The sequence below is a fragment of the Nocardioides dilutus genome, from assembly GCF_054779555.1.
Genome location: NZ_BAAGYA010000002.1, coordinates 206,730 through 433,683 on the forward strand (window position 1 = coordinate 206,730; position 226,954 = coordinate 433,683).

General features: G+C 70.8%; 222 protein-coding genes, 2 tRNA genes and 1 pseudogene (2 of these 225 only partly in view). 138 read left to right on the forward strand and 87 right to left on the reverse strand.

What is annotated here, in order from left to right:
- The 4 genes from ACYVC6_RS10570 to ACYVC6_RS10585 form a co-directional block, all read right to left on the reverse strand.
- Positions 1-975, reverse strand: the 5' portion of a protein-coding gene (locus tag ACYVC6_RS10570) for a phosphodiester glycosidase family protein (protein ID WP_460713763.1). It extends 321 nt beyond the left edge of the window; the window shows 975 of its 1,296 coding nt (coding positions 1-975); the start codon lies at positions 973-975; the stop codon falls past the left edge of the window.
- A gap of 24 nt (positions 976-999) precedes the next feature.
- On the reverse strand, positions 1,000-2,574 hold the full coding sequence (locus ACYVC6_RS10575) for a CocE/NonD family hydrolase (RefSeq protein WP_460713765.1): 1,575 nt from the start codon (positions 2,572-2,574) through the stop codon (positions 1,000-1,002).
- Between the two features lie 99 nt (positions 2,575-2,673).
- Positions 2,674-3,546, reverse strand: a complete 873-nt coding sequence (locus tag ACYVC6_RS10580; RefSeq protein WP_460713767.1) for a matrixin family metalloprotease — start codon at positions 3,544-3,546, stop codon at positions 2,674-2,676.
- A 29-nt stretch (positions 3,547-3,575) separates the two neighbouring features.
- Complete coding sequence (locus tag ACYVC6_RS10585) at positions 3,576-4,316, reverse strand: matrixin family metalloprotease (RefSeq protein ID WP_460713769.1); 741 nt, start codon at positions 4,314-4,316, stop codon at positions 3,576-3,578.
- A gap of 124 nt (positions 4,317-4,440) precedes the next feature.
- Here ACYVC6_RS10585 and ACYVC6_RS10590 point away from each other — a divergent pair, with 124 nt between their 5' ends.
- Both ACYVC6_RS10590 and ACYVC6_RS10595 read left to right on the forward strand, forming a co-directional pair.
- Positions 4,441-4,980 (forward strand): DUF6318 family protein, encoded by a 540-nt coding sequence (locus tag ACYVC6_RS10590; protein WP_460713771.1) that lies wholly within the window; start codon positions 4,441-4,443, stop codon positions 4,978-4,980.
- Positions 4,981-5,198: 218 nt separating this feature from the next.
- On the forward strand, positions 5,199-5,687 hold the full coding sequence (locus ACYVC6_RS10595; RefSeq protein WP_460713772.1) for a hypothetical protein: 489 nt from the start codon (positions 5,199-5,201) through the stop codon (positions 5,685-5,687).
- Positions 5,688-5,723: 36 nt separating this feature from the next.
- Here the strand turns inward: ACYVC6_RS10595 and ACYVC6_RS10600 are convergent, their stop codons facing one another.
- A complete protein-coding gene (locus ACYVC6_RS10600; RefSeq protein ID WP_460713773.1) occupies positions 5,724-6,692 on the reverse strand; it encodes a hypothetical protein in 969 nt (322 codons plus the stop codon).
- 81 nt (positions 6,693-6,773) lie between these two features.
- Here ACYVC6_RS10600 and ACYVC6_RS10605 point away from each other — a divergent pair, with 81 nt between their 5' ends.
- Positions 6,774-7,958: a site-specific DNA-methyltransferase gene (locus tag ACYVC6_RS10605; RefSeq protein WP_460713774.1), complete on the forward strand. Its 1,185-nt coding sequence runs from the start codon at positions 6,774-6,776 to the stop codon at positions 7,956-7,958.
- Position 7,959: 1 nt separating this feature from the next.
- Here the strand turns inward: ACYVC6_RS10605 and ACYVC6_RS10610 are convergent, their stop codons facing one another.
- Positions 7,960-9,354, reverse strand: coding sequence for a WS/DGAT/MGAT family O-acyltransferase (locus ACYVC6_RS10610; protein WP_460713776.1), 1,395 nt, complete (start codon positions 9,352-9,354; stop codon positions 7,960-7,962).
- A 163-nt stretch (positions 9,355-9,517) separates the two neighbouring features.
- Between ACYVC6_RS10610 and ACYVC6_RS10615 the strand changes: the two genes are divergently transcribed.
- From ACYVC6_RS10615 to ACYVC6_RS10630, 4 genes are all read left to right on the forward strand, one after another.
- Positions 9,518-10,177, forward strand: a complete 660-nt coding sequence (locus ACYVC6_RS10615; protein WP_460713778.1) for an HNH endonuclease family protein — start codon at positions 9,518-9,520, stop codon at positions 10,175-10,177.
- 159 nt (positions 10,178-10,336) lie between these two features.
- Positions 10,337-10,672 carry a hypothetical protein gene (locus ACYVC6_RS10620; protein WP_460713780.1) on the forward strand — a complete coding sequence of 112 codons (336 nt, stop codon included), beginning with the start codon at positions 10,337-10,339 and terminating at the stop codon, positions 10,670-10,672.
- 52 nt (positions 10,673-10,724) lie between these two features.
- Positions 10,725-11,825, forward strand: a complete 1,101-nt coding sequence (locus tag ACYVC6_RS10625) for an FUSC family protein (protein WP_460713782.1) — start codon at positions 10,725-10,727, stop codon at positions 11,823-11,825.
- Positions 11,822-12,970, forward strand: a complete 1,149-nt coding sequence (locus tag ACYVC6_RS10630; RefSeq protein WP_460713784.1) for a DNA polymerase IV — start codon at positions 11,822-11,824, stop codon at positions 12,968-12,970. Before ACYVC6_RS10625 ends, ACYVC6_RS10630 begins: the two co-directional genes overlap by 4 nt.
- Here the strand turns inward: ACYVC6_RS10630 and ACYVC6_RS10635 are convergent.
- The 5 genes from ACYVC6_RS10635 to ACYVC6_RS10655 are packed head-to-tail and all read right to left on the reverse strand — an operon-like array spanning position 12,964 to position 17,657.
- Positions 12,964-14,106 (reverse strand): glutamate--cysteine ligase, encoded by a 1,143-nt coding sequence (locus ACYVC6_RS10635; protein ID WP_460713786.1) that lies wholly within the window; start codon positions 14,104-14,106, stop codon positions 12,964-12,966. The genes ACYVC6_RS10630 and ACYVC6_RS10635 overlap by 7 nt on opposite strands.
- Before the next feature lie 4 nt (positions 14,107-14,110).
- Entirely contained in the window at positions 14,111-14,737 is a 627-nt protein-coding gene (locus ACYVC6_RS10640; protein WP_460713788.1) for a hypothetical protein, read from the reverse strand.
- Positions 14,734-15,270 carry a DUF402 domain-containing protein gene (locus tag ACYVC6_RS10645; protein ID WP_460713790.1) on the reverse strand — a complete coding sequence of 179 codons (537 nt, stop codon included), beginning with the start codon at positions 15,268-15,270 and terminating at the stop codon, positions 14,734-14,736. Before ACYVC6_RS10645 ends, ACYVC6_RS10640 begins: the two co-directional genes overlap by 4 nt.
- A 15-nt stretch (positions 15,271-15,285) precedes the next feature.
- Complete coding sequence (locus ACYVC6_RS10650; RefSeq protein ID WP_460713792.1) at positions 15,286-16,131, reverse strand: SDR family NAD(P)-dependent oxidoreductase; 846 nt, start codon at positions 16,129-16,131, stop codon at positions 15,286-15,288.
- Positions 16,128-17,657 carry a flavin-containing monooxygenase gene (locus tag ACYVC6_RS10655; protein WP_460713794.1) on the reverse strand — a complete coding sequence of 510 codons (1,530 nt, stop codon included), beginning with the start codon at positions 17,655-17,657 and terminating at the stop codon, positions 16,128-16,130. Before ACYVC6_RS10655 ends, ACYVC6_RS10650 begins: the two co-directional genes overlap by 4 nt.
- Positions 17,658-17,707: 50 nt before the next feature.
- Between ACYVC6_RS10655 and ACYVC6_RS10660 the strand changes: the two genes are divergently transcribed.
- Complete coding sequence (locus ACYVC6_RS10660; protein WP_460713796.1) at positions 17,708-18,310, forward strand: TetR/AcrR family transcriptional regulator; 603 nt, start codon at positions 17,708-17,710, stop codon at positions 18,308-18,310.
- Here the strand turns inward: ACYVC6_RS10660 and rocD are convergent.
- Genes rocD through ACYVC6_RS10675 form a run of 3 tightly spaced genes read right to left on the reverse strand, consistent with a single transcriptional unit; the run spans position 18,302 to position 21,732 of the window.
- A complete protein-coding gene (gene rocD / locus ACYVC6_RS10665; RefSeq protein ID WP_460713798.1) occupies positions 18,302-19,540 on the reverse strand; it encodes an ornithine--oxo-acid transaminase in 1,239 nt (412 codons plus the stop codon). The genes ACYVC6_RS10660 and rocD overlap by 9 nt on opposite strands.
- A gap of 31 nt (positions 19,541-19,571) precedes the next feature.
- Positions 19,572-20,999 (reverse strand): sensor histidine kinase, encoded by a 1,428-nt coding sequence (locus ACYVC6_RS10670; protein ID WP_460713800.1) that lies wholly within the window; start codon positions 20,997-20,999, stop codon positions 19,572-19,574.
- Between the two features lie 4 nt (positions 21,000-21,003).
- Positions 21,004-21,732: a response regulator transcription factor gene (locus ACYVC6_RS10675; protein WP_460713802.1), complete on the reverse strand. Its 729-nt coding sequence runs from the start codon at positions 21,730-21,732 to the stop codon at positions 21,004-21,006.
- A gap of 99 nt (positions 21,733-21,831) precedes the next feature.
- Here ACYVC6_RS10675 and ACYVC6_RS10680 point away from each other — a divergent pair, with 99 nt between their 5' ends.
- Positions 21,832-22,245 (forward strand): hypothetical protein, encoded by a 414-nt coding sequence (locus ACYVC6_RS10680; RefSeq protein WP_460713804.1) that lies wholly within the window; start codon positions 21,832-21,834, stop codon positions 22,243-22,245.
- On the opposite strand, the gene ACYVC6_RS10685 is transcribed toward ACYVC6_RS10680, so the two are convergent.
- Entirely contained in the window at positions 22,242-23,792 is a 1,551-nt protein-coding gene (locus ACYVC6_RS10685; RefSeq protein ID WP_460713806.1) for an FAD-dependent oxidoreductase, read from the reverse strand. The two genes, ACYVC6_RS10680 and ACYVC6_RS10685, sit on opposite strands and share 4 nt — an antisense overlap.
- Positions 23,793-23,852: 60 nt before the next feature.
- Here ACYVC6_RS10685 and hrpA point away from each other — a divergent pair.
- The 4 genes and pseudogenes from hrpA to ACYVC6_RS10705 all read left to right on the forward strand — a co-directional run bounded on the left by hrpA (position 23,853) and on the right by ACYVC6_RS10705 (position 30,273).
- A pseudogene (gene hrpA / locus ACYVC6_RS10690) lies at positions 23,853-27,666 on the forward strand (ATP-dependent RNA helicase HrpA).
- Positions 27,667-27,675: 9 nt separating this feature from the next.
- Positions 27,676-28,272 carry a hypothetical protein gene (locus ACYVC6_RS10695; RefSeq protein WP_460713808.1) on the forward strand — a complete coding sequence of 199 codons (597 nt, stop codon included), beginning with the start codon at positions 27,676-27,678 and terminating at the stop codon, positions 28,270-28,272.
- 165 nt (positions 28,273-28,437) lie between these two features.
- Complete coding sequence (locus tag ACYVC6_RS10700; RefSeq protein ID WP_460713810.1) at positions 28,438-28,845, forward strand: type II toxin-antitoxin system PemK/MazF family toxin; 408 nt, start codon at positions 28,438-28,440, stop codon at positions 28,843-28,845.
- 63 nt (positions 28,846-28,908) lie between these two features.
- Positions 28,909-30,273 carry an ABC transporter substrate-binding protein gene (locus ACYVC6_RS10705; RefSeq protein ID WP_460713812.1) on the forward strand — a complete coding sequence of 455 codons (1,365 nt, stop codon included), beginning with the start codon at positions 28,909-28,911 and terminating at the stop codon, positions 30,271-30,273.
- Here ACYVC6_RS10705 and ACYVC6_RS10710 read toward each other — a convergent pair.
- Both ACYVC6_RS10710 and ACYVC6_RS10715 read right to left on the reverse strand, forming a co-directional pair.
- Complete coding sequence (locus tag ACYVC6_RS10710; RefSeq protein WP_460713814.1) at positions 30,270-31,589, reverse strand: HRDC domain-containing protein; 1,320 nt, start codon at positions 31,587-31,589, stop codon at positions 30,270-30,272. The two genes, ACYVC6_RS10705 and ACYVC6_RS10710, sit on opposite strands and share 4 nt — an antisense overlap.
- The gene (locus tag ACYVC6_RS10715; RefSeq protein WP_460713816.1) at positions 31,586-32,209 is read right to left on the reverse strand and encodes a DUF3000 domain-containing protein; all 624 of its coding nucleotides are present in this window, start codon (positions 32,207-32,209) and stop codon (positions 31,586-31,588) included. The genes ACYVC6_RS10710 and ACYVC6_RS10715 overlap by 4 nt, the downstream gene beginning before the upstream one ends.
- A gap of 100 nt (positions 32,210-32,309) precedes the next feature.
- Between ACYVC6_RS10715 and hemE the strand changes: the two genes are divergently transcribed.
- A complete protein-coding gene (gene hemE / locus ACYVC6_RS10720; RefSeq protein WP_460713817.1) occupies positions 32,310-33,311 on the forward strand; it encodes a uroporphyrinogen decarboxylase in 1,002 nt (333 codons plus the stop codon).
- Here the strand turns inward: hemE and ACYVC6_RS10725 are convergent.
- Both ACYVC6_RS10725 and ACYVC6_RS10730 read right to left on the reverse strand, forming a co-directional pair.
- On the reverse strand, positions 33,308-34,135 hold the full coding sequence (locus ACYVC6_RS10725) for an NYN domain-containing protein (protein ID WP_460713819.1): 828 nt from the start codon (positions 34,133-34,135) through the stop codon (positions 33,308-33,310). The two genes, hemE and ACYVC6_RS10725, sit on opposite strands and share 4 nt — an antisense overlap.
- 10 nt (positions 34,136-34,145) lie before the next feature.
- Positions 34,146-35,117 carry a DUF4349 domain-containing protein gene (locus ACYVC6_RS10730; RefSeq protein WP_460713821.1) on the reverse strand — a complete coding sequence of 324 codons (972 nt, stop codon included), beginning with the start codon at positions 35,115-35,117 and terminating at the stop codon, positions 34,146-34,148.
- A gap of 58 nt (positions 35,118-35,175) precedes the next feature.
- Between ACYVC6_RS10730 and hemG the strand changes: the two genes are divergently transcribed.
- Complete coding sequence (gene hemG / locus ACYVC6_RS10735) at positions 35,176-36,552, forward strand: protoporphyrinogen oxidase (protein ID WP_460713823.1); 1,377 nt, start codon at positions 35,176-35,178, stop codon at positions 36,550-36,552.
- Here hemG and ACYVC6_RS10740 read toward each other — a convergent pair.
- The gene (locus ACYVC6_RS10740; protein ID WP_460713825.1) at positions 36,530-37,060 is read right to left on the reverse strand and encodes a hypothetical protein; all 531 of its coding nucleotides are present in this window, start codon (positions 37,058-37,060) and stop codon (positions 36,530-36,532) included. The two genes, hemG and ACYVC6_RS10740, sit on opposite strands and share 23 nt — an antisense overlap.
- A 161-nt stretch (positions 37,061-37,221) precedes the next feature.
- On the opposite strand from ACYVC6_RS10740, the gene hemQ reads away from it, so the two are divergent.
- The 3 genes from hemQ to ACYVC6_RS10755 are packed head-to-tail and all read left to right on the forward strand — an operon-like array spanning position 37,222 to position 39,735.
- On the forward strand, positions 37,222-37,941 hold the full coding sequence (hemQ, locus tag ACYVC6_RS10745; protein ID WP_460713827.1) for a hydrogen peroxide-dependent heme synthase: 720 nt from the start codon (positions 37,222-37,224) through the stop codon (positions 37,939-37,941).
- Positions 37,942-37,975: 34 nt separating this feature from the next.
- Positions 37,976-38,626 carry a hypothetical protein gene (locus ACYVC6_RS10750; protein WP_460713829.1) on the forward strand — a complete coding sequence of 217 codons (651 nt, stop codon included), beginning with the start codon at positions 37,976-37,978 and terminating at the stop codon, positions 38,624-38,626.
- A 50-nt stretch (positions 38,627-38,676) separates the two neighbouring features.
- Positions 38,677-39,735, forward strand: coding sequence for a carboxypeptidase regulatory-like domain-containing protein (locus ACYVC6_RS10755; RefSeq protein ID WP_460713831.1), 1,059 nt, complete (start codon positions 38,677-38,679; stop codon positions 39,733-39,735).
- Positions 39,736-39,753: 18 nt separating this feature from the next.
- Here ACYVC6_RS10755 and msrB read toward each other — a convergent pair whose 3' ends face one another.
- Positions 39,754-40,152: a peptide-methionine (R)-S-oxide reductase MsrB gene (gene msrB / locus ACYVC6_RS10760; RefSeq protein ID WP_460713833.1), complete on the reverse strand. Its 399-nt coding sequence runs from the start codon at positions 40,150-40,152 to the stop codon at positions 39,754-39,756.
- A 107-nt stretch (positions 40,153-40,259) separates the two neighbouring features.
- Between msrB and ACYVC6_RS10765 the strand changes: the two genes are divergently transcribed.
- Positions 40,260-41,342 carry a DNA polymerase domain-containing protein gene (locus ACYVC6_RS10765; protein ID WP_460713835.1) on the forward strand — a complete coding sequence of 361 codons (1,083 nt, stop codon included), beginning with the start codon at positions 40,260-40,262 and terminating at the stop codon, positions 41,340-41,342.
- Positions 41,343-41,581: 239 nt separating this feature from the next.
- Here the strand turns inward: ACYVC6_RS10765 and ACYVC6_RS10770 are convergent, their stop codons facing one another.
- From ACYVC6_RS10770 to ACYVC6_RS10785, 4 genes are read right to left on the reverse strand one after another with little or no spacing between them, the layout of a single operon-like run.
- Positions 41,582-44,317 carry a stealth conserved region 3 domain-containing protein gene (locus tag ACYVC6_RS10770; protein ID WP_460713837.1) on the reverse strand — a complete coding sequence of 912 codons (2,736 nt, stop codon included), beginning with the start codon at positions 44,315-44,317 and terminating at the stop codon, positions 41,582-41,584.
- On the reverse strand, positions 44,314-45,117 hold the full coding sequence (locus ACYVC6_RS10775; protein WP_460713839.1) for a hypothetical protein: 804 nt from the start codon (positions 45,115-45,117) through the stop codon (positions 44,314-44,316). The genes ACYVC6_RS10770 and ACYVC6_RS10775 overlap by 4 nt, the downstream gene beginning before the upstream one ends.
- A 10-nt stretch (positions 45,118-45,127) precedes the next feature.
- A complete protein-coding gene (locus ACYVC6_RS10780; RefSeq protein WP_460713841.1) occupies positions 45,128-45,685 on the reverse strand; it encodes a hypothetical protein in 558 nt (185 codons plus the stop codon).
- Positions 45,686-45,694: 9 nt separating this feature from the next.
- Positions 45,695-46,783: an ATP-dependent DNA ligase gene (locus ACYVC6_RS10785; protein WP_460713843.1), complete on the reverse strand. Its 1,089-nt coding sequence runs from the start codon at positions 46,781-46,783 to the stop codon at positions 45,695-45,697.
- Positions 46,784-46,834: 51 nt separating this feature from the next.
- Between ACYVC6_RS10785 and ACYVC6_RS10790 the strand changes: the two genes are divergently transcribed.
- From ACYVC6_RS10790 to ACYVC6_RS10820, 7 genes are all read left to right on the forward strand, one after another.
- A tRNA-Gln gene (locus ACYVC6_RS10790) sits at positions 46,835-46,913 on the forward strand.
- A 190-nt stretch (positions 46,914-47,103) separates the two neighbouring features.
- Positions 47,104-50,664 (forward strand): M12 family metallo-peptidase, encoded by a 3,561-nt coding sequence (locus ACYVC6_RS10795; RefSeq protein WP_460713845.1) that lies wholly within the window; start codon positions 47,104-47,106, stop codon positions 50,662-50,664.
- A gap of 100 nt (positions 50,665-50,764) precedes the next feature.
- Positions 50,765-51,292 carry a dTDP-4-dehydrorhamnose 3,5-epimerase family protein gene (locus ACYVC6_RS10800; RefSeq protein WP_460713847.1) on the forward strand — a complete coding sequence of 176 codons (528 nt, stop codon included), beginning with the start codon at positions 50,765-50,767 and terminating at the stop codon, positions 51,290-51,292.
- Between the two features lie 3 nt (positions 51,293-51,295).
- Positions 51,296-52,402: a glycosyltransferase family 2 protein gene (locus ACYVC6_RS10805; RefSeq protein ID WP_460713849.1), complete on the forward strand. Its 1,107-nt coding sequence runs from the start codon at positions 51,296-51,298 to the stop codon at positions 52,400-52,402.
- 273 nt (positions 52,403-52,675) lie between these two features.
- The gene (locus ACYVC6_RS10810; RefSeq protein WP_460713850.1) at positions 52,676-54,217 is read left to right on the forward strand and encodes a trypsin-like peptidase domain-containing protein; all 1,542 of its coding nucleotides are present in this window, start codon (positions 52,676-52,678) and stop codon (positions 54,215-54,217) included.
- Between the two features lie 96 nt (positions 54,218-54,313).
- Positions 54,314-55,762: a bifunctional UDP-N-acetylglucosamine diphosphorylase/glucosamine-1-phosphate N-acetyltransferase GlmU gene (gene glmU, locus ACYVC6_RS10815; RefSeq protein WP_460713852.1), complete on the forward strand. Its 1,449-nt coding sequence runs from the start codon at positions 54,314-54,316 to the stop codon at positions 55,760-55,762.
- Between the two features lie 41 nt (positions 55,763-55,803).
- A complete protein-coding gene (locus tag ACYVC6_RS10820; protein WP_460713854.1) occupies positions 55,804-56,784 on the forward strand; it encodes a ribose-phosphate diphosphokinase in 981 nt (326 codons plus the stop codon).
- A gap of 4 nt (positions 56,785-56,788) precedes the next feature.
- Here ACYVC6_RS10820 and ACYVC6_RS10825 read toward each other — a convergent pair whose 3' ends face one another.
- Positions 56,789-57,664 (reverse strand): M15 family metallopeptidase, encoded by an 876-nt coding sequence (locus tag ACYVC6_RS10825; RefSeq protein ID WP_460713856.1) that lies wholly within the window; start codon positions 57,662-57,664, stop codon positions 56,789-56,791.
- Between the two features lie 204 nt (positions 57,665-57,868).
- Between ACYVC6_RS10825 and ACYVC6_RS10830 the strand changes: the two genes are divergently transcribed.
- Positions 57,869-58,570, forward strand: coding sequence for a 50S ribosomal protein L25/general stress protein Ctc (locus ACYVC6_RS10830; protein ID WP_460713858.1), 702 nt, complete (start codon positions 57,869-57,871; stop codon positions 58,568-58,570).
- Between the two features lie 26 nt (positions 58,571-58,596).
- Positions 58,597-59,190, forward strand: coding sequence for an aminoacyl-tRNA hydrolase (pth, locus tag ACYVC6_RS10835; protein WP_460713860.1), 594 nt, complete (start codon positions 58,597-58,599; stop codon positions 59,188-59,190).
- An 11-nt stretch (positions 59,191-59,201) separates the two neighbouring features.
- On the opposite strand, the gene ACYVC6_RS10840 is transcribed toward pth, so the two are convergent.
- Entirely contained in the window at positions 59,202-59,612 is a 411-nt protein-coding gene (locus ACYVC6_RS10840) for a hypothetical protein (RefSeq protein WP_460713862.1), read from the reverse strand.
- Between the two features lie 196 nt (positions 59,613-59,808).
- On the opposite strand from ACYVC6_RS10840, the gene ACYVC6_RS10845 reads away from it, so the two are divergent.
- Entirely contained in the window at positions 59,809-60,588 is a 780-nt protein-coding gene (locus tag ACYVC6_RS10845) for a 3'(2'),5'-bisphosphate nucleotidase CysQ (protein WP_460713864.1), read from the forward strand.
- Between the two features lie 9 nt (positions 60,589-60,597).
- Here ACYVC6_RS10845 and ACYVC6_RS10850 read toward each other — a convergent pair whose 3' ends face one another.
- From ACYVC6_RS10850 to ACYVC6_RS10860, 3 genes are all read right to left on the reverse strand, one after another.
- A complete protein-coding gene (locus ACYVC6_RS10850; protein WP_460713866.1) occupies positions 60,598-62,064 on the reverse strand; it encodes an exopolysaccharide biosynthesis polyprenyl glycosylphosphotransferase in 1,467 nt (488 codons plus the stop codon).
- Between the two features lie 96 nt (positions 62,065-62,160).
- Positions 62,161-62,853: a LuxR C-terminal-related transcriptional regulator gene (locus ACYVC6_RS10855; protein ID WP_460713868.1), complete on the reverse strand. Its 693-nt coding sequence runs from the start codon at positions 62,851-62,853 to the stop codon at positions 62,161-62,163.
- Positions 62,831-64,312, reverse strand: coding sequence for a sensor histidine kinase (locus ACYVC6_RS10860; RefSeq protein ID WP_460713870.1), 1,482 nt, complete (start codon positions 64,310-64,312; stop codon positions 62,831-62,833). The genes ACYVC6_RS10855 and ACYVC6_RS10860 overlap by 23 nt, the downstream gene beginning before the upstream one ends.
- 339 nt (positions 64,313-64,651) lie before the next feature.
- On the opposite strand from ACYVC6_RS10860, the gene ACYVC6_RS10865 reads away from it, so the two are divergent.
- Genes ACYVC6_RS10865 through ACYVC6_RS10885 form a run of 5 tightly spaced genes read left to right on the forward strand, consistent with a single transcriptional unit; the run spans position 64,652 to position 68,402 of the window.
- Entirely contained in the window at positions 64,652-65,353 is a 702-nt protein-coding gene (locus tag ACYVC6_RS10865) for a helix-turn-helix transcriptional regulator (RefSeq protein ID WP_460713872.1), read from the forward strand.
- Between the two features lie 36 nt (positions 65,354-65,389).
- The gene (locus ACYVC6_RS10870; protein ID WP_460713874.1) at positions 65,390-66,079 is read left to right on the forward strand and encodes a helix-turn-helix transcriptional regulator; all 690 of its coding nucleotides are present in this window, start codon (positions 65,390-65,392) and stop codon (positions 66,077-66,079) included.
- Positions 66,080-66,134: 55 nt separating this feature from the next.
- The gene (locus ACYVC6_RS10875) at positions 66,135-66,767 is read left to right on the forward strand and encodes a PIG-L deacetylase family protein (protein WP_460713876.1); all 633 of its coding nucleotides are present in this window, start codon (positions 66,135-66,137) and stop codon (positions 66,765-66,767) included.
- A gap of 5 nt (positions 66,768-66,772) precedes the next feature.
- A complete protein-coding gene (locus ACYVC6_RS10880) occupies positions 66,773-67,324 on the forward strand; it encodes a dTDP-4-dehydrorhamnose 3,5-epimerase family protein (RefSeq protein ID WP_460715327.1) in 552 nt (183 codons plus the stop codon).
- Positions 67,311-68,402: a class I SAM-dependent methyltransferase gene (locus ACYVC6_RS10885; RefSeq protein WP_460713878.1), complete on the forward strand. Its 1,092-nt coding sequence runs from the start codon at positions 67,311-67,313 to the stop codon at positions 68,400-68,402. The genes ACYVC6_RS10880 and ACYVC6_RS10885 overlap by 14 nt, the downstream gene beginning before the upstream one ends.
- A 43-nt stretch (positions 68,403-68,445) precedes the next feature.
- On the opposite strand, the gene ACYVC6_RS10890 is transcribed toward ACYVC6_RS10885, so the two are convergent.
- Together ACYVC6_RS10890 and ACYVC6_RS10895 are read right to left on the reverse strand one after the other, a co-directional pair.
- On the reverse strand, positions 68,446-69,675 hold the full coding sequence (locus ACYVC6_RS10890; RefSeq protein ID WP_460713879.1) for a methyltransferase domain-containing protein: 1,230 nt from the start codon (positions 69,673-69,675) through the stop codon (positions 68,446-68,448).
- Positions 69,676-69,766: 91 nt separating this feature from the next.
- Entirely contained in the window at positions 69,767-70,444 is a 678-nt protein-coding gene (locus tag ACYVC6_RS10895; protein ID WP_460713881.1) for a polysaccharide deacetylase family protein, read from the reverse strand.
- A gap of 147 nt (positions 70,445-70,591) precedes the next feature.
- Between ACYVC6_RS10895 and ACYVC6_RS10900 the strand changes: the two genes are divergently transcribed.
- The 4 genes from ACYVC6_RS10900 to ACYVC6_RS10915 all read left to right on the forward strand — a co-directional run bounded on the left by ACYVC6_RS10900 (position 70,592) and on the right by ACYVC6_RS10915 (position 74,921).
- On the forward strand, positions 70,592-71,437 hold the full coding sequence (locus ACYVC6_RS10900) for a glycosyltransferase (RefSeq protein ID WP_460713883.1): 846 nt from the start codon (positions 70,592-70,594) through the stop codon (positions 71,435-71,437).
- 178 nt (positions 71,438-71,615) lie between these two features.
- The gene (locus ACYVC6_RS10905; protein ID WP_460713885.1) at positions 71,616-72,656 is read left to right on the forward strand and encodes a hypothetical protein; all 1,041 of its coding nucleotides are present in this window, start codon (positions 71,616-71,618) and stop codon (positions 72,654-72,656) included.
- The gene (locus ACYVC6_RS10910) at positions 72,653-73,630 is read left to right on the forward strand and encodes a glycosyltransferase family 2 protein (RefSeq protein WP_460713887.1); all 978 of its coding nucleotides are present in this window, start codon (positions 72,653-72,655) and stop codon (positions 73,628-73,630) included. The genes ACYVC6_RS10905 and ACYVC6_RS10910 overlap by 4 nt, the downstream gene beginning before the upstream one ends.
- Before the next feature lie 319 nt (positions 73,631-73,949).
- A complete protein-coding gene (locus ACYVC6_RS10915) occupies positions 73,950-74,921 on the forward strand; it encodes a rhamnosyltransferase WsaF family glycosyltransferase (protein ID WP_460713889.1) in 972 nt (323 codons plus the stop codon).
- A gap of 27 nt (positions 74,922-74,948) precedes the next feature.
- On the opposite strand, the gene ACYVC6_RS10920 is transcribed toward ACYVC6_RS10915, so the two are convergent.
- Positions 74,949-75,758 (reverse strand): 2OG-Fe(II) oxygenase, encoded by an 810-nt coding sequence (locus ACYVC6_RS10920; protein ID WP_460713890.1) that lies wholly within the window; start codon positions 75,756-75,758, stop codon positions 74,949-74,951.
- A gap of 291 nt (positions 75,759-76,049) precedes the next feature.
- Between ACYVC6_RS10920 and ACYVC6_RS10925 the strand changes: the two genes are divergently transcribed.
- Together ACYVC6_RS10925 and ACYVC6_RS10930 are read left to right on the forward strand one after the other, a co-directional pair.
- Positions 76,050-76,793 carry a hypothetical protein gene (locus ACYVC6_RS10925; protein WP_460713892.1) on the forward strand — a complete coding sequence of 248 codons (744 nt, stop codon included), beginning with the start codon at positions 76,050-76,052 and terminating at the stop codon, positions 76,791-76,793.
- Between the two features lie 60 nt (positions 76,794-76,853).
- Positions 76,854-78,254 (forward strand): O-antigen ligase family protein, encoded by a 1,401-nt coding sequence (locus ACYVC6_RS10930; RefSeq protein ID WP_460713894.1) that lies wholly within the window; start codon positions 76,854-76,856, stop codon positions 78,252-78,254.
- Positions 78,255-78,433: 179 nt separating this feature from the next.
- Here the strand turns inward: ACYVC6_RS10930 and ACYVC6_RS10935 are convergent, their stop codons facing one another.
- Positions 78,434-78,919 (reverse strand): hypothetical protein, encoded by a 486-nt coding sequence (locus ACYVC6_RS10935; protein WP_460713895.1) that lies wholly within the window; start codon positions 78,917-78,919, stop codon positions 78,434-78,436.
- A gap of 1 nt (position 78,920) precedes the next feature.
- On the opposite strand from ACYVC6_RS10935, the gene ACYVC6_RS10940 reads away from it, so the two are divergent.
- From ACYVC6_RS10940 to ACYVC6_RS10965, 6 genes are all read left to right on the forward strand, one after another.
- Complete coding sequence (locus tag ACYVC6_RS10940; protein ID WP_460713897.1) at positions 78,921-79,640, forward strand: hypothetical protein; 720 nt, start codon at positions 78,921-78,923, stop codon at positions 79,638-79,640.
- A 99-nt stretch (positions 79,641-79,739) separates the two neighbouring features.
- Positions 79,740-80,624 carry a hypothetical protein gene (locus ACYVC6_RS10945; RefSeq protein WP_460713899.1) on the forward strand — a complete coding sequence of 295 codons (885 nt, stop codon included), beginning with the start codon at positions 79,740-79,742 and terminating at the stop codon, positions 80,622-80,624.
- Between the two features lie 11 nt (positions 80,625-80,635).
- Positions 80,636-82,198 carry an acyl-CoA ligase (AMP-forming), exosortase A system-associated gene (locus ACYVC6_RS10950; protein ID WP_460713901.1) on the forward strand — a complete coding sequence of 521 codons (1,563 nt, stop codon included), beginning with the start codon at positions 80,636-80,638 and terminating at the stop codon, positions 82,196-82,198.
- Complete coding sequence (locus ACYVC6_RS10955; protein ID WP_460713903.1) at positions 82,198-83,424, forward strand: pyridoxal-dependent decarboxylase, exosortase A system-associated; 1,227 nt, start codon at positions 82,198-82,200, stop codon at positions 83,422-83,424. The genes ACYVC6_RS10950 and ACYVC6_RS10955 overlap by 1 nt, the downstream gene beginning before the upstream one ends.
- 41 nt (positions 83,425-83,465) lie before the next feature.
- A complete protein-coding gene (locus tag ACYVC6_RS10960; RefSeq protein ID WP_460713905.1) occupies positions 83,466-83,750 on the forward strand; it encodes an acyl carrier protein in 285 nt (94 codons plus the stop codon).
- A 150-nt stretch (positions 83,751-83,900) separates the two neighbouring features.
- Positions 83,901-84,827 (forward strand): hypothetical protein, encoded by a 927-nt coding sequence (locus tag ACYVC6_RS10965; RefSeq protein WP_460713907.1) that lies wholly within the window; start codon positions 83,901-83,903, stop codon positions 84,825-84,827.
- Between the two features lie 61 nt (positions 84,828-84,888).
- Here the strand turns inward: ACYVC6_RS10965 and ACYVC6_RS10970 are convergent, their stop codons facing one another.
- From ACYVC6_RS10970 to ACYVC6_RS10985, 4 genes are all read right to left on the reverse strand, one after another.
- The gene (locus tag ACYVC6_RS10970) at positions 84,889-86,214 is read right to left on the reverse strand and encodes a glycosyltransferase family 4 protein (RefSeq protein ID WP_460713909.1); all 1,326 of its coding nucleotides are present in this window, start codon (positions 86,212-86,214) and stop codon (positions 84,889-84,891) included.
- Between the two features lie 107 nt (positions 86,215-86,321).
- Entirely contained in the window at positions 86,322-87,272 is a 951-nt protein-coding gene (locus ACYVC6_RS10975; RefSeq protein ID WP_460713911.1) for a glycosyltransferase family 2 protein, read from the reverse strand.
- On the reverse strand, positions 87,269-88,759 hold the full coding sequence (locus ACYVC6_RS10980; RefSeq protein WP_460713913.1) for a lipopolysaccharide biosynthesis protein: 1,491 nt from the start codon (positions 88,757-88,759) through the stop codon (positions 87,269-87,271). The genes ACYVC6_RS10975 and ACYVC6_RS10980 overlap by 4 nt, the downstream gene beginning before the upstream one ends.
- A 13-nt stretch (positions 88,760-88,772) precedes the next feature.
- On the reverse strand, positions 88,773-89,777 hold the full coding sequence (locus ACYVC6_RS10985) for a hypothetical protein (protein ID WP_460713915.1): 1,005 nt from the start codon (positions 89,775-89,777) through the stop codon (positions 88,773-88,775).
- Positions 89,778-89,920: 143 nt separating this feature from the next.
- On the opposite strand from ACYVC6_RS10985, the gene ACYVC6_RS10990 reads away from it, so the two are divergent.
- Positions 89,921-90,709 carry a glycosyltransferase family protein gene (locus tag ACYVC6_RS10990; RefSeq protein ID WP_460713917.1) on the forward strand — a complete coding sequence of 263 codons (789 nt, stop codon included), beginning with the start codon at positions 89,921-89,923 and terminating at the stop codon, positions 90,707-90,709.
- 5 nt (positions 90,710-90,714) lie between these two features.
- On the opposite strand, the gene ACYVC6_RS10995 is transcribed toward ACYVC6_RS10990, so the two are convergent.
- Positions 90,715-92,580 (reverse strand): ABC transporter ATP-binding protein, encoded by a 1,866-nt coding sequence (locus tag ACYVC6_RS10995; RefSeq protein WP_460713919.1) that lies wholly within the window; start codon positions 92,578-92,580, stop codon positions 90,715-90,717.
- 132 nt (positions 92,581-92,712) lie between these two features.
- Here ACYVC6_RS10995 and ACYVC6_RS11000 point away from each other — a divergent pair, with 132 nt between their 5' ends.
- A complete protein-coding gene (locus ACYVC6_RS11000) occupies positions 92,713-93,843 on the forward strand; it encodes a nucleotidyltransferase domain-containing protein (protein ID WP_460713921.1) in 1,131 nt (376 codons plus the stop codon).
- A gap of 10 nt (positions 93,844-93,853) precedes the next feature.
- Here the strand turns inward: ACYVC6_RS11000 and ACYVC6_RS11005 are convergent, their stop codons facing one another.
- The 6 genes from ACYVC6_RS11005 to ACYVC6_RS11030 form a co-directional block, all read right to left on the reverse strand.
- A complete protein-coding gene (locus tag ACYVC6_RS11005; protein WP_460713923.1) occupies positions 93,854-94,837 on the reverse strand; it encodes a phosphoenolpyruvate carboxykinase (ATP) in 984 nt (327 codons plus the stop codon).
- Complete coding sequence (locus ACYVC6_RS11010; protein WP_460713925.1) at positions 94,834-95,310, reverse strand: lasso peptide biosynthesis B2 protein; 477 nt, start codon at positions 95,308-95,310, stop codon at positions 94,834-94,836. The genes ACYVC6_RS11005 and ACYVC6_RS11010 overlap by 4 nt, the downstream gene beginning before the upstream one ends.
- Complete coding sequence (locus tag ACYVC6_RS11015) at positions 95,307-96,431, reverse strand: asparagine synthase-related protein (protein ID WP_460713927.1); 1,125 nt, start codon at positions 96,429-96,431, stop codon at positions 95,307-95,309. The genes ACYVC6_RS11010 and ACYVC6_RS11015 overlap by 4 nt, the downstream gene beginning before the upstream one ends.
- 98 nt (positions 96,432-96,529) lie before the next feature.
- The gene (locus ACYVC6_RS11020) at positions 96,530-96,679 is read right to left on the reverse strand and encodes a lasso RiPP family leader peptide-containing protein (protein ID WP_460713929.1); all 150 of its coding nucleotides are present in this window, start codon (positions 96,677-96,679) and stop codon (positions 96,530-96,532) included.
- A gap of 23 nt (positions 96,680-96,702) precedes the next feature.
- Positions 96,703-97,005: a PqqD family protein gene (locus ACYVC6_RS11025; protein ID WP_460713931.1), complete on the reverse strand. Its 303-nt coding sequence runs from the start codon at positions 97,003-97,005 to the stop codon at positions 96,703-96,705.
- Between the two features lie 164 nt (positions 97,006-97,169).
- Positions 97,170-97,955: an SDR family NAD(P)-dependent oxidoreductase gene (locus ACYVC6_RS11030; RefSeq protein WP_460713933.1), complete on the reverse strand. Its 786-nt coding sequence runs from the start codon at positions 97,953-97,955 to the stop codon at positions 97,170-97,172.
- 172 nt (positions 97,956-98,127) lie between these two features.
- Between ACYVC6_RS11030 and ACYVC6_RS11035 the strand changes: the two genes are divergently transcribed.
- Positions 98,128-99,045 carry a phytanoyl-CoA dioxygenase family protein gene (locus tag ACYVC6_RS11035; protein ID WP_460713935.1) on the forward strand — a complete coding sequence of 306 codons (918 nt, stop codon included), beginning with the start codon at positions 98,128-98,130 and terminating at the stop codon, positions 99,043-99,045.
- Positions 99,046-99,116: 71 nt separating this feature from the next.
- Positions 99,117-100,091 (forward strand): glycosyltransferase family 2 protein, encoded by a 975-nt coding sequence (locus ACYVC6_RS11040; RefSeq protein WP_460713937.1) that lies wholly within the window; start codon positions 99,117-99,119, stop codon positions 100,089-100,091.
- Here the strand turns inward: ACYVC6_RS11040 and ACYVC6_RS11045 are convergent.
- Positions 100,080-101,126, reverse strand: a complete 1,047-nt coding sequence (locus tag ACYVC6_RS11045) for an NAD-dependent epimerase/dehydratase family protein (protein ID WP_460713939.1) — start codon at positions 101,124-101,126, stop codon at positions 100,080-100,082. The genes ACYVC6_RS11040 and ACYVC6_RS11045 overlap by 12 nt on opposite strands.
- A gap of 198 nt (positions 101,127-101,324) precedes the next feature.
- On the opposite strand from ACYVC6_RS11045, the gene ACYVC6_RS11050 reads away from it, so the two are divergent.
- From ACYVC6_RS11050 to mfd, 4 genes are all read left to right on the forward strand, one after another.
- Positions 101,325-101,741 (forward strand): VOC family protein, encoded by a 417-nt coding sequence (locus ACYVC6_RS11050; protein WP_460713941.1) that lies wholly within the window; start codon positions 101,325-101,327, stop codon positions 101,739-101,741.
- Between the two features lie 58 nt (positions 101,742-101,799).
- Positions 101,800-102,540 carry a lytic transglycosylase domain-containing protein gene (locus tag ACYVC6_RS11055; protein ID WP_460713943.1) on the forward strand — a complete coding sequence of 247 codons (741 nt, stop codon included), beginning with the start codon at positions 101,800-101,802 and terminating at the stop codon, positions 102,538-102,540.
- Between the two features lie 11 nt (positions 102,541-102,551).
- A complete protein-coding gene (locus ACYVC6_RS11060) occupies positions 102,552-103,877 on the forward strand; it encodes a serpin family protein (RefSeq protein WP_460713945.1) in 1,326 nt (441 codons plus the stop codon).
- Positions 103,878-103,947: 70 nt separating this feature from the next.
- Positions 103,948-107,427 (forward strand): transcription-repair coupling factor, encoded by a 3,480-nt coding sequence (gene mfd, locus ACYVC6_RS11065; protein ID WP_460715328.1) that lies wholly within the window; start codon positions 103,948-103,950, stop codon positions 107,425-107,427.
- On the opposite strand, the gene ACYVC6_RS11070 is transcribed toward mfd, so the two are convergent.
- Positions 107,428-108,363: a GNAT family N-acetyltransferase gene (locus ACYVC6_RS11070; protein ID WP_460715330.1), complete on the reverse strand. Its 936-nt coding sequence runs from the start codon at positions 108,361-108,363 to the stop codon at positions 107,428-107,430.
- A 229-nt stretch (positions 108,364-108,592) separates the two neighbouring features.
- Positions 108,593-108,928 carry a hypothetical protein gene (locus ACYVC6_RS11075; protein WP_460713947.1) on the reverse strand — a complete coding sequence of 112 codons (336 nt, stop codon included), beginning with the start codon at positions 108,926-108,928 and terminating at the stop codon, positions 108,593-108,595.
- 345 nt (positions 108,929-109,273) lie between these two features.
- Here ACYVC6_RS11075 and ACYVC6_RS11080 point away from each other — a divergent pair, with 345 nt between their 5' ends.
- Positions 109,274-110,476, forward strand: coding sequence for an IS110 family RNA-guided transposase (locus tag ACYVC6_RS11080; RefSeq protein ID WP_460713949.1), 1,203 nt, complete (start codon positions 109,274-109,276; stop codon positions 110,474-110,476).
- 31 nt (positions 110,477-110,507) lie between these two features.
- Here ACYVC6_RS11080 and ACYVC6_RS11085 read toward each other — a convergent pair whose 3' ends face one another.
- Positions 110,508-110,873 carry an ankyrin repeat domain-containing protein gene (locus ACYVC6_RS11085; protein ID WP_460713951.1) on the reverse strand — a complete coding sequence of 122 codons (366 nt, stop codon included), beginning with the start codon at positions 110,871-110,873 and terminating at the stop codon, positions 110,508-110,510.
- 509 nt (positions 110,874-111,382) lie between these two features.
- Positions 111,383-112,759 (reverse strand): HNH endonuclease signature motif containing protein, encoded by a 1,377-nt coding sequence (locus tag ACYVC6_RS11090; protein WP_460713953.1) that lies wholly within the window; start codon positions 112,757-112,759, stop codon positions 111,383-111,385.
- A 91-nt stretch (positions 112,760-112,850) separates the two neighbouring features.
- Here ACYVC6_RS11090 and ACYVC6_RS11095 point away from each other — a divergent pair, with 91 nt between their 5' ends.
- The 15 genes from ACYVC6_RS11095 to ACYVC6_RS11165 all read left to right on the forward strand — a co-directional run bounded on the left by ACYVC6_RS11095 (position 112,851) and on the right by ACYVC6_RS11165 (position 122,908).
- Positions 112,851-113,537 (forward strand): hypothetical protein, encoded by a 687-nt coding sequence (locus tag ACYVC6_RS11095; protein ID WP_460713955.1) that lies wholly within the window; start codon positions 112,851-112,853, stop codon positions 113,535-113,537.
- Between the two features lie 13 nt (positions 113,538-113,550).
- On the forward strand, positions 113,551-114,153 hold the full coding sequence (locus ACYVC6_RS11100) for a nucleoside triphosphate pyrophosphohydrolase (RefSeq protein ID WP_460713957.1): 603 nt from the start codon (positions 113,551-113,553) through the stop codon (positions 114,151-114,153).
- A gap of 92 nt (positions 114,154-114,245) precedes the next feature.
- Positions 114,246-115,523, forward strand: a complete 1,278-nt coding sequence (eno, locus tag ACYVC6_RS11105) for a phosphopyruvate hydratase (RefSeq protein ID WP_460713958.1) — start codon at positions 114,246-114,248, stop codon at positions 115,521-115,523.
- Between the two features lies 1 nt (position 115,524).
- Positions 115,525-116,103, forward strand: a complete 579-nt coding sequence (locus tag ACYVC6_RS11110; protein ID WP_460713959.1) for an FtsB family cell division protein — start codon at positions 115,525-115,527, stop codon at positions 116,101-116,103.
- Positions 116,100-116,615, forward strand: a complete 516-nt coding sequence (locus ACYVC6_RS11115; protein ID WP_460713961.1) for a DUF501 domain-containing protein — start codon at positions 116,100-116,102, stop codon at positions 116,613-116,615. The genes ACYVC6_RS11110 and ACYVC6_RS11115 overlap by 4 nt, the downstream gene beginning before the upstream one ends.
- Positions 116,612-117,511, forward strand: a complete 900-nt coding sequence (locus tag ACYVC6_RS11120; protein WP_460713963.1) for a Ppx/GppA phosphatase family protein — start codon at positions 116,612-116,614, stop codon at positions 117,509-117,511. Before ACYVC6_RS11115 ends, ACYVC6_RS11120 begins: the two co-directional genes overlap by 4 nt.
- A gap of 42 nt (positions 117,512-117,553) precedes the next feature.
- Positions 117,554-117,787, forward strand: coding sequence for a hypothetical protein (locus ACYVC6_RS11125; protein ID WP_460713965.1), 234 nt, complete (start codon positions 117,554-117,556; stop codon positions 117,785-117,787).
- Positions 117,738-118,487, forward strand: a complete 750-nt coding sequence (locus ACYVC6_RS11130) for a uracil-DNA glycosylase (protein ID WP_460713967.1) — start codon at positions 117,738-117,740, stop codon at positions 118,485-118,487. The genes ACYVC6_RS11125 and ACYVC6_RS11130 overlap by 50 nt, the downstream gene beginning before the upstream one ends.
- The gene (locus ACYVC6_RS11135) at positions 118,484-119,002 is read left to right on the forward strand and encodes a glycine cleavage system transcriptional repressor (RefSeq protein ID WP_460713969.1); all 519 of its coding nucleotides are present in this window, start codon (positions 118,484-118,486) and stop codon (positions 119,000-119,002) included. The genes ACYVC6_RS11130 and ACYVC6_RS11135 overlap by 4 nt, the downstream gene beginning before the upstream one ends.
- The gene (gene def, locus ACYVC6_RS11140) at positions 118,999-119,553 is read left to right on the forward strand and encodes a peptide deformylase (RefSeq protein WP_460713971.1); all 555 of its coding nucleotides are present in this window, start codon (positions 118,999-119,001) and stop codon (positions 119,551-119,553) included. Before ACYVC6_RS11135 ends, def begins: the two co-directional genes overlap by 4 nt.
- A gap of 49 nt (positions 119,554-119,602) precedes the next feature.
- On the forward strand, positions 119,603-120,322 hold the full coding sequence (locus ACYVC6_RS11145; RefSeq protein WP_460713973.1) for a GAF and ANTAR domain-containing protein: 720 nt from the start codon (positions 119,603-119,605) through the stop codon (positions 120,320-120,322).
- Positions 120,323-120,353: 31 nt separating this feature from the next.
- A complete protein-coding gene (locus ACYVC6_RS11150) occupies positions 120,354-121,070 on the forward strand; it encodes a GAF and ANTAR domain-containing protein (RefSeq protein ID WP_460713975.1) in 717 nt (238 codons plus the stop codon).
- A gap of 34 nt (positions 121,071-121,104) precedes the next feature.
- Positions 121,105-121,178 (forward strand) — tRNA-Leu (locus tag ACYVC6_RS11155).
- Positions 121,179-121,224: 46 nt separating this feature from the next.
- A complete protein-coding gene (locus ACYVC6_RS11160) occupies positions 121,225-121,911 on the forward strand; it encodes a class I SAM-dependent methyltransferase (RefSeq protein ID WP_460713977.1) in 687 nt (228 codons plus the stop codon).
- Between the two features lie 136 nt (positions 121,912-122,047).
- On the forward strand, positions 122,048-122,908 hold the full coding sequence (locus ACYVC6_RS11165; RefSeq protein ID WP_460713978.1) for a Bax inhibitor-1/YccA family protein: 861 nt from the start codon (positions 122,048-122,050) through the stop codon (positions 122,906-122,908).
- Positions 122,909-122,977: 69 nt separating this feature from the next.
- On the opposite strand, the gene ACYVC6_RS11170 is transcribed toward ACYVC6_RS11165, so the two are convergent.
- Positions 122,978-124,009: an SGNH/GDSL hydrolase family protein gene (locus tag ACYVC6_RS11170; RefSeq protein ID WP_460713981.1), complete on the reverse strand. Its 1,032-nt coding sequence runs from the start codon at positions 124,007-124,009 to the stop codon at positions 122,978-122,980.
- Positions 124,010-124,050: 41 nt separating this feature from the next.
- On the opposite strand from ACYVC6_RS11170, the gene ACYVC6_RS11175 reads away from it, so the two are divergent.
- The 8 genes from ACYVC6_RS11175 (at position 124,051) to ACYVC6_RS11210 (ending at position 132,605) form a co-directional block, all read left to right on the forward strand.
- Positions 124,051-125,442: a cystathionine beta-synthase gene (locus tag ACYVC6_RS11175; protein WP_460713983.1), complete on the forward strand. Its 1,392-nt coding sequence runs from the start codon at positions 124,051-124,053 to the stop codon at positions 125,440-125,442.
- Positions 125,443-125,545: 103 nt separating this feature from the next.
- Positions 125,546-126,094, forward strand: a complete 549-nt coding sequence (locus ACYVC6_RS11180; RefSeq protein WP_460713985.1) for a hypothetical protein — start codon at positions 125,546-125,548, stop codon at positions 126,092-126,094.
- 78 nt (positions 126,095-126,172) lie between these two features.
- Positions 126,173-126,634 (forward strand): Zn-ribbon domain-containing OB-fold protein, encoded by a 462-nt coding sequence (locus tag ACYVC6_RS11185; protein ID WP_460713987.1) that lies wholly within the window; start codon positions 126,173-126,175, stop codon positions 126,632-126,634.
- The gene (locus ACYVC6_RS11190; RefSeq protein ID WP_460713989.1) at positions 126,631-127,845 is read left to right on the forward strand and encodes a lipid-transfer protein; all 1,215 of its coding nucleotides are present in this window, start codon (positions 126,631-126,633) and stop codon (positions 127,843-127,845) included. Before ACYVC6_RS11185 ends, ACYVC6_RS11190 begins: the two co-directional genes overlap by 4 nt.
- Positions 127,846-127,847: 2 nt before the next feature.
- Entirely contained in the window at positions 127,848-128,651 is an 804-nt protein-coding gene (locus tag ACYVC6_RS11195) for an enoyl-CoA hydratase (protein WP_460713991.1), read from the forward strand.
- Between the two features lie 59 nt (positions 128,652-128,710).
- Complete coding sequence (locus ACYVC6_RS11200) at positions 128,711-129,136, forward strand: VOC family protein (protein ID WP_460713993.1); 426 nt, start codon at positions 128,711-128,713, stop codon at positions 129,134-129,136.
- 54 nt (positions 129,137-129,190) lie between these two features.
- Positions 129,191-130,582, forward strand: a complete 1,392-nt coding sequence (locus ACYVC6_RS11205; protein WP_460713995.1) for a magnesium chelatase — start codon at positions 129,191-129,193, stop codon at positions 130,580-130,582.
- Positions 130,575-132,605: a vWA domain-containing protein gene (locus ACYVC6_RS11210; protein WP_460713997.1), complete on the forward strand. Its 2,031-nt coding sequence runs from the start codon at positions 130,575-130,577 to the stop codon at positions 132,603-132,605. Before ACYVC6_RS11205 ends, ACYVC6_RS11210 begins: the two co-directional genes overlap by 8 nt.
- Here the strand turns inward: ACYVC6_RS11210 and ACYVC6_RS11215 are convergent.
- Positions 132,602-133,909 carry a hypothetical protein gene (locus ACYVC6_RS11215; RefSeq protein ID WP_460713999.1) on the reverse strand — a complete coding sequence of 436 codons (1,308 nt, stop codon included), beginning with the start codon at positions 133,907-133,909 and terminating at the stop codon, positions 132,602-132,604. The genes ACYVC6_RS11210 and ACYVC6_RS11215 overlap by 4 nt on opposite strands.
- Positions 133,910-133,964: 55 nt before the next feature.
- Here ACYVC6_RS11215 and ACYVC6_RS11220 point away from each other — a divergent pair, with 55 nt between their 5' ends.
- Genes ACYVC6_RS11220 through ACYVC6_RS11235 form a run of 4 tightly spaced genes read left to right on the forward strand, consistent with a single transcriptional unit; the run spans position 133,965 to position 136,399 of the window.
- The gene (locus tag ACYVC6_RS11220) at positions 133,965-134,744 is read left to right on the forward strand and encodes a TSUP family transporter (protein WP_460714000.1); all 780 of its coding nucleotides are present in this window, start codon (positions 133,965-133,967) and stop codon (positions 134,742-134,744) included.
- Between the two features lie 13 nt (positions 134,745-134,757).
- Positions 134,758-135,132 (forward strand): pyridoxamine 5'-phosphate oxidase family protein, encoded by a 375-nt coding sequence (locus ACYVC6_RS11225; protein ID WP_460714002.1) that lies wholly within the window; start codon positions 134,758-134,760, stop codon positions 135,130-135,132.
- Positions 135,129-135,872, forward strand: coding sequence for a VOC family protein (locus tag ACYVC6_RS11230; RefSeq protein WP_460714004.1), 744 nt, complete (start codon positions 135,129-135,131; stop codon positions 135,870-135,872). The genes ACYVC6_RS11225 and ACYVC6_RS11230 overlap by 4 nt, the downstream gene beginning before the upstream one ends.
- Before the next feature lie 2 nt (positions 135,873-135,874).
- Positions 135,875-136,399, forward strand: a complete 525-nt coding sequence (locus ACYVC6_RS11235) for a DinB family protein (RefSeq protein ID WP_460714006.1) — start codon at positions 135,875-135,877, stop codon at positions 136,397-136,399.
- On the opposite strand, the gene ACYVC6_RS11240 is transcribed toward ACYVC6_RS11235, so the two are convergent.
- Together ACYVC6_RS11240 and ACYVC6_RS11245 are read right to left on the reverse strand one after the other, a co-directional pair.
- Entirely contained in the window at positions 136,400-137,494 is a 1,095-nt protein-coding gene (locus ACYVC6_RS11240; protein WP_460714008.1) for a phosphotransferase, read from the reverse strand.
- Entirely contained in the window at positions 137,491-138,828 is a 1,338-nt protein-coding gene (locus ACYVC6_RS11245; RefSeq protein WP_460714010.1) for an ABC1 kinase family protein, read from the reverse strand. The genes ACYVC6_RS11240 and ACYVC6_RS11245 overlap by 4 nt, the downstream gene beginning before the upstream one ends.
- Positions 138,829-138,900: 72 nt before the next feature.
- Here ACYVC6_RS11245 and ACYVC6_RS11250 point away from each other — a divergent pair, with 72 nt between their 5' ends.
- The 4 genes from ACYVC6_RS11250 (at position 138,901) to ACYVC6_RS11265 (ending at position 142,208) form a co-directional block, all read left to right on the forward strand.
- Entirely contained in the window at positions 138,901-139,281 is a 381-nt protein-coding gene (locus ACYVC6_RS11250; protein ID WP_460714012.1) for a metalloregulator ArsR/SmtB family transcription factor, read from the forward strand.
- Positions 139,278-140,366 carry an ACR3 family arsenite efflux transporter gene (gene arsB / locus ACYVC6_RS11255; RefSeq protein ID WP_460714013.1) on the forward strand — a complete coding sequence of 363 codons (1,089 nt, stop codon included), beginning with the start codon at positions 139,278-139,280 and terminating at the stop codon, positions 140,364-140,366. The genes ACYVC6_RS11250 and arsB overlap by 4 nt, the downstream gene beginning before the upstream one ends.
- A gap of 2 nt (positions 140,367-140,368) precedes the next feature.
- Positions 140,369-140,803 carry an arsenate-mycothiol transferase ArsC gene (locus tag ACYVC6_RS11260; RefSeq protein WP_460714015.1) on the forward strand — a complete coding sequence of 145 codons (435 nt, stop codon included), beginning with the start codon at positions 140,369-140,371 and terminating at the stop codon, positions 140,801-140,803.
- Between the two features lie 97 nt (positions 140,804-140,900).
- Entirely contained in the window at positions 140,901-142,208 is a 1,308-nt protein-coding gene (locus ACYVC6_RS11265; RefSeq protein ID WP_460714017.1) for a hypothetical protein, read from the forward strand.
- 13 nt (positions 142,209-142,221) lie between these two features.
- Here ACYVC6_RS11265 and ACYVC6_RS11270 read toward each other — a convergent pair whose 3' ends face one another.
- From ACYVC6_RS11270 to ACYVC6_RS11280, 3 genes are all read right to left on the reverse strand, one after another.
- Positions 142,222-142,578, reverse strand: a complete 357-nt coding sequence (locus tag ACYVC6_RS11270) for a YciI family protein (protein WP_460714019.1) — start codon at positions 142,576-142,578, stop codon at positions 142,222-142,224.
- A gap of 91 nt (positions 142,579-142,669) precedes the next feature.
- Entirely contained in the window at positions 142,670-143,320 is a 651-nt protein-coding gene (gene msrA, locus ACYVC6_RS11275; protein WP_460715331.1) for a peptide-methionine (S)-S-oxide reductase MsrA, read from the reverse strand.
- An 89-nt stretch (positions 143,321-143,409) separates the two neighbouring features.
- The gene (locus tag ACYVC6_RS11280) at positions 143,410-144,075 is read right to left on the reverse strand and encodes a lysoplasmalogenase (RefSeq protein ID WP_460714021.1); all 666 of its coding nucleotides are present in this window, start codon (positions 144,073-144,075) and stop codon (positions 143,410-143,412) included.
- Between the two features lie 146 nt (positions 144,076-144,221).
- Between ACYVC6_RS11280 and ACYVC6_RS11285 the strand changes: the two genes are divergently transcribed.
- Genes ACYVC6_RS11285 through ilvA form a run of 6 tightly spaced genes read left to right on the forward strand, consistent with a single transcriptional unit; the run spans position 144,222 to position 150,516 of the window.
- Positions 144,222-145,073 carry a hypothetical protein gene (locus ACYVC6_RS11285; RefSeq protein ID WP_460714023.1) on the forward strand — a complete coding sequence of 284 codons (852 nt, stop codon included), beginning with the start codon at positions 144,222-144,224 and terminating at the stop codon, positions 145,071-145,073.
- Positions 145,070-146,230: a cystathionine gamma-synthase gene (locus tag ACYVC6_RS11290; protein WP_460714025.1), complete on the forward strand. Its 1,161-nt coding sequence runs from the start codon at positions 145,070-145,072 to the stop codon at positions 146,228-146,230. The genes ACYVC6_RS11285 and ACYVC6_RS11290 overlap by 4 nt, the downstream gene beginning before the upstream one ends.
- A 4-nt stretch (positions 146,231-146,234) precedes the next feature.
- Positions 146,235-146,558: a YidH family protein gene (locus ACYVC6_RS11295; RefSeq protein WP_460714027.1), complete on the forward strand. Its 324-nt coding sequence runs from the start codon at positions 146,235-146,237 to the stop codon at positions 146,556-146,558.
- Positions 146,555-147,931: a glutamate mutase L gene (locus ACYVC6_RS11300; protein WP_460714029.1), complete on the forward strand. Its 1,377-nt coding sequence runs from the start codon at positions 146,555-146,557 to the stop codon at positions 147,929-147,931. Before ACYVC6_RS11295 ends, ACYVC6_RS11300 begins: the two co-directional genes overlap by 4 nt.
- A 16-nt stretch (positions 147,932-147,947) precedes the next feature.
- Positions 147,948-149,297 (forward strand): AI-2E family transporter, encoded by a 1,350-nt coding sequence (locus tag ACYVC6_RS11305; RefSeq protein ID WP_460714031.1) that lies wholly within the window; start codon positions 147,948-147,950, stop codon positions 149,295-149,297.
- On the forward strand, positions 149,290-150,516 hold the full coding sequence (gene ilvA / locus ACYVC6_RS11310) for a threonine ammonia-lyase (RefSeq protein ID WP_460714033.1): 1,227 nt from the start codon (positions 149,290-149,292) through the stop codon (positions 150,514-150,516). The genes ACYVC6_RS11305 and ilvA overlap by 8 nt, the downstream gene beginning before the upstream one ends.
- A 25-nt stretch (positions 150,517-150,541) precedes the next feature.
- Here ilvA and greA read toward each other — a convergent pair whose 3' ends face one another.
- Complete coding sequence (gene greA, locus ACYVC6_RS11315) at positions 150,542-151,039, reverse strand: transcription elongation factor GreA (protein ID WP_460714035.1); 498 nt, start codon at positions 151,037-151,039, stop codon at positions 150,542-150,544.
- A 162-nt stretch (positions 151,040-151,201) separates the two neighbouring features.
- Complete coding sequence (locus ACYVC6_RS11320; RefSeq protein WP_460714037.1) at positions 151,202-151,609, reverse strand: DUF4307 domain-containing protein; 408 nt, start codon at positions 151,607-151,609, stop codon at positions 151,202-151,204.
- A gap of 29 nt (positions 151,610-151,638) precedes the next feature.
- Between ACYVC6_RS11320 and mca the strand changes: the two genes are divergently transcribed.
- From mca to ACYVC6_RS11365, 9 genes are all read left to right on the forward strand, one after another.
- Complete coding sequence (gene mca, locus ACYVC6_RS11325) at positions 151,639-152,577, forward strand: mycothiol conjugate amidase Mca (RefSeq protein WP_460714039.1); 939 nt, start codon at positions 151,639-151,641, stop codon at positions 152,575-152,577.
- A gap of 40 nt (positions 152,578-152,617) precedes the next feature.
- Entirely contained in the window at positions 152,618-153,292 is a 675-nt protein-coding gene (locus ACYVC6_RS11330) for a class I SAM-dependent methyltransferase (RefSeq protein ID WP_460714041.1), read from the forward strand.
- Positions 153,293-153,345: 53 nt separating this feature from the next.
- Positions 153,346-153,609, forward strand: a complete 264-nt coding sequence (locus ACYVC6_RS11335; protein ID WP_460714043.1) for a hypothetical protein — start codon at positions 153,346-153,348, stop codon at positions 153,607-153,609.
- A gap of 190 nt (positions 153,610-153,799) precedes the next feature.
- A complete protein-coding gene (locus tag ACYVC6_RS11340; protein ID WP_460714045.1) occupies positions 153,800-154,294 on the forward strand; it encodes a fluoride efflux transporter FluC in 495 nt (164 codons plus the stop codon).
- The gene (locus tag ACYVC6_RS11345; RefSeq protein ID WP_460714047.1) at positions 154,291-154,653 is read left to right on the forward strand and encodes a DUF190 domain-containing protein; all 363 of its coding nucleotides are present in this window, start codon (positions 154,291-154,293) and stop codon (positions 154,651-154,653) included. The genes ACYVC6_RS11340 and ACYVC6_RS11345 overlap by 4 nt, the downstream gene beginning before the upstream one ends.
- Positions 154,650-155,021, forward strand: coding sequence for a fluoride efflux transporter CrcB (gene crcB, locus ACYVC6_RS11350; protein WP_460714049.1), 372 nt, complete (start codon positions 154,650-154,652; stop codon positions 155,019-155,021). Before ACYVC6_RS11345 ends, crcB begins: the two co-directional genes overlap by 4 nt.
- 22 nt (positions 155,022-155,043) lie before the next feature.
- A complete protein-coding gene (locus ACYVC6_RS11355; RefSeq protein WP_460714051.1) occupies positions 155,044-157,035 on the forward strand; it encodes a thioredoxin domain-containing protein in 1,992 nt (663 codons plus the stop codon).
- Positions 157,036-157,044: 9 nt separating this feature from the next.
- Positions 157,045-158,628, forward strand: a complete 1,584-nt coding sequence (locus ACYVC6_RS11360) for a GMC family oxidoreductase (protein ID WP_460714053.1) — start codon at positions 157,045-157,047, stop codon at positions 158,626-158,628.
- Positions 158,628-160,139: an aldehyde dehydrogenase family protein gene (locus ACYVC6_RS11365; protein WP_460714055.1), complete on the forward strand. Its 1,512-nt coding sequence runs from the start codon at positions 158,628-158,630 to the stop codon at positions 160,137-160,139. Before ACYVC6_RS11360 ends, ACYVC6_RS11365 begins: the two co-directional genes overlap by 1 nt.
- 3 nt (positions 160,140-160,142) lie before the next feature.
- On the opposite strand, the gene trhA is transcribed toward ACYVC6_RS11365, so the two are convergent.
- Positions 160,143-160,862 (reverse strand): PAQR family membrane homeostasis protein TrhA, encoded by a 720-nt coding sequence (gene trhA, locus ACYVC6_RS11370; RefSeq protein ID WP_460714057.1) that lies wholly within the window; start codon positions 160,860-160,862, stop codon positions 160,143-160,145.
- Between the two features lie 102 nt (positions 160,863-160,964).
- Between trhA and ACYVC6_RS11375 the strand changes: the two genes are divergently transcribed.
- The 3 genes from ACYVC6_RS11375 to ACYVC6_RS11385 all read left to right on the forward strand — a co-directional run bounded on the left by ACYVC6_RS11375 (position 160,965) and on the right by ACYVC6_RS11385 (position 164,163).
- Positions 160,965-161,738 (forward strand): isoprenyl transferase, encoded by a 774-nt coding sequence (locus ACYVC6_RS11375; protein ID WP_460714059.1) that lies wholly within the window; start codon positions 160,965-160,967, stop codon positions 161,736-161,738.
- Between the two features lie 272 nt (positions 161,739-162,010).
- Positions 162,011-163,315, forward strand: coding sequence for a PhoH family protein (locus ACYVC6_RS11380; protein WP_460714062.1), 1,305 nt, complete (start codon positions 162,011-162,013; stop codon positions 163,313-163,315).
- A 149-nt stretch (positions 163,316-163,464) separates the two neighbouring features.
- Entirely contained in the window at positions 163,465-164,163 is a 699-nt protein-coding gene (locus ACYVC6_RS11385) for an aggregation-promoting factor C-terminal-like domain-containing protein (protein WP_460714064.1), read from the forward strand.
- A gap of 10 nt (positions 164,164-164,173) precedes the next feature.
- On the opposite strand, the gene ACYVC6_RS11390 is transcribed toward ACYVC6_RS11385, so the two are convergent.
- From ACYVC6_RS11390 to ACYVC6_RS11400, 3 genes are read right to left on the reverse strand one after another with little or no spacing between them, the layout of a single operon-like run.
- Complete coding sequence (locus ACYVC6_RS11390) at positions 164,174-165,568, reverse strand: class II fumarate hydratase (protein ID WP_460714066.1); 1,395 nt, start codon at positions 165,566-165,568, stop codon at positions 164,174-164,176.
- Positions 165,565-166,248 carry a spermine/spermidine synthase domain-containing protein gene (locus ACYVC6_RS11395; protein ID WP_460714068.1) on the reverse strand — a complete coding sequence of 228 codons (684 nt, stop codon included), beginning with the start codon at positions 166,246-166,248 and terminating at the stop codon, positions 165,565-165,567. Before ACYVC6_RS11395 ends, ACYVC6_RS11390 begins: the two co-directional genes overlap by 4 nt.
- A 5-nt stretch (positions 166,249-166,253) precedes the next feature.
- Positions 166,254-167,981: a fumarate hydratase gene (locus tag ACYVC6_RS11400; protein WP_460714070.1), complete on the reverse strand. Its 1,728-nt coding sequence runs from the start codon at positions 167,979-167,981 to the stop codon at positions 166,254-166,256.
- A 37-nt stretch (positions 167,982-168,018) separates the two neighbouring features.
- Between ACYVC6_RS11400 and ACYVC6_RS11405 the strand changes: the two genes are divergently transcribed.
- Positions 168,019-168,639: a DUF1707 SHOCT-like domain-containing protein gene (locus tag ACYVC6_RS11405; protein ID WP_460714072.1), complete on the forward strand. Its 621-nt coding sequence runs from the start codon at positions 168,019-168,021 to the stop codon at positions 168,637-168,639.
- Positions 168,640-168,660: 21 nt separating this feature from the next.
- Here the strand turns inward: ACYVC6_RS11405 and ACYVC6_RS11410 are convergent, their stop codons facing one another.
- From ACYVC6_RS11410 to ACYVC6_RS11425, 4 genes are all read right to left on the reverse strand, one after another.
- The gene (locus tag ACYVC6_RS11410; RefSeq protein WP_460714074.1) at positions 168,661-170,772 is read right to left on the reverse strand and encodes an alpha-galactosidase; all 2,112 of its coding nucleotides are present in this window, start codon (positions 170,770-170,772) and stop codon (positions 168,661-168,663) included.
- The gene (locus ACYVC6_RS11415) at positions 170,773-171,702 is read right to left on the reverse strand and encodes a carbohydrate ABC transporter permease (RefSeq protein ID WP_460714076.1); all 930 of its coding nucleotides are present in this window, start codon (positions 171,700-171,702) and stop codon (positions 170,773-170,775) included.
- Positions 171,699-172,691: a carbohydrate ABC transporter permease gene (locus ACYVC6_RS11420; protein WP_460714078.1), complete on the reverse strand. Its 993-nt coding sequence runs from the start codon at positions 172,689-172,691 to the stop codon at positions 171,699-171,701. Before ACYVC6_RS11420 ends, ACYVC6_RS11415 begins: the two co-directional genes overlap by 4 nt.
- 113 nt (positions 172,692-172,804) lie before the next feature.
- A complete protein-coding gene (locus ACYVC6_RS11425; RefSeq protein WP_460714080.1) occupies positions 172,805-174,118 on the reverse strand; it encodes an ABC transporter substrate-binding protein in 1,314 nt (437 codons plus the stop codon).
- A gap of 188 nt (positions 174,119-174,306) precedes the next feature.
- Between ACYVC6_RS11425 and ACYVC6_RS11430 the strand changes: the two genes are divergently transcribed.
- From ACYVC6_RS11430 to ACYVC6_RS11440, 3 genes are all read left to right on the forward strand, one after another.
- The gene (locus ACYVC6_RS11430) at positions 174,307-175,338 is read left to right on the forward strand and encodes a LacI family DNA-binding transcriptional regulator (RefSeq protein ID WP_460714082.1); all 1,032 of its coding nucleotides are present in this window, start codon (positions 174,307-174,309) and stop codon (positions 175,336-175,338) included.
- 3 nt (positions 175,339-175,341) lie between these two features.
- A complete protein-coding gene (locus ACYVC6_RS11435; protein WP_460714084.1) occupies positions 175,342-176,304 on the forward strand; it encodes a hypothetical protein in 963 nt (320 codons plus the stop codon).
- Between the two features lie 101 nt (positions 176,305-176,405).
- Positions 176,406-177,497 (forward strand): ABC transporter ATP-binding protein, encoded by a 1,092-nt coding sequence (locus tag ACYVC6_RS11440; RefSeq protein ID WP_460714086.1) that lies wholly within the window; start codon positions 176,406-176,408, stop codon positions 177,495-177,497.
- Positions 177,498-177,513: 16 nt separating this feature from the next.
- On the opposite strand, the gene ACYVC6_RS11445 is transcribed toward ACYVC6_RS11440, so the two are convergent.
- Positions 177,514-178,440, reverse strand: a complete 927-nt coding sequence (locus ACYVC6_RS11445; protein WP_460714088.1) for an alpha/beta fold hydrolase — start codon at positions 178,438-178,440, stop codon at positions 177,514-177,516.
- Positions 178,441-178,520: 80 nt separating this feature from the next.
- Between ACYVC6_RS11445 and ACYVC6_RS11450 the strand changes: the two genes are divergently transcribed.
- Positions 178,521-179,396, forward strand: coding sequence for an esterase/lipase family protein (locus ACYVC6_RS11450; RefSeq protein ID WP_460714090.1), 876 nt, complete (start codon positions 178,521-178,523; stop codon positions 179,394-179,396).
- On the opposite strand, the gene glpX is transcribed toward ACYVC6_RS11450, so the two are convergent.
- The gene (gene glpX / locus ACYVC6_RS11455; protein ID WP_460714092.1) at positions 179,361-180,395 is read right to left on the reverse strand and encodes a class II fructose-bisphosphatase; all 1,035 of its coding nucleotides are present in this window, start codon (positions 180,393-180,395) and stop codon (positions 179,361-179,363) included. The genes ACYVC6_RS11450 and glpX overlap by 36 nt on opposite strands.
- A gap of 57 nt (positions 180,396-180,452) precedes the next feature.
- Here glpX and ACYVC6_RS11460 point away from each other — a divergent pair, with 57 nt between their 5' ends.
- Positions 180,453-181,046, forward strand: a complete 594-nt coding sequence (locus ACYVC6_RS11460; protein ID WP_460714094.1) for a DUF4245 domain-containing protein — start codon at positions 180,453-180,455, stop codon at positions 181,044-181,046.
- Here ACYVC6_RS11460 and ACYVC6_RS11465 read toward each other — a convergent pair.
- Positions 181,043-181,267: an exodeoxyribonuclease VII small subunit gene (locus ACYVC6_RS11465; RefSeq protein ID WP_460714096.1), complete on the reverse strand. Its 225-nt coding sequence runs from the start codon at positions 181,265-181,267 to the stop codon at positions 181,043-181,045. The genes ACYVC6_RS11460 and ACYVC6_RS11465 overlap by 4 nt on opposite strands.
- Positions 181,260-182,495, reverse strand: coding sequence for an exodeoxyribonuclease VII large subunit (gene xseA / locus ACYVC6_RS11470; RefSeq protein WP_460714098.1), 1,236 nt, complete (start codon positions 182,493-182,495; stop codon positions 181,260-181,262). Before xseA ends, ACYVC6_RS11465 begins: the two co-directional genes overlap by 8 nt.
- A 47-nt stretch (positions 182,496-182,542) precedes the next feature.
- Here xseA and ACYVC6_RS11475 point away from each other — a divergent pair, with 47 nt between their 5' ends.
- Entirely contained in the window at positions 182,543-183,544 is a 1,002-nt protein-coding gene (locus tag ACYVC6_RS11475; RefSeq protein ID WP_460714100.1) for a 4-hydroxy-3-methylbut-2-enyl diphosphate reductase, read from the forward strand.
- On the opposite strand, the gene ACYVC6_RS11480 is transcribed toward ACYVC6_RS11475, so the two are convergent.
- The gene (locus ACYVC6_RS11480) at positions 183,541-185,736 is read right to left on the reverse strand and encodes a cellulose biosynthesis cyclic di-GMP-binding regulatory protein BcsB (RefSeq protein ID WP_460714102.1); all 2,196 of its coding nucleotides are present in this window, start codon (positions 185,734-185,736) and stop codon (positions 183,541-183,543) included. The genes ACYVC6_RS11475 and ACYVC6_RS11480 overlap by 4 nt on opposite strands.
- A gap of 79 nt (positions 185,737-185,815) precedes the next feature.
- On the opposite strand from ACYVC6_RS11480, the gene ACYVC6_RS11485 reads away from it, so the two are divergent.
- Entirely contained in the window at positions 185,816-186,439 is a 624-nt protein-coding gene (locus ACYVC6_RS11485; protein ID WP_460714104.1) for an L-threonylcarbamoyladenylate synthase, read from the forward strand.
- On the opposite strand, the gene ACYVC6_RS11490 is transcribed toward ACYVC6_RS11485, so the two are convergent.
- Positions 186,436-186,828, reverse strand: a complete 393-nt coding sequence (locus ACYVC6_RS11490) for a DUF6542 domain-containing protein (RefSeq protein WP_460714106.1) — start codon at positions 186,826-186,828, stop codon at positions 186,436-186,438. The two genes, ACYVC6_RS11485 and ACYVC6_RS11490, sit on opposite strands and share 4 nt — an antisense overlap.
- Before the next feature lie 60 nt (positions 186,829-186,888).
- On the opposite strand from ACYVC6_RS11490, the gene ACYVC6_RS11495 reads away from it, so the two are divergent.
- The 3 genes from ACYVC6_RS11495 to tuf all read left to right on the forward strand — a co-directional run bounded on the left by ACYVC6_RS11495 (position 186,889) and on the right by tuf (position 190,480).
- Entirely contained in the window at positions 186,889-187,677 is a 789-nt protein-coding gene (locus ACYVC6_RS11495) for an exodeoxyribonuclease III (RefSeq protein WP_460714108.1), read from the forward strand.
- Between the two features lie 23 nt (positions 187,678-187,700).
- The gene (locus ACYVC6_RS11500) at positions 187,701-188,405 is read left to right on the forward strand and encodes a CDP-alcohol phosphatidyltransferase family protein (RefSeq protein ID WP_460714110.1); all 705 of its coding nucleotides are present in this window, start codon (positions 187,701-187,703) and stop codon (positions 188,403-188,405) included.
- Between the two features lie 887 nt (positions 188,406-189,292).
- Complete coding sequence (gene tuf, locus ACYVC6_RS11505) at positions 189,293-190,480, forward strand: elongation factor Tu (RefSeq protein WP_460714112.1); 1,188 nt, start codon at positions 189,293-189,295, stop codon at positions 190,478-190,480.
- Between the two features lie 79 nt (positions 190,481-190,559).
- On the opposite strand, the gene ACYVC6_RS11510 is transcribed toward tuf, so the two are convergent.
- Positions 190,560-191,057: a thioesterase family protein gene (locus ACYVC6_RS11510; RefSeq protein WP_460714114.1), complete on the reverse strand. Its 498-nt coding sequence runs from the start codon at positions 191,055-191,057 to the stop codon at positions 190,560-190,562.
- 38 nt (positions 191,058-191,095) lie between these two features.
- Here ACYVC6_RS11510 and ychF point away from each other — a divergent pair, with 38 nt between their 5' ends.
- Positions 191,096-192,172, forward strand: a complete 1,077-nt coding sequence (gene ychF, locus ACYVC6_RS11515; protein WP_460714116.1) for a redox-regulated ATPase YchF — start codon at positions 191,096-191,098, stop codon at positions 192,170-192,172.
- A gap of 110 nt (positions 192,173-192,282) precedes the next feature.
- On the opposite strand, the gene ACYVC6_RS11520 is transcribed toward ychF, so the two are convergent.
- From ACYVC6_RS11520 to ACYVC6_RS11530, 3 genes are all read right to left on the reverse strand, one after another.
- The gene (locus ACYVC6_RS11520; RefSeq protein ID WP_460714118.1) at positions 192,283-196,071 is read right to left on the reverse strand and encodes a discoidin domain-containing protein; all 3,789 of its coding nucleotides are present in this window, start codon (positions 196,069-196,071) and stop codon (positions 192,283-192,285) included.
- 269 nt (positions 196,072-196,340) lie between these two features.
- On the reverse strand, positions 196,341-197,423 hold the full coding sequence (locus ACYVC6_RS11525) for a LacI family DNA-binding transcriptional regulator (RefSeq protein ID WP_460714120.1): 1,083 nt from the start codon (positions 197,421-197,423) through the stop codon (positions 196,341-196,343).
- Positions 197,424-197,476: 53 nt separating this feature from the next.
- A complete protein-coding gene (locus ACYVC6_RS11530; RefSeq protein WP_460714122.1) occupies positions 197,477-198,529 on the reverse strand; it encodes a LacI family DNA-binding transcriptional regulator in 1,053 nt (350 codons plus the stop codon).
- A gap of 213 nt (positions 198,530-198,742) precedes the next feature.
- On the opposite strand from ACYVC6_RS11530, the gene ACYVC6_RS11535 reads away from it, so the two are divergent.
- The 6 genes from ACYVC6_RS11535 (at position 198,743) to ACYVC6_RS11560 (ending at position 204,402) form a co-directional block, all read left to right on the forward strand.
- Entirely contained in the window at positions 198,743-200,041 is a 1,299-nt protein-coding gene (locus ACYVC6_RS11535; protein WP_460714124.1) for an ABC transporter substrate-binding protein, read from the forward strand.
- A gap of 120 nt (positions 200,042-200,161) precedes the next feature.
- Complete coding sequence (locus ACYVC6_RS11540; RefSeq protein WP_460714126.1) at positions 200,162-201,106, forward strand: carbohydrate ABC transporter permease; 945 nt, start codon at positions 200,162-200,164, stop codon at positions 201,104-201,106.
- A gap of 34 nt (positions 201,107-201,140) precedes the next feature.
- On the forward strand, positions 201,141-202,049 hold the full coding sequence (locus tag ACYVC6_RS11545; protein WP_460714128.1) for a carbohydrate ABC transporter permease: 909 nt from the start codon (positions 201,141-201,143) through the stop codon (positions 202,047-202,049).
- Complete coding sequence (locus tag ACYVC6_RS11550) at positions 202,046-203,263, forward strand: glycoside hydrolase family 32 protein (RefSeq protein ID WP_460714130.1); 1,218 nt, start codon at positions 202,046-202,048, stop codon at positions 203,261-203,263. Before ACYVC6_RS11545 ends, ACYVC6_RS11550 begins: the two co-directional genes overlap by 4 nt.
- Before the next feature lie 361 nt (positions 203,264-203,624).
- On the forward strand, positions 203,625-203,888 hold the full coding sequence (locus ACYVC6_RS11555; RefSeq protein ID WP_460714132.1) for a 2TM domain-containing protein: 264 nt from the start codon (positions 203,625-203,627) through the stop codon (positions 203,886-203,888).
- An 82-nt stretch (positions 203,889-203,970) separates the two neighbouring features.
- Positions 203,971-204,402 carry a hypothetical protein gene (locus tag ACYVC6_RS11560; RefSeq protein WP_460714134.1) on the forward strand — a complete coding sequence of 144 codons (432 nt, stop codon included), beginning with the start codon at positions 203,971-203,973 and terminating at the stop codon, positions 204,400-204,402.
- 111 nt (positions 204,403-204,513) lie between these two features.
- On the opposite strand, the gene ACYVC6_RS11565 is transcribed toward ACYVC6_RS11560, so the two are convergent.
- Positions 204,514-204,870 (reverse strand): HNH endonuclease, encoded by a 357-nt coding sequence (locus ACYVC6_RS11565; RefSeq protein WP_460714136.1) that lies wholly within the window; start codon positions 204,868-204,870, stop codon positions 204,514-204,516.
- A gap of 122 nt (positions 204,871-204,992) precedes the next feature.
- Here ACYVC6_RS11565 and ACYVC6_RS11570 point away from each other — a divergent pair, with 122 nt between their 5' ends.
- Positions 204,993-205,334 (forward strand): HPF/RaiA family ribosome-associated protein, encoded by a 342-nt coding sequence (locus tag ACYVC6_RS11570; RefSeq protein ID WP_460714138.1) that lies wholly within the window; start codon positions 204,993-204,995, stop codon positions 205,332-205,334.
- 9 nt (positions 205,335-205,343) lie between these two features.
- On the opposite strand, the gene ACYVC6_RS11575 is transcribed toward ACYVC6_RS11570, so the two are convergent.
- Positions 205,344-206,396 carry a hypothetical protein gene (locus ACYVC6_RS11575; RefSeq protein ID WP_460714140.1) on the reverse strand — a complete coding sequence of 351 codons (1,053 nt, stop codon included), beginning with the start codon at positions 206,394-206,396 and terminating at the stop codon, positions 205,344-205,346.
- A gap of 23 nt (positions 206,397-206,419) precedes the next feature.
- Between ACYVC6_RS11575 and mshB the strand changes: the two genes are divergently transcribed.
- The 5 genes from mshB to ACYVC6_RS11600 all read left to right on the forward strand — a co-directional run bounded on the left by mshB (position 206,420) and on the right by ACYVC6_RS11600 (position 210,257).
- Positions 206,420-207,340 carry an N-acetyl-1-D-myo-inositol-2-amino-2-deoxy-alpha-D-glucopyranoside deacetylase gene (gene mshB, locus ACYVC6_RS11580; RefSeq protein ID WP_460714142.1) on the forward strand — a complete coding sequence of 307 codons (921 nt, stop codon included), beginning with the start codon at positions 206,420-206,422 and terminating at the stop codon, positions 207,338-207,340.
- Between the two features lie 13 nt (positions 207,341-207,353).
- Complete coding sequence (locus ACYVC6_RS11585; protein ID WP_460714144.1) at positions 207,354-207,692, forward strand: hypothetical protein; 339 nt, start codon at positions 207,354-207,356, stop codon at positions 207,690-207,692.
- A gap of 9 nt (positions 207,693-207,701) precedes the next feature.
- Positions 207,702-209,492 carry a VanW family protein gene (locus ACYVC6_RS11590; RefSeq protein ID WP_460714146.1) on the forward strand — a complete coding sequence of 597 codons (1,791 nt, stop codon included), beginning with the start codon at positions 207,702-207,704 and terminating at the stop codon, positions 209,490-209,492.
- A 135-nt stretch (positions 209,493-209,627) separates the two neighbouring features.
- Positions 209,628-209,978 (forward strand): hypothetical protein, encoded by a 351-nt coding sequence (locus ACYVC6_RS11595; RefSeq protein WP_460714148.1) that lies wholly within the window; start codon positions 209,628-209,630, stop codon positions 209,976-209,978.
- Between the two features lie 30 nt (positions 209,979-210,008).
- Positions 210,009-210,257, forward strand: coding sequence for a class I SAM-dependent methyltransferase (locus tag ACYVC6_RS11600; RefSeq protein ID WP_460714150.1), 249 nt, complete (start codon positions 210,009-210,011; stop codon positions 210,255-210,257).
- A 37-nt stretch (positions 210,258-210,294) separates the two neighbouring features.
- On the opposite strand, the gene ACYVC6_RS11605 is transcribed toward ACYVC6_RS11600, so the two are convergent.
- On the reverse strand, positions 210,295-211,233 hold the full coding sequence (locus ACYVC6_RS11605) for a GNAT family N-acetyltransferase (RefSeq protein WP_460714152.1): 939 nt from the start codon (positions 211,231-211,233) through the stop codon (positions 210,295-210,297).
- Positions 211,234-211,307: 74 nt separating this feature from the next.
- Between ACYVC6_RS11605 and fdxA the strand changes: the two genes are divergently transcribed.
- Both fdxA and dapC read left to right on the forward strand, forming a co-directional pair.
- On the forward strand, positions 211,308-211,634 hold the full coding sequence (gene fdxA / locus ACYVC6_RS11610; protein WP_292671098.1) for a ferredoxin: 327 nt from the start codon (positions 211,308-211,310) through the stop codon (positions 211,632-211,634).
- A gap of 4 nt (positions 211,635-211,638) precedes the next feature.
- On the forward strand, positions 211,639-212,775 hold the full coding sequence (gene dapC, locus ACYVC6_RS11615) for a succinyldiaminopimelate transaminase (RefSeq protein WP_460715332.1): 1,137 nt from the start codon (positions 211,639-211,641) through the stop codon (positions 212,773-212,775).
- 15 nt (positions 212,776-212,790) lie between these two features.
- Here dapC and ACYVC6_RS11620 read toward each other — a convergent pair whose 3' ends face one another.
- The 3 genes from ACYVC6_RS11620 to dapD all read right to left on the reverse strand — a co-directional run bounded on the left by ACYVC6_RS11620 (position 212,791) and on the right by dapD (position 215,085).
- Entirely contained in the window at positions 212,791-212,970 is a 180-nt protein-coding gene (locus ACYVC6_RS11620; protein ID WP_460714154.1) for a DUF5999 family protein, read from the reverse strand.
- Positions 212,971-213,107: 137 nt separating this feature from the next.
- Positions 213,108-214,073, reverse strand: coding sequence for a hypothetical protein (locus ACYVC6_RS11625; protein WP_460714156.1), 966 nt, complete (start codon positions 214,071-214,073; stop codon positions 213,108-213,110).
- 61 nt (positions 214,074-214,134) lie between these two features.
- Positions 214,135-215,085: a 2,3,4,5-tetrahydropyridine-2,6-dicarboxylate N-succinyltransferase gene (dapD, locus tag ACYVC6_RS11630; protein WP_460714158.1), complete on the reverse strand. Its 951-nt coding sequence runs from the start codon at positions 215,083-215,085 to the stop codon at positions 214,135-214,137.
- 158 nt (positions 215,086-215,243) lie between these two features.
- On the opposite strand from dapD, the gene ACYVC6_RS11635 reads away from it, so the two are divergent.
- Positions 215,244-215,804, forward strand: coding sequence for a hypothetical protein (locus ACYVC6_RS11635; RefSeq protein ID WP_460714160.1), 561 nt, complete (start codon positions 215,244-215,246; stop codon positions 215,802-215,804).
- A gap of 18 nt (positions 215,805-215,822) precedes the next feature.
- On the opposite strand, the gene ACYVC6_RS11640 is transcribed toward ACYVC6_RS11635, so the two are convergent.
- A complete protein-coding gene (locus ACYVC6_RS11640) occupies positions 215,823-216,368 on the reverse strand; it encodes a DinB family protein (RefSeq protein ID WP_460714162.1) in 546 nt (181 codons plus the stop codon).
- Between the two features lie 302 nt (positions 216,369-216,670).
- Here ACYVC6_RS11640 and ileS point away from each other — a divergent pair, with 302 nt between their 5' ends.
- Positions 216,671-219,871 (forward strand): isoleucine--tRNA ligase, encoded by a 3,201-nt coding sequence (gene ileS / locus ACYVC6_RS11645; RefSeq protein WP_460714164.1) that lies wholly within the window; start codon positions 216,671-216,673, stop codon positions 219,869-219,871.
- Here ileS and ACYVC6_RS11650 read toward each other — a convergent pair.
- Positions 219,868-220,650, reverse strand: coding sequence for an ABC transporter permease (locus tag ACYVC6_RS11650; RefSeq protein WP_460714166.1), 783 nt, complete (start codon positions 220,648-220,650; stop codon positions 219,868-219,870). The two genes, ileS and ACYVC6_RS11650, sit on opposite strands and share 4 nt — an antisense overlap.
- Positions 220,647-221,597: an ATP-binding cassette domain-containing protein gene (locus tag ACYVC6_RS11655; RefSeq protein ID WP_460714168.1), complete on the reverse strand. Its 951-nt coding sequence runs from the start codon at positions 221,595-221,597 to the stop codon at positions 220,647-220,649. The genes ACYVC6_RS11650 and ACYVC6_RS11655 overlap by 4 nt, the downstream gene beginning before the upstream one ends.
- Positions 221,598-221,687: 90 nt before the next feature.
- Between ACYVC6_RS11655 and ACYVC6_RS11660 the strand changes: the two genes are divergently transcribed.
- Positions 221,688-222,440 (forward strand): TetR/AcrR family transcriptional regulator, encoded by a 753-nt coding sequence (locus tag ACYVC6_RS11660; RefSeq protein WP_460714170.1) that lies wholly within the window; start codon positions 221,688-221,690, stop codon positions 222,438-222,440.
- Here the strand turns inward: ACYVC6_RS11660 and ACYVC6_RS11665 are convergent.
- On the reverse strand, positions 222,427-223,281 hold the full coding sequence (locus ACYVC6_RS11665) for an LLM class F420-dependent oxidoreductase (protein ID WP_460714172.1): 855 nt from the start codon (positions 223,279-223,281) through the stop codon (positions 222,427-222,429). The genes ACYVC6_RS11660 and ACYVC6_RS11665 overlap by 14 nt on opposite strands.
- A 74-nt stretch (positions 223,282-223,355) precedes the next feature.
- Between ACYVC6_RS11665 and dapE the strand changes: the two genes are divergently transcribed.
- The 5 genes in view from dapE to ACYVC6_RS11690 are tightly spaced (at most 39 nt apart) and all read left to right on the forward strand, a layout consistent with a single transcriptional unit that may run on beyond the window.
- Positions 223,356-224,432, forward strand: a complete 1,077-nt coding sequence (gene dapE / locus ACYVC6_RS11670) for a succinyl-diaminopimelate desuccinylase (RefSeq protein WP_460714174.1) — start codon at positions 223,356-223,358, stop codon at positions 224,430-224,432.
- Between the two features lie 27 nt (positions 224,433-224,459).
- The gene (locus tag ACYVC6_RS11675) at positions 224,460-225,506 is read left to right on the forward strand and encodes a hypothetical protein (protein ID WP_460714176.1); all 1,047 of its coding nucleotides are present in this window, start codon (positions 224,460-224,462) and stop codon (positions 225,504-225,506) included.
- Between the two features lie 39 nt (positions 225,507-225,545).
- Positions 225,546-226,271, forward strand: a complete 726-nt coding sequence (locus ACYVC6_RS11680) for an LOG family protein (protein WP_460714178.1) — start codon at positions 225,546-225,548, stop codon at positions 226,269-226,271.
- A gap of 15 nt (positions 226,272-226,286) precedes the next feature.
- Positions 226,287-226,586, forward strand: a complete 300-nt coding sequence (locus ACYVC6_RS11685; RefSeq protein ID WP_460714180.1) for a DivIVA domain-containing protein — start codon at positions 226,287-226,289, stop codon at positions 226,584-226,586.
- A 14-nt stretch (positions 226,587-226,600) separates the two neighbouring features.
- Positions 226,601-226,954 carry the 5' portion of a hypothetical protein gene (locus ACYVC6_RS11690; RefSeq protein ID WP_460714182.1) on the forward strand. The gene runs 69 nt beyond the window's last position, so 354 of the gene's 423 nt are visible here — the first part of the coding sequence; it begins with the start codon at positions 226,601-226,603; the stop codon falls past the right edge of the window.

A 226,954-nucleotide genomic window follows, 5' to 3' on the forward strand; every position in this document is an offset into this window, starting at 1 on the left:
GTGCATCTCGCGGTCGTCGCGGGCCTTGCGCACGCCGTCGCGGATCAGGAAGACGTTGCCGGTGATCGCCATCTTGGGCCGCGGGGTGAGCCGTGACTTGACGGTGATCGGTGTGCCCTTCTTGAGTCGCCGCAGCTGCCTGGCGCCCTCGTCGCGCCCGATCAGGATCTTGCCCTTCACCTTGAGCGACTTGGGGAAGGTCTTCCGCTTCTCGGTCACCACGCCGTTCTTGACGACGACCATGCGCACCTTCTGCTTCTGCCCGTCGGTGACTTGGTAGCCCTTCAGCATCCCCCACTTCTCGGTGTAGAGCCCGACCCCGCCCTGGCGCACCGAGGGGGCGTTGACCGTCGGGATCTCGATCTCGGGGTGCTGGACGATCCGCGCGGTCGCGTAGAGGAAGTCGATGTCGGGCTGCCCGTCGCGCTTGATGAAGAACGCGCAGTTCCAGCCGCTGGCCACGCCGTGCAGCATCTTGCGCTGTCGGTCGCGGCCGACTCCCAGCGGCGCGCCGGTGTCGCCGATGTCGAAGAAGTCGCCGTTTACCCCGGCGATCGCCTGGTCGGCGAGCACGGTGTCGAGCAGCGGCGCCGTGGAGGCGATCTTGGGGCGTCCGCCGTAGTCGAGGCTGATGCCGGGCGAGTTGTAGCTGACCCGGAGCAGGTGGCCGCGCACCGGACCGCGGGCGTCGCTCAGGTCGAACTTCTCGAAGGAGACGCCGGGGACGACCTCCCACCCGGCCAGCGTCGTCCAGGTCCACGACTCCGGGCCACGCTGGGAGCGCGGCACCCACGGGGCGATCTCGCCGGGCACCCCGTCGGAGGTCTGGGGGGCGCGCTGCCGGTCGGGCGCCGGCGGGTGGATGGGATCGCCCGCCGCCGCCGTCGGCAGCAGCGACGCCCCGACGAGTGCGCCGGACATCGCGGCCAGGCCGAGCGTCGTCCGCAGCCGACGCCTCCGAGAGCTCTGTGTCACCCCACGAGGGTAGGTCGTGGGGGGCTAGACCACCGGGAGATGCAGCATCGCGTTTTCGAGGGTGATCAGTCCGGGCGGCCGGCTGCCCATGGTCAGGAACGTCTCGCTGGTCGGGCTGACGAGCAGGAACAGCGACTGGCCGGCGGGCACCTCGACCGACACCGACGGGATCGTGATCCGGCGCTTGACGCCGACGACCGGGGTCACCTCGCGGACCGGGAGCACGTTGTTCTGCACCAGCGTCGCGTCCAGTGGCGAGGTGCCCACGGCGAGGCCGAGGAACGCACGGCTGTCGATGCCGACCGAGGTGACGTCGGCGGTGAGGTAGGACGAGCCGGCGATCGTGATCGGCCCCTTGGCGACCTCGGTGGCCACGGCCGGGCCGGCCGGCCCGGTCTGGGCGACGACGGTGCCGAGGGCGAAGGCCTTGTCCGGCTGGGCGTTGTGGACGCTCACGCAGCCGCTGCCCCGGGTGGCGAAGTGCAGGTGGTCATAGCCCTTGAGGCCGGTCTTCTTGCCCTTGAGCTGCTCGTCGAAGAACCGGACCGTCAGCTCCTCGAAGTTGCCCCCGGCCAGCTTCTTGCTGCACGGGTCGGAGGTGACGTTGACGCCCTGGGGGTAGACCGAGGGGAGCACGTGGCCGCCGTTGTAGCCGACGTAGATGCTGCGTTTGCGGGCCTTCTTGCCCAGCGTCAGCCGCCAGTTGCTCAGCCCCTGCTCGGAGGCGAACAGGGTGTCGGTCATGCCCTGGCCGAACAGCACCGGCACGGTGATCCGGCGGCCCTGGCGGACGTGGTAGCGGGGGCCGTTCTTCTTGAAGAACGCCTTGAGGTCCTCGGTGCCCGGGATCGAGCCGTCCGGCCAGGTGCCGGTGGCGGCACCCTCGACCAGGGCCTTGTAGATGTTGGGCGGCAACGCGTCGGTGGGGACTCCGGCGGCGCTGAGCGCCAGCGCCCACTCGGTGCGGACGACGCCCTCGGGCGCCAGGCTCTGCGAGAGGTCGTACCAGGTGATCTGCGGGGCCAGCGCGTCGAAGACCTGGCGGCCCTGGGTGCGGATCTCCTCGAAGGCGCCGAGGAACTGGTAGCCGCCGCCGTAGCTGCCACCGATGGCGCCCAGGCGCGGGTCCCCCGGACGGTCCTTCTTGACCCACTTGAGCTTGCTGATCAGCTTGACCAGGGCGCGGACGTCGTGGCCCTCGACGGTCGGGTTCTCGACGTAGGCGTGGCCGCCGCTGTCGCCGAAGCCGCGCTGGTCGAAGGACAGTACGCCGTAGCCGGCATCGGTGAAGCGCTTGAACGCCGCGGCGTCCTCGGTGCGCGAGCCGCCCCAGCCGTGGCTGTGCAGGATCATCGGCACCTGGCGCTTGCGGGTTGCCCCGGCCGGCCGGAACAGCGAGTAGCAGATCTTGACCGGCTCGGTCGTGCCCGGGTCGGGCACGCTGGTGAGGCAGGCGTTGGACACGGTGACCGACGCGTCGGCCGCCGCCAGCCTGATGGCGGTCGGTGCGGTGCTGGCCTGGACGGACGGCAGCGCGGCGAGCGTGCCCACCAGGGCGGTGGCCAGCCCGACGGAGGCCAGGGCGATGCGCGACGTCATGGGGTCCTCGGGGGTCGGTGCGACGCTGGATTACTGGCTGGGGTTACTGACGGGTTAACTGCTGACCGGCGCCCAGGTCACGCGGCTGCCCGGTCGCGGTCAGGCGCAAGGCATGTCGCCCAGGACCGCGAACCCGGCCCGGTCGCCGTCACCGAAGCCGCGCTGGCCGATGTAGGACGGGTTCATCAGCTGCTGCTGGTCGTCGACGTGGTCGAGGCCGAGCACGTGCCCGAGCTCGTGGGCCAGGATCAGGGACGCGTCCCGGTCCCGTCCGAGCCGCTGCATCCGGTCGTACTCGTCCTCGTCGAGGACCACGACGCCGGTGACGAAGCGGGTCTCGCCGTTACGGGTGACCGCGCTGGACCCGCCGATGCCCACGGTGTCGCCGCGCAGCGAGGGGACCTCGTCGGGCGTGGCCCAGTCGATGAGGACGGGAAGTTCCCGGCGGGCGCCTTCCGCCCGCCGGTCCGAGGACGTGTCCGTGCTGATGCCGTCCGCCTCGAGCTCGAACCCGCTCGCGTCCTCGATCTCGGAGACCGCGTCGCCGACGATCTCGACCCAGTCGTCAGGGGCGCCCTCGGGGTTGACGACGTAGTGGATCGGTTCGCACGGGTCCCAGCCCACCGGGAGGTTGTCGGGTCCCCTCGCCACGAACTTGTAGGACTCGTCGCCGCCGCTCAGCCCGTCGACGAACTGCCGCAGCCGCTCCCCCGTGGTCGTCGGGCTCTTGAAGAACAAGAACACGAGCAGGCAGAGCACGACCAGGAGCCCCGGGAGGACCGGGTTGGTCGTCCCGCGCTTGTGCCGCTCGACCCGGGGCATGCCGCGGTGGCGCGGCCGGGCCGGCGGGTGGCTCGTGGGTGAAGCGCCGAGCCCGTAGCGGCGGTCGAGGTCGTCGAGCTCCTCCAGGCGCCGCAGCATCTCGCGCTCCCAGCGTTGCCGCGCCTTGCGCGCGCGCCGGGACTCATCCATGGACCGATCCTCGCCAACTCATCCAAGCCTCAGCCGCACGGTACGTCGTGCAGCGCCTTCAGGCCGGCGACGTCGCCCGGGCCGAGGCCGTCCTGGCCGACGTACGACGCGTGCATGAGCTGGCGGCTGTCGTCGACGTGGTCGAGGCCCAGCACGTGCCCGATCTCGTGCATGAGGATGAGCTGTTGGGCGCGCGTGGTCAGGGGGTCGTAGGTGCGGCTGTGGGACTCGGCGTCCAAGGCGATGGCGCCGGTGACCAGGCGCGGGAGCCCGTTGACCTCGAGGACCGCGCCGCCGCCGAGGCCCACCGTGTCGCCCTGGAGGCTGTGCAGCCGGCCCTGGCTCGACCAGATGATCAGGATCGGTTCGCCCCGGGTGCTGCCCGGGCTGTAGGTGCCGGCCAGCGTCCGGTTGGCGGTCTCGCCGGCGTCGAGGAAGACGAACCCGCTGCTCTCGGCGATCTCGTCGAAGGCCCCGTCGACGAGGTCGCGCCAGCCGTCCGGAGCGCCGGCGGGGTTGACCTGGTAGCGGATCGCAGCGCAGTGGTCCCAGGTGATCGGCTCTCCGTCGGACGTGGTCCGGAGGAACGCATAGCTGCCCGAGCCGCCGTTGAACACCGACCACAGCACGATGAGCACGAACGCCAGGACCGCGGCCAGCAGGACCCCGACGGCGACCCGGCGTCCTCCTCCACGTTCGGTGCGGCGCGGCGGGGCCAGGGGCGGCGGAGGGGTCGCGGAGGTGCTGGTCTCCCCGAGCGTCCCCTCCATGCGTCGAGTATCGGCAAGGCTCCTGGGTCTGTCCGGTCATCCACAGATCTGAGCGGGGGCGTTCTCAGCCGGGTCGCGAATCGCTAGGTTCGGTCCGTCGGCTTTCTCGGGGAAGGACGCGCAGGTGACCCGACTTCGCGCGCTCGTCGTGGCTCTGCTCCTGTGCGCGGTCGTCGCCTGCGAGGACGAGCCCACTCCCGACATCGCCGATCCCACCCCCTCCTCGTCGGCTCCCAGTCCGAGCGAGAGCGAGTCGAGCCCCACCGCGACGGCGACCCCCGAAGCGCTGACGCCTGAGGAGACGGTGCGGGCGTGGGTGGAGGCGCAGAATCTGGCCTTGCGAACAGGCAACACAACAGAGCAGCGGGCACTCGCGAGCGAAGACTGCCTCGGGTGCGACAACTTCTCGGAGCCAATCGAATCCGTCTACCAAGCCGGCGGGAGCTACCAGGGAGGCGAATGGCGCCTGGTTAGCACCAACGTCGACCGCCAGGACGACCTCTCTGCGAAGTTGAGCGGGGCCGTCCGTATCGCTGCCGGTACCACGATTCTCGAGGAGGGGGCTGCGCCCCAGGCCTATGAGGCCAGTAGTCATCTGATGAGGTTTGAGTTGGTCCGAGAGGACGAGGGATGGCGATTCAGCGTCATTGCATTCATCTCGTAGTCATCACCTTGGCGATCGGCCTGGCTATCACGATCGGGCAAGCGGCTCACGCCGTGACGTGCACCTATGTAGAACAGACCGTCTCAGTGAACGGCAACATCCAAATCTCGATCGTTGAAACGTGCTCGGGAGACTCAGGATCCGCCGAGCAGGTTCTCGACCCGCCTCGTGACTCAGAACTGGACGCCGTGTGCGTGGTGACGGCTATCGAGAACGGAGTGGATCCATTTGAGTTCTGTGACATCCCACCCGAGGCCGCAGAGGACCTGATCACGCCGGACCTCGTGGCCACGGCGTTCCGCTCGATCCCGCTGCCGGCCTCCGACCTTCAGGTCCAGCCCGCCAACGGACGCACGCTGGTGAACTTCAAGACCAACTTCTTCACCGACACCGCGCCGTTCGACCGGACGGTGACGCTGCTCGGGCAGCGGGTCGACCTGCACATCGTGCCGAGCGGGTTCGGCTGGCGGTTCGGGGACGGCGAGGTGCTGACGACCGCCGACGGCGGGGCGCCCTACCCGGACCTGCGGATCACCCACACCTACCAACGCAAGGGCGACGTCACGCCAGCGGTGGACACGACCTACACCGCGACCTACCGGGTCAACGGCGGTCCGTGGGCGGCCGTGCCGGGCAGCGTGACCGTGCCCGGGCCGCCAGTGGGGCTCCAGGTGCTCACGGCGACACCGGTGCTCGTCGGCTACTGACAAGCGCATGGTTCACACGCACCAGGTGCGTGCGAATCATGCGCTTGTTGGGCGCGGGCACTCGGGGCACGGCGTGAACGGACCGGGCCAGCCTCCGCGCTCGAGCAGGGTGGCGATCTGGGCGATAGTGGCGCAGCCGTCACGGAAGACCTGACCGTAGGTGAGCCGCACGGTGGTCAGCCGGCTGGTCACGGTGGCGGCCAGGTCGCGGGTCGCGTCCCGGTCCCGCGCGGCGGCGTTGTCGTGGAAGGCTTCGCCGTCGAGCTCGACGAGGACGCCGCAGTCGCTGTGGTCGACGTCGCGGTAAGCCCTCTTGCCGGCGATCCGCGTCGGCACCTGTCGTCGATCAACAGTGGGCAGACCATGGCGGCGTTCGAGGTCGAGGTAGCCGCGCTCGAGGACCGAGCAGGCGCCCGTCTCGAGGTCGGCGAGCAGTTCGAGCAGGACCGCGCGACCGCGGACGCGACGCCGCCCTCGCAGTGTCGCGGCGATGGCCGCGGCCGTCGTCTCCCGGGTCTGGCACGCGTCGGCGAAGACCTGGAACGCAGCGGCGAGGTCGCTCTTGTTCGCCGCCACGTCGATCGCGGCATGCTCGTAGGCAAGCCGCGGCGGGCTCTTGATCCACTGCACCCGCTCGTCGAACCCGGCGGTCCGGTGCGTCACGACGCCCGGCACCCGAGTCACCGACCGGCGATCGGACACGGCCACGTGAACCGGCCCGGACGTGCTCGGTGTCGGCAGGGCGAACTCGCGCGTGAGAGCGGCCGGCCAGTAGTAGAGGACGGCTGCCCACTCGCGCTGGAGGCGCGACGGCTCGCCGGTGTGGTTGACGTAGACGCCGGGGTGGATGGCCACGAGCTCACGGCGGCGGACCATCCGGGCGATGTCCCGGTCGGTCCCCTGCAGCTCGAGGATCTGCCGCCGGGAGACCACCCCCGACTGCACCCAGGTCAGGAGGTGGTCGAGTTCCTGGGTGTCGAGGCGCGGCTTGGCAGGCTCGGTCACGCGGCGGAGCGTTCCCCCGAGGGGGACGGCAGGCACCCGGCGTACGAGATCTGTGGACAGCCGCCCGACTAGGTTGGCCGGGTGCCACCGTGGAACACCTTCGTCGAGGGCGACAACCTCGACGTGCTGCCCACGGTCGCGGCCGAGTTCGGCGAGGTCGACCTGGTCTACATCGACCCGCCCTACAACACCGGCAACGATTTCGCCTACGCCGACGACATCCGGGCCCGGGACGGGCTGACCCGGCACGAGGCCTGGGTCGCGATGATGCGGCCCCGCCTGGTGGCGGCGCGGGCGGCGATGAGCGCCCGCTCGGCGATCTGGGTGAGCATCGACGACAACGAGGCGGCCCACCTGCGGCTGCTGATGGACGAGGTGTTCGGAGAGGCCAACTTCCTCGCCCAGGTGGTGGTCAACCTCAACCCCAAAGGCCGTCAGCTGGGCAACGGGTTCGCCACCAGCCATGAATACCTGCTGGTCTACGCCCGAGACGCCCGCACCACAGCGCTGCACGCGAGCAGCACCGAGACTGTCGACGAACGCGACTTCCCGCTGACGGACCTCGACGACCCGGGCGGGCGGCGCTATCGGCACCTGCCGCTGCGCAACACCAACAAGAAGTTCAACCCGGTCACCGCGCCGACCCTGCACTTCCCGGTCTGGGGCGACCCGGAGAGCGGTGCGGTCCGGACCGCCCCCTTCGCGGGCGCGGTCGAGGTGACGCCGGTGTTCGGCGACGGTACGCCGGCGGTCTGGCGCTGGAGCCGGCCGCTGATCGACGAGCGGCCCGGCGACCTGGTCTGTCGGCGGATCAACGGCCGAGGCGGCGAGCGGGTCGACGTGTTCCAGAAGGACTGGCTCGACCGCGACCACCGCGGGACCCGCCGCAAGAAGCTGCGCACCATCTGGCTCGCCGAGGAGGTCGGCTCGACCGACACCGCGGTGGCCGAGCTCAAGGAGATCGTCGGACACGTTTTCGAGTCGCCGAAGCCGACCGGCCTGGTGCGGCGGATCCTCGGCACCATGCCGGACGACGTGCTGGTGCTGGACTTCTTCGCCGGCAGCGGCACGACCGGGCACGCGGTGGCCCTGGCCAACCAGGCCGACGGCGGCACCCGGCGCTGCGTGAGCATCAACTCGGCAGAGCCCACCCGGGAGGGGTCGAACGCCCGCAACGCCGGGCTGCTCACCGTCGCCGACATCACCCGCGCGCGGCTGAGCGCGGTCGCCGAGCGGCACGGTGGCGGGCTCGACGTACGGCCGTGAGCTAGACGCCCGCGGCCTTCTCCAGGGCGGCGATCTCGTCGTCGAGGTGGGTCAGCAGCCGCTGCAGGTGCGGCACCGTCCGGCGGCAGCCGGTCAGGCCGAACGCCATCTGGCCGTCGTAGGACGTGCAGGTGATGTTGAGGGCCATCCCGTTGATGGGGATCGAGAGCGGGTAGGTGCCGGTGAGCTGGGCGCCGTTCCAGTAGTGGGTGGTGCGCGGGCCGGGGACGTTGCTGATGATGACGTTGTAGGGCGGGCGGACAATGCCCTGCATCCGCAGCATCGGGGTGAGGATGGCGGGGGCCTGGCCGATGGCGCTCATCGCGAGGATCTGTACCGGCGTCATCGACGACAGCGCCTGCTTGCCGTCCTTCATCGAGCGGTGGATGCTGGCGAGCCGGTCGGCCGGGTCGTGCTTGTCGGTCGCCATCTGCACCATGACCGAGCCGACCGCGTTGCCGCCCTCGGCCGAGGCGATCTGTGACTGCTTGGCGTTGAGGCCGACGGGAACCATCGAGACCAGCGGCGCCTCGGGGAGCGCGTCGAGCTCGAGCAGATAGGTGCGCAGCGCGCCGGAGCACATCGCGATCACGACGTCGTTGAGGGTGGTGCCGGTGGCCTTGCCGATCGCCCGGAGCCGCTCGATGGGCCAGTCCTGGGCGGCGAAGCGCCGCGACCCGGTGATCGGCTGGTTGAAGATCGTCCGCGGGGCGTAGAGCGACAGCGACGAGGTCTCGTTCTTGAGGCCCTTGGTGATCGTCTTGACCAGGGCGCTCGGCATGCCGGCCGCCTCGGTCGTGATGCCCATCGCGGCCCGCAGCGCGCTCATGGGCACCTCGGACAGGCTGTGGTCGGCCTCCTTCTTGCTGGCGCGCGGCCCGGTCGCCGCCCACGGCGCGGGCATGTTCCGCTTGTCGGGGTCGGTGCTGAGCACGCTGGCGAGCAGCCGCATCGCGGAGACGCCGTCGACGAGGGCGTGGTGGGTCTTGGTGTACATCGCGACCCGGCCGTCGCGCAGGCCCTCGATCACGTGGGCCTCCCAGAGCGGGCGCTCCCACGCCAGCCGGGTGCTGTGCAGCCGGGAGCAGAGCTCGAGCAGCTCACGGACGCGGCCGGGCTTGGGCAGGGCGCTGTGGCGGACGTGGTGCTCGATGTCGAACTGCTCGTCGTCCTTCCACACCAACTGGCCGCCGGTGCGCAGGGACCGGTAGGGGTGCTTGAGGAACAGCGGCGCGATCTCGTCGACGTCGCGCATCTGCTCGAACATCTCGCGGGTGTAGTCGCGGCCGGCGCCGTCGGGTTTCTTGAAGAGCTGGAGACCCCCGACGTGCATCGGCATGTTGCGGTTCTCCGCGAGCAGGAACCCCACCGCCGTGGGGTCGATCGGTGTGACCACCAGGAACCTCGCTGTCTTTACGTGTATCAACCCGTGGGCTCGGATCCTCCCTTGTGGTGACGACAGCCACAAGGGCAACCCGCTGGCCGTGCCGTTGCGCCGGCGCGGTTCCCGGGTGACCCTCGTCATAGCCCCCCGCCACCGTCCGTCCCTGGAGTCCGTCATGGCCGACCGCCGTTCCTTCCGTCGTGTGCTCGCGTTGGTGGCGCCGTTGGTGGCCGTCGTTCTCGGGCTGCCGTCCCCCGCCGCCGCCGAGACCTACTCCGAGCCGCTGCGGACCGCGGTCGAGGACCTCCCGGTGGCCGCCGAGGTGCGCACCGGCTATGCGCGCAAGCTGTTCCCGCACTGGATCGACGCGGACGGCGACGGGTGCAGCACCCGCAACGAGGTGCTGCTCGCCGAGGCCGACGACCCGCCCAGCGTCGGAGACGACTGCAAGCTGACCGGCGGCCGCTGGTACTCCTACTACGACGGCGTCTCGGTCAACGGTCCTGGCGGCCTCGACATCGACCACATGGTGCCGCTCGCCGAGGCCTGGGACTCGGGCGCGCGCACATGGACGACCGCGACCCGGCGGCTGTTCGCCAACGACCTCGGCGACTACCGCTCGCTCGTGGCCGTGACCGCCTCGGCCAACCGGTCGAAGGGCGACCAGGACCCCGACGAGTGGCTGCCGGACAAGCAGCAGTGCAAGTACGTCAAGCAGTGGGTCGCCGTGAAGCACCGCTGGCGGCTGACGGTCGACAGCGCCGAGAAGGACGCCCTGACGGCGCTGGCGGCGGACTGCACCAACACGACCATCACGGTCACGATCGCGCGGTAGGTGCACTCGGCGCCCGGCCATGGAGTCCCCTTCGGGTCCACAGGCCGGGTCCTTGGGCCGTCGTCCACAGGCGTCGTCCGCGGTCGCCCGGCCGTCCTCCCGCGCACCTAGCGTCGTCGGGACGCCGGACCGCCCGGCCCTCGATCTCGGGAGGAAGCCATGACCCACGTCCGCTCGCTGCTGCTCGCCGTCCTGCTCGCCGCCGTGCCCGTCGTCGGTCTCGCGACCGCGACCGGCTCGGCGGTGGGCGTGATGGCGCCGCCTGGCGACACCATCGTCGAGATCACCGGCGACGCCGCCAACGGCTTCGAGATCCGTCACTACGACGGCACCTCGCTCTTCCCGCCGACCAGCTCCGAGGCCCGCGCGGAGTGCGATGAATACTCCGGCCGCGTCGCCCGGGTGCGGTGCCGGACCGAGGTGCGGACGTGGTACCGGGACCTCGCCGACACCCAGCAGGCGCTCGACTGGGCACACCAGGCGGGCCCGGCGTGACGCCCGGCGTGACCCAAGCCCCCGCCGTCGTGCTCTGGCACGATCGGTCGTCATGGACGTCGGCGCGCTCGACCGGGCTCTCGCGCGCAGCCGTACCTCGATGGGGGAGCGGGTCGCCCGGGTCCGGTCCAAGGGCTTCCACATCGCGCAGTGCGCGGTCGCCGCCGGTCTCGCCTGGCTGATTGCCGCAGACCTGCTCGACCACGAGACCCCGTTCTTCGCGCCGGTGGCGGCGGTGGTCTGCCTGGGCACCTCCTACGGTCAGCGGCTGCGCCGGGTCGCCGAGGTGACGCTGGGCGTGGCGGTCGGGGTGTTCCTGGCCGACCTGCTGGCCATCTGGATCGGCTCGGGCTGGTGGCAGCTGATCGTGGTGGTCGCGCTGGCCATGAGCGTTGCCCTGCTGCTCGACGGCGGCCAGCTGCTGGTCATCCAGGCGATGGTGCAGTCGATCATCATCAGCGCGCTGGCCCCTGCGCCGGGAGAGGCGCTGGTCCGGGTCAGCGACGCCGCGATCGGCGGGGCGGTTGCGCTGGTTGCCGCGACCGTGGTCCCGGCGGCACCCCTGCGACGGCCGCGCGAGCAGGCGGCCAAGGTCGTCCGCAAGATCTCGGCGCTGCTGCGGGCGGCCGCCGAGGTGATGGACGACGGGCAGACCGAGCGGGCCCTGCTGCTGCTGGCCGACGCGCGGGCGACCGACGGGCTGATCCGCGAGCTGCAGGCCGCGGCCGACGAGGGCATGGCGGTGGTGACGTCGTCGCCGTTCCGGGTGCGGCACCGCTCCGACATCCGCCGGCTGGCCGAGCTGGTCGAGCCGATGGACCGGGCCCTGCGCAGCACCCGCGTCCTGGTGCGGCAGACGGCGGTCGCGGCCTACCACCAGCGACCGGTGCCGAAGTCCTACGCCCTGCTCGCGCTGGACCTCGCAGACGCGACCGACATGGTGGCCGAGGAGCTGGAGGCCGACCGGCTCGCCGTGGGGGCGCGGGACGCGCTGCTGGCGGTCGGTGAGGCGTCTGGGTTGGTCGGCCGCGCCGAGGAGATGACCGCGGAGGTGGTGCTCGTCCAGCTGCGGTCGGTCGTGGTCGACCTGCTGCTTCTGACGGGGATGACCCAGATCGAGTCGACCGAGGCGTTGCCACCCCCACCGCGATGAGCATCGAGACCATGAACATCGAGCAGTGGGTGCTGCACGTCGACCTCGACCAGTTCATCGCCGCGGTCGAGGTGCTCCGCCGCCCTGAGCTCGCGGGGTTGCCGGTCGTGGTCGGCGGTGACGGCGACCCCACCAAGCGCGGCGTGGTCGCGACTGCGTCCTACGAGGCGCGCGCGTTGGGTGTCGGTTCCGGGACGCCGCTGCGGACCGCCGCGAAGAAGATCCCGGACGCGGTGTTCCTGCCGGCCGACCACGCCGCCTACGGCGCCGCGTCGGCCGAGGTGATGGACACGCTCCGCTCGCTGGAGTGGGGTGGCCGGCCGGTGGTCGTGGAGGTCCTCGGATGGGACGAGGCCTTCGTGGCCGCCGGGCCGGTGGCGGAGGAGGCGGGGGAGGGGCCTCGGACGTGGATGGGGGAGGGGCCCGAAGAAGGTCCGCAGCCGGACGACCCGGACCCCGTCGCGTTCGCGGCGGAGATCCGCGAGCGGGTGCTGGCGGCGACCAGGTTGCACTGCTCGGTGGGGATCGGCGACAACAAGCTGCGGGCCAAGATCGCGACCGAGTTCGGGAAGCCGCGGGGGAGCTATGTGCTGACCGCGGAGAACTGGTTCGAGGTGATGGGGCAGCGGCCGACCCGGGCGCTGTGGGGGATCGGCGCCAAGACCGCCAAGAAGCTGTCGGCGCTGGGGATCGACACGGTCGAACAGCTCGCCCGGTCGGACGCGCGGATGCTCGCGGCGGAGCTCGGACCGACCATGGGGCCGTGGTACCACCGGCTCGGTCGGGGCGTGAGCGACAGCGTCGTCTCCGCGGAGCCGTGGGTGCCGCGCGCCCATGGCCGGGAGACCACGTTCCAGACCGACCTGGACGACTGGGACCGGATCGCCGAGGAGGTCCGGGCGCTGACCCGGCGGGTGGTCGAGGACATCGACCGTGAGGGCCGGCCGGCCGCGCGGGTGGGGCTCAAGCTGCGCTACCGGCCGTTCATCACCATCACCCGCAGCCTGACCCTGCCGCAGCCCACCAACGACCCGGAGAGGCTGGCCGAGGCGGCCGTGTCGCTGCTCGACCGGGTCGAGCGCGACCGGCCGGTCCGGCTGCTCGGCGTGCGGTTGGAGATGGTCGAGCCCGAGGGCGGCTACTGAGCCGTGCGGCCGACGCTGTCACGCAGCTCGCGCACGACGGAGTCGACGACCGCGACCAGGTCGCCGCCGGTGGCCTCGGCGACCGCGCGCTGGCGCTGGTACGACGCGCCGCGGCGCGGGATGTCGAGCACCGAGGTCAGCTCGGTGGCGCAGCCGAGCCGCTCGGCGACCGGCTCGAGCCGGGCCACCTCGTCGGCGAGGTCGTCGGTGACGAGCCGCTCGGTCGAGGCGGCGTCCAGGATGACGATGGCGTCGAGCCCGTAGCGGGCGGCGCGCCACTTGTTCTCCTGCACGTGCCACGGCGGCATGGTCGCCAGGGTCTCGCCGGCTGCCGCGCGGGCGTCGAGGTCGACGACGAGGCAGTGCATGAGGGCGGTGAGGGCGGCCAGGTCCTCGAACGTCGAGACGCCGTCGCAGACCCGGTTCTCCAGGGTGCCGAGCCTCGGCGCCGGCCGCAGGTCCCAGCGGATCTCGTCGAGCTGCTCGATGACACCTGTGGTCAGCAGGTCGTGGGCGTAGGACTCGAAGTCCGCCCAGGTGGCGAAGTCGAAGGGCAGGCCGGCCGTGGGGAGCTGCTGGAACATCAGCGCCCGGTTGGACGCGTAGCCGGTGTCGACGCCCGCCCAGATCGGGGAGGATGCGGAGAGCGCCTGCAGGTGCGGGTAGTAGCGGAGCAGGGCGGACAGCACGGGCATCACCCGCTCGCGGTCGGGCATGCCGACGTGCACGTGCACGCCCCAGATCAGCATCTGCCGGCCCCACCACTGGGTGCGGTTGATGAGCTCCTCGTAGCGGTGCCCCTCGGTGAGCTGCTGCCCGGTCCAGGAGGCGAAGGGGTGCGTGCCCGCGCCGAAGAGGTCGATGCCGAGGTCGTCACCTGCCGGCATCACCACCTCGAGTGTGCGGCGCAGGTCGGCCATCGCCTCGGGGACGGTGTGGCAGACGCCGGTGACGATCTCGACGGTGTTCTTCAGCAGCTCCTTGTGCACGCGCTCGGGGTTGGGCAGCCGGGCCTTGGCCCGCGCGAACAGGTGGGCGGCGTCGTTGCGCAGGTCGCGGGTTCGCCGGTCGACCAGCGCCAGCTCCCACTCCACGCCGAGCGTGGGCTCGGCCGAGGCATGGAAGTCGATCCGCACCCGATCAGCGTGGCACAGCGGCGGCCAGCCGCTCGGCGACGACCGCCCAGCCCTCCCCGCCGGCGTCGTCGACCAGCAGCCCGAACAGGTCCTCGTCGTCACTGACGTCCTCGCTCCGGCCGGCCCAGCGCAGGAGCGTGTTGGCGCAGTGGTAGCGCACGAGGTACTCCGGGTCGCGGACGCCGTCGGCCACCGTGTCGACGAGGCTGGGCGTGGGCGGGAACGCCGCGAGCCGGATCGCTGCGTCGATGCGGAAGCTCCAGAACACCGCCGAGGCCAGCACCTCGGCCACCGGCGCGGACCAGGCCGGGTCCCCGGTGAGCGCGAACAGGGTGGCGCCGCCCTCGACGCGGACGCCGGCGCCCGCACCCGGCATCGCCTCGGCCAGCATCCTGACGAAGCCGGCGCGCTGCTCCTCGGTCAGCGAGAGCTCGCGCGGAGTCTGCGCGGCCAGGCTGTCACCCTCGGCCAGCCCGGCGGCCAGCATCCTGGTCGCCAGCTCGGGGTCGGCGGCGAAGCGCGCCCGGAACTCCGCGAAGTCCGGCCCGTCGTGCCAGACCATGTAGGGCTCGCCGAAGGCCTCCTGGCGGTACGCCGCCCAGCTCGGGTCCGCGGCCGCCGAGCCGCTCATTGGCGGACGAGGCCTTCGAGGACCGCCAGCCAACGGTCCGCCGACCCGTCGAACGGCGCGCGGCGGGCCGTGACCGCGGCGTAGACGGCGTCCCGGCTGGCCTCCGCCAGCGCGATGACCTCCGGCGGGTAGCCGAACAGCACCTGGTGCTCGGCGAACTCGTCCTCGTCGTCGACGACCACCTCGCCCTCCAACGTCTCGATCACGTCCAGGTCGAGGTCGACCGCGCGGACGACCGGGCCGTCCCAGCGAGGCACAGTCGTCATGTCGACGTAGGTCCGCACCGACCCGCCAGGACTGTGGAAGGTCCCCAGCCAGGCACCGGCTGCGCCGGCGAGTGCCGGGACCACGCCGACCTGGTTGTTGGGCGGACGGACCTCCATGCCTGGGCGCGACATCAGCGTTCCTGCCGCGAAGCCGATCCAGTCGCCGTGCTCGTCCGAGCCGAGATAGACCCCGTCGAACTCCCAGTGGGGGCGGTCGCCCCACTTGGTGAGCTCGACGCGGATCGGGTCGCCGGGTTCGAGAGGCACCAGAGAGTTCTACACCTACTCGTGGACGGTGACCTTCGGGGGCACGACCCTCTTGGAGGTCTTGGCCACGACGTCCTGGTAGCGCGAGCCGAGCAGCTTCGCCATGTGGTGCAGGGCGTGGGCGTCGAGGCCGACGAGGACACGGGCCTTGTTCTTGAGGACGCCGTTGACGATGATCTCGGCGGCCTTCTCAGGCGTCATCTTCGCCAGCTTGTTGTCGAAGAGCTCGGCGGTCGCCGCCTTGTCCTCCTTGGCGGAGACCCGCGAGTTGCGGGCGATCGCGGTCTTGATCCCGCCGGGGTGGACCGAGGTGACGCCGACCGGGTGGCCGGCGACGAGCATCTCCTCGCGCAGCGCCTCGGACATGCCGCGCACGGCGTACTTCGTGGCGTTGTAGATGGACTGGCCCGGGATCGAGATGAGGCCGAACAGCGACGAGAGGTTCACGACGTGGCCGTCGCCCGAGGCGATCAGGTGGGGCAGGAACTCCTTGGTGCCGTGGAGGACGCCCCAGAGGTTCACGCCCACGATCCAGTCGATGTCGGCGTACTCGAGGTCGTTGAGGTCGCCGGTCAGCGAGACGCCGGCGTTGTTGACCACCACGTTGACCCGGCCGAAGTGCTGGACGACGTCGAGGGCGTAGCGCGCCATCGCGTCTCGGTCGGCGACGTCGAGGCGGTCGCTGCGCACCTTCGCAGCGCCGGCCCGCTCGACCAGGGCGACGGTCTCGGCGAGACCGGCCTCGTCGACGTCCGACAGGGCGAGCAGCGATCCGCGCCGGGCCAGGTTGACTGCGAGCGCGCGCCCGATCCCGGAGCCTGCTCCGGTGACGACGACGACCTTGTCGGTCAGGGTCCTCATGCGGGGACGTCCTCGCGGGCCGTGGCGGGCCGAGCGGCCCGCGACAGCGTGTACGCCGCGGGGTCGAACGACGCCAGCCGGCGCCGGAAGTCCCAGGTCGAGCGCGGCCACAGGGTCGTGTTCTTGCCGTGCGCGTCGAGATACCAGCTGTCGCAGCCGCCGGCGCTCCACACGGTGCGCTTCATCCGACCCTGCAGCGCGGCGTTGTAACGGTCGGTCGCGGCCTGGTCGACCTCGACCACGTCGTAGCCGCCCTTGCGCATCGTCCGCAGCGCGTCGCGGATGTAGGCGACCTGCGACTCGATCATGAACACCATGCTCGAGTGGCCCAAGCCTGTGTTGGGGCCGACGATGAAGAACAGGTTGGGGAAGTGGGGGACCGTCGTCCCCTTGTAGGCGGTCATCCCGGAGTCGCGCCACTGCTCGGCGAGCGTCCGGCCGTGGTGGCCGGTGATGCGCTCGGTGATCGGCAGCTCGGTCGTGTAGAAGCCGGTGGCCACGACGAGCACGTCGATCTCACGCTCGGTGCCGTCGGCGGTGACGATCGAGCTGCCGGTGACCTTGGCGATCGGGTCGGTGACCAGGTCGACGTTGTCGGCGTCGAGCGCGGGGTAGTAGTCGTTGGAGATGAGCACCCGCTTGCAGCCGAAGGCGAAGTGGGGTGTCACCTTCTCCCGCAGCTCGGGGTCCTTGATGCCCTTCCTGATGTTGGCCAGTGCCTGCTTCTGGGCCGGTGCGGAGATCCCGGGCCACAGCGTGAACGCCGGCACCGTGGCCTCCTTGGCCAGGTAGACGCCCGTTCGGTAGAGCCGCTGCAGCCCCGGCACGTAGCGCAGCGCCTTCCGCTCGAGGTCGCCGTAGGTGCGGTCGTTGCGGGGGATCACCCACGGGGCGGTGCGCTGGTAGACGTCGAGGTGACCCCCGGTGGCCTCCAGGGTCTTCTGGAGCTCGGGCACGACCTGGATGGCCGACGCGCCGGTGCCGATGACGGCGACCCGCTTGCCGGCCAGGTCGACCGAGTGGTCCCACCGCGCCGTGTGGAAGAGCGCGCCCTGGAAGGTGCCGACGCCCTCGATCTCCGGCAGCCGGGGTTCGGACAGCCCGCCGGCGCCGACGATGAGGGTGCGTGCCGACCAGGTGCCGCCGGAAGTGCGGACCGTCCAGCGCTGCTCGTCCGCGTCCCACGCGGCGCCCTCGACAGTGGTGTCGAAGACGAACCGGTCGAGGGTCCCGGAGCGGTTGGCGACCTTCTGGATGTAGGCCTGGATCTCGTGCTGCGGGGAGTAGGACGACGACCAGTCGGGGTTGCGCGCGAACGAGAACGAGTAGAGCTGGCTGGGCACGTCGCACGCCGCGCCGGGGTAGGTGTTGTCCCGCCAGGTGCCGCCCACGTCGGGGCCACGCTCGATGACCACGAAGTCGCGCTCGCCGTCCTCCTGCAGCTTGATGGCGGCACACAGGCCGGCGAACCCGGCGCCGACGATCAGGTGGTCGACACGATGCTGGTCGAGGGGCGTTTCAGTCACGAGCCCGACGGTATTGGCTTTATTGAACAAGTGTCAATAAAGTGCCTGGCGTGAGCACGACCACACGCACGCGGCTGAGCCCCGCGCGCCGGCGCGAGCAGCTGCTCGACCTCGGCGTGCGTCTCCTCGCGGACCGGTCGCTCGACGAGCTCTCGATCGACCTCCTCGCCGAGGAGGCCGGCATCTCGCGCGGGCTGCTCTACCACTACTTCGGCAACAAGGTCGCGTTCCACGAGGCCGTCGTCCGGCACGCCGCCGACGACCTGATCGCCCAGACCGCACCCCCGCCCGGCGGGGAGCCGCTCGAACGCCTGCTGGTCTCCGTGGCGGCGTACGTCGACTACGTCACCGCCAACTTCGAGGGCTACGTGTCCCTGGTCAAGGGCGCGGCCGGCGGCAACGAGACCCTGCGCGGCATCTACGAGGACGTGCGCGAGGTCCTCTCCGAGCGGATCTTCACCGAGGACGCCCAAGGCGACCTGATCCCCGACACCCCGCGCAACAGACTGGTCGCTCGTGGCTGGGTCGCGATGTGCGAGGAGCTGGTCACCGCCTGGCGGACCGACCCGGGTGAGATCACCCGTGAGGACCTGCTCGCGATCCTCACCAGTGCCCTGCCCGCACTGGTGGACGGGTCGGCCGCTTCAGGCTGAGGAGACGACTGCCGCGAGCTGGTCGAGGCCCCAGCTGAGGTCCGCCTCGGAGATGACCAGCGGCGGGGCGAGCCGGATCGTCGAGCCGTGGGTGTCCTTGGCGAGCACGCCGCGCGCCATGAGCGCCTCGCACACCTGGCGGCCGGTGCCGACGGCGGGGTCGATGTCGACCCCGGCCCAGAGGCCGCGGGTGCGTACGCCGACCACACCGTGGCCGACCAGGGCGTCGAGGCGGGCGCGCAGGACGACGCCGAGCTCGGTGGCGCGGGTCTGGAACTCGCCGGTGGCCAGCATGTCCACCACGGTCCGGCCCACGGCGCAGGCCATCGGGTTGCCGCCGAAGGTGCTGCCGTGCTGGCCGGGCCTGAGCACGCCAAGGACGTCCTCGTCGGCGACGACCGCGGAGACCGGCACGATGCCGCCGCCGAGTGCCTTGCCGAGGATGTAGAGGTCGGGGACCACGTCCTCGTGGTCGCAGGCGAACGTCTTGCCGGTGCGGCCGAGGCCGGCCTGGATCTCGTCGGCGGCGAACAGCACGTGGTTGGCCGTGCAGAGCTCGCGGACGCCGCGCAGGTAGCCGTCCGGCGGGATCACGACCCCGCCCTCGCCCTGGATGGGCTCGATGAGCACGGCGGCCGTGTTGGGCGTGATCGCGGCCTCGAGCGCGTCGAGGTCGCCGTAGGGCACCATGACGAACCCGGGGGTGAACGGCCCGAAGTGGTCACGGGCCTCGGGGTCGTCGGAGAAGCCGATGATGGTGGTCGTCCGGCCGTGGAAGTTGCCCGAGGCGACGATGATCTCGGCCTGGTCGGCGGGGATGCCCTTGACCTCGTAGCCCCACTTGCGGGTCACCTTGATCGCGGTCTCGACGGCCTCCGCGCCGGTGTTCATGGGCAGCACGAGGTCCTTGCCGCACAGGTCGCCGAGCGCGGCGCAGAAGTCTGCGAACTGGTCGTGCACGAAGGCCCGGCTGGTCAGCGTGAGCTGGTCGAGCTGGGCGTGGGCCGCGGCGAGCAGGGTGGGGTGGCCGTGCCCGAAGTTGAGGGCCGAGTAGCCGGCCAGCAGGTCGAGGTAGCGGCGCCCCTCGACATCGGTCATCCACGCCCCTTCGGCGTAGGCGACGACGACGTGCAGCGGGTGGTAGTTGTGCGCGGTCCTGGCCTGGGCGCGCTCGAACGCCAGCTCGCTCGGGGTGTTGATGGCGGTCTGGTCGCCGGCGTACGTCGTCATGCGGTCCTCCTCAGGTTCACCACCCAGATTGTCAGACAATCTTCGCCGAACCAAGTCGCACCGCCACTGTCGTGTCGCCGGGGTCGGAGGTCAACCGCACCGTGCCGTCGTGGGACCGCACGATCGCGTCGACGAGGGCCAGCCCCAACCCGGCGCCGCCGGCCCGGTTGCGGCTCGCGTCGCCGCGCGCGAAGCGCTCGAAGGCATGCTGCACCAGTCCCGGCGGGAAGCCGGGGCCGTCGTCGTGGACGTCGAACCCGTCGCGCCGGCCGGTGACCGTGACGGTGGTGCCGGCGGGCGTGTGCTTGCGGGCGTTGGTCAGCAGGTTGGTCACCACCTGGTGAAGGCCCTGCTCGTCACCGGTGACCTCGATCGGCTCGTCGGGCACCACGATCCGCCAGCGGTGTTCGGGCGCCAGGACCCGGGCGTCGTTGACCGCCTCGACGAGCAGCCGGGTGAGGTCGACGGCTTCGCGCCGCATCGGCCGGCCCGCGTCGAGCCGGGCCAGCAGGAGCAGGTCCTCGACCAGGGTCGTCATCCGCCCGGCCTCCTCCTCGACCTTGTCCAGGGCGGTGGCGCTGGTCTCGGCGCCGGGCCGGGTCCGGGCCAGCTCGGTGTAGCCGGCGATCGTCGACAGGGGGGTCCGCAGCTCGTGCGAGGCGTCGGCCACGAACTGGCGGACCTGCTGCTCGCTGCGGTGCCGCGCCTCCAGTGATGTCTCGACGTGGGCGAGCAGGGCGTTGAGCGCAGAGCCGACCTGGCCCACCTCGGTGCGCTCGTCGGTGAGGTGGTCGGGCACCCGCTCGGCGAGGTCGATGTCGCCCTCCGCCAGCGGTAGCGCGGCCACCGCGTGCGCCGTGGCGGCCACCTCGGTGAGGGGTCGCAGCTGACGACGCACGAGCAGCAGCCCACCACCTGCGGCGAGGACCGCGCCCAGGACGATGAGCAGGGCTTCCCAGCCGATCAACGCCGAGACGGCCTCTTCCACGTCCTCGGTGGGCAGCCCGGTGATCCGGGTCCCGTCCTCGGTCTCGACGGCGAACACGCGGTAGGAGTCCAACCCTGGGAGGTCGACCTCGTGAACGTCGTCGTCGGGAGGAACCTCGGCGAGCACCTCCAGCACGTCGTCGCCGAGCAGCTCCGTCGTCCCGGGCCCCGTGCCCAGCAGGTAGCCGCTCGTGCCGTCTTCGTCGACGAAGACGAGGATCGTGCCCGGGCGCAGGTTGCGGGGGTCGAAGAAGCCGCCGCCCGTGGCCGGAGGTAGGCCCGGGCCGGGCCCGTCGTCCCGCTCTCGGTCCGGGCGGGTGGCGGACTGGCGCAGCTCGTCGTCGACCTGGGCGGTCAGCTGCGAGTGCAGCGCCACGGTGGCGGCGACCCCGATGAGGACGGCCACGGTGACCACCAGCGCGACCGTGGTGAGGACGAGCCGGGCGGTGAGGGACGCGGGCCGCCTCAACACCGACTCACCCCACCGGCTTCAGCACGTAGCCGGCGCCCCGCATCGTGTGGATCATCGGGTCCCGGCCGGCGTCCACCTTCTTGCGCAGGTAGGAGATGTAGAGCTCGACGACGTTTGCCTGGCCACCGAAGTCGTAGTTCCACACCCGGTCGAGGATCTGCGCCTTGCTCAGGACCCGGCGCGGGTTGCGCATCAGGAAGCGCAGCAGCTCGAATTCGGTGGCGGTCAGGGCGATCGGGTCGCCGGCCCGGGACACCTCGTGGCTGTCCTCGTCGAGCTCGAGGTCGCCGACGACGAGCACCGAGCTGGACTGGGCGCGCTGCGCGCCGGCCCTGCGCATCAGCGCCCGCAGCCTGGCCACCAGCTCCTCGAGGGAGAACGGCTTGGTCACGTAGTCGTCGCCCCCGGCCGTGAGCCCGGCGATCCGGTCCTCGACGGCGTCCTTGGCGGTGAGGAAGACAACGGGTACGTCGGGCTGGGTGCCACGCATCCGGCGGAGCACCTCCATCCCGTCGATGTCGGGCAGCATCATGTCGAGCACGACGGCGTCCGGGCGCACGTCCTTGGCGGTGTTGACGGCTGACGTGCCGGTGTGTGCGGTGCTGACCTGCCACCCCTCGTAGCGCAGGGCCATGCCGATCAGCTCGGCGATGTTGACCTCGTCGTCGACGACCAGGACGCGCAGGGGTGACCCGTCGGGACGGGTCAGCTGGAGAGGCTCGGTGCTGCTCATACGCCTCACTCTCGGGCGGCTGCCTGTGGGTTTCCTGTGAACAGCCTTTCCTGCACCTGCGCACAGGTCCAGCACAGGTTCGGGGAGGACGCTCCCGGTATGAGCGAACACGACGAGGAGTCGCCGGCCGGCCGGGTCGGGTGGCGGGAGCGGGCCTACGGCATCAAGGGGGTCGCGGCCGTGGCGGTGGCCGGCCTGCTCGTCGGCGGCGGCGCGGGCGCGGCGATCCACGCGGCCACCGACCACGACGGCCGGGACGGCCGTCCGGGCCGGATGGGCTTCCAGCGCGGCCCGGGAGGGCAGATGCCGCCCGGCGGGTTCGGTGGACCGGGCGGGCAGATGCCGGGGCAGGGGCAGATGCCAGGTCAGGACGGGGGTCGGGGCCAGATGCCGGTGCCACCGCAGGGGATGCCAACCCCGCCGGGCGGAATGCCGCCGCAGCCGTCGACCCCGCCGCAGGACGGTGCGACCCCGGACGGGTCGGGCGACACGACCAGCGGGAACAACACCTAGGACAGGTCCTGGTCGCCGGCGATGTCCCGGACCGCCAGTGAGGCGAAGACCATCGCCGAGCCCAGGGGCGCGCCGGGACCGGGATAGACCGACCCGAACACCGACGCCGAGGTGTTGCCGCACGCGTAGAGGCCGGGGATCTCCGACCCGTCGTCTCGGAGCACCCGGCCGGCCGGGTCCGTGACCAGGCCGCCCTTGGTGCCGAGGTCGGAGAGCACGAAGCGAGCGGCGTAGAACGGCGGCTGGTCGCACGGCGTGAGGGCCTTGTTGGGGCCGGTCCCGCCGGCGAAGAACGTGTCGTACTCGTCCTGCCCGCGACCGAAGTCCTCGTCGACGCCGGTCTCGGCGAACCCGTTGAACCGGGCGACGGTGTCGACCAGTGCGTCGGCGGGCAGGCCGGCCGCGGACGCGAGCCCCTCGATCGTGTCGGCGGTGACCCAGGTGCCGGCCTCGAGGTGCGCGGCGGGGTCGCCCTCGGGCATCGCGATCGCCGGGAGCCGGCCGCCCTCGCGGTGGTCGAAGACGAACCACGACGGGATCCGCTCCGGCGACTGCGCCATCTCCCGGCCGAACCGGTCGTAGGGCAGGCACTCGTTGGCATAGCGGCGACCGGTCTGGTCGACCATCAGCCCGCTGCGGAAGCCGAGCGTGAACGAGCCCCCGCCGTCGGGCTGCTCGAGGCCGGGGCAGAACCAGCCGAGGGCGTGGAAGTCGGTGGCCGCGCCCAGGGCCATCGCGGCGGTCAGCGGCTCGCCGGTGTTGGTCGAGCGGGGGGCCATCGTCCAGGCGACCTCGCCGGGCACGGCGTGCTCGGCGCGCATCGCGGCGTTGCCCTCGAACCCGCCGGCTCCGAGGATCACTCCGCGCGTGGCCCCGATCTCGATCGGGCCCTCCGGGGACATGGCGGCGACGCCGACGACCCGGCCCGCGGGGTCGTGGGGGTCGACGACCAGGCCGGTCACCGGCAGGTTGGTGCGGATCTCGCCACCCTCGCGGACGACGATCGCCGCGAGCCGGGCGATCAGCGACTGCCCGCCGCTCAGGGTGTTGCGCCCGCCCTCGCCCGCGCGGTCCCGTTCGACCGGTGGGCGCACCAGCTCCGCGACCTCGGGCGGCAGGTCGCCGCGCTTGACGTTGGTGGGTTGGATGGACCGCCCGAACGGGACCCGGCCGGGTGCGTCGTAGTACTCCGAGAACGGCAGCCACTCGAAGTCCAGGCCCAGCTCCCCCTCCAGCTCGGCGACCAGCTCGGGGGAGTGGGTCAGGAACGCCTCGATCTTGTCCGCGCCCAGCCCGTCGTCCGGGGTCTCCAGGATCGTGGCGAGGTAGTCGCGGGCACCCTCCGTGGAGTCCGGGATTCCGGCCCGCTGCTGGACCTGGCTGCCGGGCAGCCAGCACGCCCCGCCGGAGTAGGCCGAGGTCCCGCCCAGATAGCGCGTCTTCTCCACGACCACGGTGCGCAGTCCAGCCCTGGCTGCGAGTGCCGCACCGGTCAGCGCCCCGCCACCGGACCCGACCACGACCACGTCGTACTGGTGCTCTGTCACCGGGCGATGGTCGCAACTAGAACGTGTTCTAGGCAAGGCGAACGGCACAATGGCCCGGTCATGGCCGGCCTGCTCGAGATCACCTATCCACCCGAGCTGCCGGTCAGCCAGCGGCGCGAGGACATCGCCGCGGCCATCCGGGACCACCAGGTGGTGGTCGTCGCGGGAGAGACGGGGTCCGGCAAGACCACGCAGCTCCCCAAGATCTGCCTGGAGCTCGGCCGGGGCGCGGGCGGGCCCCGTGGCGGGATCATCGGCCACACCCAGCCGCGGCGGATCGCCGCGCGGTCGGTGGCCGAGCGGATCGCCAGCGAGCTCGGCACCGAGCTGGGCGACCTGGTGGGCTACCAGGTCCGCTTCACCGACCGCACGTCGAAGCGGAGCCGGGTCAAGCTGATGACCGACGGCATCCTGCTCGCCGAGCTGCAGCGCGACCGGGACCTGCGCCGCTACGACACGATCATCATCGACGAGGCCCACGAGCGCAGCCTCAACATCGACTTCCTGCTGGGCTACCTCAAGCGGCTGCTGCCCCGCCGCCCCGACCTCAAGGTCGTCATCACCAGCGCGACCATCGACGTCGAGCGCTTCGCCGCGCACTTCGACGCGCCGGTCGTCGAGGTGTCCGGGCGCACCTACCCCGTCGAGGTCCGCTACCGCCCCCTGATGGAGCTGCCGGAGGACGACGAGGAGGGCGAGCCGATCGTCCGCGACCAGACCGAGGCGATCGTCGAGGCGGTGGCCGAGCTCAAGGCCGAGGGGCCAGGCGACGTCCTGGTCTTCCTGCCCGGCGAACGAGAGATCCGGGACACCGCCGATGCACTCGCCGAGGCCACCGACAACCGGACCGAGATCGTCCCGCTCTACTCCCGGCTCTCGGCCGCCGAGCAGCACAAGGTCTTCGCCTCCCACACAGGACGGCGGGTGGTGCTCGCCACCAACGTCGCCGAGACCTCGCTCACCGTGCCCGGCATCCGGTACGTCGTGGACACGGGCGTCGCCCGGATCAGCCGCTACTCGGTGCGGACGAAGGTCCAGCGGCTCCCGGTCGAGGCGATCAGCCAGGCCTCGGCCAACCAGCGGTCCGGTCGCTGCGGCCGGCTCGAGGCCGGGATCGCGATCCGGCTCTACTCCGAGGAGGACTTCGCGCGGCGGCCCGAGTTCACCGAGCCCGAGATCCTGCGCACCAACCTGGCCAGCGTCATCCTGCAGATGACGAGTCTCGGGCTCGGGGACATGGCCGACTTCCCGTTCGTCGAGCCGCCGGACCGGCGCAACGTCACTGCCGGCATCCAGCTGCTGGAGGAGCTGGGTGCCATCTCCGGCCGCGGCCTCACCAAGATCGGGCGGCGCCTGGCCCGGCTGCCGATCGACCCGCGGCTGGCCCGGATGATCCTCGAGGCGGAGCGCCTCGGCTGTGTGCGCGAGGTGATCGTCATCGCGGCGGCGCTCTCCCTCCAGGACCCACGTGAGCGGCCCGGCCCCGACCAGCCGGCCGAGCAGGCGCGAGCCGACCAGCTGCATGCCCGGTTCGTCGCGGAGGGCAGCGACTTCCTCACGTGGCTCAACCTGTGGCGCCACCTCAAGCAGCAGCAGAAGGAGATGGGGTCCAGCGCGTTCCGCCGGATGTGCCGGCGCGAGCACCTCAACTACCTCCGGGTCCGCGAGTGGCAGGACTTCGAGTCCCAGCTCCGCCAGGTCTGCAAGGAGATGGGGATCCGGATCGAGGCGGGTGGTTTCGAGGCTCGCGCCGCTCGCACCTCAACCACCGAGATCGACGCCGACGGGATCCACCAGGCGCTGCTGTCGGGCCTGCTGAGCCACATCGGACTGCTCGAGGAACGCGACCGCAAGGACTCGGCCCCGGTCCAGGGGGCCGCGGGAGTATCTCGGCGCCCGCAACGCGAGGTTCGCGATCTTCCCGGGCAGCGTGCTGAAGCGGAAGAACCCGCAGTTCGTGATGGCCGGTGAGCTCGTCGAGACCGGTCGCCTGTGGGGGCGGCAGGTCGCGGCGATCCAGCCTGAGTGGGCCGAGCGGCTCGGCGCCCACCTTGTGAAGCGGACCTACGCCGAACCGCACTGGTCGCGCAAGCGGGCCGCGGTCATGGCCCGCGAGCGGGTCACGCTCTACGGCGTCCCGTTGGTGGCGGACCGGCTGACGTCGTACGCCAGAGTCGATCCCGCCCTCTCACGCGAGCTCTTCATCAGGCACGCGCTGGTGTATGGCGAGTGGCACACCAACCAGCGCTTCTACCGCAAGAACCTGCAGCTCCTCGAGGAGGCCGAGGAGCTCGAGCACCGGGCCCGGCGACGGGACCTGGTGGTCGACGAGCACACGCTGTTCGACTTCTACGACGCCCGGATCGGCGAGGAGGTCGTGAGTGGGGCCCACTTCGACCGCTGGTGGAAGGAGCGCCGCCGCACCGAACCCGACCTGCTCACCTTCGACCCGGCGATGCTCACGCACGCGACGGCCGGCGAGGTGCGGGCCGAGGACTATCCCGAGGTCTGGCGCAGCGGCGCCGACGACCAGGGGCTGACGTTCCCGATCAGCTATCACTTCGAGCCCGGCGCGGCCGAGGACGGGCTCACCATCGACGTGCCGGTGGCGACCCTCAACCAGGTCAGCGACGAGGACTTCAGCTGGAACGTGCCCGGCCTCCGGGAGGAGCTCGTGACCGCGCTGATCCGGAGCCTGCCCAAGCACCTCCGGGTGAGCTTCGTCCCAGCGCCCGACCGGGCCCGCGCCTTCCTCGCCTCGGTGCCCGCCGGCGACGAGCCGCTGCTCGACGCGCTCGAGCGCTGGGCCCGCGCCACCACCGGCGTGGTCGTGCCCCGGGACGCCTGGGACTGGTCCAAGGTGCCCGAGCACCTGCGGCCGACCTACCGTGTCGTCGACGAGGGCGGCACCGAACAGGCGCGCGGCAAGGACCTCGAGGCGCTCAAGGAGCCCCTGCGACCGCAGTTCGCCAAGGCCCTGGCCGAGGTCGCCACGGACTCCGGGCTGAGCCGCACCGGCGAGACCGCCTGGGTCTTCGGCGACGTCCCCGTGTCGACCAGCCGCCGGCGGGCCGGGCACGAGGTCGTGGTCCACCCAGCCCTAGTCGACGAGGGCACGACCGTCGGCCTGGGCGTGTTCGGCTCGGCCGACGAGGCGCAGGCCCGGCACCGGCTCGGGGTCGCCCGGCTCGTGCTGCTCGGCTCCGCCCGTGCCGACGGCGTGGTCGCGGGCCTGTCCAACGCCGAGAAGCTCGGCCTGGCCGGGTCGCCCTACGCCTCGGTCGCAGACCTCGTCGAGGACTGCCGTCTCGCCGCCGTGCTGGAGGCCGTGGACGCCCGCGAACCGGTCCGCACCGAGGTGGCGTACGACGCCCTGCTGGCCGACGTGGGCGCCGACCTGCCGGACCGCGTGCGGGGACTCCTGGCCGACGTGCTTTGGGCCCTCGAGGGCTGGCGCGAGGCCGACCGCGTGCTGAGCGGCCGGGCCGAGATGACCCTGCTCCCGGCGCTGACGGACATGAGGGCCCAGCTGGCCCGGCTCGTGCACCCCGGCTTCGTCGCGGAGGCCGGACCGACGCGGCTGCGCCGCTACCCGGCGTACCTGGCTGCGCTCCGGCATCGGCGCGAACGGCTGGATGACGGCGTCGTCGTGGTCAACAGGGACCGCCAGCAGCTGGCGATGGTGGCGGGTCTCGAGGACGCCTACCTGCACGCGGTCGCCGCGCTGCCCGACGGCCGTCCACCCGGAGCGGAGCTGCGCGGTGTCCGCTGGCTGCTGGAGGAGTACCGGATCTCGCTGTTCGCCCAGCAGGTCGGAACCGCCGGACCGGTCTCCGACCAGCGCATCCGCAAGGCACTCGCTGCCGCCACGTAGCCTGGACCGGTGTCCGAACGCGCCTACCACCGGCCGATGCGGCCCGGTGCGGGCTTCTTCGCCGAGATCGACGGCGGCGCGGACCCGGCGCTGGTGAGCGAGGCCGCCGACCGGGCGGCCAACCTGCTGGTCCGCGGCGCGCGCGGGACAGACGACCCGGGCGTCGCGGAACGGATCCTGCACCTCGCCGACACCCAGGGCATCGAGACCATCGCCGAGGTCTGGTCGCACTCGCCCGCCGACTCGCTGGCTGGGTGCCTGTGGCGGCTGTTCCTGCTGCGGTCCTGGGTCTACGCCGACCCGGTGGGTGTGGCCCGCGAGTACGACGCCGGCGTGGCCCGCGCGCCGGTCGCGCAGGTGGTCGCGGGGGTCGCGGAGCCCCCCGGCCCCGAAGAGCTCAAGACGATGGTCGACGAGGTGCTGCGCGGGATCGCCGCCAGCGAGTTCGCCGACGTGCTGTTCCGCGCTGCGGCGTTCTCCCGAGTGGTCGCGACCGGGCGCGCGGTGCTCCCGGAGCGCTCCGAGCCGGAGGTGCAGCGGATGCTGGTGCTCGCCGAGCAGCTCGAGGCCGCCGGACACGAGGAGCTGGCGCACGGGCTCAGCTGAGAGCTGAAGCATGCCGGACCGGGAGCGCCTCACGGCGCGTGGCCGCTCGGAGCGGCTAATTTTGGGACCCGGGGCTGCCGCGGCCCGGCATGCTCCGGACAGTGTAACGAGGTCGGGTCCCTCCCCATTCCGGTTATGCACACGACTCGCCACTAGGTTCGCGGCGTGACGTCCTACGAGCCGGAGACCGACGGTGCCCCGGACCCGGGCGAGGTCGTGTGGGCGTGGGTTCCCTACGAGGACGATCCGGCCCGCGGCAAGGACCGGCCGGTGCTCCTGATCAGCCGCAAGGACGTCGACGGCCCGGACGAGGGTGATGGGGTCTTGTGGGCGGGCCTGATGCTGAGTAGCCAGGACCACGACCGGGACGAGGAACAGGAGGCTGCCGCCGGCAGGCACTGGATGGACGTCGGCGTGGGCGACTGGGACCGCGAGGGGCGTCCGAGCGAGGTGCGGCTGGATCGCCTCATCGTGCTCGCCGACGCCGACATCCGCCGCGAGGGCGCCGCACTCGACCGGGCGACGTTCGACCGGGTCGTCGCGGAGGCCCGGAGGTGGCATGCCATCGAGTGACCACTGGGAAACCAGTGGTGACCACTGAGTAGGCTGACCGTCGGTCAGGACGAGGGAGGGTCAGTGGCAGCGCGGTTGCTCGGCGCCCTCCTCGCAGTGTCCGCGGCCCTCACGGCGTGCACCGACAACGGCAACCCCGACCCGGAGCCCACTCCCTCCACCCCGCCGCTCGTCGTCGTCGACCTCGAGTTCGGCGTCTGGGGCACCGACGAGGAGGTCGCGGCCTACCGCGATGTCGTCGAGGTCTACGACAAGGAGACCGACGAGGTCGACGTCTCGCTCACGACCTACGCCACCCACCGTGAGCTGGTCGAGGCCATCAAGCAGGGTGAGGTGCCGGACGTCTTCCTCGCCGACCGGGGCGACCTCGCCTACCTGCTGGAAGAGGGAGTCACCCAGCCCATCGGCGAGCGCCTCGACGAGCGTGACGTCGAGTTCGGCGACGACTACTCACGCGCGGCCCTGGAGGCCTTCTCGTTCGAGCGCGACCTGCAGTGCATGCCCTACGGCATCTCGCCGCTGGTCGTCTACTACAACACCGCGCTCGTCGACTTCGAGGTCATGGCCGAGCGCGGGCTCGAGGTGCCCAACCTGAGCGAGGACGTCCGGCTGCGGTGGAGCCTCGAGGAGTTCCGGGTCGCGGCGGAGTTCGCGAGCCGGCCGCGCCGGGGAACCAGTGGTCTGTACGTCCCTCCGACGCTCGACGGGCTCTCCCCGTTCATCCTCAGTGGCGGTGGCAACATCTTCGACGACGACGACGACCCCACCTCTCTCGACTTCTCGTCCGACGGCTCCCGCTCCGCGCTGGAGCAGGCGCTCCCGATCCTGCGAGACCCGCAGCTGACGCTGACCCCCGAGCAGCTGGCTCAGAAGACCGCCGCGACCTGGTTCGGGGAGGGCAGGCTCGGCATGATCGTCGGCGACCGGTCCCTCACCGCGGCGTTCCGGCGGGTCCCGGGCCTCGAGTTCGGCGTGCTGCCCATCCCTACCATCGACGACGCGGCCACGGTGGGCAGCATCACCGGGATCTGCATCGCCGCGGACACCCCTGACCTCGCCGAGTCCGCCGACCTGCTCGTCGACGTGATCTCCACCCCCTCGGTCCAGCGGGTGGTGCCCGCGGGCTATCTCGTGCCCGCCAACCAGACCGTCGCCCTCACCGACGACTTCCTCCAGCCGACCCGGCAGCCGCTGCGCGCTGACGTGTTCAACGACAGCGTCGGCAACCTCTACGTCCCGCCCCTGCTGGACGATGAAGCCGCCCTCGAGGAGGCGGTCGAGCCCGCGATCGAGCTGCTCCTCAACGTCGAGATCCCCGACATCGAGGCACTGACCGAGCAGATCGACCTGGCGTCGCAGACCGTGCTGTCCCCCGAGGAGCCCAGCGACGTGCCAACCGGAGAAGCGACGGAGTCGCCTGCGGACTAGCTGCTCTCGTCAGGAGCCTCAGGCACGTCCGGCACGTCCGGCACGTCCGGCACGTCAGCACCGAGGATCGCGGCGACGAGGACGGGGCCGGTCAGGTCGATCTGCCACGGCCGCGCCCCGAGGCCGCTGAGCAGCGTGGCGACCTCGGCGGCCAGGGCCGCGGGCTCGCGGGTCTCGGGCGGGGTCCACAGGACCCGGCGCAGGTAGTCGGGAGTGAGCAGGTTCTCGACGGGGATCGAGTTGGCTGCGGCCAGGGCCGCAATCTCGTCGCGGGCCAACAGCAGCCGGCGGGCCGCCACGGGGTCCCGCTCGGCCCAGGCACGGGGCAGCGGAGGTCCGTCGCTGCGCGGACTGCGCGCCGGCAGGTCGGCCTCGTCCATGGCTGCCGCCCGCTGGAGCGCGGCCACCCAGCGCGCCGCGTAGCGTTCCGCGCCCCGGCCGTGGAACCCCTTGGTGGCGAGCAGCTCGGCCTTGTCCCTCGGGGCGGCGAGGGCGGCGACGACGATCGAGGCGTCCGGGATGATCCGGCCGGGGGTGACGTCGCGGCTCGCGGCGATCTCGTCCCGCGTCTCCCACAGCTCCTTGACCGCGGCCAGGCCACGACGCCCACGCACCCGGTGGAGCCCCGACGTACGACGCCAGGCGTCGACGCGCACCGTCGGCACGAAGTGGCGCAAGGCGTCGAACTCCTGGAGCGCCCACTCGAGCTTGCCGGCCTCGACCAGCTCGGCGTGCAGCGCGTCGCGCAGCTCGACCAGGAGCTCGACGTCCAGCGCGGCGTACTCCAGCCAGGGGGTGGGCAGCGGCCGGCTCGACCAGTCGACAGCCGAGTGCTCCTTCTTCATCCGGTAGCCGAGCACCGTCTCCACGAGAGTGGCCAGCCCGACCCGCGGGTGCCCGAGCAGGCGGCCGGCCAGCTCGGTGTCGAACAGCGTGGTCGGGGTGAGCCCCACCTCGGCCAGGCACGGCAGGTCCTGGGTCGCCGCGTGCAGGATCCACTCGGTGCCGTTGAGCGCCTCCTGCAGCGGCGCCAGTGTGGAGAGCCCGATCGGGTCGATGAGCCAGCTGCCGCTGCCCTCGCGGCGCACCTGGATCAGGTAGGCGCGGCTGGAGTAGCGGTAGCCCGAGGCGCGTTCGGCGTCGATCGCCACCGGCCCGGTGCCCTTGGCGATCGCTGCGGCGGCCGTCCTCAGCGAGGAGTCGGTGTCGGACACCGGCGGCAGGCCGTCGCGCAGGGTGAGCAGCGGCAGCTCGGGGGCGTCCTCGTTGGGCTCCTCGGGCTCGACAGCTGTGAGGTGGTGCGAGCGGTCCGTCATCCGCCTCTGCTGCGTCGGGTCGGGATGACCGTCACCCCGTCCGGCACCGGCGGCAGACCCACCGCGGTGCAGAGCAGCTCCCCCCATGCCTCGACGTGCGGAGCCACGTCGAGCGAACCGGCAGGCAGCGCCGGTCCGGTGGGCGTCCAGGACGCCCGGATCTCCAGCTGTGCGGCGCCGCCGTCCTCCGCCATGCCGCCATAGCTCTCGGTGGCAACCCGCGTCACGGTGCCCGACACCGCGTGGTAGGCCGCCCCGTGGGCGTCCAGCGCCTCGGTGAGCCACGACCAGCCGACGTCGGCGAGCAGCGGGTCGGTGATCAGCTCGACGTCGATCTCGGCGCGGGCGTAGGCGACGCAGCGGAACACCCCGTCCCACGCGTCGTTGCCCGCCGGGTCGTGCAGCAGGATGATCCGGCCGGTGCCCATCTCGGTGCCGTCGACGTCGACATCGGCAGACAGGGCGGCCGCGAAGGGCGCGATCCGCTGCGGTGCCGGCATCGGCTCGGTGTGCACCTCGGGCCGCAGCCTGGCGGCGCGCATCGACGCGACAGCATCACGGAACGCGGCGGGCTCGGCATCAGCCCCCGGGCCCGGGCGTGTCTCGCTGCGCACGGCCATGTGGCCACCCTAGGTCTGTGGTCAACGCCGTGATGCTTGAACACGCCGCACGGGCTGGCACCCTGTCCTCGTGGTGGCGACCCCAGCAGACAGTGTCTTCATGCGTGCGACCCGCGGCGAGCCGGTGTCGCACACGCCCGTATGGTTCATGCGCCAGGCCGGGCGCTCTCTGCCGGAGTACAAGCGGGTGCGCGAGGGCGTGGGGATGCTCGAGTCGTGCATGGACCCGGCGCTGGTCGTGGAGATCACCCTCCAGCCGGTGCGCCGCTACGGCGTGGACGCGGCCATCTTCTTCTCCGACATCGTGCTGCCCCTCAAGGCGGTGGGCGTCGACCTCGACATCGTCGCTGGGGTGGGTCCCGTCGTCGCCAGACCGGTGCGCACGCTGGCCGACGTCGAGGCGATCCCCGACCTGACGCCCGAGCACGTCCCCTTCATCACCGAGGCCGTCCAAGGGCTGGTGCGCGAGCTGGGCGGTACGCCGCTGATCGGCTTCGCCGGGGCGCCGTTCACCGTGGCGTCCTACCTGGTCGAGGGCGGCCCCTCCAAGGACCACGCCCGGACCAAGGCGATGATGTTCGGCGAGCCGGAGCTGTGGGACGCGCTGATGCGCAAGATCGCCGGGATCGCTGCGGCCTACCTCGAGGTGCAGGTGCGCGCCGGCGCCAGCGCCGTCCAGCTCTTCGACTCCTGGGCCGGCGCCCTCGCCCCGCGTGACTACGCCGAGCTGGTCATGCCCCACTCTGCCGCTGTGCTGGAGCGGGCCGGTGCGCTCGGCGTCCCGCGCATCCACTTCGGCGTCGGCACGGCAAACCTGCTCGGGCTGATGGGGGAGGCCGGTGCGGACGTGGTCGGCGTCGACTGGCGTACGCCGCTGAGCTCGGCCATCGAGGTGGTCGGCGACCGAGCCGTGCAGGGCAACCTCGACCCCACCTTGGTGTTCGCGCCGACCGAGGTGATGCTGTCCCGCGCGGCGGAGGTCCTGGACGCCGGCCGGGCCGCGCGCGGGCACGTCTTCAACCTCGGCCACGGGGTCCTGCCCGACACCGACCCGGACCAGCTGGCTCGGCTGACCGAGTTCGTGCAGGGCTACCCCGTCTAGGAACCAGCCTTCGCCGTCTTCTTGGCGGGCACCTTCTTCGCGGCGCGGGTGCGGGTCCGCGAGGTGACCTTCGGCTTCGTGGGCCGCTGCCGCACCCGCGGCGCGCCCTCGTTCTGCTCGACCTCGAGGTAGTCCTGGGCCCGGGCCAGCGAGATCAGCTTGGAGAAGCCGTAGAGGCGCGGGTCGAACGTCGCGTAGCGGGTGCCGAGCACCTGGCCGACCTGGCCGAGATGGGCCCACCCGTCGTCGCCGGAGACGTCGTCGATCGCCGCCACCAGGATCTCGCGGAGGTCGGGTAGCGGCGCCGACTCGTCCTCGGCACCGTCGGCACCGTCGGACGTGGTGGTCGGGGGGATCGCGGACCGGGTGTCCTCGGCGCCCTTGCTGCCGAGCACCTCGAGGAAGATGAACCGGTTGCAGGCGTTGACCAGGGCCTTCGGCGTCTTGCGCATGCCGAACCCGTAGACCGTCTTGGCCGACTCCCGCAGCCGCATCGCCAGACTGGTGAAGTCGCTGTCGCTGGAGACGATGGCGAACGCGTCGACGTTGCCGGAGTAGAGCAGGTCCATCGCGTCGATGATCAGCGCCGAGTCCGTGGAGTTCTTGCCGGTCGTGTAGGCGACCTGCAGCATCGGCTGGATCGCATGCTCGGCCAGCTTCGGCCGCCAGCCCCCGAGGTGCGAGGTCGTCCAGTCGCCGTAGGCGCGCTTGACGTTGGGCACGCCGTACTTCGCCACCTCCTCCATCAGCGCCGAGGCGTGCTTGGGCGAGGTGTTGTCGGCGTCGATCAGGACGGCGAGGCGGACGTTCTCCGGGGTCGGCACCCGTCGAACGCTACGCCGCCGGGGTGGGTGCGGGTTCCTTGCGGCGGAAACGACGCAGCAGAGGCACACCCGGGATCGCGACGACCACGGCGACGACCAGCCAGGGCAGCAGCGCGCCGACCACGGTCGCCAGCCCGACCCCGAAGGTCTTCAGGCCGTGCCAGCCGGTGGCCAGGCCGGCGAAGAACCCTGAGTCGTCCTCCTTCTCGACTGCCGGCTTCTTCTTCTCCTTGATCCTCTCGACGCTGACGTTGATGGTCGCCATCGCGGTCTGGTCGGCGAGGTAGCGCTGCTCCTTCTCCAGCACGGCGAGGTCGGCCTGGCGCTGCGACAGCTGCGCCTCGATCGCGACCACGTCGCGGATCGTGGTCGCCTGCTCGAGCAGCAGCGAGATGCGCTCGATGCTGCGGCGCTGCACCTGCACCCGGATGTCGCGGTCGAGGACCTCGGTCGTCACGTCCTTGGTGTTGCCGCTGGACGCGATGAGCACCGCGACCGCCTCGAGGTCCTGCATGGCCTCGTCGAACCGGTCGGTCGGGACCCGCACCTGGAGCCGGGCGCGCAGCGGGTCGCCCTCGTCGTCGGTCTCGGTCTCGTTGGCCTCGACCTCCCCGGCGTAGGTGTCGACCACGTTGCGGACATCGAAGAGCGCCTTCGCCACGTCGTCGGACTTCAGGCGCACGGTCCCGTTGGAGATCAGCTTCTGCTCCCCGTCTTCCGCCGGGGCCGGAGCGTCGGGCCTGGCCGCGGTGTCTGCGGCCACGGCGCGATCGTCGGCGGCCTCGGCCTCGTAGGAGAGGGCCGCGTCGCTGTCTGCGGCATCGCCTCCACCGCCCAGGTCCGCCGAGGAGGCGGGGGCCGCCTGCTCGCCTGCGTCGGAGTCGCCGCCTGCGGCGCAGGCGCCGGCGAGGCCGAGGACGGTGAGGGTGGCAGCGGTGGCGATGGTCGCGCGGAAGGCAGGTCGGCGAGTCGCGGTCGTCATGGCGACTCGGACGGGCGGTGCGCGGCACCGGTTCCGTCGCGTCTGGTTGGCTGTGCGGGTGAGCTCAGTGGTGGTCGGAGGAGGCCTGGCCGGTCTGGCCGCAGCCCGCTTCCTCCAGGAGCGGGGCGACGACGTCGTCGTCCTCGAGGCGAGCCCGGAGACCGGCGGCAAGCTGCGCCGGGCCGAGGTCGGTGGTGTCCTGGTCGACGTCGGGGCGGAGGCGATGCTCAACCGCCGCCCGGAGGGTGTCGAGCTCGCGCGTGAGCTCGGACTCGACATCGAGCACCCGGCCGTCGCCTCCTCGCGGATCTGGACCCGCGGTTCCCTGCACCCGCTGCCACGGTCGCTGATGGGCGTGCCGCTCGACGAGGAGCAGCTGCGCGAGTCCGGGGTCCTGTCCGACGAGGGGCTCCAGAGGGCACTGGCCGAGCCCGGCCTCCCGGCGAGCGACGTGGCCGACGACGTCTCGGTCGGCGCCCTGGTCGACGAGCGCTTCGGCCCCGAGGTCACCGACCGTCTGGTGGAGCCGCTGCTGGGCGGTGTGTACGCCGGGCACGCCCGGGAGATCTCGGCGCGGGCCGCGGTGCCGCAGCTGGTGGACCTGGCGACCCGGGGCTCGGTGCTGGCGCAGTCCGCCCAGGTGCCCACGACCTACGACCTGCCGGTCTTCGCCGGGATCCCAGGTGGCATGGGCGGGTTCACCGACGCCCTGGCCGACACGCTCGTGGTGCGCCGCGGGGCGACCGTCCGCGAGCTGGACCGGACGCCCATCGGCTTCGTGCTCACGGTCGGCCCCACCTCGGCCCCCGAGCTGGTCGAGGCGGACGCCGTCGTCCTGGCCACCCCTGCGGCTCCCACCGCCCGGCTGCTGGAGCGGCTCTCGCCGGTCGCAGCGGCCGAGCTGGCCGGGATCGAGTCCGCATCGATGGTCGTGGTCACGTTCGCGTTCCGGGCCGAGGACGTCACCGGGCTCGACGACTCCTCGGGCTTCCTCGTCCCCCCGGTCGACGGCCGGGCGATCAAGGCCTCGACCTTCTCCTTCGTCAAGTGGGGCTGGGCACGACGGGCGGGGGCGGCCGCGGGGCTCGTGCACCTGCGCACCTCGCTGGGGCGGCACCGCGAGGAGGCCGTCCTGCAACGCAGCGACGACGAGCTCGTCGCCGTGTCCCTGGCCGAGCTGGCCGAGGCCGTGGGACTGACCGCGCGGCCGGTCGACGTGCACGTCCAGCGGTGGGGCGGGGGACTGCCCCAGTACGCCGTCGGCCACCTCGACCGGGTCGCCCGGATCCGGGCGGCCGTGGCCGAGGTGGCCGGTCTTGCGGTGTGCGGCGCGGCGTACGACGGCGTCGGGATCCCGGCGGTGATCGCCTCGTCCCGGCGCGCCGTCGCCGACCTCGGAGAGCCCGCAGCGGCTAGACGATCGGCGTCTTGGTGACCGTGAGGTTGTAGGCGAACGCCGGGTCGCAGCTGAGGCGGGTCGCCATGCCGTCGTACTCGAAGGCCAGGTCGTTCCTCAACCGACGGTGGGTGCCGTCGTTGACCACGTGGTAGCCGGCGTCGTCCAGCTCCTCGTGCACGGGCTTCTTCTTGCCCACCTTGGACGCGGTCCCGCGGACGACGGCCTTGGCGCCGTCGATGCTGATCGACGCCCGGACCTTCCCGTCCTCGAGGATCTCGCGCTTGACGTTCTTGGACTTGCCGTTGCCCGCGTCCGGGTCGCCCAGGACGACCTGGAACCAGTTCCCGTACTTGTCGTTCTCATACAGGCTGGCGTAGACCGCGGTGCCGTCCAGCTCACCCCGGCACTCGAGCACGATGCCGTGCTCGCGGTGGGTCGTGGTGGGGCCCAGGTCGTCGGCCTGCATGGCCGAGGCTGGGGCCGAGCCGACCGTCAGCGCGGTGGCGGTGAGGAAGGCTGCGGTGAGGGTGCGGTGCGTGGTCATGGTGGTTCCTTGTGCTCGGGCCCGGGTCTCGGGCCGGGTCTGTCGCTGGGCCGGGTTCGGCGCAGTCGGGGGAGATACGCCCGGCAACCGAGGTCGGTTGCATCGATGTGTGTGTGATCTCTCCCCGTCCGGGAGACGCGAGGCAACTGACACGCAGCACAATGGGATCCATGAGCGAGCCGCAGTCCAACGCCGCCCGGATCCGGGAGATCAACGACTCCCTCCGCTACGCCATGTGGTCGGTCTTCCGGCTCGAGACCGTCCTGGGGGAGGACGCCGACCGCACGGCCGAGGGCGCCGAGGTCGAGAAGCTCTTCGCCGAGCTGGCCGAGGCCGACGTGGTGGTGCGCGGCGTCTACGACGTCAGCGGGCTCCGCGCCGACGCCGACGTGATGGTCTGGTGGCACGCCGCCACCTCCGAGGCGCTCCAGGCGGCGTACCACCGGTTCCGGCGCACGTCGTTCGGGCGGCGGCTAGCGCCGGTGTGGTCCCAGCTCGCGCTGCACCGGCCCGCGGAGTTCAACCGCAGCCACGTGCCGGCCTTCCTCGCCGACGAGGAGCCCAAGAGGCACGTCTGCGTCTACCCATTCGTGCGGTCCTACGAGTGGTACCTCCTCGAGGAGGACGAGCGGCGAGAGCTGCTCAAGGAGCACGGCCAGATGGGCCGCGACTACAAGGACGTCCGCGCCAACACGGTCGCGAGCTTCGCCCTCGGCGACTACGAGTGGATCCTCGCCTTCGAGGCCGACGAGCTCTACCGGATCGTCGACCTGATGCGGCACCTGCGCAGCTCCGGGGCCCGGCGGCACGTGCGTGAGGAGATCCCGTTCTACACCGGGGCCCTCACCCCGGTCAGCGACCTGGTCGACCGGCTGCCGTAGGGAACCCCGGCGCGATCGTCGGCGTCCCAGAGCAATGGTGCGCATCAGCCTGCCCGGACTCCTGCTCGCACTGTCCCTCTCTCTCGCCGGCTGCGGCTCCGACGACGACGACGTGGCCACCGATCCCGGCGGCTCCGGTCCCGCGGCGCCGACCGCGGTCCCGGCGGCCCCCGGCGACGTACGCAGCCGCAACCTGGTCACCGTCATGGACAAGGACGCCAAGGACGATCTGGTCGAGCTCTGTCTCGGGCCCGTCGCCGAGTCCTACCCGCCGCAGTGCGGGGGCCCGGCGATCACCAACTGGGACTGGACGTCTGTCGACGGCATGTTCGAGGAGGAGGGCGACGTGCGCTGGGGCATGTTCGCCGTCACCGGCACCTGGGACGGCACCGCGTTCACCCTGCTCGAGGCGATCCCCGCCGCGCTCTACGACCCGATGCCCGAGGAGCCGCCGGTCTACCCGGAGCCCTCGATCGAGCTCTCGGACGCCGAGCTCGAGGGCATCGCCGGGGAGCTCGCCGGGCTGCCGGGTGTGCAGGGCACCTATGGCGCCGACGGCCACGTGCTGGTCGACGTCATCTACGACGACGGCACCTACCAGGACTACGCCGACGCGGCGTACGGCACGGACGTCGTCATCGTGACCTCCGCTCTCGTCCCAAATCCGGATGACCTTGGCCTCTGAGCACGGGGCGGCCCGTTGCCTAGCGTGGAAGGCGCCCCAGGAGGTGCGCCATGCGTCGCCACATCGTCCCTGTCCTGTTGGTCGCGCTCCTTGCGCTCGTCGGTGCCTGCGGGGGGTCCACCGACGAGAAGGACGGCACGACCGCCTCGGAGGCCACGACCTCCGCGGACGCTGAGGAGCCGGGCACCGGCTCGTCACCCCCGGCGCAGGTCGAGTACACCGGCCCGCAGCCGGCCGCTGGGCTCGGAGCCCTGTCCGGGCGAGTGATCTGGAACGACGAACCCGTGGTGGGTGCGGCCGTCCGGATCTGCACCGACGTCAGCACCTTCTCCGGGTGCGAGGGGGAGACCTTCGACACGACGACCGGCGAGGACGGCTCCTACCTCTTCACCGACGTCACGCCGGGTGAGTACACGATCCTGGTCAAGGAGTCCGGCGCCGCAGACTACGTGTTCGCCCGGACCCTGAGCATGGACGGCGAGACCGTGACCATCGAGGCCGACGAGGGGCTGGCCGTCGGTGACTTCCCCCTGGTCCGGTTCGACCTCGTGCTGACCGCACCCGCCGACGACGGGGTGGTGCAGGAGGCGCAGCCGGTCCTGACCTGGGAGGCCTACCCGGGTGCGGCGACCTATGAGGTGGCGATGGTGCCGGAGCACGGCTCGATCCTCCCCAGCGAGTCGGTGGACGAGCCCACGCTCACCACACCGACCCCCCTGATCTCGTGCGAGTACAGCTGGTGGGTCGAGGCCTACAACGAGGCGGGCGTGCAGATCGGCGAGAGCCCTGACCACTTCGGGTTCGAGGTTGAGGGCCAGGCGGCGTCCTGCCTCATCGAGGTGCTGGAGCCGGCCGACAACTCCGTCGTACCCGCTTCGGGGGTCACCTTGACGTGGGAGGCGCACCCGCTGGCCGACCATTACGCGCTGCAGGCGTGGCCGGAGAGCGACTCCTCCAACATGATCCTCGACCTGCTCGAGGTGGACGGCACGTCGTACACCATCCCGGGCCCGCTGGCTCCGGGCACCTACGTCTACTTCGTGAACGCGGTCGACGCCGACGGCGACATCGTGGCGACCAACGACACGAGGTACTTCACCGTCAAATGAGGCGGGCTCGTCTGCGGGTCAGTCCTTCGGCTCCAGGGTCAGGCTGATCGAGTTGATGCAGTAGCGGTCGCCGGTCGGCGTGCCGTAGCCGTCGGGGAAGACGTGCCCGAGGTGGGAGCCGCAGTTGGCACAGCGCACCTCGGTGCGCTTCATGCCCATCGTGTTGTCCTCGATGTATTCGATCGTGTCGGAGACCGGCTGGTAGAACGACGGCCAGCCGCAGCCGGAGTGGAACTTGGTGTCGGACTCGAAGAGCGTGGCCTGGCAGGCCTTGCACTTGTAGACACCCTTGGTCTCGGTGTCGGTGTATTCACCGGTGAACGCCCGCTCGGTGCCGGCCTGGCGGAGCACCTGGTATTCCTCGGGGGAGAGCTCCGCGCGCCACTCCGCATCGCTCTTGTCGACGTTGTAGGTCACGGCGTCCAGCGTAGGCGGCCGAGCTTCGTGAGGCACGCCCGAAGCGGCTCCACCGGGGCCTGCTCACAGAACCGTAAGAAATGCCGGCCGGCGTTAGGGTCTGGAACGTGCCCAAAGCAGTCGCCGTCGAGGTCCAGGCGGGCGACCGCAGGGTTCGCGTCTCCAGCCCGGACCGGGTGATCTACGAGGCCACCGAGCGCACGCCCGAGGTCACCAAGCTGATGGTGGCGGAGTACTTCGCCAGCGTCGAGGACGGGCTGATGCGGGCGCTCCGCGACCGGCCCACCGCGCTGGAGCGCTGGCCGTCCGGCGTACGTGAGGGCATGCAGCTCGCGACCGGACGCGCGGACAGGGACGCCGACGCGTTCTACCAGAAGCGGGTTCCGAAGGGCGCTCCCGACTACCTCGAGTCGGTCGAGATCACCTTCCCCTCCGGACGGACGGCGGAGGAGATCTGCCCGACCGAGATCGCGGTGCCCGTGTGGTGTGCACACATGGGCACGCTGACCTTCCACCCGTGGCCGGTCCGACGCAGTGACGTCGACCATCCCGACGAGCTGCGCATCGACCTCGACCCGCAGCCGGGCACGACGTTCGCCGACGCCCAGCGGGTCGCCGCGGTGGCCAAGGAGCTGCTCGAGGAGCTGGGCCTGGTCGGCTTCGCCAAGACCTCGGGCAACCGGGGGATCCACATCTACGTGCGGATCGAGCCGCGCTGGGAGTTCACCGACGTGCGGCACGCCGCGATCGGGTTCGGCCGGGAGCTCGCCCGCCGCGACGAGGGCGTGACCATGGACTGGTGGAAGGAGGAGCGCGGGGAGCGGATCTTCGTCGACTTCAACCAGAACAACCGCGACCGGACCATCGCCTCGGCCTACTCGCTGCGACCCAAGCCGGGCGCCCCGGTCTCGACGCCGATGACCTGGGCGGAGCTGGCCGACGTGAAGGACCCGCGCGACTTCAACCTCTTCACGGTCCCCGACCGGCTGGCCCACGGCGACCCCTGGGCGTCGATCGACGACACGGCGTACTCCATCGAGCCGTTGCTCCGGCTCTACGACGAGCTTCCGGGCGGTGAGATGCCGTTCCCGCCGGACTACCCGAAGATGCCCGGCGAGCCGCCGCGGGTGCAGCCGAGCAAGAAGGTCGAGGCCCACTGGGACGCCGACGGCAACCGCATCGAGAATTGACGGGGCCCGCCCGGCGCATCCCCACTGACGCCTCGGGCGGGAACCCGTACGAAGCGCCAAGTTCGGACCCGTCCCCCGACGGGCCGACTCACGAGATGTCCCCCCGGACCCCCCGCATGGGCACTCCGACGGTTTCAGTTGAACCCGTCAACGTCGATGAGAACACGTTCCAAGGCGATTTTCAACACCGGTAGGGGTGACTGACACGCGGGCTGACCTGCGACAACGGCATCCGCGGACTAGGAGTCGGGCTTCTCCCAGGGCGCGGGAAGCGGGAAGTAGGCCTCCATGAACGCGTGGAGGGTCCGGTCGAGCCGGACCGGGTTGAGCGCGTGGTCGTGGTGGTCGGCCAGACAGATGAAGTCCTGGTCGCGCTGGAGCGTCTTCTTCAGCTGCCAGTCGAGGTCGCTGTTGGAGAGGTTGACGTACGCACGGGAGGCCTCACCGACGAACGCCTGGCCGGTCATCAGCCCGTAGTGCTGGGCCAGGGAGCTCAGCGTCGAGACGTCGGTGTCGGAGCGGAACGGCGAGCGCGCGGTCGCGGCGATCGCCTCGGGGAAACGTTCGGTGAGCTCGGCGAGGACGGACCGGCGGTGCGGGTAGGGCGCGTGCGCGAGGTTGTGGGTGAGCACCCGGCCGAACGCCTCCTGCAGCAACCGGCGGTTGTTCCACGCCGCCTTGAGGTAGGGCGGCGCGTCCGGCAGATCGGTGAGCCCGACGGTCGTCGGTGCCACGAACGTCGCGGGCAGTCCGGCGGGGCTGAACCAGGCCTCCGGCCGGATCGGCCGGCCGAGGAAGAAGTCGTCGTTGAAGTAGACGAAATGCTCGGCCAGGTCGGGCACCAGGTGCAGCGAGGTCTCGATCGCATGCGAGTTGAACGTCGGCAGCGCATCGGCGGGGAGGATCGCGCTGTGGTCGACCAGGTTGACCGCCGGGTGGTCGACGTCGAGCCAGTCGGGCACCTGTCCGGCGGTGACCAGGTGGATGCGGCGTACCCACGGCGCGAAGAGGTGGACGCTGCGCAGCGAGTAGCGGAGCTCGTCACGGGAGACGAACCGGGCCTGGCCGCTCGACTCGCGGGTCTGGGCGGTCTCGGCTGCCCCGCTGCCGGCGAGGGCCGCGAGCCGCGCCTCGCGGGCCTGGTTCCAGACCGGGTCGTTGCCGTCGACCCAGGTGTAGACGACGTCGACAGGGAACGTGCACTCGTCCACTGTCGGCTCGGTCATCAGCGGGAGGGTGCGGACGGTGACGCCCTCGACCTCGGCCTGGACCGTCTCGAAGCCGCGCGGGATCCGCTGCGTGTAGGGGTTGAGCCGCGGGGCGACCAGCTGCCCGTGGGTGTTGGTCTCCCAGAACTCCACCTCGACCGAGCACCGCTGGCCGACCACGCGCGGCATCCCGTCGGGTCCCAGAGGCCAGGGCTCGAGGGCAACGACGGGCGTCCGCCCGCGCTGGAGCTCCCGGGCGAGCTCGGACACCACGCCACGGCGCTCGTGCCAGCCCGCGTTGGCGGGGTCCCGCAGGGAGAAGTATTCCGGGAGGTCGGCGTCGGCCAGGGCGTCGAGGAACCTGTGCCGGGCCTCGGTGGGGACGACCACGACCGTCGACTCCCGCTCGTGGGGCGGGATGACCAGCCACTCGTCGCCGGTGGCCGTGGCGCAGGAGACCGCGGCGGCCAGGCCCAGGTGGCGGACGTGGGCGGGCGTCTGGCGGGCGTGCCCGACGGCCGGGGCCGCGGTGACGGGGCGCGGCGGGACGGTCGACAGCGCCGCGAACCGGGGGCGGCCGGCTCGGCGGGCGACAGCGCCCTCGAATATCTCGACCCAGCGCTCGGCGATCGCGTCGGCGTCGTACCTGGCGGCGGTTGCCAGCGCTCCGGTGCCCAGCCGGGTCCGGAGGTCGTCGTCGGTGGCGAGCCGGAGCAGCGCGGCGGAGAGGCCGGCGACGGACTCGGGCGTGACGAGCAGGCCGTTGACCTCGTGCTCGACGATCTCGCGAGGTCCGGAGGCGCAGTCGAAGCTGACGCACGGAACGCCCGCGGCCATCGCCTCCTGGAGCACGAGCGGGAAGCCCTCGGCGCGGGAGCTGAGCGCGCAGATGCTGGCCTTGGCCCACTCGCCGCGCATGTCGGTGACCGTGCCCGGGAGCTCGACCCGGTCGAAGAGGCCCTGCTTGCGGGTCTCGCGGACCAGGTGTGGGCGCTGGTGGCCGACGCCCAGGATGCGCAGCCGCCAGTCGGGCAGCTGGTCGGCGATGTCGCCGAACGCCGCCACCAGCTTGGTGAACTGCTTCTCCATCACCAGGCGGCCGGCGGTCACGATGACCTTGCCGTCGAGCAGGGAGCGCGGGGCGTGGCCCTGTGCGCTTTCCTGCGGCAGCGCGTTGGGCATGACCACCGTCTGAGGCGCGACCGGGCCCAGCTCGTCGCGCAGCCAGGTCTCGATCGACGGCGTCAGCAGGGCGACGACGTCGGCGCGAGGCGCGAACGCGAGCAGCGGCTCCATGCCGCTGGTGCGCTGGGACGAGGACCGGTGCTCCTGGTGGACGACCACCACGTCGTCCGGGAGGAGCTGGACCGCGCTGGCCAGCAGTGCCGGCGTGACGGTGACGACGACGTCGGCGCGGACCTTGCGCAGGGCCGACTCCAGGGCGACGTCGGTCAGCGCTGAGAACTGGCGGTCCCAGCGCCGCGGGACCAGCACGGACTCCGCGTCGAGCAGCGGGTCGCGCTGGGTGTCGGACTGGGTGTCGGCCTGGGGGTCGCCCTGGGTGTCGGGCCGGACGTCGACCAGGGGCTGGAGCGTCACGCGCTCGTCCACCGCGTAGTGCGGCTCGTCCGCCGCGCGCAGCACGCTGATGACCGTGACCTCGTGCGGTGCGTTCTCTTGGCGAGCCAAGGCGTTGGCCTGGGTGATGACCGAGCGCTCGGTGCCGCCCATCGCGTACGCCGAGAGGACGAGGTAGGCGATCCTCATGGGCGGCCCGCCATCGGGATGACCGCCCCGCCGGGACCGCTGTGCTCGGCCGGGTCGAGGACGCGGAGCACCAGGTGCGAGTCGGGGTTCCACCGGAACCGGGCGCGGGGCTTGTCCTCCTCGGCCTCCGGGTCGGTCGTGTCGTGGAGCTCGGGCAGCAGCACGGCGCGGTGCGGGTCGGCCAGGTCGCTGCGCCGGCGCCGGATCCGCACCCACGAGGTCTCGGTGCCGAGGGCCAGCCGGACGACACCGAAGTGGCCGGCGGGCAGGTCGGCGACGCCGATCAGCGCCTCGACGTGGCCGTCGTGGGCGGTCACCGGCAGCTGGTCGAGGAGCTGGTCGTCGGCGTCGAGGAGCAGCAGGTGGGTGCCCGCCTCGATCTCGCCCGGGGGTAGGAGGGTCAGGTGCGCGTCACCGTCGCGGAGCTCGATCGCCTCGAGCAAGGCGGTCGGTGCGACCGGGCGCCGGACGACCTGCAGGTGCCCGGCTTCGGTGCGGTCGAGGGAGAGCTGGGTCAGGCCGTCGGGCGAGACCGGCACCCGGGTGGGATCGCCGGTGGGCGCCGGTGGTCCCCACACCGGTCGACCGTCCTGCACGACGTCGTACGTCCCCTCGCCCCCCGGCAACAGGCTCAGCAGGTCGGTGACGTCTCCGCTGAGCTCGAAGGTGCGCCCGCCGGCCGCGTCGTGCAGCGTGCCAGGACCGCCGGACTCGAGGGTCAGCCACAGGTGGCGCCCGTCGAGGATCCCGGCGTACGCCGCGACCGGGCCTGCACCGCGGCGCCGGGATGCCCACTTCAAGAGCGCAGCCTCACAGGCCCGAGACGCCCTCGCCGCCGCCGGCCTGCTCGTTGAAGGTCTCTTGCTCCATCAGGTGCAGGACGGGCACCTTGATCCGGCGCCGGGCCTGCGAGGTCCAGTCCATCCGGAGGAGCTCGGCGACGAAGTGCTCCTCGGTGAGGATGATCGCCTCGCGCCCGTCGACCTCGGCGACCTTGGCGGCGAGCGCGTCGATGGGGTTGCCGGTGACCAGCGTCCCGGTCGCGCTCGCCCCCGACGCCTGCAGCGCCGCGAGCGAGTCGGCCAGCGCCTGCTCGCTCTGCTCCTTGACCTCGGCGATGACCTCGGCCGGGTCGATGTCGGGCATGGGGATGGCCGGCCCGGGCACCAGGTCGGGGCCGCCCATGCCGCCCATGGCCGCCTGCACGCGGGCGGAGGCGTCGTCGAGGGGGAGCAGGACGTGGTAGGCCACCGGCCCGTCGATGCCCTCGTGCAGGGAGTGGATCCTGGCCGCGTCGTCGGTGGTGAGGTTCTCCTCGACCAGCACGACGACGGCGTACGGCTGGGTTACGGGCGCAGTCTCGGACACGCGGCGATGCTAGCCGCTGAGGACCTCGCCGAGGTCATAGCTGACCGGCTCGTCCAGCTGCTCGCAGCCGCACGACTCGGGGTCACGGTCCTCGCGCCAGCGCTTGAAGTGAGCGGTGTGGCGGAACCGGTGGCCCTCCATGTGCTCGTAGCCGACCTCGAGCACCCGCTCGGGCCGCAGCGGGGTGAAGGAGAGGTCCTTGCCCTGGCTCCACCGGCTCTGGGTGCCGGGGACCCGGTCGGGGTTGGCGGTGAGGAACTCCTGCCAGTGGCCCCAGGGATGCTCCTCGAGCGGGCACACCAGCGGCTGGAGCTCTTCGATCAGCTCGGCCCGCCGGGCCTCGGTGAACGACGCGCTGACGCCGACGTGCTGGAGCTGGCCGTCCTTGTAGAGCCCCAGCAGGAGGCTGCCGAGCAGCGGCCGCTCCGGGGTGCTGTTCTTGTGCTCCCGGTAGCCGGCCAGGACGACGTCCGCGGTCCGGGCGTGCTTGATCTTGAGCATGGTGCGGCCGTTCTGGGTGTAGGCCGCAGTCAGCGGCTTGGCCACCACGCCGTCCAGGCCGGCCCCCTCGAAGTGCTCGAACCACCGCTCCGCCTCGGCTGGGTCGGAGGTGGTCCGGGTGAGGTAGCACGGCCCGTCGGACCCCAGGTGGCCCAGCGCTGTCTCCAGGGCCGCCCGCCGCTCGGACAGCGGCCGTTCGACGTACGACTCGTCACCCAGGGCCAGCAGGTCGAAGGCGACGAACCCGGCCGGGGTCTTCTCGGCCAGCATGTCCACGCGGCTCTTGGCGGGGTGGATGCGCTCCTGCAGCACCTCGAACTCCAGCCGGTCGCCGATCGCGACGAAGACCTCACCGTCGAGCACGCACCGCTCCGGCAGCTGCTCCTTGATCGCTGCGACGAGCTCGGGGAAGTAGCGGGTCAGCGGCTTGGTGTTGCGGCTGGTCAGCTCGACGTCGTCGCCGTCGCGGAACACGATGCACCGGAACCCGTCCCACTTGGGCTCGAAGATCAGCCCCCCGAACTTGTCCGGGTCCGGGATCCCCTTGACCGACTTCGCGAGCATCGGCTGGACAGGTGGCATCACGGGCAGGTCCACGAGTGGAGCCTAGGCGAGCGCAAACTAACCTTGCTCCGTCCGCATGGACGATCCCCGGTTGGTCTGCCGGTAGGGCCCGCCTGACTTTGAATCAGGATTAGCGACGTAGGTTCGACTCCTACCCGGGGAGCAAGGCCGCACGTCCCGACTCTTCGGGGTCACCCCCTCCGCTCGGCCCAGGCGCCGCGTGACTTCTCGGCGACTGTCGCGTTGTCAGACAATCCGGGCCCGGTCGGTCGTCCTTCGTCATGGCCGGCGTCCCGGGGGCGGCGCAACGGCGCGCCGTCGACCGACTCGGACCAGCGAATCCAAGGACCCTCGTGCCCCTCTCCCGCCGCGGCCTGCGCACCAGCGCCTGGACCGGACTTCTCGCCCTCCTGTTCTCGATCTCCGCCGTCTTGGGCGGGTCGCCGTCCACGGCAGCGGCTCCCACGGCGGTCGAACCGTCGGGGATCTGGAGCCCGACCGCGCAGAAGCTTCTCCCTGCCAAGGACGGGCATCGCCGCATGGTCAACCCGTCCGACTACCGCGGGTTCACCCTGAACGCCGAAGAGATGTCCGGCCGGCTCGCCCTGGCTCCGCTGGAGGACCTGAGCGACCCCGGTCGGCCGGACGCGGTGTCCATCGCCGTGCCGGCGCCCACCGGTGAGCTGATCGAGTTCGCCATCGTCGAGTCGCCGATCATGGAGGACGCGCTCCAGGCGGCTCACCCCGACATCAGGACCTATGCCGGCTCCTCGATCACCGAGGGGTACGCCGCGAGCATCCGCCTGGACATGACCCCGTTCGGCTTCCACGCCAGCGTCCGGGACGGGCAGGCCTCGTGGTACGTCGACCCGGCCTATCTGGGCGACACGAGCCTGTATGTGTCCTACTTCGGAGCGTCGCTCCCCGAGGCGGCGCGCCTGCCCGACGAGGTGCTCGACCCGGAGACCGGCGAGTCGATCGTCCACGGTGTCGACGAAGTTCACTCGGACCGAGCCGCGGCTCCGCGGGTCGGCGAGGAACCAGGTGAGGTGGTGATCCAGCGCGTCTACCGGCTCGCGCTGGTGACCGACGCGAGCTACGCGGAGTTCTTCGCACCCGGACTGAACACCAACCCCTTGGACCTGCCCGCGTCGAACGCCGCGGTTCTCGCGGCCAAGACGACCCTGATGAACCGGGTCAACCAGATCTACAACGACGACCTCGCGATCAAGATGGTCTTCGTCGACAACACCGACCTGCTCCTCAACCTCAACAACGCGGCGCGGGAAGCTGCCGTCGGCCTGGCCGGCGTCGGCCTGACTGGCTGCCTGCCCAACGCGATCGTGCAGAACCAGGTCGCGGTCGACACCCTGATCGGTCCCCTCAACTACGACATCGGCCACATCGCCCTCGGCGTCGACGGTGGCGGCGTCGCCTTCCTCGGCGTCGTCGGTCAGCAGGGCCAGAAGGCCGGCGGGTGTACCGGCCTGGCCAACCCGGTGGGTGACTTCATGGCCATCGACTACGTCGCCCACGAGATGGGCCACCAGTTCGCGGGTCCGCACACGTTCAACGGCACCCAGGGCAACTGCTCGGGCGGCAACCGCACCGGCGGCAGCTCGGTCGAGCCCGGGTCGGGCTCCTCGGTGATGGCCTACGCCGGCATCTGTGCCGCGGACGACCTCCAGCCGCACACCGACCCCTACTTCAGCCAGCGCACCCAGATGGAGGTCAGCGACTACGTCAACAGCGAACCCGCGGACCCGGTCACCGACACCCGCGGCGGCTTCGAGATCGTCACCACGACCAACCACACCCCGGTCGTCACCGCGCCGGCAGACGTCACCATCCCGATCCAGACGCCGTTCACGCTGCGCGGTTCGGCGACCGACTCGGACGACGACGAGCTGATCTATCTGTGGGAGCAGAACGACATCGGCGCCGACGAGGGCGTGCAGCTGACCAACAACACCAAGGCGACCGGACCGCTGTTCCGCGTGTTCGGCACCTTCGCCGACGTATCCGAGACGGACACGTTGATCTACAACTCGCCCGGCGAGAACCTCGCGACCACCAGCCCGGTGCGCACGTTCCCGGACATCGCCCAGATCACGGCCGGCAACACCAACGCGGCGACCGGCTCGTGCCCGACGCCGGCGCCGTCCGACTACTCGGGCGCGGAAGGCACGTCCGCGCTGAACAACGGCCCCGTCCTCGACTGTTACTCGGAGTTCCTGCCCACCGCTGCCTACGTCGGCAGCGGCGCCAACGCCTCGCCGCCTCGGCTCAACTTCCGGCTCACCGCCCGTGACCTCACCCTCGAGGGCGGCGGGACCCACTTCGACGACGTGACGCTGACCGTCGACCCGACCGCGGGCCCGTTCCTCGTGACGAGCCAGGCCACGCCGACGACGTACGACGGAGGGTCGACGCAGCCGGTGACCTGGGCGGTCAACGGGACCGCCGGCCTGGCGCCGAACGTGAAGATCACCATGTCGACCGACGGTGGTGACACCTTCGACCAGGTCCTCGTGGCGAGCACGCCCAACGACGGCAGCCAGGACGTGGTCATCCCCAACATCGCCACCACGCAGGGCTGGATCAAGGTCGAGGCCGTCGACAACGTGTTCTTCGACCTCAACGACGCTCCGGTCACCGTCACGGCCGTCCCGGCCGGGCTGGACGTCGCCGACGCCGTGCCGGACACGGTGCCGAACCAGTACAGCGACGGTGTCGACGTGACCTTCTCGGCCACCACCGGCCAGGGCGACTCCGGCACCTTGTCGGCCACGCCCACCGGCCTCCCCGCGGGGCTGAGCCTGGTGAAGACGAGTGCGTCGGATCCCGGGGTGGTGCCCAGCACGTCCACCTGGACCGTCCAGGGCACGTCGTCGGCCATTCTTGGCTCTTATCCGGTGAGCATCTCCGTCACCGACGCAGTGACCTCCGAAGTCGTCGACTTCACCATCGCCTCGGCGCCCGAGAACGCCACGCCGACCTACACCGGTGACACCGCCGAGACCACCGCCGCCGGCGAGAGCACGGTCGCGGTCACCTTGTCCGCCGCCGTCGTCGAGCAGACCGACGGCTCCCCGGGTGACCTGAGCACTGCCACGGCGACGTTCATCGACACCGTCACCAGCACGACGCTGTGCACCTCGCCGGTGACCTCGGCCGGCTCGGCGAGCTGCACCTACGCGGCGGCGCCGGGCACCTATCAGGTCAAGGTCTCGCTGGGTGGCCGGTACCTCGGTGAGACCGCCGCCGACACGGCGTTGGTCGTCACAGCCGGCACCGTGGATCCGGAAGTGCCCGAGACGACCCTGACCTCGGTTCCGGGCCGCTGGAACCTCGCCGAGAGGGCGCGGTTCACCTTCACCTCCTCCGTGCCCGGGTCGACGTTCACCTGCACCCTGGACGGCGTCAGCGAGCCGTGCACCTCGCCGTACGTGGCCACCGGCCTGGCCCACACCACCCACACGTTCTCGGTGGCGGCCAACAACGGAGGGGCCGTCGACGCCACCCCGGCTACCACATGGACCACCGTGCCCAAGGCGGCCTCCGAGCTGAAGCGCACGACCACCAAGTGGAAGCTCACGCCCAACAAGTTCGCCTACCTGGGTGAGTACTGGCGCACCAACAAGCGCGGACAGAAGCTGACCTACCGGGTGACGAACGCGCGAGAACTCGTGCTGGTGGTCGGCAAGGGCCCGAACTCCGGGAAGGTCAAGGTGGTCTTCCAGGGCAAGACGCTGGCCACGATCAACCTGAAGGGTCCTCGGGCCAGCCAGACGATCGTCAGCCTGGGGTCCTTCGCGAACCCCGTCTCGGGCAAGCTCAAGGTCGTGACGCTCACCTCGAAGAAGAAGTCGACCATGCGGATCGAGGGCCTGGGGGTCTCGACCCTGGCGTGATCGGGTCCGCGGCCGGGGAGCAAGCCGGCCGCGACCAGATCTCTCGCCTGGTGCGATGCGCACGTTTCGTGTTCGCGACGCGGATTACTAGCATGTCGCCATGACGGTGGGGGCCACGCGGGACCAGCAGACAGTGCTGCCTGACGGCACGTCCGTCGCGGCCGTGATCGACGGCGTGAAGATGCGGTCGACGCCCAACCACGTGGATCACCGCGGGTCGGTGTTCGAGATCTTCGAGGGCCAGGGCGACTACTGGGACGAGCCGGTCGTCTACGCCTACCAGTTCTCCATCCGGCGTGGCCTGATCAAGGGCTGGGGCCTGCACGAGCACAAGCGGGACCGCTACACGCTCATCAGTGGCGAGGTCCTCGTCATCCTCTACGACGCCCGACCGGACTCGCCCACCTCGGGCGTGGTCCAGCGCATCGTCCTCAGTGACCGAGGGGTGCGCAACCTCACGATCCCGACCCACGTGTGGCACCTCAACATCAACCTCGGCCCTGACGAGGCCTTCCTCATCAACTTCCCGACCGAGGCCTACAACCACGCTGCGCCGGACCGGCTGCTGCTGCCCTGGGACACCGACGTGATCCCCGTCGACGTGCGCGCCCTCCTGCCCCAGGCCTGACCTGTGCTGGTGGCCCCTGGCGCGGCCGAGGTGGTGGCGCTGGTCCCTACGCTGGGCTCCGACGTCGACCGCCTGCGCCGTTGCGTCACGGCTCTGGCCGCCCAGTCCGGAGACCTGGCTGTCGTCGTCCTGGTGAACTCGCCGGAAGGCGGCCGTGTCCGTGACCTGCCCGGCGAGGTCGTCGTCGTCGAGTGCGGGCTCAACCTGGGCTGGGGTGGCGCCCTCACTCTTGGGCGTTCGCTCGCCGAACCCGCTTTCCTGTGGCTCGTCCAGGACGACATGGTGGCGGAGCCCGACGCCCTCGCCGTCCTGCGTGCGGCCCTCGAGGCTGAACCCGGGACCGCGGTGGTCACCCCGATCACCGTCGGCGACGACGGGCTGGTGCCGGCGGGCAGTCTCGGTGGCACTCTGGACGACGACGGCGTTCTGCGCCGTTGGCACCCACCAGAGGCCACTCCCCCCGAGGACCTGAGCGGCCTCGGGGACCTGTCGTACGTCGCCAGTCGGGGGATGCTCGTGCGGACGAATGCCTGGGACGACGCAGGGGGGATGAGTCCGCTGTTCCACCCGGTGATGTACGCCGACGTCGACTTCTGCGTCGGGCTGCAGCGCGCGGGCTGGTCGGTCGCAGCTGTCAGTGGCTCCCGGATCCACCACCGGCAGCTCGGCTCCACCACGAGGCCGTTTGCGGAGTTCCTGGGACGGCGCAATGCGGCGTTGTTCGCGGCTCGTAGGTTTCCCGGGTCGGAGGTTGACGACGGCCGCCCGTCGCCGGCGGCGTCCCTCGGAGGTCCGGTGCATCCCGACCTGTCGCCCGCATTGGTCACCAGCATCGCCCAGGCGGCGGCCGATGCGCTGCTCCACCTCGGGTCGCACCACACTGCCGCGGTCACCAGCCTGGAGGACCGGGTCGCGTCGCTGAACGTCCAGCGCGCGGCGTTGGAGGACCGGGTCGCGACGCTGGAGGCATCGGCCGTCGAGCGGGAGTCCGACCTGCAGAGCCTGCGTCGCCGGCTGCGCCGGAGCCGTCGCCGGCTGCTCCGCACCCGTCGGCGGCTGGCCACCGCACGCAGCTGGCGTGGCCGCCTCGGCCTGGCTCGCACTCGCTAGCGCGCGTCCCATGGGGTGAGGTCGTCACGGCCTCCAGGGACGTTCGGCTCTACAGATATCCAGGCGTGGTTCCTACCCTGGCAGTGAGGGTTCCGCGAGTCGGTTGCGCCGACTTCGCAACAGCGGCCTCGGCGTGCCAACTCCGGTGATCCCCAGCGACAACTGGAGAGAAGGCGCGAAATGGCCAAGAAGGCAGGGCACCTGGGGACGCGCAGCATGGCTGGGTCTCGGCGCATTCTGGGTTGGATATCGGCGGGAGTGATGGTCGCCGGCATGGCGGCGCTCCCCACCGCGGCACCGGCGGCGACGCAGGCGGAGGACACCGACCTCCAGTACGTCAACGCCGTGGCCGACGCAAGCCTCGTGCACCTGAAGGTGAAGTGGACCGGTTGGGTGGCCGCCCCACGGGAGATCTTCCTGTACGGCACGCCCGATGACTACTGGACACTCAACGAGGGCTACTACGGCCCCTACACGGTCACCACGACGTGCTCCGGCTTCTTCGCGTCGTCGTCCGGCGAGGTCGTCACCGCTGGGCACTGCGTCGACGACGAGACCTATGACGGCGGCAAGAGCGCGATCCTGAGCGCCTTCGTCGCCGAGCTCGGCCAGTCGACCGGCGCGACGCCGGCGGAGATGGCCGAGGCGACAGCGAACCTCCAGGCCAACGCCGACATCGAAGGCCCGGACGCCGGCTCGCCGCCGGATCGTGAGGTCAAGGTCACCGCTCCCGCGATGGCCAAGCGGGCGTTCCCCGCGAGCGTGCTGGACGTTCAGACGTTCCGGGACGGCGACGTGGCGCTCCTGAGCGTCACCGGTCTGGTCGGTCCCCTGCTCCCGGTCGCCCCAACGGCACCGGCGAGCGGCGTCAGCGTGGTCGCGGCCGGCTTCTCCGGAGGCGTCGCCGAGATCGTCGACTCCGAGTCGCCGCCGACCTTCAACGCCGGCAGCGTCAGCGGCACCGAGACGATCAACGGAACGCCGTTCACGTCGATCTCGTCGCGGACCAGCCCTGGCATGTCGGGCGGCCCGGTCCTCAACATGGAGGGTGAGGTCGTCGGCACCGTCTCCTGGGCGCTGTCCAGCGAGACCGACCGCTCGACGGACTTCATGGCCAGCGCGGCGTCCATCCAGTCGCTGCTGGCGGGCAACGGCGTCGACAACACCTTGGGTGAGGCCGAAGTGGCCTACCGCGAAGGACTGTCGCTCTACTTCCAGAGCCGCTATCACGACGCGGTAGTCAAGTTCGACGAGGCGCGGGCGCTGCAGCCCGGGTGGAAGTTCATCAGCGAGTTCCGGCAGGACGCCGTGGCCAACTACGCGAACGACGTAGCGCCACCCGAGGCTGAAACCGAAACCGAAGCCGAAGCCGATTCCGAGAGCGGCGGCGGCGGAGTGCCGACCTGGGCCTACATCCTGGGCGGGGTCGTCCTGGTCCTGGGTGCGGGCGGCGTGCTGGGCACGCTCGTCCTTCGGCGTCGCCACGTCCCGCCGCGGACGACGGGTCCGGCAGCCATGCCGATCGGTCCGGTCCCGGTCGGGCCGGCCACTGCGTCGGCTCCGCGGGCCGTTCCCACGGCACCTCCGACGGCACCCCCGCTGACCGTGCCTACCGTCGCGGCCGTCCCCACGGCACCAGTTCAGCCGGCGCCGGCGGTGACCCTGCCGCCGTCGGCACCGGCACCGGCGGCAGCTCCGAGCGGACACGGCTTCTGCCCGAACTGCGGAGCACAGCACGAGCTGGTGGCGCACTACTGCGAGAGCTGCGGGCAGCCGTTCGCCGCGGCCCTGGACGGTCTGCACCACGAGGTCTGACAGGAGGTCTGAACCGACGGATCAGCAACCGGGGTGGGCTCCGGCCCACCCCGGTTGCTGCTCGCGTGCTGACGATCCAGCCGTAGAGTGACCCGGGTGCCCGGTGAGCTGACAGTCGTCGTCCTCGCAGCCGGTGGCGGCACCCGGATGAAGTCGAAGACCATGAAGGTCCTCCACCCGGTGGCGGGGCGGTCGATGATCGGCCACGTCCTCGCGGCGGTGCAGGAGACCTCGCCGTTGCGGATCGTCACCGTGGTGGGTCATCAGCGCGAGGAGGTCGGAGCCCACGTGCTCGAACTCGCACCCGAGGCGATGCTCGCGGTCCAGGACGAGCAGCACGGCACGGCGCACGCGGTGCGGACCGCCATCGACGCGGTGCTGGCCAGCGGTCAGCAGCTTCGCGGCACCGTGCTCGTCGCCTACGCCGACACCCCGCTGCTGCAGGGGGAGTCGCTGATGCGGTTCGCGGCGGAGCACGAGGCCGCCCAGCGCGCGGTGAGCATCCTGTCGGGGCTGGTCCAGGACCCGAGGGGGTACGGCCGGGTCGTCCGCAACGCCGAGGGCGACGTCGAAGCGATCGTGGAGGAGAAGGACGCGACCGACGAGCAGCGCGCGATCCGCGAGATCAACTCGGGGATCCTGGCCTTCGACGCGGAGTTCCTGCTCGACGCGCTCCCGCGGATCGGCAACGACAACGCCAAGGGCGAGTACTACCTCACTGACACCGTCCACCTGGCCCGGCAGGCCGGGCTGCACGTCGGTGCTCACGCGATCGACGACGTCTGGCAGACCGAGGGTGTCAACGACCGCGCCCAGCTCGCCGCGCTCGGGGCCGAGCTCAACCGCCGGATCGTGACCCGCTGGATGCGTGACGGGGTCACGGTCATGGACCCGGCGACCACCTGGATCGACGCCGACGTGGTGCTGGCCGAGGACGTCACGCTCCTGCCCGGCGTCCAGCTGCTCGGGGCGACGGTCGTCGCCGAGGACGCAGTGATCGGTCCCGACACCACGCTCAAGGACTGCGAGGTCGGCACCGGCGCCCGCGTCGTCCGCGCCCACGGCGAGCTCGCCGTCATCGGCGACAACGCCCGCGTGGGCCCGTTCGCCTACCTGCGACCAGGCACCCAGCTCGGCACCGGCGGCAAGATCGGCACCTTCGTCGAGACCAAGAACGCCCAGATCGCCGCCGGAGCCAAGGTGCCGCACCTCTCCTACGTCGGCGACGCCGAGATCGGCGAGGGTAGCAACATCGGTGCGGGCACGGTCTTCGCCAACTACGACGGCCTCGAGAAGCATCACACCAAGGTCGGCAGGCTGGCCCGTACCGGTTCCAACAACACCTTCGTCGCCCCCGTCGAGATCGGCGACGGCGCAGCGACCGCTGGGGGCACCGTCGTACGCCGTGACGTCCCGCCCGGGGCCCTCGCGGTCAGCGGCGGACCCCAGCGCAACCTCGAGGGCTGGGTGCGTCGCCGGCGGCCCGGCACCGCCCAGGCGGACGCGGCGGAGGCTGCGCAGCAGGACGTGGGAGAATCGGACTGACCTCCAGTCGAGGCGTGCTGCGAGCCAGGAGAGCCACCTACGTGACCGGAATGAAGAGGACCACCGAGAAGAACCTCATGGTCTTCAGTGGTCGGGCCCACCCCGCGCTCTCCAACGAGGTGGCCGACCTGCTCGGCACCGCGCTGGTGCCCACGACGGCCTACCAGTTCGCCAACTCCGAGACCTACATCCGCTACCAGGAGTCGGTGCGCGGCTGCGACGCGTTCGTCATCCAGAGTCACACCGCGCCTATCAACGAGTGGATCATGGAGCACCTGATCATGGTCGACGCGCTCAAGCGGGCGTCGGCCAAGCGGATCACCGTGGTCATGCCGTTCTACGGCTACGCCCGCCAGGACAAGAAGCACCGCGGCCGCGAGCCGATCACCGCGCGGTTGATGGCCGACCTCTTCAAGACCGCCGGCGCCAACCGGCTGATCACCGTCGACCTGCACGCCGACCAGGTCCAGGGGTTCTTCGACGGCCCGGTCGACCACCTGATGGCACTCCCGATCCTGGCCGACTACGTGTGGGGGAAATACCGCGAGCAGTCGCTGGCCGTGGTCTCGCCGGACGCCGGCCGGATCAAGGTGGCCGAGCGCTGGTCCGCCCGCCTCGGCGGCGCGCCCCTGGCCTTCATCCACAAGACCCGCCGGACCGACCGGCCCAACGAGGCCGTGGCCAACCGGGTGGTCGGCGACGTCACCGGCCGCCTGTGCGTCCTTGTCGACGACATGATCGACACCGGCGGCACCATCGCCAGCGCCACGGAGGCGCTGATGGCCGACGGGGCTGCTGGTGTGGTCGTCGCCGCCACCCACGCGATCCTCTCCGATCCCGCGGTCGACCGGCTGAAGAACTGCCCGGCGCAGGAGGTCATCGTGACCAACACCCTGCCGCTCCTGCCCGACCGCGAGTTCGACAAGCTGACCCAGCTCTCCATCGGGCCGCTCGTGGCGCGGGCGATCCGTGAGGTGTTCGAGGACGGCTCGGTCACGTCCATGTTCGAAGGGGAAGCCTGACTGTCTACCTGCCGGTCAAGCTGAAGTGCTGGTAGTCCTTCAACGTTCGCCAGTCGCCGCCCCACTCCCACCCGATCGAGGCGAACGCCGCCACGACGACGTCGCCCGGCGCGATCATCCCGGCGCGCACGTCCTGGCGGTCGAGGTAGGCGGAGGCGAGCTCCGGCAGCACCAGGTCTCCCTTGAGATAGGGGTTCTGGAACGAGTTGAGGTCGATGGCGAGCCCGTAGGCGTGCTGGGAGTAGGTCGTCCCTCCCACGGCCGGCCGGCAGGCGAAGGCGCCGGTGTTGTTGCCGTCGCCGGTCGGGGGCGCGTCGAGCTCGTCGAGCCGGGTGATCCGCATCTCCTCGATCGGGTAGCGCGCGTCGTACAGCTGCCGGAACACCGAGACCACGTCGTCCGCGACGCTCGCGTTGACCAGCAGCTCGCCCGTGTGCCGGGTGTCGTCGAAGCCCCAGAAGGTGAGTCGCACCCAGCTCAGCTCTTCGGCGGTGACCGGGCAGTCCGGCTGCCAGGTCGAGCGGGCGAGGACCTCTGGCGGCACCGGCTCGACCAGGGATGCGAAACCCTCGCCGGGCAGCGGCTCGAGCTGGTCGGGGAGTGTGAACCGCCGGTCTCGCAGCTCGGGTGGGGTCGGCTGCACCTCGCCGAACCCGTCGGGGCGCAGCGGCAGCACCCGGGTGCCGAGCCAGGCCGGCGGCATCGTGCCCGGTGCCGGGGTCGGCGGCGTCGCGGGGGTGGGAGTCGACGTGGGAGCAGGTGTACGGCTGGGTGCGGGGCTCGGCGAGGGTTCGGCGACCGGGGCGGTCGGCTGGGTGCAGGCCGCCAGCGTCAGCGCCAGCGCGGCCACGGCCAGGGAGCGGCGCGGCGGTCGAGGCACCCCTGCAGGCTACGGCGGATCGTTGCGGTGGATTGGGTCGTCGGCCCTCGCGGCGGGTAAGGTCGCTGGGTTGCCTCGGCGAGGGAGTCCGCTGCACCAGCAGCAGTCTCCGTGATCGACAGGGCCGGCCCGTCCGGGCGCGCGCTCCGATCGTTCGTCGAGAGCCCCCGACGTAGACCGACAACCAGCAGGAGCAGAACCGCCATGGCCACCGAGAAGATCACCGCCGAGACCCGCACCGAGTTCGGCAAGGGCGCGGCCCGCCGCATCCGGCGCGCCGACAAGATCCCCGCCGTCCTCTACGGCCACGGCAACGACCCCGTGCACCTCACCCTGCCGGGCCACGACACGATGATGGCGCTCAAGCACGGCGGCGCCAACGCGCTCCTCGACCTCGACATCGACGGCACGAGCCAGCTCGCCCTGACCAAGCAGGTCCAGGTCGACCCGATCCGCCGCACCCTCGAGCACATCGACTTCGTCGCGGTGCGCCGCGGTGAGAAGGTCACCGTCGACATCCCGATCCAGGTCGTCGGCGAGGCCGCGCGCGAGACGCTGGTCGTCACCGAGAACGCCACCGTCCAGGTGGAGGCCGAGGCCACGCACATCCCCGAGTTCATCGAGGTCTCCGTCGAGGGCGCCCAGGCCGGCACCCAGATCCTCGCCTCCGACCTGAGCATCCCCAAGGGCTCGACGCTGCTGGTCGACCCGGAGACCCTCATCGTCAACGTCACCGAGCAGGTCAGCGCCGAGGCGCTCGAGGCCGAGCTCGAGGAGGCCGAGGCCGAGGCCGGGATCGAGCGCGAGGAGTCCGACGCGGACGCCGAGGCCGCTGCCGACTCCGGCGCCGGCGATGGCGGCGGGTCCGGCGAGGCTGCGGCCGAGGGCGACGCCGCGGCGGAGTGATCTTCCGGCGCTCGAAGGAGCCGTCGATGGAAGGCACCGAGGCCTGGCTGGTCGTCGGGCTGGGCAACCCCGGCCCGGCGTACGCCGGTCACCGTCACAACGTGGGCTACCTCGTCGTCGACGAGCTGGTCCGCCGGCAAGGCTCGCCGCTGCGCGCCCACAAGTCCGGACGTGCCGAGGTGCTGGAGGGACGGTTCACCCCGCCCGGGGTCGAGGGCCCTCGGGTGGTGCTGGTCCGTCCGCGTTCGTACATGAACGAGCTGGGCGGACCGGTCAAGGCGCTCGCGGGCTTCTACGGCGTTCCCCCGGAGCGGATCGTGGCGGTGCACGACGAGCTGGACCTCCCGTTCGAGAGCATGCGCATCAAGCTCGGCGGAGGCGACAACGGCCACAACGGGCTCCGCTCGCTACGATCGTCGCTCGGCACCGGGGACTTCTACCGGGTGCGGGTCGGGATCGGCCGGCCGCCGGGTCGGCAGGACCCCGCCGACTACGTGCTCTCGAACTACTCCGCGGCCGAGCGCAAGGTGCTGCCGCTGGAGGTCGACCGGGCCGCGGACGCCGTCGAGTCGCTGGTCACCCAGGGCCTCGAGCGCACCCAGCAGGTGTTCAACTCCTGACCGGAGCCGCCTCAGGCGGGAGCCGGCAGCAACGGGTCGCCGGGCAGCAGGCTCTCCAGCGCCTCGATGAGCTCCGCCAGCGGCGACGTCTTCGGGATCAGGCAGCGGGCGCCCGCCTCGAGGGCGAGGACCGTGTCGTCGTGGTTGCCGGTCATCACCACCACCTCGACCCCGGCGCGGACCGCCGGCGCGAGGAAGAGGCCCTCGTCGGCGTGCGCGCGGAGGTCGACGTCGAGGAGCAGGACCTCGGGCGGGTCGGCCAGGATCCTCGGCAGGACCGTCGCGAGCGCGTCCTCGTCGGTGAGGTCGACGCTGGTGGCCTCGAACCCGTGGTTGGCCAGGGCGATGACGACTACGTCCGCGACCAGCAGGTGGTCGGCGACCACCACCACTCGTCCGCGACATCGGAATGGGTCGCTCATGGGCACTCTCCAGCCCATGTGTGGTGTTGGACGTACTTCCCCGTGATGCGTGTATCTCGCACAGTACTCCTGTCGGAAGCCGAGAGGCCCGGTCCGGTGGTCGTGCTACCCACCGACCGTCGCAGCATAGTGACCGAGCGCGGCGAGTGCCATGGGCCTGCAGGTATGCCCGGTTGGCCTCACTAGGGTGAGCACCGTGACTTTCGAGGCAGCCGCTCCACCTCCGTCCGCGGCGAACAGCGACCACGAGCTGGCCACCTGGTTGGCGCAGGAGGCGGGTCGCCGGCTGCTCGGCGTGCGAGGGGAGGGTCTCGAGGGCCGGGAGCTGAAGGACGCGGGCGACCGCGCGGCCCACGAGCTGCTGATGGACCTGCTGGCCCGCCACCGTCCGGGTGACGCGGTCCTGTCGGAGGAGGGCAAGGACGACCGGGTCCGGCTCGAGCGCGACCGGGTCTGGATCGTCGACCCCCTCGACGGCACCAGGGAGTTCTCCGAGCCGCCGCGCGACGACTGGGCGGTCCACGTCGCGCTCTGGCAGGAGGGCGACCTCGTCGCCGGAGCGGTGGCGCAGCCGGCCCTGGGCCTCACCTTCACCACCGGCGCCCCGCCTGTCGTGCCGCCGCGTACGGCGGCACGACCCCGGATCGCCGTCTCCAGGACCCGACCGCCGGACTTCGTGCACGGCCTGGCCCGGGAGCTGGACGCCGACCTGGTGCCGATGGGGTCCGCCGGGGTCAAGGTGATCTCCGTGGTGCGGGATGTGACCGACGCCTACGTGCACTCGGGAGGGCAGTACGAGTGGGACTCGGCGGCCCCCGTGGCGGTGGCCCGGGCCTCAGGCCTGTTCACGTCCCGGGTGGACGGATCGGCACTGCGCTACAACCAGCCCGACGTCTACCTGCCCGACCTGGTCGTCTGCCGCCCCGAGCTGGCCGAGCCGATCCTGGCCTACCTGCGCGCTCACGACGTCACCTGAGCCGGCGGCTCAGTACGCGCCGCGATGACTCAGCACCGCACCCAGGGTCCGGGCGATGATCGAGACGTCGAGAGTCCACGACCAGTTGTCGACGTAGGCGAGGTCGAGGCGGACGGTCTCCTCCCACGAGAGGTCCGAGCGCCCCGAGACCTGCCAGAGTCCGGTGATGCCCGGCTTGACGTCCAGCCGTTGCCGCAGGTCCTGGCTGTAGGCGTGCGCCTCCGCCGGCAGCGCGGGGCGCGGGCCCACCAGGGACATGTCGCCACGAGCGACGTTGAGGAGCTGGGGCAGCTCGTCGAGGGAGTACCTGCGGAGCACGGCGCCGACCGAGGTGATCCGCGGGTCGCGCCGGATCTTGAAGAGCAGGCCGTCCGGGTCGCACTCGTTGACGCCCGCGAGGTCGTCCCGGCGCTCCTCCGCGCTGACGTGCATCGTGCGGAGCTTGAGCATCGTGAACGGCCGACCGTCACGTCCCACACGGGTCTGCCGGAAGAGCGGCGTGCCAGGTGAGTCCAGGCGGATCACGAGGAGCAGGGCCGCCAGCAGCGGTGACAGGAGGAGCAGGAGCAGCACCGCGGCCCCGCGGTCCACGGCGTCCTTGACCAGGCGGGCGGGGCCCGAGACCGCGGCCGGCCGCACGTGCAGCAACCGGGTCCCGATGTGAGTGCGGAAGTCGATCGCGCCGTCGCTCACGTCCCGGACGCCCGTGGAGATCAGCAGGTCGGTCCCGTCGGCCCGGAGCCGTCTGCGCAGGCGCCGGAGCTCGTCGTGGTCGAGGTGCCCTCCCGGTACGACGATGACGGCGTCCGCCCGGTGAGCGGCCGCGGCCTCGGCGACGCGGGTCAGCCCTGGCCACACCGCCAACCCCGAGCAGCTGGCGGCGGGCTCTCCGGCATCGGCCGGGAGGCAGACGGCGACCGGGTCGAAGGTTGTGGTCCCGGACCTGGCTGCGCGCCGGAGGTCGTGGAGCAGGTCGTCGATGCTGCGCGGGTCTCCGGCCAGCACCACCTGGCTGGGGGGTTCCTCGACTCCGGCCGCCCGGCGCATCCCGATGGTGGTCAGCGGGACCAGGGCGACCAGTGCGACTGTCGAGCGCGCCGTCGTCGCCAGGTCGCCGAAGAGCGTGGGGGCGAAAGCGACGAGCGTCCAGAGGGTCACGCCCAGCCCGAGGGTGGCCCGGAGGACCGCGCGGGCGTGCACGCGGTGCCGGGCACCGGGACGGGCGGCGTAGCCGCCGCAGGAGGCGAGGAGTGCCAACCAGGCCGCGGCGACTCCCGACGACACGACCGTGGACCAGGCGCCGACCGTGTGCTGCAGCGCGAGCGCGGGAGCGGCGACGGCGGCGAGGTCGAGCGTGAGGAGAGCGACAGGCACGCGGTGCGCTGCACGCCGTACCCCTGCGGTGGTGAGCCTGTGGGGCGTCTCGACGGACGCGACGACGGCCGCGCCGGGCAGCGGCTGGTGCGTCGTCGTCATCGGGTCCCCTTCGAAGTGCGCTGCCGCCAACGTAGGGACCGTGAGCGAGCGCAGCATGCCGCATATCGGGCATGTTCGGGCCGGAGGACTTGCAGGTCAGACGTGCTGCGGCGGCCGCCACCCGACGCGATGGGCCAGGCCCACGGCCGCCAGCTGGGACGTCACCTCGAGCTTGGCCAGGATGGACTTGACCTGGGTGCGCACGGTGGCCTCCGACACGACTCCTTCGGCGGCGATCTCCCGGACCGTGTGACCCTTCATCAGGTGGGCGAGCACCTGGCGCTCCCGGACGGTCAGCTGGTCGAGCTTGGTACGTGCGTCGACCAGGTGAGCCCGCTCCTTCCCCCAGGCCTCGAGGAGCTCCTCCCGCTCCTCGGCGCCCATGACCCGCAGCCCCTGGTTGATGCGTCTCACGGCCGCGAGGATGTCGTTGAGCGGACGTGACTTCGAGAGGACCTTGCGCGCGCCGAGACGCACGGCTTCCCCCCACCGGGCGCGGTCGACCGAGGCCGTGACCACCACCACGTTGATCCCGGCGCGGGCCAGCGGAGCGATCAGTCGCTCACCCTCACCGAACCGCCCAAGGTCGAGGTCGAGCAGCACGACCCTGGGGTGGAGGCGCGTCAGCGCCCCGACGAGGGCCTGCGGGGACTGCTCCTCGGTCGGCACCGGCAGCCGGCGCACGTCGTATCCCTCGATCGTGAGCACGAGCTCCAGGGACTCGGCGAACAGGACGTGATCCTCCAGGATCACGACCCGCAGGTCGCTACGAGGCGTGGGCGACTTCACGGGCGATCTCGTTGTCGGAGACACGCTCGGGCAGACCCACCACGAAGGTGGCACCGTCCACCGCCTGCCGGAGGTCGAGGGTCCCGCCCTGCTCGGTCATCAAGCGCCTCGCGATGGCGAGCCCGAGGCCCTGGCCGGGCGAGTGGTGACCGCGGGAGCCCCTCTCGAAGATGCGGGACCGCAGCTCGGCGGGAACGCCCGGGCCGTGGTCCGAGCACGCGATCTCGACGACGCCGCCGGATAACGAGACCGACAAGGTCACCGGGCCGCCGGCGGCGTGCCGCCCGGCGTTGTCGAGCAGGATGTTGACGACCTCGGCCAGGTCGTCGGCCCGACCGGAGGCCCTGAGACCGCTCGGGCGCCACCTGACGTCCGCACCACGGGTCCGGTGGCTGAGGACGAGGGTGCCCAGCACCTCGTCGACGTCGATCCCGATGTCGTCGGACGGGCTCGGACGGTGGTCCATCAACCGGACGAGCCGCGCGACCTCCGCCTCGACCATCAGCTCCAGACGGCGTCGCCGCGGCTCCGGCAGGGTCGGGTCCTGCTGGATGATCTCGGAGGCACCCGCGATCCCGGCCAGGGCCGAGCCCAGCTCGTGGAGCAGGTCCCGCTGCTCGTGGACGGCGACCTCCGTCTCGACGAGCGCCGAGCGCAGCCGCACCACCTGGTCCTGGTGATCGCGCGTCGCCCCCCACAGCAGCCGCACGGCGGTAGCGCAGAGGACGAACCCGCCCAGCAGGTTGGCCCCGATCGCGGTGCCCGCGACAGCTGAACCGTCGAGGTGACCCGCCGCCTGCGCGGACACCAGCGCGACGGCGGAGAAGGCGAGCCGCTGGCGGACCCAGAGCGACACGTGCTCGCGCTGCAGCAGGTTCCAGGCCAGGACCAGGCCGATGAGTACGAGCAGTGTCCCGGCCACCGCGGTGCCGCCCGGCCCGAAGCGGAACCCCGGCGCGAGGAGCACCCCCAGGCAGGTGGCCGCGGTCAGGACCATGCCGCCGACCGCCCCGACCAGGGCAGGGTCGCCGAGGACGTCGAACCGCTCGCACTCCCGGGCGATGATGACGAGCACCCCGGCTACCGCGAGCTGGTTGACGAGCAGCCAGCCCTCCACCCCCTGCGGCGCTCCAGGTTGCTGCGACTCCTGCAGGAACGACAGGAGGAAGGCGGGCAGAGCTCCGAGGACCAGTCCCAACGCCAGCCACCCCGACAGCCGGCGGTTCCAGGAGTCCTCTCCGTCGACGCCCGCGAGCCGCCACAGCACGTAGGCGGCCGCCCCCGCACCGAGGGCGAGCGCGTAGGTGACGAACGCGACCGTCGGTGACGTCGTCGTGAACGAGTGGCCGCGGCCGGCCATCAGCATCCACGCGGTCAAGGAAGCGACGAGGACGCAGGCTCCGGTGGTGAGCCAGACGACGTCGCGTCCGATGCTGCGGTGATAGTGCTTCTTCAGCATGTGCCCCCCCAGGCTCATCGACTGGCCGAGCCGGAACCTCGAGGCTCAACCGGTGGTGTTGTCGCCGCCTTGGGTCCGAGAGCACTGGGGTGCGGTCCCGAAGTTGGGGAAGCAACTTCATCTGGTGATACGGGGGACGGGAGTGAGGCTATACCACAAGTTGGGGGCGCATATGACCTGAAATGACTATTCCTTTCTGGTTCCAGATAACCATTCCCCTCCCCAATATCAGGTGACTCGCCCCGCCGGACCCAGACGACCAGCGTGGTTTCGACACGCTGAGTCACACGGGACTGCCTTCCAGATGCGATGTCAGGACCAACACAAGGGAGGTCGTGCATGGCGCGAGCGGGCGTCTCGTCCGACGTGCGGAGCAAGGTGCGCGTCATGATCGTGGCCGAGCACACCCTCGTGGGCGAGGCGGTGCGGGCGGCGCTCAGTGCCCGCGGCCACGCCTCGGTCGTCGCGCCCATCGGCGAACCTCCGCCGGCTGACGGTGCCGAGGTCGGCATCCTGCTCACCCACACGTTCGACGAGGAGTCATCTCGAGCGTTGGCGTTCATGGAGCAGCTGACCATCCCGTGGCTGGTCCTGGCGCCGGAGGACCGAGGGCCGATGTGGGGGGCCTACTACTCGAGCGCAGCCAGTCTCGTCGTTCCGCCCGGCGCCAGTCTCGATGACGTGTGCCGCGAGCTCCAGGCGCTCGCCCACGGTCGCGGTCCGTCGGCGTCGCGCGGTCGACGCGAGCTGATCGACGCCTGGCACCAGGCCATTCGCGACCGCGAGGAGCTGAACCAACGGCTCGGCTCGTTGACCCACCGAGAGCACCAGGTGCTCCGCGAGCTCCACGGCGGCGTGGGCGTGCGCTCCATCGCGGAGGGCTCCGAGGTCACCGAGGCCACGGTCCGCACCCAGGTCAAGGCGATCCTGAGGAAGCTCAACGTCTCGTCCCAGATCGCGGCCGTGGCGGCCTACACGCAGGTGCACGACGATCCCCCCGCAAGCGCTGTCACGAGCCGCTCGGCGACCGCTGCGCTCTAGCCGGGACCCGCATCCCGAGTCGCCAGGAGGCTGTTCATGACGTCGTTGCGGGTCGTCGTGGGCAGCGACCAGACCCTCGTCGCGGAGTCGGTTGCGGCAGCACTCCGCAGCCGTTCCTACGACGCCCTGGTGGTCCGGTGGCCCCGCACCGCCGTGGAGCCCGCCCCGACGGTGCGCCGGCGCCGCTCGTCGCGCCGCTCCTTGGGACCTCCGCCTGACGCGGGGCTGGTGGTGAGTGACCTGACCAGGATGGACCAGGTGCAGGCAGCACGGATCCTCGTCACCGGCCTGCCGGTGCCGTGGTTGGTGATGGCCGGCGTCGCCCGCGGTCCGGCGTGGGGTGCGCTCTACGAGAGCGGGGTGGTGCTCGTCGTCCCGAACGACACCGGGCTCGACAAGGTGTGCCGCCTGCTCGACGACCTGGCCTCGGGCAGGCTGGCATCCCGGCGGCGACGGGGGCACCGTGAGCTGGTTCAGGCCTGGCGCACGTTCACGGAGCGGCGCAGCGAGCTGGAGACCCGTCTGAGGACCCTGACCGATCGGGAGGACGAGGTGCTCCAGCTGCTGCACGAGGGGGTGTCGGTCCGCGCCATCGCCGAGGAGTCGGAGGTCACCGAGGCCACCGTGCGCAGCCAGGTCAAGTCGATCCTCAGGAAGCTGGACGTCAACTCCCAGATGGCCGCCGTGGCCGCCTACGAGGACGTGCTGGACGACTCCCCCAATTGAGGTACGTCGACGTCGTCCACGGAGCGAGGCGGCCGCCGCCGATCATGCTCACGGCGTGGACGCCCTGCGACTGCCCGACGGACCTCTGGACGTCCTCTGCGTGGGGGCTCATCCCGACGACGTCGAGATCGGGTGTGGGGGCACGCTGCTGCGACTCGCGGAGCGGGCCGACCTGCGCCTCACGGTCGCGGTCCTGACCGGAACGCCCGACAGGGCAGCCGAGTCGGCGCGAGCGCTGCAGGAGATCCTGCCCGGGGTCAAGACGCACTTCGCCGCCCTGCCAGACGGCCGGCTGCCGACCCACTGGGAGGCCGCGAAGGAGCACCTCGAGGACCTCGCCCGGCACTGTCGGCCGCAGGTGGTGCTCACGCACCGCGTCGACGACGCCCACCAGGACCACCGCACGCTGGGGGTCATGGTGACCACCGTCTGGCGGGACGCCCTCGTGCTGCACTTCGAGATCCCCAAGTGGGACGGTGACCTCGGTGCCCCCTCCCACTACGTGGGGCTCACCCGTGAACAGGCCCGGCGCAAGGTCGACCTGCTCAACCGGCACTTCCCGAGCCAGCATCCGCACGACTGGTGGGACGACGAGGTCTTCCTCGGGCTGATGCGGCTGCGGGGCATGGAGTGCCGCCGCCCGTACGCCGAGGCGTTCCACGTGTCCAAGGCGCTCGTGGAGGTGTGAGCAGGATGCGGGTCGAGGCCGGCGAGCTGGGCGACGTGCTGGTGTTCCGCCCGTCGCCGTCCCATGACGACCGCGGCTTCTTCACCCGCACGTTCGACGCCGCGGTGGCGTCGGCGCACGGGCTCGACCCTGCGGCCTTCGTCCAGGACTCGCAGTCGCGGTCGTGTCGCGGGGCGCTGCGCGGCCTGCACGGTCGCGGCGGGGCGGGCGAGGCCAAGCTGGTCCGTTGCGCCCACGGCGCGATCCTCGACGTGATCGTCGACGCCCGACCCGGCTCACCGACGTACGGGAGGCACCAGGCCTTCCGCCTCGACGACGAGCAGCTCCTGGTGCTCTACGTGCCCCGAGGCTTCCTGCACGGCTTCCAGGTGCTCAGCGAGGTCGCCGACATCTGCTACCGCATCGACCGGCCCCACGACCCCGCCGAGGACGTCTCGGTGCGCTACGACGACCCGGACCTCGCCATCGCCTGGCCGCTACCGGTGGACACCCTCAGCCCGCGGGACCGCTCCGCGGGCTCCTGGCGCGAGCTCGCCGACCGCCATGTCCGCGTCTGAGGGCCATCGCTGCCGTGGCTGCCGCTCCAGCGACGGCCAGGTCGTGCTCGACCTGGGTGACCAGCCCGCCGCCGATCGCTTTCCCCTGGTCTCGGACGCCGGCCCCGACCCGCGCCACCCCCTCGCGATGTGGTGGTGCGCCGCGTGCGGCCTGGCGCAGCTCATGGACGACGCCACGGTGGCCGAGGAGCCGCGGGCGATCGAGCCGCGCGCGGCCGTGCGGCAGGCGTACGACGCCGTGGCCGAGCTGGTCGCCCTTGAGCTGTTGGTGCCGGGCGGGTTCGTGGAGTTCGCCAGCCCCCACGGCGGATCGTGGGGGGAGGCCCTCGCCGCGCACGGCTTCCTGCCCGCGCAGGGGCGCCGGGCGGGCCTGGTCATCGACGTCTACGGCCTGATGCACGACCGCGACCAGGGCGCCGCACTGCAGGCCAGGGCGGACGCACTGACCGACGACGGACTTCTCCTGCTCCAGTTCCCGACGTACGCCGCCACCCTGCGCAACCGGGAGTGGAACGCGCTGCGGCACGGCCACTTCGCCTACCACAGCATCCCCGCCGCCAGGCGGCTCCTGGCCGACGTCGGGTTGTCCGTCCTGGCCGCGCGCACGTACTCGTTGTACGGCGGGTCGGTCCTCCTGCTGGCCTCCCGCACGGAGGCCGGTCCGGCCGACGAGGCCGCGGCGGTCGACGACCTGGAGCGGGCGGAGGTCGCCGCCGGGGTCCTGGACCCGGAGATGATGGTGCCGTTGGGTCAGGCACCGGCTCGCGATGTCGCGTGGCTCCGCGGCTGGGTGGTCCGGCAGCGCGGCGGCGCCTGGCTCTACGGGGCCGGCTCGCGGGCGGTGGCCGTGCTTGCCGCGGCGGGGTTGCCGGACGGTGCCGTCGCCGCGATCGCCGACGCCTCTCCTGCCAAGCGGGGACGCAGGATGCCCGGCACGAGGATCCCGGTCGTCGAGCCGGCGGCGCTCCTGGCGGCGGATCCCAGCGAGATCCTGCTGATGCTCCCGGACCTGCTCGGCGAGGTCCGCGAGGCGTGGCCCGAGCTGTCGGGTCGCTGGGTGGTCCACGGCGACCGCTGACCGACCGGACCCCCCGGAAACGATCGGTCAGCGGTGCCGCACGTCAGATGACCTCGAGCCTCGGGAGCGGGACGACCAGCCGGGCGCCCCACTCGCGGGTGTGTTCCAACTGGACGGAGATCTCCTCGCGCAGGTTCCACGGGAGCACCAGGATGTAGTCCGGCCGGGTCTCGGCCAGCTTCTCCGGGGCGTGGATCGGGATGTGGGTGCCGGGCAGGAACATGCCCTGCTTGTAGGGGTTGCGGTCCACGGTGTAGGCGAGCAGGTCCGCGCGGATCCCTGCGTGGTTGAGCAGGGTGTTGCCCTTGCCGGGCGCGCCGTACCCCGCCACCGTCCGCCCGTCCCGGCGGGCCCCGATCAGGAACTCCACGAGGTCGTCGCGAGCGGCGCTGACGGCCGAGGCGAAGCCGGCGTGGCCCTCGACTGTGTCGAGACCGGCGGCGCGCTCGTCGTCCAGCACCTCGGCCACCCGCGCGCTGGGGGCGGTCGCGTGCTCGGTGGGCATGGACCAGGTGCGCAGCGACCCGCCGTGGGTCGGGAGCTGCTCCACGTCGACCACCGCGAGGCCCGCCTCGGCGAGCACACGCCGGGTCGTGAGGAGTGACAGGTACGAGTAGTGCTCGTGGTAGATCGTGTCGTAGAGCCGGTCCTCGATCAGCCGCAGCAGGTGCGGGATCTCGATGGTCACCGTGCCGTCGTCCTTCACCAGGGCGCGAAGGCCACGGGCGAAGTCGACGATGTGGGGAACGTGTGCGAAGACGTTGTTGGCGACCACGAGGTCCGCCTTGCCGTGGTCGCCGGCCACGGCCGTGCCCGTGGCCTGTCCGAGGAAGTCGCAGACGGTCTCGATGCCCTTCGCCTGAGCCACCTCCGCGATGTTCGCCGCCGGCTCGATGCCGAGGCACGCGATGCCGAGGTCGCGCACGTGCTGGAGCAGGTAGCCGTCGTTGCTGGCCACCTCGACCACGAACGAGTCCTGGCCCAGGCCCAGCCTCGCGACCGCCTGGTCGACGTAGCGCTTCGCGTGCGCCACCCACGAGTCGCTGTAGGACGAGAAGTAGGCGTAGTGGCTGAAGATGGCCTCACCGGCGAGGTAGGCCGGCAGCTGGACGAGCAGGCACGACGAGCAGATCCGCACGTGCAGGGGATAGAACATCTCGCCCCGGTCGAGCCGGTCCTGGTCGACATAGCTCTCGCAGGGCGGTGACATGCCGAGGTCGACGAACGTCTGTGTCAGCTCGCTTCCGCAGAAACGGCACTTCGGGACGATCACGCGGCCGACGCTAGAGGCGGCCTGGCCCACCGGGCCCGGTCGCCGGGCGACGTACCCCGAATGGGGGAGCGAGCGCCCCTCCCCGCTGGCCTCAGCCGCGCAGGCTCTTGGCGACCCGGACGGCCCGGTTGCGAGCACGCCGGCGCAGCCCAGGGCGGTCGATCATGACCAGTTTCGGCCAGTCGGGGCCGTCGTCGGCGCGGATGCTGGTCCGTGCCTGCATCCAGGCGCCGGTCGGCGCCCAGCCGCCGTCGCTGGTGTACACCCTGGTGACGCCGCTCCGTCGCAGGGCCCGCAGGACGTGGCGGTCGTAGGAGCCGAACGGCACCGCGACCTCGGAGACCTCCGAGCCGGTCAGGTGCTCGAGGTGCTGCCGTGCGCGCACCATCTCGTCCTCCACCTGCGTGGCACCGCGCGAGCTCCAGTCCAACGACCGCCAGTCACGGTGCATCCACCCGTGCGAGCCGATGATCATTCCGGCACGGTGCAGCTCGCGCACCCCCGAGCGGTCGAGCCTGCCCGGTTCGCCCATCAGGCCCGCGCACACGTAGAACCGGGCCGTCAGCCCACGCTCGAGCAGTCGGGGCAGGCCGATCTCCAGGTCGGAGAGGTTGCCGTCGTCGAAGGTGATCGTGACGTCCGGGCGCCCCACGACGGCGTCGAGGAGCCCCTCGAGCTGCTCGACCGAGATCCAGACCTGGTCCTCGCCGTCGTCCAACGGCCGGGAGGGAAGCGGTCCGGCTCCGTGAACCGTGACGTTGACGGCCATCGCGCCAATCTCCAAGGGATCGGGGCAACGGAGATCCGGACGAGGGTCCGTACCCCCTCGATTGGGTATCGGGAACCCCATCGCCGAAATGGGGGAGGGGTCAGGCATCGCGCGACCTCGACACCGGATCGTCTCCATGCTGGTGCGGTGGATGCCTTGGCTGGGGTCGTTGTCCCCGCACACAACGAAGAGCGTGTGATCGCGCACACACTGGCCCGCCTGGCGGTCGGCGTCTCTCCGGGCGACCTCGATGTCGTGGTGGTGTGCAACGGGTGCATGGACCGGACGGCCGAGGTGGCCCGGAGGGTCGCGCCGTGGGCCCGCGTGCTGGAGATCCCGAAACCGTCGAAGGCCGAGGCCGTCCGGGTGGGCAACGCCGCAGGAACCGTGTACCCGCGGGTCCACCTGGACGCGGACGTCGCCATCTCGGGCGCCGATGTCGTCAACCTGGTCCAGTCGCTCCGACAGCCTGGGATCCTGGCGGCGGCGCCGCAGCGAGTGCTGCTGCGGGAGCGGTCCAGCCGCCCTGTCCGCTGGTTCTACGACGTGTGGGAGCAGCTGCCACAGGTGCGCAGCGGGTTGTTCGGACGGGGCGTGTTCGCGCTCTCCGAGGAGGGACAGCGCCGGGTGGACGCTCTGCCCCACCTGATGAGCGACGACCTGGCGGTGTCCGAGGCCTTTGATCCCAGAGAGCGGCGGGTCGTGTTGACCGCGTTTGCAGAAGTGCGCGCCCCGGAAAGCCTCCGCGACCTCCTCCGTCGCCGGGTCCGGATCGCGACCGGCAACGCCCAGGCAGGCACGGCCGGCCTACGACGACCGGAGTCGTCGACGGCGTGGACCACCCTGGTCACCCTGGCCGTACGGCGGCCCGTACTCGCGCCGCGGGTGGCACTGTTCGTGCTGGTCGGTGCCGTCGCGCGGCTGCAGTCGCGTCGCGCGGTCCGCTCTGGCGACTTCACCACGTGGCTCAGGGACGAGAGCTCCCGTGCTTGATCGGCGTCTCAGAGCGAAGCTGGAGCAGCAGGTACCGCACGTTCCTCCCCAATTTGAGGGGTAAGGCCAAGGGGTCCCAGCCTCGGTAGGCGCGGATCGCGTGGAATGTCGCTGTCCGAACATCCAGGTCGACGTTCCCGGGGCTCGACGTTAGTTGTTCGCGAAGGAAGGATGGCTGATGGTCGGCGTTCTCCTGCTGCTGCGGCGCCGCTGGCGATTGGCCCTGGCAGGACTGCTGCTCACCATCGCGTTCTGCGGGAACGTTCTTGCGAGTGCTCAGCCGTACTACCAGGCCACGGGTCAGATGCTCTTCCTGCTGCCGCCGACGAACCCCGACCCGACAAGGCCGCCGGTCAACCCCTACCTCAACCTGCAGGACGGTATGGGCACGACGGCGAACCTGATCAGCGGCATGGTCACCACGAAGGACGTCGAGGACCAGCTTGCGCGCCGCGGACTGACGGCGGAGTACACGGTCACGTATCTGTCGCAGACGGGCCCGATCCTCCAGGTGGACGCCAGCCACCCCGACCCCCAGGTCGCCGACCGGACCAGGGACGCCGTCATGGACCTGGTCGATGCCGAGCTGGCCACCCTGCAGCAGGAGGCCGACACGCCGAAGAACCAGTTGATGACGGCGACGCGGCCCACAGTCAGCAAGCACCCCGTCGCGTTGTACGGCGGCGTCTACACGGCGGCTGGCGTGACCGCGATCACGGGACTCCTCCTGGTGATGCTGCTCTGCTTCGCAGTCGACAGGCGGTTGCTGCGCCAGCGGTCACGGCGAGACGCACGGGCTGACTTGGTCGAGGCAACGACCGAGGGCGACAAGGCATCCCAGATCCGCCGCGGTCCCGGGCTGCCGGCGGTCGACGAGGACGAGGACGACGAGCCGGTGGTCGCGTCCCTGCAGCACAGCAACGACCCGACCGGGGGGGCAGCTGACGAGCGGATCCACGAGCAAGCGACCGAGAACGACCTGGACGAGCCGGACGCAGGGTCAGGCGAGCTGCGCGTGCCCCTGGACCGGCACGAGTCCGGCACAGCGGAGAAGGCGGGAGCGAGTACGGACGAGGTCCCAGGTCCTGCCGTGCGCGTCACAAGTCAGTCTCGCCGGCACCGCGACCGCATGGCCAGGCGTCGTCAACAGGCCGACGCCGCTGCGGTCGAGGCACCCGAGGGGTCGGACGACGCGCGGCCGAGATCGTTGGCGGGGTGACGGTGACGACCGGGTCGTCCGCCTCACCAGTGGCCACACCCGCCAACGAGGACACCCTGGCCCTGGATCGAGTCGCCGTCGTGGTGGTCAGCTTCAACAGCGCCCAGTACCTTCCCGGCCTCATCGCGACCCTGGCCGAGGGTCTCGCGGGGGTCTCCTGGGAGCTCGTGGTCGCGGACAACGACTCCAGCGACGACAGCGTCGAGCTGGTGCGCCGCGCCGCTCCGCGGGCCACCGTGGTCGAGATGGCGCGCAACGCGGGCTATGCCGCCGGTGTCAACGCTGGCGTGGCGGCGGCCGCGCCGCACAACGCCGTGCTCGTACTCAACGCCGACGTACGACTGGATGCGGGTTGCGTCATGAGGCTGCTCGGCGCGCTGCGCCAACCCGGAACGGGCATCGCAGTTCCACGCCTGCGCGATCGTGCGGGACGGCTCATTGCGTCGCAACGCCGCGAGCCGACGATACGGAGGATGGTCGCGGCTGCGTTCCTCGGCGCGGAGAGGGCTGGCCGGCGCGGAGCCTGGGGAGAAGTCGTCACCAACGAGGCTGCCTACGACCGCGATGCCGTGACGGACTGGGCGGAAGGGTCGACTCAGCTGATCCACAGCGAGTGCTGGACCTCCGTGGGTCCGTGGGACGAGTCCTACTTCCTCTACTCCGAGGAGACGGACTTCGGACTGCGTGCGCGGGACGCCGGCTTCGTGACCCGGTACGTCGCCGACGCGGGTGCCGTGCACCTCGAGGGCGGGTCCGCGGGATCTGTCCGGCTGTGGCCGTTGGTCGTCGCCAACACGGTGCGTCTCTACCGGAGCCGCCACGGCCGGCTGACCACCGCCGGGTACTGGGCAGCATGCCTCCTGAGAGAGGGGAGCCGGGCGCTGCTGGGTCGGCCCGCAGCCCGGGCCGCGGTTGCGACGCTCGTCAGTCCCCGACGCCTGGGTGCCCCTCGTGGACCGGAGTGGCTCCGATGAGCAGCGAGGAAGCGCAGCCGTGAGCAAGCATCAGGCGTCGGTCACCGACAGAGTTCGTCAGGCGCGTCGTCTGCTGCGGTCCGAAGGTGCGCAGGGCGTCTCCGACCGGGTTCGTCGACGGGCTGCCCGGGCTGTGGCGCCACAGGGCGTCGAGTCGCTGTCGGTCTCACGTGACGACCTGCGGAGGGCGGCCGCGCTGATGGCCAGCGGCGGTGTGTTCCCGGCGCCGATGCCATGGCGAGAAGGCGAGCCTCTGACGATTGCGTGGGTCGATGTTCCACCCAGTCAGGGCTCCGGTGGGCAGACCACCATCTATCGCATGGTGGAGGCCCTGGAGTCGATGGGACACCGCAACATCGTCTACCTCCTCGACCAGCATGGCTGGGCCCTGGAGCAGCACCAGGCGACCGTCGCGCGATGCTGGCCCGGGGTCCAGGCGGAGATCCGGGATGTCGTCGACGGCATCGAGGACGCCCACGCCGTCCTGGCCACCTGTTGGGAGTCGGTCTACCCGGTCATCGCCTCGCCCGCTGCGGGAGCCCGGATGTACTTCGTGCAGGACTACGAACCCTTGTTCTATCCCGCCGGCAGCAAGTACCTCCTAGCGGAGGCGACGTACCAGTTCGGTCTGCACGGTGTCACTGCCGGCCGCTGGCTGGCGCACAAGCTCGCCGTGGAGCACGGCATGACGGCCGAGCACTTCGAGTTCGGCTGTGACGTCGACACCTATCGCCTGGACACGAGCCCCGAAGCCGTCCGGCGACGCACGGGCGTCTGCTACTACTGCCGGCCCGCGACTCCCCGGCGGGCGCACGAGCTGGCCATGGCCGCGCTCGAGCTGTTCGCCGAGCAGCGCCCCGCCGTGGAGATCCACATCTACGGCGAGCGGGTCGGGAACCTGTCGTTCCCAGCGACGCAGCACGGGCTGCTCACGCCCGCTGAGCTGAACCAGCTCTACAACCGCTGCGTCGCGGGGCTCACCCTGTCGGCCACCAACGTCTCGCTCGTTCCCCACGAGATGCTCGCGTCCGGATGCATCCCAGTCGTCAACGCCGCGGAGCACAATCGCCTGGTGCTGGACAACGATCACGTCCGCTACGCCCGGGCCACACCGTTCGACCTCGCGGCTGCCCTTGACGACCTGATCTCCGGGCCGCCCGTCGAGCGCGAGGCCACCGCGGCCGAGGCGGCAGCCAGTGTGGCCGGCGCGAGCTGGGCAACGGCGGCCGAGAAGGTGGAGCAGGTGATCGCCGAGACGGTCGGCCGACTGCAGACGCTGGCACGCTCGTGACCGCTGGTCCCGAAGCACGCCTGTGGCTCAGCTTCGGCGTCGACGATCCCGGAATGCCTCCGAGATGGCAGGCGGCACCCATCGCTTGAGTGCCTGCCGCGCCGTGCTGTTCCACACCTCACCAGGGCGCTGCTTGAACAGCGTGGTGTGGTCTGTCAGGGTCCCACTCGGCTTCTCCACGGTGTAGTAGTAGAGCGCCATCGAACGACGCGCGCGGTCCGGCGGGCACGTCAGCGGGTCGGGGTGGCCGTGGTACGCGTCGTCCAGGGTCGCGAAGATCAGGAACCGGTTGAAGACGGGCAGCACCTTCTTCTCGCACGTCGTCATGTCGGGGTCCCAGATCTGGAGATGCCCCCCGTACTCCTCCTGCCAGTCCTTGTTCAGGTAGAGGATTCCGTTGAGCCTGCGGTACAGGTCGAACGCGGGATGCTTGTTGAAGTCGGCGTGGACCTTCAGGAAGCCATCCCTCTGGATCTGGTGGAGTCCACCCCCCGAGTACTGGGGGTCAGGGATGAGCTTCTCGATGCCGGTGAGCGCGGTGAGGAAGTCGGTGAACACCGCCGAGTTGAACTCGGCGAGCAGATGGCGAGTGGTCGGCCCCATCTGCTCGACATCGGCCAGGGCGAGCTTGACCTCTCGTGCGGTGTCGAACTGGTCCCAGTCGATCTGCTCGCGCCGCGGGAACTCCGCGAGCACCTGCTCGAGCAGCTCCGGCGGGAGGAAGTCGTCGATCACCACGTGCGGGAACGGCGTGGCTGACTTGAACTGGTCGCGGAACCGGTCGGCCAGAGGCAGGAGCTCCTGGCGACGGAACGCGAACGCCTGGTCAACCGACATGGGATCTTCCTTTCCACACTGCTGTCCCAACTCCCTGAGCGTGGGTGACGCTAGTGACTGCATCGGACCAGCCGAGGGCCTCGCCCCGTCGTTCACCACATTTGTGTACAGCGCGGCGCTCTGCCGCCGGATGAGTCGTCGTCGCGCATCGACAGTGGGCGACTGCAACTACCCACGATTGGGTATGCCTGGAGGTGGAGGGGATCGTCAGCCGACGTTCTTCATAGCGTCCTCATCATGTCCCTGACCGGTTCCTGCCTGCCCGTGGCGTTCCCGGGGCGGTGCTGACCGGTGTACGCCTCGGACACGCTGCGGGTGTTCGGGCGGAGGTGGTTGTTCCTCGGCTTCGGACTGGTGTTCTCTATCGGGGTCGGCGTCCAGACGCTCAAGCACGTGAGCTCCGACTACCAGGCATCGGGTCAGCTGGTCGTCCTGCTGCCGCCCGACGCCCCGGGCACCAAGACGCCCATCAACCCCTACCTGAACCTCCAGTCCGGTCTGTCGTTGATGGCCTCTGTCGTCGCCACGGAGGTCATGAGCCTCACCACCGAGCGCGAGCTCGGCAGCAAGGGCTTCAGGGCCGAGTACGACGTCGGCCTGGTTCCGGGGGTCGGGCCACTGCTGCAGATCACGACCAAGTCGAAGGATCCGGCCATGGCGCTTGCCACCCGGGATGCGGTCATGGACGAGGTGAACGACGTCATGGCTGAGCTGCAGCAGGGCCGGGGCATCCCGAGCCACCAGATCATCTCGACCGAGGCCTCCGATGTCAGTCCGACGGCCCAGGTCCTGCCAGGGAGTCGGCTGCGTGCCCTCGTGGGCGCGTTCGGCTCGTCCTTGGTGCTCTTCCTCGTCGCCACGTTCGCGCTGGACCGTGCCTTGGCTCGTCGCCGGCCGACCGCGGTGCGCGACCCGTTACCGAAGCGCTGGCCACGAGGCTCGCGCCCACGGAACGACATGGAGGACGTCAACGCGGAGCACGCTCGGCTCGAGCCGGAGTCAAGCACAAACCGTCGTCGCATGCTGGTCGGCTGAGCCGTGCAGTGGGTGCAGCGTCGTCCACCACCGAGCGGAACGAACGTCGGCCGTCGGAACATGGCGATCCTGTTCCTGGTCGTGTATCTCCTGCTGAACATGCTCATCCCGGCGCAGCTGGTCCTCCACCCGTTGGGGGCAGCAGGCACACCGGCCAACCTGTGGGCGATCGCCGGCCTGGTGTGGTGGGTGTGCGCGGCGATCGGACGGCTGGACGCCGGAGCCGTCACGACGCCGATCCGCATCATCGCCGGGCTGCTGGCAGCCACGATTCTGGCGTCGTACGCCAACGGCATGGCCTCCGGTTGGTACACCCCGCCGGGGACGCATCAGTACTTCGACGACGTCTACACCCTCGTTCGCGAGACGCTGAGCCAAGTGCAAACGATCGAGGTGAATGCCGCAGACCGCGGCCTGATGGTCGCGGCGGGATGGCTGGCCGTCATGCTGGTCGCGGGTGAGGGCCTGCGCAGCTGGCGGGACGTCGACCACATCGTGGGGTGGATGGTCTGGCTGGGCGCGGTGGTGGCGGGGATCGCCGTGATCGAGTACACGACCGGGCTGAGCGTGGTGCGGTACCTGACGCTTCCGGGTCTGTCGGCGAACACCGACCTCGCCGGGATCGGCGAGAGATCGGTCCTCAACAGGGTGTCCGCCACCGCCGTCCACCCCATCGAGTTCGGCGTCGTGATGGCGTGTCTCTTCCCATTGGCGTTGCACTGGACCATGCAACGGCCGGGTCACCGCCTCGCGCTGCTCCCGACCGGCCTGATCTTCGTGGGTGCTTTCCTGTCTGTCTCGCGTTCGGCGATGCTGGACATGGCGGTCGTCGGCATCGTCCTCTTCGCGGGCTGGCCGGCTCGCCTACGTCTGAAAGCCCTCGTGCTGACCCCGCTCGCCGTCGTCGGTGTCCGTCTCCTGTTCCCAGGTCTCGTCGGGACCCTCGTCTCGCTGTTCACCAACCTCGGCAACGATCCGAGCGTCTCCGGCAGGACCGACGACTACCACCTCGTCTTCGACCTCGTGGGAGACCATCCGTGGCTGGGCCGAGGGCTGTTCACCTTTGTCCCGCGCGAATACCGGATCCTCGACAACCAGTGGCTGAGCATGGTGCTCGAGCTCGGTCTGGTGGGCACCGGTGTCGTGTTCCTCGTCATGCTCACCGCCTTCCTGTGCGCCCGGACGGCATTCCGGCACGCTCCGACTTCAAGCGGCCGCAGCCTCGGCCTGTCGATCTCGGCATCGATCGCGGGAGCGGTCGTGAGCATGGTGACCTTCGACGCGTGGAGCTACCGGATGCACTCCGGACTCACCTTCCTGCTCATGGGCATGGCGGGGGCGGTGTGGCGGCTGTCCCGGCCTGCCGAGGACCCTGGACGTGCCCCGCAGCTGGCCCAGACCGGTCTGGACAGCGTCCGGTCGGTGAGCCCCGGGCAGATGCACGCTGACGGTCACTCGTAGGCGCGGGTGCCGGCCGAAAACCGTGTACCGCAGCTCTCCCCTGCGCACCTGGGATCCAACGCATATACCCGATGTTGAGGAGGGCGCTTCGAAGTCGCCGACCGATTTCCCTACGGTCGATGACGTACACCTCTGACAGCGTCGAGCGGTCTCGTGGCCGGTATGACGGGCGGTCGCTGTCATCTCCCGAGAGGCTCCCCCATGTCCCCCCAGTACTTCCGCACGCTCTTCGTCGTGTCCGTCGTCGTGTCCGTCGTCGTGACGGCCGGCGTCGTCTTCGCCCTTCCGGGCGTCTCCAGCTCGTCGCTCCCGGGGTCCGACGACTCGGGGCGCAGTGCCCACGCGGAGGCAGGTTCCGCCGAGGTCGCGAAGCCAGGGAGGCTCGAGGAAACGAACGCGAGGGGGCGGCGCGACCGGCGGCACCCCCCCCACCGGTGGCCTACGCCCTCGCCGTCGTCGACGCCCACGGCGACTCCGTCCTCTGACCCCACGGCCACACCAAGCGCCAGCCCGACCTCCACCCCGACGGCCACCCCGACCTCGAACCCGACGACCTCGCCGAGCCCGACTCCGACGAGCACGCCGACGTCGACCCCGACATCCGACCCGGCCGCCGGTTTCCCCACCGGGACCAGCGCGGGCCTGCCGGCCGGGTGGGTTCCCACCATGACTGTCAACGGGGACTACACCGTCACCACAGCAGGAGCTGTTGTCCAGGACCTGCGCATCAACGGTGACCTCGTGATCAAGGCCCCCAACGTGACGGTCCGTCGCGTCGACGTGGTCAACGGAAGCATCGACAACCTCCCTGGCAGCACGTGTGCGAACGGCCTGGTCGTCATGGACTCAAACATCCGCACCGGCCGCGATCTGAGCAACAGCGGGTCCCCGGCCATCGGCGTGGGTGGCTACGTCGCCGACAACGTGTTGATCACCGACTCGACCGAGGGATTCCGAGTCGGGGGTCGGTCCTACGGCTGCGGAGCGGTCACCATCACCAACTCGTACGCGCACATCGAGTCGCCGATCGGCTGCGGTGACTGGCACGGCGACGGTATCCAGGGCTACGACGGCGCCGCGGTCACCGTCAAGAACACCGTCCTCTGGCTGGACGAGTCGAGCGGCTGCGGTGGCACCGCCCCGTTCTTCTACCCCGCCGGACAGGGCAACACGTCCGCGACTATCGACGGGCTGATCGTGCGCGACGGAGGCTATCCCTTCCGGATGACGATGCCCGGCTCGGTCAAGAACCTCAACATCGTCACGGGGTGGGGCTACGGACCGATCGAGGTCAACTGCGGTCTGCTCACGTCCTGGACCGCCCAGATCGTCACCCTCGACTCGGCCGGCCAGCCTGTGAAGGTCGCCGACCAGCCGTGCACGTGATCACCTGACCGGAAACCGGTCATGGGGGCGGCTCCCCAACATCGGGTACGCCGCCGCCACGCGAGGGAGAGCACGCGGGAAGCCACCTAGCGTTCCTGTGTGCTCGCCCACGGCCCGGTTCAGCTTGCGCCCATCCGTGTGGACGACCTCGCGGAGGTGGGTGAGTTCCTGCACGCGCACCTCAACCCCCGGCTGGGCCCGAGCGAGTGGGCGCGCTCGGTCGTGCCCACGTGGCCGGTCAGCTCGCCCAACCACGGCTTCCTCCTCCGCGACGAGTCCGCCGGTGGCCGAGTCGTCGGGACCCAGCTCGCGTTCTACTCCAAACGCGTCATCGACGGAACTGACCAGGACTTCTGCAACCTGGGTGCATGGTGCGTCCTCGACGACTACCGCAGTCACGGTCTTCGGCTGCTTCGCGCGGTACTCGCCCAGCGGCAGTACCACTTCACCGATCTCTCGCCCAGCGGGAACGTCGTGGCGCTCAACCGGACGTTGGGCTTCGAGCCCCTCGACACGACGACGGCCCTCGTCGCAAACCACCCGGTCATCCGAAGACGTGGCGCGCGCGTGCTTGCCGACCTGGCCGAGCTGGGCAGGGTACTCACGGGGGAGGACCTGCGCATCTTCGAGGACCACCGAGAAGCAGCCGCCACGATCCACCTGGCGTTGTTCCAGGGCGAGGACCACTGCTACGTGGTCGTGCGCCGCGACCGACGCAAGAACCTGCCGGTCTTCGCCTCGCTGCTGCACATCGGTGCGCCGGAGCTCCTGCGGCGCAACCTGGCCGTGCTCGGGCAGCATCTGCTGATCCGGCACGGCCTGCTCTGCTCCCTGGTCGAGCTCCGGCTGCTCGGCAGCCAGCCCGCTGGGTCGGTGCTGCTGAGGTCGCCGCGGCCCAAGATGTTCCGTAGTGCACGTCATGCACCTGTCCAGGCGGCCTCTGTCGACAATCTCTACAGCGAGCTGACGCTCGTTGCCTGGTGAGGGTGACGACCATGAGGTGCCAGCTCCACCACCTGCTCGAGGACCAGGCCAGGCGACGACGTGACCGTCCCGCGCTCACGTTCGCGGACGTGACCGTCGACTACGCGACCTTGTCGGCTGCCGTGCGCAGCCTGGCCGCCGGGCTACAGGGGCTCGCCCAGCGCGGGGACCGGGTGGGGATCTATCTCGACAAGCGGATGGAGACGGTCGAGACGATCTTCGCGGCCTCGGCGGCCGGACTCGTCTTCGTCCCTGTGAACCCGTTGCTGAAGGCCGCCCAGGTCGGCCACATCCTGTCCGATTGCGAGGTGCGGGTGCTGGTGACGAGCCGGGCCCGCTGGCAGCAGATCGAGGGTGAGGTGGCCGCGATGCCGGCCCTGCGGCACGTGGTCCTGGTCGACGAGACGTCGGTCGGCCAGGACGCGCACGGTCGAGTCGCCATGCATACCCACCAGGAGCTCGCCGTCAAAGGCGGAGTGCCGGAAGCCGGTCCAGCGGTCGACCTGGACATCGCCGCCATCCTGTACACGTCCGGGAGCACCGGCAAGCCGAAGGGTGTCGTGCTCTCCCATCGCAACCTCGTCGTCGGCGCCGAGAGCGTGAGCAGCTACCTCGGGAACCACGCCGAAGACGTCATCCTCGCGGCGCTGCCGCTGAGCTTCGACGCCGGTCTCAGCCAGGTGACCACGGCGTTCTCGGTCGGAGCCCACGTGGTCCTGATGAACTACCTCGTGCCGGGCGACGTCGTGAAGCTGTGCGAGAAGCACCGGGTCACGGGGCTCACCTGCGTGCCGCCGCTCTGGCTGCAGCTGGCCGCGCTCGAGTGGCCCGCCGAGGCCTCGACCCTGCGCTACTTCGCGAACACCGGCGGCCGGGTGCCCCGGCACACCGTGGACCGGCTGCGCGAGATCTTCCCCTCGGCGCAGCCGTACCTCATGTACGGCCTCACCGAGGCCTTCCGGTCCACGTATCTCGACCCGGCCGAGATCGATCGGCGACCCGACTCGATCGGCAAGGCGATCCCGAACGCCGAGATCATGGTCGTGCGCCCGGACGGCAGCCTCGCCGCCCCCGGCGAGGAGGGAGAGCTCGTCCATCGGGGCCCGCTGGTGGCCCTGGGCTACTGGAACGACCCGGAACGTACGGCGCAGATCTTCCGTCCGTTGCCGGGCGTGGCTCCGTCGTGGCGGCAGCCGGAGCTGGCGGTCTGGTCGGGCGACAACGTCGTCGCCGACGAGGACGGGTACCTCTACTTCGTCGGCCGCGCCGACGAGATGATCAAGACCTCCGGCTACCGGGTGAGCCCCACAGAGGTCGAGGAAGCGGCGTACGCGACCGGGTTGGTCGGTGACGCTGTCGCGATGGGACTCGAGGACACCGCGCGCGGCCAGAGGATCGTGCTGGTGGTGACAGGCAACGGGACGGGACCCCTCGACCAGGGTGCCGTCCTGGCCGAACTGCGCCGGACTCTGCCGCGCTTCATGGTGCCGTCGGAGCTGCGCGAGATGGACGTTCTGCCGCGCTCACCCAACGGCAAGTTCGATCGAGTGCTGATCCGCAAGGAGGTCTCCTGATGCTGGGGCGGGACCACGTGGCGCGCATGGGCAGTGCCAACGGCGAGCTCCTCGTCGGCGGTGTGCCGCTGCAGCAGCTGACGGTGCGGGTAGGGAGCACGCCCTACTTCGCCTACGACCGGGGGTCGATCTCGACCCGAGTGTCCGCGCTTCGCTCCGCGCTGGGGCCCGTGATCGAGATCGGCTACGCGGTCAAGGCCAATCCCATGCCCGCGGTGGTTCAGCACCTCGCCGGGCTGGTCGACTCCCTCGACGTGGCCTCGGCCGGTGAGATGGCCATCGCCCTGGACTCCGGCATTCCCGCCCAGCGGATCAGCTTCGCCGGACCGGGGAAGACCGACGCCGAGCTGTGCCAGGCCGTCGCTGCCGGCGTTCTCGTGGAGCTCGAGTCGGAAGGTGAGGCGAGGCGCATCGCGGCGGCGGGCCACGGGCTCGGGTTGCGTCCGCAGGTCGCCTTGCGCGTCAACCCTGACTTCACGGTGAAGGGCTCGGGCATGCGGATGGGTGGGGGCCCGCAGCAGTTCGGCGTCGACGTCGAGCAGGCACCCGCCCTGCTGGACCTCCTGGCCGACATGGAGGTGGACCTGCTCGGATTCCATCTGTTCGCCGGCTCGCAGAACCTCCGGGCCGAGATCCTCGCCGAGGCCCAGGAGAAGACCGTGCAGCTCCTGCTCGGGCTGGCCGACAAGGTCGGCCGACCTCTCTCCTACCTCAACCTCGGCGGCGGCTTCGGCATCCCCTACTTCGACAACGACGAGCCACTCGACCTGGACCTGGTGGGGCAGAATCTGCATCGCCTGGCCGACGAAGTGATCCGTCCGGTGCAACCGGAGGCCCGGGTGGTCGTCGAGCTCGGCCGCTACGTGGTCGGCGAGGCCGGCGTGTACGTCAGCCGGGTGGTCGACCGCAAGGTGTCGCGTGGCCAGACCTTCCTGGTCGTGGACGGCGGCATGCACCACCAGCTCGCGGCTTCGGGCAACTTCGGCCAGGTCATCAGACGCAACTACCCCATCGCCGTCGGCAACCGCGCCGACGCCCCGGGCGCCGAGACCGTGACCGTGGTCGGGTGCCTCTGCACCCCCCTCGACGTCCTGGGGAACCAGGTCGAGCTCCCGGAGGCCGAGGTCGGCGACCTGGTGGTCGTCTTCCAGGCCGGTGCCTATGGCTACTCCGCGAGCCCCCTGGGATTCCTGGGCCACCCAGCTCCCGCCCAAGTGCTCGTCTGATGGACACCCGAACGCCCAGCCCTCCAGCAAAGGACCTCCGCATGGATGCCAACGAGTCGGCCGCCATCACCGTCGACACCGTCGCCAGTGTGCGCGACGTGCTCGTCAGGGTGCTCGCCATCGAGGATCGTGCCGACGAGATCGACGCCTCCACTCCACTCCTGGGCGAGCTACCCGAGCTGGACTCGCTCGCGGTGGTGGAACTGGCGGTCGCGCTCGAGAACGCCTTCCAAATCGAGATCGCCGACGACGCGTTCACGGGAGAGGTCTTCGCGACGGTCGGCTCGCTGGCGGCCTTCGTGGCCGGTGAGCTCGACAATCGCTGAGCCTGAGCGCCGGCCCCCATATTCGGGGAGGCGAACTTGCGGCATGGCCCGAGCTATGTCTGACTGAGGCGGGTCACTGTCGTGATGTGACCTCAGCCCCCACTCCCTGGAAGTGATCCCCCAGTGCGTTCCCCCCGCCACGCCATCACCATGTCCGTCCTCTCCGTCCTGTCCCTCCTGTCCGTCCTCGTCGTCGCGATACTCGCGCCAACCACGAACGCCGAGGGTTCGTCGGCAGCTGCTGTCGCCGCCCCGTCCGAGCCGTCGCAGCACACCGCGGGCAAGCGGCTCAGGGGCTTCCCGACGCAGCGCTCCGCAGGAGTGCCCCTCGGATGGAGCCCGAAGCGAACCATCAACGGGGACTACGACGTGAACAAGGCCGGCGCCGTCATCGAGGACGTGCGGGTCTACGGAGACGTCAACATCAATGCTCATGACGTGACCTTGAACCGGGTCGAGGTGGTGGGCGGGGTCATTCAGAACTGGGCGGGCAGCACCTGTTACAGCGGACTCAACGTCAGACGGACCACGATCAAGCGGGCGCCGGGTGAGGCGACCTCCGGAGACTCCCCAGCCCTTTCCACCGGGGGCTACGTGGCGCGCCGCGTGGCGATCGTCGGCCTGCCGGAAGGCTTCCGGGTCGGGGGCTCCGAGGAGTGCGGGCCGGTCAAGATCGTCAACAGCTACGCGAGGGTCGTCTCGCCGACCATCTGCGACGACTGGCACGGTGACGCGTTGCAGGGTTACGACGGCGGCCACCTGGACCTGCGCAACACGACCCTGCGGCTCGTCGAGCGTGAGGGTTGTGGTGGCACCGCACCGTTCTTCTATCCCGACTCGCAGGGCAACACATCGGTGTCGATCGATAGGCTCCTCGTCGTGGGCGGCGGCTACTCCTTCCGCCTGGGCATGCCTGGCAGCGTCAGCGGTCTGCACATCAAGCGCGGCGGCTACAGCTACGGCCCGATCCTCGTCCGGTGCGACCTGCTGAGTGCCTGGGACTCGGACATCGCCGCAGTTCGCAACGGCCAGCCGGTCCCGGTGCGCCGCCAGCGCTGCAACACCGACGAGAGCTGACAGGAGCACCCGGAAGCCAGCCGGTCGCCCCCGGCCCCCGGTCGTGCCCTGACCCGCAGAGTCAGGCGCTCAACGCTCGGTCGGGGGCCGGACCCCGGTCCAGCACGAACCTGCGGAACTCGCTCTCGGTGTCGAGATCGACGTACTCGAGCGGCGCTGTGGCGTCCTCGTCCGACAGCGACTCGAGCGAGGGGAAGAGCCCGTCGAAGACCCTGACATACGCTGCAGCCTGAGGCTTCCAGTCGAGCACACGGCTCACCCGAGCGCGGGCCTTTCGCGCAATCGACAAGCGCAACTCCGCATCGTCGAGAAGCAACTCCACCGCATCCGTGAACGCCTTGACATCGCCGGATGGCGCGTAGAGGCACGCATCCTCGCCGGACACCCGCGTCTCGAGCAGGTCGAAGGAGACCGAAGGCAGCGCGTAGGCCATGTACTCCATGGTCTTGTTCATCGTCGAGACATCGTTCAGCGGTGTCTTGAGGTCGGGGCAGAGTCCGATCGCGGCGGCACTGAGGTGCACCGCGATCATCCGGGCGTCGGCCCGGCCCGTGAAGGTGACGACGTCGTCGAGACCCATCCGGCTGCACTGCCGCTTGAGGTCCTCCAGGCAGTCGCCGAAACCCAGCAGGGTCGCCTCGACGTCCTGGCGGCCGCGGACCACCACCAGCTCGCGCATCACCTCGAGGATCGTGTCGACTCCGTCCTGCGGGCCCATGATCCCGAGGTAGACGAGCGAGTGTCTCCAGCGCGGCGGAGTGCCAGCCGGGGGATGTACCGGCCGCATGACCGTCGTGTCGGGACCGCTGCGCACCACGGTGGTGTGCACGGGGTCGATTCCTCCGCGCTCGATCGCGATCCGGCGGTAGGAGCGATTGGTCGAGATGACGTGGTCGGCGGTGCGGTAGGTCATCTGCTCGAGCCACCTCAGGCCACCGAGCTGGGCCCTCGAGAGGACGTTGGTCGGTTCCCCGAAGCGGGAGAGGAAGAGCTCTGGGTTCAGGTCGTGCTGGTCGAAGACGAAGCGGACGCCCTTGCGCTTCCAGAACCGCGCGAGTAGCCAGTACGTGTCCGGAGGGTTGCATGCCTGCAGCGCCTGGAAAGGGCGGTCCCGCCAGACCTTGACCGACAGCACGGCCGTGCGAAGCCAGCTGTAGAGGAACTCGAAGAGATAGGTGATCAGCCCTCGTGCCTGCGGCGCCGGCCGGTACTTGAAGATCCGGACGCCGTCGATAACCTCGCGACCGGGGTCACCCGGGCCCTTCGGGCAGATGACGGAGACCTCGTAGCCAGCAGACCTCAGGGCCCGGCACTCGAGCCAGACACGGCGGTCGAGCGGCACGGGGAGGTTCTGGACCACGATGAGCACATGGGTCTGCCTCGGCATACGTTCACCCTCGGAGCCGTGGGTGCCCGCAGGTCGGGCGTGGCCAGGCTTTTCCCCGATATTCGGCAGCGCTGTGGGCGCAGTTCTGCTCACCGCGGGCCTGCCGGTCAACGACCGGTATCTGCGGCGGCCTGTGACGGTCGGCGCCACGCGCCGCTCAGCAGGTCGGTGACCAGCTCCTTGGCCAGGACCCTGGTGTCCCAGAAGAGCTTGCCCAGCTCGCTCGGACGGAGGAGAACTCGGACCAGCACGGCCAGGCACCGCAGCCGCTCACGACGCGACATCGGGGTCTGCAGGACGCCCTCCAGGTAGCCGAGCCGGCGCCGGAAGTTCGGCAGCGAGCGCCCGGGCCTGGCCGACGAGTCCATCCAGGTGGCCATCTCGTGGATGGTGACCCCAGCAGTGGAGTTGTCGTCGTGCTGCCGTCGGTTGAAGAGCGGTTCGTCGATCCTGATCCATGAGCCCAGCAAGGCGAGCTTGACGGTGATCTCGTGGTCGGACCCGCCGTAGGCCGACATGGGGAACGCCGCAGAGTAGACCTCGCGGCGGGCCACGCCGAGATGCGGCGCGCACCACGCCAGGAGGCTGTCGACGCCGACCGGCACCAAGAGGCTCGCCAGCCGCGTCGAGGGACTCCGGTTGTCGAAGGGCTGGTCGGTCCGGTAGTCCATTGGCTGGTCCCAGGCGTCGATCATCGTCGTCTCGGTCCACGCGAGCACGACGTCCGGGTGCTCGTCGAGGGCCTTGGCGCACTTCTCGAGGCAGGTGGGCAAGATCCAGTCGTCGTGCGAGAACAGCCGGAAGTACGGCGCGGTCGCCTGCGCCAGCACGAAGTTGTGGTTGTACGCCCCACCGCGGTTGACGTCCTGCCGGAAGTACCGAATCCGGGGGTCGCTCGCGGCGTACTCCTGGCAGATCTCCGCCGTCGCGTCGGTCGACGCGTTGTCGCTGATGATGATCTCGAGGTCGGTGTGCGTCTGGGTCACGAGGGAGTCAAGGGCCTGGCGGAGGTACTTCTCGCCGTTGTAGACGGGAAGCCCCACGGAGATACGGGTCATGTCGAGGTCCTGGGTCGTGCAACCGCGAGAAGGTCACGGAGGGCGGGCGGGCGAAGCGCGGCGAGCAGCCCCAGGTAGATCGCCGCCCCGGTGACGATGCCGGCGCCCGCCTGCACCGCGTCATGTGCCCCGGCCCGGCCGAGCACGGTCACGACGAGCAGCGCCGCTGCGGCCATCAAGGTCGACATCCACACAGCAGGGAACAGCGCCCTCGCATAGGCGATCGGCCTGCCCTGGATCGGCTTGAACGCCATGAAGATCGTGAACGGCATGAGGAGCAACGTCCCGATGAGATAGCCGGCCGCAACCCCGACGACGCCCCAGCGCACCATGAAGAGCTCGATGCCGCCGAGGACCACCAGATGCACGACGCCCCACCTCCATGACCAGTCGCTGCGTTGCTTGGCGCGCAGGATCTGGTCGCAGTTGAACGTGACGGAGGTGAACGCGCAGGCCGGTGCGAGGCACCAGATGACCGGGACGAGCCCGGTCCACTTGTCACCGAACACCACCGGCACCAGTGGGCCAGCGACCGCAGCGACGCCGAACATCATCGGGAACGTGATCGTCGCGATCACGGCTGAGGAGCGCATGAACCCGCTGCGCAGGGCCGCGTTGTCATCCTGGCGACGCGCGAACGCGGAGTAGGCAACGTCGGAGAGCATGCCGCTGACAGCTCCGGTGGGAGTCATGACCACCCGTTGCCCGAGCGTGTACACGCCGAGCCCGAACCCACCGACGAAGCGGCTGACGATGATCTTGTCGACTTGCACCCAGATCAAGGTGAGGAAGCCGACCATGAAGATGTGCCAGCTGGTCCGCCACACCGAGCGCAGTGCCGCCAGGCTGGCGTGCGCCGTGGGGCGCCAGCGGTCGTAAACCCAGTACATGGTCGTGCCCGTGACGGCGGCCGCCGCGTTCCCGAGCACCAGCGCCCAGTAGGTCATCCCCGCGAGCGCGCACCCGATCGACACGAGGGCGTTGATGACCGCCATCATCGAGAGAACCCGGGCGATCGCGCCGAACTGCAGGTTGCGGCGCAGCAGGCTCACGTGGATCTGCCCGAGCGACGTCACGAACATGATGGCGGCAAAGCCCTGGACGGCGGGTGCCGCGTCGATGTTGCCCAGAGCGGACGCCAGCGGAGCCGCGGAGGCATACAAGAGGGCCGAGACCGCCGCGCCGATCACCACGTTCGCACAGAAGACGGAGTTCAGCAGGACCTGGTCGACCGTCCTGCGCTGGACGATCGTGGCGCCCATCCCGACGTCCTTGATCTCGTCCAGGAAGGCCTGCATCACCAGTGCGAGCGCCACGACGCCGAAGTCCTTGGGGTCCAGGAGGCGCGCGAGCACGACGCTGGTCAGGAGGCGCGTCGACTGGTTCACGACCTGCCCAACCGCGTTGTGGCGGGCGCTGCGGGCGACGACGGCGGTCGTGACCTCGGGCGCCTCGAGAGGGGCGTTGGAGGCGACGTCGGCTGTCATGGCGGACCGATCGTCACTCGACGCGACGGAGCCAGATGTCCCGCATCATCCCCATCGGCGCCCGGGTGCAGAGCTTGTGAAACACGCCCTCGCATCCCACCATGCCGGAAACGATGTAAAGGTCCTTCTTGACCCGGAGCATCTTGCCGGTGCCCTCGTCGATCAGCCTCTCCACGCGGTGGAGGACCCGACCTTGCTTGCCGCACCACTTGACCATCTCTTGGTCGAACCAAAGCCCGCGGTTGCGCTGGTAGCGGTCGAGAGTGGCCCGGATCTCCTCTCGGCTGCGTACCTCGACGAGCTCGCCCGGCTGCAGGTCGAGTGGCGGCTCCTCCGGCCAGTTCTCGTCCCTGATCGGGCCCCACAGGTAGGGCAGCGTGGCGCCGTGCTGATAACGAAGCGGTCGCGGCACGAAGTGCCGCGAGAACTTCTGGTACAGGTTCACGATCGCCCAGAACACCCACAGCAGGACCCTGCTGACCGGGACGTTCCGGGTCCGCAGGGTGGTCCAGTAGTGGCCAACGCCGCGACGCAGCGGCCGGCTCGCCTCGAGCCCTTGCGTGGCCTGGCACCGGTAGTAGCCGTCTGAGGGGTTGGCGAAGCGGTCGAGGGTCGCAACCAGCTCGGCGGGCGCCTCGTCGGTGGGCACCGGGGCGAGGAGCTCGCCGTCCGGGACGCGCTCGAGCCACTGCTCGCGGAAGTAGAACAGGCACTGGGCCTGGCAGCCACCGTGGGCGGAACCGTCACAGCGCATGTTCGCGAGGTGGACGGTGTCGTCCATCTCGCGGGTGCACCCCACCAGGTTGATGGTGTCGCAGGTCTTGTCGGCGCGGGAGTCGACGGTCATCACGCCTCCCTGGAGCGCGATCATCTCTTGCATGAACGGCAGCTTGTCCGTGCAGCCGTCCGCGTCGAGGGTCGCCTGGATCTCGTTCCAGGGACGGAGTCGCACCCTCTCACCGGCGCGCAGGCTGAGGGCGCCGGCATTGACTTGCCGAGAGCTCTGAGTGATCGCCATGGCCCGGAATCTAGGTACGCGCTCCGCGGCAGTCGCCGAGCCTGGAAGGCGTTCACCCAATTGAGGTATGTGCATCCGACGATGCCATCAGCGCTGTTTCCCTCGTCAACCATCGGCTGGGGGAACGAGGCTGAGGAGACGCCATGAAGGTCGTGCTGTTCTGCGGCGGCTACGGAATGCGCATGCGGGACGACCACGGCGAGGGGATGCCCAAGCCGATGCAGATGGTCGGTCCTCGCCCACTGATCTGGCACGTCATGCGCTACTTCGCGCACTACGGCCACACGGAGTTCATCCTCTGCCTGGGCTACGGCGCCCAACACATCAAGGACTACTTCCTGCACTACCAGGAGACCGCCTCGCACGACTTCGTGCTGCGCAAGGGAGAGGTCCAGCTCTGCGATTCGGACCTGGAGGACTGGACCGTCCACTTCGTCGACACCGGCCAGGAGTCGGCCATCGGCGAGCGGCTACGGCGGGTGCGGAACCTGCTGGAGTCGGACGAGGTGTTCCTCGCCAACTACTCCGACGTCCTCACCGATGCGCCACTTCCCGAGATGATCGCGCGGCGCGCCGAGGTCGGCAGCGCGGCCTCGATGATGTTGGTCCGCCCGTCAGGCTCCTTCCACGCGGTGACCCACGACGGCGGTTTCGCCACCGGCCTCTCGACGGCGGACGACCTCGACCTGTGGATAAACGGTGGCTACTTCGTCCTCACGCACGAAGTCTTCGACCACATCCCACCTGGGGGCGACCTCGTGGGCGACGGCATCGAGGGGCTGATCCAGCGCAACCGGGTCTCCGTCTACCGGCACGAGGGTTTCTGGAAGCCCGCCGACACGTTCAAGGAGCGCGCCGACCTCGACCTGGCCTTTGCGACCGGTGAGAGCCCCTGGCGGGTCTGGGGCACCGGGCACGCTCTCACCTTCTGAGAGTCCTACGACGTGGTCGAATCGCCGTTGATCTGCAGCTGGGTCTGCAGCCGGAAGAGCTCGGCATAGCGACCGTTGCCGCTCACCAGCTCGTCGTGGGTGCCCTGCTCGACGATCTCACCCTCGTGCAGCACGTAGATCCGGTCGGCGCCGCGCACGGTGGAGAAGCGGTGGGAGATGAAGAGCGTGGTGCGGTCCCGCACGGCGTCGCGGAGGGTGGCGAACAGCTCGTGCTCCGCGCGCGGGTCGAGCGAGGCGCTCGGCTCGTCCAGGATCACCAGCGGTGCGTCGCGGTAGAAGGAGCGGGCCAGGGCCACGCGCTGCCACTGGCCGCCCGACAGGTCGGTCCCGCCGGCGAACAGCCGGGACAGCACGGTGTCGAAGCCGTGCGGGAGCGCGTCGAGCATCGTCTCCGCGCCGGCGGCGGCGGCCGCGGACCGCACCCGCGCGGGATCGGCGGGGAGGTCCACCCGACCGAGTGCGATGTTGTCCGTCGCCGGCAGCGCGTAGCGGACGAAGTCCTGGAACACCACGGCGATGCGCTGGCGCAGGCTGGAGGGTCGGAACGCCGACACGTCCTGTCCGTCCCACAGCACGTGCCCCTCATCCGGTTGGTAGAGACCCGCCAGCAACTTGGCCAAGGTGGTCTTCCCGGAGCCGTTCTCGCCGACCAGGGCGACGACCTCCCCGGCGCGGAGCTCGACGTCGACGCCCTTGAGCGCATCGTGGGGCGCGCCCGGATAGCGGAACCTGACGTTCTCGGCCCGCACCACGTCGAACCGCTCCGGGGGCTCGGATCCCTCGTCCTCGTCGACGGCGGACTCGCCGAGGGCGATGAACTGGCGGAGGTCGTCCAGGAAGAGCCCCGACTCGAAGATCGACTGCGCGCCGCGGAACAGCGCCTGCACCTGCGTCGCCAGCAGGCGGATGGCGACGATCGCCGCTCCGGCCCCGGCGACGCCGATCTCGCCGCGGTCGATCAGGGCCACGAGTGCGATCAGGGTGCCCCCGAGCACGACTGCCGAGCCCAGCTGGCCGACCAGGCTGAGCAGCCCGCGGCGGAGCACGTGGGCTCGGAGATCCTGCAGGTACGTGGCGTACAACGCGTCGAACCGGGTGGCGAGCCAGCCCGCGAGGCCGAAGGCCCGCACCTCCTTGGCCTCGTCGCGTCCGGTCTGGAGCAGGGTGAAGTAGCCCCGGAGCCGCACGGCGGGCGTCTGCCGGACGGAGAAGTCGAACTCGAGCCGCGACTCGCGGCTGCTCGTGATCAGGAGGGGGACGCCCGCGATGACGACGAGGGGCAGCAGCGCGGGAGAGATGGCGAACAGGGTGACGCCCAGGCCGATGCTGGCGGCGAGTGCGCCGCCCATGGACAACAGGCCCTGGGTCACCTGGTACGGCCGCAGCACGGCATTGGTCTGGACCCGGTTGAGGCGGTTGTAGAACTCCGGGGACTCGAAGTAGCGGAGTCCCACCCCGGTCGCGACACCGAGAACCTGGCCCCACATCGTCCGCGCGACCGACTCGCCGAGGAGCCGCTGCAGGTGGCCCTGGACGGCGCTGGACAGCGCCGTGACAGCCGACAGGAGGGCCAGCGCCACGACCGGACCCAGCACCGCGTCCATCACGTTGTCGCCCTGGGCGTCGAGGATCGCGCTCAGCACTCGCTGGACGGTGATCACCTGCGCGGCCAGGGCTACGGCGGTGACGACCTGGACGGCGACCAGTGCGACCAGGAGCCGTCTCCATGAACCCCAGACCAGTGCCAGGCTGCTGCGCACCAGCCGCCAGAGCCGGCCCAGCGACTTGCTCTCGGAGCGCGCTGCGACGCGCAGGGCCAGGGGATCGACCGGGTCGACGTCGACCGTCACGGCTGCGGCTCCTGTCCGACGGGACCTGCGGGGTGCTCCGGCCCATTCAACCGTCCGCGTCCGCCGACCGGACGGGTTCGGCTAGCGTGGCGGACGCTTCGTGCGGGGGGCGGGGCGGAAGTGAGGGCTGCGGTGGCGAGAAGGACCCTTCGGCGGGCCGTCGACGCTGTGGTGGTCGACGTCTGCCGCGGTCGGCGTCCCGACGTCCCCGAGCTCCCAGGCATCGAGGACGAGCTCGTCCGCGCGGTGAGGTTCCACCGCGTCGCCCCGCTGGCCCACGTCGCGCTCCGCCAGACCAGACCCGACCTCGCCGCGCTCCTCCGTGACGACCGGGACCGCGCGCTCGAGCACCACGTCCGGGTCACCACGTCTCTCGCAGCGATCGGCACCATCCTGGCCGACGTGCCCTGGTTGACCTTCAAGGGACCGGTCTTGTCCGAGGCGCTGCACCCGGTCGTGGGGCTGAGGTCGTACGGCGACCTCGACGTCCTCGTGTCCCCGTGGGACCTGCGCGAGGCCTGCGAGCGCCTGCTGCGGTCGGGATGGCAGGTCCTAGCCACGCGCGACGATCTCCTCAACGGAGAGGTGACCGGCGAGATCGAGGTCGGCCGCACCGGCGGCGTGCCCGTCGACCTTCACTGGTCGCTCGTGCTCTCGGAGAGCATGCGCCGCAGGTTTCCCATCCCGACCGCCGACCTCCTCGCACGCAGCACCCCACTGACGATCGGGTCGGTCGAGACCCGCACCCTCGACCCCACCGACACCCTGGTCCACCTGTGCCACCACGCCGCGTTTTCGGGCGCCGTGCGCCTGGTCCACCTGCTCGACGTCGACCAGGCGGCGCGGGGGATCCAGGACTGGGACCTGGTCGTCGGCAGGGCTCGGTCGTGGGGCGCCGCCGCGCAGGTGGGTCTGGTGCTCGGTCGGGCCCGGCGCGTTCTCGGCACATCGGCGCCGCATGACCTCGAGCGCCGGCTCGGTCTCTCCCGTGCCTTCGGATCCCTGATGTCCGCAGTCGATCTCGCCTGGCCCGTCCCCGCCGTACGCAGTGAAGCCTCGTGGCCGCGACTCCTGGCCCGTGCCGCCCGGCCGACCGCGACCGCCACTGCCACCAGATCGCTGAGGAACGCCGTCCTCGGGGCGGTGAACCGGGCTCGGCCGGCCCCGGCCCTTGAGGAGCTGTCGCCCGCCGACCGCAACGAGGTCGAGACCTGGATCTCGGCTGTCGAGGCCGTCGCCTTCAACGCCTCCGCGCAGCGATGAGCTCCCGGCCTCAGACCGCGGAGCCGACCTCAACACCTTCGCCGGCCGTCAGGCGGGTCGCGCGCAGGACCTGGGAGGCAATGTCCTCCGAGAACGGTGGACCCCACGGGAGCACGGCCGCGTGGACCGGCACCCGGTCCACGACGTCGGCGAGCTGGTGGAAGATCGCGCGGCGGGCCGCGGCGTCCTGCCATCCGAGCAGGCGGGGGAACTGGGCGAGGAGCACCATCGCGTCCTTCGGCGCCAGCAGTGCGATCTCCGGCGTGCGGCGTCCGGGCGAGTGGTCGGGCACGGGAACGACCAGCGCCGCGAGAGGAAGATCCTCGGTGGTCGCCGGCTCGGCGGCGAGCGCATGGCGGGCGTCGCCGGTCACGCGGAGTCCCGGGGCACTCCCCAGCTGGTGGGCGAGGCGCGCGGACAGGTGCTCGGCGCCCTTGCGGAGGCGCAGCTCCGTCGCCCCCAGGGCGCACGTCGGTGGCGAGCTCGTCGTGTCCAGGCGGAGCACGTCGTCGGTGATGAGCCGGGCGACGTCCGCGCACATCAGCGTCGCCATCGTGGACTTCCCCATGCCGGAGGCGCCGATGAACGCCAGGGCCGCGTCACCGACCTGCACAGCGCTCGCGTGCAGGACGGTCTCACCGCGCATGGTCAGTACGAACGCCAGCAGGGTTCCCCCGACGAGCACGGACAGCAGGTCGGGGTCGGCGCCGCGCACGGGGTGGACGGTGGCCCTGGACAGGCCGTGGTCGAGGACGACGTCGCAAGAGCCGAAGAACCGCAGGCGGAAGCCGTCATGGGCGGTGGCCGTGTAGTAGTGCCGGCTCCCGCGCAGGTCGAGCAGCACCCTTCCGGGGGGCGCGGCCTCCGTCCGCGCCACCGGAGCCCCGAGCGCGATCTCGAGGTCGACCTCCGTCCCGGCTGCGACGGGTCGGTGCAGGTGCAGGGGGACCTCCGAGCGGACCGTCAGCCCGTAGACCCGGGCGAGCTCCCTCATCGTCGGGGTCCCGTCCGGACCGCTGCCGCGGGGACACGCCCCAGGGGCTGGTACGACGACACCGCTCGGCGCGGGTCGACCACGGTGCCGCCGACGACGAGCCACGCGTGGGCATGCACCTCACCGTCCACCTTGGCGACGCCGAGCTGAAGCGCGGGGCTGAGGCGTCGCACCAGCCGGCCGGACACCAGGGCCTGGCGCAGGCAGGAGTCGCCGAACGGCCAATGCCGCAGGACGCGCTGGGCGGCGTGCATGCGACGGACGGCCCACAGGGGCAGCGGGGTGGCGGCGGCCGGTTCGGCGTACCCGTCGAAGCCGTCGACGGCCAGCGGGGTGCCGAGCGCCCGGGCGAGCCGGGGCAGGCTGGTCGTCCGCAGTCCCACCTCGACGACGGCGGCCAAGGCCAGCGCGCCGCAGAGGTCCGGGACCTCGGCCATCCGGACCCGCGGGATCCTCGTCCGTCGGCGGGTCACCGCGTGAGTCCTGCGCTCGCGAGCCAGGCGGTGTGGAGCAGGACACCGGTCGCCATCGTCGGTTCGTCCGAGAGCCACACGCTCCGCAGCCGTTCGACGTCGACCATGTCCTCGTCGACCCCCTGACCGTCCCAGGTCCGGGCGAACTCGCGGGTGGCCTCGCCCGCGTGGGCGCTGTTGAACGACGCCTTCGTCGTCCTGCACAGGACGGCCTGGGGCAGGACGTCGGAGAACAGGTCCTGCATGGTCGCCGTGCGACCGGGAAAGCCGGTGACGCCCCCGGCGCGGGCCAGCGCAGCGACGAAGCGCGGGTCCAACAACGGGTCCGATGCCCGGATGCCGTACTCCCCGGCCGCGGCCGCGTGGTTGTGCGAGATGATGGCGAAGGAACGCCGGCGGGTGATCGAGCGGGTGGCGGCGCCGTAGTGGAACGGCTCCGCGGCCGCGTCGGCCGCGGCCAGCCGGACGTGTCCTTCGAAGGCGGCCGGCCGCAGCCACCGGCGCTGGACGCTCGCCTGCAGGACCCGCTGCGCATACCGCTGCCGCACTCGACGCGGGAGTGCCGCGGCGGCCGAGTATCGGACCAGTGCCTTGTCGGGACGCCGGCGTCGCAGGAGGACCGCCAGCGGCGTGATGCGCCGCGCACCGAGCACGGCGTCGCCGCCCTCACCGGTCAGGAGCGAGCCCCCGCCAAGGTGCTCGAACATCACGCCGTGAGTCTGCAGGGCCGGGGGCCACAGCACCCCGCGGCTGCCGAGCGCGTCGCGTGCCGCGGGGCCGAGCAGGTCGGACTCGCCGTCGCGAAGCTCCAGGCGGATCCACTCGGTGATCCCGAGGTGGTCGACGACCGCACGTTGCCAGGCGGACTCGTCGGTGTCGGGAAGGTCGGGGTAGACGCGCGTCACCGGGACGGGCACCGCGTGGCCCTCGCGGCGGGCGAGCGCCGTCGCCGCGGCGAGCACGGCCGAGGAGTCCCGGCCGCCGGAGAAGGTGACGTAGCAGGGGCCGTCGACCAGTGCCGGACGGATGGCATCGTCCAGCGCCTCGCGCGGGGTCCTGCCGCCCTGGGGCGGCAGCGCCGCCGGAACGGATCCGTAGACCCAGCCGGTCGCGACCTCCAACCGGGTCGGCCTGAGGAAGGGAGCAGCAGTCGTCGGCCTACGACGACGACCGGGGGGACGCCAGGACTCCCGGAGCACCCCCCGGTCTTCGCCGAGCCTCACGAGCCGTTGCCGTACGGGATGGGGATCTGGAACGGGCCCCAATGAAAGACGAACGTGTCGTCGTTCCCGAAGATGCCTTCACCCATGGTCAGACCTCTGACGGATCCGACCGCCGTCAGCTTCGGCGGCTCGTAGTGTTCATGCACTGGTTCACCTCCTTTGGGCTGGACTACCTGCCGCCGGAGTCGGCGACGGGGTCTTGGGGGGCGAGCTGCTCAGTGCGCTCGAGCAGGTCGCGCTCGCCGAGATCGTCGATGAACGCTTGCGCGTCCTGCTGGGCGGTCTGCTCGGGGATGTCGAAGGCGTCGACCAGTGCCTCGGTCAACTGCTGCAGCGTCTGTGGCTCCGTGAGCTGGCGCATCAGCACCGTCCCGCTGGCGTTGGCCGTCAGGTACGTGGACGAGCGGAGGTCGAGGATGACCAGGTCTCCGTCGATCTCTCGCCAGGTGATGTCGTCCACGCGTAGTTTCATGTTCCCATCCGACGAAGCTGGGCGCCGACGCCATGCGCGTCGAGGCCGACGGTAAGGAGATCTCGATGCCCCCCGGTGCGTCCGGGAGGCTCTTACTCAGATTGGGGTACGCCGGGGGCGACGCGCCGGAGGTCTCGGGCGACCTGGCTGGACCGGCGGTCAGGTCACGGCAGGACCGGGCGATCCGTCGGCCTGTCCTGGGCTCCGTCGACGGGGATGTGGGCGCCGTTGATGCCGGCAGCCCTGGGGCTGAGCAGGAAGCAGGCCGCGTCGGCCACCTCCTGGAGGCTCACGAACCGGCCGGCGGGGAGGTTCTCGGCCACGAACCGGTCGTGGCTCTCGGGGTCCGCGGCGCGGGTCGTGGCCCACCGGCCACCCTCGAAGATCACCGACCCCGGGCTGAGTGTGTTCACCCGGATCCCCTCGCGAGCCAGCTCGACGGCGAGTGCGGAGGCGAGGTGGATCTCGGCGGCCTTCGCGACGGCGTACGACGAGCTCGCCCGAGGCTTCCAGCCGCTGATCGACCCGATCACCAGTGCGGCGCCGTCCCCGGACGACGACAGCCACGGCAACGCCGCCCGGATGGTCGTGGCGGCGTGGACGACGTTGATGTTCAACGTGTGCGTCCAGTCCTCGGCGGTGGAGGTCTGCAGGCCACCGCCCCGCGAGCCACCGGCGTTGGCCACGACCAGGTCGAGGCCGCCCCGCTCGGTCGCGACGTGGGCCACTGCAGCCTCGAGCTGCGCCGTGTCGGTCACGTCGACGACATACGGGTGGACGGTGAGGCCCTCGCGCCCGAGACGGTCGACTGCCTCCGAGAGGCCGGCGTGGTCGCGGGCGCAGATCGACACCACCGCCCCCTCACGCGCGAGCTCGCGGGCGATCGCGAACCCGATGCCCCGGCTCGCGCCCGTGATGAAGGCCCGCCTGCCGGAGAGATGAAGGTCCACGATCGACGAGTATGGCCGGAGGGTGTCCGGGCCCCCGGCTGGACGGCGCGGCTGCCTGGGGCGAGTCCCCAATGTCCGGTATGAGACGGGCTTCCTGACTGCCTGCCCTCTCCGGTCCGCTGTCATCGCAGGTGATGACCCGAACTTCCTCCCATGGTCCTTGGAGGCTCCCTTGACCAGTGTGATCGTCGACCCGAGGTGCACCGACGACGAGCGCCGCCACGCGCTCTACTCCGGCGACATCTTCGTCCACACCCACTCTCCGGCCATCGAGGCGTTCGTCTCGTTCACCCGGGGGATGGTCGAGGACGCGTTCGGTGACCGGGACCCCGAGACCGCGCAGCACGACATGGACGTCAACGACTACGCCGCCGTGCTCGGCGCGCTCAAGCCGGCGTTCATCCACCACTCCGAGTCCAAGAAGCACCTGCGCGCGATCCTGACCGAGCACGGCTGCGACCCGGACATGACGTACTTCGACGTGCCGCGGATGCGGACGTCCACCTCGGACAACTACCTGACCACCGGCATCGCCTACGCCTTCCACCCGCACCGCGACACCTGGTACTCCGCGCCGATGATGCAGCTCAACTGGTGGTTGCCGATCTACGACGTGACGCCGGACAACGTGGTCGCCTTCCACCCGCAGTACTTCGACCAGGCCATCGCCAACGGCAGTGAGCGCTACAACTACTACGCCTGGAACCGCGACAGCCGTGCGATCGCCGCCTCGCAGATCGGCGTCGACACCCGGGACCAGCCCAAGCCGGAGGAGCCGATCGATCTCGACCCGCAGATCCGGCCCGTGCCGCCCGTAGGCGGGGTGATGGTGTTCTCCGGGGCACAGCTGCACTCCTCGGTGCCCAACACCTCCGGCAGGACCCGGATCAGCGTCGACTTCCGCGTCGTCCACCGCGCCGACGTCGAGGCCGGCCGCGGCACCGTCAACGTCGACTCGCACTGCACCGGGACGACCATGCGCGACTACCTGCGCGTCTCCGACCTGGAGCGGCTGCCGGACGAGGTCATCGCGCCGTACGACGTAGGCGTTCCGGACGAGCTGCTCGAGTACGCGATCTACACCAGCTGACGGACGCAGCAGGGTGGCGAGTGCGGAGGTCAGGTCCCGGTGCATCTGAACCTCGGTCGGGGGACCCGCGCATGAGCCGCTACTCGCATGGCCCACTGGTCTCGATCGCACTCCCGGTCTACAACGGCGCCGCCACCCTGACGCCCGCGATCGAGTCTGCGCTGGCGCAGACCTATCCGGACATCGAGCTGGTGATCAGTGACAACGGCTCCACCGATGGCACCGAGGAGATCTGCCGGCACTTCGCCCGCGCCGACCGGCGCGTTGTCTACAAGCGGCACCCGACGAACATCGGCATGCTGAACAACTTCACGAGCGCCGCAAGGACGGCGACGGGGACGTACCTGCGGTGGCTGGGCGACGACGACTCGCTCGAGCCGAGCTACGTCGCGCGCACCCTTGAGACGTTCGGCGAGGACGAGCGCCGCGTCCTGGTGACGACGCAGATCGTGTTCGTGGGCGCCGACGGGACCGAGACCCTCGTCACGGACTACGACCCGTCGCCCTTGTCGTCTCCGGACCCGGGAGTCCGCTTCGCCGAGATGATGCGGCTGCTCACCACCGATCTCGCCGTGCTCGACCCGCTCTACGGGATGCTCCGGCGCGATTCCCTCCTCGTGCCGAGGAAGAACACCCTGCGTGAGGACGAGATCTTCGCAGCGAGACTGGCGCTCGCCGGACCATGGGGCCATGTGCCGCAAGCCTTGGCGCGTCGGCCTCGCTCCGTGGCCACTGCTGCGGTCCTGCCACGGATGCTCGGTGTCCCCGCGTGGCACTGGCACATCCGAGCGGTCCAACAGTGCCGGGAGCTGTCGTACTGGATCGCGCAGTCGTCGCTGGAGCCTGCTCAGAGACGACGGGCCCGTGCCGACCTCGTTCGCATGTACGCCCGCCGAAAGCGGAACAGGATGCAGCGTGGCCTCGTCAGGCTCGGCGGCGCGCTCGGGCCATCTGCGCAAGAGGCGCTGGGGAGATCTCGGAGGCAGTCGCCTGCCGGCCCAGCGGCCGACGTCGAAGCTGCGTGTATTCCTCCCTTAGCCAAGTGAGGGCACGTGCGTGACCGCCGCGATCCGCAGGTCGTCGATCATCCGGCCGCTGGCCATCAGCTCGCGGATCCGTTGGAGCCGCACGAAGCGTGGGCCTTCGAAGTCCTCGGCGGCGAGACCGAGCCGTTCCATGTCACCGGCCAGCTCGTCGATCCCGTCGGCGATCGTCCAGGCGGGCTGGTAGTCGGGGAGCAGGGTCTTGATCCGGCCGAAGTCGACCTTGTAGTCGCGGGCGTCCGGGCCGGCTCCGTCGGCGAACGTCACCGGGGCCTGCATGCGGGCGGCGACCTGGGTCGCGATGTCGCGGACCTGCACGACGTCTTCGTCCCGCCCCACGTTGAACGCCCGGTCGTGCACGACGCCGCGCGAAGCGCCGAGCACCGCGAGGAACGCGTTCGAGATATCGCGGATGTGCACGAGCGGACGCCATGGTGAACCGTCGCTCTGCATCTCGACCTTGCCGCGCGTGAAGGCGTTGCCGGTCAGGTTGTTGACGACGATGTCGGCGCGCAACCGTGGGCTCGAGCCGTACGCCGTCGCGTTGCGCAGGTAGGTGGGCGAGAAGGTCTCGTCCGCCAGCAGGGCGATGCCGGCCTCGGCCATCACCTTGCTCTCGCCGTACGGCGTCACCGGGTTGAACTCGGCGTCCTCGGTCACCGGGGTGTCGCCGGCGGCGCCGTACAGCGAGCAGGACGACGAGAACAGGTAGCGCGGCACGCCGGCGGCCTTCGCCACGGTGGCCAGGTGCACTGCGCCCTGCGCGTTGACCGAGTAGGTCGCCCTCGGGTTGAGGTGGCCGATCGGGTCGTTCGAGATCGCCGCCAGGTTGACCACGGCGTCGAACCCGACGAGGTCTTCGGGTGCCGCGTCGCGGATGTCACCGGTCCGCTGTTCGTAGTCGGTCGGGGGAGTCCCGAAGTCGCACCCGTCGTACCAGCCGGCGTCAAGGCCGACCACCTCGTGGCCAGCGGCCTGTAGGAGCGGCACCATGACGGCGCCGATGTAGCCGCGATCTCCCGCGACGAGAACCTTCACCGCATGAGCTCCTGACTTGTCCGAACGCGCGCCACGACGCTGGGAAGCGGCCCGAAACTGGTCGGAGCGGCCAACGGCAGCGAGTCCCCCAACCCCTGCCGTTGCCGCTCCGGGCACCAGCCAACTCGCACGGACGGTCACGCAGGGCGCACGAGGAATCTTTGCGCCATTTTGGGTATGCCGCTGCAGGATGGCCGGATGACGTCGTTCATCTCCCACACCACCGTCGACTGCGCCAACGCCTACGAGCTCTCCGAGTGGTGGAAGCCGGTGCTCGGCTACGTCGACCTCGACGGTGACCCCAACCTGCCCGGCCACGAGGAGTGCATGATCCGGCACCCGGAGACCGGGCACTCGATCCTGTTCATCGAGGTGCCCGACACCAAGACCGTGAAGAACCGGGTCCACTTCGACCTGCGGCCGGCCGAGGGGACCCGGGACGAGGAGCTCGAGCGGCTGCTCGCCCACGGCGCGACGCAGGTCTCCGACCATCGTGGGCAGTACGGCCCCGGCACCGGCTGGGTGGTCCTCGCCGATCCCGAGGGCAACGAGTTCTGCATCCTGCGCTCCGAGGCCGAGATCGCCGCCAACCCGAACCCGCAGCCCGATTCCTGACCCGCGGTAGCCGAACCGCGACTGGCTCGTTCTTCCCTCCGTGGCAAGGAGCGGGGCGGTGCGGGCGGCGAGGGTTGCCGCGCCCGTTGCGATGATCGCCTCTGCGGTGGCGGGCCTCGGCTTCGCCGCAGCACAGACGGTGACCGCACCCCGCCAGCTCGAACCGTCACTGAGCCTGACGCCCCAGGAGCCGGCTCTCCAGACGGAGCCGGTGGAGACCCTGAGGGTGGGGCCTCCCGGTCCGCCGCGGGTCGACGAGGCCTGGGTGGCGGTCAACGCCACGAACGCCGGCATCCCGTTGCCCGCCCTGCGCGCCTACGCCAACGCGCAGCTCGACGGACCCGAGGGCTGCCGGGTCGGCTGGACGACCCTGGCCGGCATCGGCTGGGTGGAGTCGCAGCACGGCACCGTCGATGGCCGGACCCTCGGCGGTGACGGCCGCCCCTCGACGCCCATCCTCGGACCTGCCCTCGACGGTGAGCCCTTCGCCGCGATCGCGGCGACGCCGGAGACGACGCTCTGGCACGGCGACCCCGACTGGGACCACGCCGTCGGCCCGATGCAGTTCATCCCGTCGACCTGGTCGACGTGGGGCCAGGACGGTGACGGCGACGGCGTCGCCGACCCCAACGACATCGACGACGCGGCGGCGACCGCGGTCGCCTACCTCTGCGCCGACGGGCACGACCTGACGTCGGGTGCCGGCTGGGCGGACGCGATCTTCGGCTACAACCACGACGACTCCTACGTCGCCTCCGTGCACGCTGCCGCGTCCGAGTACGCCGCCCGGACGAGCTGAGGGAACCTTTCGTGCCGGCGGCGAGTCCCAGCCAGGTGATCACCCGGCGTGACGTCCTCCGCGGTCTCGGTCTCTCGGTCCTGGCGGTCGGCGCCGTCGGCCTGCTCGACGCGTGCGGTGACGACCCGGGACCGGACCAGCCGCCCGGCGCCGGGGACCTCACGCTCGCGTCCTCCGACGTCGAGCGATCCGCGCCGGACCCGGCTGCCGTCGCCGCCGGTGTGGCCTCGATGCAGGCCCTGGGTGCCGGGCTGTGGGGCCAGCTCTCGGCAGCGGACGGCAACCTGGCGATCTCGCCGTTCTCCGTCGCCGTCGCTCTGGGTATGACCGTCAACGGCGCCAAGGGCACGACCCTCGACGAGATGCTCACCGTCCTCGACGTCGACTCCGTGGAGACGGCGAACGCCGGCTACAACTCCGTCGCCCAGCACGTCGAGTCGCTGGCCGGGCCGCTGAAGCGCTCGAAGGACGACGACGCCGAGATCGCCCTGGACACCGCCAACTCGCTGTTCGGGCAGCAGGGCGTGACCTGGGAGCCGGCGTTCCTCGACGCCCTCGCGGCGTCGTACGGTGCGGGCGTCCAGCAGGTCGACTTCGTCTCGGCGACCGAGGCGGCACGCCGGGCGATCAACGGCTGGACCGCCGAGCAGACCCGCGACAAGATCCCGGAGCTCATCCCGCCGGACGTCCTGTCCGCGCTGACGCGACTCGTGCTCGTCAACGCTCTCTACCTCAAGGCGCCCTGGGAGCGTCCGTTCGAGAAGACCCTGACCCAGGACGGCGACTTCCACCTCGCCGACGGCTCCGCGGTCAGCGTGCCCATGATGCGGTCCTCCGATCCCGTCGGCGGGTCCGCGGGAGACGGCTGGCGGGCCGCGCGAGTCCCCTATGCCGGCGGCATGTTGGCCATGACGGTCGTGCTGCCGGACGGGGACATCGACGCAGTGGTGTCCGGCGGCGCCATCGCAGACGTGCTCGCCACTGCTCCGTCCCAGTCGGTGGCCCTCACGATGCCCCGGTGGACCTTCCGCTCGCCCTCGCCGCTCGGTGACGCGCTGATCGCGATGGGCATGCCGACGGCATTCAGCGACGCGGCGGACCTCACGGGGATGAGCACCGAGCTCGACCTGTTCATCGCCGCCGTCCTGCACGAGGTCTTCATCGCCGTGGACGAAGAAGGCACCGAGGCGGCTGCCGCGACCGCCGTGGTGGTCGATGAGACATCGGCGCCGATCGTGGACGACGAGCTCGTCCTCGACCGGCCGTTCCTGTTCGTCATCCACGACGTCGAGCACGGCACGCCCCTGTTCGTGGGGCGTGTCGGCGACCCCTCCTAGACTGGCGTGAGTGACCTCCCTGGCCGGCCTCGCCGACGCCGTCCTCAAGGACCCGACGCTCGCCGAGGCGATGGCCGACGCCCGTGGCGGCGCCGTGCCCGCGCTCGACCTCACCGCGCCCGAGGCCCTGCGGCCCTTCGTGGTCACCGGGCTGGTGCGCGCCGGCCGGACGGTGCTAGCGGTGACCGCGACGACGCGGGAGGCCGAAGACCTCGTCGAGCAGCTCGGGTCCCTTGTGGACCCGAGCACGGTCGCCTACTACCCGAGCTGGGAGACGCTGCCCCACGAGCGGCTGAGCCCGCGCAGCGACACGGTCGGCCGCCGGCTCGCGGTGCTGCGCCGGCTGGCGCACCCGGGCACCGACGCGGCGACCGGGCCGCTCAAGGTCGTCGTCGCACCCGTGCGGTCCGTTCTGCAGCCCCAGGTCAAGGGTCTCGGTGACCTCGAGCCGGTCGACCTCTCGCCCGGGGACACCGCGCCGCTGGAGGACGTGGTCCGCCGACTCTCCGATGCGGCGTACGCGCGGGTCGACCTGGTCGAGAAGCGCGGTGAGTTCGCGGTCCGAGGCGGCATCGTCGACGTCTTCCCGCCGACCGAGGAGCACCCGCTGCGCGTGGAGTTCTGGGGCGACGACGTCGAGGAGATCCGCAGCTTCTCGGTGGCCGACCAGCGCACCCACGAAACGGTGGACCGGCTGTGGGCGCCGCCGTGCCGTGAGCTGCTGCTGACTCCGGAGGTGCGAGAGCGCGCCGCCGAGCTCGGCCGGACGCACCCGACCCTCGTCGAGCTCACCGACAAGATCGCCGCCGGCATCGCGACCGAGGGCATGGAGGCGCTCGCGCCGGTGCTGGTCGACGAGATGGAGCTGCTCGTCGACCTGCTCCCCGCCGACACTCACGTGCTGGTCCTCGACCCCGAGCGCGCCCGGCGCCGCGCCCACGACCTGGTCGCCACCAGCGAGGAGTTCCTCGGCGCGAGCTGGGCGGCCGCGGCCGGCGGCGGGTCGGCACCGATCGACCTCGGCGCGGCGTCCTACCGCTCCCTCGGTGACGTCCGCGAGCACGCCGTCGCCCAGGGCAAGGCCTGGTGGAGCGTCAGCCCGTTCGGCATCGCCGACCAGGCCGAGCCCGAGGACGACGGCGTGCCCAGCCGTGCTCTGCCCATGCAGGTCGTCGACGCCTACCGCGGCGACGTCGACCGGGCCTTCGCCGACCTCGAGAAGTGGCGGGCGGCCGGCTACCGCGCCGTCGTCGTCCACCCCGGGCACGGTCCGGCCCAGCGCACGGTCGAGGCGCTGGGGGAGCGGGACGTCCCCGCCCGGCTCGTCGACTCCCTCGAGGAGCAGCCCGTCGACGACGTCGTCACCGTCACCTGCGGCTCGCTGGGCCACGGCTTCCTCGACGACCGCAACCGGCTGGTCCTACTCACCGGTGAGGACCTCTCCGGACAGCGCGCGTCGACCCGCGACATGCGGTCGATGCCGACCCGGCGCAAGAAGCAGATCGACCCGCTCGAGCTGAGCGCCGGCGACTACGTCGTCCACGAGCAGCACGGCGTCGGCCGCTTCGTGGAGATGAAGCAGCGCGAGGTGCAGGGCGCGACCCGCGAATACCTCGTGCTGGAGTACGGCGCATCCAAGCGCGGCGGGCCGCCCGACCGGCTCTACGTCCCGGCCGACGCGCTCGACCAGGTCACCCGCTACGTCGGCGGCGAGCAGCCCAGCCTCGACCGGCTCGGCGGCTCCGACTGGGCCAAGCGCAAGGGCCGGGCCCGCAAGGCGGTCAAGGAGATCGCCGCTGAGCTGATCAAGCTCTACGCCGCACGCCAGGCGACCCAGGGCTTCGCGTTCGGCCCCGACACCCCGTGGCAGCGCGAGCTCGAGGACGCGTTCCCCTTCCACGAGACGCCCGACCAGCTCACCACGGTCGAGGAGGTCAAGGGCGACATGCGCCGCACGGTCCCGATGGACCGGCTGGTGTGCGGTGACGTCGGTTACGGCAAGACCGAGATCGCCGTGCGGGCGGCGTTCAAGGCGGTCCAGGACGGCAAGCAGGTGGCCGTGCTGGTGCCGACCACTCTGCTGGTCACCCAGCACCTGTCGACGTTCCAGGAGCGGATGACCGGCTTCCCGGTCCGGATCGAGGCGCTCAGCCGCTTCCAGACCGACAAGGAGGCCAAGGCCGTCGTCGAGGGACTCGCCGACGGCACCGTCGACATCGTGGTCGGCACGCACCGGCTGCTCAACCCGGACATCAAGGTCAAGGACCTCGGGCTCATCGTGGTCGACGAGGAGCAGCGGTTCGGCGTCGAGCACAAGGAGCAGATGAAGCGGCTGCGCACCTCGGTCGACGTGCTCTCCATGTCGGCGACGCCGATCCCGCGGACCCTGGAGATGGCGGTCACCGGCATCCGCGAGATGTCGACGATCACCACTCCGCCGGAGGAGCGCCACCCGGTGCTGACCTACGTCGGTGCCTACGAGGACCGGCAGATCGTGGCCGCCGTACGGCGCGAGCTGCTCCGCGAGGGGCAGGTGTTCTACATCCACAACCGGGTCAGCTCGATCGAGAAGGCGGCGGCCAAGATCCGCGAGCTCGTACCCGAGGCGCGGGTGGCGGTCGCGCACGGGCAGATGGGGGAGCACCAGCTCGAGCAGGTGATGCTCGACTTCTGGGAGAAGCGGTTCGACGTGCTGGTCTGCACGACCATCGTCGAGTCCGGCCTGGACGTCTCCAACGCCAACACGATGATCATCGAGCGGGCCGACACCCTGGGCCTCAGTCAGCTCCACCAGCTGCGCGGTCGCGTCGGACGCTCGCGCGAGCGGGCCTACGCCTACTTCCTCTACCCCGCGGAGAAGCCGCTCACCGAGACCGCGCACGAGCGGCTCGCCACGCTGGCCCAGCACTCCGACCTCGGCGGCGGCATGGCGATCGCCATGAAGGACCTCGAGATCCGCGGCGCCGGCAACCTGCTCGGCGGCGAGCAGTCCGGCCACATCGCCGACGTCGGGTTCGACCTCTACGTCCGGCTGGTCGGCGAGGCGGTCAGCGAGTTCAAGGGCGAGGGCGAGCCGGAGCTCGACGAGGTGCGCATCGAGCTGCCCGTCGACGCCCACCTGCCGCACGACTACATCCCGAGCGAGCGGCTGCGGCTCGAGATGTACAAGCGGCTCGCCGAGGTGCGCACCGACGAGGACGTCGACCTGCTGCGCGAGGAGATGGTCGACCGCTACGGCGCTCCGCCGGTCGAGGTCGAGTCGCTGCTGCTCGTCGCCAGGTTCCGGGGCCGGGCCCGCCGCGCCGGGATCGGCGAGGTCACCATCGCCGGCCGCAACGTGCGGTTCGCCCCCGTGGAGCTGCCGGAGTCGCGCGTCGTACGCCTGCAGCGGCTCTATCCCAAGTCGATCGTCAAGGCACCGGTCAAGACCGTCCTCGTGCCGCGCCCCGGCACACCGGGCCGGACCGGCACCCCGCTCTCCGGGATCGCGCTGCTCCAGTGGGCGCACGAGGTGATCGATGCGGTGATCGACCCGCCGGTCGCGGGCTAGTCAGCGGGGACTCAGAGCCAGGTTGAAGCTCCGGTCGATGACTCCGCAGCCGAGGGCGTCGTAGAGCGCGTAGGCGGCGTGGTTGTGTCCGAAGACGTTGAGGCCGAGGATCTCCATCCCCAGCTCACGCATGTGCTCGGCCGCGACGTCCATCAGCGCGCGGCCGTACCCCCTCCCGCGCTCCGCCTCGTCCACCTCGACGTCGTAGACGAACCCGGCCCGCTCCTCGTGGAAGAGCCACGTGATCCCGACGTGCCGGCCGGTGGCCGCGTCGAGCGCGACCAGGAACTCGTGGCCCGGAGTGCTCACTCCCTGCGGCAGGATCCGGTCGTGCACCTCGCGTGAGTTCGCCAGCGCCGCCTCGCGGGTCAGCGATGGGTCGGCAGACATGGTCTCGTCCGCGAACGTCTCCACGGCATCGGAGAAGTAGGCCGCGATGTCGTCCGCACCCATCGGGCGCAGCGTCACCCGTCCGGGGTCACGAGGGGCCGGCGCGGTGGCCAGGTCGAGCTGCATCTGGGTCGCGACCAGGTCGAACGCCTCACCCTCGACGAACGCCGCACCCGCGGGGTCGCCGGTCGTCACCTCGATCCCGAGGGTCACTACGGCCCGATCGTGCAGCCGGTCGACGAGGAGCTCGCGGACGGTCGGTGCATGGGTCGGGTCGGACAGCAGCAGGTCGCCGAGGTGGACGGAGTCCCCCACGGGCATGACGAAGAAGGTGCCCGCACGCCGGCCGTCGGCCTGGACGGCGAGCACCTCAGTGCCCGCGAGGGTCCCGGGTGGCGGCAGCTGCCGGTCGATGACCTCCCGCGCTCGCTCGACAGCCAACGCTTCGGGGATGCCGCGCGAGCGCGGCGAAGCAGCGCGGCGGGCGATCAGGCCCTCCCGCCACGCGGCGTACTCGCCGCCAGGCAGCGGCTGCAGGGTCAGCATCACGCCGCTCAGCTTGTCCCCCAACAAAGGCTCACGACCGGCTCCCCGGCAGGTCCGGGCAGATCAGCTCTGCGTACCGTCATCACAAATGTGGACTCCAGGCCTCAGAACCCATGACGCTACGACCGGCCAGCTACGTACGGGATGCGCGCGACTCTCGACGCGACCGGACGGCCGCTCCGCGGCAGGAGCGGACGGGTTTCGAGCACCGGGGGACGCTCAGCGCACACTAGTTCCGGTCGGGCGCGACGATCACGACGATGTGGTCCTCGTTCCGTTCGGGGATCGGGATTGCCATGACCATGAAGCCGTCAACGACTTCGATGAAAGGCTCACCCTCGACCTTGCGAACCTCCTCGAGCAGGTCGGTCGCACCCGCCTCGGCCATCACGCAGGCCAGGTCCGAGTCGTCTCGGCGTAGGTCGTCCGCGGCGAGGGCCTCGTCGCTGTACTCGCTAATGGAGTAGTGCTCGTTGTCTGCTAGCTCGCATGTCGCGTAGATCTCGGCCGTCGTAGGGAGATCCGCGGTAGAGCAGCCAAGAGACGCGCCTTCAAGGAGGCTCACCAAGCAAGCCAGTTTCGGCACGCTTGATCTAAGGCGCATCGAGCGAGACTAGCCTGACGATCGGTCGCTCATCGGCATGAGCGACCGCTACGCGGCTACTTGTTTCATTGACCTCAGGACCGAGGCTGGCGAGTGTCGGTCTAGGTGTCCGGTTCGTCGCTCCCTACGCGGCTGCCCACGCTGACCTGAACTCGTTCGAGGTGAGGGTCCCGTGTGGCTCTCTCATGGCGTGCGCGGGCCGGCACCGCAGAGTCGGAAGAGGCTCAAGAGGGGTCTGCCCTGCTCGAAGTAGCGTTGCCCGCCCGACTCGATGACCGGTGCTGGATCGAGTGACGGGAGCGGTGCATGCAGGAGCAAGCAGAACGTGTGGTGGTCGGGATGGATCCGCACAAGCGGTCGGCCACGATCGAGGTGATGACCGCCAACGAGAGCATCGTTGGTGGTGGCCGGTTCGGGACCGATGCGGCGGGTCTTGCCGAGATGAGGCGTTACGTCAACGGCATCCAGCCGGACCCGCAGTTGCGGGTGTGGGCCATCGAGGGGTGCAACGGGATCGGTCACCACGTCGCGGTCCGGTTGCTTGCTGCCGGCGAGCAGGTCGTCGATGTGCCACCCAAACTCAGCGCCCGGGCACGGGTGTTCGCGACCGGCCAGGGCCGCAAGACCGACGCCACCGACGCCCACTCCGTTGCCCTGGTTGGCACCAGGATGGCCGGGCTGCGCCGGGTCGTGAACGACGAGCAGCTCGCGGTCCTGCGGGTCCTGGTCGACCGGCGCAGGTCGCTGGGTGAGGAGCACTCCCGCAAGGTCAGCCAGCTGCACGCCCTGCTGCTCGAGCTCATTCCCGGCGGGGCGAAGCGGGACCTGTCCGCGGCCCAGGCCAAGAAGCTCCTCGCGTCGGTGCGGCCACGAGACATCGCCGGCAAGACCCGACGCCGGGTCGCCGCCGAGCTCATCAGCGACCTGGAACGCATCTACGCCCGCAAGAAGGCCGCCAACAAAGAACTCAGAGACCTGGTCGCCGCGACCGGCACGACGCTGCTGGACCTGCCCGGCATCGGACCATCCGGCGCGGCCAGGTTGCTGGTCGAGGTCGGCGACATCACCCGGTTCCCCGACCGCGGGCACTTCGCGTCCTGGAACGGCACCGCACCCATCGACGCATCGTCCGGCGACGTCGTACGGCACCGGCTGTCGCGGGCAGGGAACCGTCAGATCAACCGGACACTGCACATCATGGCCGTCGTCCAGCTGCGAAACCCAGGGCTGGGTCGCGACTACTTCGACGGCAAGAAGGCCGACGGAAAGTCCTCGAACGAAGCCATGCGCTGCCTGAAACGCAGACTGTCCGACATCGTCTACCGGACCATGCTCGACGACGCCGTCGCCAGGTCCGTCACGAGAAAGGTGACGGGCTCGGGTGGGCACCGGGGCAACGACTCTGAATCCAGCGCGGCCGGCTCACAACCCCACACCAGCTCTTCGGATAAGCCACACCGGAGCCCGTCAAGGACACAGCCTAGAACGCCTTTGCCCGCTGCGTCTTGACACAGAGGGGAGCCAGGACCGGACGTGCTCTCTAGCCCAGATCGACACCCATGCGACTGGCCAGTTCGCGCACAGTCGTCCCCGCCGAGTTGGTCAAGTCTGGGTCCGCGCCGGCTTCCAGAAGAACGTTGACCGTCTCTAGCCGTCCTCGTGAGTCGAATACAGCGCGCCAGAGCGGCGTGTTTCCGTGGCGGTCACGTGCGTCAACCGCCGCTCCAGCGGCCAACAGAGCACGGGCGGCGTCGGCCTGCGACTGCTGAGCGGCAAAGTGCAAGGGCGTGAATCCCTGAGCATCGGCCAACGTAGCGTCGTCGCCTTCTGCCAAGCGGTTCCGGATGCCGTCAACGTCACCTTCGAGTGCGCGGTAGTGCAACTCTTGGCGGCCCTCTCGGTCCATGGCCCCATGTTGCCGTAGTGCCCCGCTCGTCGGCGTGACCGTCCTGGTCGCCATGGGCGGACGTTCGGCAGTGGCCGCTGCGACCGCGGTAAGAATGACGGGTGCCTTGGTTTCGACGATCCCGTCGCCAACGACCAACGGAGACATTGCCGGGCGAGATGGTTCAGCACCTGCCTTGGCCGTTCCCCGATGACGCGTTTCCAGCGTCCCTGGGTGCAGTCGTTCAACAAACAGTCCTGTCGGGGCAGCTTCCAGCGCGAGAAGTTGTCCACACTCACGAGGGGTCGTGGTTGGTGGGGGACGGCGTAAACGACCCCAACCTTCCGGGTGCCTGCGTGGCGACTCACATCTGGCACGCCATCGAGTGCAACAGCTCGATCACCGGGTTGGCTGCAATGCCTCCCGGGCACTTCGCACAACGCTCGGGACCTGGGCAGGAGTGGACAGTCGCCGCCTTCGACGCATTGGACGAGTAGCGGCCTCAACTCGGCATGTGAATACGTATCAAGTCAGTCGAGCTGTCGGGTGCCGTCGCGGGTGCGGAGGTAGAGCAGGCCGTGGGGGTCTCGCCACAGGTAGGTGGTGGGGTCGAGCTTCCAGTAGTTCCAGCCGGCGAGGGTCTTGAGTCGGTGGTGATGTCGGCAGAGCGGCGCGAGGTTGCATTTGGGGCAGGTGGATCCGCCGGCGTCGAAGGGCTTGATGTGGTCGCAGTCGCAACGCCGGGCGGGTCGGGGGCAGTTCGGGTGGACGCAGGTCTTGGCGGCCAGCTCGAGGATCCGCCGGTCCAGCTGGGAGGGGACGTAGGTCTCGAGGGCGTGCCGGCTGTGGTGGTCGCAGTCGATCTCTGCGGGGCAGGTCGTGCAACCGCCGGCTCGGCCGCCGCAGTGGCGGATGGTGCGGACGGCCAGGGCGATGTCGTGGCGGCCGACCCAGTCGCGGATGACCTGGTCGAGGTGGGCGCGCTGGTCGGCGTCGGTGACGACCGGGTCCAGGTGCAGCAGGTTGGCCTCGGTCAGGTGCAGGGCGGCGACGAGCTCACGGACGCGGGTGGGTTTGGCGTCGAGGTTGCCTTGGAGCAGGGCCTGGGCCTGCGCGGGGTCGGCCAGGACGCCCAGTGCGATCGAGCGGCGTACGTCGAGTGAGTCGTGTTGGTGCTCGGGCAGGTGCTTGAGGGCTTCGGCGACCGCGGAGAGGGTCTCGTCGAGCTTGGCCAGGTCGGCCCAGTCGGCACGGGCGTCCAGGTCGGCGATGCCGTGGTGGTTGATCGACGCGGGGTCGATCGTCACGTGCCGTCTGTCCAGGGCCTCGATCTGGTCGAGCTCGCGTTCCTCGGCGTGGAGGCGGAGCATCGCCTCGTCGAGCAGCCGCTCGAGGACCACCGGGCCGACGGCGCCGTCGGTGGCGATCCGTTGGACCAGTGCGCGGTCGACGTAGCGGCACACGTCGTCGTGCTGACCCAGCAGGGCCTGGGCGACCTTGCGGGCCCGCCACACCGGCAGCTGCCCGGCCTTGACGGACTCCCAGACGCCGGGTGCCCGGTGGACCAGCAACAGCCCGTCACGGATCAGCGCCTTGCCGGCCGCGGTGGACATGCCGTTGGCCGCCGCGAACGCGGCCGGGGCGTCCCAGCGCAGCGTCGGCAGGCCGTGCCACTCCAGGTCTTCAGGGTCAGTGTCGTCGGAGCCGGGCTCGAGCCACGACGGCAACCGCTCCGGCCGCCAGGGCTCCTGACCGGGCAACGCGGGGTTGGCGTGGGCGAAGTCGACCGCCAGCTCCATGATCCGCACCTCGGAGGCATCGGCGGCCCGCCGTTCCGCGCTCACCTGCGTGAGCAGGTCCCGCACCAGGGGCGCGGAGTCCGAGGGGGCGTCGGCCAGGAGAGTCATCGTGCCTGCATATTAACCGAACACCAGTTCGAAAACAACTCCTTCCGCCGGGTTTGGGGAGGAACTTCTGGCGGCTGCTTGAATGTCCCCCGTGTTGAAGCGCTCGCTGGCCGTTGCGATCCCGTGCCTGCTCCTGTTGTCGGGCTGTGGGGTGGCCGAGACCCAGTTCCACCCCGGCGTTGCTGTCGAGGTGGGCGACCGGACCATCACCACGGACCGCGTCGACGACCTCACGTCGGGTTTCTGCGAGGCGGTCGAGGGGCAGATCGCCGAGGGCGGGCAGTCCTACCCGCTGCGGCTCTTCAAGCGCGGGATCGTCGGGCAGCTCGCCCTCCAGTCCGCCGTCGAACAGCTCGCCGAGGACTTCGACGTCGAGCCGGGCGCCGACTACCAGGCCCAGCTCGCCCAGATCGAGAGCGAGGCCGAGGGCCTGACGGAGGGTGGCCGGGAGGAGTACGTCGAGGTGCAGGCGACCCTGCCCTACGTCACCGACGTCCTGACCCAGATCGGCGCGCTCCTGCTGGAGCAGGAGGGCGAGGACGACCCGACGCTCGACTTCCAGCAGGCACGCGGGCTGGACGCGCTCACCGAGTGGGTGGAGCGGGAAGGGGTCACCTTCGACCCCCGCTACGGCACCGAGCTCGTCGACGGCCAGCCCCAGCCGGTCGACACCAGCCTCGCGTTCGCGGTCAGCGACCTGGCCAAGGGCGGGATGTCCGACGCAGAGCCGGACCCCAACTACGTCGCCGCCCTCCCGTTGTCCGCCACCTGCGGCTGAGCAGCCCCGCTCGATGCCCGAGGAACCCCTGCTCGAGTTCCTCGAGGTGATGCGGCGCCTGCGCGCCGAGTGCCCGTGGAAGGCCGAGCAGACGCACCGCTCACTGGCGCGCTACCTGCTCGAGGAGACCTACGAGACCCTCGAGGCGATCGACACCGGTGACTCCACCGGTGACTGGTCGCACCTGCGCGAGGAGCTCGGCGACCTGCTCCTGCAGGTCTACTTCCACGCCGTGGTCGCCGAGGAGCGCGGGGCGTTCACCATCGACGACGTGGCCCGCGACATCACCGCCAAGATGCACCGCCGCAACCCCCACGTCTTCGGTGACCCGGACGCCGACCACCCACGGGACGCGGCCGGCGTCAACGAGGCGTGGGAGGCGATCAAGGCCACCGAGAAGCAGCGCGACACGGCGACCGACGGCCTGCCGGCGACGCTGCCGGCACTGCTCTACGCGACGAAGGCCCTCGAGCGGGGCGCGGTCGCGCCTCCACCAGCCGAGGACCCCGAGGACGCACAGCTCGGCGACCGGCTGCTGGCCCTGGTCGCCGAGGCGGTGGACCACGGCGTCGACGCAGAACAGGCACTCCGCGACGCCGTACGCCGGCTTCGATAGCGGCCACGCGCCGTGGACCGGTCCGCGCAATCACCCGGGGACCCCTCTAGGCTGATCGGGACCTGACTTCCCCACTCCAGGAGACACCACACGTGGCCGTGATCGACGCCGTCGGAGCCCGCGAGATCCTCGACTCCCGAGGCAACCCCACCGTCGAGTGCGAGGTCCTCCTCGACGACGGCACCTTCGCCCGGGCGGCGGTGCCCAGCGGTGCCTCCACCGGCGCCTTCGAGGCGGTGGAGCTGCGCGACGGCGGCGACCGCTACCTCGGCAAGGGCGTGCAGAAAGCCGTCGACGCGGTGATCCAGACCCTCGGTCCCGCGGTCGAGGGCCTCGACGCCGACGACCAGCGGCTCGTCGACCAGACGATGCTCCAGGCAGACGGGACCCCCAACAAGGCCAACCTCGGCGCCAACGCGATCCTCGGCGTCTCGCTCGCGGTGGCCCGCGCGGCGGCGGACTCGGCGGGTCTCCCGCTCTACCGCTACGTCGGCGGGCCCAACGCCCACCTGCTGCCGGTCCCGATGATGAACATCCTCAACGGCGGCTCCCACGCGGACTCCAACGTCGACGTGCAGGAGTTCATGATCGCGCCGATCGGTGCACCCACGTTCAAGGAGGCGCTGCGCTCCGGCGCCGAGGTCTACCACGCGCTCAAGTCGGTGCTGAACAAGAAGGGGCTGTCGACCGGGCTCGGCGACGAGGGCGGCTTCGCACCCAACCTGGACTCCAACCGCGCCGCGCTCGACCTGATCGCCGAGGCGGTGGAGGCATCCGGCCAGAAGCTCGGCACCGACATCGCGCTGGCCATGGACGTCGCCGCGAGCGAGTTCTTCAAGGACGGTTCCTACGTCTTCGAGGGCGCCCCCAAGACCAGCGCCGAGATGACCGCCTACTACGCCGAGCTCGTCGCCGCCTACCCCATCGTCTCGATCGAGGACCCGCTCGACGAGGACGACTGGACCGGCTGGAAGGCGATGACCGACCAGGTCGGCGACAAGATCCAGATCGTCGGCGACGACCTCTTCGTCACCAACGTCGAGCGCCTCCAGCGCGGCATCGACGGTGGCCAGGCCAACGCCATGCTGGTCAAGGTCAACCAGATCGGCTCGCTCACCGAGACCCTCGACGCCGTCGAGCTCGCCCACCGCGCCGGGTTCCGCAACATGATGAGCCACCGCTCGGGCGAGACCGAGGACACGACGATCGCCGACCTCGCGGTGGCGGTCAACTGCGGCCAGATCAAGACCGGCGCCCCCGCGCGGTCCGACCGGGTCGCCAAGTTCAACCAGCTGCTCCGGATCGAGGACGAGCTCGGCGACGCCGCGAGGTACGCCGGTGCGGGCGCCTTCCCGAGGTATCAGAGCTGACATGACCGACGCCCGCCGCCACGGACGCCGCCACGGACCCTCGGGTCCGCGGCGGCGCAGTGGCCCGGGACGACGCGGCGCCGCAGGCCCGGCCCGCCCGCTCGCGCCCGCACTCGCGCCCGAGGCCGAGAAGCCGAGGTCGCGGCTCACCAGCCGGGCCGCGGTCCTGGTGCTGGTCGTGGCGGTTCTGATGGTGTCCTACGCGTCGTCGATGAAGGCGTTCCTGCAGCAGCGCGCCCACATCAACGACCTGAAGGCCCAGATCGTCCAGCGCGAGACCAACATCGACGCCCTGGAGGCCGAGAAGCAGCGCTGGTCGGACCCCGCCTACATCGAGCAGCAGGCCCGCGCGCGGCTCGGCTACGTCATGCCCGGCGAGAAGACCTACCTCGTCCTGGACGAGGACGGCAACGCGCTGCGGCCCCAGTCCGACCTCGACGACCCGGCCGAGGTGCTCACCGCCACCACGACCCCGTGGTGGTCCGACGCGTGGGAGTCGGTCGAGCTGGCCGGCCACCCGCCCAAGCCGGCCAAGCCGCCCGCCACTGAGATCGACGGGTCGAACGAGTCGACCGGGTGACCGGTCCGCCCGACCCCGCCGACGTGCTCGCGGTCGGCGCGCAGCTCGGCCGTGAGCCACGCGCCATCCACGAGGTGGGACACCGGTGCCCCTGCGGGCTGCCCGACGTGGTGACCACGCTGCCGCGGCTGCCGTCCGGCACGCCGTTCCCGACGACCTTCTACCTCACCTGCCCGCGCGCCGCCTCGCGGATCGGGACCCTCGAGGGATCGGGCCTGATGAAGGAGATGGAGGCCCGGCTGTCGTCCGACCCCGAGCTGGCCAGGGCGTACGCCGCGGCGCACGCGCGCTACCTCGCCGCCCGGTCCGAGCTCGGTGACACGGCGGGGCAGGACGTGCCCGAGATCGAGGGCATCTCGGCCGGCGGCATGCCCGACCGGGTCAAGTGCCTGCACGTGCTCGCCGCCCAGTCGCTGGCGCAGGGTCGCGGAGTCAACCCGCTGGGCGACGAGGTGCTCGACCTGCTGGGTGACTGGTGGGCCGCGGGCCCGTGCGTCGAGGTGGAGCCATGAAGGTCGCCGCCATCGACTGCGGCACCAACACCATCAAGCTGCTCATCGGCGACCTGCCCGACGTGGCCGTGCGCGAGATGCGGATCGTGCGCCTGGGGCAGGGCGTGGACGCCACCGGGCGGCTGGCCGACGAGGCGCTGGAGCGCACCTTCGCCGCGATCGACGAGTACGCCGCCCTGATCGCCGCCCACGGGGTCGAGCGGCTCCGGTTCTGTGCGACCTCGGCCAGCCGGGACGCCGACAACGCCGACGAGTTCGTGGCCGGCGTCCGCGCCAGGCTGGGCGTCGACCCCGAGGTGGTGTCCGGCGACGAGGAGGCCGCGCTGGCGTTCGACGGCGCGGTCCGCAACCTGCGCGCCACCCCGGCCGAGCCGGTCCTCGTGGTCGACATCGGCGGCGGCTCGACCGAGCTCGTGCTGGGCACGACCTCCGGCGGCCCGCGGGCCGCGGTCTCGTTGGACGTCGGGTCGGTGCGCCAGCACGAGCGACACCTCCACTCCGACCCACCGACCGCGGGCGAGGTGCAGGCCTGCGTTGCCGACATCGACGGCCACCTCGACCGGTCGCCGGTGCCGCTCGGCGACGCGGCGACCGTCGTCGGGGTCGCCGGCACCGTGACGACGGTCGCGGCCGGAGTGCTCGACCTGGCGGCCTACGACCGGGCACTGGTCGACCAGGCGGTGCTCTCCGTCGCCGACGTGCACCGTCTCGCCGAGCGGCTGCTCGCGATGCCCCTCGCCGCCCGGCTCGACCTGCCCTGGCTCCATCCGGGGCGCGCGGACGTCATCGGCGCCGGGGTGCTGGTCCTCGACCGGGTGCTGCGGCGCACCCACGTGGCGACCGTGGTCGTCTCCGAGGCCGACATCCTGGACGGGATCGCCTGGTCGCTCGTCTGACCGCCTTGTTTGATCTCACGGCGCCTTGGGCACCGCGAACCCATGAGCAAGCCCAAGAAGCTGTCCCTGCTCGTCGCCGCAGGAGCCGGCTACGTGCTCGGTGCCCGCGCCGGCCGACAGCGATACGAGCAGATCGTCGCCGGTGCCCGCCGTTTCGCGGGCAACCCCAAGGTCCAGGCCGCGGCGGGCAAGGCCCGGGAGACGGTGGGTCATCATGGCGATCACGATGACGACTCCGCCCGCCCCAGCACTCCCGCCGGCCAGCCCCTCAGCTGACGGCTGGGCCGACCTCGCGGAGCTCGACGCAGCGATCACGCGCTGCCGGGCGTGTCCGCGCCTGGTGGCCTGGCGTGAGGAGGTCGCCAGGGTCAAGCGGGCGGCGTACGCGCACGAGACCTACTGGGGCCGCCCCGTCCCGGGGTTCGGCGCCGACCGCCCGGCGGTCCTGGTGGTCGGCCTGGCGCCGGCCGCCCACGGCGGCAACCGGACCGGCCGGGTGTTCACCGGCGACCGGTCCGGTGACTGGCTCTTCGCGAGCCTGCACCGGGTGGGCCTGGCCAACCAGCCGACGAGCACGCACCCAGGTGACGGGCTCGAGCTGACCGACACCCGGGTGTTGGCCGCGGTGCGTTGCGCCCCTCCGCAGAACCGGCCGAGCCCGGCCGAGCGGGACACCTGCGCGCCGTGGCTCGACGCGGAGCTCGGTCTCGTGCTGCCCTGGGTCCGCGTCGTCGTGGCCCTTGGCGGGTTCGGCTGGCAGGCGGCGCTGACCGCACTGGCCCGGGTCGGCGCGACCGTTCCCGTCCCGCGCCCGAGGTTCGGCCACGGCGCGGAGGTGGGGCTGGGCCTGCCGGTGGACCGGGAGGTCCGTCTCCTCGGCTGCTACCACCCCAGCCAGCAGAACACGTTCACCGGCCGGCTGACCGAGGCGATGCTGGACGACGTGCTGGCGCGTGCTGCGAGACTGCGGACGTGAGTGTCTACGCCGTGACGGTCGTCGGCCGGGACCGCCCGGGGATCATCGCCGAGACCACCGCGCGGCTGGCCGAGCTCGGGCTCAACCTCGAGGACTCGACGATGACCCTGCTGCGCGGGCACTTCGCGATGATGCTCATCTGCGCCGGTGAGGCGCAGGCGCGTGACATCGAGGGTGCCCTCGCGTCGCTGACCATCGACCGGTCGCTGCGGGTCACCGTGGCCGAGGTGCCGGCTGAGCCGACCCCGCCGACCGGAGGCTCGCCCTGGGTGCTGACGGTCCACGGGGGCGACCGCGCCGGCATCGTGTCGGCGGTCGTCGCCGAGGTGGCCGCGGTCAAGGGCAACATCACCGACCTGACCACGCGCCTGGTCGGCGACCTCTACCTGCTGGTGGCCGAGATCGACCTCCCCGCCGGCGTCGACGTGGGCGCGCTCGAGGCGGCGGTCGACCGGGTGGCCTCGGGGCTCGGCGTGCAGGCGACGCTGCGCCGGGTCGACGTCGACGAGCTGTGAGCGACCACGCCGTCGCCCGCTGGAGCGAGGCTGAGCTCGGGGTGGTCGGCCGGACGCTCGAGGTCGTCCGCGCCCCGGCCCCGGTGCTCAGCGCCCCGTCGACGGCGGTCGACCCCACCGCTGCTGACGTGGTCCGGCTCGCGGCCGACCTGGTCGCGACGATGCGCGTGAGCCCCGGGTGCGTCGGGCTGGCCGCACCGCAGGTCGGGGTGTCCAGCCAGGTGTTCTGTGTCGACGTCTCGGCTCACCCCAAGGCCCGCACCCACCACGGCACCTTCGTGCTGTGCAACGCCGAGATCGTGTCGGCGTCGCGCAACGAGCGGGCCCGTGAGGGCTGCATGAGCGTCCCCGACCTCACCGGCGACGTACGCCGGGCCACCCGGCTCGTCGTCCGCGGCCGGCTGCCCGGGACCGGTGAGGAGGTGGAGCTGACGACCGACGCGTTCGAGGCGCGCGCGCTCCAGCACGAGATCGACCACTGCGCCGGCTTGCTCTTCCTCGACCGGGTCGCCGGGGCCCACGCGATCCACGCCAGGTCGACGTACCTCTGACCAGGTCAGACGCGTCGCCGAGGCGCGTAGGGTGGGTGGTCTCCTGCCAGTGGCAGGACCACCCGCGAGGGACGCCAGCGAGCGAGGGACCCCGACAATCGAAACGTCCGACGAGGAAGCCCTCGCTGTCGAGCTCGACCGGGTGTGCCGCGCTGCGGCCCGTCAGTTGTCCCTGCTCGGGACGGCGATCAGCCTCATGTCCGGCGCCGGGTCGGAGGCCGTGGCCGCAGTCTCGGACGGGGAGACGCGCAGCCTCGAGGCACTGCAGTTCGACCTCGGCGAGGGCCCGGGTCGCGACGCCTTCGCGACGGGACGCCCCGTCCTGACCTCGGACATGGAGGCGGCCTTCGCGCGCTGGCCCGCCTATGCCGCGGCCGCCCATCGTGCCGGCGTCGGTTCGGCGTACGCCTTCCCGCTCCAGATCGGGGCAGTGCGCCTCGGGGTCATCACGTTCTATGCCGCCTCGCCCAGTGCCCTCGACGCGAGCGCCCTCAACGCGTGCGTGGGCTTCGTCGACACGGCCACCGCGGCTCTGGTCGACGGCCGCCGTCCGCAGATCCCCGGAGTGCTCCGGTTCCGCACGGAGGTCTACCAGGCCCAGGGCATGGTCATGGTCGATCTCGGGATCGACCTGGCCGGTGCACTGGCCCGGATGCGTGCCCACGCCTACGCGAGCGGCACCGACCTCGACCAGGTCGCTCGGGACATCATCGCGGGACGGACCCGGCTCGAGCACGGGGACGGCCTCGGTCCGGTCCCCGGCGACTAGGCTGACAATCACCCACGACCGAGGACCCGACATGATCTCGACCGCCCAGTTGTCCGACCTGTTCGTGGAGATCGCCGACACGTTGGTCGACGACTTCGACCTCGTGCTCTTCCTCCAGAGCCTCGCCAGGCACGTCGCCGTGGTCAGCGACGCCAGCGCGGTAGGGCTGATGCTGGCCGACCACGAGGGTGAGCTGCGGTTCATGGCGGCGTCCGACGAGTCCGTCGAGATGCTCGAGCTGCTGCAGCTGCAGACCCGCGAAGGCCCGTGCCTGGACTGCTACGTGTCCGGCGAGCCTGTGGTCGACGCCGACCTGTCCGGCGCCGGCGACCGCTGGCCGGTGTTCGCGGCGGCGTCGCTCGAGGCCGGCTACGTCGCGGTGCACGCCTTCCCGATGAAGCTGCGTGACTCGGTCATCGGCTCCATCAACGCGTTCAGCACCCAGAGCGGCACGCTCGGAGACGACGAGCAGCGGGTGATCCAGGGCCTGGCCGACATCGCCACCATCGCCATCCTCCAGGAGCGGGCCATCGCCCGCGCGGAGGCCGTGACGGAGCAGCTCCAGAGCGCGCTCAACACCCGCATCGTCATCGAGCAGGCCAAGGGCGCCCTCGCGCGGATGCAGGGCGTCACCGTCGACGAGGCCTTCGAGATCATGCGCACGCGCGCCCGCTCCGGCCGGCGTCGCCTCGTGGACATCGCCGGCGAGGTGCTGACCGAGGGGCTGAGTCGTCCGCCTGCCGGCTGACCGGGGGCGGCGGCGGTGGCCCACACTTGACCCTGCCCCCGTATCCCAACCGGCAGAGGAAGTCGCCTTAAAAGCGACCCAGTGTGGGTTCGAGCCCCACCGGGGGCACGCCTCTCTTGCCTTCAGGTCGACCTGAAGCGCCAGACTCGGTGTCATGAACGACCACGACCACCACGACCACCACGACCACTCAGCGCACCCCGACCACCACCGCGACGAGGCGGAGATGTTCACCCAGGAGTTCTGGGACGAGAAGTACGCCGGCGCGACCCGGGTCTGGTCGGGGAAGCCCAACCAGCGGCTCGTCGAGCAGGTCTCCGGGCTCACGCCCGGGCGGGCCCTGGACGTCGGGTGCGGCGAGGGCGCCGACGTGGTGTGGCTGGCCCAGCAGGGCTGGCTCGCCGCGGGCGTCGACGTCTCGCAGGTCGCCCTGGACAGGGCCGCGGAGCACGCCGCCGAGCTCGGCGTGTCGGACCGCACCACCTGGGCCCGGGTCGACGTCGTGGGCGGTCAGCCGCTGCCCGGCGGGATGGACCTGGTCACGGCGTCCTACCTGCACCCGCCGCTGAACCTGTTCGCCCAGACCTTCGACGCGATGGCCGGTGCCGTCCGCCAGGGCGGGACGCTGCTGGTGGTGGGTCACCACCCGGCCGACGCGTCGACCGGCCTGCGCAACCCGGCCCTGGCACACCTCCTCTTCACCCCGGAGCAGGTGGTGGCCCGGCTCGCCGCGGACGCCTGGGACGTCGCCGTCGCCGAGGGCCAGACCCGCGAGATCACCAACGCCGACGGCGACGGCATCACCCTCACCGACACGGTGGTGAGGGCCGTGCGCCGCTGAGTCTCAGCCAACTCACAGGTTCGGCAGGAACGCTGGGGCTGGTCGCCGCGTTCGACCAGGTGTGGCCCGTAGACTCGGCCACATCGGCGACCCGTCACCGCGACGTGCGCCCCGCGCCTCCAAGGAGGAGTTTCAGATGCAGAGCAACAACCCGGTGTTCCGCCGCTCGGAGGAGTTCAACTCGGCGAACACCTACGGCAACCAGACCTACGCCGGCGGCGGGATGCCCACCACGGGCTACGGCCAGACCCCGGTGGGCGGCCAGGGTCCGTGGACCACGCCGGACAGCCGCGTCGGCGCCCCCATGACGATCGACTCGGTCGTGCAGAAGACCGCGATCGCCCTGGGCGTGGTGATCATCACCGCGGCCGCCACCTGGATCGTCACCCCTGACCTTCGCGACAGCGAGGCCACGCTCGGCTCGCTCTACGCGGCGCTGATGATCGGCAGCCTCGGCGCCTTCGCCCTGTCGATGGTCAACTCGTTCAAGCGCGTGGTCAGCCCCGCCCTGGTGCTGCTCTTCTGCGTCTTCGAGGGTGTCGCGCTCGGTGCCTTCAGCAAGCTCATCGACAGCATGTTCTCGACGTCGTCGAGCGGCAACCTGGTCGTCCAGGCCGTCATCGGCACGTTCGCGGCGTTCGCAGGCACGCTCGCGGCCTACAAGATCTTCGACATCAAGGTCGGCTCGAAGTTCCGGATGTTCGTGATCGGTGCCGTCTTCGGCATGATCGGGCTGAGCCTGATGGAGCTCGTGCTCGGGATGTTCGGCGACTCGTTCGGCCTCTTCGGCTTCGGCGGTCTCGGCATGCTCACCGCCATCGCCGGCCTGGTGCTCGGCGTCTTCATGCTGATCCTCGACTTCGACTTCGTCGAGCAGGGCGTCCGCAACCAGATCCCCGAGCAGGAGTCGTGGCGCGCGGCGTTCGCGATGACCGTGTCTCTGGTCTGGATCTACACCAACCTGCTGCGCCTGCTGGCCATCTTCAGCGACAACTGAGCGACAACTGAGCCGGCTCGGCTCACTGCAGCTCCGGCAGCCCTCGGTCCTCGGGACCGGGGGCTGTCGTCACTCCTGGACGGGCTCGGCCGCCGCGGGTGTGCCCTCGGCCGCCTCGGGTGCCTGGGCCTCCTCGGTCTGCTGACGCCGGCGGTGGCGCAGCTCGACCCACAGGCCGCGTACGCCGAGCCGCCGCCCGCCGACCTCCGTGCCGTCGAGCTCGGTGCCGGGCGTCCGGACGGCCTGGACCGCGGCATCGGCGATCGGCAGCACCCCTTCGCCGGGGGCCGGACCGGCCGCCTCGTCCTCGGCGAGGCCGAGAGCAGCCAGGCACGAGGGCAGCAGCACGCCGACCAGCGAGCGGTAGCCGGCGGCGGAGGGGTGGAACTGGTCGGGGCCGAACAACAGGGCGGGCGCGGCGGCGAACTCGGGGCCCAGGATCGAGCCCAGTGACACCGTGCGACCGCCGTTCTCGAGCACGGCGATGGTCTGGGCGGCCGCGAGCCGGCGTGACCAGGCTCGGGCCACCTGCTTGAGCGGGGGCGCGATCGGCTTGAGGGTGCCGAGGTCGGGACATGTCCCGACCAGCACCGCGATCCCGGCGTCGCGCAGCCGGCGTACGGCCTCGGAGAGGTGCCGCACCGACGTGGCCGGCCGCACCTGGTGGGTGACGTCGTTGGCGCCGATCAGGATCACCGCGACGTCCGGCTCGATCGGGAGCGCGCGGTCGACCTGCGCCGCGAGGTCGGAGGACTCGGCACCGACCACGGCGAACTCGCGGAGGTAGACCCGGCGGTCGGCCTGCTCGGCGAGGCCGCTGGCCAGCAGCGCGCCCGGGGTCTGCTCGACCCGCTCGACGCCGTAGCCCGCCGCGCCGGAGTCGCCGAGGAGCGCCACCTTGATCGCCGGGCCGGGCCGGCCTCGGCCGTACCAGCCCGTCGCGTCCGGGGGATCCTCCTCGAGGCGCACGCCGATCGTCTTCTTCGCGAGCTCGGCCTCAGCCCTGAGCACGCCGTAGATGCTGGCCCCCAGCGCGGTCAGACCGCCGCCGCCGTAGGCCGCCGCGGCCGCGAGCCTGCGTGCCGCCGCTGCCTTCCCCACGTCCCCCATGCTACGGAGGGGTGAGGCCGTAGGTTGGGTGGGTGCAGTACGCCAACTCCCTGCTGGACCTGATCGGCAACACCCCGCTCGTGCGCCTCTCGCGGAGCCTCGACCTGGACGGTGCCGGGCCCCTGGTCCTGGCGAAGGTCGAATACCTCAACCCGGGCGGCTCGGTGAAGGACCGGATCGCGACGCGGATGATCGACGCGGCCGAGGCCTCCGGCGAGCTCCAGCCGGGCGGCACGATCGTCGAGCCGACCTCGGGCAACACCGGGGTGGGGCTCGCGATGGTCGCCCAGGCGCGCGGCTACAAGTGCGTCTTCGTCTGCCCCGACAAGGTCAGCGAGGACAAGCGCAACGTGCTGAAGGCCTACGGCGCGGAGGTCGTCGTGTGCCCCACCGCCGTCGCTCCCGAGCACCCCGACTCCTACTACAACGTCTCCGACAAGCTCGCCTCGCAGCCGGGGGCGTGGAAGCCGGACCAATACTCCAACCCCAACAACCCGCGCTCCCACTACGAGACCACCGGGCCGGAGATCTGGGAGCAGACCGACGGTCGGATCACGCACTTCGTCACCGGCATGGGCACCGGCGGCACGATCACCGGGGTCGGCCGCTACCTCAAGGAGCAGAACCCGGAGATCCAGGTGATCGGTGCCGATCCGGCCGGCTCGGTCTACTCCGGCGGCACCGGACGCCCCTACCTCGTCGAGGGCGTGGGTGAGGACTTCTGGCCGGAGACCTACGACCGCAGCATCGCCGACCGGGTCATCGAGGTGTCGGACGCCGACTCGTTCGCGTTCACCCGCCGGCTGGCTCGGGAGGAGGCGATGCTGGTCGGCGGCTCGTCCGGGATGGCGGCGTTCGCGGCGAAGCAGCTGGCCCATGAGCTCGCCGACGCCGGGCGCACCGACGCCGTCATCGTCGTGCTGCTTCCCGACTCCGGCCGTGGCTACCTGACCAAGGTCTTCAACGACGAGTGGCTGGCGCAGTACGGCTTCCCGACCGAGGCCTCCCGCGACTCCTCCCAGACCGTCGGCGAGGTGCTGCGCGGCAAGGACGGGCGGCTGCCCGACCTGGTGCACACCCACCCCAACGAGACCATCGCCGAGGCAGTCGCCATCCTGCAGGAGTACGCCGTCTCGCAGATGCCTGTCGTCCGCGCCGAGCCGCCCATCGTGGCGGCCGAGGTCGCGGGCTCCGTCTCCGACCGGGCGCTGCTCGACGCCCTCTACGCCGGCACCGCCAAGCTGACCGACCGGGTCGAGGACCACATGTCACCGCCGTTGCCGACCATCGGGTCCACCGAGGACGCCCGCGACGCGGTCGCCCTGCTCGAGCACGCCGACGCGGTGCTGGTCCAGGAGGACGGGAAGCCGATCGGCGTGCTGACCCGCCAGGACCTGCTGGCGTTCCTTGCCGTCGCGGGCTAGGTGGCGAGGGGCCCGATCGGGCCATCGTGGGGCGGGCCGGGAGCCAACTAGCCTGGCCCGACGTCGAAGTCGGCAGTCTCGGACGGACACCGGGAGGCACGCGATGCTTGTCAGGAATCTCGCACTGGGGCTGATCGCCACGCTGGCCCTGACGACGGGCTGCGCCGCCGACGACGACCCGAAGACCTCCGCACCCGACCGAGCCGGGGAGGCGCCGAGCAGCGAGTCCAGCCTGCCGGGCATCTTCGCCGGCAACGGGATCTCCGGCTGCGAGGCGCTGGACATCGCTGAGGAGCTCCCCGAGGACGACCTGGTCGGGTCGTGGGGCTACATCAACACCGTCTGGTTCTACGAGGGCGACAACGCCTTCGCCTACACCAGCGGCACCCTCGAGCTCAGCGAGGACGGCCGCTGGGACGGGACGCGCAAGGCGGACAACATGAGCGGCACCGCCTACGGGCCCGGCGACTGGGAGTTCGACGGCCGGTCGCTGGTGCTGAGCTATGACGACGGCTCGTTCCCTGAGACCTACGACGCCGTGCTGGTCTCCGACCAGGTCGACGGCGACGGGAGCACGTTCCGGGCGCTGACCCTGGTGATCGACTACGGCACCGACGGCTGCCTGGTGCACACACTGGGGAGCGCTGGTTGATCACCGACTGACTGCCGGCTGACCCGCTCCTGGCGCTAGAGTGAGAACACGTTCTAGTTTCGGGCGGCAGGAGACGAGATGAGCGCCAGACCGGCGATCGACGGCTGGTTCACCACCGGCGACGCACCGGCGCTGCTGGGGTCGCGGTGCACGACGTGCACTACGACGTACTTCCCGCCGCTGCCGGCCGACCGGGCCGGCTTCTGCCGCAACCCGGCGTGTGCGGGCGAGGACTTCGACACCGTCGAGCTGTCCCGGCGCGGCTCGGTGTGGAGCTACACCGACGCGCAGTACCAGCCGCCGGCGCCCTACGTCGCGCGGACCGACCCCTACAAGCCGTTCGCGCTGGCCGCGGTCGAGCTCGCCGAGGGGATCACCGTGCTGGGCCAGGTCGCCGACGGCTACGGGGTCCGCGACCTGCGGGTGGGCGCCGAGGTCGAGCTGGTGGTCGAGACGCTCAACCGGGACGACGACGGCGACGACCTGCTGATCTGGCGCTGGAAGCCCGTGACCGAGCTGGGCGAGGAGGCCGACCAGTGAGCAGCCCGGGATCCAACGACGTCGCCGTGCTCGGCGTGGGCATGCACCCCTGGGGCAAGTGGGGCCGGCCGTTCACCGACTACGGCGTGGTCGCCGCCCGGGCCGCGCTGGCCGACGCCGCCGTTGCCTGGACCGACGTCGACCTGGTCGTCGGCGGCGAGACCGTGCGCAACGGCTACGGCGGCTACGTCGCCGGCGCGACGTTCGCCCAGGCGCTCGGGTGGAACGGCGCCCGGGTCGCGACGTCCTACGCCGCGTGCGCGACCGGCGCCCAGGCCCTCGACACCGCCCGGGCGCGGATCCTCGCCGGGTTGAGCGAGGTCGCGCTGGTGGTGGGCGCCGACACCACGCCCAAGGGCTTCCTCGCGCCCAACGCCGGCGAGCGGTGGGACGACCCCGACTGGCTGCGCTTCCGGCTGCTCGGCATGACCAACCCGGGCTACTTCGCGCTCTACGCGCGGCGCCGGATGGACCTCTACGGCGCGACCCAGGAGGACTTCGCCCGGGTCAAGGTCAAGAACGCCAGGCACGGGCTGGCCAACCCCAACGCGCGCTACCGCAAGGAGGTCGGCGTCGAGGACGTGCTCGGCAGCGCCGTCGTCGCCGACCCGCTGCACCTGCTCGACATCTGCGCGACCTCCGACGGCGCGGCCGCGGTGGTCATCGCCAGTGCCGACTACGCCAAGCGGCGCGGTCTCGACAGCCCGGTGCGGATCAACGCCATCTCCACGGTGACGCCGACGTTCCCCAACACGGTCATGGACATGCCCAACCTCTCGACCGACGCCCGCATGCCTGATTCAGGGGGAGGGGTGCAGCCCGAGCGGACGTTCAAGCAGTCGATCGCGCACGCGGCGTACGAGGAGGCCGGTATCGGTCCGGAGGACGTGAGCCTGGCCGAGGTCTACGACCTGTCCACCGCCCTCGAGCTCGACTGGATGGAGGACCTCGCGCTGTGCAAAAGCGGCGAGGCCGAGGCCCTGCTCCGCGCCGGCGACACCACGCTGGGTGGCCGGATCCCGGTCAACCCTTCGGGTGGTCTGGCCTGCTTCGGCGAGGCCGTCCCGGCCCAGGCGCTGGCCCAGGTGTGCGAGGTGACCTGGCAGCTGCGCGGCCAGGCCGAGGGCCGGCAGGTGGAGGACGCCAGGGTCGGCATCACCGCCAACCAGGGCCTGTTCGGCCACGGCTCGTCGGTCATCCTGAGCGTCTGAGCATGTCCTTCGTCCTGGTCGACCGGCCTGACCCGCAGGTCGCCGTCGTCACGCTCAACCGTCCCGAGCGGATGAACGCGATGGCCTTCGACGTGATGGTCCCGCTGCGCGACGCACTCGCCGAGATCGGCCAGGACAACGAGATCCGTGCGGTCGTGCTGACCGGCGCCGGCGCGGGCTTCTGCTCCGGCGCCGACCAGGAGTCCGCAGGCGTCCCGCCGGGCGCCACCGGGGTGACCCGCCCGACCTACGCCCTGCGGGCGATGGAGATGCTCGAGGACGTCGTCCTGACGCTGCGCCGCCTGCACCAGCCGGTGGTCGCGGCCGTCAACGGCGCCGCGATCGGTGGCGGGCTGTGCCTGGCGCTCGCCTGCGACCTGCGGATCGCCGCGCCGGCGGCGTACTTCCGCGCGGCCGGCATCAACAACGGGCTCACCGCCAGCGAGCTCGGCCTGAGCTACCTGCTGCCACGGGCGATCGGCTCGACCCGGGCCGCCGACCTGATGCTCACCGGTCGCGACATGGGCGCCGAGGAGGCCGAGCGGGTGGGGCTGGTGTCGTCGGTCCACGACGACGTGGTCGCAGCCGGGGTCGAGATGGGACGGCGCATCGCGGCGTTCTCGCAGCCGGGCATCGAGCTGACCAAGAAGTCGCTCCAGGCCGGCATCGCCGCGAGCTCGCTGGAGACCTACCTGCCCAGCGAGGGTATCGGACAGCTCTATCTTCGGCTGCTCACCAGCAACTTCGAGGAGGCCACTCTCGCCCGCCGGGAGGGGCGCGAGCCGAGGTTCACCGACGACCGATGACCTTCCCGGTGTCGGCGGGTCTGACTAGCGTCCGAGACTCCACCGACGAAGGAGACGACATGGCCATCCTCAACCCCTACCTGACGTTCCAGGGCAATGCCCGGGAGGCGATCGAGTTCTACAAGGACGTCTTCGGCGGTGAGCTCACACTGACGACCTTCGGCGATATGGGTGCCGGCGAGCACGAGGGCAACCCGATCCCTCCGGACGGCGTCATGCACGCGCAGCTGACCACCGACCAGGGATTCACCCTGATGGCCTCCGACCCGCCTCCGGGAGACTCGGAGACCACGCCCAACGGTCACATCAGCCTGAGCGGCGAGGGCGATGACGGCGACGTCCTCCGCGGCTACTTCGCCAAGCTCGCCGAGGGCGGCCACATCGACGTGCCGCTGGAGAAGGCGCCCTGGGGCGACGAGTTCGGACAGGTCAAGGACAAGTTCGGCGTCAACTGGCTGGTCAACATCGCCGGCGCCCCGGGCTAGCCCAGCACCACATCGCCGAGGGCTCGTTGTTGCCGCGCTGAGTAGCGTGGAGAGGTGACCTCAGCCGCCCCCACTGCCTCGACCGTCGGCGAGCTCCGTGCCGCGGGACACGTCGCCAAGACGCTGCGCACCGAGATCCGCGACAACCTGCTCGCCGCCCTGCGCGAGGGGCGTGACCCCTGGCCGGGCCTGCACGGCTTCGAGGACACGGTCATCCCGCAGCTCGAGCGCGCCCTGATCGCGGGCCACGACGTCGTCCTGCTCGGCGAGCGGGGCCAGGGCAAGACCCGGCTGCTGCGCACGCTGGTCGGGCTGCTCGACGAGTGGACGCCGGTGATCGCCGGGGCCGAGCTGGGGGAGCACCCCTTCGAGCCGATCACCCACGTCTCGCAGCGGCGCGCCGCCGAGCTTGGTGACGAGCTGCCCGTCGAGTGGCGCCACCGCGACGAGCGCTACGCCGAGAAGCTCGCGACCCCCGACACCAGCGTCGCCGACCTGATCGGCGACGTCGACCCGATGAAGGTGGCCGAGGGGCGCTCGCTGGGCGACCCCGAGACGATCCACTTCGGGCTGATCCCGCGCTCCCACCGCGGCATCGTCGCCATCAACGAGCTGCCCGACCTGGCCGAGCGCATCCAGGTCGCGATGCTCAACGTGATGGAGGAGCGGGACATCCAGATCCGCGGCTACGTGCTGCGGTTGCCCCTCGACGTGCTCGTCGTCGCCAGCGCCAACCCCGAGGACTACACCAACCGCGGTCGGATCATCACGCCGCTCAAGGACCGGTTCGGCGCGGAGATCCGCACGCACTACCCGACCGAGCTCCCCGACGAGGTCTCGGTGATCCGTCAGGAGGCCCACCTGGTCGCCGAGGTCCCGGACCACCTGGTCGAGATCCTGGCGAGGTTCACCCGCCACCTGCGCGAGTCGACCGCCGTCGACCAGCGCTCGGGCGTCAGCGCGCGGTTCGCGATCGCCGGCGCCGAGACCGTGGCCGCCGCGGCCCTCCACCGGGCCACCTCCCAGGGTGAGGCCGAGGCCGTGGCCCGGGTCGTCGACCTCGAGACGGCGGTCGACGTCCTCGGCGGCAAGATCGAGTTCGAGACCGGTGAGGAGGGCCGCGAGGCCGAGGTGCTCACCCACCTGCTCCGCACCGCGACCGCCGAGACCGTGCGCCAGCACTTCCGGGGCCTCGACTTCTCCCTCCTGGTCGACGCCATCGAGAGCGGCTTGATGGTGACCACGGGCGAGCAGGTCACCGCCCGCGACTTCCTCGCGGGCCTCCCCGTGCTGGGGGAGTCCGAGCTCTACGACGAGGTCTGCGACCGCCTGGGCGCGACCAACGACGGCCAGCGGGCCGGCGCCATCGAGCTGGCCCTCGAGGGCCTCTACCTGGCGCGCAGGATCAGCAAGGAGTCCGGCGGCGGAGAAACGGTCTATGGCTAATCTCCACACCTCTCGCAGGGGGTCCCGTTACGGCCGCTACGCGGGCGGCGACCCGCTGGCGCCCCCGGTCGACCTGCGCGAGGCCGTGGAGGCGATCGGCGAGGACGTGATGGCGGGCTACTCGCCGGAGCGGGCGATGCGGGAGTTCCTGCGCCGCGGCGGCCGCGACCAGGCCGGGCTCGACGACCTCGCCCGCCGGGTCGCCGAGCGGCGCCGCGAGCTCACCCAGCGGCACAACCTCGACGGCACCCTCCAGGAGATCCGCGAGCTGCTCGACAAGGCCGTGCTCGAGGAGCGCAAGCAGCTGGCCCGCGACGTCGAGATGGACGACGGCGACCGCGCGCTGCGGGAGATGCAGCTGGAGGGCCTGCCGCCCAACGTCGCCGCGGCGGTGAGCGAGCTGTCGGCGTACGACTGGCAGAGCCGTGAGGCGCGCGAGGCCTACGAGCAGATCAAGGACCTGCTGGGCCGCGAGCTCCTGGATCAGCGCTTCGCCGGCATGAAGCAGGCGCTGGAGAACGCCACCGACGAGGACCGGGCCGCCATCAACGCGATGCTCGAGGACCTCAACGAGCTGCTCGAGAAGCACCAGCGCGGCGAGGACACCCAGGACGACTTCGAGCAGTTCATGGACAAGCACGGGGACTTCTTCCCGGAGAACCCGCAGAACATCGACGAGCTCCTCGACGCGATGGCCCAGCGTGCGGCCGCGGCCCAGCGGATGCTCAACTCGATGAGCGCCGAGCAGCGCGCCGAGCTGATGGCGTTGTCGCAGCAGGCGTTCGGCTCACCGGCGCTGATGGACTCGCTCTCACGGCTCGACGCCAACCTCCAGTCCCTCCGGCCCGGCGAGGACTGGGGCGGCTCGGAGCGGATGGACGGCGAGGACGGGCTCGGCCTCGGTGACGGGACCGGTGTGTTCCAAGACCTCGCCGACCTCGACGACCTTGCCGAACAGCTCAGCCAGTCCTACGGCGGGGCCCGGATGGACGACCTCGACCTCGACAAGCTCGCCCGCCAGCTCGGCGAGCAGTCCGCGGTCGACGCGCGCACTCTTCAGCAGCTCGAGAAGGCGCTGCGCGACAGCGGCACCCTCGAGCGCGGCACGGACGGCAACCTGCGGCTCACCCCCAAGGCGATGCGCCAGCTCGGCAAGGCCCTGCTGCGCGACGTCGCCGACAAGATGTCCGGTCGGCAGGGCCAGCGGGAGCTCCGTCGGGCGGGCGCCGCGGGTGAGCTGTCGGGCGCCACCCGCACGTGGGAGTTCGGCGACACCGAGCCGTGGCACGTCCCGCGCACGATCCTCAACGGCGTCGTACGCCGGGCCGGCGACCCGTCAGGAGCCCAGCTCAGCATCGAGGACGTCGAGGTCCAGGAGACCGAGGCCCGCACCCAGGCGTGCGTGGCCCTGCTCGTCGACACGTCGTTCTCGATGGCGATGGACGGCCGCTGGGTGCCGATGAAGCGCACCGCGCTCGCGCTGCACACGCTGATCCGGTCGCGCTTCCGCGGCGACGCGCTCCAGCTCATCGGGTTCGGCCGCTACGCCGAGACCATGGAGATCGAGCAGCTGACCGCGCTCGACTCCAAGTGGGACAAGGGCACCAACCTCCACCACGCGCTGCTGCTCGCCAACCGCCACTTCCGCAAGCATCCCAGCGCCCAGCCCGTGCTGCTGATCGTCACCGACGGCGAGCCGACCTCACACCTCGAGCCGGACGGCGAGGTCTACTTCGCCTACCCGCCCTCCGCGCTGACGGTGGCCTACGCCGTGCGTGAGCTCGACAACGCCCGCCGCCTCGGCGCCCAGACGACGTTCTTCCGGCTGGGCGAGGACCCGGGACTGGCACGCTTCATCGACTCGATGGCGGCCCGGGTCGAGGGGCGGGTCGTCGCACCCGAGCTCGACGACCTGGGCGCCGCGGTCGTGGGCTCCTACCTCGGCTCGCGCACGGCGTACCGCTCCGGGTTCGGCGGCTACGGCGACTGGTTCGGCGGCCGCGGGTTCTGGGTCGGCGACTAGCGCTCGCACCCCCCGCGGGTCTCCGCGCTGCAGACGTCGACGCCCAAGGAACCGTAGGCCTTGTCGTCTCCGGGACCGCCGATGAGCACGTCGTCGCCCGCGGCGCCACGCAGCTTGTCGTCGCCGCCCTCGCCGTAGGCACGGAGGGAGTGGGTGCTGACCTTTCCACTGCAGGTGGCATCCGAGCTCAGGTAGCGGCTGGGATAGAGGCGAACGCGGTCGCCGCCGCCTCCGGCGTGGACCACGGCCCGGCAGCCGACCAAGGTCAAAACGTCAGCACCATCGCCGAGTGTGACCCGAAAGCGGTCGAAGCCGGTGAGGCCCACGTGTGAGAACGACGTGACTTTCGCCTTTCGGCCATCGTCGAAGCGGACCGAGCCGACTCTGAGGTCAGCCCGGACGACACCCTCCACGACCCCGTCGCCCGGCAGGACTCCGACATTGACCGTGTCGTCGTCCTTCCCGCCGTGCAGGACGTCGACCTGGTCCGACCTGACGAAGATGACGTCGTCGCCGCCACCCATCTCGGCGACGACACTGGAGCCCTGGTTGGCGCTCGGGTGCCGTCGGCTGTTGTAGTCCACCGTGGAGAGCTGCTCGCGGCGGGCCCCACCGACGAACGTGAGTCTTGCCCAGCGGGCTTCCCCGACGAAGAAGTCGCGTGCGCCGGTCAGCGTCGTGGCTTGACCGTCCGCCACGATCTCTTGTCGCTGGTTGTCGATGGTCCACTCAGCCCCTGACAGGTCTGAGAGATGGACGCTGTCGTGGCCGCCGCCCATGTTCATGGTTCCCGTTCCCGGCAACCCATTGAGGTGGAGGGTGTCGATCCCCGGCCCCATGTCCACGACGTCGGACATGGGGAGGCCGCTTCGGCCGATGAGGGCGAAGTCGGAGCCTCCTCCGGTCGCGATCGTGTCGACCGCCGCCTCGGCGCCCGCGGCGTAGACGTTGTCGCGCCCGCTGCCTCCGATGAGACTGTCCGCTCCTTCGCCGAGGATGGCGTTCACGATCGAGAGGGCGCCTGTCGAGTCGACCGTGTCGTCGCCAGGGCCTGCATCGACGGCGACCGAGTAGGCGTCGAGTGTCACGCAGATCAGGTCGTTGCCGGCCAGAGCGTCGACATCGGTGGCGCCTTCGCTGACGATCACGTCGTCTCCTGCGGTGCCCACGACCGGGTTGCCGGGGGCGCCGACGATGGACGGCGCCTGTCCTTGGCACAGCGGGGCGGCGGCGTACGACGGCGCCGGCTGGCCACCCAGGAGGGCGACCGGTGCGACGACGGACAGCACGGCGAGGAGTCTCATGCTCTCTAGGATGCTCCCTCGACGACTTTGGTTCGCGGCTCCTTAGGGTGGCCGGGTGGACGACCCGACCCTGACCGTCCTCGCACTCCTCGTGCTGGCAGCTGTTACAGCCGGGTTCGTGGACGCGGTGGTCGGCGGCGGCGGGCTGATCCAGCTGCCGGCGCTGCTGCTCGGGCTGCCGAACGCCGCCCCCGTGCAGATCCTGGCCACCAACAAGCTCGCCTCGATCTGCGGGACCTCGGTCAGCTCGGTGACCTACTACCGCCGGGTCCGGCCCGACCCGCGCACCTTCCTGCCGCTGATGCTGCTGGCGTTCGCCGGTGCCGTCCTGGGTGCGCTCGTGGCCTCGCAGATCCCGCGCGAGGCGTTCGAGCCGATCGTCCTGGTCGTCCTGGTCGCAGTCGGTGGCTACGTCCTGCTCAAGCCCGACCTCGGCTCCGAGACCGTGCTGCGCCATTCCGGTGGGCGCCACCTGACCACCGCGATGCTGGTCGGCTTCGCGATCGGGTTCTACGACGGCGCGATGGGGCCGGGCACCGGCAGCTTCCTGGTCCTGTCGCTGGTCGCGCTGCTCGGCTACTCGTTCCTCGACGCCTCGGCCAAGGCGCGGATGGCCAACTGGGCCACCAACCTCGGCGCACTGGTGATCTTCGTCCCACAGGGCGCCGTGCTCTGGAAGGTCGGGCTGCTGATGGGCGTCGGCAACCTGCTCGGCGGATACGTCGGCGCCCGGGTGGCGGTCTCCAGGGGCGCCCGGTTCGTGCGGGTGTTCTTCGTGGTCGTGGTGTCGGCGTTCATCGTGAGGATCGGCGGCGACGTCCTGGGCGTGTGGTGACTAGCCTCGGTCCATGAGCATCCCGGTAGACGTCGGCGACCTGGGCAAGGCACTCGAGGGCTTCGGCGCCGGCTACCTCGTCACGGTCTCGGCCGCGGGCTCGGCCAAGGTGGTGACCGTCGAGCCGACGGTCACCGACGGGGCGGTGCGGGTGACGGCGCCGGGACGCGGGACGCTGGCCAACCTCGCGGGCAACCCGGCCGTCACCCTGGTCCTCCCACCGCTGGAGCAGCGGGGCTTCACGCTGCTCGTCGACGGCACCGCCGAGGCCGACGGCGACGACGTACGCATCACGCCCTCGGCAGCGGTGCTGCACCGTCCGGCGGCCCACGCCGACGGGCCGCCCGCGCCCGACGGCTGCGGCCACGACTGCCACCCGGTGGCATGAACGAGGTCCTCGGGCTGAGCGCGTTCCTCGACCTGGCGCCCGACGAGCACGCCCAGGGACTGGAGCTCTGGGAGCGGCTGACCGGCTACCAGCGGTCCGCCACCCGCGGCGAGGACGGCGAGTTCGTGACGCTGGTGCCACCCGACGGCGACGGGTTCCTGCGCGTCCAGCGGCTCGGGTCCGGTCCCAGCCGCGTGCACCTCGACCTGCACGTCGCGGAGCCGCGGACCGCCGCGCTGGAGGCGCTCGGCCTGGGCGCGGCGATGGTGGCCGACGAGGGCGGCTACCTGACCCTGACGTCTCCCGGCGGCTTCACCTTCTGCTTCGTCCCGCACCGGGTCGGGGAGGTTCCCCGGGCGACGGTCTGGCCGGACGGCAATCGCTCCCGCGTCGACCAGGTCTGCCTCGACATCCCGCCGTCGTCGTACGACGCGGAGTTCGCGTTCTGGGAGGACCTCACCTCATGGGAGCCGCGCCCGCCCCGGCCCGACGTCGAGTTCGCCAGGCTGACCCCGCCACCGGGGCAGCCGCTCCGGCTCCTCCTGCAGCGCCTCGACCGGGACGAGCCGGCCGTCCGCGCCCACCTCGACTGGTGCGCCACCGACCGCGACGCCGAGGTCGAGCGCCACGTCGCCGCCGGAGCGACGTTCGTCGAGCGGTTCGACCGCGGCTGGACCGTCATGACCGGGCCGGACGGGTTCACCTACTGCATCACCGAGCGCCCGCCCCAGGAGGACTGACCGTGCCCCACAAGCGTCCCGACATCCCGCAGGTGGCCGACGAGCTGACGATGCTGACCGCCTTCCTCGAGTGGATGCGCGCGACCCTGCGGATGAAGGCCGGCGACCTCGATGCCGACCAGCTGGCTCAACGGCTGGAGCCTTCGACGATGACGCTCGGCGGGCTGGTGACCCACATGGCCTGGGTGGAGAGCTGGTGGTTCACCGAGATCTTCCGGGGCGAGCGGCCGGCCGAGCCGTGGTCCTCGCGGGACTGGAAGGCCGACAACGACGCGGAGTGGTCGATCGCCGCACAGCTCAGCCCGGACGAGCTCTGGGCGCTGTGGGACACCGAGGTCGGGCGGTCCCGCAGCATTCTCGCCGAGGTCGGCGACCTCGACGCGATCGCCGTGGGCCATCGCAAGCGCAAGCCCGGTGCGCCGCTGAGCATGCGGTGGATCGTCGTGCACATGATCGAGGAGTACGCCCGGCACCTCGGCCACGCCGACCTGATCCGGGAGTCGATCGACGGGTCCGTCGGGCAGTAGTCACCCGAGCTGCTGGTGCGTCTCCAGGTCTGCGACGGCCGCCGCGGCGCGCTTGAGCCCGGCGTCGGCGATGTCGGCGTTCTGCAGGCCGCCGAGACCGGAGGTGAAGACCGCCGCGACATAGGCGTACGCCGCCATCCGGCGGTGCTGCCGCCAGCACTCGTCGGCGTTCAGCTCCGGACCGCCGTGGGCGGCGAGCTCGGCGGCGTAGTGGGCGAGCAGGTCGCGCTCGTGGGCGCGTCGGTCGGGGACGGTCATGCCGAGCACCAGGTGGTAGGTGACGTCGCGCAGGGGGTTGCCGCGGCGCACGGCCTGCCAGTCGAGGAGGCCGGCGCCCTGCTCGCCATGCAGGTAGACGTTGCCCGGGTGCGGGTCGCCGTGCAGCACCGAGTGGGGTCCCTCGTCCAGGCTCCTCGCCCAGCGTCGGTAGCCGCGCAGGAGCGGGGCCGCCTCGGTGGACAGCAGCTCCGGGGCCCGCTCGGCCACCTTCGCGGCGAGCCGGGGCAGTGACGCGCTGACCAGGGGGAGCAGGGCGTCGCCGGAGTTGGTGCCCAGCCAGCCGACGCGGGGCAAGCGGGTGTGGGTGGCGCCGTGCAGCCGGGCCAGGGTGGAGAGCACGGCGGCGGTCTGGTCGGTGGTCAGCCGGGTGAGGGTGTCGCAGAAGACGGCCCCCTGAGCGGCGAGGTCCTCGAGCACGATGACGAACCGCCCGGTGCCCCGGTCGAAGCTCGCCCCGATCAGCGAGGGCGCTCGCAGGTCGAGCCCGGGGCGGACGTCGCGGTAGAAGCCGACCTCGACCTCACCGAGCCGGGCGAGGCCGCCGAAGATGCGGGTGCCGGCGTCGACCGCCGCGGTCTTGACGAACACCGACGCCGGCAGGTCCGGGCCCTCGACCGCGAGCCGGGCCCGGTCGGTGGTGCCCGTCGTGCCGTCGAGCGGGCGTACGCCGGTGACCGTGCGGCCGAGCAGCCGGGTCAGGTCGGCAGGTCCGAGGGCCGCCGCGTGCCGGGGCAGGCCGCCGCGGCGGCGTACCCGGTCGACGCCAGCGCGCCCGACCTCGGTCGCGACGCGTCGTCCGGTGCGCGCGATGCTCATGCCGGCTCGGCGAAACCGGGCAGGAACTCGGTGAGGATCTCACGGAACGGCGCCTCGGCCTCGAGCTGGCTGAGGACCCCGATCCCGCCGAGCCAGGTGCGGTGGATCAGCAGGTAGTTGGGCGGCAGGTTGAGCTTGAGCGCCACCGTGTACGTCGGCTCCCGGGGGTTGTTGATCCGCTGGAACTGCTCGCGCATCCACTCCCGGGTGAACCGGAAGCTCTCGACCTTCGTCGGCTCCACGAAGGGCGCCAGGTAGTCGAGCAGCAGGTCCGGGTCGATGCGCACGCGGTCCTTGATGAACCCCTCCTCGCGCAGGCCCTGCTCGAGCTGCTCGTGGTCGGCGTTCGCGGCGACCCGGATCAGCCGGCCCATCGCCTCGGGGAGGCCGCCGCCCTCCAGGCGGGCCACCGCGCCGAAGTCGAGGACGCCGAGGCGTCCAGGGCGTCCGTCCTCGGTCGGCAGGATGCGGTAGTTGCCGGGATGAGGGTCGGCGTGCAGCATCCCGGTGCGCGCCGGACCGGCGAAGAGGAACCGCACGAACAGCTGGCCGTAGTGGTCGCGCTCCTCCTGGGTGCCCTCGCGGATCACGGTCGCCATGGAGTGCGGGCTCTCCAGCCACTCGGTGACCAGCGTCGACTCACCGACCGCGACGACATCGGGCACCACGATGTCGGGGTCGTCGCGGAAGGCCTCCGCGAAGGCGCGCTGCGCCTCGGCCTCGAGGGTGTAGTCCAGCTCGTCACGGGCCCGGGCCTGGACCTCGGCGACCAGCGGCTTGATGTCGACGCCGGGCACCAGCGGACCGATCGTCCGGGCCAGCCGGGCGAGCTGGCGCAGGTCGGAGAGCAGCGCCTCCCCGGCGCCGGGGTACTGCACCTTGACGGCCACCTCTCGGCCGTCGACCCAGCGGCCCTTGTGGACCTGCCCGATCGACGCGGCCGCGGTCGGTCCGCCGTCGAGCCACACCAGCCGGTCGGCCCAGTCCGCGCCGAGGTCCTTGGTGAGCTGGTCGCGCACGGTCTGGGTCGGCATCGGCGGCGCGTCGTCCTGCAGGCGGGTCAGCTGCTCGCGGTAGGGCGCCGCGACCTCCTCCGGGAGCGCGGACTCCAGGACCGAGAGCACCTGGCCGAACTTCATCGCCCCGCCCTTGAGCTCGCCGAGCGTGCGGAACAGCTGCTCGGCGGTCCGCTGCTGGATCTCGGTCAGCACCGTCTCGGCAGGAGCGCCGCCCATCCGCTTGCCGAAGCCGACGGCCGTGCGACCGGCGTACCCCAGCGGCAGCGCGGCGAGCCTCGCCGTGCGCGCTGCGGCCTTGCGGGGCAGGTCGGTCATGGGCCCAGTGTCCCTGACCGGGGGAAGGAGTCCGCACTTGCGACATTCATAGACAGCCATCAACATAGAGGGGTGTCGAACTCCTTCCGCACCCGGGAGCTCCCCCTCGTCGACGACCCGCTCGCCTCGTGCGTGCCGCTGGCCCGCGACCCGATCAGCGTCGAGCAGGCCGCGGCAGTGGTCCCGATGCTCAAGGCGGTCGCCGACCCCGCGCGGCTGCGGCTGCTGTCGCTGGTGCTCTCCCACGAGGGCGGGGAGGCGTGCGTCTGCGACCTCACCCCGTCGTTCGACCTGTCCCAGCCGACCATCAGCCACCACCTCAAGGTCCTGCACGAGAGCGGGCTGCTCGACCGGGAGCGGCGCGGTACCTGGGTGTTCTACAAGGCCCGCCCGGAGGCGATGGACGCACTCGCCGGCCTGTTCGAGCAGGGCTTTTCGAGTGAGCGACCATGAGTGACACCGTCCGCGAGGGCCCGTCGGCCGGCCCGGAGAGCCCCGTCCTGCGCCGCCTCTCGACCCTCGACCGGTTCCTGCCGCTGTGGATCGGGGTGGCGATGCTCGGCGGGCTGCTGCTCGGCCGGCTCGTCTCGGGCCTGGACGACGCGCTCGCCGCGGTCGAGGTGGGGTCGGTGTCCCTGCCGATCGCCGTCGGACTGCTGGTGATGATGTATCCGGTGCTGGCCAAGGTCCGCTACGACGAGCTGGGGAGCGTCACCGGCGACAAGCGGTTGCTCGCCACGTCCATCGTCCTCAACTGGCTGGTGGGGCCGGCGCTGATGTTCGCACTGGCGTGGCTGCTGCTGCCCGACCTGCCGGAATACCGCACCGGCCTGATCATCGTGGGCCTGGCGCGGTGCATCGCGATGGTCCTGATCTGGAACGACCTCGCCTGCGGCGACCGTGAGGTCGCGGCGATCCTGGTCGCGCTCAACGCGATCTTCCAGATCCTCGCCTTCGCCGTGCTGGGCTACTTCTACCTGGAGGTCCTGCCCGGCTGGCTGGGTCTCGACCAGTCGTCCCTCGACGTCTCCATGTGGGACATCGCCAGGTCGGTCCTGATCTTCCTCGGCATCCCGCTGCTGGCCGGCTACCTCACCCGCACGCTGGGGGAGAGGGCCAGGGGCCGGGAGTGGTACGAGTCCACGTTCCTCCCGCGGATCGGCCCGGCGGCGCTCTACGGCCTGCTGTTCACGATCGTCCTGCTCTTCGCCCTCCAGGGCGACACGATCACCAACCAGCCGCTCGACGTCGCCAGGATCGCGCTGCCGCTGCTGGCCTACTTCTTCCTCATGTGGGGCGGCTCGATGCTGCTCACCAGGTCGCTCGGGTTCGACTACCAGCGGGCCACGGCCGTCTCGTTCACCGCGGCCGGCAACAACTTCGAGCTCGCCATCGCCGTCGCGATCGGGGTGTTCGGGGTCGCCTCCGGGCAGGCGCTGGCCGGAGTCGTCGGCCCGCTCATCGAGGTGCCGGTCCTGGTCGCGCTGGTCTACGTGAGCCTGTGGGCCCGCCGCTACTTCACCGAGACAGGAGCGTGACCATGGCTGACGAGATCCCGCAGGTGGTCTTCGCCTGCGTGCGCAACGGCGGGCGGTCGGTGATCGGGCGAGTGCTCACCGAGCACTACGCCCAGGGGCGCGTCCGCGCGGTGTCCGCCGGCACCCAGCCCGGTGAGCACATCCACCCGGAGGTGGCGCAGGCGCTGGAGAAGCTCGGGCTCGACACCTCCCAGGAGCACCCCAAGGTGCTCACCCGCGAGACCGTCGCCGCCAGCGACCTCGCGGTCACCCTCGGCTGCGGCGAGGAGTGCCCCTACGTCCCGGGGGTGAGGTACGTCGACTGGCCGGTCGCCGACCCCGGCGGGCAGGACGAGGCCACCGTGCGGGCGATCGTCGCCGACATCGACGCCCGGGTCCGGGCCATGCTCACCGAGCTGGTGCCCGGCATCGAGCTGGGACCGTCGGTGCTGTCGTAGGGCCGGGACCAAAGGGCCGCCGGAAAAGGGTCGTCCGCACCTAGGACGTGGGGTCGAGTCGGCGGACGCTGGCGGGGACACCTAGGAGGTTCTCGCCATGTCCACTCGCCCGCTCCTGACCGGCCTCACCGCACTGGCCCTCGCCTGCTCCGGGGTGCTGGTGGCCAACCCGGCCACCGCGGGGCCGCCGGACCGGGCCGAACGAAGCGCCCCCAGGTGGGGACCGGTCCGCACCCTGGCCCCCAACCCGCGGAGCGCCTCGATCGCGGTCGACGGGCGCGGGACGACCACGGTCGCCTGGTCGACCTCGGACTTCCCGGCCCGGGTCGTGGCCCAGCAGCGGTTCGCCAACGGCACCTGGGGCAAGAAGGCCGTGCTCGGCAACGGCTACGACCCGCAGGTCGTCGCAGACAAGCGGGGCGTCACGACCGTTGTCTGGATCACCCAGCGCGAGGGGTTCAGCGACGGCGTGGTCGCTGCACGGCGTACCCGGTCCACTGACTGGTCGGCGCCGACGCCGTTGTCGCGCGACCTCGTCCTCCCCGGTTACGTCCCCGGGGCGGACGTGCGCGGTGCCACGGACCCGGACGTGGCGGTCAACCGTGGTGGCGCCCTGGTCGTGGCCTGGACCTTCGAGGACGAAGGCGTGGACTCGCGCATCCAGTCGGCCTACCGGCCCGAGGTTGGCCGGTGGCGCAAGGCGGTCGACGTCACGCCTGCCAACGACGCGCGGATGCCCGAGGTGGGCATCGCCGCCGACGGCACGGCGATGGTGGTCTACGGCGTCCAACCTTTCGGGGAGCCGCAGGCCCTGGCCTCCCGGGTCCGTGGGATCGGCGGCCGCTGGAGCTCCTCCAGCCCCGTGACCGCGGAGGGCTACAGCTTCGACCTGGCCGTCGCGCCCGACGGGCGTGCCGTGGTGGTCTTCACCCCGGACTTCTCCGGCGTGCGGGCGGCGACCCGGCCGGCCGGCGGCAAGTGGCAGGCGTCGCGCAAGCTGGTCACGGGCGGTGAGCTCAACGACGTCGACGTCACAGTCGGTCGCGGCGGACGCTTCGTCGTGGGCATCGCCCGCGGCGAGGGTCGGGTCGAGGTGGTCGAGCGCGGCGCGCGGGGCGGCTGGTCCGACCCGGTGCGACTGGCGGACGGCGGCACCGTGGCCAGCGACGTCATGGTCGCGGTCAACGACGCGGGTGACACCTACGTCGGCTGGGGCTCCTACGGCGTCTACGGGCGCTACCGGCCCCACGACGGAGCCTGGACCCGGCGCTACACCGCCCGGCGGGACTCCGGCGTGGACGTGCTCGAGTGGGCGTCGGCCGTCGTCGCCCCCAACGGCGACGTGCCGGTCCTGTGGGACCAGGAGGCGCTCCCGCTGCGGATGCGCGTCCTGCTGACGCCGTAGGTCGCGGGACTGGTCAGCCGCGGGCGCTGCCCGGTTGGACCCTGCGGACCTCCTGGGGCCAGCGGCAGCCCACCGCGATCCGGCCCGCCCAGTAGCGCGCCCGGTCGTCGTCGGGCACGTCGACGATGGTGAGACCGCCCAGCCACTCCTTGGTCTCGACGTAAGGGCCGTCGGTGACGATCGACTCCCCGCTCGCGTAGTCGGCGTGGGCCAGCGCCGCGGTCTCCTCGAGGCCGCCGGCGAAGACCAGCTCACCTGCCTCCTGGATCTCCGCGACCACGGCCTTGGACGTCCTGGCGATCTCGGGCCAGTCCTGCTCCGGGTAGTCGGGCACCCACTGCTGGTTGAAGAAGATGAGGTACTCGGGCATGTGTCCTCCTGTGTCGGGGCAGCACCGACTGCCACCCTTCACCGTCTCCACGAACGGCGGCTGCCGGATACGACACCCGCCGGTCGGTGGACTAAGCGGTCGCCGGGAACTTCACGCCGGTGTTGGCGTGGCAGCGGTAGCCGAAGGGGTTCTTGGCGAGGTACTGCTGGTGGTGGTCCTCGGCGTAGTAGTAGGGCACCTCGTCGGCGGGCCGGATCTCGGTCGTGATCGACCCGAGTCGGCGGCGCTCGAGCTCGGCGCCGTAGACCGCGGTCAGCTCACGAGCCGTCTGCTCCTGCTCGGGCGACGTGTAGTAGATCGCCGAGCGGTACTGCGTGCCGACGTCGTTGCCCTGGCGGAAGCCCTGGGTCGGGTCGTGCACCTCGAAGAACGTCTTCACCAGGTCGGCGTAGGACACGACAGTCGGGTCGAACACGACCCGCACGGCCTCGGTGTGGTTGGTGCGGCCGCTGCAGACCTCGTCGTACGTCGGGTTCGGGGTCGTGCCGCCGGCGTAGCCGACCGAGGTGGACCAGACGCCCGGGACCTGCCAGTAGACCTCCTCGGCCCCCCAGAAGCAGCCGAGGCCGAAGATCGCGACCTCGAGGCCGGCCGGGGCCTCGTCGGTGATGACCGGGGCGTCGAGGACCTTGTGCTTGTCGGCGACGTGGAAGGGGCGCTCGGTGCGGCCGGGCAGGGTCTGCTCGGGCTCGACGAGGGCGGCGTTGCGGCGGGTGAACATGCTCACTGCGGCTCCTAGATGTCGTACTGGGCACAGTCTGCAACAGCAGGCACCTGCTGGGCGTTCCCGTCCTCAGCAGATCCACAGGATCAGGCGGATCGGCGGACCCCGTCGCTGATCAGCCACTGCCCGGCGGTGTAGGTCGCCATCACCGCCGACTCCAGCGCGGGGTGCGGCTCGTGGCGCAGGAACAGCTGGGCGCCCAGCAGCGAGTCGGACAGCAGGAACAGGGCGGCGCCGGACTGGATCCGCCGACGTCCGGCGCTCCCCGGGAGCGCCGCGGCACTGGCGGCCATGGCGGCGAGCACCATCCCGTAGACCCCGATGGGCACGCCCAGCCGAGCGTCCCGCCGTCCTGCGGCGAGCGCGTTGGCCGGCACCAGCGCCGCCGAGAGGGCCAGGACGGCGCGGCCCGGAGCCGAAGTGCTCGGTGGGCTGGCCCCCAGGGCACGGAACGCGGCGACGTACGCCAGGTGCGCGCCGAGGAACGAGCCGACGCCGGCCAGGAACCGGCCACCGCTGGTGCCCATCAGGGCCACGTCCCCGCCCCACGACAGACCCTGGGCGGCCAGCGTCGGCCGGACCGCGGGACCGCAGCGGGCGTCGTCCACGAGGGTCGCGGCCAGCGCCGGCATGAGCAGCGGCTTGACGACGTGGTGCAGCCGGCGCCCTCGCGGACCGAGCCCGACGAGCACGGTGTCGGCGACGGACAGCGCCGTATAGGCGCCGTTCAGCAAGCGGCGCCGTGCGGTCACCCCCTCAGCCTGGCCCAGCCAGCCGGGGTCGGCAATCGTCCGGACCTTCGGCCCTGCTCGTGGCGGCCTATCGCCTCATGTCCAGGGGCCGCGCGGTGCGGCAGCGTGAAATCGGAGAGAACCGCCCGCGCACCCCGGAGGACACCATGATCGCGCCGCGAGGACCTGCCCACATCGTCGCCTGGACCTCGGTCATCGCCGCCCTGATGACCACCTCGAGTCTGCTGGGACTGGTCGACCCCGACGTCTACGCCGCCGAGACCGACAACTGGACGCTCCAGGCGCGCGGTCAGGATCTCGGCAACCTCCTCGCCGCGCTCACCCTCGTCGCCGCCTGCTGGGCTCACCGGCGAGGCGCCCCCGCCGCCGGCGCGGTGTGGCTCGGGACGCTGTTCTATGCCATCTACGCGTTCGTGGTCTACGCACTCGCGGTGCACTTCAACCGACTGTTCCCCGTCTACGTCGCCGTTCTCGGGCTCAGCATCTACGCCGTGCTCCGCAACGCCGGGGAGCTCCGGGCGACCACAACGGCGCGGGAGGGGACCCGGCTGGCGGCGTACACCCTGATCGGCACCGGGACGTTGTTCGCGCTGCTGTGGCTGAGCGAGATCATTCCGGCCGTCGTGACCGGGGACCCGCCCTCGAGCCTGGCCGACACCGGGCTGCCGGTGAACCCCATCCACGTTATCGACCTGTCGGTCGTGCTGCCCGGGTTCGTGCTCACCGGGTTCTCGCTGCTCCACGGCCGGCCGATGGGTCGGTTCCTCGCCGGTCCCTGGCTGGTCTTCTCGGTGCTGATGGGCACCAGCATCGTGGCCGCCGTGCTTCTGATGGCGGCGGACGGCGAAAGCGGCACGATCCCACCGCTGGTCGGAGTCTCCCTCGTGGTGCTCGTCAGCCTGGTCGCCGCCTGGCGGCATCTGCGCTCGTCTCCCGCGGAGCACCAGCACGCTCCCGTCAGTGGACGCGAGGCAGGCCTGGATACCCTCACCAGGTGACCCAGGAGCATCGCACCAAGTCCGGTTTCGAGACCCGCGCCATCCATGCGGGCTACGAGCCGGACCTCATGACCGGGTCGGTCATCCCGCCCATCTACGCCACCTCCACCTACAAGCAGGACGGCGTCGGCGGGCTGCGCGGCGGCTATGAGTACAGCCGCTCGGGCAACCCGACCCGCACCGCGCTGGAGGGCAACCTCGCGGCCCTGGAGGAGGGGGAGGCCGGCTTCGCGTTCGCGTCCGGACTCGCCGCCGAGGACACCCTGGTGCGGGGGCTGCTCGACCCCGGCGACCACGTGGTCCTGCCCGGCGACGCCTACGGCGGCACCTTCCGGCTCTTCGACCGGGTCGAGCAGCGGTGGGGGGTCGAGCACAGCCCGGCCGAGCTCTCCGACGTCGACGCGGTGGCCTCCGCGATCCGGCCCGGACAGACCAAGATGGTCTGGGTCGAGACCCCCACCAACCCGCTGCTCGGCATCGCCGACATCGAGGCCCTCGCCGGCCTGGCCCACGACGCGGGCGCGCTGCTGGTCGTGGACAACACGTTCGCCTCGCCCTACCTCCAGCGTCCACTCACCCTCGGTGCGGACGTCGTCGTGCACTCGACCACCAAGTACGCCGGCGGGCACTCCGACGTCGTCGGCGGCGCCGTCGTCGTGCGCGACCTCGAGCTGGCCGAGAAGATCGGCTACCACCAGAACGCGATGGGTGCCGTGGCCGGGCCGTTCGACGCGTGGCTGGTGCTCCGCGGGCTCAAGACGCTGGCGGTCCGGATGGAGCGTCACTGCGACAACGCCGAGACGGTGGTCGAGTTCCTGGGCAGCCACCCGGCGATCACCCAGATCTACTACCCCGGCCTGGCCGACCACCCGGGTCACGAGGTGGCGGCGCGGCAGATGAGGCGGTTCGGCGGGATGGTGTCGTTCCGGGTCGCGGGCGGTGAGTCCCAGGCGCTGGGGGTGTGCGAGCGCGCGGAGGTGTTCACGCTCGGGGAGTCGCTCGGCGGCGTCGAGTCGCTGATCGAGCACCCGGGCCGGATGACCCACGCGAGCGTCGCGGGCACCGCCCTGGAGGTGCCCGCCGACCTGGTGCGGCTCAGCGTGGGCATCGAGACCGTGGAGGACCTGATCCTGGACCTGGACCGTGCCCTCGGATGAGCCGGTGAGCGAGCCGGACACGCGCTTCACGCTTGCCAACGAGCGGACCTTCCTGGCCTACCAGCGGACGTCGGTGGGGCTGGTCGGCGCCGGGCTCGCGGTGGTCCACCTGCTCGACCCCGAGTGGACCTCGCGCCTGCTCGGCGTGCTCCTCGTGGTCGCCGGCGGCGTTGCCGCGGTGGGCGGCTACCTGCGGTTCCGCGGTGTGGACGCCGCGATCCGGGGTGAGCGAGAGCTGCCCGGGAATGGGCCCGCGCACCTGCTCGCCGCCTCCGTCTTCGTCTGCCTCCTGGCCGCGGTGGTGTCCCTGGTCGCGGTGCTGGTTTGAGCGCAGTCGTCTGTGTCGACTTCGGTTCGACGTTCACCAAGGCGTCGCTGGTCGACCTCGGTTCGGGCCGGATCGTCGCGGCCGCCGAGCACCGCACCACGATCGACACCGACGTCCTCGACGGCTACGACGCCTGCTTGACCGCACTCACCGAGCAGGACGCGCGCGCGGGCGAGGCCGAGGTGCTGGCGTGCTCCAGCGCCGGCGGCGGCCTGCGCATCGCCGTGGTCGGCGCCGAGGAGCTCGTGACCGCCGAGGCGGGTCGCCGGGTCGCGCTGTCCAGCGGGGGCAAGGTCGTGTCGGTGGTGCCGTTCGCGTCGAGCGGCCTGACCAGCACGGACGGGTCGGGGCTGGACGCGGACGTGGTGCTGCTGACGGGCGGCACCGACGGTGGCAACGCCGAGGTGATCGTCGAGGCAGCTCGCGGCCTGGCGGCGAGCGGGTGGCGCGGGCCGGTCGTCGTGGCCGGCAACGTGGACGCCCGGGACGACGTGAGCCGTGCGCTGGGTGGGATCCCGCACGTGCTCGCCGGCAACGTCGTGCCGCGGATCGGGGTGCTGGCGCCGGAGTCCGCCCGGGCCGCGGTGCGTGAGGTGTTCCTGTCCCACGTCATCGGGGGCAAGCACCTCAGCTCACGGGGTGACTTCACCGCGATGGTGCGGGGTGCGACGCCCGACATCGTGCTTACCGGCGTCGAGCTGCTGGCCCGGGGGCTCGACGACGCGCGGCCCGGCGTCGGCGACGTGGTGGTGGTGGACGTCGGTGGCGCGACGACCGACGTGCACTCGGTCGTGGAGATCGACCCCGAGGACGGGTCGGTCGACGCCGAGGGTCTGGCTCGCGAGGTCGTCGCCGGTAGCCCGGTCACCCGCACTGTGGAGGGTGACCTCGGGATGCGCTGGTCCGCAGTCTCGACGGCCGAGGCCGCCGGTCTCGAAGGCCTGGCCGTGGCCGCCCAGGCCCGTCGTGCCGCCCCCGGCTTCCTGCCCGGCACCAAGGCCGAGCGCGACGAGGACGAGGCGATCGCCCGGGCCGCCGTCGGCCTGGCGCTGCGCCGCCACGCCGGCCGGTCGCGTGTGGTGGTCAGCCCCGAGGGCCGGGTGGTCGAGCGCACCGGGACCGACCTGCGCCGGGTGGGCCTGGTCGTCGGCTCTGGTGGCGTGCTCCGCCACGGCCGCCCGGGCGTCGCCGACCGGGTGCTCGGCCCCAGCGTCGGGCCGGGCCGCACCGACGTCTCCGAGGGCTGGCAGCTGCCCGAGCGAGCCCGGCTCGTGGTCGACCACGACTACGTGCTGGCGGCCGCCGGGCTGCTGGCCGCTGACCACCCCGACGCGGGGTACCGGCTGGTCATGTCCCTGATGGAGGGCCGCTGATGGATAGATTGCCCGGGTGGTGAGGCCGGAGCAGGGGCACGAGGTGGGTCACGCCGACGCCGACGACGCTCCGCACGCCGACGACGCCGACGCCCCGCACGCAGGCGTCGCCTCGCGGCTCGCCCACCAGTGGAACGCGATCCGCAGCGCGGAGCGCCACCCGCCGCCGCCCCCCGCCCCGCCTCCGCACCGGATGGCCCACGTCCCGCACGGCGTCGAGCTGGCGGCGTCCTGGTCGTGGCGGTTCCTGGTCATCGCCGCGGCGGTGGCGCTGCTCGGCTGGCTGGTCGCCTTCCTCGCGGTCATCGTCATCCCCGTGGTGGTGGCGCTGCTGGTCACCGCCCTGGTCGTGCCCGTCGTCGAGCGGCTGACCCGCATCGGCGTACGCCGGAGCGTGGCGTCGATCCTGGTCGTGCTGGCCACCATCGGGGCGGTCGCCGCGCTGCTCACGTTCGCCGGCCAGCAGGTCGCGCAGGGCGCGAACGACCTGGCCGACCAGACGGTGGCCGGGCTCCAGAAGATCCGCGACTGGCTCAAGGACGGCCCGCTCAACGCCAGCGACTCGCAGATCAACGACGTCATCGACGGCATGCAGAAGGCGATCAGCGAGCAGTCGGGGGAGGGCGGCGTCGTCTCCCGGGTCACCGAGGTGGGCACCACGGTCGGCCACGTGCTTGCCGGCTTCTTCATCGTGCTGTTCTCGACCTACTTCTTCCTCTCCGACGGTGACCGGATCTGGGCCTGGGTGGTCCGGCTCTCGCCGCGCGCGGCCCGTGAGCGGGTCGACAGCTCGGGCCGGGTCGCCTGGATCTCGCTGACCCAGTTCGTGCGGGCCACCGTGATCGTGGCCGCCGTCGACGGCCTCCTCATCGGGGCCGGGGCGGCCATCATCGGCGTCCCGTTCTCGCTCGCCATCGGTGTGCTGGTCTTCCTCGGCGCCTTCGTGCCCATCATCGGTGCGACCATCGCCGGCACGGTCGCCATCCTCGTCGCGCTCGTCGACCAGGGGCCGGTCACGGCGTTGATCATGCTGGCCATCGTGATCGGGGTGCAGCAGCTCGAGGGCCACGTCCTCCAGCCCTTCCTCATGGGCCGCTGGGTGTCAGTGCACCCACTCGCGGTGATCCTCGCGATCGGTGCCGGCGTGCTCACCGCTGGCGTCGCCGGCGCGCTCGTCGCGGTGCCGCTCGCGGCCGCCGCCAACGCCGTCGTGCAGCACCTCGCCGGCTACACCGAGCCCGGTGACGACCCGGTCGAGGAGCTCGCGGAGGACTACGTCGAGACCGGCGAGACCGCTGTCGTGGAGGGGGCGCACGACGCGCCTGCGGACTCCGGCGGCCCGGACGACGGAGCGGTCGGTGGCTGACGCCCCGCTCGACGAGTGCCCGGTGACGCTGGCGGACGTCGAGGCGGCCCGCGAGCTGATCCGGGGCGTGGCCATCGAGACGCCGATGGAGCAGTCCCGCTGGCTGTCGGCGCTGGTGGGCGGCCCGGTGTCGCTCAAGGCGGAGAACCTGCAGCGCACCGGCTCGTTCAAGGCCCGCGGCGCCTTCACCCGGATCTCGCGTCTCTCGCCTGAGGAGCGGGCCCGCGGCGTCGTCGCGGCCTCGGCCGGCAACCACGCCCAGGGGGTCGCGCTCGCCGCCCAGCTGCTCGGCATCACCTCGACCGTCTTCATGCCCGAGGGAGCGCCGATCCCCAAGGAGCGGGCCACTCGCGGCTACGGCGCGGACGTCGTCTTCGAGGGCAGGACGCTGGAGGAGTCGCTGGTCGCGGCGCGGCGCTTCGCCGAGGAGACCGGTGCCGTGCTGATCCACCCGTTCGACCACGTCGACATCATCAGCGGGCAGGGGACGCTCGGGCTCGAGGTGCTGGAACAGGCGCCCGACGTGCGCACGGTCATCGTCCCGACCGGCGGAGGTGGGCTCCTGGCCGGAGTCGCGATCGCGGTCAAGGCGCTGCGCCCGGACGTCCGGGTCGTCGGTGTGCAGGCGGCCGGCGCAGCGGCGTACCCGCCCTCGCTGGAGGCGGGTCACCCCGAGCCGCTGGCGTCGATGAACACCATGGCCGACGGCATCGCGGTGGGCCTGCCGGGGGACCTGACGTTCGCCGCGGTCCGCGACCACGTCGACGAGATGCTCACCGTCTCAGAGGACTCCCTGGCCCGGGCCCTGCTGGCCCTGGTCGAACGGGCCAAGATGGTCGTCGAGCCCGCCGGCGCCGCCGCCGTGGCGGCGATCCTCGACCAGCCGCAGCGCTTCGAGACCCCGGTGGTCGCGGTGCTCTCGGGCGGCAACATCGACCCGCTGCTGCTCGGCAAGGTGATCAGGCACGGCATGGCGGCCGCCGGGCGCTACCTCAACCTGCACGTCAACATCCCGGACACCCCAGGCGGGCTGGCGACCCTGCTGACCGAGGTCAGTGCCGTGGGCGCCAACGTGCTGGAGGTCGCGCACGAGCGGATCTCACCGCGGCTGCACCTTGACGAGGTCGAGGTGCACCTGCAGCTCGAGACCCGCGGCGCCGAGCACTCCGAGCAGGTGATGGACCGGCTCCGCGAGCGCGGCTACCGGATCTACGAGTAGCCGAGCGCGCTGTCGGTGTGGGTGATCAGCCCGTGAAGGGCACCGCGTCGACGATCTCGACGCTGACGTCCTTGCCGTTGGGGGCCGTGTAGCTGACCTTCTCGCCGCGCTTGCGGCCGTTGATCGCCGCACCGAGGGCGGACTGGGGGGAGTAGACCGTGAGGCCCTCCTCCTCCATCTCCCGGGCACCGAAGAGGAAGGTCTCCTCGTCGTCGAAGTCCACGAAGCGGATGGTGACCTTCATGCCCTGCTCGACGATGCCGTCGTCGGGAGGCGTCTCGCCCACCTCGGCCCGGCGGAGCATGTCCTCGAGCTGACGGATCCGGGCCTCCTGCTTGCCCTGCTCGTCCTTGGCCGCGTGGTAGCCGCCGTTCTCCTTGAGGTCGCCCTCGTCACGCGCCGAGCTGATGCGCTCGATGATTTCCTGGCGCTTCGGTCCCTTGAGGTCCTCCAGCTCAGCGGTCAGCTTGTCGTGCGCCTCCTGCGTGAGCCAGATGGTGGCCTGCTCGGTGGACTGAGTCATGGGGGTACTCCTGAGATGTCGCTCGATGATGGTCGACTGGCGTCGTGATCGGTGGTGATCGGTCGTGATCGGTCGTGGTGGTTCGTGATCGACGCCGGTCGGCGCTGGGCCGGTCAGATGACTGCCGGCAGCGTCAGAAGGTTCAGTCTAACAAGGCAACCGTCATCGGGGTCTTTTCTGACCCTCGGCCGTGCAGCCGAGCGACTCGACGGCGGTGGCCCGGCGCTCGGTCCGCACCTCCACGACCTGGCGCTGTCCGACGGCAGGGTCAGGGGTGAAGGCGAGCTCGCCGACCACGTTGTGGTCCTCGGCGTAGGCACGGAGCCGGCAGCTCGCCTCGACCTCGTCGTCGGCCAGACTGACGACCAGCACCACCGAGACGGTGGAGTCGTCGACGACCGAGAAGCTCTCGAGCTCTGAGGTGACCTGGGCCTGCGTGCTGCCGGCCATGGTCCAGACGAGCCAGCCGAGGAACACCACGGCGACGACGACCGTTGCACCGACCAGCAGGCGCCGACGGCCCGCCGACGGCGCGCCGTACCGGTCGGCGAGGCTGTCCTGCGTGCTCACCCGTCCACTCTCACACCTAGGCTGAACACATGCCGAATCCCCCTGGGCCGACCGATGGAAAGCCTCGCGCGGGGCTCCGGCTGATGCACGTGCACGCGCACCCCGACGACGAGTCCAGCAAGGGCGCGGCCTCGACCGCGATGTACGTCGCGCAGGGTGTCGACGTGCACGTCGCCACCTGCACCGGCGGGGAGCGCGGTTCGATCCTCAACCCGAAGATGGACCGGCCCGACGTGCTGGCCAACATCTCCGAGATCCGCAGGCAGGAGATGGAGCGCGCGCGCGACATCCTCGGCATCCGGCAGGACTGGCTCGGCTTCGTCGACTCGGGCTGGCCCGAGGGTGACCCCAAGCCTCCGCTCCCGGACGGCTGTTTCGCACTGGTGCCGCTCGAGGAGGCCGCCGCACCCCTGGTGAAGGTGATCCGCGAGTTCAAGCCGCACGTGCTGACGACCTACGACGAGCGTGGCGGCTATCCACATCCCGACCACATCAAGTGCCACGAGGTTTCCGTGGAGGCGTTCGAGGCGGCCGCCGACCCGGAGCGCTATCCCGAGCTGGGCGAGCCGTGGCAGGTCCTCAAGCTCTACTACCACCACTCGTTCAACCGCCCGCGGATGCTGGCGTTGCACGAGGCGATGCTCGCCCACGGTCTGGAGTCACCGTGGGAGGAGCGGCTCAAGGAGTGGGAGCCCGAGCCGGAGTGGGACGCCCGGATCACCACCAAGGTGCCGTGCAGCGACTACTTCGGGGTCCGGGACCAGGCGCTGCTCGCGCACGCCACCCAGATCGACCCCGACGGCTTCTGGTTCGCGATCCCACGGGAGATCCAGGAGGACGTCGCCCCCACCGAGGACTACGAGCTCGTCAAGTCGTTCGTCGACAGCCCCGTCCCCGAGGACGATCTCTTCGCGGGCATCCAGGTTCCCGGGGCTGAAGAGGAGCAGCGCGGGAGCGGCCCGCTCTGAAGTCACTCGGCGGGTTCTCCGTCGACATAGGGTGCTGCTCATGCCCAATGGGACCCTGGCGAGGTTGGTCGCACCGTTCACCTTCAACTCATCGCGGTGGCACCTCGACCAATGGGCAGCATCGGCCGGTAGAGCCGCAGCTCCCGGTGACCGGGTGCTCGATGCGGGCGCCGGCAATGCCCGCTACCGGGACCACTTCGCGCACGCGAAGTACGAGACGTCGGACCTCGTCGTGATCGACCGGGGTGACGCCCCGCCCGACTACGTGTGCAGCGTCGACGACATGCCGATGGCTGACGACACCTACGACTTGGTGTTCTGCTCCCAGGTGCTCGAGCACGTGACGGATCCTCGGGCGGCACTTGCCGAGATCCATCGGGTGCTCAAGCCGACGGGACAGGTGTGGATCTCCGCACCCCTGTTCTACGAGGAGCACGAGCAGCCGTTCGACTTCCGCCGCTACACCCAGTTCGAGTGGCGCCGCCTGGCTGGTGAGGCGGGGTTCGACATCGTCTCGATCGACTGGCTGGAGGGCTACTACGGCACGGTCAGCTATCAGCTCCAGATGTTCGCCCGATGCATGTCGCGACCGTGGCTGCCGGTCCGGGCGGTGGCTCTGCTCGCGGCGTACTTCTTCGCGAAGCTGGACGTACGACGCAAGGTCACCGACCGCGGGATGCCGAAGAACTACTGCGTCGTGATGCGCCCGGCCTGAGTGGTGGACGAGCACCTGTTCGCGGGCATCCAGCTGCCTGGGACAATGGCGCCATGACCCTCCTGCTGCTCGCCCAGCACGCGCTGGATCTCGGCCTGGACCTCGTCCTGGCCTCCGACGAGGCGCCCGAGGCCGAGGACGTCAAGGCGGGATGGACGGCGTTCGTGGTGTTCCTGCTCCTCATCGGCGCCGTGGTGCTGCTCGGCTTCAGCCTGGTCAAGCACCTGCGCCGGGCTCAGGCTGCGGAGGAGGCGGGCCTCTACGGCTCGGACGCGGCTGTGAAGGACACCGAGGACCAGGAGCCTCGTCAGAGCTAGGTCAGAGGACCAGGAACAGCACCAGCACGACAGCGATCACGAGGGCGAGGATGGCGATGGTGCGGGTGTTCATGGGTTCTCCTGGTGGTTCGTCGGTTTCTCCGAACCCCGGTGCCCGACGAGGCCCCCGCACAAACGGCCCCGGTCAGCGGGTGGGCGCGTCGCTAGCATGACCGCACGAGGAGGTCGTGTGTCTGAGGACCTGGCCGTCGTGCTGCGGTCGCGGTGGGACGTGCTGCTCGTCGTCGCTGCGGGAGGTGCGCTCGGGAGCCTGGGCCGCTGGGGGGTGGGCGAGGTCGTGCCGTGGTCCGGGGACGGGTTCCCCTGGGCAACGTTCATCGAGAACATCTCCGGAGGCCTTGCCCTCGGGGTGCTGATCGTGTTCCTCCTCGACGTGTGGCCGCCGCACCGCTACCTCCGCCCCTTCCTGGGCGTCGGGCTGCTCGGCGGCTACACCACCTTCTCGGCCTACATGCTCGAGTCGCGCGACCTCCTCGCCGGGGGTGAGGCCGCCACCGCGTTCGCCTACCTGGGCGGATCACTCGTCGCCGGGCTGACCGCGGTCTGGCTCGGGATCGCGTCCGCCCGCGCCGGGGCGGGGCTGGCGAAGCGTGGACGGCGGCACCCGGCAGATCGCACAGAGCAGACGACGCAGCGACGGCCCGACCGAAGGAGCAACCGATGACCCTACGAGGTCCCGCCACCAGGCTGACGATCATGGTGGGGGAGTCCGACCAGGCGCACCACCACCCCGTCTACACCGAGATCGTGCACCGTGCGCACCGGGCCGGTCTCGCCGGCGCCAGCGTCTTCCGGGGCATCGAGGGCTTCGGCAAGTCCCACCACATCCACACGACCCGGCTGCTCTCCCTGAGCGAGGACCTCCCGGTCGCGGTCGTCATCGTCGACACCGACGAGCGGATCCGGGCCTTCCTCCCCGAGCTGGAGGAGCTGGAGGTCGAGGGCCTGGTGATCCTGGAGCCGGTCGAGGTCGTCCGCTACGCCGGCCGCAGCCCGTCCAGCACCGACGAGGGTCGCCCGTGACGGTGGCTATGGTGCTGCTCGGGGGCGCCATCGGGGCGCCCCTGCGCTACCTGGTCGACCTGGTGGTGCAGTCCAGGCACGACAGCGTCTTCCCGTGGGGGACCTTCACGGTCAACGTGGCCGGGTCGCTGGTCCTGGGAGTCACCGCGGCGGTGGCCAGCGACGTCGGCCTGCCTGCCTGGCTGCTCGCCCTCGTCGGCACCGGCTTGTGCGGTGCGCTCACGACGTTCTCCACGTTCGGCCTCGAGACCATCCGGCTGCTCGAGGAAGGATCGGTCTTCACCGCAGTGGCCAACTGCGCCGCGAGCCTCACCATCGGGTTGGGCGCCTGTGCAGGCGGGTTCGCGGCAGCCGCCGCGCTGCTGTGAGTCTCGACGAAGGAGTGATGGCGTGACCAACCGTCTGGCCGGGGCGACGAGCCCCTACCTGCTGCAGCACGCGGACAACCCGGTCGACTGGTGGGAGTGGGGGCCGGAGGCGTTCGAGGAGGCGCGGCGCCGCGACGTACCGATCCTGCTGAGCGTCGGCTACGCCGCGTGCCACTGGTGCCACGTGATGGCGCACGAGTCGTTCGAGGACGAGGCGACCGCGGACTACCTCAACGAGCACTACGTCAGCATCAAGGTCGACCGCGAGGAGCGGCCCGACGTCGACGCGGTCTACATGAACGCGACCACCGCCATGACCGGGCACGGCGGCTGGCCGATGACCTGCGTGCTGGACCACGACGGCAACCCGTGGTTTGCGGGGACCTACTTCCCGGATCAGCCCAGGCACGGGCAGCCGTCGTTCACCCAGGTGCTGCAGGCGCTCAGCGAAGCGTGGCGGGACAAGCCGGACGACGTACGCCGGGTGGCCGGCAACCTGCGCGAGCACTTGAACCAGACGCTGCCAACGGGGTCCGCCCCGATCGACGCCGACGACCTCGGCCGCGCGGTGGCCACGCTGGCCGCGGACTTCGACGCGGAGCGCGGCGGGTTCGGGGCTGCGCCCAAGTTCCCACCGTCGATGGTGCTTGAGTTCCTGCTGCGGCAGGGCTCGGAGCAGGCCCGGGGCATGGCGGCGACGACGCTGCGGGCGATGGCCCGCGGGGGCATCCACGACCAGCTGGGCGGGGGCTTCGCGCGCTACAGCGTCGACGCGGACTGGGTGGTGCCCCACTTCGAGAAGATGCTCTACGACAACGCGCTGCTGCTGCGGGTGTATGCCGAGTGGGGCGCTGCCGACTGGGGCTCGCCGGAAGGCGTCTGGGCCGCCGAGGGCATCGCCGACTTCCTGCTCGGCGAGCTGCGCACGGCCGAGGGCGGCTTCGCCTCGGCGCTCGACGCGGACTCCGAGGGCGAGGAGGGCACCTACTACGTCTGGACGCCGCAACAGCTCGTCGACGCCCTCGGCGAGGACGACGGCCGGTGGGCGGCCGACCTGCTGTCGGTGACCGACGCCGGCACCTTCGAGCACGGCGCCTCGACGCTCCAGCTGCGCGATGACCCCGAGGACGCTGCCGGCCTGGAGCGCTGGTTCGGGATCCAGCGCCGGCTCCGCGAGGCCCGCGACCGGCGCGAGCGCCCGGCCCGTGACGACAAGGTGGTGGCGGCGTGGAACGGCCTGGCCATCAGCGGGCTGTGCCGGGCCGGGACGCTGCTCGGGCTGCCGGCGTACGTCGAGGCGGCGGTCGCCGCCGGTGAGCTGCTGTGGCGGGTCCACCTCGTCGACGGCCGCCTCCGCCGGGTCTCGAGGGATGGCGCCGTCGGGGCGCCGTCCGGCGTTCTGGAGGACCACGGCTGCGTGGCGGGCGGCTTCCTCGACCTCGTGCAGGCGACCGGCGAGGCGGTGTGGCTCGAGCGGGCCCGCACGATCCTGGACAGCGCGCTGGAGCACTTCGCCGCCGAGGACGGCGGGTTCTACGACACTGCCGACGACGCCGAGGCGCTGGTCGCGCGGCCGCGTGACCCGGGAGACAACGCGTCCCCGTCCGGGCTGTCCGCGATGGTGCACGCGCTGGTCACCGCGCACGCGCTGACAGGTGAAGGGCGCTACCGGGACGCGGCGGAGGCGGCGCTCGCGACCGTCTCCACCCTGGCCGAGCGGGCGCCGCGGTTCGCGGGCTGGTCGCTGGCCGCCGCCCAGGCGATGCAGGACGGCCCGCTCGAGGTGGCCGTGGTCGGCCCGGCCGGTGCCGACCGGGACGCCTTGGCGCTCGCCGCGCGGCAGCACCTCGGAGCGGTCGTCGTGGTCGCGGACGGGCCGCGCGACGACATCCCGCTCCTGTCCGGCCGCGCGCCCGTCGACGGCCGCCCGGCGGCGTACGTGTGTCGGGGGTTCGTGTGCGAGCGGCCGGTGACCGAGGTCGACGCCCTTCTGGCAGCGCTTACCGCGGAGTAGGTTCGGCCCATGCCGGGCGACACCTACGACTACGTCATCGTCGGCGCGGGCAGCGCGGGCGCCGTGGTCGCGGCCCGGCTCTCGGAGGACCCGAAGGTCAGCGTCCTGCTCCTCGAGGCCGGCGGGGAGACCGAGGGTGCCGACGAGATCAGCGTCCCCGCGGCGTTCTCGTCGCTGTTCAAGACCCGCTGGGACTGGAACTACACGACGACCGAGCAGAAGCAGCTGCACGGCCGCCGCGCCTACTGGCCGCGGATGAAGGCGCTCGGCGGCTGCTCGTCGATGAACGCGATGATCTACATCCGCGGCAATCGCGCCGACTACGACTCCTGGCGCGACCAGTACGGCGCCGCGGGCTGGGGCTTCGACGACGTGCTGCCCTACTTCGTCAGGTCCGAGGGCAACACCCGGCTCGGCGCCCCGCTGCACGGGCGGTCCGGGCCGCTGCACGTGGAGGACCGCGTCTACACCCACGAGCTGAGCCACGCCTTCGTCGACAGCGCTGCCAGCGCCGGCCTCAAACGGACCGACGACTTCAACGGCGCCGAGCAGGAGGGGGCCGGGCTCTACCAGGTGACCTGCCGGAAGGGACGGCGCTGGTCGACCTATGACGCGTTCCTCAAGCCGGCCCGCAGCCGGACCAACCTCACCGTGGCGACGGGTGCCCTGGCCGCCCGGGTGGACCTCGACGGCGAGCGGGCCACGGGCGTCACGTTCCGCCGGAGCGGTCGCGAGCAGACCGTCACCGCGAACCGCGAGGTGGTCCTCTGCGGCGGCGCGATCAACAGCCCGCAGCTGCTGCTGCTGTCCGGCATCGGCCCGGCGTCGCACCTGCGCGAGGTCGGCGTCGACGTCAAGGTCGACCTGACGGGCGTCGGCGCCAACCTCCAGGACCACCCCGTCGTGCCGTTGCTGTGGGACACGCACGGCACCACCGACCTCGCCCAGCTCAACAACATCGCCAACTTCGCGCGCTGGAAGGCGCGCGGCACCGGGCCGCTGGCGTCCAACATCGGCGAGGCGGGCGCGTTCTTCACCAGCCGCGACGGCCTGGCCGCCCCAGACATCCAGATCCACGTGGCGCCGTCGGGGTTCTACGACAACGGCCTGCACGAGCCCGACCGGCGGATGGTGACCGCGGCCGCGACGCTGGTCTCGGTGCAGAGCCGGGGGCACATCCGGCTCCGGTCGGCCGACCCCGCCTGGCACCCGGAGATCGAGGCGGCCTACTTCGAGGACCAGGTCGACCTCGACGCGATGCTGGTCGGCCTGCGTCGCACCTGGGAGATCTGCACCCAGGGCGCCCTGGGCGGGTTCGTGACCAGGCCCTGGAACCTCCCCGACGCCCCAAGTGACGAGGACCTCGTCGAGCACGCCCGGCGTTGGGGGCAGACGCTCTACCACCCGACCTCGACCTGCGCGATGGGCACCGGCGAGGACGCCGTCGTCGACCCGGAGCTGCGGGTCCGCGGCGTCAGCGGCCTGCGCGTCGCCGACGCCTCGGTCATGCCCGCCGTCGTCCGCGGCAACACCAACGCACCCACGATCATGATCGGCGAGAAGGCCGCCGATCTCCTCAGGGAGGACCTCTGATGACCGCAACCGAGACCCGGATCACTGCCGGGGCCACCACTTTCGAGTCGCTCGACCCACGCACCGGCGACGTCGTCGCGACCCATCCGGTACACAGCGCCGACGAGGTCCGCGCCGCCGTCGAGCGCGCCCGCGAGCAGGCCGCCTGGTGGGGTGGGCTCTCCTTCGACGAGCGCGAGACCCACCTGCAGACCTGGAAGGGCGTGATGACGCGGCGGCTCGCGCAGCTCGCCGCCTTGATGCACGCCGAGACCGGCAAGCCGCACGGCGACGCCATGATGGAGTCCGCGCTGGGCATCGACCACCTGGCCTGGGCGGCGTCCCATGCGGAGAAGGTCCTCAAGCGGCGCAAGGTCCCGAGCGGGCTGCTCATGGCCAACCAGGCGGCCTACGTCGAGTACCGGCCGCTCGGCGTGGTCGGCGTGATCGGGCCCTGGAACTACCCGGTGTTCACCCCCATGGGCTCGATCGCCTACGCGCTCGCCGCCGGCAACGCGGTCGTCTTCAAGCCCAGTGAGTACACCCCCGGGGTGGGCGAGTGGCTGGCCCGCACGTTCCTCGAGTCGGTCGGCCGTCCCGTCCTCCAGGTCGTGACCGGCTTCGGCGAGACCGGAGCCGCGCTGTGCTCGGCCGGCGTCGACAAGGTCGCGTTCACCGGCTCCACGGCCACCGGCAAGAAGGTGATGGCCACCTGCGCCGAGACGCTCACCCCCGTGGTGATCGAGGCCGGCGGGAAGGACGCCCTGCTCGTGGACCACGACGCCGACATCGAGGCCGCGGCGGACGCCGCCCTCTGGGGTGCCTGCGCCAACGCGGGCCAGACGTGCACGGGCGTGGAGCGCGTCTACGTCCACGAGCGGGTCTACGACGACTTCCTGGCCGAGCTCGTCGACAAGGCCAAGGACCTGCGCGCCCACGACGGCCCGGACTCGCCCATCGGCCCGATCACGATGCCCAGCCAGCTCGACGTGATCCGCAGCCACATCCAGGACGCGCTGGACCGCGGGGGCCGGGCCGTGCTGGGTGGCGTCGACGCGGTGGGTGAGCGGTTCGTCCAGCCCACGATCCTGGTCGACGTACCGGAGGACTCGCTCGCGGTGCAGGAGGAGACGTTCGGCCCGACCCTCACGGTCGCCAAGGTGCGCGACATGGACGAGGCGGTCGAGAGGACCAACGCGACCCGCTACGGCCTGGCGTCGTCGGTGTTCTCCAAGGAGCGCGGCATGGAGCTCGCGTCGCGGATCCGGTCCGGCATGACGGCCGTCAACGGCGTCATCACCTTCGCCGGCGTCCCCTCGCTGCCGTTCGGCGGCGTCGGCGACTCCGGGTTCGGCCGCATCCACGGCCCCGACGGTCTCAAGGAGTTCACCTACGCCAAGGCGATCGCGCGCCAGCGGTTCAAGCCGCTGCTGGCCCTGACGTCGTTCTCCCGCACCGAGAAGGCCGACTCACAGCTGGCCCAGCTGATCACGATGCTGCACGGGCGCGGGACGACGATCCCGAAGCCGTAGGCCTCACCGCAGGCTGTAGGTCGCCAGCGAGACGCCGACGTAGTGCGCGGCGAAGGCCAGCACGGTGAACGAGTGGAAGACCTCGTGGAAGCCGAAGTACTTCGGTGACGGGTCCGGGAACTTGAAGCCGTAGACCGCGCCGCCGAGCGTGTAGAGGCCGCCGCCCACCACGATCATCACGAACGCAGCCATGCCCAGGCCACCGCCGAGCGACTTGGCGCCCTCGAAGAACCCGGGGATGAAGAACACCGCCGCCCAGCCGAGGGCGATGTAGATCGGGGTGTAGAGCCAGCGCGGCGCGTCGGTCCAGAACACCCGGAACAGGACGCCGAGGACGGCGCCGCCCCACACGACCGAGAGCAGCACCACCCGTTGGGTGCCGTCGAGGAGCAGCAGCGCGAACGGGGTGTAGGAGCCGGCGATCAGCACGAACACGTTGGAGTGGTCGAAGCGGCGCAGGAAGGCCCAGGTCCGGGGCGACCAGTTGCCGGTGTGATAGATCGCGGAGACGGTGAACAGGAGCAGCGCCGAGATCGTGAAGACCACCGACCCGATCCGTGTCGTGGTGGTGGGGGACAGCGCGATCAGCACGATCCCACCTGCCAGCGCCAAGGGCACGGTGCCGAGGTGCAGCCAGCCCCGCAGCTTGGGCTTGATGTCCGCCAGCGTCTCGGCCAGCGAGTCGTGGAGGTGGTCGATGCCGGCGCGCAGAGAGTCAGGCACCGGGTTGTTCATAGGTCGAACCTACTCGCCGGTCCTGAACCAGCGGCGACAAAGCGACGACAATCACCCGATCCGCGCGGTGCCCGTCAGTACCATCGAGCCGTGGCGGACTGGAAGCGCGGGCTGCGGCGGGTGCTCTACCCGGCCTACGAGGCCCGGATGCTCCGCCGGATGCCGGACAACATCCCGCAGCACGTCGGCGTCATGCTCGACGGCAACCGGCGCTGGGCGAAGTCGGTCGGCGCCGACACCGCGCACGGCCACCAGGCCGGGGCCGACAACATCCAGCCGCTGCTCGGCTGGTGCGACGAGGTCGGCATCCAGGTCGTCACGCTCTGGTTGCTGTCGACCGACAACCTCAACCGCCCGGCCGCCGAGCTCAACCCGCTGCTGGAGATCATCGAGACCGCCGTCGAGTCACTGGCCGAGCAGCGGCGCTGGCGGCTGCACCCGGTGGGCGCCCTGGACCTGCTCCCGTCCTCGACCGCCCAGAAGCTCAAGGCGGCGGAGGAGGCGACCCGCGACGTCGACGGGATGCTCGTCAACATCGCGGTCGGCTACGGCGGCCGCCGGGAGATCGCGGACGCCGTGCGGTCCCTGCTCCAGGAGCACGCCGGCCGCGGGACCTCCCTGGAGGAGCTCGCGCAGATCATCGACGTCGAGCACATCGCCGACCACCTCTACACCAAGGGCCAGCCCGACCCGGACCTGGTGATCCGCACCTCGGGCGAGCAGCGGCTGGGCGGCTTCCTGCTGTGGCAGAGCGCCAAGTCGGAGTTCTACTTCTGCGAGGCCTACTGGCCGGACTTCCGACGCGTCGACTTCCTGCGCGCGATCCGGGCCTACGCCGAGCGCGAGCGCCGGTTCGGTTCCTGACCGGTCGCCAACGGTTCACCCCGAGGTCGGGCGTGTCTCCCCAGGTCAGCGCGCCCGTCGGCGTACGTTTCCCGGTATCGGCGAGTGGGGAAGCTCGCCGTATCGGGAGGCCCGGGCGTGACCCATCACGACTGCAGTACGACCAGTTGGTCCAGCAGGACCTGCCGGCCGTACGAGGGGGCCGGCACTCCGGCCTCCCGGCTCCTTCCCGGTCCACGCAGCTGAACGAGGGCCGGGGCGAGGAGTGCGCGCGCCGGCTGCGAGGTGGCATCGTGCCGAAGCCAGTCCGCACCTACGTCCTCGACACCAGCGTGCTGCTCGCCGACCCGGGCGCCCTGCGCCGCTTCGCGGAGCACGAGGTCGTGCTCCCGGTCGTCGTGATCACCGAGCTCGAGGGCAAGCGGCACCATCCTGAGCTGGGCTACTTCGCACGCGCCTCGTTGCGGATGCTCGACGAGATGCGGGTGACCCATGGCCGACTCGACGAGCCGGTCCCGGTCGGCGAGGACGGTGGCACCGTCCGCGTGGAGCTCAACCACACCGACCACGACTCGCTGCCCTCGGGCTTCCGGCTCGGCGACAACGACACCCGGATCCTGGCCGTTGCCCGCAACCTCGCCAACGAGGGCGCTGACGTCACCCTGGTCAGCAAGGACCTCCCGCTGCGGATCAAGGCCTCCGCCGTCGGCCTCGACGCGCAGGAATACCGCGGCGAGACGATCAGTGACTCCGACACCGGCTACTCCGGCATGGCCGAGCTCGAGGTCGAGAGCGCGGACCTCGACGAGCTCTACGACGACGGCACGATCGACCTGCCGGCCGCGCGCGAGCTCCCGTGTCACCAGGGGCTGGTGCTGCTCTCCGAGCGCGGCACGGCGCTGGGCCGGGTCGGGCCGGACAAGCAGGTCCACCTGGTGCGCGGCGATCGTGAGGCGTTCGGCATCCACGGCCGCTCGGCCGAGCAGCGGATCGCGCTGGAGATGCTGCTCGACCCGGAGGTCGGCATCGTGTCGCTCGGTGGCCGCGCCGGCACCGGCAAGTCCGCGCTTGCCCTCTGTGCGGGCCTCGAGGCGGTGATGGAGCGCGGCCAGCACAAGAAGGTGGTCGTCTTCCGCCCACTGTTCGCCGTCGGCGGCCAGGAGCTCGGCTACCTGCCGGGCTCCGAGGGCGAGAAGATGGCGCCCTGGGCCCAAGCCGTCTTCGACACCCTCGGGGCCATCACCTCGCGCGAGGTCATCGAGCACGTGCTCGACCGCGGGATGCTCGAGGTCCTGCCGCTCACCCACATCCGCGGCCGGTCGCTCCACGACGCCTACGTCATCGTCGACGAGGCGCAGTCGCTGGAGCGCAACGTGCTGCTCACCGTGCTGTCGCGGATCGGGGCCAACTCCAAGGTGGTCCTGACCCACGACGTCGCGCAGCGCGACAACCTCCGGGTCGGCCGCCACGACGGCGTCGTGGCGGTGGTGGAGAAGCTCAAGGGTCACCCCTTGTTCGCCCACGTCACGCTGACCAGGTCGGAGCGGTCGCCGGTCGCGGCACTGGTGACCGAGATGCTCGAGAACGTCACGCTCTGAGCTATCCGTGCGTCCCGGCAGTGGCGCATGTGACCTCTGTGACTACAGGGGCGACGAGTCGTGGCTGATTGTCGCGTTCGGTTTGCGGGCCCCCTCGCCCTCGGGCATGGTGGGCGAGGCCGAGTCCCCGACAGTGAGTTGTCCTGCCTGTGTCGACCCGCACTGACAAGGTGCTGAAGCACGAGCCGAAGCACCGCGCTCCCGCGTCCCGGCGCGCCCCCAGGGCGGCGCTGCGCACCTCGCTGACGCTGTCGGCGATGGCGGTCGTGGGCACCGGGCTGGCCGTCAGTGGGGGATCGCTCGTCGGCCTGGGCGGGCCTTCCGACGTCGGCGACATCGCGCCGGCGGCCGCCGACCTCGTCGAGGACACGACGACGGACAGCGCGGACGGCGCTGACGTCACCGCCGCCGCGGATGCGTCCCCGCGCGACGTCCTGGTGACCCGCTCGGACCGCCGCGCCGCGACGGACCAGGCCAAGGCGGATTTGCTCGACATCGGCGGCGCGACCAGCACCAACGCGCTCACCCGCACCGAGGACCTCTCCGACGAGGACCCGCGCACGATCGCCCGGGCGCTGCTGGCCGAGTTCGGCTTCAGCGAGAGCCAGTTCGGGTGCCTCGACTCCCTGTGGGAGCGCGAGTCGAAGTGGAACGTCTACGCCGACAACCCCAACTCCTCGGCCTACGGCATCCCGCAGGCCCTGCCCGGCTCCAAGATGGCCTCCGCCGGTGCCGACTGGCGGACCAACCCGGTCACCCAGATCCGCTGGGGTCTCGGCTACATCGAGGACCGCTACGGCTCGCCATGCGGTGCCTGGTCTCACAGCCAGCGCGTCGGCTGGTACTAGCGCCCCGCGGTCACGGACCGGTCATCGACTCCACGTCGAGCGCCTCGTCCAGCTGCGCCTCGGTGAGCTCGCCGCGCTCGACGAAGCCCAGGGCGATCACCGTCTCGCGGATCGTGGCGCCGTCGGCGAGCGCCTGCTTCGCGACCTTGGCGGCGGCCTCGTAGCCGATGTACTTGTTGAGCGGTGTCACGACCGAGGGTGACGACTCGGCGTAGCGGCGCATCCGCTCGGCGTCAGCGGTGATGCCGTCGACGCAGCGGGTGGCCAGCAGTCGAGAGGCGTTGGCGAGCAGCCGCACCGACTCGAGGACGTTACGCGCCATCACCGGCATCGCGACGTTGAGCTCGAAGCTGCCGCTCGCGCCGGCCGCGGCCACGGCAGCGTCGTTGCCCATGACCTGGAAGCAGACCATGAGCGTGGCCTCGGGCAGCACCGGGTTGACCTTGCCCGGCATGATGCTCGACCCGGGTTGCAGGTCAGGGAGGTGGATCTCGGCCAGGCCCGTCGTCGGGCCGGAGGACATCCAGCGCAGGTCGTTGCAGATCTTGGTCAGCCCGACTGCGATGGTGCGCAGCACACCGGACAGCTCGACGAGGGAGTCGCGGGTGCCCTGCGCCTCGAAGTGGTCGCGGGCCTCGGTGAAGTCCTGGCCGGTCGCCTCCGATAGCACCTCGATCACCCGCTGCGGGAACCCGGCGGGGGTGTTGATGCCGGTGCCGACCGCCGTTCCGCCGAGCGGCAGCTCGCGGACCCGGGGCAGGACGGAGTCGAGGCGCTCGCCGGCGTAGCGGACCGTCGCGGCGTAGCCGCCGAACTCCTGCCCGAGCGTCACCGGGGTCGCGTCCATGAGATGCGTCCGGCCGGACTTCACCAACCCGGCGTACTCGGTGGCCTTCGCCCCGAGCGACGAGGCGAGGACGTCGAGGGCCGGGAGCAGGTCCTCGACCACGGCGAGCGTCGCGGCCACGTGGATCGCGGTCGGGAACGTGTCGTTGCTCGACTGGCTGGCGTTGACGTGGTCGTTGGGGTGCACCTCGGTGCCGGCGTGGGTCGCGAGCGTGGCGATGACCTCGTTGGCGTTCATGTTGGAGCTCGTGCCGGACCCGGTCTGGAAGACGTCGATCGGGAACGCCGCGTCCTGCGAGCCGGCCGCGACCTCCCGGGCGGCCGCCGCGATGGCGTCGGCCTGCTCCGCCGACAGCACGCCCAGCTCGCCGTTGGTGACGGCCGCGGCGGCCTTCACGTGCCCGATGGCGTGGATGAGCCGGGGCTCGATTGGGGTGCCGCTGATCGGGAAGTTCTCCACCGCCCTCTGGGTCTGCGCCCGCCAGAGGGCGTCACGAGGCACCTGGACCTCGCCCATGCTGTCGTGCTCGACGCGGAAGTCACCCTCAGCTCCAGTCACGTTGCGACGGTAACCCTCGCGACGTACAGCCAGTAGTGCTCGTCCCGATCCTGGAGCCGCACCTCGTGCGGCCGCGCCTCGACCTCGTCGAAGACCTCGCGCATCGTGCCCTCGAGATCCGGCGCCTGGTTGGCCGACCACACCACCAGCGCCCCGCCCGGCCGGAGTGCCGCCCGCGCCGACTCCAGGGCCGGCCGCTCGTAGAGGGACGCGTTGCCGGCGTGGACGAGGTTGTCGGGGCCGTTGTCCACGTCCAGGAGGACCAGGTCGTACGTCGCCGGGCGGGCCTCGGCGAGGGCGGCCGCCACGTCCGCGACGACCAGGTTGACCCGCTCGTCGGCGAGCAGCGCCGGTCCGCCGGGGACGGTGCCGTCGCGCATCCAGTCGACCAGCGCCTGCTCGATCTCCACGACCGAGCAGAGCTCCACCCGGGAGTCCGCCAGCACCTCGTGCATGGTGAACCCGAGTCCCAGACCGCCCACGACGACGGCCCGCGGGTCGTCCACGAGGGCCAGCGCCTCGTGGGCCAGGGCGCGCTCGGTGCTGACCTCGAGGTCGTCCATGACGAACACCCCGTTGACGCGCAGCTCCAGCGAGCTCGGCCCGTCCTCCGGCCGTCGTTCGCGCAGCACGAGCTCACCGCGCTCGGACTCGGCGCGGGCGATCTCGACGTAGTCCACGCGGACTACTGGGCCGAACGTACGCGGAGCCCGGTGACGGGCACGGTGACCGCACCCGAGGGGTCGGTGAAGAAGTCGTTGCCCTTGTCGTCGACGACGATGAATGCCGGGAAGTCCTCGACCTCGATCCGCCACACCGCCTCCATGCCCAGCTCCTCGTACTCGAGGACGGACACCGACTTGATGCAGTCCTGCGCCAGCCGGGCGGCGGGGCCGCCGATCGAGCCGAGGTAGAAGCCACCATGGCGGTGGCAGGCCTCGGTGACGGCCTTGGAGCGGTTGCCCTTCGCCAGCATGACCATCGACCCGCCGGCGGCCTGGAACTGCTCGACGTAGGAGTCCATCCGGCCGGCGGTCGTCGGGCCGAAAGAGCCCGAGGCCATGCCCTCCGGCGTCTTGGCCGGCCCGGCGTAGTAGACCGGGTGGTCCTTCAGGTAGTCAGGCATCCCCTCGCCCGCGTCCAGCCGTTCCTTGATCTTGGCGTGCGCGATGTCGCGGGCGACGACGAGCGGCCCGGTGAGCGAGAGCCGGGTCTTGACCGGGTGCTTCGACAGCTCGGCGAGGATCTCGCTCATCGGGCGGTTGAGGTCGATCTGCACGACCGCGCCGCTGGAGATGTCGTCGGCGATGCCGGCGTCGGGCATGTAGTGCGCCGGGTCGGTCTCCAGCTGCTCGAGGAAGACGCCCTCGGCGGTGATCTTGCCGAGTGCCTGGCGGTCGGCGGAGCACGAGACGGCGATCGCCACCGGGCACGAGGCGCCGTGCCGGGGCAGCCGGACGACCCGGACGTCGTGGCAGAAGTACTTGCCGCCGAACTGCGCGCCGATGCCGAACGACTGGGTGAGCTTCCAGACCTCCTCCTCCAGCTCGAGGTCGCGGAAACCGTGCGCCGACATCGAGCCCGACGTCGGGAGGTTGTCGAGGTAGTGCGCCGAGGCGTACTTAGCGGTCTTGAGCGCGAACTCCGCCGACGTGCCGCCGATGACCACCGCCAGGTGGTAGGGCGGACAGGCGGCCGTGCCCAGTGAGCGGATCTTCTCGTCGAGGAACTCCAGCATCCGCGTGGGGTTCAGCACCGCCTTGGTCTCCTGGTAGAGGAACGACTTGTTGGCCGAACCCCCGCCCTTTGCCATGAAGAGGAACTTGTACTCCGGCCGAGAAGTCCCATCCGGCCCGGAGGACTGCGGCGTCGAGTAGATCTCGATCTGGGCCGGCAGGTTCGTGCCGGTGTTCTTCTCGTCCCACATGGTCAGCGGCGCGAGCTGGGAGTAGCGCAGGTTGAGCTTGGTGTAGGCGTCGTGCACACCGCGCGAGATCGCCTCGGCGTCGTCCGCGCCGGTGAGCACGCCCTCGGACTTCTTGCCCATGACGATCGCGGTGCCGGTGTCCTGACACATCGGCAGCACGCCGCCGGCGGAGATGTTCACGTTCTTGAGCAGGTCGAGGGCGACGAAGCGGTCGTTGCCGGACGCCTCCGGGTCGTCGATGATCCGCCGCAGCTGGGCGAGGTGGGCGGGCCGCAGATAGTGGGAGATGTCGTGCATCGCCTCGGCGGTGAGCCGCCGGATCGCCTCGGGCTCGACCTGGAGGAACGTCCGGCTCTGCCCGTCGACGACGGCCTCGAACGTCGACACGCCCTCGGCGGTCACCAGCCGGTAGGGCGTCTCGTCCGGTCCGGTCGGGAGCAGGTCGGAGTAGAGGAACTCGGGCGGTGTCGATGCTTGGTCAGCCACGAGTGTTGAGTATCGCGCAGCGGCATACGCTGTGCGCATGGCGGGCGAGCTTCAGCACCCGGGAGGGGCACACGACCCCACCCGGCTGCGCATCTCGGACGCCGAACGGCACCAGGTCGCCGAGATCCTGCGCGAGGCCGCCGGCGAGGGGCGTCTCGACCTCGACGAGCTCGACGCGCGCCTGGAGGCGACGTACGCCGCCCGCACCTACGCCGACCTGGTGCCGATCACCCTCGACCTCCCGGCCCACCCACACCCGGTCCCGGTGAGCCGGCCGTCCGCCTCCGCGCTGGTCGTCCCCGGGCCGGACAGGGAGACGCACCTCGCGGTCATGAGCGGTTTCGACCGCCGGGGTGTGTGGGTCGTGCCGGAGCACATGACGATCGTCGCGTTCTGGGGTGGCGCCGAGCTCGACCTGCGGCAGGCGAAGTTCGCCGCCCAGGAGGTGGTGATCACCATCCACGCCGTCATGGGTGGCGCGTCGGTCATCGTCCCCCCGCACGTCAACGTGCGGATGGAGGGCACCGGGATCATGGGCGGCTACTCCGGGCCCTCGGGCCTGGTCGACGCCCAGCTCGCAGCCGACTCACCCACCGTCCGGATCCGCGGCGTCGCGATCATGGGTGGCGTCAACGTGGAGCGCAAGCACAGCAAGTAGGACCGACCCTGGGGATGGCGCTCAGGGCGAACGAGTGAGGTGGACCAACGTGACCGTCTCCGGCCGGCGGCGAGGGACGAGGAAACCCCGGGTGGCCAGGCTCGCGCCGGAGGCGGTCGCGCCACCCAGCGGGCCAGTCTCGAGCAGCGCTGCCGAGCGGCTGACTGCGGCCGGGTTGACCGGTCCCTCCCAGTGCAGGTCGTAGGTCGCCGCGGGATCGAGCCCGGGGACCCGGACCGTCACTCCGCGGCTGTGCGCGGACTCATCCAGCTGCACGTGCGCGACCAGGGCCTCGTCGCACGAGGCGGACACCACCCCGTGGAGCAGGACCGCCGGGTCCGAGGAGGCCGGGCGCACCATCCGGCCCGAGTGCAGGAGCGGCCGGAAGCGCCGGTAGCGCTCCACCCACGCGGCCAGCCGGTCGAGGTCGTCGTCCGTGGCCTCGCGCAGGTCCCACTCGATGCCGAAGGAGCAGAACAGGGCGGTCGCGGCCCGGAAGTCGAGGTCGAGGTGCCGCCCCGTGGTGTGCGACCGGGGGGAGGAGACGTGCGCGCCGACCAGTTCCGGGGCGATCAGCTGGGTCGTCCAGCGCTGGATCTGCTGGCGAGACAGGGCGTCGGTCATGTCCGAGCCCCAGAAGCGCTGCACCTTCTCCAGCACGCCGAAGTCGATGCGCCCACCCCCTGAGGCGCACGACTCCCAGGCCACCCCGGGGTGCTCGGCGCGCAGCGAGTCCAGCAGGTCGTAGAACGCGAGCGTCTGCTCGTGCACCGCCGCCGCGCCGTCGCGTCGACCCGACCCGGCCTCGAGCAGGTCACGGTTGTGGTCCCACTTCACGAAGTCGATCGGGTGCGCGGCCAGCACGGCGCTCACGCGTTCGAACAGGTGGTCGCGGACCTCCGACCTGGTCAGGTCGAGGACGAGCTGGTGACGCTCCAGGATCGGCTGCCTGTTGCCCGTGCTCAGCACCCAGTCCGGATGTGCGCGGAAGAGGTCGGAGTCGGGGTTGACCATCTCGGGCTCGAACCACAGGCCGAACTCCATGCCCAGGCCGCGGACGTGCTCGACGAGCGGGTCGAGGCCCTCGGACCAGACCGACTCGTCGACCCACCAGTCGCCGAGCCCGGCGGTGTCGTCGCGGCGGTGCCGGAACCACCCGTCGTCGAGGACGAACCGCTCGACACCCACCCGGGCGGCGCGGTCGGCGATCGCCCGCAGCCGGGACAGGTCGTGGTCGAAGAACACTGCCTCCCAGACGTTGAGGACGACCGGCTGGGTGCCCGGATGGGTCGGCAGGGACCGCTGCCAGGTGTGCCAGGACGCGGCCAGCCCGTCCAGCCCGTCGTCGGCGGCCGCGACGTAGACCCACGGGGTCGTGTAGGTCGATCCCTCGTCCAGCACGACCTCCCCCGGCTGGAGGAGCTCGCCCCCGCCGATCGTGGCGCCGGTGGCCGCGTCCCGCTCGACGCGCAGCACCGAGTTGCCGCTCCACCCGACGTGCACGCCGAGCACCTCACCGTCGGTGGGGGAGAAGCCCGGGGTGCCGATGACGCACATGGTCGCGGCATCGAGGCCGGGCCGGCCGCCGCGGGCCTCGCGCAGCCAGAGGCCGTCGGTGAGGCCGTGGCGCTGCGGGGTGCGCTCGCGCTCGTGGCGTCCGGTGAAGTCCAGCACCTCGGTGAGGTGGTCGGGGACCGGTACGACGACCTCGAGGCCGTCGAGCCAGTAGCTGCCGGGCGCCTCGTTGACGACGGAGTAGCGGCCGCGCAGCCCGCCGCCCGGCAGGCTCTGCAGCTCGAAGGTCAGCCCGAGCCCGGCGTCCTTGTCGCGGGCGGAGAGATGCAGCGTGCCGTCCTGGACGGAGAGACTCTCGGCGCGGAAGCACGTCGACCAGTCCCGCCCGCCGCGGTGGCCGCGCAGGTGCGGTCTGGTGAAGCGGTTGTGGGCGTGTTCGCCCAGCAGGCGCATGGTGACCGCCGGGTCGGGCTCGAGATCCCCGTCCCCCTCGCGGCCGTCCAGGACGCCGGTCCAGTCGACGAAGGGCAGCCCGTCCGAGGCCTGGGTCAGCCGGATGCCGGTGCGACGCCCCCCGGCGGAGGGGGCGTCGCCCTGTGGGAAGAGCAACGCTCGCACTCAGCCCTTGACGGCTCCGGCAGTCAGGCCCCGGACGAAGAACCGCTGGAGCGACAGGAACACCACGATCGGCAGCAGCATCGAGAACATGCCGGCTGCGGTCACGAGCTCCTGGTTCTGCCCCTGCTGGCCCAGCAGCTGCGAGACCGACACCGTCATCGGCGCCTTCTCGCCCGGGCCCAGGAACACGAGCGCGACGAGGAGGTCGTTCCACACCCAGAGGAACTGGAAGATCGCGAACGACGCGAGAGCGGGAACCGACATCGGGAGCACCAGCCGCCAGAACGTCTGGAAGTGGCTCGCGCCGTCGATCTTCGCCGACTCGATGATCGTCCCAGGGAGCGTCGACATGTAGTTGCGCAGCATGTAGATCGCCAGCGACATGCCGAAGCCGACGTGGAAGAGCCACACCGCCGGGAACTCCCCGCCGAACGGCGTGTAGTCACGGTAGAGACGCAGCATCGGAACGAACGACACGAAGTTGGGCACCACCAGCATGCTCACGACGATGATGAACAGGATGTCCCGGCCCCAGAACCTCATGAAGGTGAAGGCGTAGGCCGCGAAGGCGGCGATCAGGATCGGGATGAACGTCGCGGGCAGGGCGATGGCGAGGCTGTTGATGAAGCCCTCGCCCAGGTTGGTGCCCTGGATGGCGTCCTTGTAGTTCTCGATCGTCAGGTTGCCGATGGTCGACGGGTGGATGAAGAGGTTCCACCAGCCGCCCTTGTCCTGGTCGTCGCCGGTGCGGAAGGAGGTCAGCAGGATCCCGATCGTCGGAACGACCCAGAGGAAGACGATGATCGTCAGCGCGACGTAGGTGAACACCCCGGCGTTGCCCGGGGATGCGTCGTGGCTCTCCTTCTGCTTCTTCCTCGTCGTCTTCTGCTTCTCGAGGTCCTCCTCGACAATGACTGCGGGCGTGGTCATCGGCCGGCCTCCTCGGCGCGGAAGTTGCGCACCTGGTAGATCATGATCGGGATGATCGCGATGAGCAGCATGACGACGATGGCCGCCGCCTTGCCCTGGTCGTTGTTGTTGAAGAACTGCAGGTAGAACTCGTTGGCGAGCACGTTGGTGTTGAAGTTGCCCCGGGTCATCACGTAGACGATGTCGAAGACCTTCATCACGCCGATGAGGACCGTGACGAAGACCGTGATGATGGTGACCTTGATCTGAGGAACCACCACACGGAAGAAGATCTGGCGCTCGTTGGCTCCGTCGATCCGCGCCGCTTCAAGGGTCTCACCGGGCACCCCCTTGACTGCGGCGGACAGCAGGACCATCGCGAAGCCCACGTTCATCCAGATCAGCATCACCATCAGCAGGAAGCTGTTGAAGTGGAGGGTGTTCTCCTGGATCCACGCGACCGGATCTCCGCCCAACCCGGTGACGATCGCGTTCTGGATGCCGATCTGGGGACGCCCCGCGGGCCGGAAGTCGTAGATCAGGCCCCACACCACCGAGGCGCCGACCATGCTGATCGCCATCGGCATGAAGATCAGCGTCTTGACGGTGTTCTCACCGCGGGTCTGCAGCCGGTCGGCCAGCACCGCGACCATGAGGCCGAGGATGACCACCATGACTGGGACGACTGCGATCCAGAGCAGGGTGTTGAACAGGGTGTCGCGGAAGCCCTCGTTGCCCAGCAGGTCCTTGTAGTTCTGCAGGCCGACCCACTCCTGCGCGGGGAACCCGACCTTGGTCTGGAAGCTGTAGATGATCGTCAGGACCGCCGGGTAGATGACGAAGATGACGATCGCGGCATACGCCGGGAGGATGTAGAACAGCGGCTTGAGCCGCTCCTCCAAGCGTCCCGGAAGCAGCTCGGAGAGCTTGTTGAGGACCCAGAACAGGGCGAGGGCCGCGCCTATCCCGATCAGGATCGTCAACAAGGTGGTCACTACCTTGGCGCCCATTCCTTGGACCTTCCTCTTGGTGGAGGTTTGTTGCCTGGATGCGGGACTGAGTCACGGGCCCGGGGGGCGCCGAACGAGCTCGGCGCCCCCCGTTCCCATGGCTTGTCGCAGGGTCAGCTCGCCGGCCAGCTCTCCTCGATGTTCTGGAGCGCGGTGTCGAGGTCGGTGTCCCCGTTGATCCAGTTGGTCATCTCCCGCCAGAACGTGCCCGCGCCGACCGCGGCCGGCATGGCGTCGGACCCGTCGAACAGGAACGCCGTCGAGTCATAGGCCACCTGGGCGATCTCCCTGGTCGTCTCGCTCGGGTAGACCGACGTGTCGAAGGTCTTGAACGGGGAGATGAACGACGACACCGGCGCGGCTGTCAGCCCGACGTCGGCGCTGGCCAGCAGGTTGATGGCCTTCTTGCTGGCCTCGTCGTCGCTGAGCAGCACGGCGAGGTCGCCGCCGCCCAGGACCGGGTTCTCGCCACCTGCCTCGGCAGGCGGGAACGCGGCGACACCGAGCTCCTCGTCCACCGCGGCGTAGATCTCCTCGGGCAGGAAGTCCTGGCCCACGAAGAACGAGCCTTGCTTGAGCAGCCAGCACGACGGGCCGGCCGCGTCGAACATCGGCAGGGCCGCGTCGCCGAACGCGGTCGCGGTGATCGAGTTGCGGCCACCGTAGACGTTGCCGTCGGTCGCAAAGACGCCCTCGAAGTACTCGCCGGCCTCCTTGACGGTGTCGTCGTTGAACGGGACCTCGTGGGAGACCCAGTCGTTGTAGTAGTCGGCGCCGCCGAAGCGCATGACCAGGTCCTCGAACCAGTCGGTGGCGACCCATCCGGTGGCGTCGCCGGACTCCATGGTGAGGCACCAGGGGGTGCCGCCGTCGGCCTTGATCTGGTCGGCGAGCGCGGTCAGATCGTCAAGGCTCTCCGGCTCCTCGTAGCCGGCGGCCTCGAATGCCTTCTTGGGGTAGAACAGCAGCGACTTGACGTTCATCGACGTCAGCAGCGCGTAGAGCTTGTCGTCGACCACGCCGGCGTCGAGCGCGCCGGCGACCATGTCGGACTCGAGCTGGTCGGTGTCCAGGACGTCGTCGAGCGGGAACGCCGCGCCGAGCTCGACCACGGAGGCCACGACGCCCGGCTGGGGCAGCAGGGCGATGTCAGGGGTGTCGCCGGAGGCGATGGAGGTCTTGATCAGCTTGTCGATCGCGTCGACGCGCTCGACCTTGACCGTGATCCCCTCCTCCTTCGCGGCCTTGGTGACCTGCTCCTGGATGGCGTCCACGACCGGCTGGTCGAGGCTCATCCAGATGGTCACCTCGTCGTCGTCATCTCCGCCGCCGCCGTCGTCGCCGCCGCAGGCGGCCAGGCCGCCGGCCAGTGCGACCGCGGTCACCGACGCAAGCAGCTTGGCGCGGCTCCTCGGGTTGATTCTCATGCGTCTCCTCCGGTTGGGTCAGCGCCTTGACGCCGAACTGGTGTGGCGTAATGTGACGCCCACCACATGCTGAATCGAATCAGCGTGATCCTCGTCTCTGTGCTCATCACTGTCAAGGCTCGGTTTGATTACGTGGGACGGGGCCGGCCTAGACATGCAACGTATGCGACAAGGGGAGGACGAGACCAGTGCCTGACAGCCGCCGGGTGACTCTTTCTGACGTCGCCGAGCTGGCCGGGGTGTCCGCGACGACCGCGTCCTACATCCTCAACGGCCGATCCGACGAGATGCGGATCGCGGTGGCGACCCAGGAGCGGGTGCGCCGCGCGGCGGTCGATCTCAACTACCGCCCCAACCCGAGCGCACGCAACCTGCGCACGGCCCGAACCCAGACGGTCGGGATGATCACGGACCTGGTCGCCGGTGGCCCGTTCGCCAGCCAGATGATCACCGGCGCAAGTGTCTCCGCGCGCTCCCAGGACCACGTGATCCTGATCGGTGAGTCCCAGGGCGACGTCGAGCTCGAGGGGCTGCTCATCACCGAGATGCTCGACCGGCGGGTGGACGGGATCGTCTACGCCAAGGTGGTCACCACCGAGATCGACGTCCCCGAGGTGCTGCGCACCCACCGCGCGGTGCTGCTCAACTGCGTCGACCGGTCCGCGGTCCTGCCCGCGGTCCTGCCCGACGAGTTCGAGGGCGGGCGGTCCGCGGCCGCCGCACTGCTCGAGGGCGGGATCCGGGGCGGGATCCACGTCGTCGGGGAGCGCCCCCTCGGCGGAGCCATCGCGGGCCCGTTGCGCTTCGACGGCATCCGCGCGGCGCTCCGCGCCGCCGGGTCCGATGTCGCCTCCGAGATCCCGTGCGGGTGGTCGGTGCCTGAGGGGTTCAAGGCAGTGACCGCGTTCCTCGACGCGGGCACGGTGCCGCAGGCCCTCATCACCATGAACGACCGGGTGGCCATGGGCACCTACCAGGCCCTGGCCGACCGAGGCCTGCGAGTTCCGGCCGACGTCTCGGTCGTCTCGTTTGACGGGTCCGACCTCGCGCAGTGGCTGCGGCCACGGCTCACCTCCATAGTGCTGCCCTATGCCGAACTGGGGGCCCGAGCCATCGACCTGCTGCTCGGTGACGACCGGGACACCGGCGTGACCCGGGTGCCGATGCCGGTCGCCGCCGGCCGGTCGGTGCGGAAGCTGACCACCGAGCCGAGGAGCTAGCCCTTGTTCGACCTCGACGAGGACTGGGTGTGGGACTTCTGGACGATTCGGGACGGCGCGGACCATCATTTGTTCTTCCTCCACGCTCCGCGCGCCCTGGGCGACCCTGACCTGCGCCACGTCAACGCCCGCGTGGGGCATGCGGTGTCGACCGACCTGAGGTCCTGGACCCACCTCCCGGACGCGCTGGCCCCGCAGCCGGCGCCGGCGTTCGACGACATCGCCACCTGGACGGGCAGCTGCGTGCGCGGCCCCGACGGCGACTGGTGGCTGTTCACGAGCGGTCTGTCGAGCCGCGGCGACGGTCGGGTCCAACGGTTCGGGGCGGCCACCTCGAGCGACCTGGTGTCGTGGCGGCGCACGGACCTGGTCAGTGAGGTCGACCCGCGCTGGTATGCCACCGAGGACTATCGAGGGGAGGCGCACTGGCGCGACCCGTTCGTCATCGCGGGCGACGACGGCTGGCATCTCTACCTCACTGCCAAGGCTTCGCCGGCGAGCTGGCCCGGGGCCCACGGCAACGGCGTGGTCGCCCACCTCACGTCCCCCGATCTCTCGGTCTGGACGGTGCGGCCTCCGCTCGGCGGCCCGACCGGGCGCTTCGACCAGCTCGAGGTCATCTCGCTGGCGCAGGTCGAAGGTCGCTGGGCCCTGCTGTTCTCCTGCCTGTCTGGTGAGGTCGTCGGCGCCGAGCCGGGCTGCGGTGGCGTGTGGTCGGTCGCCGTGGACGGGCCGGGTGCGCCGGTCGACCTCGACCGCGCGGTACGCCTGACGAGCGAGGACCTCTACGTCGGACGGGTGGCCGAGACTGACGAGGGTCCGCGGTTCCTGGCGTTCGAGATCCGCGGGGAGGACGGCCACTTCGCCGGAGGCGTCATCGACCCCGTGCCGGTCACCTGGCGCGCCGACGGTGCCGGGTTGGAGCTGGCGCCGGGGGCGGACACCCCGTCTCGATGGCGGCCCTGAGACGGCACCTTCCCGGGCACTCGCCCTCTCGCTAGGGTGACGCGGGTCACTTCACTACGGATCGTCCGGCACGTACCTGCCGGTGAAGGGAGCAACACAACATGGCAACAGTGACGTTCGACAAGGCTCAGCGCTGGTTCCCGGGGGCAGACAAGCCCACCGTTCCCGGCATCGACCTCGAGATCGGCGACGGCGAGTTCATGGTTCTCGTCGGACCTTCGGGATGTGGCAAGTCCACGACCCTGCGGATGCTCGCGGGGCTGGAGGAGGTCAACTCCGGCAAGATCTTCATCGGCGACCGGGAGATCACCAACCTCCCGCCGAAGGACCGGGACATCGCGATGGTGTTCCAGAACTACGCGCTCTATCCGCACATGTCGGTGGCCGACAACATGGCGTTCGCGCTCAAGATGGCCAAGGTTCCCGAGGCCGAGCGCAAGAAGCGGGTCGCCGACGCGGCGGCGATCCTCGGGCTCACCGAATACCTCGACCGCAAGCCCAAGGCGCTGTCCGGTGGCCAGCGTCAGCGCGTCGCCATGGGTCGCGCGATCGTCCGGTCGCCGCAGGTGTTCTGCATGGACGAGCCGCTGTCCAACCTCGACGCCAAGATGCGCGTGCAGACGCGCACCGACATCGCCAAGCTCCAGGCCGACCTGGGGGTCACCACGGTCTACGTGACCCACGACCAGATCGAGGCGATGACCATGGGTGACCGCGTGGCGGTCATGAACTTCGGCGAGCTCCAGCAGGTTGACACTCCGCTCAAGCTCTACGACAAGCCGGTCAACCTGTTCGTCGCCGGCTTCATCGGCTCACCGCAGATGAACCTGCTCCAGGCGACGGCCAAGGACGGCAAGGCACAGATCGGCAACTACCTCGTGCCGGTCGACCCGGCGGCGTCCACCAAGCTGGGTGCGCAGCACAACAACATCACGGTGGGTGTGCGCCCGGAGGCCTGGCGCCTGGTCTCCGCCAACGAGGGCGGACTGCCCATCGACGTGACCGTGGTCGAGGAGCTCGGCGCCGACGGCTACGTCTACGGCAACTGCGACGTGGCGGGCGCGCCGTCCAGCGTGATCGTCCGGGTCAGCGGCCGGGACGCCGTGGCGAAGGGCGACACCATCTACGTGACCACGGACCCGCAGGAAGTGCACGTGTTCGACACCGACACGGGCGAGCGGCTCAGCGACTGAGCTGAGCAGCTGACGTTCAGCGAGCGCGGTCCGCCGTACGCCGGATCGCGCTCGCGAACGTGTCGAAGAGCGCGGGTGGAAGGTCGTGGCCCATGCCGTCGACGAGCAGGAGCTCGGCGCCCGGGATGGCGGCGGCGGTGGCGCGCCCGCCGGAGACGTGGACCATCTTGTCGGCGAGACCGTGCACGACCAGGGCAGGCATCCGCAGGGCGCGAAGGCGCGGTCCGCGGTTGGGCTGGGTGATCACCGCCAGCATCTGACGGAGGACGCCCGCGCCGCTGATGCCCCGGTCCCAGGTCTCAGCCGCGCGGGCCCGCACCCGGTCCTCGGGCTGGGGATAGCCGGGCGAACCGATCCGGTTCCACACCACGACGGTCGACTCGATGTAGACCTCGCGGCCGCCGCGCTTGGCCAGCAGGTTGGGAAGGAGGCTGGGGTGCTGCCACCCCACCGTGCGACGACCGGTCGTCGACATGATGCTGGTCAGCGACCGCACCCGGGCCGGCTGTCCGATCGCCATCGTCTGCGCGATCATCCCGCCCATCGAGACCCCGACCACGTGCGCGGAGTCGAGACCGAGATGGTCGAGCAGGCCGAACGCGTCGTCGGCCATGTCGCTCAGCGCGTAGGGCACCTTGACCCGGCGCCCGGCGAACGCGCTCACCAGCGTGGCTCGCGTCACGCGGCCCTTCCCGCGGCTGGACCGACCGGTGTCCCGGTTGTCGTAGCGGACCACGTAGAACCCTCGCTCGGCGAGCATCACGCACAGCTCGGCGTCCCACCAGTTCATGGGGCCACCCAGGCCCATGACCAGGAGCAGCGGGTCGTCGCCAGGGTCGCCGAAGGTCTGGTAGCACAGCTCGATGTCCTCGCCCACGGGGGCGAACAGCTCATCGGAGACCGCCACGGTGCCCGAGGCCGCGGGATGGATCGACTGGTCCATACGCCTAGTCAACCGCAGGGGTGGATGTCCCACGCTTGCGGGTTACCTGCCCCTAACCTGCTGGAGAGGAAAGAGGACGCATGGACGGTCATCTAGATGGCTCGACACTCGGTTCCTTCCTCCTGCCCACCGGCTTCCGGCGCCCCGCGGTCCGCGCGGTACTGCGCGAGGGCAGCTTCCTGGCGGAGGCCGGGCGCTACGCGCTGGCCTCGCGGGCCGAGCGCCGGGTTGGACGCGACGCGTCCTACCTCGAACGCTCGATGGCTCGCGGCGGCGGCGACCCGGTGTTGCTGGTGCCCGGGTTCATGGCCGGCGACTACTCGCTCGCCGGGATGGCGCGGGCGCTGCGCAGGCGGGGCTACCGCACCTACCGCTCCCAGATCACCGCCAACGTGGGCTGCACCCTCGAGGCCGCGGCGGCGCTCGAGGCGCGCATCGAGTCCATCGCCATCCGGCGCGGCACCCGGGTCAGCATCGTGGGGCACAGCCTCGGCGGCATGCTTGCCCGCGGCCTGGCCGTGCGGCGGCCCGACCTGGTCGCGGGCATCGTCACGATGGGGAGCCCGATGCTGGCGCCCGGTGCCCACCATGTCGGCCTCACCGCCGGGGTCGAGGCGCTGGTCCGGCTCAGCCGTGCGGGCCTGCCGCGGCTGATGTCGGAGGAGTGCGTGGCCGGCTCCTGCGCCCGGCAGAGCTTCGAGGAGAGCAGGCAGCCGATGCCGGCCGGTGTCGGCTTCACGGCCGTCTACTCCAAGCGCGACGGGATCGTCGACTGGCGGGCCTGCGTCGACCCCGAGGCACGGGCCGTCGAGGTGTCTGCCTCACACGTCGGGATGGCCTTGGACCCGCGGGTCCTCAGCGAGGTCACCGCTGCGCTGGCGCTGCAGCACGGACGCCGGCACGCGTTCGCGCCGGGTCGCTCAGTTCTCGAAGTCGATCGAGGCGAAAGCGCGTAGCTTCGACAGCTGGTGCTCGGAGCGGATCGACCGGATGGTGCCGCTGCGCGAGCGCATGACCAGCGAGTCGGTGACGCAGCCGCCGGGCTGGTAGCGAACCCCGCGCATCAGGTCGCCGTCGGTGATCCCGGTCGCGACGAAGAAGCAGTCGTCACCGGTCACGAGCTGGTCGGTCGTCAGCACGGCATCGGGGCTGAGGTCGTGACCCGCGTCCAGCGCCCGCTGGCGCTCGTTGTCGTCGGACGGCCACAGCTGGCCCTGGATCACACCGTCCATGCACTTCATCGCGCAGGCGGCGATGATGCCCTCGGGGGTCCCTCCGGTGCCCAGCAGCAGGTCGACGCCGCTGCCGGGCCGCGCGGCCGAGATCGCGCCTGCGACATCGCCGTCGACGATGAACTTGATGCGGGCACCGGTCGCGCGGATCTTGTCGACGAGCTTGTGGTGCCGGGGGCGGTCCAGCACCACGACGGTCACGTCGGACGGCTTGGTCCCCTTGGCCTTGGCGACCTGGTGGATGTTCTCCGCCACGGGGTAGCGGATGTCCACGGCGTCGGCGGCCTCGGGCCCGGTGACCAGCTTGCGCATGTAGAACACCGCGGACGGGTCGTACATGGAACCACGCGGCGACACCGCGAGGACGGCCACGGCGTTGCTCATCCCCTTGGCGGTCAGCGTGGTGCCGTCGATCGGGTCGACCGCGACGTCGCACTCCGGCCCGGTGCCGTCGCCGACCCGTTCGCCGTTGTAGAGCATCGGCGCGTTGTCCTTCTCGCCCTCGCCGATGACGACCGTGCCGTTCATGCCGATCGTCGAGATCATCACCCGCATCGCGTTGACCGCCACGGCGTCCGCGCCGTTCTTGTCACCCCGGCCGACCCAGCGTGCAGCGGCCATGGCCGCCGCCTCGGTCACCCGCACCAGCTCGAGGGCGAGGTTGCGGTCCGGAGACGCGGGCGGCGTCGAGAGGGGCGGCTGGTGGGATCCGCTCTCGGTCATGGCCCAACCCTAGCCACCTGCCGCGTCGCAGACCGAGGGGCTGAGAGGATGGGGCGTGTGAGTGACCACCAGGAGAGTCCGCGCGAGGAGCCGTCGCGCTACAACCGGACGACCAACGGGTTGCTCGCCTCCCTCCTGGTCACGGTCCTGGCCGTGGGTGGCTTCGTGCTGTTCCGGGAGATGTTCCGCGACCAGCCTGAGATCCCGCGCGGAGCCGTCGACTACCTCGGCACCGTCGAGGACGCCCAGGACGGTGGCATCGAGCTCATCTACCCGTCGTCCATCCCCGAGGGGTGGGACGTGACCCACATCGACTTCGTGCGCGGGGAGCGCCCCGCCTGGGGGGTCGGCATGCTGACCGACGACGGTCGCTACGTCGGCCTGCGCCAGGAGGACGCGGGCGTGGACGACCTGCTCGCGGCGTACGTCGACGACAACGCCGAGCCCGGCGACCAGAACACCATCGAGAGCGGTGTCGCCACCGGACCCTGGCAGACCTGGGCGGACGCGGACGGTGATCTCGCCTACTCCACGACCGTCGACGAGGGGGTCGCGACCACGCTCGGGGAAACCCTGCTGGTCTACGGCTCGGCCAGCCGCGACGACCAGGAGCTGCTGATCTCGCTGCTGACGATGGACGCCGTCGGTTAGTCCGTGCCCTCTTGCTGGTCGGCGGCGTCGAGTCGTTGGCGGACCCCGTCGAGCCACTGCTGGCACACGCCGGCGAGGTGTTCACCGCGCTCCCACAGCGCCAGGGACTCCTCGAGCGTGATGCCTCCGGCCTCGAGCCGCCGCACGGTCTCGACGAGCTCCTCCCGCGCCTCCTCGTAGGAGAGCTCTTCGCCCTCGGTGCCGGCCAGGTTGTCAGCCATCGTTCTCCTCGAAGAGCTCGGTGCGGGTGGTCACGGCGTGCACGCGCCCGTCGGCGACGCGCACGCTGATCGGTGTGTCGGCGGCGACGCCCGACACCGAGGTGACGACATGACCGTCGGCGTCCTGGAGCACCGCATAGCCCCGCTCCAGGGTGGCCAGCGGGGACAGCGCCCGGGCCCGGGCGCGCTGGTGGGCGATGTCGTCGTGGGCCCGGTCGAGCCGGTGGCCCAGCGTGCGCCGGGCCCGGCCGACCAGCTCGCGCAGCTGGTCGGCGCGCTCGTCGAGCAGCACCCGTGGGTCGCCCAGCACCGGCCGCGAGCGCAGCGCGTCGAGGCCGGCCTGCTCGCGCGACAGCCAGCCGGCCAGCGTCTGCCGCAGCCGGTGTCGGGCGGTGTCGACGAGGCGCAGCTCCTCGGCCACGTCGGGCACGACCAGCTTGGCCGCGTCGGTCGGGGTGGAGGCGCGGACGTCGGCCACGAGGTCGAGCAGCGGCTGGTCCTGCTCGTGGCCGATCGCGGAGACGACCGGGGTCCGGAGCAGGTGGACCGCCCGGACCAGGCCCTCGTCGGAGAACGGCAGCAGGTCCTCCACCGAGCCGCCGCCACGGGCGACCACGATGACGTCGACATCGGGGTGGCGGTCGAGCCGTCCGAGCGCCTCCATGACCTCGGCGGCCGCACGCTGGCCCTGCATGGTGGCGTAGGCGACCTCGAAAGCGACGCCCGGCCACCGGCGGCGGGCGTTGTCGACGACGTCGCGCTCGGCGGCGGACCCCGGCGCGGTCACCAGCCCGACCCGGTGAGGCAGGAACGGCAGTGAGCGCTTCAGCTCGCGGGCGAACAGGCCCTCGGCGGCCAGCAGCTGGCGGCGCTGCTCGAGCCGGGCCAGCAGCTCGCCGAGGCCGATCATCCGGATCTCGCGGACGGCGAGCGAGAACGAGCCGCGGTTGGCGTAGTAGGACGGCTTGGCCAGGACGACCACGCTGGCGCCCTCCACCAGCGGCGTGGCGAGGCTGTCGACCCGGTCACGAGGGACCGTGAGGGGCACCGAGATGTCCGCCACCGAGTCCCGGAGAGTCATGAAGACCGTCTGGATCCCGGGTCGGCGGTTGATCTGGGCGATCTGGCCCTCGACCCAGACGGCGCCCAGCCGGTCGACGTACTGCGAGACCAGGTTGGCGATCTGGCGCACCGGTGCCGGTGACGTCGCCGAGGTCTCGAGTGCCATGGTCGCTGACTTTAGGGGGCGGCACGGACGCCCGTACGCTGGGCGGCATGAGCACTGATCTCGGCACGCCCCGCGTCCTCGCCCCGGACGAGGCCGAGCGTGCCGTGCTGCTGGCGGCGCCGCGCGGCTACTGCGCCGGCGTCGACCGGGCTGTGGTCACGGTGGAGAAGGCGCTGGACCTCTACGGCGCCCCCGTCTACGTCCGCAAGCAGATCGTCCACAACAAGCACGTCGTCGCCGACCTCGAGTCGCGCGGGGCGGTCTTCGTGGAGGAGCTCGACGAGGTGCCCGCCGGCGAGACGGTGGTGTTCTCCGCCCACGGCGTCTCACCGGCCGTGCACCAACAGGCCGAGGAGCGCGGGCTCAAGACCATCGACGCGACCTGCCCGCTGGTGACCAAGGTCCACCACGAGGCCAAGAGGTTCGCCTCCGACGACTACGACATCCTGTTGATCGGTCACGCCGGGCACGAGGAGGTCGAGGGCACGGCGGGCGAGGCCCCCGAGCACATCCAGCTCGTCGAGAGCCCGGCTGACGTGCCCGGCATCGTGGTGCGGGACCCCTCCCGGGTGGCCTGGCTCTCGCAGACCACCCTGTCGGTCGACGAGACCCTGGAGACGGTGGCCGCGATCCGCGAGCGGTTCCCGCTGCTGCTGGACCCGCCGAGCGACGACATCTGCTACGCCACCCAGAACCGCCAGCTCGCGGTCAAGGAGATCTCCCGCGAGGCCGACCTCGTCATCGTGGTCGGGTCGGGCAACTCCTCCAACTCGGTCCGGCTGGTCGAGGTCGCGCTCGAGGCCGGTGCCAAGGCGGCCCACCGCGTCGACGACGCCTCCGAGATCGACGAGGCCTGGCTCGAGGGGGTGCGGACCGTCTCGGTCACCTCGGGTGCGAGCGTGCCGGAGTCGCTGGTCGACGAGGTGCTCGCCTACCTGGCCGAGCGCGGCTACCCGGACGCCAAGGCCGTGCACAGCGCCGAGGAGTCGCTGATCTTCGCGCTCCCCAAGGAGCTGCGCCGCGACCTCAAGGCCGCCGGCGCCCGCTAGCTGTTGCGGGGCTGCTGCTTGTCGCTCTGGCGTCGCCTCCACTGCGGCCGGTCCGACGTCCGCTGGGGCTGCGTCGGCTGCGGCGGAGACGGCTTCGGCAGGGGTGGCTTCGGCAGGGGTGGCTCCGACTGGGGTGGCGGCGCGGAAGGACTCGTGGTCGGGGGGGCCGGCGCTTCGTCCGCCGGTCGGCTCGGCGTCAGGTTCTGCTCGCGGAACTCCAGGTCCTCCAGGTAGGCCGGCTGACTGGCCTCCAGGTCCTCGGTCTCGGCCTGCGCCACCCTGCGGTCCCTGCGGATCGAGATGAGCACCTGGAACGCCAGGAGCATCAGCAGCAGAGCGACGCCCGCGACGAACCACTTGGCGTAGGACCGTTCCTCCGCCTCGGCCGCAGCCGGCTGTTCCTGGGCCAGCGTGGTGCTGTCGACGGTGAACGGAGGCGCCGAGTCATCGGTGAGCAGCAGGTCCCCATCGAGCGCGGGCCAGCCGCTGCTCACCAGGAACGAGACCAGCTTGGTCGTCAGCGCCCGCGGTGCCGGCTGGTTGCCGGGCGCCCAGCCACCGAGCATCAGCACCTGGCGGTCGGCGCCGTCACTGGGCCCGATCGCCTCCAGGACGGCGTACGGCTCCTGCGAGGTGACCTCGAAGGACGAGTCCGCCTGGTCGAGCAGCCGGATCGAGGAGAGCTTCAGCGGCGCCTCGAGGCTGGTGGCGTCGGCCGCGCTGGCGCCGATGATGATGCCCGAGCGGTCGTCGGCGATGAACGCGTTGGCGGGGACGAGCTGCACGTCGAGAGGGAACGAGGCGGCGCGCTGCAGGGTGCCGACCACCCGGGCCAGCTCCTGGACGGCGCCGAACCGCTGCGCCCCCTCGTTGCGGACCGCGACGGGCAGGCTGCCCTGGAGGACCTGTGGCCAGAGCTGGAACGCGCCGGTGTCTGCGGTGCCGGCGGTCGCGGTGAGGGTGGAGCCCTGGGTGTCGAGGTCGACCTCGATCGGCGGTGAGCCCGGGGCCGCGCAGGGCAGGCCGTCCACGGTGACCGCACTGAGCACGAGCTGGAGCTCGTTGACCGAGCGCAGCTTGCCGGCCGGGACGGAGAAGTCCATCTCCAGGGCGCCGGTGTCGTCCAGGGTCTTGGAGCCCACCAGCTCGCCGTTCATCCGGACGTCCAGGCGGGCCCGGTCGGCGTCGGCCACGGCCGTGTGCGCGCCCTGCAGGTGCACCTCGAGGCCGGAGACCGGCGAGGAGAACGCGTCCTGCGGGATCTTCACGGCCTGGGCGGTGACGCCGTAGCCGGAGAGCCTCACCTCGCCGGCACCCACGTCGGCCAGGGACCGTTCGAGGTCAGGCTCGCGCTTGCCCAGCTCGCCGCTGATGCCCTCCGCGGCCGGGTCGTTGGCCAGCTGGAGGGTGTCGCCGCCCTCGGTCACCGCGAGGGCTTTCGCTGCTGCCGGGAGGTCGTCGCCGTTGGCAGTGATCGTGAGGACCGGTACGCCGGAGCGCGGTGCCGCGGCGATGTCGGTCGTCACCTCGCCGGGCCTCCCCGCGCTCAGCACGACGACGCGCTGGGAGGCCACGGCGGTGGTGGGCGCGTCCGCGAGGGCACCGAGTGCGATCTCCGTCCCGTCGGGATAGCGGCTGCTCAGCGCGGCCACCGCGGCCACTCCCGCCTCGAGCAGGTCGTCGTCGGCGTCGGCGGCGATGAGGACGTCGATCCGGTTGCTGGACGGCGGGAAGAAGTTGGCCAGGGAAGTCGGCAGCCGTTCCTTGCCTCGATAGGTCAGGGCGATCTTGCGCAGGGAGGCCTCGCCCGCCGCCGGTCGGCACACACCGCCGACCGCGGGACCCTGGGAGGCCATGGTGAGCCCGATGGTGCCGTCGGCGATCACGTCCGCAGCGGTGACCGGGATGCGCACCTTCGCGTAGAGCGTCGAGGGCACGGTGCGCGCGATACGTCCGTTGACCCGGAACGTGACCGCGCCGTTGTTGACCACCTCGGGCATCGTCAGCACGCCGGTGATGGCACTCGGAACCACGCCGCGGGGCACGGGGATGTCGAAGCGGGTGGTGTTGACCGCTGCCGTCGACATGGTGCCGGGGACGGGAGCCTCCTCAGCGGAGGCCGAGACCGGTCCGAGCACGACGCAGCCCGCCGCGAGGGCAAGGGCGGTCGCAGCCGAGCGGAGGGGTCGCACCGTTGGCTCCTGACGTGACGGGTGTGGCGTATGTGCAGGGAACAGTGTGACCTAAGTTCGGCACGTAGTCTCAGGAGTCGTGGCGCGCTACCTGGACATCCATCCCGACAACCCGCAGGAGCGGCTGCTCCAGCAGGTCGTCGACGCGCTGCGGGACGACGCCCTGATCGCCTACCCGACCGACTCCGGCTACGCCCTCGGGTCCCGGATCGGCAACCGCGACGGGCGTGACCGGATCCTCCGGATCCGGGGCCTCGACGAGCGCCACCACTTCACGCTCGTGTGCAAGGACTTCTCCCAGCTGGGCCAGCTCGTCCACGTCGACAACGCGGCGTTCCGGGCGATCCGCGCGGCCACGCCAGGGCCCTACACGTTCATCCTCCCCGCCTTGCCGCAGGTGCCGAAGCGGCTGCTGCACCCGCGCAAGCGCACCGTCGGGGTGCGGATCCCGGACCACCCGCTGGTGCAGGCGCTGCTCGACCTGCTCGGCGAGCCACTGTTGAGCAGCACGCTGATCCTGCCGGGCGAGACCGAGCCCCGGACCCTGGGCTGGGAGATCAAGGAGGAGCTCGACCACGTGGTCGACATCGTGGTCGAGGCGGGCGAGACCCCGGCCGAGCCGACGACGGTCGTGGACTGGTCGGAGGGTGCCCCCGAGGTCACGCGCGTCGGCGCGGGGGACCCCTCCCGGTTCGTCAACTAGACGAAGCGGCGGCGTACGGCGAGGCAGCCCAGGCAGAGCCCGTAGCCGACGCCCAGGGCGACGGCGTGCGTGGACAGCCCGGACACCACCGCCTGCACGAGCCCGTCGTCGGGGTGGGCGATGGCGGCCGGGTTGGTGAGGCCGACCAGGACGAACACCGCCGCCATGATGAGCGGCGGCAGTACGCCCACGGTGAAGAAGTCCTGGGGGCGGACGAGCAGGGCCAGCGCGACGCAGACGAGCACGAAGGCCACGTCGAACAGGCTCGTCACGCGGTCCGCGCGGGCGAGGTCGAGCGCCACGACCGTGAGCGCGACGGCGAGCCCCAGGGCCACGACCTGATATCCGGGTTCGCGGCCGTCGGTCCAAAGAGTGCGAGCCTGGCTCACGTTCCTCACCGTAGGTCGGGCCGCGGGTGGCTCGTCGGAGCCGCGCCGTAGGTTGAGGTGGTGCGGATCGCTACCTGGAACGTCAACTCCCTGCGGTCCCGGATCGACCGGGTCGAGCGCTTCCTCGAGCGTCACGACGTGGACGTCCTCGCCCTGCAGGAGACGAAGGCTCGCGAGGACCAGCTGCCGCTGATGGGCCTGCAGTCGCTGGGCTACGACATCGTCTCGGCGGGCACCAACCAGTGGAACGGCGTCGCGATCGTCAGCCGGGTCGGCCTCGAGGACGTCGAGGTCACGTTCCCGGGGCAGCCCGGGTGGGGCGAACCCGCGGAGCCCGAGTCGCGGGCCATCGCGGCGACCTGCGCCGGCGTCCGGATCTGGTCGCTCTACGTCCCCAACGGCCGCAAGCCCGACGACCCCCACTACGTCTACAAGCTCGACTGGCTGGCCCGGCTCCGCGAGGCCGCCGGGTCGTGGCTGGGCTCGGAGACGGCGCTGGTCGGCGACTGGAACGTCTGCCCCACCGACGAGGACGTCTTCGACCCGCAGCAGTTCCGCAACTCCACCCACGTCACGCCGCCCGAGCGGGCGGCGTTCCAGGCCTTCCTCGACGACGGCTACGCCGACGTCGTCCGGCCGCACTGCCCGGGGCCGGACGTCTACACCTACTGGGACTACTACCGGCAGCGGTTCGAGCGCAACCGGGGCCTGCGCATCGACTTCGTGCTCGGCTCGCCGTCGTTCGCCGCCCGGGTGACCGGTGCGTTCATCGACCGCGACGAGCGGGACCCGGCGCAGGGCACGGGCTCGCCGTCGGACCACGCGCCGGTGATCGTCGACCTCAACTGACCACCTACCCCTAGCCTCACTGCATGGAGCGGCTCGCGGCATGGTCGGTGCACGCCTTCACCGCGACCGGCTCGGTGCTCGCGTTGCTGATGGTGCACTTCGCCTACCAGGGCGAGGTGCGCACGGTCCTGTGGCTGTTCCTGGCCGCGATGGTGGTGGACGGCACTGACGGGATGCTCGCGCGGCGGTTCCGGGTCAAGGAGGTCGTGCCGCAGCTCGACGGCGCCCTACTGGACAACATCGTCGACTACCTGACCTACGCGTTCGCGCCCATGGTGCTGCTCTGGGAGGCCGGCTACCTGCCCGACGGCGCCTGGGGCGGCGTCGTCGCGGCCATCCCGCTGGTGGCCTCCTGCTACCAGTTCACCCGCACCGACGCGAAGACCGAGGACCACTTCTTCCTGGGCTTCCCGTCGTACTGGAACGTGGTCGCGTTCTACGTCATCGTCTTCGAGCTCGGCACGGTCGCGACCACGTCGGTGCTGCTCGCCCTGACGGTGCTCATCTTCGTGCCGGTCAAGTACGTCTACCCCTCGCGCACCGAGACGCTCTGGTACACCAACATGGCGCTGGCGACGGCGTTCCTGGTGCTGTTCGGCGCCATCACCTCGCAGTTGCCGGACGTGCCGATCGTGCTCACCGGACTGTCGCTCGGCTACCTGGCCTACTACGTGGCGATCAGCCTGTGGCTGACGCTGCGCCGTACTGGCGCCCGCGCAGCGGCATGACCGGATGGATCCGGCTCCCCGTCGGTTCATCAAGGGATCCAGACGAACCTGCAGTTCCCATGCCGAGTTCACCTCAGGGAGTGCGGGTTGAGCGACATCCCTTGATGAAACTGCGGCGACCTCAACTCGGCATGACCGCACGACTCGCGGCGAGCCGGATGTCTGCTCATCCCGAGAATTGGGGGTCCTGCGCGCCGGGTCAGCCTCGAGGCTGAAGGCCGCTCCAACGACGCACGCGAGGATACGGGGATGGGTTTCATCACGGTCGGCCTGTTCACCATCGCCGTCGGGATGATGCTGGTCGATGTCAGGGACAGCCCCGCGACCTGGGACCCCTGGGACGTCTTCTCGTTGCTGTTGATGATCGCCGGGGTGGTCGCAGTCCTGATCGGCATGGTGGTCCATGTCGTCGCCGTCAATCGTGGCGCCCCGGCAAGGCCGGGTTGGCGCGCGCGAACTCGACCGCGAGCTCAAGGATGCGCCGCTCCGCCGCATCGGCGGCCCGACGCTCCTCGCGGACTTCCGCCAAGAGGTCCCGACTCCGCGGAGCGGAGTCGGGGAGGGAGTCGGCCAGGAGTGTCATCGTGGGTGAGTAACTATACGAACATATGATCGAAAATAGGACCTTGCTCGACAATGTGGACGGGAATCCAGTGGCGGCCGCAGGCGTTGGGCCGTCACCATGATCTGCATGTTCGCTGCTCCCCTCGCGGCCTCGTCGCTGCTGACCGGGCTCTGCCTTTCTCTGGGCCCGTCAGCCGCTGTCGCGCGGGTTCTCGACGCGCGAACCTGACCCTTCCTCGTGAGTCCCCGGACCGCACCGGGGAAGGGTCGTCAGACCCGATGCGGTCCGCACCAGCTCACACACAGGAAGCAGAAGCACAGCCATGGCCAAGCGCCAGTTCGTCCGCACCAAGCCCCACCTCAACATCGGGACCATGGGTCACGTCGACCACGGGAAGACGACCCTGACCGCCGCGATCACCAAGGTGCTCGCCGACGCCGACCCCACCGCCAACGAGTTCGTGGCGTTCGACGGCATCGACCGCGCACCCGAGGAGGTCCAGCGCGGGATCACGATCAACATCGCGCACGTGGAGTACGAGACGGCCACCCGTCACTACGCCCACGTCGACATGCCCGGCCACGCCGACTACGTGAAGAACATGATCACCGGCGCGGCCCAGGTCGACGCCGCGATCCTCGTGGTCTCCGCGCAGGACGGCGCGATGCCGCAGACGCGGGAGCACGTGCTGCTCGCCCGCCGGGTCGGCGTGCCCTACCTCGTGGTCGCCATGAACAAGGCGGACACCGTCGAGGACGACGAGCTGCTCGACCTGGTCGAGCTCGAGGTCCGGGAGCTGCTCTCCGAGTACGGCTTCCCGGGCGACGAGGTGCCGGTCGTCCGCGTCTCCGCGCTAGGCGCCCTCTCCGGCGACCCGCGGTGGACGCAGTCGGTGCTGGACCTGCTCGCCGCGGTCGACGACTACGTGCCGCTGCCCGAGCGCGCCTTCGGCGACCCGTTCCTGATGCCCATCGAGAACGTGCTCACCATCAGCGGTCGCGGCACCGTCGTGACCGGTGCAGTCGAGCGCGGGGTGCTCGCGGTGGGTGAGTCGGTCGAGGTGGTCGGGCTCGGAGAGACGGTCGCCTCGGTCGCCATCGGCATGGAGTCGTTCGGCAAGACGCTGGACGCCGTCCAGGCCGGCGACAACGCGGCGGTCCTGCTGCGCGGCGTACGCCGTGAGGACGTCCGTCGCGGCCAGGTGCTGGTCGTGCCTGGCTCGGTCACCCCGCACGCCAGGTTCACCGCGAACCTGCACGCGCTCACCGCGGCCGAGGGTGGACGGCACACGCCGTTCGCCTCGGACTACCAGCCGCAGTTCTACTTCCGCACCACCGACGTGTCGGGGGCGCTCGACCTCGGTGAGGTCGAGCTCGTCTTCCCGGGCGACTCGGTGGAGGTGACGGTCGAGCTGGGCAAGGCGGTGGCGATGGAGCCCGGCCTGGGCTTCGCCGTCCGCGAGGGCAACCGCACCGTCGCCGCGGGCGCGGTGACCGCCGTCCTCGACTGAGGGCGGAGACACAGACCCGCTACCTGGGGAAGGGACGCCCCGCGACCTGGTCAGTCGCGGGGCCGTCCCAGCTCCACGCTCAGCGCAGAGCCAGACAGCCCGACGTGACCGGCGCCCACTCGAGCGCGGCGTCCTCGGCGATCCGGGCGTCGAGGCCGGCGGCGACGTCGGCCGGCCAGGGCTCGGACCCGCGCGGGTCGAGCCGGACGCACAGGATGATCTCCTCGAACACGGTGGCCAGCCTCTGGTTGGTGTCGTCGAGGACGAAGACGAGGGCGTGCGCGGCCCGCTCGGAGCGGCCGAGGAGCCGCACCCGGACCGACATCCGGTCGCCGGTGCGCAGCTCGTGGAGGTAGGTCAGGTGGTGCTCGGCGGACAGGCACGCCAGTCCTGCCTTGGCCGGCCAGTTGTGCGGGATGCCCACGCTGATCAGCGACTCGTCCAGGCCTTCGCTGCCGATGCCGAGGTAGTGGCGGACGTTGAGCTGTCCGGTGTGGTCCTCGAAGGCGACGGGGACGGGCTGGACGGCGTACGCCGGTTGGGCGACGAGCTGCTCGTAGCTGGGGTGGTCGGGCATGCGGCCGACCCTAGGGGTTGCACCTAGGCTCTCCCCTCGTGGCTCTCACGATCGGCATCGTCGGACTTCCCAACGCGGGGAAGTCGACGCTCTTCAACGCCCTCACCAAGAACGACGTGCTCGCGGCCAACTACCCGTTCGCCACGATCGAGCCGAACGTCGGCGTGGTCGGCGTCCCCGACGACCGGCTGCCACGGCTGGCCGAGGTCTTCGGGTCGGCGAAAGTGCTGCCCGCGACGGTCGAGTTCGTCGACATCGCCGGGATCGTCAAGGGCGCGTCGGAGGGGGAGGGCCTGGGCAACAAGTTCCTCTCCCACATCCGGGAGTCGGCCGCGATCTGCCAGGTCACCCGGGTCTTCCGCGACGCGGACGTCACCCACGTCGACGGGGAGGTCAACCCCGCCAACGACATCGAGACCATTCAGACCGAGCTGATCCTGGCCGACCTGCAGACACTGGAGAAGGCGATCCCGCGGCTGGAGAAGGAGGCCAAGGGCAACAAGTCCCTGGTGCCGGCGGTCGAGGCGGCCAAGGCAGCGCAGGCGGCGCTCGACGGCGGTACGCCGGTCATCGCCACCGACATCGACCGCTCGCTGATCCGGGAGCTGTCCCTGCTCACCGCCAAGCCGTTCATCTACGTCTTCAACTGCGACGCCGACGAGCTCGCCGACGAGGAGCTCAAGGCGCGGATGCAGGCGCTCGTGGCCCCCGCCGAGGCGATCTTCCTCGACGCGAAGTTCGAGTCCGAGCTCGTCGAGCTCGGCGACGACGACGAGGCCCGCGCGATGCTCGCCGAGATGGGCGTCGACGAGCCCGGCCTCGACGTGCTCGCCCGGGTCGGCTTCGACACCCTCGGCCTGCAGACCTACCTGACCGCCGGCCCCAAGGAGACGCGGGCCTGGACGATCAGGAAGGGCGCCACCGCCCCCGAAGCCGCCGGCGTCATCCACACCGACTTCCAGCGCGGCTTCATCAAGGCCGAGGTCGTCTCCTTCGACGACCTGATGGCGCTCGGGTCCATGCAGAAGGCCAAGGAGGCCGGCAGGGTCCGCATGGAGGGCAAGGACTACGTGATGGCCGACGGCGATGTGGTGGAGTTCCGCTTCAACGTGTGATCCGCCCAGTCCGCAAGAACTTCACCGAGATGGGCTCGGGCAACCCCACGAGCACAGCACGAGGCCAGGGTCAGCGGTGCTGACCCGGGCGTCGTGCTGACAGCGCGTCACTACTCGTAGACGTTGAACTCCGTGACGGACCACCAGTTGCCGGCGCTACCGGTATTGACCACCTTGACGTAGCGGGAGGTCTGCGTGGGGAATGACGCCGTCTGGACCGGCTGACCATCCGCCTCGATCGACGCGACCTTCGTCCAGTCGACTCCGTTCTCGGACACGTAGACGTCCGCGCTGCGCGCGTAGTCGTCCGCGTTCGGGCCGGAGTCGAGTTCGACCCTGCTGAACGTCTGCGCCGCACCCATGTCGATCTGGAACCACATACCGGCGTACTGGCTCGTCCCGGAGCTGTACCGCGAGATGGCATCGCCATCCAGCATGTGCACGAGCGCGTCGTCGGGCCACGGACTCTCGTCCGACGCCGTGGCCGACCAGCCGTCCCGGGTCAGCGGATCCTCCTGATCCGGGTCGTAGTAGACGTTGAACTCCGTGATGGACCACCAGTTGCCGGCGCTGCCGGTGTTGACGACCTTGATGTAGCGGGCCGTCTGGGTGGCGAAGGTGGCCACCTGGGTCGGTTGGCCGGGCCCGGCGATCGAAGCGACCTGGGTCCACGCGGTCCCGTCCGAGGAAACGTAGATGTCGGCGCTGCGCGCGTAGTCATCGGTGCTGCTGCCGGGATCCAGCTCGACCTTGTTGAAGGTCTTCTCCGCGCCCATGTCCACCTGGACCCACATCCCGTCGTACTGGCCGGTGCCGGAGGTGTACCGCGAGCTGGTGTCGCCGTCGAGCATGTGCACAAGGGCGTCGTTGGGCCACGGACTCTCGTCCGACGCCGTAGCCGACCAGCCGTCCCGGGCCAGCGGAGCCTCCGGGTCCGGTTCAGGATCCGGCTCGGTGTTGTTGTAGACGCCGAACTCTGCGATCGACCACCAGTTGCCGGCGTTGCGCGTGTTGACCACCTTGATGTAGCGCGCGGTCTGCTCTGGGAACGATGCCAGCTGGACCGGTTGACCGCTCGCCAGCACAGAGGTGACCTTGGTCCACGCCTGACCGTCGGACGACACATAGATGTCGGCGCTCCGGGCAGTGTCGCCGAAGCTGCTGCCGGCGTCCAGGACGACGCGGTTGAAGGTCTGCGGCTGGCCCATGTCGACCTGGAGCGACATCCCGTCGTACTGGCCCGTGCCCGAGGCGTACCTGGTGTCGATGTCGCCGTCCAGCACGTGCTCCACCACGTCGGCGGGCCATGGGCTCACGTCCGAGGCAGTCGCGGTCCAGCCATCCCGATCGAGCGGCGTCCCCAGACCCCTGAGGGTGAAGGGAGCCCCACCTGCGGGTTCTCCGCCGGAACCGTTCACGGACACCTGGTACTTCCCGGAGGGGAGCCCTCTCGGGACGATGGCGATGATCCTCGTGTCCGACCAGCTCTCGATCCGGGCGGGGACCGCACCGAAGAAGACGGTGCCCCAGTCCTGGGTCTCGCCGAAGTGAGCACCGGTGATCGTGAGCCGGTAGCCAGGCAGGCCGCGACTCGGCGCCAGGGTGCCGAAGGCCGGCACCGCAGACTCCGGACGCTCGTGCGTCGTGAACATTGCCGAGGTCCCGGGAGGAAGGGAGTAGCTGTACGAGCCGTCCGCAGAGACGCGGAAGCTCTGCTCGCTGCGGCTGCCGTTGTAGACGACGCTCACCTTCGCGCCGTCGGGGCTGGTCCAGCCCTTCAGCTGCAGCGGTTTGGACACCTTGGTCGGAGACGCGAACGAGCTGCTCGCAGAGTCGACCCCGTAGACCTTCACCTCGCCGACGGACCAGTGGAAGTGGAACGAGTCGTCGGTGCTGACGATGCGGATGTACCGCGCCGTCTGGGGCTCGAGCGCGATCGACACGCTGCCGAACGGGCCTCTGCCGCGAGCCACGGCCGTGCCCCAGTCCTCGCCGTCCTCCGAGACGTAGACCTGGTAGTCGGCGATCGCCTCGAAGGCGTCCTCCTCGGAGTTGTCGAGGACGATCTTGGTGACCGTCGTCGAAGCGCCGAGGTCGACCTGGAAGTGGTCGCCGTTCTTCGCGCGGATCCCGGTGCGCCACTTCGTGTGGACGTCGCCGTCGATCGCGTTCGCCGCCTCGTCTCCCTCCGAGCTGGCGGATGCCTCGATCGTCCATCCGGATCGGTCGAGCTCGGCTCCCGGGGGCGTGATCGACGCGCCGACCGGCAGGGAGTACGTGAGCAGGCCGTCACCGTTCACGACGGTGTTCTGGATGGGCAGCAGGTCGGGGTCGTAGGTGATCGTCACCTCGTCCTTCGACTTGGTGCCGCGGCCCTTCGCCGTGGCCGCGTCGAAGACGAAGTCGTGGTTGGAGTCGACCACGTTCGGCGCAGCGGACTTCCTGCCCTTCTGCGTAGGGCCGGAGTAGGTGAACGTGACTGCGTTCCCGGCCTCGAGGGTGTAGTCGAAGGACTGCGTCCCATCGGCGACGCTGATCGCCTGCGACTCGTCGGAGTCGTTGTAGGCCAGCATGACCTTCGACCCGTCGGGGTTCTGGAACGCGACGTTCTCGACGCTGCCGGCGCCGAAGCTGTTCGAGTAGATGCGGTGAGCGCCGGGCTCGACGAACTTGCTCGCGTGCGCCAGCGCGTAGTACTCGCTGTTGTAGGAGACCGAGCCGGTCTCGGGGTCGGCGGCCACGAGTCCGCGATTGAGCGGGATGCCGCTGAGCGGCCCACCCTCGGGGTCGAGGGCGATGTTCCACAGCATGACGCCGTTGCCCCAGTTGCGCATGTTGTCGATCACCCAGGTGTTGAAGGCGTCGTGGAACGCCACCTCCGTGTTGGCCTGGTAGGTCCCTCCGGTGGCTTCGGTGAGGTAGTTCCTCTTGGCCGGGTAGTCGTTGTGCGCGAACGTCTGGTAGATCGGGCTGCCGCTGTAGATGTGCCAGGCCGCCCCGACGGCGTAGTCGGCGCTGGCGGGATCGTTGTAGACGGCCTCCGGATACGACGGCACGTCCCAGTTGTGGTCCCACGAGAGGATCTCGGTGGAGATGTCGTTGGCGGCGAAGGCGTCACCCATCTCCTTGATCACGCGGGCCTGCTGCGAAGGCGTCATCTCCATGCCGGGCCAGCTGGGAGCAGCCTGCGGCTCGTTCTGCGGAGTGACGTAGTGAATGGGCAGACCGGCCTCGCCGTAGGCCTGGATGAACTTCACGAAGTACTGGGCGAGCACCGGCTCGTACTCGGTCTTGAGGCTTCCGCCGACCAGGTCGTCGGAGGTCTTCATCCAGCCCGGCGGGCTCCACGGGGTGGCGGTGACCTTGATCCCCGGATTGAGGGCGAGCGCCTGCTGCAGCTGCGGGATGATGTAGGCCTCGTCGTGTGCGACCGAGAAGTTCGAGAGGGTCGGGTCGGTCTCCCCCTTCGGCAGGTCGTCGTAGGAGTAGAACTCCGACGCCGTGAAGTCGGTCGCGCCCATCGGCACCCGGATCATGTTGAGGCCCGCCCCGTCGACGGGATCGAACAGGTTCTTCATCAGCTCGTCGCGCGACTCGGCCGGCAGCTCGTTCATCACCCAGGCCGACGAGTCGGTCAGCGCGGCCCCGAAGCCCGTGATCTCCTGGTACCTGACACTGTCGTCGACCTTGATCGTCAGCGGGTTGGTCGCCTGCTTGGTCTGGAACGACACGTCGTTCTGGCGCTCGACCCACGTGTCGGTGGACACGTCGCTCAGCCACACCTGCACGGCGGTGCCATGCGTCGGCGGTGGCGCTGCCTGCGCCATGGTCTGCAGACCCGGCAGCACAGCAACGCTGACACTCGTGACCAGCATCGTCAGGCTTCTCAACTTGCGCATGCGTTCCTCCGAAGGAGCTCGTGTGAAAGGGATGTCGCCGGGGAGCACCGCTGTCGGGGCGCAGCGCGACGAAGGCCGCTGTCGACCCGCGGCCCTCCTCGGCCGCGGCAGCGCGCCATGGCCCACCTGAGCGAGCGCCTGGCTGCCGGTCGCAGGTCGTGCGGCACAGAGGCAGCAACATTCACTAATGCGGGTTAGTTAGTGACGCTAGCCACACTTCGTGCTTGCGGTCAAGGGGTCGTCCGGTGCGACGGCGCGCGTGCTCCGGCTCAGGATGGGGCGCGTCTCCGGGCCGGAGCAGCCGTGGAGTCTCGGATGACGAGGGGGCAGTGCACGAGCGTGCGGCCGTTCCGAGTCGCTGGTCCGCCGGCGGCAAGCTGCTCTGCCGCCAGGCGTCCCATTACGTCGTACGGCAGCCGCATGGTGCTCAGGGCTGGGCGGATCTCGGCGGCGAGCTGGAACTGGTCGTCGTAGCCCATCACCGAGACGTCGTCAGGAACCCGGATGCCCGCCTCGAACAGGGCGAGAAGGGCGCCCACGGCCATCCGGTCGTTGCCGCACATGATCGCGGTGGGCAGATGGTCGCGCTTCAGGAGTGTCCGCACGAGCTCGTAGCCGGAGTCCGCGTGGTAGTTGCCAGGGAGCACGACGTGCTCGGAGGGGTTCAACCCCGCCCCGCGCAGGGCATCGCGAAAACCGCGGAGCCTGGCCTTCGTGGCCCACTGACTGGGCTTCCCGGTCAGGTAGGCGATGTCCCGGTGCCCGAGATCGAGCAGTGCCTGGGTGGCCTCCCGCCCGCCGCGCACCTCGTCAGGCAGGATCGCGGGTGCGGGGTCGTGGGCGGCGAAACAGTTCAGCAGGACGACCGGGACACGGCGGGCGGCTTCGGGGAGCAGCACGGACCGGGTGCCGACCGCGGCGAAGATCAGGGCGTCGGCCTGACGGTCGAGCAGGTCGCCGATCAGCTGTGCCGCCAGCTGGTTCGAGCCACCGGTGCTGACCAGGAGCAGCAGGTTGCCCTGGCGGACACATGCTTCGTGCGCCCCCTTGATGGCCGAGGCCGCAAACTCGCCGAAGTCGACGTCGTGACTGACGAAGCCGATGGTCTCCGTGCGCCCCCGGCTCAGCCCTTGTGCCGCACGGTTGGGGCGGTAGTCGAGCTCGGCAACCGCATGCAGGACCCGTTGCCGGGTCTCGGCGCTGATCGTCTGCCCGGCGGTCTGGTTCAGCACGAAGGAGACGGTTGCCGGCGAGACGCCCGCAAGGCGTGCCACGTCGACCCGGCGTGGTCTGCTCCCCGGCGTTCGGTGACCTTCGCGCGCTGGCACGCCGCAAGAGTACGAGTCGGCCACGCTCGAGGAGCCGGCACTGGCGTGGGCGGCGGGACCCGTGCCGGTGCGGACGATCAGGCGCGCCGCGGCTCGGCGACCGAGTCCCGTCGGATCAGCTCACCGGCGATCCGTGTGACGGCCCCGCCTGTGGACGGCAGGGCCTCCAGCACATCCCGCTCGTCGAGCAGGAGCTGGATGGCGAGCTGTCCCATCTCCCGATGCGGAAGCCGCACGGTGGTCAGCGGCGGATCGAGCTCGGAGGCGATGTACTCCTGGTCGTCGAACCCGACGATGGACAGATCGTCCGGGACGCGGAGGCCGCGGGTGCGCGCCGCGCGGTAGGCACCCATGGCGATGCGGTCGTTGTAGCAGAAGACCGCTGTCGGGCGCTGGCGGGCGGGCAGGTCGATCAGGTCGGAGAGGACCAGCCCGCCGCGGACGAACGGCGTCGTCTCCAGGTGCAGCTTCGGCTCGTAGTCCAGTCCGTGCTCGGCAAGCGCCGCCCGGAAGCCGTCGAGCCGCAGCTGGGACGCCGGCGGGTGCTGGTGGTCGTCCAGGAAGGCGATCCGTCGATGACCGGCGGTGATGAGCTCGTTGACGACCTCGTAGGCCCCCTGTCGGTCATCCGGGACGATGGAGCGGTGCCGGCCGCCGCTCGCCTCGCAGTTGAGGAAGATCGCGCTGGCGGGCAGGCCGACAGGCGGGTCCACGACGCGGTGGTACATGCAGCCGTAGACGATGTGCCCCACCTGCTGCTGGGCGAGCAGATCGATCGCCTGCTCCTGGATCGCCAGCGGCGCGTTCGGACCCAGGTTGACGACGAAGAGCAGGTAGCCGTGCCGGGCCGCCTCATCCTGCGCGGCGGCGAGCATCGCCACGGCGAACGGCGTCGTCGTCACCTCGTCGGAGATGAAGCCGATCGTGCGCGTCTGCTGGGTCCGCAGGCTGCGGGCGAGGATGTTGGGGCGGTAGCCCAGGTCCTCGGCCACCTGCTGGACGCGACGCCTAGTGGCGTCGGGGACGCGGACGCCGTCCCGGCGGCCGTTCAGGACGACCGACACGGTGGTGACGGAGACCCCCGCGGTGTGGGCAACGTCCTTGAGCGTCGGCCGACGGGTCGTCGCCAAGCCCTTCACCTCCCGGAAACCACGTCGCCCGGGTCGAGGCCGGCTGGATGGTTCATCATCGCGGCGGCGCGAGCTCGGGCACGAATCGAAAACAGCTCTTGACCTAGATGTAACGATACTTCATAGTCTGCGGAAACGTTTCTTCATCAGCTGCACGGTTGCCGACGGAGGCAAGTGGCTGGGCGTGAGGCCGGAAGGCAAGAAGGAGTCGACATGAAACGGTTCGGGATCGGGCGGCGCGGGGCGGCCGTGCTTGCAGGTGTCGTGACCGCGGGGGTCGCGCTGTCCGCGTGTGGCACCGCGTCGTCCGAGAGCGGTGGCAGCGCGGGCGAGCTGACGCTGTGGACGCACAACGCCGGGAACCCGGCAGAGCTCGAGGTGATCGAGCACATCGTCGCGGACTACAACGCGAGCCAGAGCGACTACGAGGTCAAGATCGAGGCGTTCCCTCAGGAGTCCTACAACGATGCCGTCGTCGCCGCGGCCACCGCCAAGAAGCTGCCCTGCATCCTCGACACGGACGCGCCGACGGTGCCGAACTGGGCCTATGCGGGCTACCTCGCGCCGCTCGAGCTGCCGCAGGACCTGGTCGCCAAGCAGCTCGAGAGCACGCTGGGGGAGTACCAGGGCGAGCTGTACTCGGTCGGCCTCTACGACGCCGCGCTCGGACTCTTCGCGCACAAGTCGGCTCTGGAGGAGGCAGGCGTCCGGATCGCCACGGTCGACGACCCGTGGACGGCGGAGGAGTTCGCTGACGCACTGGCGAAGGTCAAGGCCGGAGGCAAGTACGAGTACGCCTTCGACCTCGGCACCGGTGACCCCGGTACCGAGTGGTGGACCTACGGCTACTCGCCCTTCCTGCAGAGCTTCGGCGGCGACCTCATCGATCGCGACACGTTCAAGACCGCGGATGGCGTGCTCAACGGCGACGCGGCGCTGGCGTGGGCGAACTGGTTCCAGAGCCTCGTCAAGGACGGGTACGCACCGGCCAAGTCGGGATCCGACGCCTTCGCCGACTTCGTCAACGGCAAGTCGGCCATGGTGTGGTCGGGCATCTGGAACTCCGGCAACCTGTCCAAGCTCGGGGACGACGGCATCGTGATGCCCCCGCCGGACTTCGGCAACGGCCCGAAGATCGGCGGTGGCTCCTGGCAGTGGGCCGTGAGCTCGACGTGTGGCGAGAAGGAGGCGGCGATGGACTACCTCGAGTTCTCCCTGGACAAGAAGTACCTCGCTGAGATCGTCGAGAAGCAGAACAACGTGCCGGCCACCGAGGAAGCCGCGGCGATGGTCGACGGCTGGGAGCCCGGCGGAGCCAAGAGGTTCTTCCTCGACGAGTCCGCCAAGTACGCCATGATCCGGCCGCCGACGCCCGGCTACCCGTTCCTCACGACGACGTTCGCCAAGGCCGCTCAGGACATCATTGCGGGCGGTGACCCGAAGCAGATCCTCGACCAGGCTGTCGCGGACATCGACGCCGATCTCAAGGCGAACAACTACTACGGCTACTAGGCGCAGCCTCCGCGCCACAGCCGTGGCGTCACGGGGCGCGGGCCCGCTCCCATGGGCCCGCGCCCCGCTCGATGAGCCTTCCGGCGTCGTCCCCCCGCGCAGCCAAGGAGATCCACCGCCGTGACCCAGCAGGCAGCAGTCCCAGCCTCAGCACACATCGATCCGAGCGCGAGCCGTGGCGGCCGCCCCCTCACCCACCGGGCGGAGGCGCGTGCCGCCGGTGTGTTCGTCACCCCGGCGGTCGCGTTGCTCGTCGTGTTCTTCTTCGTGCCGGTCGTGCTGTGCTTCGTGCTCTCGTTCACGAATGCGCGGCTGATCTCGCCGCAGGGTCCGCAGTTCGTCGGGCTGGACAACTTCACCCGGCTCTTCTCGGACCCGGTGTTCTGGAAGTCGCTGCGGAACACCCTCTACTTCGGCGTCGTCGTGGTGCCGCTCCAGTCCGGGTTCGCCTTGGTGCTCGCGCTGCTCATCAACGCCCGCATCCGTGGCACCAACGCCTACCGAACCGTCTTCTTCATCCCGGTCGTGACCTCGATCGTCGTGGTCTCGATCCTGTGGACGTTCATGTACCAGCGGGATGGCCTGGTCAACCACCTCCTCCAAACCGTGTCGTTCAACCTCATCCAGGGCACGGACTGGCTGAACAACCCCTCGACGGCGATGCCCGCCATCATCGTGATGTCGATCTGGCAGGCGGTCGGCTTCCACATGGTCATCTGGCTGGCCGGGCTGCAGACGGTCCCCGGCGAGCTCTACGAAGCAGCAGAGCTCGACGGCGCCGGCTCCTGGCAGCGGTTCCGCTATGTCACCTGGCCAGGACTGCGCGCCACTCGCACCTTCATCCTCGTGACGATCACCATTGCGGCGCTGAGCCTTTTCGCCCAGATCAAGATCATGACCAACGGCGGGCCCCTGGACTCGACCTCGACGGTGGTGTTCCAGGCCGTCCGCGCCGGCTACGGGCAGCAGCAGACCGCCTACGCGTCCGCGATCTCGCTCGTCTTCTTCGTCCTCGTGCTGACGATCTCGCTCCTACAGCGCTTCCTCACTCGCGAGAGGGACTGATCCATTGGCCACCATTACGACCAGTCGGGCAGGCGTGCGCCGCGCGGCCGGCGGGCGATCCCGCAGGCGACGTGACTGGACATCGGGCACCGTCGCCGGCCACATCGGCCGTGCCGTGCTCGCGGTGTTCTTCCTGTTCCCGATCGTGTTCATGTTCGTCTCGTCCCTGAAGCCCGACGACCAGATCTTCTCCGATCTGAGCTCGCCCCGGGCCTTCCTGCCCGTGGGCGACATCTCGCTGCACAACTACGGGGAGGTCTTCGACACCGTTCCGGCTTGGCGGTTCCTCGCGAACTCCATCGTCGTCTCGCTGGTCACAGTCGTGCTAGGGATCCTGGTCAACAGCCTGGCCGCCTTCGGCTTGTCCCGGATGCAGTGGCGGGGGCGGAACCTCGTCCTCGCCGCCATCATCGCCACGCTCGTGGTCCCGTTCGAGACGTTCGCGCTACCCCTCCTGTGGTGGGTGAACAAGCTGCCATGGCTGGTGGTGCAGGACGGCCGGCTCCTGTGGTCGTTCGGCTGGCTCGACAGCTACCAGGTGCAGATCATCCCGTTCATCGCGAACGCGTTCTCGATCTACCTCTACTACTCGTACTTCTCGACGATCCCCAGAGAGCTGGACGAGGCCGCCCGCGTCGACGGGGCAGGCTGGTTCCGCATCTATCGGAGCATCATCATGCCGCTGTCCGGGCCGGCCACGGCGACGGTCGCCATCCTCACCTTCCTCCCGGCATGGAACCAGTTCCTCTGGCCGCTCATGGCGGTGCAGTCGGAGGACCTGCGTCCAGTGATGGTCGGAGTCCAGTACTTCTTCCAGCTCAATGTCGCGTGGGGCGCGATGATGGCCTACGCGACCTTGATCACGATCCCCGTTCTCGTGCTCTTCCTCTCCTTCCAGCGTGCGTTCATCGGGAGCATCGCGTCGAGCGGGGTCAAGGGGTGAGCACACCTGCCCGTGTCAGTAGCTCGTTCCGGCCAGCGGTCCACTTCACGGCAGCCGACGGATGGATCAACGACCCGCTCGGGGTCACTTGGCGGGACGACCGGTACGAGCTCTTCTACCAGGCGCTCCCCGGCGCAGCCGCATGGAACCCACGCTGCCGATGGGGACACGCGACGAGCCCGGACCTGCTGACCTGGACCCATCACCCGAACGCCCTCGAACCCGGCGATGACGAGCTCGGCTGCTGGTCCGGCGGGCTCGTCGTCCCCGAGCCGGCTTTGGCCCGATCGGCCGTCATCTTCTACACCTCCGTCGACGAGCCCGACATCGACCTCGGCGCCGTCCGGATCGCGCGCCCCGCGGATGATGCCTGGCAGCAGTGGGACAAGGGCGACGTCGTTGTCAGCCCGCCGCCGGGCGAGGACCTGCGCGTGTTCCGAGACCCGGTCGTGCTGCGGGACGGCGATCGATGGCGCATGCTCGTGGGGGCCGGCTACCGGGACGGGACTCCAGCCGTGCTCACCTTCGTGTCCGCCGACCTGGAGAACTGGGACTACGACGGCGTGCTGGCTAGCACCCGGACGTCGCCGACCGGCCCGCTGCCGTCGGGCGAGGCATGGGAGTGTCCACAGCTGCTGCGGGTGGGCGACCGCCACGTCGTCGTCGTCTCGACCTGGCACGACGGCTCGACACACGACGTACTCGCGGGAGTGGGCACCTTCGAGGATGGTCGAATGCAGGTCGACCGATGGCAGCGACTGACGCACGGGACCGGGCACTATGCCGCGACGGGGTTCGCCGATGCTGACGGCGAGCCGTGCCTGCTCTTCTGGATCCGTGAGGTCGCCGACGTCGACGGCAGCTGGACCGGCGCACTGAGCCTTCCCTACCGGCTGAGTCTCGATGCCGCCATGGCCGGAGTCGTGCGACTGACACCGCACCCGGTCGTGCCCGCACCGGGCGCGTACGACCGGGAGACCGGCGTGCAGCACCTGCTGCTCGACGAGGGCGGCACTGTCCACCTGCCTGCGACCCACCACACGTCTGGGTCCGTCGATGTCCGGTACGAGCGGGGAACCGTGAGCGTCACGTCGAACGGGACTCAGACGGTCGTCACCGACGTTCCGGGCCCGGTGCACGTGGTCGTCGACGGTCCCGTCATCGAGGTGTGCACGGGGACGGCGCTCGTCGGTCTCGGAACCAGTGGCTGCTGACGGATCTCGATCCCCGTGCAAACCGTCGACAAGCGAGGCCATGCTTCGCAGTCCGCAAACAGTCCGCCAGAAGCCCAGCCGAGATCGGCCGCCATCAACGACGCTCACAGGGTCGGCGAACGCGTTTGCGCAGGTCAGACGTCACTCAGAGAACGACCAACGATGCTCAGCGGCAGCACGTTCACGGCGGCGACGTTCCGCTTCAACGTCTGAGTGACCGCGTGCACCCCTGGGCGTCGACGAGGTCGGGCTCATGATCGGGACGGAGGTCACGCGGCCCGGTTACCCGTGCCTCTGGTTGCCACCTCCCGGCCTCCGGACAATGAAACTGGAGTGCCGGCTGCGAAAGGAGGTGGCGACGATGACGGCACTGATGACCTCCACCTACGAAGAGGCTCGAGCACGACTGCTGAGGAAGCGCAAGGTCCGCGGCGACCTGATGGCGTACGTGTTGATCAACGCGTTCCTCGTCGGGATCTGGGCCGTGGCCGGTTTCGGCTACTTCTGGCCGGGCTGGGTCCTCGCAGGATGGGGCGTGCTGCTTGCGCTGGACGTGTGGGACGCCTACCTCAGGCACGACGTGACTGAGGACGACATCCAGCGCGAGATCAACAAGACGCGGTGACGCGCCCTCGACATCGGTCGAACTCCAAGTTCGTCGGCGGCAGTGCCGTCGCGCCGCCGTCGGCGGAGGGGAGCAGGAAATGATGCGCATTCCTCCCAAGGACCTCATCGCCTCGTGCGCGGTCGGTGCAGCGGTCGCGCTCTACCTGATGTGGGTCGCTGACGTGACCCTGCCCGGCATGAGCACTCTGCGGGTCACCGCGCTGGTGATCCTCGTGCTCGGCTTCGTGGCCTCGGCCGTCGCAGTGGTGCCGAGCTTCGACCAGCTCCTCCACGGCAACAAGGGCTACCTGGCCGGCACCTCGGTGCTCGGGCTGGTGGCCCTGGTCGCCGGTGTGGTGACCCTGTGGTCGGCGAGTGACACGGCGCTGGGGCTCCTGATGGCTGCCCTGGCTGCGCTGTGGCTGATCTCCACGACTCACCACGTCATGCTGGCCAAGGAAGCACGGCAGGCCCCGCCTGGGGACTCGGGCTCGACGGCCCGCCAGACACACCGCCACGCACTGGTCAGGTGAGCACAGCAGCACGACGACACACTCGCTGACGGGTCTCGACGCCCCAGAACGGGCGTCGGGTCCCCGAGGCGGGTGCGTCGTCGTGTCAACGCCGGCCGAGTCGTTCGTGGGTCACGGACGACGGCTGAGGTCCCGCTCCAGGGTCTGGACGACCTCGACCTGACGCAGCAGGAACGCCCCGTCGTCCCGCCTCTTGCGGCGCAGCCAGGTCGTGACCTCGGTGTTGCACTTGCTCGCGTTGCACGGGCCGCAGGCCGGCACCACATTGGTCAGGGTGTAGCGACCGCCGCGTGAGATCGGCAGCATGCAGTCCTTCTGGAGCGCGGCTCCGTCGCCACCGCAGTAGGCGCAGCCGCCCCATGCCTCAATCAGCCCGAGCCACTGCTCCTCGGTGAGGTCGTGGTCGACCGCGGCCATCCGGCGCTTGCGGCGACGCGCGTACGTCGCCGCGCGGGTTCGGGAGGGCACGTTCGCACGCTAGTGGTCTTTGGGCCCTGAAACCGGGACCAAGGCCAGTGGGCGCCGCCCGTGAGGGGTGATGAGGTGGAGATGCGCCATCGAAGCGCACCCCTCGGAGAAGAGGTACGGGAATGAAGGTCCATCTCCACACCGACCAGAACATCGTCGTCGATGCCGAGCTCCAGGCGCGCATCGAGTCGAACGCCGCGGAGGAGCTGGCGAGGTTCGCGTCCAGGCTCAACCGCGTCGACCTGCACCTGACCCGTCAGAGCGCGGTCCGGCAGTCCGGCGCGCACGTACGCTGCCGGGCCGAGGCGCGCCCGTCGGGACTGTCACCGGTCGCCGTGACTCACGAGGCCTCCGACGCCAGGGCTGCCCTGGACGGCGCGGTCGCCGCACTCGGTTCGGTGCTGAGCCACACGCTCGCGCGGCTCGCGGACAAGGGAAAGCGGCAGTCGATCCGTCACGCGTGAGCCCGTGGCTCACCGCGCCGCTGGTCGGTCGAACCAGGACCGCCTCATGGAGAACACCCAGCGCCGGCGCGGATGCTCCGTGACCGACCAGAGCTGGTCGGTCGAGGGCCACCAGGTGATGTCCTCCGGACCCATCGGCGTGGCCCAACGGTGGCGTCGCCACGCGCCCGGCCTGCCGACGTAGACCGACCCCGGCACCCAGGGACCGGTCGAGGCGGTGACGTACCACGTGTCCTGCGCGATCGCGGCGCCCTGCATCCTGACCGCGCCCTCCTCGTCGAGGGTCAGCGGCCGGGCCGCGCCGTCGTCGCCGGCTGCCAGCACCAAGGACTCCGGGTCGAGGGAGTAGCGCGCGAGTCGCCGGGACTGGCGATGGTTGCCGTACTCGCCGACGACCAGCTGCATGGGCTCCGAGGCCCGGTCCAGGGACAGGAACGAGTAGCGCAGGCGTTCCAGGCCGTCGCCGGTCACGGCCCGGTAGGAGAACCGCACCGGGAGCACGTAGCGGTAGCCGTGCGTCGGCAGGCTCACCCCGTCCGGGACCCGCACCAGGTCGTCGAGGCGGCAGGTCATCACGCCGCGCGCGGTGGCGGCGACGTGGAGGTAGGGCCCCAGCCACACGATCCCCCCGGCGTGCACCCGCAGCGGCTCGAGCACCACGACACCGGCGACGACGGTGGGGACGACCAGGAGGACGTGCCGGTAGCGGCGGGTGTCGAGGTCGAGGAAGGTGACCCGGGCGCCCTGGCCATGCTTGGCATACCAGGACACCACCACCACCCTCCGACCGTGGACGTCCTCGGTGTCGGAGGAGTCCGCCGAGGTCGTCACGCCCTGGGGCCACCAGTCCGGGTCGCGGCGGTCGTCCGCGTCCCAGGTGTAGGCCCGGTGGACGGCTCGGCCGAGCAGCCGGCCGCCGAGGAAGGCACGGCGTGCCTGGCGGTTCAGGTCGTCGAGCAGCGGGGCCAGACCGGTGCGTCCGCCCGTCACAGCGGCCAACGCGTCGATCTCGTCGACGTTCTCGTCGGTGCGGGTCAGGTGGAACCCCACCGTCTCCGACATGCCGACCACCCTACGATCGAGGGGTGACCGAGACCCCCTCCCAGCGGCTGCTGCTGGTGCACGCCCACCCCGACGACGAGTCGATCGGCCAGGGCGCCACGATGGCCAAGTACGTCGCCGAGGGCCGCGGCGTGACCCTGGTGACCTGCACCGCCGGTGAGATGGGCGAGATCCTCGTCCCGGAGCTCGCCCACCTCGCTGCCGACCAGGAGGACGGGCTGGGGGAGCACCGCCGCGGCGAGATCGCCGATGCCCTCAAGGCCCTGGGGGTGACCGACCACCGCTGGCTCGGGGGCTTCCAGTGCTACCGCGACTCCGGCATGAAGTGGCACGAGGACGGTCACGCCGTCGCTGCCGACGAGGTGCACGACAACGCGTTCTGGCACGCCGACCTCACCGAGGCCGCCGACCACCTGGTGCCGATCATCCGCGAGGTCCGGCCGCAGGTGATGGTCACCTACGACGAGTTCGGCGGCTACGGCCACCCCGACCACATCCAGGCACACCGGGTCGCGACGTACGCCGCCCACCTGGCCGCCGTCCCGTCCTACCGCCGCGACCTCGGGGACCCCTGGGACATCGCCAAGATCTATTGGGGCGCGATGTCGGAGAGCCGGATGCGCGAGGGCCTGCGGCTCCTGCGCGAGGCCGGGGACACGACCTCGTTCGAGGGCATGGACCCCGACGGCCCGCTGCCGCCGTTCGTCACCTCCGACGACAACCTCGCCTGTGCCGTCGACGCGCAGGACTACGTCGAGCAGAAGATGGACGCGATGCGCGCCTACCCCACCCAGATCCAGACCGACGGCCCGTTCTTCGCGCTGTCCAACAACGTGGGCAGCGCCGCCTGGGGGATCGAGTTCTTCCGGATCGCCAAGGGGCGACAGGGAGAGGTCGGCGAGGACGGGCTCGAGACGGACCTCTTCGCCGGCATCCCGGCCTGAGCGCCGGTCGTCCGTGCGTGTCGTCAACCTGGTCCTCCTGCCGGTCCTGATGCTGGCGGTGGGGGCGGTCACCAGCGTCGCGGCCGTCGCGGTGCACCAGCGCTGGTGGAGTCTCGCGCTCGCCGTGGCGGCGGTCGGCGCGACCGTGCTGGCGCTGCCCCGCGGCTGGCGGACCCGGCTGCCGTTCGCCCTGGGCTTCGTGGCGGTGCTCGGGCTGGCCATGACCCCTCGCGGTGAGGGCGACTACCTGGTGCCGGGCAACGCGCGCGGCTACGTCCTGCTGGGTGTCGGCGTCGCGACGTTCCTCATCGCGGTCGCGACGCTGCCCCGCCCAGGACCACCACCTACCTAGGATGTGCAGGTGACCGGAGTGGCGGGAGACTCCACGGGCGAGCTCTCGCCCGTCCTCGGCGCGCCCACCGGGCCGGGGCAGCCGAAGAAGGAGCGCGAAGGCGGCCGGCTGGTGCTGGTCGTGATGCTGCTGCTCGGGCTCCTGCTGGCCGGCGGCTATGTCGCGGCGTACGCCGCCGCCGGCGACAAGGTCCCGCGCGGCACCACCGTGGCCGGCGTCGAGATCGGCGGGCTCACCCCGGCAGCGGCGGCCGAGGCCCTCGAGGCCGGGCTCGCCGAGCGGGTCACCGCCCCGGTCGTCGTGGCCGTCGGCGGCGACAGCCGCGAGGTGGCGCCCGAGGACCTGGGCCTCACGGTCGACTACCAGGCCTCGGTCAGCGCCGCCGGTGGCGGACGCAGCTGGGACCCGCAGCGGCTCTGGGACTACTTCACCGGTGGCGAGGAGCTCGACCCGGTCGTCTCGATCGACGAGAGCCGGCTGGCCGACGCGCTCGACGGTCTCGACAAGGAGTTCGGCAGCGAGCCCAAGAACGGCGCCATCTCCTTCAAGACCGGCCGCGCCATCGTCACCGAGCCCCAGGTGGGCGCGGAGCTCGACCGTGACCGCGCCGCCGACGCCATCCTCGGGGCGTGGCTCGCGCAGAGCGCGGAGGAGTCCGGAGAGCCGGCGTCGGTGGCCCTCGAGCTCACCACCATCGCCCCCGACATCGACTCCACGGACGTGCAGGAGGCGATGACGACCTTCGCCAACCCGGCGCTGTCCGGCCCGGTGACGCTCGTCTTCGGCGGCTCACCGGTCCAGCTGTCCCCTCAGGACTACGCACCCGCGCTGCGGCTCGAGCCGGTCGACGGCGAGCTGGTGCCGGGGCTGAAGAAGAAGCGGGTCATCGCGCTCGTCGACGCGGGGATCACCACCGAGGCTCCGGTCGACGCCACGGTGGCCCTGGTCAACGGCAAGCCCAAGGTCATCCCAGCCAAGCCCGGTGTCAGCTATGAGCCGGACGTCGTCACCGACGCATTCCTCGAGCTGGTGCAGCAACCCGAGGGGGCCCGCTCGATCGAGGTGGAGGCGACGGTCGCCGAGCCGGAGTTCACCACCAAGGACGCCAAGGCGCTGAAGATCAAGGAGCAGGTGTCCACCTTCACGACCTACTACCCGCCGGCGGAATACCGAGACATCAACATCGGCCGGGCCGCCGAGCTGATCAACGGGACCGTACTCAAGCCCGGTGAGACCTTCTCGCTCAACGACACGGTCGGGGAGCGGACGGAGGAGAACGGGTTCACCGTCGGGTTCGTGATCCAGAACGGGATCTTCAAGGAGGACCTCGGCGGCGGCGTCTCCCAGATGGCCACCACCACCTACAACGCGGCGTTCTTCGCCGGGCTCGAGGACGTCGAGCACAAGCCGCACTCGGTCTACATCGACCGCTACCCCGTCGGCCGCGAGGCGACCGTCGCCTGGGGCGCCGTCGACCTGAGGTTCGCCAACAACACGCCGTACGGCGTGCTCATCGACGCCCACGTCATCCCCAGCGCCGGCCGATCGCAGGGCACGGTGACGGTGACGATGTACTCCACGAAGTACTGGGACGTCACGACCTCGACCGGCGAGCGCTACAACTTCACCTCCCCCGGGACGCAGACCATGTCCGGCCCGGACTGCGTGCCCAACCAGGGCTACGGCGGCTTCGACATCGACGTGAAGCGCTACCTCCACCGGGTGGGCGACCCCACGTTGCTGGAGACCGAGAACTACCACACGACCTACATCCCGTCGGACACGGTCATCTGCAAGTAGCGAACGAGGCGAGCGCCAGCGAGCGAGAGAGCGGGCGGTCATCGAGGAGGTCGCGCAGCGACCGTCACGAGATGTGGTGAGCCGGGGCTGGGCCTGGCGGCCTCCGGCTCGCGGACCTCGCACTAGCGTCCCGACATGCCCATCGTCGATGTGACCCACCGTCACGACCTCCCGGTCGAGTACCTCGAGCTGCTGGCAGAGCGGCTGCCGGACGCGGCGTCACGGGCCGTCGAGTGCCCGGAGGAGCCCTACGACCGGGTGCTGGGCCCCGGCGACGTCGAGATCTGTTTCCGGCCAAGAGGGTCATACGACGTGAGTGGACTCGACCTGCTGGTCGAGGTCCGGTCGAAGTGGTTCACGAGCCGCGAGTCCAACCGGCAGGAGCGTTGTGACCAGCTCCGAGATGAGCTCGCCGACCTGATCCGTCCGCTCACTGTCGGGGTTTATCTCTCCTTGCCGGTTGCCGCGTGGTCTCAGGTGGGCTGAGTCAGCCGGTCGTTTGGCACGATCGCCGACATGCACGCCTCACGCGCTACCTCCTTCGGAGCCTGGGCCAACGAGTACGACGAGTGGCGTCCGACCTACCCCGACGCCGCCGTCGACTGGCTCGTCCCTCCGGGCGCAGAACAGGTTGCCGAGGTCGGGGCGGGCACGGGCAAGCTCACCGATCGTCTCGTCGAGCGCGGGCTCGAGCTCTATGTCGTGGAGCCCGACGGACGAATGCTGGAGGTCATCCGGCAGCGGGGGCGACGACGGCACCGCTGACCTTCGACGCCTTGTGCGTGCGCTGGTATCCCCAGGCCTACGGCGCGGCCAGGTAGCGGTAGCGGTGGTGGGGCACGAAGCCTAGGCCGTCGTAGAGCGCGTGGGCGCGGGTGTTGTCGCCCAGCACCTGGAGGTACGCCGTCGTCGCGCCGCGCTCAGCGCCCCACTCGAGCAGCTCAGCCATGACCAGCAGCCCGAGCCCGCGGCCGCGCTCGGCGGGGTCGACCTCGATGCCCCGGAAACCGACCCAGTCATCGCTGCCATGTCGAGAGCTCAGCGCCGCGACGCCGGAGGCGACGACCCGGCCGTCCTCGGTGCGTGCCCGGGCCGTCACCAGGTGCTCGTCACCCTCCAGGGACACCTCGACCCCACCCGGTAGCGCCCGGGGGAGGGTTCGCCTGGCCTGGGCGACCCCGGTCATTTCGAAGACCGTGTCGGCGTCGTGGCTCTCCAGGACCCAGCCGTGCGAGCGGAACATCGCGTCCTCTGCCGAGTCCGGCAGCACCGCCGCGATCGGCCGCTGCCCCACGCCCTCGTAGAACGCGACCACCGCCTCGTAGTCGCCGGCGACCCCGGAAGGCCGCATGGCCAGCACCGAGTTGGCCCGGCGCGCGGTCGACTCCGTGGACCGGCGCAGCAGCCAGGCACCCAGCGCCCGGGTCTCCAGGTCGGGCCACAGGGCGAGGGCCCGCACTTGCGCGTCCTGGGGTTCCACCCGCAACCTCGGCGAGGGTCGCGGCGGGACCGGTTTGCCGGAGACGATGTCCGCGATCGGGATGTGCACCGGCTCCAGGTCCGGACTGGCGTCAGGCTGCACGACACAGACCCCGTCACCCCAGGAGACGCACGTGCCGAGCACGTCGGTCATCGCCGGACCCCCTGACGGTCCACGCTCACCGGGCAGGACGCGGCGCACCACGACCCGCACCCCGACGACATGTGGGCCCAACCCCTGGGCTACTGGGTCAGCGGGCACGCCGGGATACTAGGCTGGGTCCGCTCTCGGGGCCCGCTCCGCGCTCGACATCTTCGTCTCTCCAGGAGGACCAGATGACTTACGTCATCGCCCAGCCGTGCGTCGACCTCAAGGACCGCGCCTGCGTCGACGAATGTCCGGTCGACTGCATCTACGAGGGCAAGCGGATGCTCTACATCCACCCCGACGAGTGCGTCGACTGCGGTGCGTGCGAGCCGGTCTGCCCGGTGGAGGCGATCTTCTACGAGGACGACACCCCGGAGCAGTGGAAGGACTACTACGACGCCAACGTCCACTTCTTCGACGACCTCGGCTCCCCGGGCGGTGCCGCGAAGATGGGCGAGATCGACAAGGACCACCCGCTCGTAGCCGCCTTGCCGCCGCAAGAGCACGACGAGTGAGCCGCTGAACCGCTCGCCGCGCCCCACCGTCTCCAGTCGCCTCGGCGACTTCCCCTGGGACCGGCTGACCAGCCATGCCGAGCGCGCCCGGGAGCACCCCGACGGGATCGTCGACCTCTCCGTCGGCACGCCCGTCGACCCGACGCCGGAGGTCGTGCAGCAGGCGCTGCGCAGCGCTGCCGACGCCCCTGGATACCCGCTGACCGTCGGCCGCGAGGACACCCGCCAGGCGTGCCTGGACTGGCTGGCCGGGCACGCGGTCACCGGCCTCGGTCTCGACCAGGTGCTGCCGGTGATCGGCACCAAGGAGCTCGTCGGCTCGCTGGCGCTGCACCTGGGCGTGGGTCCCGGTGACACCGTGGTCTTCCCCGAGCTCGCCTACCCGACGTACGCCGTCGGCGCGGCGCTCGCCGGCGCACGGGCCGTCGCCTCCGACGGGCTCACCCGGCTCGGCCCCCAGACCCCGGCGCTGGTGTGGCTCAACTCGCCTTCCAACCCGACCGGCCGGGTGCTCCCGGTCGAGCACCTGCGCAAGGTCGTCGACTGGTGCCGGGAGCGCGGCGTGGTCCTGGCCTCCGACGAGTGCTACCTCGAGTGCGCCTGGGAGACCGACCCGTCGAAGCGGCCCGTCTCCGTGCTGCACCCCGACGTCTGCGGCGGCTCGACCGAGGGGATCCTCGCCATCCACTCGCTGTCCAAGCGCTCCAACCTGGCCGGCTACCGCTGCGGCTTCGTGGCCGGTGACCCGGCCCTCGTGGGCGAGCTCCTCGCGGTGCGCAAGAACCTCGGCCTGATGATGCCGGCGCCCCAGCAGGTCGCGATGGCCGCGGCGCTGCGGGACACCGAGCACGCGCGGGCCCAGCACGCGACCTACCTCGCGCGGCGCGGGGTGCTTCACGCGGCCCTCACCGGTGCCGGCTTCCGCATCGACCACTCGGAGGCGTCGCTCTACCTGTGGGCCCAGCGTCAGACCGACACGGGCGGGGAGGGCTGCTGGGAGACGGTGTCCTGGCTGGCCGAGCGCGGGATCCTGGTGGCGCCGGGCGAGTTCTACGGCGCCACGGGGTCGCAGCACGTGCGGGTGGCGCTCACCGCCTCCGACGAACGGATCGCGGCGGCCGCCGAGCGGCTCGCGAGCTAGGGCGGGCTGGAGGGGTCAGGCCGACAGCGAGACGGTCGCGTCGTGCCCGTCCGGGGTGAGGTAGTGCCCATCGGTGAACAAGATGATCCCGTTGCACAGCCGGCACCAGCCCTGCTCCGTGTGGTCGGCCACGACGTGGGCGCGGTAGCAGTCGTTGTCCTGAGCGTCAGGACAGGACGGGTGGTGGCTGCACATGGTGGGTTCCCTCCCCAGGGGTCGAGCGGTTGTGGTCTCGGAACGATTGGACTCCACTTTGTGGCGGAAATCACCATCCCCGGCCGATTTTGTTGTCCCGAACGCGAAAATAGTCCGATCGGGCTAGTCCAGGTGGCTCAGGGATAGACGTCCACATGCACGTGGTCGCGGTGCTCGAGGACCGCCTGGTCCCCGGACCGCTCGGGCGGGTCGTAGTCGCGCCAGCCGTCGGCCGAGCGACGGCCCGCCGTCCAGATCCGGTCGTCGAAGATGACCGTTCGGATCCCGAGCCGGTCGGCCTGGCTCACCAGGTAGTGCGCCACCGCCCAGCCCCGTACCCGGTTGGGCTGGTTGACCGGACGGACGAAGACATCGACCGCCCGGCCCTCATAGTGCGCCGATCCCTCCATGTGGCCGGAGCTGACACCGTCCGGAGCGAACCCGCCGAGCGGCTGGTCGCCGAACAGGTCCGAGACGGCGATCCGGACCTCGTCCGCCCGGCCGGTGAGCCCCGAGTCCGCCAGGTCGCTGCTCGCCTCCTCGGGCTCGCCCCCGATCCGGCAGGTGAACGCCCGCGGGGAGTTGCCCGTCAGCGCCGACGCGAGCGCGCGGGCGTCCTCCTCGTGGTCGGCGTACGCGCCCGGGAACGCCGAGCGCTGCACCGCCTGAGCCGCAACGGTGATCTCCATCGACTGGTAGCCGTCGACCTTCACCAGCGCGTCGTAGAACGCGTTGGTGGCGTAGACCGGGTCGAGGATCTGCTCGGGCTCGCCCCAACCCTGCGAGGGGCGCTGCTGGAACAGCCCCAGAGAGTCGCGGTCGCCGCCCTCCAGGTTGTGCAGGTCCGACTCCTGGTAGGCCGTGGCCAGGGCGATCGACGCCGCCCTGGCGGGCAGCCCACGGCTGACCGCGATCGCGGTGATCAGGCCAGCGTGCTCAGCCTGCTCGGGGTCGAGGGAGACGGTGTGGCCGTCGACGGTGGCGGTGCAGAGGTCGGGGGAGACGAACGGGACCAGGTCCTGGTCCCACAGGACCGCCACGGCACCGCCGACGAGGAGGGCCGCGACGAGCGCAGCAACGCCCACCCGCACTCGCCTGTTCACGCGGCAAGTGTGCGGGGCCAGTCCCAGCCCCGGCTCACCACATCTCGCTGCGCCCGCCTTGCTAGTTCTGGTGCAGCGCCTCGTTGAGCGCGACACCGTCGCTGTGCCACGGCACGGCCTCGACAGCGCCGGTCACCGAGTTGCGCCGGAAGAGCACGTTGTCCATGCCGGACAGGGTGAGGGCCTTCACGACGGTGGGCGTGCCGTCGGCGGCGGTGACGGTGACCTTGGTGCCGGCGGTGACGTAGCAGCCGGCCTCCACCACGCAGTCGTCGCCGAGCGAGATGCCGATGCCGGCGTTGGCGCCGATGAGGCACCGCCGGCCGACCGAGACCACCTGGCTGCCACCGCCGGAGAGGGTGCCCATGATCGACGCGCCGCCGCCGACGTCGGAGCCGTCGCCGACCACCACACCGGCCGAGACGCGGCCCTCGACCATCGAGGTGCCGAGCGTCCCGGCGTTGAAGTTGACGAAGCCCTCGTGCATCACGGTGGTGCCCTCGGCGAGGTGCGCGCCGAGCCGGACCCGGTCGGCGTCGGCGATCCGCACGCCGGCGGGGAGGACGTAGTCGACCATCCGCGGGAACTTGTCGACACCGTGGACGGTGACCTGCCGGCCGGCGGCCTGCAGGCGTGCGCGGGTCGACTCGAAGCCCTCGACCGCGCACGGCCCGGCGGTGGTCCACACCACGTTGGTGAGCAGCCCGAACAGGCCGTCCATCGCGATGGTCCGCGGTGCCACCAACCGGTGGCTGAGGAGGTGCAGCCGCAGCCAGGCGTCGTCGGTCGTGGCCGGCGCCTGCTGCAGGTCGGCGATCTCGACGGTGCGGACCTCGCGGGTCACCCGGCGTACGTCGTCGGTGCCGGCCAGCGCCGTCAGCTCGCCGGGAGGGGCCGACCCGTCCCACTCGCCGAGCGCGGGTGCGGGGAACCACAGGTCGAGCACCGCGCCGCTCGCGTCGTCCAGCGTCGCCACGCCGTGTCCCCAGGCTGCCGTAGGTGCGTCGGTCACGGGGCGTGACTCTACGGGGGGTCGCCTCAGGGCCCCGGGAGTGGGCGTGTAGCACAGATCGGGCGGGTGTACCCCAGTTTTCGAAATTTTTCCTTGGGTGGTCCAGCGGTCCTGTGGTTGGGTGGGGCCACACGGGGCGCGCTGGGGGGCGAGGTCACATGGCACAGATGTTCGGCAACGAGTGGGCGCGGGAGCCCGCTCGGGTCAGCCGTTGGGGTCACGCGGGTCCGACGGTGTTCGTCGTGATCATCGCGTCGATGGCGCTGCTCGCCGTGCTGCCGGTGTCCTACCCGCCGGGTGGCAGGCCCCTGGTCTCGCTGACCTTCATCGCGCTGATGCTGGTCACGTTGGTGGAGATGAGGAAGCACGACAGGGGCCTCTGCGAGCGGTGCGTCGCCGACTTCCCGCTCAACCCGTCGCAGGCCGCCGAGACCTACCGTCGCCGGCTCGAGACAGTGCACCTGCTCGCCGATCGCCGGGTCGCAGCGTGGTATCTGGCGGCCATCCTGGTCGCCTGCCTCCTGCCGGTGCTCGCGCCACCGCCGCTGCGGACAGCGGCGCTGGTCGTGTGGCTCGCGTCCCTGGCCAGCCTGGTCTACATCGTCCGGAGCGGCCAGACCCACCGCCGCCTGCAGCCGTGGTGTCCGCAGTGCGGCCACCAGGGCGGCAGTGACAAGGTGGACGCCCCCGAGCCGATGCCGCTCGACTCGATGGGCTGAGCCTGGATCCAGCTGGGCCTACTGGCCGGTGCGGCCGTCGATGCACTCGCGGAGCAGGTCGGCGTGGCCGCAGTGCCGGGCGTACTCCTCGACCATGTGCACGACCATGTCTCGGATCGAGACGGTCTCGGGCTCGCGGCCGGGGATCGGTATCTCCCGGCCAAGCTCCGGCTCCGGCACTGACTCGAACCACTCCTCGGCCTTGGCCACCTCACCCCGCCAGCTCGCAAAGGCATCGTCCACGCACTCCTGGGTTCCGACTGCGCCGTTGAAGTCGAGGTCGCGGTCCTCCTCGGTGCGGTAGAGCCGGTCCTCCCCGGTCGCCTGCGCGACCCGCTGGAACCAGCTGTGCTCCACCGCGGCCATGTGCCGCACCAGCCCGAGCAGGCTCATCGTGCTCGGCGGCACGCTGCGGGTCGCCAGCTGCTCCGGAGTCAGCCCTTCGCACTTCATGCCCAGCGTCAGCCGGTAGTTGCGCAGGTACTCGACGTACGTCGCCTTCTCGCCCTGCGGGTTGTCGTAGGTGCGCGGGTCCTGGCCGTCCTCGGTCCACATGTCGCTCATGTGTCCGACCTAAGCACGTCGAGGTCGGTCGATCTTCGGCAGATCCTGCGCACGTGACGAATCCGATTACGGTCAACGGGTCCCCGCGCCGTACCCTGTCCCAACAGGCGTCCGAGCCGTCATCAGCGGCGAGCCTCCGGAAGAACGCCCCAGCAGCACCGGGGTCACTAGAACCGGACGGGTAGGCCCGTCACAGCCGTGAACGAAGCGGCTCCCTGCACCCGAGGGGGAGCAAGCAGGGTGGTACCGCGGTCCGCGAGGGTCGTCCCTGTGGTTGGCAGACCGATCACAGAGAGACACCGATGACCTACCCGAAGACCGGCGACAGTGCTGTTCCGTCGAGCCCTCGCTTCCCCGAGCTCGAGGAGCAGGTGCTCGACTACTGGGAGCAGGACGGCACGTTCCAGGCGAGTGTCGACCAGCGGGACGCGGGGGAGAACGGCGCCAACGAGTTCGTCTTCTACGACGGGCCGCCGTTCGCCAACGGGCTGCCGCACTACGGCCACCTGCTGACCGGCTACGTCAAGGACGTCGTGCCGCGCTACCAGACCATGCGTGGCCGCCGGGTCGAGCGCCGGTTCGGCTGGGACACCCACGGGCTCCCGGCCGAGCTGGAGGCGATGCGGCTCAACGGCATCAAGACCACCGACGAGATCCTCGAGCTGGGCATCGAGAAGTTCAACGAGGCCTGCCGGGCGTCGGTCATGAAGTACACCGGCGAGTGGCGCGAGTACGTCACCCGCCAGGCCCGCTGGGTCGACTTCGACAACGACTACCGCACCTACGAGCCCGACTACATGGAGTCGGTGATGTGGGCGTTCAAGCAGCTCTACGACAAGGGCTGGGTCTACGAGGGCTTCCGGGTCCTGCCCTACTGCTGGAACGACGAGACGCCGCTGTCCAACCACGAGCTGCGGATGGACGAGGACGTCTACCAGAACCGCCAGGACCCGGCGGTGACCGTCGGTTTCAAGATCACCTCCGATGGCCCGCTGCGCGACGCGCTGCTGCTGACCTGGACGACGACCCCGTGGACGCTGCCCAGCAACCTCGCGGTCATGGTCGGCACGACCATCGACTACGTCGCGGTCGCGCACGACTCGGATTCGGGGAGCCGGCGGCTGGTGCTCGCCGAGGCGCGTCTGCCGGCGTACGCCCGGGAGCTCGGCGACGAGCCCGAAGTCGTGTGGCGAGGCACCGGCGCCGACCTCCTGGGCCTCACCTACGCGCCGCCGTTCACCTACTACGCCGGCCACGAGAACGCGTTCCGCGTCGTCCCCGCTGACGACGCTGTCACCACCACCGACGGCACCGGGCTCGTGCACAGCGCCGGCGCCTTCGGTGAGGTCGACAAGGAGGTCACCGACCGGGAGGGCATCGAGGCGGTGATGCCGGTCAGCAAGGACGGGCGGTTCACCGAGCCGGTGACCGACTACGAAGGCATGCAGGTCTTCGACGCCAACCTGCACATCATCGACGACCTCAAGGCCGGCACGGGATCCGTGAGCCCCGGGACACTACTGCTGCGCCGGGAGACCTACGACCACGCCTACCCGCACTGCTGGCGCTGCCGGGAGCCGCTGATCTACAAGGGCGTCTCGTCCTGGTTCGTCCAGGTCACCGCCTTCAAGGAGCGGATGCTCGAGCTCAACAAGCAGATCAACTGGGTGCCCGAGCACACCCGGGACGGGTCCTTCGGCAAGTGGCTGGAGAACGCTCGCGACTGGTCGATCACCCGCAACCGCTTCTGGGGCTCGCCCGTGCCGGTGTGGAAGAGCGACGACGAGGCCTACCCGCGGGTCGACGTCTACGGCTCGTTCGAGGAGATCGAGCGTGACTTCGGCAGGCTGCCGCGCAACGCCAACGGTGAGCCCGACCTGCACCGGCCCTACGTCGACGAGCTGACCCGGCCCAACCCCGACGACCCGCGTCCTGAGGGGGAGAGGTCGACGATGCGCCGGGTCACCGACGTGCTCGATGTTTGGTTCGACTCCGGGTCGATGTCCTTCGCACAGGTGCACGTGCCGTTTGAGAACGACGAGTGGTTCGAGCACCACTTCCCCGCCGACTTCATCGTCGAGTACGCCGGGCAGACCCGCGGCTGGTTCTACACCCTGCACATCCTGGCGACCGGGGTCTTCGACCGGCCGGCCTTCCAGAACTGCATCAGCCACGGCTACGTGCTGGGCTCCGACGGCAACAAGATGTCGAAGTCGCTGCGCAACTACCCCGATGTCCGCGAGGTCTTCGACCGCGACGGCGCTGACGCGATGCGCTGGTTCCTGATGTCGTCGCCGATCCTGCGCGGCGGCACCCTCATCGTCACCGAGCCGGGCATCCGCGACGCCGTGCGCGCCGTGATGATCCCGCTGTGGAACAGCTGGTACTTCTTCCAGCTCTACGCGAATGCAGCAGGGCCGGACGCGTCGGGCTACGAGGCGAAGGCGTCGACGGCCTCGACCGACCCACTGGACTCCTACCTGCTGGCCAAGTGCCGGCAGTACGTCGAGCAGATGACCGCGCAGATGGACGCCTACGCGATCGCCGACGCGTGCGACTCGACCCGGGCCTTCATCGACGTGCTGACCAACTGGTACATCCGCCGTTCGCGGGACCGGTTCTGGGAGGGCGACCCCCAGGCCTTCGACACGCTCTACACCGTGCTCGAGACCGTGTGCCGGGTCGTCGCGCCGTTGCTGCCCCTGACGGCCGAGGAGGTGTGGCGCGGCCTGACCGGCGGCCGTTCGGTGCACCTCGAGGACTGGCCGCTGGTCGAGGACCTGCCCGCTGACGACGCCCTGGTGGCGGCGATGGACCAGGTCCAGGAGGTGTGCTCGGCGACCTCCGCGCTCCGCAAGGCCGGCGGCCTGCGCAACCGGCTGCCGCTCTCCTCGCTCACGGTCGTCGTGGAGGACCCCGGCTCGCTCACCGACTTCACCGGGATCGTCGCGGACGAGGTCAACGTCAAGCAGGTGCGCCTGCTCGCGGCCGGCTCGCCCGAGGCGGCGGCGTACGGCGTCTCGCAGCGGCTCAACGTCAACGCCCGCGCGGCCGGCCCGCGGCTGGGCAAGGACGTCCAGCACGCCATCAAGGGGTCCAAGTCCGATGACTGGTCGGTGGCCGACGACGGCACCGTCACCGCGGGGGGCATCGCCCTTGTCGAGGGCGAATACACCCTCGAGACGGTCGTGGGCTCCGAGGACCAGGGCACCGCGACCGGGATGCTGCCCGGCGGCGGCTTCGTCGTCCTCGACACCGACGTCACGCCCGAGCTGGCCGAGGAGGGCCTGGCCCGCGACCTGGTCCGGGCCGTCCAGCAGGCCCGCCGTGACGCCGGACTGGACGTCTCCGACCGGATCGCGCTGACCATCGCGGGGTCGGACGCCGTCCAGGCGGCGGCCCGCGCCCACGAGAGCCTGATCACCGGCGAGACCCTGGCGACGTCGTACGACGTGCGGCCGGGCCCCGCCGGCGAGCCTCAGGTCACCGTCACCAGGGTCTAGCGCGACAGGTTGCGGTAGGCCCGGGCCGACAGCGGCAGGAAGACCGCGGTCAGCAGGAGCGGCCACAGGGCGGCGACGAGGACGGCGTGCTCGGCGAGGACGCCGTCGGTGATCCCGGTGGGGTTGCCGAACAGCTCGCGGGCCGCGGCGGCGGTGGCCGAGACCGGGTTCCACTGAGCGAGGAAGCCCAGCCAGTCCGGCATGGTCTCGGGCGCGACGAACAGGTTGGACAGGAAGCCCAGCGGCCAGACGAGTACCTGGACGGCCATGTGCCCGCCTTCCCCGCGGATCGCGACCCCCAGGTAGATGCCGATCCACAGCACGGCGAACCGCAGCCACAGCAGCAGCGCGACCGCGAGCAGCGCGCGGCCGGCGCCGGCGTCGATCCGCCAGCCGACCAGCAGCCCGCCCACCATCAGCACGGCGAGCTGCACCGCCGAGTTGACCAGGTCGGCGCCGGCCCGGCCCAGCGGGACGGCCACGCTGCTGATCGGCATCGACCGGAAGCGGTCGGTGATGCCCCGCTTGGCGTCCTGGGCGACGGCCAGCATCGTGCTCTCGACCCCGAACATCATGGTGAGGGCGAACATCCCGGGCAGCAGGTAGGGCAGGTAGTCGCCGCCACCGGGCAGGTCGATGGCGCCGCCGAAGAGGTAGCCGAAGACGAGCAGCAGCATCACCGAGAACGCGATGCCGAAGACCGGCGTCCACGGCTCACGGACCCAGTGCTTCAGGTCGCGCAGCGTCACGACCCAGCCCTGGTGCAGCGCGGCGGTCATCGGGCACCTCCGGTGGCAGTCGCGGAGGTGAGGTGCAGGAACACCTCGTCGAGCGTGGGGCGACGCAGGAGGACGTCCTCGACCTCTACCCCCGCGCCGTCGATCGCCCTGACGACGCCGAGCAGCGCAGCGGTGCCGCCCGCCGGACCGGCTTCGACCGTGACCTCCCGGGCGTCCTCGTCGGCGGTCCCGCCGAGCAGGTCGGCCAGAGCGGCCGGGTCGACGTCGGCCCGAGGCGTGACGATCACCCGGTCGCCGCCGAGCCGGCTCTTGAGCTCGGCGGAGGTGCCCTCGGCGATCACCCGCCCGGCGCCCATGACCGTGATCCGGTCGGCGAGCTGGTCGGCCTCGTCGAGGTACTGGGTGGTGAGCAGCACGGTGGTGCCGAGCGCGACGACCTGGCGGATGCTCTGCCACACGTCGGCGCGCCCGCGCGGGTCGAGGCCGGTCGTCGGCTCGTCGAGGAACAGCAATCGAGGCCGCAGGATGAGGCTGGCGGCGATGTCGAGCCGGCGCCTCATCCCACCGGAGTACGTCGACACCTTGCGGTCGCGGGCCTCGATCAGGCCGAAGGCTTCGACCAGCTCGTCGGCGCGGCGGATCGCATCGGCCTTGGAGAGTCCGAGCAACCGCCCGAGCATCACCAGGTTCTCGCGGCCGAAGAGCACCTCGTCGAGCGCCGTGGCCTGGCCGACCAGGCCGATCGCCCGCCGGACGGCGGTGGCCTCACGCCGTACGTCGTGCCCGGCGACGGTTACCTCGCCCCGGTCGCAGCGGGTGAGGGTCGCGAAGGTGTGGACCGCGGTGGTCTTGCCGGCGCCGTTGGGGCCGAGCAGGGCGTGAATGGTGCCGGGCGCGACCTCCAGGTCGAACCCGTCGAGGGCGTGCACGTGGCCGTAGCTCTTGTGCAGGTCCTGAGCGAGCAGAGTGGGTGGTGCGGGTGTCATCTGACTCCAATCTCGTACGGCGTACGGAGTTGAACGACCGGACTGTAGCATTTGTTCCGTACGGCGTACGGTGTTGTTAGGGTCAAGATCGTGCCAGCCGAACCGGACCCCGTGCTTCCGCTGCTGTGGCGGCACGTCGTCCAGCAAGACGCGGAGGCACCCAAGCGGGGCCCGCGCCAGCGGCTGACCCTCGACCAGATCGTCGACGACGCCATCGCCCTGGCCGACGAGGAGGGGCTGGCGGCGGTCTCCATGCGGATGCTCGCGCGCCGGCTGGGCATCGGCGCCATGACGCTCTACACCTACGTCGACAACCGCAACGACCTCGTGGTGCTGATGGTCGACCAGGCCTTCGGCCGCCGCGCGTTGCCGCCCATGACCGGCACGCTGCGCGAGCGACTGCGACTGGTCGCCGAGGTGCAGCTCGCGGACTGCCGCGAGCACCCCTGGCTCCTGGACGTGGCCGGCGTGCGGCCCTGGCTCGGGCCCAACGTCGGCGACCGCTACGAGTGGCAGCTCTCGGCGGTCGAGGGAGTCGGCCTCGACGACGTCGAGATGGACCAGACCGTGACGCTGGTCGTGGGCTTCGCCGCCAACGTGGCGCGCTCAGAGCATGCCGTGCGGGCCGCGGAGAAGGAGTCGGGTCTCAGCGACCTGGAGTGGTGGGAGGCGAACGCCGGACCGCTCGGCGAGTTCACGGCGCACCGCGACTACCCGCTGGCCGGGCGGGTCGGCCAGGCGGCTGGGGAGGCCTACCAGGCCGGGACCGACCCCGCGCGGGAGCTGTCGTTCGGGCTGGAACGCATCCTCGACGGCATCGAGGCCTACGTCAGCTCGCGCTGAGCCCCAGCCGCCCAGCCATCTTGTCGAGGTGCGCGACGACCTCGGCCTCGGGCTTGTCCGGGACACCCCAGATCAGCTCGGAGACGCCCTGCTCGGCCCAGCGCATCAGGTCGTCCGGGTCGGGACGGAACGCGATGAGGACGCGGATGTCCGGGATCCCGTCGCGGCCCGCGTCGGCCCACGCGGTCTTGAGCGCCTCGATCTGGCCGCTGATGTCGGTCTGCTGCGGCGTGGTCATCCAGCCGTCGGCGTTCGCCGCGATCCAGGCGAAGGTCTTGGGACCGCCGCCGGCTCCGATGATGAGCGGGATGTGGTCCTGCACCGGCTTGGGGTAGGCCCACGACGGCCCGAAGCTCACGAACTCGCCGTCGTACGCCGCCTCCTCCTGGGTCCACAGCGCGCGCATCGCCTCGACGTACTCCCGGAGCACCGTGCGCCGCTTGCCGGGCGGGACGTGGTGGTCCTCGAGCTCGTCGGTGTTCCACCCGAAGCCGGCACCGATCGTCACCCGGCCGCCGGAGAGGTAATCCAGGGTGGCGATCGCCTTGGCGAGGGTGATCGGGTCCGACTCGACCGGCAGCGCGACCGCGGTGGACAGCCCGATCCTCGTGGTCACCGCCGCGGCGGTGGCCAGCGACACCCAGGGGTCCAGGGTCCGCAGGTAGCGGTCGTCGGGCAGTGACTCGTCGCCGGTGCCGGGGTGCGCCGCGGTGCGCTTGACCGGGATGTGGGTGTGCTCGGGGACGTAGAGCGTGTCGAACCCGCGCTCCTCCGCCGCCTTCGCCAGGGCGGCTGGGGTGATCCCGCGGTCGGAGGAGAAGAGGACGACGCCGTTGCGCATGCGCGGAGCCTAGGGGAAGGACTAGAACGTGTTCTAGTCCCGGCTCGCGCGAGTGCGGCTGGTTGACTGACCCCGTGACCTCGCTCGACCTGTCCGCCGACGTGGTGACGCTGACCGCCCAGCTGGTCGACATCGAGTCCGTCAGCCTCGACGAGCAGGCGATCGCGGACGCGGTCGAGGCCGCGCTCGCGGCGTACGACCACCTCTCGGTGACCCGCCACGGCAACACCGTCGTGGCCCGCACCGAGCTGGGCCGCGGCGAGCGGGTGGTCATCGCCGGACACCTCGACACGGTGCCGGTCAACCGCAACCTGCCGAGCCGCTACGAGCGGCGGCCCGACGGCGACCTGCTCCACGGGCTCGGCACCTGCGACATGAAGGGCGGGGACGCGGTCATCCTCAAGCTCGCGTCCGGGGTGCCGGAGCCGGTGCGCGACGTCACCTACATCCTCTACGAGGCCGAGGAGATCGAGTCCGAGTTCAACGGCCTCAACCTGCTGAGCCGGAGCCACCCGGAGCTGATGGCCGCGGACTTCGCGATCCTGATGGAGCCGTCCAACGCCGAAGTCGAGGCGGGCTGCCAGGGCACCCTGCGCGTCGAGGTCCGCGTCACGGGCGAGCGCGCCCACTCGGCGCGCAGCTGGCGCGGCGTCAACGCCATCCACGGTGCCGCGGAGGTCCTCGGCAGGCTCAACGCCTACGTGCCCCGCAAGCCGCTGATCGACGGGCTGGAATACCACGAGGGCCTCAACGCGGTCGCCATCTCCGGGGGCGTCGCCGGCAACGTCATCCCCGACGAGTGCGTGGTCGAGGTCAACTTCCGGTTCGCCCCCGACCGGAGCGAGGCGGAGGCCGAGGCGTTCGTGCGCGGGATCTTCGCGGGGTACGACGTCCGCATCACCGACTCCGCGCCGGGCGCGATGCCGGGCCTCGACCTGCCGGCGGCGAAGGCGTTCGTGGAGGCCGTGGGACGCGAGGTGAACCCGAAGTTCGGGTGGACCGACGTCGCCCGCTTCACCGCGCTGGGCATCCCGGCGGTCAACTTCGGGCCCGGTGACCCGATGCTGGCCCACAAGCAGGAGGAGTTCGTGCCGGTCGAGCACCTCGTCCGCTGCGAGCGCCAGCTGAAGGCCTGGCTGGCTGCGAACTGATCGGGCTCGCGCCGCATCACACCTGACATGACGAACCTGCCAACCGCCGTCGCCCTGGGACTGGGCGCATCCGTGATGTCCGTGTTGACCCTGCTGCCGGGCCCGCTCGCGCACGCCGCCACCACCTGTCTCGGCCAGCCGGCCACGATCGAGGCATCGTCCGGCAACGTCGAGGGCACCCCCGGCAACGACGTCATCGTCGGGTCCGGGACCGTGCGGCGAGTGGACGCCGGGGCCGGTGACGACCTGGTCTGCCTGGTGGGCACCACCAAGCTGTCCGGCCGCAGGCAGGTCTACGTGGACACCGGGGCGGGCAACGACCGCGTGGACGCCTCGGCAGCCGGAGCAAGGACGAGTATCGGGCTCGGCCCTGGTGAGGACTCGTTGACCGGGAGCGCGTTCGACGACTACGTCCAGGTCGGCACCCCAGGGGCGTTGCTGGGCAAGCCGGGCGACCCGGGTCCCTTCTCCGTGACGACCGGCGCAGGTGAGGACATCCTGTTGATCGAAGTAGGAGCAGTCGTCGAGGCCGACCTCGGAGGTGGCGCCGACGGCGTCCGAATCCGGAACGCTGAAGGGGGAGCGCCTCACCACATCGACCTGGGCGCCGGCAGGGACTCTGCGTCCTTCGAGGACGAGTGGGAGGAGTTCGGCGCCGCAGGCGAGACCTCTCTCATCGTCAACCTCGAGCGGGACGTCGCCGAGTGGCATGGCGTCAGGTCCGCATTGCTCGGCGTCGAGAACATCAGCGGAACCGCGCGACGGATCAGGGTTCGCGGCGACGACGGGCCGAACCGGTTCTTCTCGTTCGGCTGCAACGTCGTGTTCCGGGGCGGGGCCGGGGCTGATCGGATCACGACGAAGACGATCGGGATCTACGACACCCAGCCGTTCGACTGCAAGGAGGGGGAGGTCCGGAAGTCCTACGGCAACGCCGGTGAAGACTTCCTCCAAGGTGGGCGCAGCACTGACGTGCTGGTCGGTGGTCCGGGGCGGGACAAGGCCCACGGCGGCCCCGGTGGCGACGACGTCTGCATCGCCGAGATCGTCGCCGGCAAGGGGTGCCTGAACTAGGCACCGCCTAGGCTGCGACTCGATGAACGAGCACGCAGCATGAGGTCCAAGCACAAGGGCCCGATCATCCAGCGCCGCGACCAGGTCGACCCGGGCACCACCGACCAGCGGCTGCTCGACTCGCGCGGCGCGAGCGACTGGGTGCACACCGACCCGTGGCGGGTGATGCGCATCCAGGCCGAGTTCGTCGAGGGCTTCGGCGCGCTGGCCGAGCTCGGCCCGGCGATCGCCGTCTTCGGCTCCGCGCGCACTCCGGCCGAGCACCCGTCGTACGCCCTTGCCGAGACGCTGGGACGCCGACTCGTGCAGGCGGGCTTCGCGGTCATCACGGGCGGCGGGCCTGGGGCGATGGAGGCTGCCAACAAGGGCGCCAGCGAGTCCGGCGGGGTCAGCGTGGGCCTGGGCATCGAGCTGCCCTTCGAGTCCGGCCTCAACGAGTGGGCGGACGTGGGCATCAACTTCCGCTACTTCTTCGCCCGCAAGACGATGTTCGTGAAGTACTCGCAGGGTTACGTCGTCCTGCCGGGTGGCCTCGGCACCCTCGACGAGCTCTTCGAGGCACTCACCCTCGTCCAGACGGGCAGGATCACCCGCTTCCCGGTGGCCCTGGTGGGCGTCGACTACTGGAGCGGGCTGATCGGGTGGCTGCGGGAGACCGTCCTGGCCGACGGCAAGCTCAGCGAGAAGGACTTCGACATGTTCGTCGTCACCGACGACATCGACGAGGCGGTGGCGCTCATGGTCGCTGCTCGTGACGGCGGTTAGAGGGGTGCGCGTCCGATGATGTGGTTCTTCGCCATCTTGCTGGTGCTGCTGATGGGCGGCGTCGCGGTGGTCGCCGCCGGCCGCGGACAGCCGATGTCGCAGGCCTACGACGACCGTCCCGACCCGGTGCTCCCGGTGGGCGAGATCCGGGGCGACGACCTCCGCCGGGCCCGCTTCTCGCTCGCTCTGCGGGGCTACCGGATGTCCGAGGTCGACGCCCTGCTCGACCGGCTCGCCCGCCAGCTGGACGAGCCACCCGCGCAGACCGACCTCCAGCCGCCCCAGCGCGTCCATGGCGAGGACGACACCGTCTAGGGCACACTTCGGCCGTGTCGACAGACGTGATCGTCTACGTGCTGACCGGTCTGGCGCTGGTCGTCGTGGTGCTCACGCGACTGCGGATGGGCAAGGGTCAGGGCGCGGGACGCGCCTTCGTCGGCACCCTGCTGCTCAACGTCCACACCGTCACCGGGCTGCTGGCGGTCGCCTCCTGGGTGGTCTTCCTGGTCTCGTCCGAGGACAGCACGCTCGGCTCCCCGCTGGTCGGCATCATCGCGCTCGGCTTCTGGTGGATCGTCACGATCTGCGGACTGCTCATGCTCATGCGCTGGTTGCCCAGCCGGGGTCGGCACGCCTCCGAGGGCTTCCAGGACAGCTGGTCGGAGGGGCCGGGGCTGTCCATC

Coding starts and splice junctions, on each gene's coding strand:
- ACYVC6_RS11260 (WP_460714015.1), top strand. CDS start 140,369: ATGGCTGACGAGATCCCGCAGGTGGTCTTCGCCTGCGTGCGCAACGGC.
- ACYVC6_RS10895 (WP_460713881.1), bottom strand. CDS start 70,444: ATGGCCGTCAACGTCACGGTTCACGGAGCCGGACCGCTTCCCTCCCGG.
- ACYVC6_RS11475 (WP_460714100.1), top strand. CDS start 182,543: ATGAGCACTGATCTCGGCACGCCCCGCGTCCTCGCCCCGGACGAGGCC.
- ACYVC6_RS10740 (WP_460713825.1), bottom strand. CDS start 37,060: ATGACCACGCACCGCACCCTCACCGCAGCCTTCCTCACCGCCACCGCG.
- ACYVC6_RS10810 (WP_460713850.1), top strand. CDS start 52,676: ATGGCGGCGCTCCCCACCGCGGCACCGGCGGCGACGCAGGCGGAGGAC.
- ACYVC6_RS11005 (WP_460713923.1), bottom strand. CDS start 94,837: ATGAGGGAGCTCGCCCGGGTCTACGGGCTGACGGTCCGCTCGGAGGTC.
- ACYVC6_RS11210 (WP_460713997.1), top strand. CDS start 130,575: ATGGCTAATCTCCACACCTCTCGCAGGGGGTCCCGTTACGGCCGCTAC.
- ACYVC6_RS11665 (WP_460714172.1), bottom strand. CDS start 223,281: ATGCGCAACGGCGTCGTCCTCTTCTCCTCCGACCGCGGGATCACCCCA.
- ACYVC6_RS11420 (WP_460714078.1), bottom strand. CDS start 172,691: ATGGGCGCCAAGGTAGTGACCACCTTGTTGACGATCCTGATCGGGATA.
- ACYVC6_RS11110 (WP_460713959.1), top strand. CDS start 115,525: ATGACCGACGCCCGCCGCCACGGACGCCGCCACGGACCCTCGGGTCCG.
- ACYVC6_RS11200 (WP_460713993.1), top strand. CDS start 128,711: ATGGCCATCCTCAACCCCTACCTGACGTTCCAGGGCAATGCCCGGGAG.
- ACYVC6_RS11575 (WP_460714140.1), bottom strand. CDS start 206,396: ATGTCGGAGACGGTGGGGTTCCACCTGACCCGCACCGACGAGAACGTC.
- ACYVC6_RS10650 (WP_460713792.1), bottom strand. CDS start 16,131: ATGAGGACCCTGACCGACAAGGTCGTCGTCGTCACCGGAGCAGGCTCC.
- ACYVC6_RS10755 (WP_460713831.1), top strand. CDS start 38,677: ATGCGTCGCCACATCGTCCCTGTCCTGTTGGTCGCGCTCCTTGCGCTC.
- ACYVC6_RS11620 (WP_460714154.1), bottom strand. CDS start 212,970: ATGTGCAGCCACCACCCGTCCTGTCCTGACGCTCAGGACAACGACTGC.
- ACYVC6_RS11335 (WP_460714043.1), top strand. CDS start 153,346: ATGACCCTCCTGCTGCTCGCCCAGCACGCGCTGGATCTCGGCCTGGAC.
- ACYVC6_RS11160 (WP_460713977.1), top strand. CDS start 121,225: ATGAACGACCACGACCACCACGACCACCACGACCACTCAGCGCACCCC.
- xseA (WP_460714098.1), bottom strand. CDS start 182,495: ATGGCACTCGAGACCTCGGCGACGTCACCGGCACCGGTGCGCCAGATC.
- ACYVC6_RS11185 (WP_460713987.1), top strand. CDS start 126,173: ATGAGCGCCAGACCGGCGATCGACGGCTGGTTCACCACCGGCGACGCA.
- ACYVC6_RS10830 (WP_460713858.1), top strand. CDS start 57,869: ATGGCCACCGAGAAGATCACCGCCGAGACCCGCACCGAGTTCGGCAAG.
- ileS (WP_460714164.1), top strand. CDS start 216,671: ATGACCTACCCGAAGACCGGCGACAGTGCTGTTCCGTCGAGCCCTCGC.
- ACYVC6_RS10950 (WP_460713901.1), top strand. CDS start 80,636: ATGAGGTGCCAGCTCCACCACCTGCTCGAGGACCAGGCCAGGCGACGA.
- ACYVC6_RS10620 (WP_460713780.1), top strand. CDS start 10,337: ATGACCCACGTCCGCTCGCTGCTGCTCGCCGTCCTGCTCGCCGCCGTG.
- ACYVC6_RS10615 (WP_460713778.1), top strand. CDS start 9,518: ATGGCCGACCGCCGTTCCTTCCGTCGTGTGCTCGCGTTGGTGGCGCCG.
- ACYVC6_RS10715 (WP_460713816.1), bottom strand. CDS start 32,209: ATGGCCGTGCGCAGCGAGACACGCCCGGGCCCGGGGGCTGATGCCGAG.
- ACYVC6_RS11520 (WP_460714118.1), bottom strand. CDS start 196,071: ATGCGCAAGTTGAGAAGCCTGACGATGCTGGTCACGAGTGTCAGCGTT.
- ACYVC6_RS10965 (WP_460713907.1), top strand. CDS start 83,901: ATGTCCGTCCTCTCCGTCCTGTCCCTCCTGTCCGTCCTCGTCGTCGCG.
- fdxA (WP_292671098.1), top strand. CDS start 211,308: ATGACTTACGTCATCGCCCAGCCGTGCGTCGACCTCAAGGACCGCGCC.
- ACYVC6_RS11230 (WP_460714004.1), top strand. CDS start 135,129: ATGAACGAGGTCCTCGGGCTGAGCGCGTTCCTCGACCTGGCGCCCGAC.
- ACYVC6_RS10710 (WP_460713814.1), bottom strand. CDS start 31,589: ATGACGGACCGCTCGCACCACCTCACAGCTGTCGAGCCCGAGGAGCCC.
- ACYVC6_RS10675 (WP_460713802.1), bottom strand. CDS start 21,732: ATGAGCAGCACCGAGCCTCTCCAGCTGACCCGTCCCGACGGGTCACCC.
- ACYVC6_RS11265 (WP_460714017.1), top strand. CDS start 140,901: ATGTCCACTCGCCCGCTCCTGACCGGCCTCACCGCACTGGCCCTCGCC.
- ACYVC6_RS11050 (WP_460713941.1), top strand. CDS start 101,325: ATGACGTCGTTCATCTCCCACACCACCGTCGACTGCGCCAACGCCTAC.
- ACYVC6_RS11510 (WP_460714114.1), bottom strand. CDS start 191,057: ATGCCCGACCACCCCAGCTACGAGCAGCTCGTCGCCCAACCGGCGTAC.
- rocD (WP_460713798.1), bottom strand. CDS start 19,540: ATGACGACGTACGCCGGCGACCAGACCGCCATCAACACCCCGAGCGAG.
- ACYVC6_RS10980 (WP_460713913.1), bottom strand. CDS start 88,759: ATGACAGCCGACGTCGCCTCCAACGCCCCTCTCGAGGCGCCCGAGGTC.
- hemE (WP_460713817.1), top strand. CDS start 32,310: ATGCGTGCGACCCGCGGCGAGCCGGTGTCGCACACGCCCGTATGGTTC.
- ACYVC6_RS11635 (WP_460714160.1), top strand. CDS start 215,244: ATGGCACAGATGTTCGGCAACGAGTGGGCGCGGGAGCCCGCTCGGGTC.
- ACYVC6_RS11465 (WP_460714096.1), bottom strand. CDS start 181,267: ATGGCTGACAACCTGGCCGGCACCGAGGGCGAAGAGCTCTCCTACGAG.
- mfd (WP_460715328.1), top strand. CDS start 103,948: ATGGCCGACGCCCGTGGCGGCGCCGTGCCCGCGCTCGACCTCACCGCG.
- ACYVC6_RS11560 (WP_460714134.1), top strand. CDS start 203,971: ATGCGCATTCCTCCCAAGGACCTCATCGCCTCGTGCGCGGTCGGTGCA.
- ACYVC6_RS11425 (WP_460714080.1), bottom strand. CDS start 174,118: ATGAGAATCAACCCGAGGAGCCGCGCCAAGCTGCTTGCGTCGGTGACC.
- ACYVC6_RS11365 (WP_460714055.1), top strand. CDS start 158,628: ATGACCGCAACCGAGACCCGGATCACTGCCGGGGCCACCACTTTCGAG.
- ACYVC6_RS11345 (WP_460714047.1), top strand. CDS start 154,291: ATGACCCTACGAGGTCCCGCCACCAGGCTGACGATCATGGTGGGGGAG.
- ACYVC6_RS11500 (WP_460714110.1), top strand. CDS start 187,701: ATGGAGCGGCTCGCGGCATGGTCGGTGCACGCCTTCACCGCGACCGGC.
- ACYVC6_RS10960 (WP_460713905.1), top strand. CDS start 83,466: ATGGATGCCAACGAGTCGGCCGCCATCACCGTCGACACCGTCGCCAGT.
- ACYVC6_RS11595 (WP_460714148.1), top strand. CDS start 209,628: ATGCCCATCGTCGATGTGACCCACCGTCACGACCTCCCGGTCGAGTAC.
- ACYVC6_RS10885 (WP_460713878.1), top strand. CDS start 67,311: ATGTCCGCGTCTGAGGGCCATCGCTGCCGTGGCTGCCGCTCCAGCGAC.
- greA (WP_460714035.1), bottom strand. CDS start 151,039: ATGACTCAGTCCACCGAGCAGGCCACCATCTGGCTCACGCAGGAGGCG.
- ACYVC6_RS11555 (WP_460714132.1), top strand. CDS start 203,625: ATGACGGCACTGATGACCTCCACCTACGAAGAGGCTCGAGCACGACTG.
- ACYVC6_RS11090 (WP_460713953.1), bottom strand. CDS start 112,759: ATGACTCTCCTGGCCGACGCCCCCTCGGACTCCGCGCCCCTGGTGCGG.
- ACYVC6_RS11130 (WP_460713967.1), top strand. CDS start 117,738: ATGACGACTCCGCCCGCCCCAGCACTCCCGCCGGCCAGCCCCTCAGCT.
- ACYVC6_RS10730 (WP_460713821.1), bottom strand. CDS start 35,117: ATGACGACCGCGACTCGCCGACCTGCCTTCCGCGCGACCATCGCCACC.
- ACYVC6_RS11535 (WP_460714124.1), top strand. CDS start 198,743: ATGAAACGGTTCGGGATCGGGCGGCGCGGGGCGGCCGTGCTTGCAGGT.
- ACYVC6_RS10915 (WP_460713889.1), top strand. CDS start 73,950: ATGGTGGAGGCCCTGGAGTCGATGGGACACCGCAACATCGTCTACCTC.
- ACYVC6_RS11215 (WP_460713999.1), bottom strand. CDS start 133,909: ATGAGACTCCTCGCCGTGCTGTCCGTCGTCGCACCGGTCGCCCTCCTG.
- ACYVC6_RS10920 (WP_460713890.1), bottom strand. CDS start 75,758: ATGTCGGTTGACCAGGCGTTCGCGTTCCGTCGCCAGGAGCTCCTGCCT.
- ACYVC6_RS10750 (WP_460713829.1), top strand. CDS start 37,976: ATGGTGCGCATCAGCCTGCCCGGACTCCTGCTCGCACTGTCCCTCTCT.
- ACYVC6_RS10975 (WP_460713911.1), bottom strand. CDS start 87,272: ATGACCCGTATCTCCGTGGGGCTTCCCGTCTACAACGGCGAGAAGTAC.
- ACYVC6_RS10575 (WP_460713765.1), bottom strand. CDS start 2,574: ATGACGTCGCGCATCGCCCTGGCCTCCGTCGGGCTGGCCACCGCCCTG.
- ACYVC6_RS11150 (WP_460713975.1), top strand. CDS start 120,354: ATGATCTCGACCGCCCAGTTGTCCGACCTGTTCGTGGAGATCGCCGAC.
- ACYVC6_RS11655 (WP_460714168.1), bottom strand. CDS start 221,597: ATGACACCCGCACCACCCACTCTGCTCGCTCAGGACCTGCACAAGAGC.
- glpX (WP_460714092.1), bottom strand. CDS start 180,395: ATGACCGAGAGCGGATCCCACCAGCCGCCCCTCTCGACGCCGCCCGCG.
- ACYVC6_RS10630 (WP_460713784.1), top strand. CDS start 11,822: ATGAGCATCGAGACCATGAACATCGAGCAGTGGGTGCTGCACGTCGAC.
- ACYVC6_RS10580 (WP_460713767.1), bottom strand. CDS start 3,546: ATGGATGAGTCCCGGCGCGCGCGCAAGGCGCGGCAACGCTGGGAGCGC.
- ACYVC6_RS10940 (WP_460713897.1), top strand. CDS start 78,921: ATGACTGTCAACGGGGACTACACCGTCACCACAGCAGGAGCTGTTGTC.
- ACYVC6_RS10680 (WP_460713804.1), top strand. CDS start 21,832: ATGAGCGAACACGACGAGGAGTCGCCGGCCGGCCGGGTCGGGTGGCGG.
- ACYVC6_RS11125 (WP_460713965.1), top strand. CDS start 117,554: ATGAGCAAGCCCAAGAAGCTGTCCCTGCTCGTCGCCGCAGGAGCCGGC.
- ACYVC6_RS11120 (WP_460713963.1), top strand. CDS start 116,612: ATGAAGGTCGCCGCCATCGACTGCGGCACCAACACCATCAAGCTGCTC.
- pth (WP_460713860.1), top strand. CDS start 58,597: ATGGAAGGCACCGAGGCCTGGCTGGTCGTCGGGCTGGGCAACCCCGGC.
- ACYVC6_RS11070 (WP_460715330.1), bottom strand. CDS start 108,363: ATGCTGACCCTGCAGCCGCTGCCTGGCGGCGAGTACGCCGCGTGGCGG.
- ACYVC6_RS11405 (WP_460714072.1), top strand. CDS start 168,019: ATGGCGGGCGAGCTTCAGCACCCGGGAGGGGCACACGACCCCACCCGG.
- ACYVC6_RS11080 (WP_460713949.1), top strand. CDS start 109,274: ATGCAGGAGCAAGCAGAACGTGTGGTGGTCGGGATGGATCCGCACAAG.
- ACYVC6_RS10970 (WP_460713909.1), bottom strand. CDS start 86,214: ATGCCGAGGCAGACCCATGTGCTCATCGTGGTCCAGAACCTCCCCGTG.
- ACYVC6_RS11640 (WP_460714162.1), bottom strand. CDS start 216,368: ATGAGCGACATGTGGACCGAGGACGGCCAGGACCCGCGCACCTACGAC.
- ACYVC6_RS11600 (WP_460714150.1), top strand. CDS start 210,009: ATGCACGCCTCACGCGCTACCTCCTTCGGAGCCTGGGCCAACGAGTAC.
- ACYVC6_RS11025 (WP_460713931.1), bottom strand. CDS start 97,005: ATGAAACTACGCGTGGACGACATCACCTGGCGAGAGATCGACGGAGAC.
- ACYVC6_RS11245 (WP_460714010.1), bottom strand. CDS start 138,828: ATGACCGACCTGCCCCGCAAGGCCGCAGCGCGCACGGCGAGGCTCGCC.
- ACYVC6_RS10985 (WP_460713915.1), bottom strand. CDS start 89,777: ATGGCGATCACTCAGAGCTCTCGGCAAGTCAATGCCGGCGCCCTCAGC.
- ACYVC6_RS11195 (WP_460713991.1), top strand. CDS start 127,848: ATGTCCTTCGTCCTGGTCGACCGGCCTGACCCGCAGGTCGCCGTCGTC.
- ACYVC6_RS11445 (WP_460714088.1), bottom strand. CDS start 178,440: ATGGACCAGTCGATCCATCCCGCGGCCTCGGGCACCGTGGCGGTCTCC.
- ACYVC6_RS11165 (WP_460713978.1), top strand. CDS start 122,048: ATGCAGAGCAACAACCCGGTGTTCCGCCGCTCGGAGGAGTTCAACTCG.
- ACYVC6_RS11675 (WP_460714176.1), top strand. CDS start 224,460: ATGACGAACCTGCCAACCGCCGTCGCCCTGGGACTGGGCGCATCCGTG.
- ACYVC6_RS10865 (WP_460713872.1), top strand. CDS start 64,652: ATGGCGCGAGCGGGCGTCTCGTCCGACGTGCGGAGCAAGGTGCGCGTC.
- ACYVC6_RS11450 (WP_460714090.1), top strand. CDS start 178,521: ATGGACGGTCATCTAGATGGCTCGACACTCGGTTCCTTCCTCCTGCCC.
- ACYVC6_RS11040 (WP_460713937.1), top strand. CDS start 99,117: ATGAGCCGCTACTCGCATGGCCCACTGGTCTCGATCGCACTCCCGGTC.
- ACYVC6_RS11180 (WP_460713985.1), top strand. CDS start 125,546: ATGCTTGTCAGGAATCTCGCACTGGGGCTGATCGCCACGCTGGCCCTG.
- tuf (WP_460714112.1), top strand. CDS start 189,293: ATGGCCAAGCGCCAGTTCGTCCGCACCAAGCCCCACCTCAACATCGGG.
- ACYVC6_RS11360 (WP_460714053.1), top strand. CDS start 157,045: ATGCCGGGCGACACCTACGACTACGTCATCGTCGGCGCGGGCAGCGCG.
- mca (WP_460714039.1), top strand. CDS start 151,639: ATGCCGAATCCCCCTGGGCCGACCGATGGAAAGCCTCGCGCGGGGCTC.
- ACYVC6_RS10905 (WP_460713885.1), top strand. CDS start 71,616: ATGGTCGGCGTTCTCCTGCTGCTGCGGCGCCGCTGGCGATTGGCCCTG.
- ACYVC6_RS10770 (WP_460713837.1), bottom strand. CDS start 44,317: ATGAGGATCGCCTACCTCGTCCTCTCGGCGTACGCGATGGGCGGCACC.
- ACYVC6_RS10840 (WP_460713862.1), bottom strand. CDS start 59,612: ATGAGCGACCCATTCCGATGTCGCGGACGAGTGGTGGTGGTCGCCGAC.
- ACYVC6_RS11270 (WP_460714019.1), bottom strand. CDS start 142,578: ATGCCCGAGTACCTCATCTTCTTCAACCAGCAGTGGGTGCCCGACTAC.
- ACYVC6_RS10955 (WP_460713903.1), top strand. CDS start 82,198: ATGCTGGGGCGGGACCACGTGGCGCGCATGGGCAGTGCCAACGGCGAG.
- msrA (WP_460715331.1), bottom strand. CDS start 143,320: ATGTTCACCCGCCGCAACGCCGCCCTCGTCGAGCCCGAGCAGACCCTG.
- ACYVC6_RS10800 (WP_460713847.1), top strand. CDS start 50,765: ATGACGGTGGGGGCCACGCGGGACCAGCAGACAGTGCTGCCTGACGGC.
- ACYVC6_RS11085 (WP_460713951.1), bottom strand. CDS start 110,873: ATGGACCGAGAGGGCCGCCAAGAGTTGCACTACCGCGCACTCGAAGGT.
- ACYVC6_RS10930 (WP_460713894.1), top strand. CDS start 76,854: ATGGCGATCCTGTTCCTGGTCGTGTATCTCCTGCTGAACATGCTCATC.
- arsB (WP_460714013.1), top strand. CDS start 139,278: ATGAGTGACACCGTCCGCGAGGGCCCGTCGGCCGGCCCGGAGAGCCCC.
- ACYVC6_RS11100 (WP_460713957.1), top strand. CDS start 113,551: ATGCCCGAGGAACCCCTGCTCGAGTTCCTCGAGGTGATGCGGCGCCTG.
- ACYVC6_RS10870 (WP_460713874.1), top strand. CDS start 65,390: ATGACGTCGTTGCGGGTCGTCGTGGGCAGCGACCAGACCCTCGTCGCG.
- ACYVC6_RS10990 (WP_460713917.1), top strand. CDS start 89,921: ATGAAGGTCGTGCTGTTCTGCGGCGGCTACGGAATGCGCATGCGGGAC.
- ACYVC6_RS10585 (WP_460713769.1), bottom strand. CDS start 4,316: ATGGAGGGGACGCTCGGGGAGACCAGCACCTCCGCGACCCCTCCGCCG.
- ACYVC6_RS11285 (WP_460714023.1), top strand. CDS start 144,222: ATGATCGCGCCGCGAGGACCTGCCCACATCGTCGCCTGGACCTCGGTC.
- ACYVC6_RS10850 (WP_460713866.1), bottom strand. CDS start 62,064: ATGACGACGACGCACCAGCCGCTGCCCGGCGCGGCCGTCGTCGCGTCC.
- ACYVC6_RS11680 (WP_460714178.1), top strand. CDS start 225,546: ATGAGGTCCAAGCACAAGGGCCCGATCATCCAGCGCCGCGACCAGGTC.
- ACYVC6_RS11415 (WP_460714076.1), bottom strand. CDS start 171,702: ATGACCACGCCCGCAGTCATTGTCGAGGAGGACCTCGAGAAGCAGAAG.
- hemQ (WP_460713827.1), top strand. CDS start 37,222: ATGGGATCCATGAGCGAGCCGCAGTCCAACGCCGCCCGGATCCGGGAG.
- ACYVC6_RS11225 (WP_460714002.1), top strand. CDS start 134,758: ATGAGCATCCCGGTAGACGTCGGCGACCTGGGCAAGGCACTCGAGGGC.
- ACYVC6_RS11650 (WP_460714166.1), bottom strand. CDS start 220,650: ATGACCGCCGCGCTGCACCAGGGCTGGGTCGTGACGCTGCGCGACCTG.
- ACYVC6_RS11330 (WP_460714041.1), top strand. CDS start 152,618: ATGCCCAATGGGACCCTGGCGAGGTTGGTCGCACCGTTCACCTTCAAC.
- ACYVC6_RS11240 (WP_460714008.1), bottom strand. CDS start 137,494: ATGAGCATCGCGCGCACCGGACGACGCGTCGCGACCGAGGTCGGGCGC.
- ACYVC6_RS11685 (WP_460714180.1), top strand. CDS start 226,287: ATGATGTGGTTCTTCGCCATCTTGCTGGTGCTGCTGATGGGCGGCGTC.
- ACYVC6_RS10860 (WP_460713870.1), bottom strand. CDS start 64,312: ATGCTGAAGAAGCACTATCACCGCAGCATCGGACGCGACGTCGTCTGG.
- ACYVC6_RS10880 (WP_460715327.1), top strand. CDS start 66,773: ATGCGGGTCGAGGCCGGCGAGCTGGGCGACGTGCTGGTGTTCCGCCCG.
- ACYVC6_RS11440 (WP_460714086.1), top strand. CDS start 176,406: ATGGCAACAGTGACGTTCGACAAGGCTCAGCGCTGGTTCCCGGGGGCA.
- ACYVC6_RS10640 (WP_460713788.1), bottom strand. CDS start 14,737: ATGAGCGGCTCGGCGGCCGCGGACCCGAGCTGGGCGGCGTACCGCCAG.
- ACYVC6_RS11570 (WP_460714138.1), top strand. CDS start 204,993: ATGAAGGTCCATCTCCACACCGACCAGAACATCGTCGTCGATGCCGAG.
- ACYVC6_RS10625 (WP_460713782.1), top strand. CDS start 10,725: ATGGACGTCGGCGCGCTCGACCGGGCTCTCGCGCGCAGCCGTACCTCG.